This window comes from Bacteroides oleiciplenus YIT 12058, from assembly GCF_000315485.1.
In the GTDB taxonomy this organism is placed as follows: domain Bacteria; phylum Bacteroidota; class Bacteroidia; order Bacteroidales; family Bacteroidaceae; genus Bacteroides; species Bacteroides oleiciplenus.
This window is the reverse complement of sequence record NZ_JH992942.1, coordinates 394,712-625,397: the sequence shown is the minus strand read 5'-3', so window position 1 is coordinate 625,397 and position 230,686 is coordinate 394,712. Positions and strand designations below refer to the sequence as shown.

The following is a 230,686-nucleotide window of genomic DNA, read 5'->3' as shown; positions in this document are numbered from 1 at the left end:
CGACGGGAGCTTTGCCGAAACTCCCGCTTCTAAAGATAGTTACGAAACGACTGACTTGGGAGAAAAGATAGAAAAAGCGGATTATAAGCTGGGAGAAGACGGTAATGTCATCGGATTCCTCTATCTGAACAAAGACAAGAACATCAAAGTGAACTATCAGGGCGAACGCCCCTACTCCACTACGATGAGTCCGGCGGACCGCCAGGCAGTAGCCAGTGTCTACGAATTGGCGCAGTTACTATCATCCATTACGCAAATAAAGAAAGAGATGGAAGAAGCTAACTTGAAAATAGAGTTCGTGAAACGGAAGATGCAGGAAAGGGAAGCGAAAGAAAACAAGGAAACTGAATAGGTTGTAGCGGAAGCGACCGGCTCTCTTTCAGAAGCCGGCTGGTTCGCAGTGACTTCCAGTAGTTGTGCTGCATGGCACGGACCACTGCCAAGACACACCGCAGCCGACTGCGCGAAGAGGGGAAGCTGCAGAATAATAGGAACGCGCGCGCAACCGATATACGTTGCCGCACCGGGATATTACGGAAGGCAGAGAGACGAAAGAGATACTCCTTAACGTTGTTGTGTGAAGGTTGTGAAGCTCCGGAGACGGTTTTTTTTTGTGGTGCATTCACCCGGGAACACCCATCAACAGGAAATTATGTGATAACAGATGAAGCGGATGAATGGATAAAACCGAAATGCCAGAGCGGAATAGTGTGACCGAATCCATATTCTATATCATCCTTTACGATATATGCTTCGCCCAATCCCTCTATTTGAGAATTACCTTTTTTTCTCCCGCCAACTTCAAATGTTTTTCCTTCTATTTCAAAGTCAGCCCGGGCAGATGCCATAACATTATGTGACTGGGAAACCTGGTTGAAAAAGAATGTTTCCCGCAAATTGCCAATATCAGGTATATCCTGACTAAAGGCATAGGCCAGATTGGTGTTTTCCAGATAGAGCTTAGCCACTTTACCCAATCCTCTGACTCCACCTGTTGAATCATACAATTGTTTAATCAATCCTGCCTTTTCCATATAGGTGATATAATCTCCGAGGGTTTGCCGATCGATGTCCATGATTTCTGCCAATTTAGAGTAATTAGGCTTAAAAGGTACACTTTGAGCAAGAACCAACATAAGACGCTTTAGTTTAATAGCCGTGTTGGCATTAAGCTTTGCAAACATCGGAATGTCTGTTTCAAGTGTAGTATTCACAGTTTGCAGCAAGCGTTCCATATAACTCGCCTGCCCTGAAAAGGGATAATATCCGCTACGAACATATTCCTTGAATGTAGCCAAAGGAAATTCGACACCCGGCGTTTTTACCTGATGACTTAAAATCTGATCTAAAGTATAAGCAGGCAAAGAAAGATGATGCTTCATATTGATATACTCCCTGAATGACATTCCGTGCATTTTATACAGGAGCACGCGGCGGCTCAAATCATCGGACCCCTTGAAGATATCCAAAATGGATGAACCGGTAAATATGACTTGTAGGTTTGGCAGATAATCGTAAATAAGCTTCAACTCCTTCGACCATCCGGGATACTTGTGTATCTCGTCAATAAAGAAGTGTCTGCCCCCCATCTTATGGAATTCTTCTGCAAAGTCCAACAATTTATGCTCAGTGAAATAGAAATCATCTGCTGTTACATAGATTGTATCACGAGTGGAGAGATGCAGTTTTATATGTTGCAGCAGAAGCGTAGTTTTCCCCACCCCTCTGGCACCTACTATAGCCGTCATCCGGTCATTCCAGTTTACAAGAAAATGCTGGTCGCGCAAAAAGTTTGTATCGGTACCCTCCAATAGTGCAAGGAAGCGTTGCATTAACTTTTCCATAATCTTCAATGTTTTCTTGCAAAGATATGAAATTGCGGAATACATTCCACAATTTTATGATAGTTTTGTAGAATGTATTCCGCAACCTTCCATATACAAAAAAATCCCTCATCAAATGATGAGAGATTTCTTTGTATATTCTAGTACAAGGTATTTACCACTGTAACTGCGGCAAGAATCTGCTCAGGCAAGTGCGCAATGCACTCAGCGTAATGGGTTTCACCAATACTTCCGAAGCTCCGGCAGCCATTGCATTTTCACGGTCGGCTGTAAAGGCGTAAGCAGTCTGCATGATGATAGGAAGTTCTGTTTCCTCTTCACGGATGATTTTCGTTGCTTCCAGACCGTTCATGATAGGCATCTTGATGTCCATAAGGATAGCTGCTGTCTTTCCACGGTTATCTTTGAACAAAGTAACCATCTCTTCACCGTTCTTCGCCCACAATATCTCACATTTCTTGCCAATAATAGCTTTTATCAACTTAAAATTACTATCATCGTCTTCCGCTACCAGTATGAGCGGACGGTAATCTTCTGATAAATTCACTGTTTCCATGACCAACGTATTTTGTTTAATGAGGCAAAGATATAAAAAATAATATAAATATAACTCGTTGGCGGAATTAATTCGTGTCTAAACCGGTTATGAGGTGTTTAGGAGAGAGACAGCCTCGGAAGTATAACCAACTAATGCCAACATCGCAAGAAACTAATCTCAAACATGCAAGGAACTAATATTTTCCTTGCATGTTTGAGATTAGTTTCTTGCAGAGACAGAAATAGTTTATCTGCAAAACGGAATCAGTTCTTTACTTTTCAGATATAAACTAATTCCGCCAACGGATAAATATACTATCTTTGCACCTCAATTTAAAAATAGAATATGATTTCAATAGACGGACTAGCCGTAGAATTCGGCGGCACCACCTTGTTCAGTGACATTTCTTTCGTTATTAATGAGAAAGACCGCATCGCCCTGATGGGAAAGAACGGAGCGGGAAAAAGTACCTTGCTGAAGATATTGGCAGGCGCACGCCAACCCACCCGTGGCAAAATTTCGGCGCCCAAAGACAGCGTCATCGCTTACCTGCCGCAGCACCTAATGACAGAAGACGGGCGGACCGTATTCCAGGAAACAGCGCAGGCTTTCGCCCATCTGCACGAGATGGAGGCAGAAATAGAGCGACTCAATAAGGAAATGGAAACGCGCACCGACTACGAAAGCGACAGTTACATGGAACTGATCGAAAAAGTGTCCGCCCTGAGCGAGAAATTCTACTCCATCGACTCTACCAACTATGAAGAAGATGTGGAAAAAGCCCTCCTCGGACTCGGTTTTGCACGTGAAGACTTCAACCGTCAGACCAGCGACTTCAGCGGCGGATGGCGCATGCGCATCGAGCTTGCCAAACTCTTACTGCAAAAACCGGACGTATTACTACTGGACGAGCCGACCAACCACCTCGACATCGAAAGTATACAATGGCTGGAAGATTTCCTCATTAATAATGGCAAAGCCGTCATCGTTATCAGTCACGACCGCAAGTTCGTGGATAACATCACTACCCGTACCCTCGAGGTGACAATGGGGCGCATCTACGATTACAAAGTGAACTACTCCAAATATCTGGAACTTCGCAAAGACCGCCGTGAGCAGCAACAAAAGGCTTACGACGAGCAACAGAAGTTTATAGCCGAAACCAAAGAATTCATCGAACGCTTCAAAGGTACTTATTCCAAGACCCTGCAAGTGCAGAGCCGCGTAAAGATGCTGGAGAAACTGGAAATACTGGAAGTGGACGAGGAAGACACTTCGGCATTACGCCTGAAATTCCCGCCATCACCACGTTCCGGCAATTATCCGATCATTATGGAAGGAGTAGGCAAAACATACGGCGACCATGTAATATTCAAGAACGCCACACTGACTGTGGAGCGGGGTGATAAATTAGCTTTTGTCGGTAAAAATGGTGAAGGTAAATCCACCTTGGTGAAGTGCATCATGAAAGAGATTGAGCACGAAGGCACGCTGACTCTCGGACACAATGTGCAAATCGGTTACTTCGCCCAGAACCAGGCATCCCTTCTGGATGAAAACCTGACTGTATTCCAAACGATTGATGATGTGGCAAAAGGTGAGATACGCAATAAAATACGCGACCTGCTGGGTGCATTCATGTTCGGCGGCCCTGAAGAGTCTATGAAGAAAGTGAAAGTGTTGTCCGGTGGAGAGCGTACCCGCCTTGCCATGATTAAGCTATTGCTGGAGCCAGTGAACCTGCTAATACTGGATGAGCCTACGAACCACCTCGACATGAAGACAAAGGATATATTGAAACAAGCTCTTCTGGATTTTGACGGAACGTTGATTGTGGTAAGCCACGACCGTGACTTCCTGGACGGGCTGGTTACTAAGGTGTATGAATTCGGCAACAAACAGGTAAAAGAACATCTGAGCGGCATCTACGAATTCCTGGAAAAGAAGAAAATGGAGTCACTCCGCGAGCTGGAAAGGTAAACATTACTTAACAGGACTTCTGCAACTTTTCTCCCGTCATATTGTTTCATTGCTATAAACCTCTAACTACGAGAATAATGAAACAATATGACGCTATAATAATAGGCTTCGGTAAAGGTGGAAAATTACTGGCAACCGAACTCGCCAACCGCAACTGGAAAGTGGCGGTCATTGAACGTTCTCCGGAAATGTACGGCGGAACTTGCATCAATGCAGGATGCATCCCTACCAAAACCATGATAAACGAATCGGAATTTGCCGAACGACTCTATCAAGACGATTATAAGAAACAAGCCAAGCTATATTCCCTTGCCCTGAAACGTAAGGATAAGTTAGTTACTTTCCTGCGGGAAAAGAATGTTGAAAACCTGGCGGGCAATCTCAACATCACGCTGTATGACGGAACCGCCTCCTTCATCTGTCCCAATACAATAAAAGTGACTCCTTCACCCGAAAAGAATGAAAAACCTTTTGAATTGACAGGTAAGGAAATATTCATCAATACTGGTTCCACACCCATCCTGCCGGCCATTGATGGGTTGAAGAACAACCGGTATGTTTATACCAGTGAGACACTGCTGCATGCCGATATTCTTCCACGCCACTTGTTGATAATAGGAAGCGGAGCCATCGGACTGGAATTTGCAACCATGTATGCCGGGTTCGGCAGCAAGGTCACCATTCTGGAAACCGGCAAACGCTTTCTGCCGAGAGCAGATCGGGAAATTGCCGAATACATGCAGGAAAGCCTCAAAAGAAAAAATATAGAAGTACGCCTAAATGCCCGCGTACAGTCACTTCATGACACCGCGGACGGCATTACCGCAGCCTATACGGATGCCTCGGACGGCACCCCTTATTTTCTGGAAGGCGATGCGCTACTGGTGGCAACAGGACGCAAGCCAATGACAGACAGCCTCGATTTAGAAAAAGCCGGCGTACAGGTCAATGAGCAGGGGGCAATAATGGTTGATGAACAGCTACGCACCGCCGTGCCACACATTTGGGCTTTAGGAGACGTCAAAGGTGGAGAAATGTACGATTACCTCTCCATTGATGATTTCCGTATCATCCGGGATACTTTGTTCGGAAAGAAGGAACGCACTACAGAAGACCGTTACCCAGTGCCTTATGCTATCTTTACCGATCCGCCAATGGCACACATCGGGCTGACAGAGGAAGAAGCCATAAAACAGGGATACCCCATCAAGGTATCACGCCTGCCGGCATCAGCCATTCCGCGCGCGCGTACTTTACAAAATATGGATGGAATGTTAAAAGCCATCGTGAATACGGATACAGAAAAGATTATAGGTTGTTCACTCTTCTGCGTGGATGCACCAGAACTCATCAACCTGGTGGCATTTGTCATGAAATCCGGACAGAAATCTTCCGCTTTGCGTAACTTCATATTCACACATCCCAGCATGAGTGAAGGATTAAATGGATTATTCAAGGCTTTTTAATAACTTGTATTTGGTAATTAAGCCGTTAACTACTATCTTTGTCCACAATTAAAAAGGAAGGATGAAGAGTAAACGGTACGTTGCCTATTTTTTGATATTCATCAGCATGGTCATGCTGGTGGTACCTGTTATTCCCCATCACCACCACAGCAACGGGCTGATATGCATGAAGAATGACATCACTCCCAGTTGCTGCGGACAAAACCACAGCCCGGAAAACGAGCATTGTTGCTGCGATACGGGATGTGTCACCACGCATTTCTTCCAACAGACTCCCACTTCGGATAACGGATGGTCGCACCCGGATTTCCCATTAGTGATTACCCTATTCTCCGAACCGCTCCTGAGATTACTTATTCTACCCGAAGAAAACGGGCAAAGACAGGAATGCACATACCAGGAGTCACTTCATGGCACGTATCTCACACGTGCCACAGGACTTCGTGCACCTCCGTGTGTTCTTTCGTAAGTGATTTTATTAGTGATTAAAGTTTAATGATAAGTGATTAGTGAGCTGCGCTATCATGCTGCATAGTGCTAATCACTTATCAATAAACCCTAATCACTGCGAAGCTCGCTTCGCTAACTAATCATTTTCCCTTCTTATTTGTTACCCAAACTTGTATTACTCAATTTTATCATAGTATGAAGAAATATATTTTTATGGGAGTCATAGGTCTGTTCCTATTAGGCTCCTGCAACAGTAAGTCCGGAGATGGACACGAAGGTCATAATCATGAAACAGAAAAACACGACCACGAAGGTTGTGACCATGACCATGAAGGAGAAGGCCATAATCACGAAGGAGAAGAACACGACCATGAAGGTCATAATCATAGCGAAAAAGCAGCTGGTGGACACAGTGATGAAATCATCCTGCCCCCTGCCAAAGCACAAGCTGCCGGTGTGAAGTCCAACGTCATTGAGCCGGGAATATTCCATCAGGTTATAAAAACCAGTGGCCAGGTAATGGCTGCACAGGGAGACGAAAGCGTTGCCGTGGCAACAGTGGCAGGCGTTGTTTCTTTCCGTGGAAAAGTAATTGAAGGTATGAGCGTGAGCAAAGGCACACCGCTGGTGACTTTGTCTTCCAAACATATGGCAGACGGCGATCCTGTGGAGCGTGTACGCATCGCCTACGAGGTATCCAAGAAAGAATATGAACGTATGAAAGCCCTTGTAGGAAATAAGATTGTATCTGAAAAGGACTTTGCGCAAGCTGAACAAGCGTATGAGAACGCACGTATCAGCTACGAAGCCGTTGCCAAAAACAACTCGGCAAGCGGTCAGGCAGTAACTTCTCCCATAGGCGGATACATCAAAAGTCTGTTAGTGAAAGAAGGTGACTACGTAGCTGTAGGACAGCCGTTGGTCAGCATCACGCAGAACCGTAAATTATTCTTGCGCGCCGATGTTTCAGAGAAGTATTACCAATATCTGCGCACCATCGGTTCGGCTAACTTCTGCACTCCTTATAATAATAAGGTGTATGCACTAAAAGACCTGAATGGTCGTCTTCTGTCCTACGGCAAAGCTTCCGGCGGAGATGGCGGATACTATGTACCCGTAACTTTCGAGTTCGACAACAAAGGTGATATTATCCCCGGCTCATTTGTAGAAATCTTCCTGTTGTCTTCACCTCTGGAAAATGTAATCTCCCTGCCCCACTCAGCACTGACTGAAGAACAAGGCAGTTTCTTTGTCTATCTGCAACTGGATGAAGAAGGTTATAAGAAGCAACCTGTTACTTTGGGAGCCGATAATGGCGAAAGCATACAAATCCTTTCAGGCGTGAAAGCCGGAGACCGGGTGGTAACCGAAGGAGCCTATCAGGTGAAATTAGCAAGTGCTACGAATGCAATTCCGGCACATAGCCACGAACATTAAGAAAAACTATTAATTATAAATTATTAAATATTAATTATCCGGCGGCATAACGACGCAAACAACTTATACATGACACCGCAGGCAGTTTATAATTAATATTCAATATTTAATATTTAAATTACATGTTAAACAAGATTATACATTTCTCACTCCATAACCGCATCCTGGTGCTTGTAGCCTCGGTGCTGTTGCTGATAGGCGGAACTTATACCGCCATGCACACGGAAGTGGACGTGTTCCCGGACCTCAATGCACCGACGGTTGTCATCATGACAGAAGCGAACGGCATGGCAGCAGAGGAGGTGGAACAACTCGTCACATTTCCTGTAGAAACGGCAGTGAACGGCGCCACGGATGTGCGTCGCGTACGTTCTTCATCTACCAATGGCTTCTCCGTAGTCTGGGTGGAATTTGATTGGGATACGGACATTTATCTGGCACGGCAAATTGTCAGCGAAAAGCTGGCTGTAGTCAATGAAAGCCTGCCTACCGGAGTAGGTAAACCGACGCTGGGCCCGCAATCGTCCATCTTGGGCGAGATGCTGATTATCGGCCTGACTGCCGACTCTACTTCCATGCTCGACCTGCGCACAATAGCCGACTGGACTATCCGTCCGAGATTGCTCTCTACAGGTGGTGTGGCACAAGTGGCGGTTCTGGGCGGTGATATTAAAGAATATCAGATACAACTGGACCCGGAACGGATGCGCCATTACGGTGTTACGCTGAATGAAATCATGACCGTGACACGTGAAATGAACCTAAACGCGAACGGTGGGGTGCTGTATGAATATGGCAACGAATACATTGTGCGTGGGGTACTTTCCACCGACCGCGTAGAGCAGTTGGCACGCGCCGTGGTGCGTGGTGGGACTACTGCCGGCAGTGCTCCTATCCTACTAGAAGACATTGCAGACGTGCGCATCGGTGCCAAATTACCGAAGCTGGGTACAGCATCGGAACGGGGCAAAACAGCCGTATTGCTAACAGTAACCAAACAACCGGCTACCAGTACACTGGAATTAACGGAAAAACTGGAAGCGTCTTTACAAGATTTACAGAAGAACCTGCCGCCTGACGTGAAGGTCAGTACAGACATTTTCCGCCAGAGCCGCTTTATCGAAAGTTCTATTGGAAACGTACAGAAATCGTTGTTCGAAGGTGGTATTTTCGTAGTTATTGTGTTGTTCCTATTCCTAGCGAATGTGCGTACAACGGTGATTTCGCTGGTAACACTACCACTTTCATTGATTACTTCGCTGGTGGCGCTGCACTATATGGGCTTTACGATTAATACCATGAGCCTCGGCGGTCTGGCCATTGCCATCGGTTCGCTGGTGGATGATGCCATTGTGGACGTGGAGAACGTATATAAACGACTGCACGAAAACAAACTGAAACCTATGGAAGAACGGCTTTCTATATTGGAAGTGGTGTTCAATGCATCCAAGGAAGTGCGTATGCCTATCCTCAACTCTACATTGATTATCGTAGTGAGTTTTGTACCATTGTTCTTTCTCACCGGTATGGAAGGACGTATGCTGGTGCCACTGGGCATTGCATTCATCGTAGCTCTGGCAGCTTCCACAGTAGTGGCATTGACGGTTACACCGGTACTCTGTTCCTATCTTCTCGGAAGAGAGAAAAAGAAGGAAAAGAAAGAAAGTAGCGATTCATTCGTGGCTCGCAAGATGAAATTGTGGTACGGTTCTGCATTGGCTTTCGTTTTGGGACATAAGAAAATTGTATTGGGCAGCACCATTGGTTTATTCCTGGTTGCTCTGATATGCTTCTTCACCTTGGGACGTTCGTTCCTGCCCCCATTCAACGAAGGTTCGTTCACGATTAACATCTCTTCTCTACCGGGTATCTCCCTGGAAGAAAGTGACAAGATGGGACATCGTGCGGAGGAATTGTTGCTCAGCATCCCTGAGATACAAACCGTAGCCCGCAAGACGGGACGCGCCGAACTGGATGAACACGCTCTCGGAGTGAATGTTTCAGAAATAGAAGCACCGTTTGAACTGAAAGACCGGACACGCAGTGAACTGCTTGCTGACGTACGTGAGAAGTTAGGTACGATTGTAGGAGCTAATATCGAAATCGGACAACCCATCAGTCACCGTATCGACGCCATGCTCAGCGGTACAAAAGCAAACATTGCTATCAAGTTGTTTGGTGATGATCTGAATCGTATGTTCACTCTGGGTAATGAAATCAAAGGAGCCATTCAGGATATTCCAGGTATTGCCGACCTGAATGTGGAACAACAGATAGAGCGTCCCCAGCTTATCATCTCGCCCAAGCGGGAAATGCTGGCTAAGTTTGGTATCTCATTGCCGGAGTTCTCCGAGTTCGTCAATGTTTGTCTGGCAGGAGAAACCGTTTCACAGGTATATGAAAAGGGGAAGACTTTCGACCTCACCGTACGTGTGCGTGATGACCTGCGCGACGAAATGGAGAAAATTCGCAACCTGATGATAGACACCAACGACGGAAAGAAAATACCGTTGAATTACATTGCAAAAATACGTTCAGCAATGGGACCGAATACCATCAGCCGCGAGAATGTGAAGCGGAAAATCGTTATCTCCGCCAATGTTGCCGACCGTGACTTGCGCAGCGTAGTGAACGATATTCAAGCACGGGTAGATAAAGATATTAAATTGCCGGAAGGATATCACCTTGAATACGGCGGTCAGTTTGAGAGCGAGCAGGCGGCAAGCCGCACGTTGTTGCTCACATCGCTGATGAGTATCGCAGTTATCTTCCTTTTGCTTTATCATGAATTCCGTAGTGTGAAGGAAAGTGCGATTATTCTTATCAACCTGCCGTTAGCGCTGATTGGTGGTGTGTTCGCCCTGCTCATTACGACAGGCGAAGTGAGTATTCCGGCTATTATCGGTTTCATTTCGCTGTTCGGTATCGCTACACGAAATGGTATGTTGCTCATCAGCCACTACAACCACTTGCAACGAGAAGAAGGTATCGGTGTATACGACAGCGTTATACGCGGTTCAATGGACCGACTAAATCCGATTCTAATGACAGCATTGTCTTCTGCACTGGCACTTATTCCGCTGGCATTGGGAGGCGACTTGCCGGGTAATGAAATCCAAAGCCCGATGGCAAAGGTTATTCTCGGAGGTCTTTTAACTTCCACGTTCCTGAACGGTTTCATCATTCCGATTGTTTACCTGATGATGCACCGAAAACCAGCGAATTAACATCCATATAACCATTAACAATATCAAATAATGAAACGAATTCTGATATTTAGTATTATCACCTTTTTCCTATATGCGGGGATGCGCGCACAATCGGTCGACATAGACGAAGTGCTGCGCCGTATCGAAGCGAATAACAAAGAGTTGCAGGCCAATGCCCAACTCATCACTTCGCAGAAATTGGAAAACAAGTCGGAGAATAATCTTCCTGACCCAACCCTTTCTTATTCCCACCTGTGGGGAGCAAAGGACAAGGACGAAACCATCGGCGAACTCGTTGTTTCACAAAGCTTCGACTTCCCCACCCTCTACGCTACGCGTGGACAAGTGAACCGTCTTAAAACCGGTGCACTCGATGCACAATCCACCGCTTTCCGCCAGCAACTGTTATTGCAAGCCAAAGAAATATGCCTCGACATCCTCATGTTGCAACAACAGCAAAGGCTGCTGGACGAACGTCTGAAACAGGCAGAAGAACTTTCCGCCTATTACAAGAAACGTCTGGAAACAGGAGATGCCAATGTTTTGGAAACCAATAAAATCAATCTGGAATTGCTGAATGTACGTACAGAAGCACGAACAAACCGCACCACCTTGGAGAACAAGTGGCAGGAACTGACTGCATTGAACAGTAACCAGCCATTGCAAATCTCCTCTCTCGGCGAATATCCGCTGCATCCGCTACCGGCTGATTATGAACAACTGCGTGAAGAGGTTATCGCATCGGATGCTGCCCTGTGGTCACTGAATAACGAGAGTGCCGCCGCTCGCAAACAAATTTCTGTAAGTAAGCAAGGTTGGTTACCTAAATTGGAGTTAGGTTATCGTCGTAACACCGAATCGGGCACCCCGTTCAATGGGGTTGTGGTGGGCTTTTCTTTCCCCATCTTCGAGAATCGAAATAAGGTAAAGATAGCCAAAGCACAATCCATGAATATAGATTTTCAGAAAGAGAATGCGACTTTGCAGGCAGAGTCTTCATTAGCACAGCTTTATCGCGAAGCTCAATCCTTGCAGGCTTCCATGCAGGAATATCAGGAAGCCTTCAGCTCACAACAAGATCTCGCATTGCTGAAACAAGCCCTTACAGGTGGACAAATCAGCGTGATAGAATTCTTTGTGGAAGTTTCTGTGATTTATCAAAGCAAGCAAAATTTGCTACAACTGGAGAACCAGTACCAGAAGGTGATGGCACAGATTTATAAGAGTAAGCTATAAACAAAATAAAAACGAAAGACCGGAATCTAGTAACTTCCGGTCTTTCATTTCTTTTCCCAAATATTTTGTTATCTATTCTAATCTCTATATCTTTGTTCCCAAAGAATTCAGAAATATACAGAAAACTTATTATACATAATTATTTTAATAAAAATAATTATATACAGTACACCAAAAGGCACTACTTATAATAACAAACCAAATAATTAATACATATGAAAAAGATTTTGTTTTTAATGGCAATACTGCCAATGATACTATTTTCCGCCTGCTCTGACAGCAATGATTTTAGTTTTGACGATATAGATGATAATTCAAAACAGAATAAAGTTTATTACGATGGAACATTTTATGTCCCATACGTTACTAATGATTATGCCTATAAATTTTCCGAAGATGGGACTATGATATGGAAAAATAAAATCCAGTACCCTGCAAACATAATCTCTGAAAGTTATGGTGAAAAAACTGAATTAGAATATAAAAGAAAACCAACTATAGCATTGTTCAGAAAAAACTATGCTCTACACTTTATCTCGAGCACCATAACAACAAGCTATGTCACAAAGTACACATATACCTGCATATACACTCCAGATGGAAAACTTGTAAAACAAATAACACACAACGGGAACGTAAATATTTATTCATGGACAAATGATGTGGTTTTAGTTTCCGAAGACTCCCGTAAAACATATTGGTTAAGTTCAACAGGCGACGAATCTGAATTTGAGCATAAAGATGACTTAATCTTTTATAATACCTATATTCCAATTAGTGATATTGGCTATGTAACATTTCATTCAACGGATTTTATTATCTGTAACTTTCAGAAAGGCAACAACACAAATGTCTTACATGAATTTATTAGGCAAAAATATGAAAACAACTTCCAAATCGAAATCACTAGCGCAAAAGTACAAGAAACAGATGTTATTGTAAATGTAAACGTAATCATGAAAAGTAATGAAAAGTATAATCTTACTCTCAAGATTAGTTCTACTACTTTTGCATGCGAAGAAATAAGTTAGTATTTTTGCTATAAGACATAAAACTTTACTACTGTATAAATAAACTAAATTTCCGGTTGGCATTATTAGCATTGATGGAATCAACGGCAAGTTTGTAAAAGACAGCAATTATTGTTAATAGCCAACATCTTAGTAATAAAACTTCTATACAGCAATCAAAGGAGTTATTCAAAAAGTAATACAAACAAAATAAGAACAGAAGAGATACAGTCTAAAGTCACTGTATCTCTTCTGTTCTTTATAGTTCTGTAATCTTTCCCATAAAGAGAATTGCTCCCGTACTCTTCTCCTTTATCACAAAAGCAAAAGGACGGTCTACATAGAAAGATATAGGAGTAGATGGTCCAACGGAAGTTTCAAACATTCCACCAACCGTAACAGCCGCTGCTTCAGTACCTTCCTCATCTACATTTACATAAGTAAATTGCTGCAAAAGACCAATATATAACTCGGCAGCCGACATTTTAGAGAAATCAGCCTTATAACCATCAAAGGCATCCTTCATCCCCATAGCAACCATATCCTCTATGAGCATCTTGTTATACTCCACTTTGAAACGGGGAAGTTTAACCTGCAATTGTCTGCTCGACAAAGCTGCATTCCATTCCTTCCAGTTTTCATAAGTCAGCCCGGACAAACTCTCATCCAAAGTCTTATCCCCGGCAGGCAATAAGAGCACCATACTGAAAGCTTCGTTACCATATGGCAATTCTGCGATGTAGAATGCTGAGTTCTGGGTATAATTGAACGTTTCTGTCTGGTTCATCATGTTTACTTTCTGCTGGGCACCATCAGAATTAGTAAAGTTTTCCTGGCGAATATCCGATTTTTGGAATTGACTCTTCCAGATACCTTTGAAGTAGAGTGCATTAATCAAATACATACGTGCATCTTCCGGTATTCTCTGTATAACCTCTTTTATACAATTATTCGTCTGCTCGGCACACCATTGGTTTATCACATCTTTTGCTGTGGGAGACGCAAAGTCAAGCTCCTGTACCTGGGCATCATACATTTTCTTATTCACATCCACAAAAGAATCATAAACTTTAAAACCTTGTTTTACCCAAATAGAATTAGCAATTCCTAATTGAGTGGTATTATCTAAATCCAATAAAGCTGAAGTTAATTTTTGATTATAGTTATTCAGATCATCAAGAGAGAAAAAAGCGGCAGGAAATCCCAATACGTTCTGCATTTCAGTAAGCGTTTTGCCCGAAGCTCCGTTAGTAATCATTGATAAGCAAAGTGATGCACTCAATGGAGACACAAAAACATTCGGTTTTTCCTTCTCAGTACTGCACACCTGATCAAAGAAACGGAAAGCAAAGTCTGTACCTTTGTCCATTAAATCTTGTTCCGCACGGGTGAGATTGATGTCTTTACGTGGTTTAAGTTCCGGTTGAGAGGGAGTTTCATCATTCTGACAAGCTACAAGGATACTGAGTAGGCTTAAGGCAGCAATAGTTTTCTTTAGCATAAGTATATAGTATTAGTTTCTATTAAGTTACTCTGTTAGAATAAATGCATAAATTAATGAAATACTGCACCACATTACAAATAAAACATAAATCTTTCCTATCTTTGCACCCGGTTTTGTTGGAGTATGCCTTTCGGTATACTCCATGAAAAGGGAATTGGGTGTGACTCCCAAACAGTCCCGCTGCTGTGAACTCATATGATAGGACTTGCCAATCACCTATGCCACTGCCAGTATTCGTACGGTGGGAAGGCGGCAAATCCGGAGTAAGTCAGAAGACCTGCAAAACCTATCATTTCTTATGCCTTCGAGGAAAGGGCATGAGATGCACACGGTTTATATCCTTTTCATGAATATGCAGAGAATTAAAAGCTATAGAATTGTAATAAATAAGCATGCCTATATACTACGGTTATGTTTATTCTTCTATTTATTCTTACCCCCTCTTCATCTACACGCCCAACAAAAAGGAGATACCATAACCAATAAGACGCATGAAATTCCCGGAGTAACCATAAAAGCCAGACGAGCCCCGCAAAAAGTATCTGCAGCAACTCCCACACAAATTATCACAAAAGACAATATTGAGCACCTTGGTCTGCAAAACATGGCGGATGCAGTACGGCATTTCACAGGTGCCAATGTAAAAGATTATGGTGGAGTAGGCGGACTCAAGACAGTCTCTATACGAAATCTGGGTGCAGCACATACAGCTATCAGCTATGATGGAATAGCCGTCAGCAACTGCCAGGCCGGACAAATAGATATAGGCAGGTTCTCACTTGATAATGTCGCTTTACTTTCCTTAGCCATCGGACAGGGTGACAATCTGCTACAACCTGCCCGCCTTTACGCCTCAGCCGGTGTACTCAACATAGAGACAGAAGTCCCCCTGTTCACAGGAAAATATTCATTTCAGGGTCGCATAAAAGGAGGTTCTTACGGTATGGTGAACCCTTCACTGCGCTGGGCACAACGTTTAGGTAAACAAACAACCCTCACCGTAGACGGCAACTTCCTGAGAGCGGATGGCATCTATGATTTCACCTTGGAGAATGGAAAGTACACAACCAAAGAAAGAAGATACAATTCGGATATAAACTCCTGGCATGGTGAAGCCAATCTTTTCCATACATTCAAGGACAGCAGTGAATTAAGTATAAAGACCTATTATTTTGATTCGGAACGTGGACTGCCTGGTGTCGTCCTTCTCTATAATCCGAATTCTTATGAACGTTTGTGGGATAAGAATTTCTTCACCCAAGTGAAATATAAAAAGCAATTCTCCCCTCAATGGGTTTTACAAGCCCAGGGAAAGTACAATTATTCCAAGAATAAGTACCAGGATGAAGGGGCACAATATGAAGGAGGGATTACGACTGAACATTACAGGCAGAACGAATATTATTTGTCCGCCACTATTGTCTACTCACCCACTAAAGAGTTTTCGTTGGCTTTAGCGCAAGACGGAGCCATCAATACCTTATGGAATAATCTCCAGTTCTGCCCATATCCGACGCGCTACACTTCACTCACTGCATTTAGTGCAAAGTATCAGACCGGACAGTTCACAGCCATGGCGTCTCTGGTGGGTACCTACCTCACGGAACATGTAGAAAATGGAGAACGCCCGGAAGACATGAGTAGACTCTCCCCCAGCGCATCCATCAGTTTCCGCCCTTGGAAAGAACAGTTATTCTACATACGTGCCATGTACAAAAGCACTTTCCGGACTCCGACCTTCAATGATTTATATTATTATCGTTTAGGCAACCGCAGCCTCCGCCCCGAAAAAGCGCAGGAATACAACATAGGTATTACGTGGAGTGGTTCTCCTTGTTCATGGATAAACAACATATCCGTAACATTGGACGGGTATTACAACCACGTAAAAGATAAAATTGTAGCATTCCCGTCAACTTATGTATGGAGAATGGCAAACTATGGCAAAGCACACATATCGGGAGTTGATTTTACTTTCTCGACGTTCATTCCTATTATCCCTCAGGTAGACCTACGTATTGCAGGAGGATATACATGGCAAAAAGCTATCGACGTCACCAGCAGTTCAACCAGCAACTACAAAGACCAATTGCCCTATACACCGGAACATAGCGGAAACGGCAATGTCATTGTCGAGACCCCGTGGGTAAATGTCGGATATTCCGTTGTCGGAGTAGGTAAACGATATTATCTGTCGCAAAATATTCCGGATTACAAGATAGATGGGTACACAGACCATACCCTTTCTGTTTCCCACGCTTTCAAATTTAGCAGATATACACTTACGCTGCAAGCGGAAGTTATCAACCTGTTGAACAAGCAGTACGAAGTTATAAAATATTATCCCATGCCGGGACGAAACTGGCAGGTTAGCGGTACAATACAATTTTAACCATATAAAAACAACGTAAAATGAAAATCAGAAGTTTGTTATTCAGTTTAATGTGCCTGATAGCACTGAACGTTTCCATTACATCATGTAGTGATGATGACGACGATTATGGACGGAATGACTCCGGAAGTACCATAGAATTGCCTCAAAAGCGTGCCTATATATTAAATGAAGGTACTCAGGGAGCCAACAATGCAAGTATCAGTTTCTATTGCCCGGATCAGGCTGACTTTTTTGTCAAGGACATATTCCAAACACAAAACAATGCTAAATTAGGTGATACCGGTCAGGATATGATCGAATATCGTAATAGTATTTATGTTGCAGTCAATGGTTCAAGCTATATGACACGTTTAAATACGGCTGGAGTGGAACAAGCCCGCCATGCTTTCACCATAAATGGAGCAACGCCCCGCTACATGGCAGCCGATGACGGTTATATTTATGTAACCCTGTATGGTGGCAAAGTAGTGAAGCTGGATGCACAAACACTGGAAGAAAAGGCATCCCTGAGCCTTGGAAATAATCTGGAAGGTATTGTAGAATGCAACAACAAACTATATGTGGCAAACTCCTACAAGAAGGAAGATGCCCAATTTGTATATTTATCAGATGTATTCGTCATCGACACCAAAACATTTACATTGGAAAAGACATTAACCGTAACAGTAAACCCCAACAAGCTGACGGAAGCTAATGATAAAGTCTTTCTGATATCTTACGGGGATTATAACGCAACAGGTTATACGGCCCAGATGATAGACCCGAAAGACAACAACAAAATAACGGTAATCGGCACAGCCACCGATATGGTTGCCGATGACGAAAGAGGAATGATTTACTTTGTTAATTCAGAGACAGATTATAGTAACTGGCCTGAAACCAGTACTATAAATACCTTCTACAGCTATAATGCAAATACCCTGGAGAAAAAAGATGCCAGCTTCCTGAAGAATGCCCCGGAAGAACTTGCTTCCAGCAGTGTCTACTCCATGAGTGTGAACGAAGCTAACGGAGACATTTATATAGCCACTACTTTGTACTCCGCGGGAAACGGAATAATCTACAGGTTTGACCAAAACGGAAACTTTATTAGTAAATTTGACTGCGGAGGCCAAAACCCCAAGAAAATCATCTTCTTTAATTAATATCTGAAATGTATTTGCACAAAGGATTACAATTTATTCCAATAGCAATCATAGTGTTACTTCTCTCCGCCTGCGGCGGGAGAAGTAACACCTCTTCTACCTCTGTACAAGGCGACACCATCACCTTGCGGTATTCCGAGAACCTTTCTATAGTTGATTACGAAGACTATACCCTTGCACAATTACGCAATCCCTGGGATACAACGAAAATTTTGCATACCTATATTTTAGTAGATAAAGAGCAGAAGCTCCCCGAAGAACTGCCCGCAGGAACCATCGTCCGCACCCCATTAAGCAAAGCCGTCATCTACTCCTCCGTACATTGCAGCCTGTTGAAGAAGCTTGGTGCATTGAGTAGCATAGGCGGTGTCTGTGACTTGAAATATATCAAGATGCCAGAAATAGAAGAAGGATGCCGGAACGGATCGATTGCCGACGTAGGTGACGGTATGAATCCTAACATTGAAAGAATCATAGACCTTCATCCGGATGCTATACTCCTCTCCCCTTTTGAAAACAGTGGCGGTTATGGCCGCGTAGAGAAACTGAATGTCCCCATCATCGAATGTGCCGAATATATGGAGACCTCCGCACTGGGACGTGCCGAATGGATGCATTTCTACGGTTTATTGTTTGGAAAGAAACAGGTAGCTGACAGTTTGTTTGCATCAGTGGAACGGAATTATAATGAGCTGAAGAACTTGGTTTCTCCCATTTCTTTTGCTCCTTCGGTGATGTGTGATTTGAAAACAAGTTCCACCTGGTATACTCCGGGAGGCAACAGTACCATCGCCAAACTATATACCGATGCGAGTGCCAATTATATTTTCCGGGAAGATACACATAGCGGTTCCCTCCCCTATCCCTTCGAAGTTATCTTTGAGAAAGGGCAACAGGCAGACTTCTGGCTGATACGCTACAACCAGCCCACAGATAAGACCTATAGTGAACTGGAAAAAGAATTTGCCCCTTATGCCGGCTTCCGCGCCTTCAAAGAACGGCACATCTACGGCTGCAACACCAACCGGGTACCTTTCTATGAAGAAACGCCTTTCCAGCCGGACTGGCTATTGAAAGATTTAATAAAAATCTTCCACCCTTCGATGTTAGAAGGATATGAGTTAAAATATTATAGTAAATTAGCGGAGTAAAATTTAATGGTTTGAAAGGCAAAGGATATATATATGGTATAGCACTGTCGGTCTTCATTCTCTTATTGATGATCGCCAATCTCTGGTTTGGCTCAATAAGTATCCCTGCCGGAGCGGTGTGGAATATTCTGTCGGGGAATGATGTAGAGAAAGCCAGTTGGAGTTTTATTATCTGGGAGTCGCGTCTGCCGCAAGCCGTCACGGCTCTGCTATGTGGTGCGGCACTGGCTGCTTCGGGGTTAATGCTGCAAACAGCTTTCAATAATCCACTGGCAGGACCGTCCATTCTGGGAATAAACTCAGGGGCAAGCCTTGGTGTGGCATTGGTGATGCTGGCAGGCGGAGGAAGCATTGCAACAGGCATATTCACCTTGTCTGGTTTCTTCTCGGTGATACTCGGAGCTTTCATCGGGTCGATGGTAGTAATGGGACTTATCCTTTTCTTTTCCACACTGATTAAAAGCAATATCATGCTGCTGATTACAGGTATCATGATCGGCTATATCACTTCTTCCGCTATATCACTGCTCAACTTCTTTGCAACAGCCGAAGGGGTACATTCCTATATGATTTGGGGTATGGGCAATTTTGGCGGTGTATCGTTGCAACAATTACCTTATTTCTCCGCATTCTGTCTGGCAGGCTTGTTACTTTCCGTCTTGCTTATCAAGCCGTTAAATGCCATGCTTTTGGGTACACGCTATGCCGAGAACTTAGGTGTGAATATCCGCCGTACCCGCAACCTGTTGCTGATAGCTACCGGATTGCTAACCGCCGTCACTACTGCTTTTTGCGGACCGGTTGCTTTCATCGGGCTGGCCGTTCCACACATCTCCCGCCTGATGCTGGGAACTTCCAACCATAACTCTCTGCTCCCCATCACTTTGCTGACAGGTGCAGCCATTGCTCTGCTCTGCAACCTTATTTGTATTTTGCCGGGTGAAGCAGGCATCATTCCGCTTAATGCGGTAACTCCTGTGCTGGGTGCACCTGTTATCATATATGTAATCGTAAACCAACGTAAAATACAATATTTCAACTGATGGAGAAAGCTGTTATCACTGCAAATAATTTATGTATAGGCTACCGCCAGGGAAAGCAAGAGAAACGGGTGCATGAGCATCTTTCCTTTCAGCTCTATCCCGGAGAACTGACTTGTCTGCTGGGGGCCAATGGAACAGGCAAATCTACCCTGCTCCGTACTTTAGCCGCCTCACAACCAGCTTTATCTGGTGAATTACTTGTAGAAGACAAGCCTCTATCCGCTTATTCGGAGAAAGAACGTTCACGCACCATCGGCGTAGTGTTGACAGACAAAACACAAGCCGGCGGACTGACTGTATATGAATTGGTAGCCTTGGGACGCCAACCGCATACCGGATTCTTCGGTAGGCTGAATAAAGCAGACCATGCCATCATTGAAGAAGCGCTGGAAGCTGTAAGTATCAGCCATAAAGCCCAAAGCTACACCGCAGAATTATCGGATGGGGAACGACAGAAGGTCATGATTGCCAAAGCATTGGTACAGGAATGTCCGCTTATTCTGCTGGATGAGCCGACAGCTTTCCTGGATGTAGTGAGCCGTATTGAGATTATGACTTTACTACACCGCCTGGCTGTAGAACAGAGCAAAGCGATTTTACTTTCCACCCATGATATAGAACAGGCATTAGTGTTAGCAGATAAGTTGTGGTTACTTTCTAAAGAGAACGGATTGCAATGCGGAGTTACGGAAGATATGATCCTGAGTCACCGGATGGATGGTCTGTTCTCCCGTAATGATATCCGGTTTGATTATGCACATGGGGTATATTATCCGAAAGTAGACAGCCACCGCAATATTATTGTAGAAGCAAGTGATGAGGTATTATTGCATTGGACAACAAATGCACTGAACCGTCACGGATATGCTTGTTGTTCTGATTCTGTGGCAGAAACAAGTAGTTTACCACGATTACAGGTGTTGTCTGCCGAAGATTTCAGACTGCACAAGGAGAAAGAATACAAATTCCATTCTTTCGAGCAACTACTTGCCAATGTATGACAAAGGCAATGATAGTTGCATAAGAATTCACTTATTTCATCCCACAACTCATCGTTGATTATCGAATAAACACAACATATCAACTCTGATTACATAAGATTAATATCTCTTCCGGCAAATATCCACTCCGTATCCTCCACTCCTGCGGATAAAGATTATTAGCGCGGTTACCTATATTCTTCACAAACCCTAAAGGAATATTCATATAAGTCAGCAGCACATAACCACGCGGAGCTTCACCGGAAAGCACGATTGCCTCTTTACGTAAGTAAGCAATAGCCTGCTCATACGGCACTTCTTCACGGGGGAAAACATCATTACGCAATATATAGCTCATGGCAAGAGCATGATTGGGAATCAAGTCCTTCCCCTTCACTTCGGTAAGGGCAACACCCGCCTGAATGACACGAAGAGATTGTTGCAAAGACGACAGTTCCGGTAGATATTCTTTTGGGAAAGCCGTAATATTCGTTCCGTTTACCGAAAGTTCATAATCATCCGGAGAAAGAAGCCACCCCCGGGCAACGTCCAGTTGCTCTTTGGAAACACCGGAAGCCACCCTTTTCATTCCCTGCGCAGGAATTAATTTATACCGGATTTTCATACTACCCTCCTCCGGTTTGCGAAGCACGGCAAGGAAAAAGCCCTCACCTCTCGTCCGATGGGGAAGGAAACGATATACAGGGAAGTATTCTTCGTCAATCAGGTTTCCAGTGAGATTCCAAACACCAGGCACATCCACCGGAAGTACTTCTGCATCGAATTCATCGCGTATCCAGCGGATATTCCTTTCATTCTCCTTTATATTATATGTACAAGTACTATAAATTAATAGCCCGCCCGGTTTCAGACTGGGCCAGACATCGGAAATGATACGTCGCTGACGTATCCAGCAAATATCCACATTCGCCGGACTCCACTCACTTACCGCAACGGGGTCTTTACGGAACATACCCTCGCCCGAACAGGGAACATCGGTCAATATCACGTCGAAGAAATCCTCCAAGTCGGAGAAGTCCGCCGGGTCATTGTTCGTTACCACCACGCCGGGATGCCCCCACTTAGTCAGATTCTCCGCCAGAATTTGAGAACGGTTACGAATTACTTCGTTGGCTACCAACAGGCTGCCTTCTGGCAATACACTGCGGGCGTGGGTAGATTTCCCACCGGGTGCAGCGCAAAGGTCAAGCATTACTGCAGGTGTTTCGCCCACATATTGTTTCAATGCCTGCTCCACAAACATGGACGATGCCTCCTGCACGTAGTAGCAACCTGCGTGAAACAAGGGATCGAAAGTAAACGTCAGACGGCGGTCGAGATAAAAACCTGTAGAAGACCAGGGCACAGGCCCGGCATAGCCATGAAAAAGACCGAATGAAGCATTGGGCAACTTTGCTTCATTCAGTCGGATACTTACGGGCTGTTCGTCATTCAGGGCGTCGGCCAGTTTGTTATATTCTTCATCTCCCAGAAGGGAACGGGTACGGTCTGCAAAAGATACGGGTAATTCCATGTGCCAAGTCGTTTTATGCCTGCAAAGGTAATGCAAATCGAATGTATAACTTTCATGCTTGCATGAAAAAGTTATGCTGAGATGCAGCTTATCTTCTTCAAAGGTAATGCAAATCGAATGCATAACTTTCATGCTTGCATAAAAAAGTTCTGCTGAGACACTAAAAGCTGAGCTTCACCCCTGCAAAGTAGGAACGGGGAGCACCGGGACCGTAAATATAGCCGGAATCCCGGTTCGCTCCTTTGTCGAAATCATTTTGGTAAGAGTTGAAAATATTCTGTACTCCCACATTGAATTGCAGACAGATGCCTGAAAAATCAACATCATAAGCCACCTTGGCACCCAGTTCAAAAAAGTCCGGGCTCTTCACCAGCAAGTCGGCCGTGCCATCCACTTCGGACATCAGGTGAGGCACATACATCCGGCCCGTATAATTGCCGTTCAAGGCCAGTGAAAGAGCCTTTGTTGGTGTATAAGTAGCAGTGAAATAACCATAAAAATCAGGAGTACGCAGTATCTTGTCACTATAGCGTTCTGCATCCGACAAGTGTTCCTTGTCCGCACTCCACTCTTCGGGAGAGTCGTACAGGCTGCGTTGCACGGTCAGCCCCGCCTGCAACTGGATTTTATTGCGCCAGGCTATCTTTCCTTCCAGCGTGCCACCATATACTTTGGCACCTGAACCGTTGATACGCGTTTGTATCAGATAGCCGGAGCCATTCGGGTCTTCCACAGGAGCTGTCAGGACAAAAGGATCGGACAATTTCGTAAAGAAGCCTTCTACCAGCAGGTTCGCCTGAAAATCACCGAAGTAATGATACCAGTCCACAGAAGCGTTCACGCTGCGCGAGCGTTCTTCTTTCAGTTTTGGGGAACGGACAATAGAAATCAGTTCACCACCTACATTGCTGATGTGCAAGTCTTCATCGAACGCCTGCGGGGCACGAAATCCTTCGGCATAGCTGAAACGAATGTTCACATCCTGCGTAGGATTATAACGGACGTTGGCACGCGGACTGAAAATAGCTTTATCCATGATACTGTTCTTATCCACACGCCCGCCGATAAGAAAGCTCCACTGCTCATTCTTCCATTCATTTTGAAGATAAGCACTCGATATATTCACAATCTGTTTTAGCGGGTCGGGAGTGTATTTATCAATCAGTTGTTGCAGACGCTCGCCTGTTGCAGTAGGGTCTTCGGTCAAAGCCTTATCACGATACTTCTGGATATCCGTACCTCTGTCGTGCAGGTCATCATGGTTAAACTCCACTCCTCCCGTCAGGTCGGAAGGCATGAACAGGAATTTGTCTAAATGATAAATATATTGTGCTCCCAGCACACCGGTAAAGTCTGTTGTGGTGCCATAAGCACTGTAATAACTATCACGTTCGATGTGTTGTGCAGAAGCATATACATTAAATGTATGTTTCTGGTCTTTGGAAAAAGCACTGAATTTGAGTCCGCCCGTATTGATGGAATGCTTGATTTGTTCCACCAGTCCGGGTTCTCCCGAACCATTGAGATCGGCATCTTCGGCAATGTGGGGTGGCAGGTCGAAACGGTTACCGCCACGGCGGAACTCTTCCATGTGATGATATTCCAAACTCAGTTTGGAGTAAGGGCTTGTGCGGTAGTATGCATTGACACCTACTGTCTGATTCTTCAATTTAGGCAATTCGGAGAAACCATCGCCATTGGAGTCCCATGCAGAGCGATACCGGTTTTGACCGTAGACGTAGGCCCCCATCTTATTGTCCGAAGAAACAAGGGAAAGATTCAACGTAGTGTTGTTATCGAAAGAACCGGAACCGTCGAAGTTGGAAATGCTATGGGCAAACGAACCGGAATTACGGATAGGTTCTTTCGTGATGATATTCACCGTTCCGGCGATGGCGGAAGAGCCAAACAGGGCGGAACCACCTCCACGCACCACTTCCACGCGTTCTATCATGTTTGCCGGAATCTGTTCCAACCCGTAAACACCTGCCAGGGCGGAGAAGATAGGGCGCGAGTCTATCAATATCTGCGTGTATTTTCCATCCATACCATTGATGCGTACCTGCGAATAACCACAGTTCTGGCAATCGTTTTCCACACGTACCCCCGGCTGGAATACCAGTCCTTGCGACAGCGTATGTGAATTGGTCATATCAAACAGCTTGGGAGTAACCACTTTGACGAGTGTAGGCGCCAAGCGACGGGCCGTTTCATTACGGTTAGCAGTGACCACCACACCGTCCAGGGCAACCATATCTTCTTCCAACTCGAAGTTTTCTTCTAACGTTTTGCCACGTTTCAACATTACTTTACGCTCTTGCGACTTATACCCTACGGCACTGACGTACAGCGTAAACTCTCCTTCGGGAAGATTTTTCAGAAAGTAATGCCCAGAAGCATCGGTCATGGTGCCGATAGTAGTTCCCTTCAGGGCTACCGTCATATAAGGAAGGTGTTCACCTGTATTTTTTTCTATCACATGGCCGATGATATTGGCATCAGTACCTCTTAAATCTTCTGCATAAACATTCTGGGAGAGCAATGCACACACTACTCCCACCACGAAAATGATATATTTTTTCATGTAGTTCTTTTTATATTAATGAGTTAGGGAAATGATAATTGAGTGACAAAGCTATTTGTTTGAGTACAGTTCACTTGTAGGGGCGAAAAGTCGTTCGCACGCAAGTACAACACAGCAACTCATAGCAAATAACTTGTAGCTCGTCACTAATCGCGCTTTTGCGCGATTAAATTGCCGGTGGAGCCCGAAGACTGATGCCGCAACGCCCCTTTACGTACTTGATGCGTTCCACACCCGGAACAGCCAGTACGCACAATAAAATGAGGAAAGCCGGTGCGACAAAAAGAACAGTAGGAAGAGATGACGTTACAAAAGACGACAGGAAGAAAATCGTTTCTACCTGTGCTTCCGTATGTTGATGTTCACCTTTGAAGGGATGGGAGTGCACAATAATCACCCCATTTACTACATGCGAGTGAGTAAACAGCGTAATCCCTCCTAAGTATGTGATGAACAGTAAAGGAAGAAACCATTTCGATATGTTCCGTAACTTCTCCAAAAGCGTTTTATAAGATAGGTTGGCGAAAGTAGTGCTAATTACAATAACAAACAACCGGATTTACTTGTTTTAACTGGTTTTACTCTCAAAATACCTATATCTTATTAGCACAAGAAGCCCGATGCTACATAATGATTAAGTGACTCCCATTAATCGAAAAAGAATCTGCCTGCAAATTAATATCTTCCCTCCTAACAACTAATCCCCGCACCGCATCCAACTAATAACTCATTGCCTAATCATTTTTCTTACAATAACTGTTGTAAGATACTATTATACTTGATGTAAGAAACTTCTATAACTGTTGTAAGAAACCTATATATCTATGGTAAGAATATTTCTTAGTATCCAAGATATTAGTTGGTAGCACACCAGATATTAGTTTCTTGCAACTCCGCCAATAGTTTGCTTCAACAAAAATACAAACCTCCTTTAAGCGACGAATATATCCTCCTGCAGGCTGAATATTCCAATAAATAATGCCACATATTATCGATTTTCTAAAAAAATATCGTCTCTTTGCAACTTTCTAACTAACATTATACGTCTAACACACAAAGAAGCAATAAAAAGTAAAACATTATATGATTATGAAACGGATTATTTTAGTACTCATCGCCACCATGACACTTTGCTCATTGGTACAGGCAAAGAACAGAACAGTTACAGAAAACGACAGTCTGGGGAACAAAAAACGCGTGATTGAACTGCGCGATACCACCATTGACGGAAAGACAGTAACCGATACGCTCAGTATCATGACCTACGAAGGAAGGGATTCGGCTCATGCCGACAGAAGATGGAAACAGGACGAGAACGGTAATTGGAACTGGAATCTCTTCGATTTAGACGGTAAAACCTCCGAAACCATTATCTCCGTCACCGCCATCGTCTTCATCTTCGGATTGCCCCTGCTCATCGTCTTCACGGTATTCTTCTTCAACTACAAGAACCGGAAAGCCAAATACCGCCTTGCAGAACAAGCACTGGCCAGCGGACAACAACTACCCGCTGACTTCTTCAAGAACGCAGAAAAAACAGAAGACATCCGCACCAAGGGTATCAAGAACATCTTCATCGGCGTCGGATTGTTCATCTTCCTCTGGGCCTTCACCGGAAACTTCGGAGTGGGCTGCGTCGGATTACTTATCATGTTCACAGGCTTCGGACAATTGGTTATCTACTACACACAAGATTCTAAAAAGAGCAACAAAGAGAGATGAGCCAACTCAATGACATATCGCTAGTCGCACAGGTCGTGGTGTTTCGCAACACCAGGGCCTTCGACCAGTTGGTGAAGAAGTACCAGTCGCCCGTGCGCCGGTTCTTCCTCAACCTGACTTGCGGCGACGGCGAATTGAGTGACGACCTGGCGCAGGATACGTTTATCAAGGCTTATACCAACCTTGCTTCGTTCAAAAACCTGTCCAACTTCTCTACCTGGCTTTACCGTATTGCATATAATGTATTTTATGATTATCTTCGCAGTCGAAAGGAGACAGCTGAGCTTGATAGCCGGGAAGTGGATGCCAACTGGAATACCAGTCAGGACGACGTGGGACAACAGATGGACATTTACCGGGCGCTGGCGACACTGAAAGAAATGGAACGAACCTGTATCACGCTCTTCTACATGGAAGACCAAAGTATCGACAAGATTGCAGGTATCACGGGATGTCCGGCGGGAACAGTCAAAAGCCACCTCGCACGGGCGAAAGATAAAATGGCTATTTACCTAAAACAAAATGGTTATGATGGAAACAACTGATGATAAACTCTTGCAGAAATTCTTCTCTGACAATCGGAAGGAGATAGAAGACAAAGGCTTCAGCCGTCGCGTGATGCACCACCTGCCCGACCGGTATTACCGTATTTCGCAGTTGTGGAGCTTATTCTGTTTTACCCTTGCCGTGGTGCTATTCTTTGTCCTCGATGGCCTGCAACTGGTGCTGGGCACTTTACGGGAAACTTTCACCAACGCTCTGCAAAGCAGTGCAGCAGAAATCGACCCGAAATCACTGGTTATAGTGGCAGTAGTGCTTCTCTACTTCGGATACCGCAAGATTTGCTCTTTGGCATAAGCTCATTAGGCCTTGCAATAAATCCGTTTGCCCTTGCAATAATTTAGTTAGCCCTTGCCTGCTTTTTGTAGGACAAGGGCTAATTTTTTTTAACTAACTAAACATTTCTCATCATTATATTGTATATTTGTCAGCTCTAAATAGAAAACTAACTAAGCGTAAGAAGTTTTGAAAAGAACATTATTGATCATATTATTATCTACATTATTTTTTATAGGAAATACTCACGCGCAAGTCATCACCAGTGACTCGCTCGTGATGCACTATTTACAACAACAAGGCATCCCGGTCACCGGCAACAATAAAGTGAAACTTCTGATGAGCGGCCGGGAGAAGTTTATCGATCTTTTCGAGGAAATACGCCATGCCAAACATCATATTCATCTGGAGTATTTCAATTTCCGCAATGACTCCATTGCCAATGCTCTCTTCGACCTTCTGGCGAAAAAAGTTCAGGAAGGTGTGGAAGTCCGGGCCCTGTTCGATGCTTTCGGCAACTGGTCCAATAACAAACCATTAAAAAAGCACCATCTGAAATCTATCCGTGACCGCGGAATTGAAATAGTGAAATTCGACCCGATAACTTTCCCGTGGATTAACCATGCCATGCATCGCGACCACCGGAAGATTGTAGTGATTGACGGAGAAATAGGATATACCGGCGGTATGAACATCGCGGACTATTACATCACCGGACTGCCTAAAATCGGTCAATGGCACGATATGCATATGCGCATCGAAGGAGATGCAGTGCGCTATCTGCAAGGCATCTTCCTCACCATGTGGAACCATGAGACCAAACAGCATGTAGGCGGCCCGGTCTACTTCCCCGACCTGCCGCAACTGCCCGACAGTATATCAGAGGAAATAGCTATCGTCGACCGCACTCCACGGGAAACGCCGCGTGCCATCAGCCATGTTTATGCAGCGTCCATTGCAGCGGCGCAACACAGCATACAGATTGTAAACCCTTATTTCGTTCCGACAAAATCCATCCGGAAAGCCATCAAATCGGCTCTGAAAAAAGGAACGGAAGTAGAAATTATGATACCTGCCGTTTCGGATATTCCTTTTACTCCGGAAGCATCTTTCTACATCGTTCATAAGTTGATGAAGAAGGGTGCTAAAGTCTATCTCTTCAACGGAGGCTTTCATCACTCCAAAATCATGATGGTGGACCGGAACTTTTGTACCGTGGGTACAGCCAATCTGAACAGCCGCAGCCTGAGATACGACTACGAAACAAATGCTTTTATCTTTGATCCGGCAATCACACACCAATTGAACGATATGTTTGAACGGGACAAAAAGAATAGTACCCTGCTCACACCCGAAGTTTGGAAAAAGCGTTCCGGCTGGAAGAAATTCGTGGGTTGGGTGGGTAATCTGATGACTCCGTTCCTCTAATTTTCAATGGGAAATTATTCTATCTGCCGAAGTTTAGTTACCTTTGGCGAGGCAAAAAAGATTGCCTCTTTTGTTGTTTATAATTCGTAATCTGCAATCATGAAACAATATTTAGACTTACTCAACCGGGTACTTGCCGAAGGCGTACACAAGGAAGACCGCACCGGAACCGGTACTATCAGCGTATTCGGACATCAAATGCGCTTTAATATGGATGAGGGGTTCCCTTGCCTCACCACTAAGAAATTACATCTGAAATCCATCATATACGAACTGTTGTGGTTCCTGAATGGTGATACGAATGCCAAATATCTGCAAGATAACGGTGTCCGCATCTGGAACGAGTGGGCCGACGAAAACGGTGACTTGGGACATATTTATGGTTATCAATGGCGTTCGTGGCCTGATTATAAGGGTGGCTCTATTGACCAGATAAGTGAAGCGGTAGAAACCATTCTCCATAATCCGGATTCCCGTCGCATCATTGTCAGTGCCTGGAATGTAGGGGATCTCGATAACATGAATCTTCCTCCTTGCCACGCCTTTTTCCAGTTCTATGTTGCAGATGGACGGTTGAGCCTGCAACTCTATCAACGCAGCGCTGATATTTTCCTCGGCGTACCTTTCAATATTGCGTCTTATGCCCTGCTATTACAGATGATGGCACAGGTCACGGGATTGAAAGCAGGTGATTTCATTCACACCCTCGGTGATGCACATATTTATCTGAACCACTTGGAACAGGTGAAGCTGCAACTCACCCGAGAACCACGCCCGTTGCCGCAGATGAAAATGAATCCGGACATAAAGAGTATCTTCGATTTCAAATATGAAGATTTCGAATTGGTGAATTATAATCCGCATCCACATATAGCAGGAAAAGTATCAGTCTAATTATGAATTATTTGCGCTATCATAATTAATAATTAATATTTACGCATCATGGTTAGTATCATCGCTGCCGTAGACCGTAATTTAGGTATCGGCTTTCAAAATAAACTTTTATTCTGGCTTCCTAATGACTTGAAGCGTTTCAAAGCATTGACTACAGGAAACACCATCATCATGGGGAGGAAAACCTTCGAGTCTCTTCCCAAAGGTGCCCTGCCTAACCGGCGAAATGTGGTACTTTCCTCCAATCCCGAAACTCAATGTCCCGGCGCAGAGGTCTTCCCGACTCTTGAAGTAGCCCTACAAAGTTGCCAACCTGAAGAGCAGGTATATATTATCGGCGGTGCAAGCGTATACAAACAGGCAATGCAGGTGGCAGATATGCTCTGCCTGACTGAGATTGATGCCGAAGCACCTCAGGTAGATGCTTATTTCCCGGCTGTAGACTCTGCTGTATGGTACGAAAAAAGCAGGGAATCTCATCCTGATGATGAGAAACATCCCTGCCCTTATGCATTTGTGGACTATATCCGCAAGTAATTTTCAATCTTCGTCTACTTCTACCATTATCGGCATCTGTCGTTTGATAGCTTCATGGAAAGATATCAAAGTCTCAGTACGCGCCAATCCCAGCGGCTGCAATTTATCATGAATGATACTCAGCAAATGATGATTGTTGCGTGCATAGAGCTTGATAAACATATCATATTTCCCTGTTGTAAAATGACATTCCACAACTTCAGGAATAGCTTCAAGCGCCCTCGTTACGGCATCAAAAGACTCAGGGTCTTTCAGGTAAATGCCAATGTAAGCACAGGTTTCGTAACCTATCTTTTCCGGGTCGATGACATATTCCGAGCCCTTCAAAATACCTAAATTCGTCAGCTTTTGTATGCGTTGGTGTATGGCGGCGCCGGAAACGTTACAGGCTCTTGCCACTTCAAGGAAGGGAATACGGGCATTGTCTGCAATCAATTTCAGAATTTGCTCGTCTAAAGTATCCAATTGATGATGTCCCATTTCTAAATTTATGATTAATAAATAACGATTGTTTCACCGTATTCTCACACAGTAATATGCAAAGTTAGCGAATTTTTTCCCAAATAAAATACGATTTATTACTTTTCTTGCTAAAAAATGAATAAACCCGCACAACGTTTTTATTCATTAATCGGAAGAAATTGGAGATGAGCGACAAAGGTTGTATCTTTAGATAAGATAAGCCGCATCTCGGCAGAACTTTTTTATGCAAGCATGAAAGTACTGCGCTCGATTTGCATTATCTTTGGGGAAAATAAAATTATTATGAAGAAATATTTTGCACTCGCACTGTGCTTCCTGATGGTAATGACAAGCCGTGCACAAAACTACACTGAGAATTTTGCAGATAAAACACTGCGCGTTGATTACATCTTTACGGGAGATGCTTCCCGGCAAAGTGTATGTCTGGATGAGTTATCCGTACTCCCGTCATGGGCCGGAAGACGCCATCATCTATCCGAATTGCCCTTGCAAGGTAATGGACAAATTATTATGAAGGATTTGGAGACTGGAAATACAATCTATACGACTTCTTTCTCCTCCCTCTTCCAGGAATGGTTAGAAACAGACGAAGCAAAAACGGTCAACAAAGGATTTGAAAATACATTCCTGTTGCCTTACCCGATACGCCCTGTGGAGATAGAAATCACTCTTTTAAACCCAAGAAAAGAGGTGCGTACACGCTTGAAACATATCGTCCGTCCGGATGATGTACTCATCCATCAGAAAGGGACAACACACATTACTCCACACAAGTATTTACTGGAAAGCGGTAATACAGATAAATGCATTGATGTCGCCATCCTTGCAGAAGGCTATACCTCCAACGAAATGAATATATTCTATCAGGATGCAGCAATAACCTGCGAAAGTTTGTTCTCTCACGAGCCATTCAAAAGCATGAAAGATCGCTTCAATATCATAGCTGTTGCCAGCCCTTCTGACGACAGTGGCGTAAGTGTTCCCCGGTTAGGGGAATGGAAGCATACCGCTTTCAATTCGCATTTCAGCACATTCTATTCCGACCGTTACCTAACTACCCGGCGGGTAAAGTCCATACACGATTCCCTGGCCGGAATACCCTACGAACATATCATCATCCTCGCCAATACAGAGGAGTACGGTGGTGGCGGTATATACAATGCTTATACCCTAACCACTGCGCACCACCCCATGTTCCGTCCGGTAGTTGTGCATGAATTCGGGCACAGTTTCGGCGGTCTGGCAGATGAATATTTCTACGATGACGATGTTATGACAGATACATATCCCTTGAATGTGGAGCCTTGGGAACAGAATATAAGCACCCGCATGGACTTCGCTTCCAAATGGGAAGACATGCTTGTCAAAGGCACTCCTGTCCCCACCCCAGTCAGCGAACAAGCAAAATATCCTGTAGGAGTTTATGAAGGAGGAGGATACTCTTCCAAAGGTATTTTCCGTCCTGCTGATAATTGCCGCATGCGTACTAATGAACACCCTACATTTTGTCCGGTGTGCCAGCGTGCACTGCAACGACTCATTGATTTCTATACTAAATAACAAGAAAACTAAACTCTAAAAAAGCAACATTATGATTAGACTCCAGCGCATCAGCACTGCTGATGGATTTTTGTATGAGTACATGGAACAGTTAATAACCACCGCCTTCCCACCGGAAGAATACCGTCCATTAGGGGAACTACGCCTGTACACTGACAGCAAGCCTCATTTCCATAATAATATCATTTTCCATCATGACACTCCTGTAGGTTTCATTACCTATTGGGATTTCGGTAAGTTCTATTACGTAGAACACTTTGCCGTTGATCCAGCTCAGCGCAATGGCGGACATGGCAAGAATGTTTTAAGCCACTTATGCCAGCTACTCCAGCACCCCATCGTTCTGGAAGTAGAAACACCCGAAGAAGAGATGGCACAACGACGTATCAACTTCTACAGACGCCAAGGCTTTGTACTTTGGGAAAAGCCATATCTTCAACCACCATACAGACCCGAAGACAATTATCTGCCTATGCTGCTTATGGCTTATGGAGATTTAGAATGTGAGAGAGATTTTGAAAGTGTAAAGGAACATATATACCGGGAAGTATATAACATAAAAGGATAAAAAATAAAGGGCGCTTGTTTCGAACAAGCGCCCTTTATTTATATAGTTTAATCTAACTTCTTACTGACGCGGTTGCGCAGAATAGTTAAGTTTCAATGCATAAGCTTTACGAAGAGCTTCTTTGATATCTGTTACGATACCCATTTTCGTATCTTGGTCAACCTTCAAAGAAACAGTCATCTGTGGCTGATCCTCTTCCTTCATACTGGCACGTTCACCAATAATGTAGTCCTGAATCTCAGCAACTTCAGCATAGCTGTCATTCAATTGGATACGGCTTTCATTACCCAGTTTCTTACGGAACTCAGCTGTAGGCTTTCCTACATAGATAAACGTAACCAAAGATTTCTTTTCCAATTTTTCCAACTCAGTAGCTTGCGGAACCTTAAACTCAACCTTCAATGTTACCTCACGCATTGTTGTTACAATCATAAAGAAGAACAACAGGGTGAAGATAAGGTCAGGCAGAGAAGAAGTATTCAACGCAGGCATTTCGCGTTTACCAGTCTTATTAAATTTTCCCATTACTTCTTGTCTCCGTACTTTTTAGGTTCTGCCTCAGAAATCTTCTGAGGATAAATATCACGAATCGCCTTTTGTTGGTCTTCGTCCAAAGCCATATAGCTCTTTCCCCATTTTTCCTGAGCCAATTCGTCTCTCAGCTCATTGTAAGCAGCTACCAGCTCGTTCTGAACAGCCAGATATGCTTTATAGGAAGAACCACGGTCACAACGCAAAGATACTACATGCTTTTCCGTAATCTGCATAGTTCCAAAGAAAGGTATGTCCTTCGCATGCTTTTCTGGTTTGGACTCATCATTATACGGGTTGGCAATGAATTCTTTTGCCTTATCTCTCAATTGATCTATGTTAACATATTCTCCACTACACATCAACTGGTCGTTCATGTTCAGGAAGACTGTCATTACGTTACGCTCCTTAACCTTATCCGAATCATCATTCTTCTGGTCTTGTTCGGGTGGTGGTGGCAAACGTCTTGCCAAACCACGGTCCGTATCCATAGAAGTCGTAATCAAGAAGAAGATTAACAACAGGAAAGCGATATCCGCCGTAGAACTTGAGTTTATATCAGGAACTTTTCTTTTTCCTTTTGCCATTGTAATTACTCCATTAAATTGAGTTTCCTCAATCGATTATGATAATTTCTTTTTAATACTACTGAAAAGCATTGCAAGGACAGTTGCTCCCAGCAAGAAGTAGATAGTATAAAGGAACATGTCAGTTACTTTCAGCCAGAATGGCACGTTGTCCGAACCATCATATCCCGGAATATCCATCTTTTCTCCGCTACCCATAGACCAAGCTATAACCATAACGACAACCATCAAGATCAAACCAAGCAATGACTTCAAAGCCTTTACAGGATTATCTTTCAATGCGCTACCAAATTGCAGGATAAACGCACCAACCATCGCAACTACAGCCAAAACAAACAAACCATACATTAAGTACAGCAGACTTTCAGTCTGTGCAGGCTGCCACATTTCGGGGTCAACACCCACCAGTACTGCATCGCCCTGAGCATCTCCACCAAAGTAGAATATGCCCAATACTACTAAAATAGCAGCAAACAATACATACAGTACATAATATGATACTCTATATGATAATTTAGCCATTTCTATTATTTTTTGTATTTCAAGTTATATTTGATAACCATGTCCAACAAAGTGATAGAAGAATCTTCCATTTCGCTGGTCAAAGCCTCGATCTTAGACAGGATATAGTTGTAGAATACCTGCAGAATCAAAGCAACGATCAAACCGAAGATAGTTGTAATCAAGGCAACTTTCATACCACCTGCTACAACCGTCGGAGAAATATCACCTACTTGTTGAATCTTATCAAATGCCTGCACCATACCGATTACAGTACCCAAGAATCCCAAAGACGGAGCCATTGCGATGAACAGCGTAATCCAAGAACATCCTTTTTCCAAATAACCAGCTTGTACACCACCATAAGATACTACTGACTTTTCAACTACGTCAAGACCCTGATCAATTCTCATCAGACCTTGATAGTAGATAGAAGCAATAGGACCTCTAGTACTACGTGCGATGTCTTTAGCAGCTTCTACGTCGCCCTTTTCCAAAGCAGCTTCGATAGCAGCGATGAATTTCTTTGTGTTGATTTCAGCCAAGCTCAAATAAATAATACGTTCAATACAGAATGCAAGACCGATAACCAAAGCGATAGCAACTAAACTCATGAAAGATGCAGTACCTTCAATAAACTTAGTTTTAATTTCCTTGTGAATACCACCTTCTTCTGCTTCTACAGTAGCATCACCAGCAGGAGCTGCTTGAGCTGCAGGAGCAGCTTGTTCTGTTTGTTCAGCTGCAGGAGCATCTTGAGCCTGAGCAAGTTGAGTTGAGCCAAATGTTAAGACTCCCATCACAGCAACAATTGCAAATAACTTTTTCATTGTGTGTCTAATTTTTAAGATTAATTAATTAAATTGTTTATTATATTCATTTATTGTTTTTGTTTCCTTCTTTCATTCCGCGGAGAGACGGGGATTCGAACCCCGGATACCCTTTAGAGGTATACACGCTTTCCAGGCGTGCCTCTTCAACCACTCGAGCATCTCTCCAATAGACGCTTCTTTCTAAAACGGCTGCAAATTACAAAAAAAATGCGAACCACAAGCGTTTTCAGCTACAAATGTATTCTTTTTTTCGTTCTTGCCCTTCATTCTCCCTGTTTTATCTTTAATAAAATCTCAAAATTAATAAACTTTAAAATCTTTGCGATGTTATTTGAGCATTCCAAACACTTTTAAAGCGTTTTCAGAAGTCACGTTTCCAACGGCCTCAGGAGACATCCGATAAATCTCGGAAACCTTCATCAACGTATCCTTCACATTAGCGCTCTCATTTCTTTTACCACGATTCGGCACTGGAGTCAGATAAGGAGAATCGGTTTCTAAGACAATCTTCTCTAAAGGTATTTTCAACAAAACTTCCGGAAGATGGGACTTTTTAAAAGTGACCACACCATTTATTCCAATGGAAAAACCAGGAAACTCAAGAATCCGGGCAGCCTCCTCGATAGTGCCTGTAAAACTATGAAATATTCCTTTTAAGCGACTATTTTTGTAAGGTTCCAGCACCTTATATATATAATCAAAAGCATCCCGACAATGAATAACAACAGGAAGATCATATTCCAATGCCCAGTTGACTTGTCTATCCAATACGATTTGTTGTTCTTTCAGGAAAGTTTTGTCCCAATAGAGGTCCATACCAATCTCTCCTATTGCTACATATTCTCTGGAAGATTCCAATTCACGCACTACAATATCCAATTCCTTTTTATAATCAGTATTCACTGAAGTTGGGTGTAAGCCAATCATGGGAAAACAGTAACCTTTATAAGCATCACAAGCCGAAAGCATTACATCAATAGTCGTACTGTCAATATTGGGCATAAAGATATGAGTAACCCCAACAGCACGTGCACGTTCAATAACCTGCGGCAAATCTTCTGAAAATTCCTCTAAAAAAAGATGGGAATGTGTATCGATCAATCTCATTCGTTCGCTTCTTCCTTTCGTTTTTCGCCGGTACGGTAATAGTAAATCAGTCCGTAATCACGACACAAATTCAGACGTTTCTCATTAGGAGAGACGTCTTCAAATTTCTTTTCCACTTGATTCCAAATATCCAATATCAGCTCATCTGCAGTAGTCCGCATTGCAGAAAGGGCATCTAAGCTACGTGCTGTCAAAGCCTGCAGATTCTTCTGCCTGTCATAGCTATCTGTAAAGATATCATAATGTACCCTAACTTTTGCAATTGTAGGATTATAAATAGGAATACCACCTTGTGAAGTTCGCTTAGCCTCTCCATCAATGATTTTTCTCCCCCACTCCACTAATGCAGCCTCTGTCGACAAATCCGGAACGTTTGTACTATCGGATGGCAAACCATAATACGCTTTATGCGCTGCGCGCAGTTCTGAACGAATCACTGCCAGATTCAACACCTGAATAAAATGAGAAACGTACAGACGCGCCATCTTTACATTAGCCTGATGTTTATGTCCTGCTTGGGATTGGCGTTCAAAACATTGGGAATAGTAGGATTGAGCAGCTTCAAATCTTGTCAGAAAATTCCGGGCTTCGGTCAATGTCTTTAAAGAAACTGCCAAATCATAAAGATTATAGGTATCAGCTTTTGCAACCACTGCTTTCAGTGCCCGTATTCTCGCCTGGTCTGTATTTGGTAATCTTCTATAAGGCATACCTTCAAAAAGTACAATTACACTTCTCTGTGCATCAGATTTTCTATAATTTTTCGAAGTTCTTCTTTCTTTTCCTCTGCAATTCCGACTGCTGCAAGACTTTCCATTGCACGATTACTATACTCTGACATTTTATTCTCGCAGATCTCTTTCACACCAATCCGGTCATATAGTTCTGTGACGGCTGCAATCTTTTCAGCCGGTTGGAAAGTCTCTGCATTTATCCAACGATTCAATTGACTACGCTGTTCCACATCGGCATGCTCCAATGCCTTAATCAGCATATACGTTTTTTTATTGCAAAGAATGTCTCCACCAATATTCTTTCCAAACACCTTGGGATTACCATAAACATCCAAAAAATCATCTTTCAATTGGAAAGCAACTCCCACGTGCATACCAAAATCATACAAGCGCTCGGCATCTTCCACTGAAGCGCCGCCCAAGCGAGCCCCTATCTTCAGACTTGCAGCCAATAAAACCGCAGTTTTCAGGCGAATCATTTCCAAGTATTCTTCTGCCGCAACATCGTTCCTTTGTTCAAACTCCATATCCATCTGCTGCCCTTCACATATTTCAAGAGCTGTCAGACTAAAAAGGTCCATAACTTCTTTCAGAAAAGCCGAAGGACATTCTGCCATAAATTGATAGGCAAGAACCAGCATTGCATCTCCTGAAAGAATAGCCGTATTATCATTCCAAACTTTGTGAACAGTTTCTTTTCCTCTGCGACGATCAGCACAATCCATCAGGTCATCATGCAGAAGAGTGTAATTATGATAGACTTCAATACCAGTGGCTGGGGCATAAATTCTGGTCACATCTTCCTGATATAGATTGTATGCCATCAACATTAATACCGGGCGAATCCGTTTTCCGCCCATAGACAAAACATATTCTACCGGAGCATACAACCCTTTCGGAGTACGCGTAAACTGTAAACCAGCAATATGAGAATTAAAATTTTCGAGAAGCTCGGAAGCTGTAAACATAGTGATAGTAAATTAAGAAGAATAGAGGTAATAAAAAGAGGCTGCTTTTTCGGCAGCCTCTTTTTTATATCGATAACGTATTACTGCAATCTGAACATTACAGGCACCGTATACTTAACGCGTACAGGTTTACCACGCTGCATACCAGGCTTCCATTTCGGCATGGTACCAATCACACGAAGTGCTTCTTTATCCAAATACGGGTCAACACCTCTTATGACTTTAGCATCTACAATACTACCGTCCTTATTAACAACGAACTGTACTGTTACACGACCTTGAGTACCATTTTCCTGTGCGATAGTCGGATATTTGATGTTCTTACTCAAGAATTGCATCAAACCAGCCATACCACCATTCGGGAATTCAGGCATTTGTTCTACAACCTCAAAAATAGTTTGTTCTTCCGGTTCTTCCTCAACAACTGTTACAGGCACATACTTTACTTCTACTGCCTTACCAGTTTCTTCAGAAGAAGCGATAACTGTTTCTTCCACATCAGCATCGTCAGCTACAATTTCCAGAGTTTCGTTAATCGGAGCTACTTCTGGAGGAGGAGGAGCAACCTTTTCTTCCTGTTCAGTAATAGGAACCATTTCTTCCTCAAAAAAGAGATCAGTAAGGGCCTGGCTCGTATCAATTTTGATATCGCGCTTCGTCCATTCAAATGCTATAAACATAAAGGCAAGCACAATAACATAACCAATAAGCATCCAAGTCGATTTTTTGTTCTCCAAATCTGCTTTAGGTGTTTTCTTAATTTCCATAATTATAATATTATTTTAACGTGTTTCTCATTTTGGGCAAATATAGTACTTTTTCTGCAAAACGTTCAGCCGTACTATCTTTTTTAAGACAATATGCACCCATTTTTGTTTTTTTTATCCTTCACAAAGCACACCTGCGCTTTTGTGCCACAAATGTAACGAGATATTTTAAAAATACCGTATCTTTGGCAATAATTTTAAATGAAATGTTGAAAAAGTCTTTTATAACGGCGCTACTACTCCTGATTTTCTCCGTTTTACGTGCACAAGACGGAACCAGCGCCTTCCAATTTCTGAAACTTCCCTTTTCCGCCCATGCATCGGCGCTGGGTGGAGAAAACATTTCTATCATAGAAGACGATTTGACCATGGCTGTCCAAAACCCTGCCCTTCTTTCGTGCGTAGCGGATAAAACTCTCAATCTGAATTATATGCTTTATATGGATGGCGTAAACGTTGCCGGAGCCGCATTTGCAAAAACCGCAGGCGAGCGTTCCACGTGGGCAGTTACCGCTCAGTACGTAGACTATGGGGAATTGAAAGAAACCACCGAAGAAAATATTGAAATCGGAACTTTCTCTGCCAAAGACATCTCTATATCAAGCATTTACACCTATGATTTAAGTGATTATTGGAGTGGTGGTGTACGCACCAACCTCATCTATTCTCATTACGATAAATATTCTTCATTCGCCGTCGGCGTTGATCTGGGACTGAATTATTATCATCAGGAGTCTGATTTTTCTGCCTCACTCGTCGCGCGCAATCTGGGAGGGCAACTCAAAACTTTTGAAGAGCGACATGAAAAGTTGCCTATTGATGTACTGCTTGGTTTTAGCAAACGCCTGGCACATGCCCCGTTCCGGCTTTCCCTGACCTTGCATGATTTGACGCATTGGAGTGCCTCAGCCACGGCAGCAAACAATTTCGGAAAGAAATTGTTAAATCACATAGCCCTCGGAATAGATTTTCTTCCAACCGACAACTTTTATCTGGCAGCCGGATATAACTTTCACCGTGGAGAAGAAATGAAAATAAACGGCTCCAGCCATTGGGCCGGTTTCACCTGCGGTGCAGGTATACAGCTGAAACGGTTGAAACTGGGAATGGCATACGCCAAATATCACGTGAGTTCATCCTCACTCATCTTTAATCTGTCGTATACCTTATAATATATAAATAGTATAACTCAAAATGAAAAAGATAACTATTGCAATCGACGGTTTTTCCTCTTGTGGGAAGAGCACTATGGCAAAAGACCTTGCCCATGAAATAGGCTACATCTACATCGACAGTGGTGCCATGTATCGCGCAGTCACTCTATACAGTATAGAAAACGGTATCTTTCAAGGGAATGAGATTGATACGGAAAGACTCCGGAAAGAAATCGGTAATATCCATATCTCATTCCAACTGAATCCGGAAACCGGACGTCCGGATACTTACCTGAACGGAGTGAATGTAGAAGATAAAATCCGCGGTATAGTAGTTTCCTCCCGCGTCAGCCCCATCGCAGCTTTAGGATTCGTACGTGAAGCGATGGTAGCTCAGCAACAGGCAATGGGAAATGCCAAGGGGATTGTCATGGACGGGCGTGATATCGGAACTACTGTATTTCCTGATGCTGAATTGAAAATATTCGTGACTGCCACACCCGAAATCCGTGCACAGCGTCGTTTTGATGAGCTGAAAGCCAAAGGTCAAGAAGCCAGTTTTGATGAAATCCTGGAAAACGTGAAGCAACGAGATTACATTGACCAGAACCGGGAAGTAAGCCCTCTTCGCAAGGCGGATGACGCATTCCTGTTAGATAATACAAACATGACTATTCCTCAACAAAAGGAATGGTTGCAAGAGCAATTCAACAAAACCGTTAAGGGATAAAAGAAAAAGGGTGTAGCCCTATGTCACAAAGGATGTAGCCATCCGAGACAAAGGGTGTAGCCCTGGACAGTAAAAGGTGTAGCCCTTTTCAGGGCTGGTTTATTATCTTTATATCAAGCTATTAGATCATGGTAAAAGTAGAAATAGATGAGGGGTCCGGCTTCTGCTTCGGCGTAGTCACCGCGATAAATAAAGCTGAAGAAGAATTGACGAAAGGCGGTACGCTGTATTGCTTGGGAGACATCGTACACAACAGCCGCGAAGTGGAACGCCTGAAAGAGATGGGACTCATCACTATCAATCACGACGATTTCAATCACCTGCACAACGCCAAAGTGTTGCTACGTGCCCACGGCGAACCACCCGAAACGTATGAAATTGCCCGCCGTAACAATATTGAAATCATCGACGCCACTTGCCCGGTAGTACTCCGATTACAAAAAAAGATTAAGCAAGAGTATACCCAGAAAGATAACTCAGATAAGCAAATCGTTATCTATGGGAAAACCGGTCATGCAGAAGTCCTCGGACTGGTGGGGCAAACCACCGGAAAAGCGATTGTTATTGAAAAGTTGGAAGAAGCCCAAAAGCTGGATTTGAGCAAAAGTATTCGCTTATATTCGCAAACCACGAAGTCGCTGGACGAATTCCAGAAGATAGTGGAATACATTAAGGAACACATCTCACCTGAAGTCACGTTTGAATATTACGATACCATCTGCCGCCAAGTAGCCAATCGTATCCCGAATATAAGGAAATTCGTTGCATCACACGATCTGGTATTTTTTGTCAGCGGAAAGAAAAGTTCCAACGGGAAAATGTTGTTCAGCGAATGCCAGAAAGTCAATCCTAATTCCCACTTGATAGATAGCGCAGAAGAGATAGACGGTTCTCTGCTCTCCGGAGCTTCTTCTATCGGAGTGTGCGGGGCGACCTCTACCCCGAAATGGTTGATGGAAGAAATTTCCAAGGCTATTCAATCGCGACTTACAGGACAATAAGTCACCGCTTTGAAACAACAAATTAACATTAAATATGAATAACGCCCTCAGCTTTTTGCTATCTTTGCCGAGCGAAAACAGGCTGCAGTGCAGCGATTATTAACATCAAACTAAAAGATTGTTATGGGAACAGTTAAGTGCATAGGTATTTTGACATCAGGAGGAGATGCTCCGGGAATGAACGCCGCTATTCGTGCGGTAACACGCTCTGCTATTTACAACGGACTACAAGTAAAAGGTATATATAGAGGTTACCGAGGTCTGGTAACCGGCGAAATCAAAGAATTCAAAAGCCAGAACGTAAGTAATATTATACAATTGGGTGGTACTATATTAAAGACGGCCCGCTGCCAAGAATTCACAACACCCGAAGGGCGCCAGATAGCGTATGATAATATGAAAAAAGAAGGCATTGATGCCTTGGTTATCATCGGTGGTGATGGTTCGTTAACAGGCGCCCGCGTCTTTGCACAAGAATTCGATGTGCCCTGCATCGGATTACCGGGTACCATTGATAATGACCTGTACGGAACTGATACGACTATCGGCTATGATACAGCATTAAATACGATTTTGGATGCTGTAGATAAAATTCGTGACACCGCTACCTCTCACGAACGTTTATTTTTCGTGGAAGTAATGGGACGTGATGCCGGTTTTCTTGCTTTGAACGGTGCCATCGCATCAGGTGCGGAGGCTGCTATTATCCCGGAATTCAGTACAGAAGTCGACCAACTGGAAGAGTTTATCAAGAATGGCTTCCGCAAATCCAAGAACAGTAGTATTGTGATTGTGGCAGAAAGTGAATTGACTGGCGGAGCCATGCATTTTGCCGAACGTGTTAAGAACGAGTATCCGCAATATGACGTACGTGTTACTATCCTTGGCCACCTACAACGTGGTGGAAGCCCCACGGCTCACGACCGTATCCTCGCCAGCCGACTCGGTGCAGCTGCTATTGATGCAATCATGGAAGGACAACGGAACGTAATGATTGGTATCGAACATGACGAAGTGGTATATGTTCCTTTCACAAAAGCCATCAAAAATGATAAGCCGATTAAGAGAGAATTGGTAAATGTTCTGAGAGAATTATCTATTTAATTAAGAATAGTATTTTGAAATAACAGGAGAGGCGTAAAAAAACATCTACGCCTCTTCCTTTTATAACCATTTTTCAACAATCTCCTCCGTTTTGTCCCACAAATTCTTCATTTGTACATGATGGATATACTTTTCAGAAAGTGGTTTAGGATGGCAACTCACATTCAGTGTGCCGGTATATTGTCCTGCTTCTTCATTCAGTAACAGATTAATTGCGGTTGCCGCACCTTGCCGGGGAGTACGGATGAACGGACGGAAAAACAGATCTGTCAGAGGGTCAAACCACATATGCATCGTGATAATCTTCGTAGAAACAATACCCGGATCAGCAGCATTGACAACAATTCCTTTTTCTTTCACCTTCTCTGCCAAAGCTATTGTAAACAGAGTCAGTGCTAATTTCGTATTACTATAAATCGGAATACGCCAGAAAGCACCTTTCTTTCCATACAAGAAGAAATCCGGAAAATCCAATTTGCCAATGGCATACGTACAGGATACCATATTCACGATACGACTCCCTTCCCCCAGCAATGGCAATAACTTGCGGGTTAAGAGATAAGGACCTACATAATTGACACTGACGGTGCGTTCTAACCCATCTTCGGTAATGCACCTTCTGGTTTCCATGGTCCCGGCATTGTTCATCAACAAAGTAATTGTTTCTCCCCGACGAAGGAGTTCATCTGCAAAGGAAGCTACAGAAGATAAAGAAGCAAGATTTATCGGTACTATCTCAAGTGCTGTATTCCCGGTTTCCTGTATTAATGATTGCCGCTTAATTTCTGCAACTTGCGGATCACGGCATGCCATGATTACTTTATATCCGGCAGAAGCGACAGCACGTGTAATTTCCATTCCCATACCACCATCTGCCCCGGTTATGATTGCAAGTTTTTGGTTCATTCGGATTCTATTTTAGCAATTTCCCTCTTCAGAGAAGGGGGAAGTTCTTCCTTTAAATGTTGATGACATGCCATCTCGATGGAATACATCCGGGCAATACAGTAATTGCTATGTTTACAATTACAACGTGCATTCTCCTCTTCACGCATACGGTTGACAAAGCCCGGTTCGTTAAGTAAAGCGCGTGCCATTTGTATGGCTTCAAAACCGTCATCCAGTACTTCATCTATCTTTTCACGAGACACCAAACCGCCCACATATACCAACGGCATCTCTATTTCTTTCCGGAATTTCAACGCATCTTCCAGAAAATAGGCTTCTTCGAAGGGAACAGTCGGTATCATCCACTTTCCTACCATCCGCACACCATACCTCAACCACCAACAATCCATATAATGAGTCATAGAGCGGATAGGCATCCGACCACGCATCACATACATGGGAGCCTTACTGACAAAGCCTCCGCTCAACACCAACGCATGGACTCCCGATTGCTCCAGACGTTTTGCCACCTGCATCGTTTCATCCATCTCCATGCCACCACGAAAACCGTCGCGCATGTTCATCTTCACCAATACAGCCATATCGGTTCCGGCAGCTTTCGTCACTTCTTCCATCACGATATCCATAAAACGCATCCGGTTTTCCAGCGAACCACCGAAACTATCTTTACGATGATTGGTATAAGGAGAAAGAAACTGAGAAATCAGATATCCATGTCCGGCATGTATTTCAACGGCATCAAAACCAGCCTCACGCGCCAGATACACAGCACGTCCGTATGCCCGTGCCATTTCCGGCAATTCTTCTTTTTTCAAACCACGGACAAATGTCGGTGAATAAAGATTGAAACCGGTAGATGCCCCAACAGGAGTAACTCCACAAATACTTTTATGCGACATATTGCCACAATGTCCTAATTGGATAGCCGCAGCAGCACCTTCAGCATGTACGGCATCAGTTAATTCTTTCAATCCGGGAATAATTTCCGGGCGCATCCACAATTGCCGGTCAAATGACAACCCGCTTTGGGTAACGGCTGCATAGGCCACAGTAGTCATACCAATTCCTCCGGCAGCCACTGAACGGTGATAGTCAAGCAACATCTGAGAAGGAGCATTGCCCGGACACATACTCTCAAACGCCGCCGACCGAATAGTACGGTTTCGCAAAGTCAGCGGGCCAAAAGTTACAGGAGTAAACAGCTTGCTCATGATCAAGATTTATAATTTATGATTTATGAGGGGCGATTAGTAGAGAAAGGGGAAAACACGTTTCCGGTTTCCTACTTCATCTCCAAATTCCTTTTTATAACGATGCCAGATAGCATTGGCACGTGGAACCAAATTGGCCACAGTCCACCATAGAAAGACAAGTCCTGAAAGCGACCACGTCAGCATGGCCCATCCTGCCCATTCCACTATTTCACCAAAATAATTGGCAGAAGTGACATAGCGATACATACCTTGCGAAGGCAGGTAATGCCGCGTATCTCCCGGCTTGCGTAAATGGCGAATAATATAATCCGAATGCCAGTTGACAGCCATACCGATGAAAAACAACAATACTCCGATTATAAACTGGGGAGTCGTCAACCAGTCCGATGTATAAAGAGTAGCGGGTGCCAGATAAAAGAGCCATTCACCTTGCATAAAACCATTCAGCAAGTTGAACACCACTCCCATCAACATAATGGCAAGCGGCATCCTACCCTTACCTTTCAATAGTAAAGGGAAAATAAATGCACGCTGGAAATAGTGTAGTTGAAACAAAAGAAAAAAAATCAACGGGACAAGCGAATGATAACGTTCGGAATGCCACCAAAGTATCGCCATCACAATGAATACCGGTGCTTCCATCAGTATCCATGCCAACTTATTGTTAATTGAAAAGCCCCATGATGCCGTGCGGAACATTCCATATCCCGCCTTAATGAAATAAAGTGCGATAAAAACGAATAGTGCGATGATGCTCATCGCACCAAGAAATATCTGAAAAGTCTCTTGCTCCATACTCTTTCGATTTAAGTATAGGCAAAGATATAGAAAAAGAGGGAAAAAGAAAACTTTCTCCCCCCTAAATAGTTTACAAAAATTTATCGTTTCTTAATAGGTATATAGGCTGTATCCTCGAGCACATTTTTATATGCCGGACGAATGATACGCTTGCCTTCAAAATTCAACTCTTCGTTACGATGGGCACACCAACCTACGATACGCGCCATAGCAAACAGCGGCGTAAAGATTTCCTGCGGCAATCCAATCATCTCATAAACAAAGCCGGAATAGAAATCAACATTACTCGAAACCGTCTTTCCGTTATTCTTCACACGACCAAATACTTCGATGGCACGCTCTTCCAACAGTTCCAGAAAGGCAAATTCGCGTTGTTTTCCTTTCTCTTTGGCAAGGTCGCGAGCCAATTCCTTCAATAAGATGGCACGCGGGTCGGAAATCGTATAGACTGCATGACCAATACCATAAATCAACCCCGTCTTGTTATACACTTCCTTATTCAGCATACGGGTGAAGTACGTATCAATCTCATCCACATTAGTCCAGTCCTGAATATTCTCCTGCAAATGATGGAACATATCGGCTACCTGTATATTTGCACCACCGTGAAGTGGGCCTTTCAGCGAACCGATACCGGCAGCAATAGCCGAATACGTGTCCGTTCCTGTAGAAGAAGTGACGCGAACGGTGAAAGTAGAGTTGTTACCACCACCATGTTCAGCCTGAAGCACCAGTAAGAGGTCAAGGGTACGGGCATCCAATTGCGTATAATCGCGTTTCAGCATATGAAGGAAATTCTCGGCAATCGAAAGATTCTCCTGCGGATGGCGGATATGCAAAGAACGGCCGAAAGTGGCATGACGAAGCATATTGTATGCGTAGGCAATAATAGTAGGGAATTTGGAAATTAGGTCTATACTCTGACGCATCAGGTTGTCACGGGAAGTATCATCGGCCTCAGGGTCAAAACGGTACATCTCGAGTACGCTACGTGCCAGGATGTTCATAATGTTATTTCCTTCCAGTTCGATAATATTCATCTTGGTTTTCTGTTCTAATGGCATGTTGTCATTAATAAGTTCACGGAAAGAAGCCAATTCTTCTTTATCAGGCAGATTGCCGGACAGCAACAGATAAGCCACTTCCTCGAATCCAAAACGTTTCTCCTTCACAAAAGCATGTACAATATCTTCCACATCATATCCCCGGTAGAACAACTTACCCGGAATAGGCTTCAAGCCACCGCCCGGAATACGTTCGTAACCCACTACATTACCAATTCTGGTAAGCCCAACCAACACACCCGTGCCGTCTTCATTACGCAAACCGCGTTTCACATCAAACTTGGAGAACAATTCAGTATCAATCCGAACCGCTTCCTTCATATTCTCGGAGAGCTTATAAACTATGTATTCCTTCTTCATTTTCGTATCGTTTTAATCGTTAGTATTATTTTTCTATTCTTTCCACTATCTCCCGGGTAAAAGCAGAAGTAGACAAAGAGACGCCGCCGGGCATGAAGCGCGCCAAGTCGGCGGTAGCACGGGCATCGAGGAAACTTCGTTCCAAGGCATGTTCTATCAGGGAAGCTGATTCTTTCCACCCCAAATACTCGAGCATCATCACAGCGGAGAGGATGATAGAACAAGGGTTCACTATATCTTTGCCTGCAATATTCGGTGCTGTGCCGTGTGTGGCTTCAAAGATAGCATGCCCCGTTTGGTAATTAATATTCGCACCGGGAGCAATGCCGATGCCACCTACCATTGCCGCCAACTGGTCGGAAACATAATCTCCATTAAGATTAAGGGTGGCAATTACAGAGTATTCCTCAGGAATCAACAAAGTGTTTTGCAGAAAAGCATCCGCTATGCAATCCTTGATAACCAAGCGTCCGTCGGCTAATGCCTCTCCAAATTCACGTTCCGCCAGTTCATAGCCCCACTTCTTGAAACCGCCTTCCGTGAACTTCATGATGTTTCCTTTATGCACCAGCGTAACAGAAGGTAACTTGTTTTCGAGTGCATAACGGCAGGCAGCACGCACCAGACGTTCTGTTCCTTCTTTAGAGACAGGCTTCACACCAAACGAAGAAGTCTTAGGAAAACGCACTTTCGTGACTCCCATCTCATCATGCAAGAAACGATAGAATTTCTCAGCCTCCGGCGTGCCAGCTTCCCACTCGATACCTGCATAGATATCTTCCGTATTCTCACGGAACACGCACATATCTACCTTTTCCGGATGACGAACCGGAGAATGAATACCTTGATACCAGCGAACCGGACGCAGGCACACATACAAATCCAGCGTTTGGCGCAACGTCACATTCAGAGAACGAATCCCCCCGCCAACAGGAGTCGTCAACGGACCTTTGATTCCCACTTTGTAGTCACGAAAGGCTTCCATTGTTTCATCGGGCAACCACAGGCCGCACTTCTTAAAAGCCCGTTCGCCTGCCCATACTTCCATCCATTCAATCTGCCGTTGTCCGCTGTAAGCTTTCTGCACGGCAGCATTCACAATAGTTTGCATAGAGGGGGTTACTTCAACTCCCACTCCATCACCCATAATAAAAGGTACTGTAATTTTATCCATTTCTTATCTTGCATTAAGGGCAGAGCCGGCACGGAACCAACTTATCTGCAATTCATTATACGTATGTTGAGCTTCAAAACTCTCTTTCGTACCATCTTCGTGATGAAGAACAACTTTAAAGTTGCGGCCGGGAGCAAATTCCGTCAGTCCGATTACTGAAATCAAATCATGTTCCTGAATTTTATCGTAGTCCGCTTTATCCACGAAAGTCAATGCCAGCATACCTTGTTTCTTCAGATTCGTTTCATGAATACGAGCAAAGCTCTTTGCCAGAATCACACGAACATTCAAGAAACGAGGCTCCATAGCAGCATGTTCACGGCTGGAACCTTCGCCATAGTTCTCTTCGGCAACCACAATGGAGGAAATTCCTTCGGACTTATACATTTTTGCCGTACCGGAAACCGGACCGTAAGTATTGGTAGAGCGGTTCCAAACACTGTTAGTCTCTCCATTGAAAGCATTCACAGCACCCATCAGCATATTATCCGAAATATTCTCCAAATGTCCACGAAAGCGGAGCCATGGACCTGCCATTGAAATATGGTCGGTAGTACATTTGCCCTGTGTTTTAATCAGCAGAGGCATATTCAGCAAGTCAGTGCCTTCCCATGCCGGGAAAGGTTGCAGGAGTTGAAGCCGTTGCGAGTGAGGATTAACCGTTATTTCTGTTTTCTCACTACGAGGAGGTATATACCCTTCACTGCCTTCGGCAAAGCCTTCCGGCGGCAATTCTTCGCCAACGGGTTCGGAGAGTTTCACTTTCTCACCTTCACGGTTCACCAATGCATCTGTCAGAGGATTGAAACAAAGGTCTCCGGCAATCGTCAATGCCATAGTCAATTCGGGGGAAGCAACAAAAGCATACGTATTCGGGTTACCGTCCGCACGCTTGGCAAAGTTACGGTTGAAAGAAGTCACGATGGAGTTCTTGCGAGTGGGATTGTCTGTTTCACGTTTCCACTGACCGATGCAGGGACCGCAGGCATTAGCCATAATAGTAGCGCCTACTTTCTCAAAGGTTTCTATCATTCCATCCCGCTCTGCCGTGGCCCGTATCCTTTCTGAACCTGGATTCACAATTAAAGGAGCGGCCACTTTCAGATGTTTTTTTTCAACCTGGCGGGCCAGAGAAACAGCACGGCTCAAATCCTGATAAGATGAATTGGTGCAGGAACCTATCAGTCCGACTTCCATCTTGCGCGGATAGCCATTTGCCAGTACCTTTTCAGCAAACTCAGAAATAGGCGTAGCAGCATCAGGAGTGAAGGGACCATTGATATACGGTTCCAATCTGGAAAGATCAATCTCAATTACCCGGTCGTAATAGTTCTCCGGAGCAAGCAGGATATCGGTATCTGCACGCAAATCGCCAGCAACAGAGTCGGCCATTTCGGCAACTTCCTCCCTTCCGGTAGCTTTCAGATAGGTGGCTATACGGTTATCATAAGGAAAAATCGAAGTGGTCGCGCCAACCTCAGCACCCATGTTGCAGATCGTTGCTTTTCCAGTAGCGGATAAGGAAGCCGTGCCCGGTCCAAAATATTCGATAATGGCATTCGTACCTCCTTTTACAGTCAGGATGCCTGCCAGTTTCAGAATCACATCTTTCGGAGCTGCCCAACCGTTCAGTTCCCCTTTCAGGTGTACCCCAATCAAGCGGGGCATTTTCAACTCCCATTCCATACCTGTCATCACATCTACTGCGTCAGCACCACCTACACCAATGGCAACCATGCCCAGACCACCGGCATTTGGGGTATGGGAATCTGTTCCTACCATCATTCCACCGGGAAAAGCATAGTTCTCCAATACCACTTGATGAATGATACCTGCTCCCGGCTGCCAGAAGCCGATACCATAGCGGGAAGAAACATCACGAAGAAAATCATAAACTTCTTCATTCGTCTTGGTAGCCGTAGCAATGTCTTCTCTTGCGCCTCTATATGCCTGTATCAGATGGTCGCAATGCACCGTAGAGGGTACGGCAACCTGTTCGCGACCGGCATTCATGAATTGCAACAGTGCCATCTGCGCCGTTGCATCTTGCATTGCTACCCGGTCAGGGCGGAAACTCACATAATCTTCTCCCCGTGTGTAGTTTTTCACCTCTTTTCCATCAAACAGATGGGTATACAAAATCTTTTCCGCTAACGTCAACGGGTGTTGCAGCACAGCCCGCACGCGTTCCATTTTCCCCTTATAAGCAGCATAAAAGGCCCTTAACATTGTTACGTCATACACCATAATCACATTTATTTTTAGTTTTCCAATATTGTAAAGATTACAAATTAATATAATAAACAATCTAAAATCGTTAAAGGTTTAACAAATTAAAGCATTTCTTCCTGCGGAAGGGAAGAATGATTACCTTTGCGGAAAATCTATGTGATAAATGATAATTTAGCGGTGTTCTTCTGATAGTCGGCATATCAATAAAATAAATACTCTACAATTATCATTTATCATCATCTATCATTATTTTATATGAACGAAAAACTTCTTTCCCCAACCGAGCACCTTCAACGGCAAGAACTCCTCCTGCGCATGGAATACGAATATGAAAAAGAAGAGTTCAAGCGACAGACAGAAACTATGGGCATAGCCCGCAAGGTGAAACGGGGACTTTGTTGGTATCCTGCCACTCCCGGACGAAGTTACTACAATTCACTGAATCAATTAGTAATAGAAATTACACATACCGAAGATACTGATATAGAACATAATTTTGAGTTCGGGCGTCCTGTATGTTTTTTCCGCCAATCAGTAGATGGAAAGATAACTTATATGAACTTCACCGGCACCGTCAGTTATGCCGATGAAGCGCGGATGGTGGTAGCAATGCCCAGTGCAGGCGCCATTCTAGAAGTACAGTCGACAGATAACCTCGGTGTGCAGCTTTATTTCGATGAAACGTCCTATCGCACCATGTTCGAAGCTCTCTCCGATGTAATACATGCCAAAGGCAACCGATTGGCAGAATTGCGCGACACCATGCTGGGAACCTTAAAACCGGCTTTCCGCGAACTTTATCCTGTCCGCTTCCCCTGGCTGAACTCTACGCAGGAAACTGCCGTGAACAAAGTACTATGCTCCAGGGATGTATCTATTGTACATGGCCCTCCAGGGACGGGAAAGACAACTACCCTTGTAGAAGCTATCTATGAAACATTACATCGTGAACCTCAGGTTTTGGTCTGTGCTCAAAGCAACACTGCTGTCGACTGGATTAGTGAGAAACTCGTAGACCGTGGCGTCAACGTCCTGCGTATCGGTAACCCTACAAGGGTGAATGACAAGATGCTTTCGTTTACTTACGAGCGCCGCTTCGAGAGTCATCCCTCCTATACTGAACTATGGGGCATCCGCAAAGCCATGCGCGAAATGAACGGACGCCGCCGTGGCAGTTACGAGGAACGCGAAAGTGCCCGCAACAGACTGAGCCGCCTACGCGACCGCGCCACGCAATTAGAAATACAAATCAATGCCGACTTATTTGATTCGGCACACGTCATAGCATCGACCCTTGTCAGCAGTAATCATCGTGTACTGAACGGGCGTCGCTTCGGCACACTCTTCATTGATGAAGCTGCCCAGGCACTGGAAGCCGCTTGCTGGATAGCCATTCGCAAAGCCGACCGCATAGTATTGGCGGGCGACCACTGCCAGCTACCCGCCACCATAAAATGCTATGAAGCTGCCCGTGCCGGACTGGAACATACACTTATGGAACGTATTGTCACAACGAAGCCGACTGTCGTCTCTTTGTTGAAAATCCAATATCGCATGAATGAAGCTATCATGCACTTCCCTTCGCAGTGGTTTTATGACGGGCAATTGGAGGCTGCTCCCGAAATACGCCACCGCGGCATCCTTGATTGGGATACCCCCATCACATGGATAGATACTTCGGAAATGGAATTTAAGGAGGAATTTGTCGGCGAAACCTTCGGGCGCATCAATCGGGAAGAAGCTCATCTGTTACTGAAAGAGCTGGAAGCCTATATCCAACGCATCGGCGGGCACCGTATTCTCGACGAACGGATAGACTTCGGAATCATTTCACCTTATAAAGCACAGGTACAATATCTTAGAAACAAAATTAAAACAAGTGCCGCTCTGCGTCCTTACCGCAGCCTGCTCACCGTTAATACAGTAGATGGTTTTCAGGGACAGGAACGAGATGTCGTTTTCATCAGCCTTGTGCGTGCCAATGAGGAGGGACAGATAGGCTTCCTGAATGACTTGCGACGGATGAATGTAGCCATCACTCGTGCTCGAATGAAATTGGTGATACTAGGCGAAGCGAATACACTAAAGCATCATAAATTCTATCACAAACTTATTGAGTATATCAATGAGATTTCAAAAACATAATAAAGATTGCGCAATCTCATACAAGTCATTCTCTGCATGAAGTTGCGCAATCCCTTTTTTTCTTATTTTTTCAGAAAAACCTCTCGCTTTTATTTCTTATACCAATCTTTGTATTCACTACCGTTAGATTTCACCCATTTGATAAAATCCGGATAAGTAATGTCGACACTTTCTTTCTCGGTTGTACTAAAATCTTCGGCATCAACCAACTGAATAGCAAACGGATAATTCTCTGCCGCTACATAGTAGACACCACTGCTCGGCGAGGATAAGTCCTTGCCTGTATGGAACAAATCCATATTAGCTTTTTCCGTCGGTTTATAGTTTACCAAATGAACTTCGCAACGATTGCTACCCAGATTCTCATGAACCATAATAAACGGATTATAAGGAGCTACTCCAAAAGTTTCATGATCTACAGGAGTAGTCAGGGTATTTTTAATCGTATAAACGGTGGTCTTCGTATTATTGTCCGTGGCTACAAGAGCATTGGTAAACACATTTACCGTAGCCTTGGCAAGTTCAGAATCCAAACCGATACCGGCTTCAGAAGTCTCCGCAAATTCAGTAACCACATTGGAGCGATCGGTATTCATCTGATAAGCGAAACCATTCTTAAAAGCAGCACCGGACCAAAGTACCGTAAATGTATCTTCCGTAGAAAGTACCTGGTTAGCTGTGTTAAACGCTAGAACAGAATTATACTTCACAACCACATCATTCAGGTCATAATCACCTTTATTGGGCCAGTTATCCTCGAAAGCCAAAATTCCTTTATAAGTCATACGATAAGCAACAGAACGGTCATCATCTGTTCCCGGATCAGGAGTTACAGGCGGAACATCAGGAGCAATAGCTTCTATCGGATTAGACCAGACATTAAACTGCACGTCGTTATAATCCTGATCAGTATAGTCTTCAAATGAAAGTACTACAAAATCATTGATACGGAAAGCAGCCGTATGCGTACGCCCGTCACTATTCAAAGCCGTAGTTGAATAACAGACCTTGTAACCTTCTCCTCCTTTAATATAAGCATCATTCAAAAGAAACCAACCTATTCTTACTCCATTAGGAAATACAGTACCTTTATCTACTCCATTCTCATCTATATAATGCAACTTTACACATTCTCCGCCTTTCAAGCCAACCGGCTTTTTAGAATTACCGACTGTATGTGTATTTGGAAAAACTATATATTTCTTTGCTGCACTTATTTCCGCAACAGATGCACCGTCTTTATAACAATAGTAACCGAAAACACTTGCAGCAGAACTGGTTCCCCCAATAAAGCGAACTGAAACCTCAGTATCTCTACCTTCAGGATCATTCACTTTAAAATCTGCAGACTGGCGGTATTTCTGAGGACAAGTCCCTCCTTCTGGGATTGTTTTTCTAATTGTATTCAATACAGAAGCCGACAAATTCAATTCTCCTTCACTATTCAGATAATTCGGACGACCATTATCCTGCCAGGTTCCCAAGGTACCATACTTGGTTGGCGGATCCCATTTAGTGGCACGTGTCTGTGGAGCGCCATCTGTCAATTTCCACTCAATATCAGCACTAATCACATTATCCGTGATAGTAGTCTGCACCAATCCCGGAACTCCGACATACGAAGTATAAATGTAAACATCCGAACCATGATCCGCCGCCACAATTTCCTTAGCGTGATACTCACCATTCTCATCAGTCATACGGGTAATTGCAGGACTTACATCAGCACGCAAAACAGTCTGTCCATCTTCATCCATCATAAACGGATCTTCAAAATAGACATTGAAAAGCACTTTGTAACCTTTGGGAACATCATACTTCACATTCAGTTGAATAGTAGAAGTAGTAGCAAAATCAAAAGAATTAGGCTTATCTTCACCACCACCATTAGGATCATAGACATCACGGGTACATCCCGCTGCCATCAAAAGAACCAATACATTGCATAGTAATAAATAGAATGCATTACGTATTGCATAGGAGTTTGCTTTTTTCGTCATAGCAATATGTTTTATGTTGTTTATCTGATGCAAAAGTAGCAAATTATATTCTATTATTACATCATTCGAAAAATAAATTATCAAAATATGCAATTTTCAGCCCAAAAGAATCAACGACTACTTCTTTTTTTCTAATTACGCCATTATACCAAAAGACATACACAAGATTGTGTCAAGAGCAAGTTTATGGAAGATTAACGAAGTTGAAGTAATCCGGATTTATCATTTGTTTTTTCTGAAAACAGATGATGTATCCGGGCAAAACAGATTATCTGTTGAAGAGACACAGATGATGTGTTTAGCCACAACAGACCATATGTTTTGAGAAAACAGACCATCAATTCCCCGCAACTGACGGCAATAAAGTCCCGCAGCTAACAAATGGTATAAAAAAAGGAGAGAAGCTTTTGCTCCTCCCCTATACTGTATATGCCCCGAACCTAAATCAGGATTACGGTTACAAATATACTACTTTGAAACGCCGAAGTCAAGCATTCAAACGTTTTTTATCACAAATCAATAGAAAATAAATACATGAAAAAATTATCTCAAAAGTATTTAAAATCGATCTTACTATTTACTTCCTTTACCTTTCAAGTACCAATCACTATCTGAAGCACCTTTAGACTTTGCCCAGTTTGCAAAAGCAGGATACTGGCCTTCTGCATCAATCCGATATGTTTCTGTAGCAGGAATAAAACCTTTGACAGGAATATCGATTGCAAATGGATAAATACCTCCTGCAGCTATGTAATAAGCATTGTCTTGATTCATCTTACTGGCATCAGCAGCCGATGTCATATCATGTTTAGGCAAGTGCACTTCAATACGATTGGCATCGGTATACGCCTTAGCAATAATGTACGGATTGAAATCTTCTAATACAGTATTTTTATCTAAGGCGGTTGCAAAACTTCTAGTAACAGTAAAACTCTTTCCTTTCACAGACTTTGCGCTCCCAGTAATCACAAAAGAACCTGTAGCAGTTTCTTTAATCATACCTGCATCCAGAGTAGGTGTTCCCATATTTTTTACCTGGCATGCAAAGAAATTATCATAAGTAGCACTACCATCAGGTTGCACAGGAGTAAAAGTTTCCGAAATCTTTGTAACTTTGTTATCTGTATTGTACGTAACCTTACGTGTATATTCTATAATCACATCATTTAAGTCATAATCGCCACCTGCAGGCCAAATATCTTCAAATGCTAATGTTCCTTCTTGCAACAATACGCCCGGTTCTTTGCCTGTATCTTCGTCGGGAATTTCTCCAGTAGAACCATCCACATCTTTATTAGACTTTACAACAAACAACAAGTCACTATAATCATCATTTGCAGCTACATTCTTAGAATCTTCAAAACCTAATACCAAAAGTCCGGTTTTTGAATCTTTCAGCAAAACAAAACGTCTGTTATCACCCGTATCATTGGAGGTGCAAAAATTAGCAAGTGGCCCTGAATAAGCAATATTTTGAAGGGTGCCATATTTATTTTGGTCATAGCCAATTAATGAAGAAGAAGCTGCATTCCGGATATAGAACCATGCAATCTCATAACCAGCAGGGAATTGATTTACTCCCGGTTCTATTCCGCTATCCCCGAAGAATTTAAGTTGTACAGCTTGCTTTGCAGTTGCACTAAATCCGGCATATCCATCCAAGGAAGCATCAGGAGCTATTATATACTTCTTGACTTGCGACATATCTGTAGGCCGTTGCCCTTTTTTGTAGTAATAATAGCCAAACGTATTACGTTGTGCTGCACGTTCAACCAGAAAAGTAACTTGCAATTCCGTTCCATCTTCTTTGGTGGCCACATTCGTTTCTCCAGGTTGACCTAAAAGTGTATGTCCTTCCGATTTTTTTGAAACTTCGGTAAAATACTTTTGTGAACGATCAGCAAGAGGACCGGCTATGCCAGCTCCAAGAACACTTTCTGCATTCAACAAATAATTTGCCGGAGCTGAAAATTCGAACCATGAATTCCAAATACAAAGAGAATACAAATTCTGATCCCAAACCCCATCAGTTCTAAAATATCGATAAGGTGCAACAGTACCGCTAAGTCCATTAACGGGGTTACCACCTCTTGTTGTTGGTCTCGAAATTACATCAGTTTCACTATCATAAGCAGCCCCCTGCTCACTCAATTTAAGTTTAACACACTGCGGAAGCCCCCAAGCATCAGTATACAGATAGGCTTCTTTTAGAACAACAGGAACAATCATAGTTCCATTAAACTTTCCATTTTGATCAGTATAAGCACTGTAAATAGATTGTACACCCTCTTTCTTTACTTGAGGGTTTTCTTCGCTCATTGGATCTTGATCATACACTTCAATAATAGCTTGAAATCCTGGTGCATGATAATCCACACTTAACTGGACCTTACCTCTTAATTCAAAATTAAAATAATTCTCTGCAGGGGGAAGTGGCTTTGTCTTTCCATTGTCCGGGTTATAAACCTCTTTTTCACATCCTGTTACAACGCCTATTAATGCCAATGCAAAAAGGTATGCAACTAAACTTGTTTTGTTTGCCTGTTTCATATTATGACTCATTATAAAGTTGATATTGTTACAAAGGTATTTCTTAATTGTATATGTTGGTCATTTCAAGAGCCTACAAATTAACGTCATTAACAATTATTACATAATCAATATGCAACTTTTTAATGCATTATTCAACTTATATATACAATATTAACCAAAGCAATCATAATATTATAGAGCGCAAATCAGTTGTAGGAGCCTTTTTAGGTTAACATCCGTAAACAATTATACATAATCGCAAAATATACAACAAAAAAAAAGGAAAGACCTTCATCTTTCCTTTTTTCATTGTTGTATATTTCGTTCAGTGTTAGTTATTCTCCGGGCGCAATTTACGAACAGTAACAGCCGTCTGCCACATTTCGCTTTCACGCAATTGACGAAGTTCTTCGTTCAGTTTGTCACGATAATCGGGTTTAGAATTGCTGTCGATAGAAATCTGAGCCTCGTTGCCAGACTTAACGCTTGCATACAGTTTCTCTACGACCGGTTTGATGGCATCATGGAATGGAGTCATCCAGTCCAGCGCACCACGTTGAGCAGTAGTAGAACAGTTAGCATACATCCAGTCCATACCGTTCTTAGCGAACAACGGCATCAACGACTGAGTCAGCTCTTCTACAGTTTCGTTGAATGCTTCAGACGGAGTATGACCGTTTTCACGTAATACTTCGTACTGAGCCAACAGCAATCCCTGAATAGCTCCCATCAATGAACCACGCTCACCAGTCAAGTCAGAAGTGGCTTCACGAGTGAAAGTTGTTTCAAACAGATAGCCTGAACCGATACCGATACCCAGTGCGATGGTTCTGTCCATAGCTTTGCCCGTAGCATCCTGATAGATAGCATAAGAAGAATTCAAGCCACGGCCTTCGAGGAACATGGTACGCAATGAAGTACCGGAACCTTTAGGAGCAACCATGATAACGTCGATATCTTTCTGAGGAACAACGCCTGTACGGTCGCTCCAGGTGATAGCGAAACCATGAGAAAAATAAAGAGCTTTTCCGGGAGTCAGGTAAGGCTTGATAGTGGGCCATACAGACATTACGGCTGCATCAGACAACAAGCACATGATAATAGTACCTTTCTCACAAGCCTCTTCGATGCCGAACAGAGTTTCGCCCGGAACCCATCCGTCTGCCACTGCCTTTTCATAAGTCTTGCCCGGACGTTGTCCAACGATTACATTGAAACCGTTGTCGCGCAGGTTGCATGCCTGTCCCGGTCCTTGTACACCGTAACCGATTACTGCAATTGTTTCATCTTTCAAAATCTCACGAGCTTTTTCCAAAGGAAATTCTTCACGGGTCATTACGTTTTCAGTAACACCGCCAAAATTCATCTGTGCCATTTTCTTTTTTTTAGTTTTTATTTGTGACTTACGCCAACTAATTGATTAATAAAATTATTTCTCTGTAAATATCACTTTTGAACGGCAAACAACCTCGCTACCATTCTTTTTCACTTCAATATCGAAAGCGCCGTCTTCCAGTTCATCCTTATAGAAGGTGAGCTCATCGCCATAATAGCTCTCGGCTACGTAGGCCATCTCGAAACGACGGATACGCTTTTCTTTATACATCTCTATCGGGAACAAATCCATGATGTGTTCGATATAACGAATACTATTCACATGGCCGTTGATGTCGATATCACTGTATTTCGCTTTCACTGCGGCTACCGGTTCGGTAGCAGTCACTTTGATGCGTGAAGGTTTCTCGATAGGGCAAGGTTCATCGCACACATAGTCCACGATGCTGCCTCCGTGCAGTGCCAGCAAATCGGCAGGCTTACGGGTATTGAGATTAATCATGGCCCATACGGAACGTGCATAACCTATCTTATTGCCATCTTTATTGAGCAAGGCAAAATTACGGTCAGTAAATAGGCGGTACACATTCTCTACCCAGGTCCAGATGGTGAAGTCTTCATATTGATAAGGCATTTCATCCAGTTCGATGGCAAGGCGCGAAAGTACCCATGTGTAGTTGTCCTCGTTCAGTGTAGCAATGCCGAAACCGCGGTCGCTGGCATGGAAGCCGGCACAGTTTAGCAAATGATTGCCCAGCACACCCATCGTGAGGCGTCCGGTGAAATCCACGTGGAAGGGTTCCGCTACGAACTTGTACTTTCCTATCTTATCATTCTCACTCATTATCTTGCTCCTTTTCTTTCTTCAAACGATATTTAGCTTCACGATCGGCAAGGTACTCGTTCACACGTTCAAAGCAACTGGTAGTGATAGCCACACGCCCTGAACGTACAAATTGGAGCACACAGTCGAGAGCACGCAATTCATCATAAAGGTTGGTGATTTCTTCACCCATCCCGTTCTTTTCCACAATAGCGAAGACTGCATTCACTTCTACAATACGTGCATTGTATTTACGGATAACCTTCGATACTTCCGGTTTTTCTTCCAGCGTAGGAGTGGTTATCTTGTAGAGTGCAATCTCGTGTTGGTAAATCTCATCATCCGTGAAGTAGTGCGCTTGCAACACATCTATTTTCTTGGTGATTTGCTTTGTTACTTTCTCAATGGTGTCTTTATCTGTCCATGCGGTAATGGTGTACTTATGTACACCTTTGATGGACGAAGCCGATACATTCAGGCTCTCGATATTGATCTGGCGACGGGTAAACACAGCAGTCACCTGATTCAGCAAACCGGCGAAGTTCTCTGAATGAACGATTATCGTATATAATGTCTTGTCAGTCATAGCTCATCATTCATTAATTCAACATTCCAACAGCATCTGGTTTACCGAACCACCCGGAGGCGTCATCGGCAATACGTTGCCTTCTTCCATCACACAAGCTTCCAGCAGGAACGGACCATCCGTAGCGAGCATTTCTTCTATCGCCCCTTTCAATTCCTCACGCTTCATAACACGGCGCGAAGGAATCTCATAAGCGGAAGCTATCTTCATATAATCCGGATTCAACATCGGAGTGAATGAGTAGCGACGGTTGAAGAACATAGCCTGCCACTGGCGTACATTACCCAGGAAGTTATTATTCAGCAGGATAATCTTCACAGGGGCTTTTTGTTCCATAATGGTTCCCAACTCCTGAATGTTCATCTGCAAACCGCCATCACCCATAAATACGCATACTGTACGGTCGGGGCGTCCGAAGGTTGCACCGATGGCAGCAGGAAGTCCAAAGCCCATCGTACCCAGTCCACCGGAAGTAACAATGCTGCGTTCCTTGCTGAATTTGAAGTAACGGGCAGACATCATTTGGTTCTGACCAACGTCAGTAACCAGTATGGCTTCATTGTTCGTAGCCTCACTTACCGCACGCACCACTTCGCCCATGCTCAGTGATTTCCCTGCCGGATGAAGTTCGGGGCGGATTACTTTTTCTTCTTCCATCTTTTCATAAGGCAAGAAACTATCCAACCATTCCTGATGAGTGGCAGGATTCAGAAGTTCCGTAACGGCAGCAAGAGTTTCTTTGCAATCACCTAATACGGCAAGGTCTGTCTTCACATTCTTATCTATCTCGGCAGGATCAATATCAAAATGGATAATTTTCGCCTGTTTGGCATAAGTGTCTAGCTTTCCAGTCACACGGTCATCAAAACGCATACCTACTGCGATAAGTACATCACACTTATTGGTGTTGATGTTCGGGCCAAGGTTGCCATGCATACCCAGCATACCTTTGTTCAAAGGATGTGCGGTAGGCAATGCAGAAAGTCCCAGCATGGTGCAACCGGCAGGCATTCCGGCTTTCTCGATGAAAGCACGAAGTTCTTGCTGCGCACCACCCAATTCAACACCCTGCCCCACCAGTACAAGCGGACGTTCGGCATTATTAATCAGCTCGGCAGCCTGACGGATAGCCAAGTCATCCATTTCGGGAACAGGCTGATAGCTGCGGATATAATCCAGCTTTGTAGATATATATTCGGTCTTTTCTACCTGTGCATTCTTGGCAAAATCCAATACCACCGGACCGGGACGGCCACTTTTGGCAACATAGAAAGCACGCGCCACAGCCCAAGGTACATCTTCGGCACTACGTATCTGGTAGCTCCATTTGGCGATAGGCTGCGTGATGCCTACCAAGTCTACTTCCTGAAAAGCATCCGTACCCAGAAAGCCTGTGCCTACCTGCCCTGCAATAACTACAAGAGGTGTACTGTCTATCATAGCATCTGCAATGCCGGTTACAGTGTTTGTAGCACCCGGACCACTGGTCACAAGGCAAACCCCTACCTCACCCGATACGCGGGCAAAGCCTTGTGCAGCATGAGCAGCACCCTGTTCATGCCGAACCAGGATGTGGTTCAATGTCTTTCGATGGTCGTATAAAGCGTCGAATACCGGCATGATGGAACCGCCCGGATACCCGAAAATGGTCTTTACTCCCTGATGTTCCAGAGAGCGCATCAATGCCTCAGCGCCTGTTATTATATCTTTCATTTCTTCAATTTTCAAGTTTAACTCTCCACTCTCAATTCTCAACTTTCCACTAAATAAGTCTCACAGCTCCTTTATCTGCCGAGCTCACCATACTTGCGTATGCCTTCAGGCTCTTTGAGACTTCGCGTTGACGGGTAACGGGTGTCACCGGACGGGCTGCCAGTTCTTCATCCGTCAGTTTGACGTTAATAGAACGTTCGGGAATATTGATTTCAATCATATCACCGTCCTGTATTTTACCGATATTACCTCCGGCAGCCGCTTCGGGAGAAACGTGTCCGATGCTCAGACCTGATGTGCCGCCACTGAAACGACCGTCCGTAATCAGCGCACACTCTTTGCCCAAGTGGCGCGATTTGATGTAAGAAGTCGGATAAAGCATTTCCTGCATACCCGGACCGCCTTTCGGACCTTCGTGCGTGATGACGACGACATCACCACTGACGACTTTTCCGCCGAGAATACCGTCACAAGCAGCTTCCTGTGAATCGAACACTTTGGCAGGGCCGGTAAACTTCCAGATACTTTCATCTACACCTGCCGTCTTCACCACACAACCATCCTGGGCAATGTTACCCTTCAGAACTGCCAATCCACCGTCCGTACTATAAGCATGCTCCAAGTCGCGGATGCAACCTCCGGCACGGTCTGTATCCAGTTCCTTATAATAAACCTCTTGTGACCCCAGCACCAGATTGAATTTTCCGGCAGCAGCACTCTTATACTTCTTAACGGCTTCCTCGCAAACATTCGGGCTGGTAATACTGTATTTATCAATAGCTTCTGCCAGCGTCATACCGTCTACACGTTTTGCGTCCGTATTGACTAAGCCGCCTTTGGCAAGCTCGCTCATAATAGCGATGATGCCTCCGGCACGATTTACGTCTTGAATATGATACTTCTGAGTATTCGGGGCAACTTTACACAAACAAGGAGTCTTGCGGGACAGCATATCGATGTCATCCATCTTGAAATCAGCTTCCGCCTCATGTGCCACAGCCAGCAGGTGAAGCACGGTGTTGGTTGAACCACCCATCGCGATGTCCAGCGTCATAGCATTCAGAAAAGCCTGACGGGTAGCGATGCTACGGGGAAGTACACTGTCATCCCCTTCATTATAATATTTATAAGCGTTTTCTACAATCAGTTTGGCAGCATCCTTGAAAAGCTGCGTACGGTTGGCATGAGTGGCCACAATGGTTCCGTTGCCCGGCAACGCCAAACCGATAGCTTCGTTCAGGCAGTTCATCGAGTTAGCGGTAAACATACCGGAACAGCAGCCGCAAGAGGGACAGGCATGTTGCTCAATCTGGGCTACATCAGCATCGCTTACGCTTTCATCCGCCGATTTAATCATAGCGTCAATCAGGTCGAGATGCTGACCATTCCATTCTCCAGCTTCCATCGGTCCGCCGGAAACGAATACCGTAGGGATATTGAGGCGCATAGCAGCCATCAACATACCCGGAGTAATCTTATCGCAGTTACTGATGCAAACCATCGCATCCGCCTTGTGCGCATTCACCATATATTCCACACTGTCGGCAATGATGTCTCGCGAAGGAAGCGAATAGAGCATGCCATCGTGTCCCATCGCAATACCGTCATCAATGGCAATCGTATTGAATTCGGCAGCAAAGCATCCCAGCTTCTCAATCTCAGCCTTCACTTGTTGCCCTATTTCGTGCAGATGCACATGTCCGGGAACAAACTGCGTAAATGAATTGACTATTGCGATAATAGGCTTTCCTAATTGTTCTTTCTTCATGCCGTTTGCCATCCACAACGCACGTGCGCCTGCCATACGGCGGCCTTGCGTGCTGGACGAACTGCGTAACTGGTGTTTCATTCTCAAATCTCCTTTTAATAAAAAAGCCTCCCTCACTTATGGTGAGAAAGGCTCCTAAATTGATATCTTAACGTACGAGTACATACAATAACCTTTCTCACGCTCTTGACTCCAAGACCACGACGCGAATAATATGCAGGACTGCCAGGTTAATAGATGTATGTAGGTTCATAACTTTATTTACTTTACTATTCTTGTTAATTGTGCTGCAAAGGTAAGGGCTTTTTTATAAACTCCAAACAATTTGAAGAAAAAAATGAGATAAATATGATTAATCGTAAGAAAACCCAGCTTTTAAATCCTATTTTATCACTAATACAATTCAAAAATGAGTAATTTGCCACAGATAGCCACTTTTATTCTCGTTTTACCGGGACCCTATCTGAACCACTATCCTATCATACCTACTCCCTACCTTCTCCTTGTTTATAGATAGGGAGAAGGTAGGGAGTAGGTAAGGAGTAGGTAGGGAGAAAGTAAGGAGTAAGTATAGTTCGGAAGCAGAAGAAAGATTCTTATTCTCATGCTTTACACTCATCCCCAAAAGACCAGTTATTATTTATTTTTCGGCTTCCGCCCATTCTATAGCTCCCAGTTTCTTCAGTTCAGCAGTGAAAGCCTCCGCTTTTTCCTCAGTTGACTTTTCCACTTCGGGGCTCGCATAAGCATGTTTATAGCCTTTTACAACATTCCATTCACCACGAGTAAAATCGGGAAATGCCACAGCTGCACAATTATTATCCATAGAAAGTGTTCCTAATTCAGCAAGACAGCACCATTCCGCTAAGTCATATACATCCATATCTAACGGCAGACCATTTTGCAAACAGTACACCAGACGACAATCCATAATGAAGTCCATCCCCCCGTGACCGCCTACTTCCTTAGCCAGTTCACCATATTTTTTCAATATCGGATGCTGATATTTCTCTACAAGTGCATCCATTTCGGCTTTAGGCAGAAATCCGTGTGAATTCAAGTCGTCTATCTTAGGCTGAACCCCCGAAGCAGATAACTGTTCCGCATCAAGAGCATATCCTCTGACCGGATATTTGTTGGCGAAACCTTTCGTACCCGTAAGCTGATAGAGGCGATTGTAAGGTTGCGGTGTCATTACATTATGTTGAATCTCGATTACCTTGCCATTCTCAGTGCGAATCATAGTCGTAGTGTGGTCGCCATTACGGAAGTTATTACATACGGAGTCTGTTCTTTCTTCCACCAATGCCTTACCGATAACAGATTTGGTATCCATAGCCACCAATGTTTTCATACGATCCCCACGGTGAATATCAAGCACTTGAGCCACCGGACCAAGACCATGAGTAGCGTATACATCACCACGATGACGCATGTTATAATCCAAACGCCATCCCAATTTATCATTTTCGCCTGCCTTCCAGTAATGATTCCAGAACGGGGCAAGATTGTGAATATAAGCACCTTGTGCACGGATTATCTCACCAAACACACCATTCTGTGCCATATTCAACGTATTCATCTCATACCAGTCGTAGCAGCAATTCTCCAATATAAAACAATGCTTACGGGTAGTCTCGCTCAGGTTTATCAAATCCCAGCATTCCTGTAAATTCATGGCCGAAGGTACTTCAATAGCTACGTGCTTGCCGTTCTCCAGAGCACATTTAGCTACAGAGAAGTGATGCAACCAGTCCGCAGCAATATAAACCAAGTCTATATCATCGCGCTTGCAAAGTTCTTCATAACCTTTCTCCCCTGAATAGATAGCAGCTTTCGGCATAGATGCCTTTTTCAGATATTTCTGACACTTTTCAGCACGTGACTGTTCATAGTCGCATAACGCCACAACCTGCGTACCCGGTATATACGTAAAACGCTCTACTGCACCAGGACCACGCATGCCCAGACCTACAAAGCCAACACGTACACTTTCCATCTTCGGAACAGTCAATCCCAACACACTTTTTTGTCCAGCCGGACGTTCAGGTGTCTTCACTACAATAGTTCCGTTCTCCCATTGCCATTCTGTACCATACTCGTTGGTCATGGAAGTCTGAGTTTGCGCAGAGCATGCACACATTACAACGCAAAGCCCTAACAACAACAATTTAAAGTTCTTCATATTTCAATCCTAATTTAAAATTACAAACAAATTAATCATACATAATAAAAACATTACCAACTACCATGTTCTTTCTCGTATTCAAGAGAATCTGCTGTCCGTTCGCGTTCTCCATTATACATCCATTCTATTTCATCCGTATACTCTTGTCCTTGGCGAGAGACGGTCGCTTTCAGCACATTCTTACCATCGTTCAAGAGCACATTATCGAATATATAATGTACATCGGTATAGCCCTTCCGAACACCTGTCAGTTCCCGTCCATTGAGATACACCTTGGGAGTGCCTATATTGGAGTACACCGTCACAGTGGTCTCTTTCCTTTCACGCTCCACATTCCGGCGTTGTGTCAAATAAATAACCGGCTCCTTGCTCCAATTCGCTTTATACCAGAAGTAAGAATCTTTTTTGATTTTGCGATCAAAAGTCATCATTCCTTTCATATTACGAGCATCCACACTACCTCTTTTGGACGTCGGTACTGCAAAATCGAACATGTTCCACAAGTAAGAAGCGATAATATAAGGATGCTGGGAGATAATGCTCCACTGATATTCATGCGTTTTGGTCTGGAATGTTTCCGGATAAAAGGGACTTGTCCAATTCAGGGCATCACCTAAAATTTCTGTCTGATGCTTGATATTAGCATCCGCACCATACTCTGTCAGCATCAAGCGTTGCCAAGGATACTCCTGTTCCATCTTCTCTATCCACGGCTTGATATCTTGTACTTTCCTTTCATACCAACCGAAATAACGGTTCATACCTTGTATATCTGCATTCTGATTAACGGGATGGTCGGCATGCCCATAACCATTGACAGACACCGTATAACGACCCGGATCTTCCAACTTACAAAGGTCGTGAATAGACTGCGTAAGGGCTGCGGTGTAACCATGCGGATGATACACCTCATTATGAATTCCCCATACATAGATAGAAGGATGGTTGAAACTCTGACGAATCAGTTCACGCATCTGTTGGTGGGCATTATCCCACTCTTGTCCGGTAACACGGTTTACGAAAGGAATCTCAGCCCAAATAACCAGGCCCAGCGTATCGCAACGTGAATAAATGTAATCTGATTGCTGGTAATGTGCAAAACGAACAGTAGTAGCACCAATATCCATAATCTGTGCCAAGTCGAAATCATGTTCCTTATTAGTTAATGCACTACCCAGCCCCCACCAATCCTGATGGCGGGTTACACCATACATGGGGTATCGTTTTCCATTCAAAAAGAAACCTTTACCGGCCACAACTTCATAGTTGCGAACCCCCAACGGTTGAACAATTTCATCTATCACGCACCCATTCTGCATAAGACGTGATACAACCTTATATAGATAAGGGTCTTCACGTCCTTGCCATAAATGAGGATTGTGCAATCTAAACTGAGAAGTATAGTTTTGTACACCTTGTGGAGTAAGTTCAAAAGACTGCTTATGCGTCTTCACTAATTTGCCATCCATATCATATATGGCATTCTCCAGTTCCAATAAGGCAGGGGCCATGGTTGCATTATCCACTTTCACCTTTACAGTTACTTCAGCCGATTTCTTTGAAACATTCTTTTGAGTGATATACACACCGGAAGAAGCACAATCATTCACAACGATGTTGCAAGGTTCCGTCACAATCAACCACACAGGACGGTAAATTCCCCCATAAACCCCAAATAGAATGTGATTAGTCGGAATGACATCGGGACGTGAAGCATTATCTGCTTTTACTATAATCTCGTTTTCTTTACCAAACTTCACTTGCGAGCCAATCTCGCATACAAAAGCAGAATAAGCTCCCTTATGCGTGCCTGCCAAGTAACCATTGACATAGACTTCGGCACACGAACCAACACCCTCAAAGCGCAGAAAGATACGTTTACCTTCCATACTTTTGGGGAAAGTACACTTTTTCCGGTAATAGGCTACACCTTCATAGAAAGCAGACACTTTCTTCTGCATATCGTCTGCATTCCACGTATGAGGGATGGTTACTTCCTGCCAATCCGTATTCCATTTTTGTACAGCTTGCATAGCGTCTTTTGAAAACGGACCTTTCTTAAATTCCCAACCGTCATTGAATGATGTCACTTCGCGCGCATCCATCTTACCGGATACACCTGACATCAACAAAACAATCAGTAAAAACAATATATTATTTTTCATGGTTAGATAATTGATTATAAATTTGACATCCGGACAGCAAAAATGCTCCGACTCCATAAACCTCGGTCATGTCTCGCGTCACTTTACGCGGGTCGGCACCGATAGGCTGTACATAACCCAGTTTACCTGTTGGTTCCACCGCATCCACCAACGCTTGCCACCCTTTCTCTATCACCGGCATGAAAGTTTTTTTATCGAGAAGCCCCTCGTTCACACCATAAGCAAACGCATAAACGATAAATCCAGTTGCACTTGTTTCAGGTGATGGGTAGGATGCAGGATCAAGCAAACTGGCATGCCAATATCCATCCGGACTTTGCAAACCGACTACACGGGTAGCCAAGGTCACAAACAAATCCTGATAAAAGGCACGCGAAGGTTCATTCCGGGGAAGCACCTGCAATATTTCAGCCAGTCCTCCCAATACCCAACCGTTGCCTCGTCCCCAAAACACTTTCTTACCGTTAGCCTCCCGCTTGGCAAAATAACGGCGGTCGCGGTAGAATAGATGTTCTTCCTTATCATACAGGTAATCGTAAGTGGCTTTGTACTCTTTGTTTAGGAAATCCAAGTACTTTTTGTCTTTAGTTAGTGCATAAAGTTTGGCATATACAGGGGGAGCCATAAATAATGCATCACACCAAGACCAGCGATCCAAGGTTTCCAATTTGCCATAATCCAGTTCCAAAGTCGTTTCTGCCGGATTTTCTATTATCCAGTTAGCTCTCGCCATGACGGGTGCAATCATCTTCTTATTGCCATATTTATTGTAAAGGTCGATAAAAGGCTGTCCTACGGCAATAAAATCAGCATGGTACATCCACTTTCCTACTTGAAAATGATTACGTCGTCCTATACGGAGCAACCATTGGTAATATGAATCATCACCATCTTCTTTCTCCGTCAGTTCCGCCCAATCCAGCATTCCCATATACAAGGTTGCATGTGTCCAATCCAAATCGTCATGTTCCGCCCCTTTATTAGGATTGGCTATCTGCCAATCCGCCACTCGCTTCATGATGGATTTTATGGCAGCCTTGTCAAAGTGTTGCTGTCCAACGACCTGCATGACAGTTATCAGGAAGAAAAATATAAGAAGAAAAGGCTTCTTCATAACATTATATATAATTAAAGGTTAGAATATTCAGATTAAAAAAATGAGTATTGACGGAACCACATACTAACAGAAATCAGGTCAGTGCATCACGGTATTTATCTGTTACACTTGCATCTTCTTCTATCTGTAGCTTGATAACAAAAGGACCAGCAGGCGCCTTTGCCGGCATGTTCACATTATATTCATTACGTGCAGTTTCTTTCACACCGATATCTTTTCCATCCAACAAAACAGCTTTTGTTACTTTTGTACCTTTCGGCGTCTTTACTACTAAAAGTTTAGAATAAGGGGGATTGAAAACAACCATATACACATCTTTTCCTTTACGGGTGTAATACCCCCAGGATTGTTTGTCCCAGCCAGCATAATCACAGCCATAGATACACTCACCATATTCCTGCATCCACTTGCCAATGGCATCAGCCAATTCCTTCTCTTCATGACGGAAGTCACCATCAGCTTGCGGTCCGAAGTTCACCACCATATTTCCTCCCATAGAAACAGCATGTACTATGCGTTCCAGCACTTCTAATGGAGTTTTTACATAACTTATAGACCAATCTTTATGATACCCCCATTGGTTTTCGGGAACCGTCATACATGCTTCCCAGTCCCAACGAGTCACTTTCACATCTTTCACCGGATCGGGCAGGCGGCGTTCATAGCCTGATTCATAATCGCCCATCAAATGACCATTGCTGTCGAAATGACGTTTACCATAATCGTCAGCACGCAAGCGACTGTTGATTGTCACACCCGGCAACATATCTTTCAACATTTGTTCTACATGGGCCGTCCACCAACCATTCTTTTTAATACTAGCATCCCATGTACCGTCAAACCAAAAATCCTTTACGGTAGGATAACGGGTAGCAAGTTCCTTCAACTGATTGTCCGTAAACTCCAAAAAACGATTAAAAGCGGCCTCATCTTCTTTCGACTTAATGTCATACCGGTAATCCGGATGGCTCCAGTCCATCACCGAGAAGTAAAAATGAACGTCAATGCCTTCATCATTATAGGCTTTTATCAATTCACCCAAAATATCTTTTTTATAAGGTGTTTGCGCCACCGTATATTGGCTATATTTACTTGGCCATAAACAGAAACCTTCGTGGTGTTTCGTAGTAATTTTCACATACTTCACCCCCATCTTCTTAGCCATCTTCGCCCAAGCCTTAGCATTAAACTTCTCAGGATTCCACTGGTCCATCAATTTCAGCCACTCGTCTGCTGGAACTTTCGCCCACGATTTCAACCATTCGGCAGCTCCATTGTATACCTTACCATTCCACTCCCCTCCCGGGATGGCATAAAGTCCCCAGTGTATAAATGCGCCCAACCTATTATCACGAAATTTCCGCATAGAATCATCATGGCGTTTTCCTAAACGATCGGCACCATATTTTAAAGAGATTTCCTGGTCGGCAGGCAATAGTTGTTGTTGCTTTTGAGCAAATGCACCAACAGTCAACAATGAAATTAAAACAGTTAATAGCAAAACGTTTTTCATGTTAGTAAATTTAAAAGTTTTTGCAAAGGAAGCCAATTCCTCCCTCAACGCTTTGCTCAATTTGCCATTTGTTTTATCCAAATCCATCTCCGGAACTACTTTTTATGCTTTGCAGCAAAGGATGTAGGCGTTTCACCAAACACTTTTTTAAAGGAATTGGTAAAGTATGCCTGGCTCTCTATTCCTATCTCCATCATCACTTCTCTCATCGTCATATTTTCTTCGATAATCAATTTAGCAGCCTTTCGCAAACGGCAATTCAAGACAAATTCCACAACTGATTTTCCTGTCAAGCTTTTAACCTTCGTATAAAGTTTACTCCTACTCATTGACAATTCCTCAGCTATCAAATTCACATCCATTTGCGACTGATCCATATTAGCTTCAATAAAAGCTATAAACTGCTTAAGGAATTTGCTGTCTTGTTCATTAGAAGATAACTCGTTACTGTCCGCATAATAATTCTTGGCGTAATGTTCTTTCAACTGCTGCTGATTTCTGAATATATTTTGAATCGATAATTTCAAATAAGTCAAATCAACCGGTTTCTCAAAATAAAGATCTGCTCCCGAATCAACTCCCTCAATCTTACTTTCAAGGCTGGTTTTGGCAGTCAGTAAAATGACAGGAATATGTGAAGTGTTCATATCATTTTTTATATCATTACACAAAGAAACTCCATCTTTGTTGGGCATCATGATATCACTTATAATCAAATCAAAATCCACATCTTCTATCAGTTTCAATGCTGCAACTCCATCACATGCCTGCATCACCTGAAATTCTTCCGATAAAGATTCAGCAATTAACATCCTTAAGTCTTCGTTATCTTCAACAACCAATATTTTCTTTTTATTCGAAAGCGAAAGCCCGTCCTCTATATCTTTTATATCAGTAGGTAGAACATTTTCACCTTTAGGTTGTACTGTCGCTTCCTGAACAGTTTCTTTTTGATTCATGAAATCTGCATCATCAAAGATATTGCTATCAAGAGGCAGACAGACAATCATATCCGTTCCCATCTCTCTTTCAGAAAAAATAGAAATATTACCTTTCTGTAGCAATACCAGACTCTTCACAAGTGCCAGCCCGATTCCGGTGCCCAGATGCGAATCTGCATTTACTGTATTCACTTTATAAAACCGTTCAAAAACACTACTGATAGATTCCTGAGAGATCCCCACCCCTGTATCGCTGACAATTATGGAAAAAACATCATTCATACTCTCTCCTACCGTATAGCTATTCTTATAGCGGGAAACAAAGTCCTTTCCGCGTCTTATTTCCAAAATAATTCTACCTTTATCCCGCGTATATTTAAAAGCATTGTTCAGCAGATTCATAACAATCTTCTCAATAATATTTTTATCAACATAAATATCAGCAGACAGAGTCTCGTCACACTTTATTTGAAAATCAATGTCCCGCTGTCCCGCATAATCAATAAAATCACTGGCTATTTCTTTCACAAAATGATTGATATTCAGCGGCTGCAATTCCAGATGCATCATACCATTCTCTATAGTCCTGAAATCCATTAATTCGTTTACCAAATTCAACAGACGTTGAACATTACCATTTAATATCCGATAATAATACTCCTTCAGACCTTCACGCCTCAACTTGTCCAAAGCTGCGAGAATAAGAGATAACGGAGTCCGGAAATCATGTGATATATTAGTAAAGAAGCGCAGTTGCGCCTGATGTATTTGCTCCTTCTTGTCTTTTTCTATATTCTCCTGATAAAGTAACATCTTCAGTTTCTTCTTTTCGGCATAGTGGCGATAAATCAGACAAGCAACTCCTAATACTGTCAGTACATAGAGAAAATACGCAGGCAAACTAAGCCATGGAGCAGTTTTTCTTATAATTTTAATAACTGTAGGTTTATCACTCCAGACACCATCATTATTGGCAGCATAGACTTCAAAATAATAAGTTCCTGCCGGCACCTTCGAGTACATCACCACGCGTTGCTGCGCATTCGCAGTAATCCAAGAATCATTATACCCTTTCAACCGAAACTTAAAACGATTTTTCTCAGGAATATGGTAATTATCAGAGGAAAACTGGAAACCAAAATTCACCTGCTCATAGTCGAGCATAACAGTATTAAGCGAATCATTCAACACATAGTTGGGGTGAACCGACTCATGGTCGATGAAGAAATCAGAAATAATTGCTTTAGGTTTATAGTTGTTAAGCGAAATCTTCTTCGGGTCAATAATTGTAAAGCCATTTGTTCCCCCAAAATACAATAACCCATCTCGCCCCTTCATAGATGCCAACGGATAATAAACCTGTCCCTGCGTATTCTCTCTCTTATCAAAATTCATCAAATAATTACGAGCTATATCATAGCAAAATAGCCCTTCGTCAGTTCCCATCCAGACATTTCCGTCGTCATAACAAATACTATAGATAGAATAGATATTTTGCTGTAACCCTTCTTTCAGTGAAGTAAAGCTGTAAGTATTAGTATCAAACTTAATAAGTCCATTGCCTATGGTACCTATCCAGATATTACCTGAATCATCCAAACAAAAAGTAAACAGCCCTAAATATGTAGAATCATTGGGAACTATCTTCTCCACAGCACATGTATGCGTATCCATACGGTAAAGTGCTTCATTACTAATAGCCCATAACGTACTCTCTCCTTGCCGCAAAATATCGAACAAGTAAGCATAATTGCGAGTACTGTCCAAACTAAAATGAGTAAATGACTTGCTGCGATAAGAAAAGTAAGAGACTTCAGGCATGGGATACTGATAAGCCACCCACATTCCGGAATCTCCTTCGAGGATAGTTTTCCGCACATCATTTACCAGTAAAGAAGTGGAATCGCTCTTGGAATGCTTGTAATTAACAACTTTATGTCGCGCAGAATTATAAAGATCCATACCTTCCCTAAATGTAGAGATCCATAAATTATCATCGGCATCTATTATCAACGATTTTACATTATTAAAGGCAACATTATTCTTATGAGTAAAGGAACTGAACTCTCCGGTAGCCTTGTTCATACGATTAATTCCTCCACCTTCCGTACCGATCCAAAGATAATCTTGTTCTTCAGCAAATGAGCTCACCGGTGCATAACTCAGCCCGCTGTTTTGGGTATGATAAGTTTTGAAAGCACCATTCTCATCTATATTTACATAACATAAAGTTCCCGAATAAGTGCCAATCCAGACATTAGACTGCCTATCTTCACTTATCTCCCAAATAGAATTATGTGGCAAACTAAAAGGGTCGGTCCCGGAATGCTTATATTGTGTCAGTTTCCTATTTGAAGAATCAAGTATATACAGCCCGTCTATGGTTCCTAACCAAATCATTCCTTTCTTGTCTATATAGAATGCTCGCAATGAATTGCTATTGTATTCGGGCAGAGGTTCATAGTGGTCTTCTATATTGAAAGTGGACAAATCTATTTTATAGAGCCCCTCCTTATCGATAAACAACCATAATTTCCCCATATACGCCTGAGCAAAACGAATATATCCATTACCTACATTTGGTAATGTCAGGCAAAGTACAAACTTATTCTCCACATAATTAAATCGATAAACTTTCCGATGGATGAAAGTGTACAAATCCTTGTTATAGATACAAAAAGCGGTATTATTATAGGTGGGCATTTTTCCATCATAACAAGGCACGTTGAGTTCTCCCTTACTCGTATCCAGTATATTCCACTTGTTATTATATCTGATCCAAAGATTATCCATTTTATCTACCTTAACGTGCGAAACCGCATCATAGATTTTCTCAAACCGATCAGAAATTCGCTCGTAGCAATACAAACCATTATTCGTATTTACATACAGACGGCCACAAGAATCAGATGTCATATTGTTAAATATCCATCTTTGGGTAGGAGCCATCGAGGCAAAATAAGGATAGTATTTTTTATAATGATAGCCATCGAAACGATAAAGTTCATAGTCCATCATGATCCATATAAAACCTTCTTTATCCTGTTCTATCGCTTTTACTCCATCGTAGTAGAATCCTCCTTCGGGCGACATGGTTCTGAACTTGTATTTCTCAGTGGCAGTGATAGAAGCCGGCATAAGATAAAAAAAAGTCAGCAAGAACAATAAGTATCTACTTTTCATAAAGCCTTTATCGTGTTAAAAGTTAAAGTTCACATTAGGGGGCTAAGTTACAAAAAAACAGAACACAAAAGATTAAAATATTGAAGGAAAATCTCATAACAAGATTTCCCTTCAATATTATCTATTTTACGAAAGTAATTACCTATTATAAACGAATACTTGCAAGTCTCCTACGGAAACATTACCGGTTTCAGAATAATTCCAATCAGTCTTTCCATCTCTCAAATGACCTTTAACGAAGGTTATTCTGATATATTGGGCTTCAATAGGCTCAACCTGGAATAATTGGTAATCATCTACCTTTAAGGGTGTCGTAACAAACTCTCCTAAATCAGTCCATGCGTCACCTTCTGTTTTCTTGGCCTCCAATTTGAATGTATGGCATTGCAAATGAGAGTAATTTAAGCTACGATGCCTATAGCCTAACTGACCGAACTTGATAGGCTCTCCCAGATTAATATCCAGATAACAAACCGGGTCATAAATGGGGCGCACTGTTATATCGGGTGCCCAAAAAGTTGAATTCTTATCATCAAATAAATTCTTCATATCACCTTCCTTGGTACCCAAATTAGAAGAATACCCCCAGTTATCCGAGAATGGGAAACCTACATACAACGGAGCTTCAGCAGCAACCTTCACCCTGCAAGTGGCAGACTGCTTACCTCTATCATTAGCTGTTATCACAATGTTAGTAGTCTGTCCCACCTCTCCTACAACAGTTATCAAACCATTCTGGTCAACCGTTGCCACAGTTTCATCTTCTGTAGTATAAGTAACGCTCTTGTCGGTTGCATTGGCAGGATTGACAGTCACATATTGAGATAAATCAAAAGTCTTACCGCTTTCTACTTCTGCAGTTTGTCCACCGGACTGGATAGTAATACTTGAAACAAGTACTATATTACTGATTACTCTGACCGGATATCTAACGAATGTACCTGATCCATCGTCAACTCTCACGATAATAGTATCCGTACCCAGTGGAGACGGAATAGCACCTTCAGCAGGTGTTGTCAACTTAGGAGTTATCAAGCCATCTTCACTCAAATCGATAGCACCGGTAGGTTCACCCGCAAAATGATAGCTTATAGCATTCTCTCTTGCACTTTCAGGCATAATGAACGGTTTCAACTGCAGAGGCTGACCTTCCGTCACAATGACACCAAAAATATCACTTTCAAGATTCGTTGCATTTTCAACCGTAATGTTCACCGCCTTGCCAAAGTCATCGTCATCGCAACTGGTGAACAGTGCTCCGAACGAAAGAATTCCTGCTAAGAAATATATATATTTTTTCATAATCTTATTCTTATATTTATCAGTTATCTATTAATATCTTTCCAACCCGGATTCTGTATCAACAGCGGATTCATAAGCATTTCATTCAAAGGTATCGGATAATAGTAACGTTTATCATCCCAAGGTAACTCACCTTTGATTACGGTAGTAGACGTAGGATAAGGAATAATGAAACCGTCATCATCCACAATTACTTTATTACCCACTTCTCCGATAGGCACTGTTATTTTGTATGGGAAATCCTTGTACTTCTCATCATTACGATTTTTACTATACAGTTCTATCTTTTCCTGTGTCATCTTCATCCCTCTTACAGGAACAGTAAACAGTCTGCCGGCTTTCCATCTCATCAGATCTTCATAGCGCATACCTTCCATCATCATTTCTACACGACGTTCACGTCTTATTTCGCGGATTATCGGAGATACGGAGTAATCCAGTTTCTGTGAATAAATAGCATCTAAACGCGGGTCTGCAGGAATATTGGATAAAGTCAGCTTGGCATTGGGATACTTAGCAAAGTCGAATCCGGCTCTTTCTCTCAACGCATTGACAGTAATATTCAAATCTTCATTGGTTATTTCACCTAATTCAGCTTTGGCTTCTGCATAAATCAACAGTAATTCTCCATAGCGAAACATATGTGCAGTCTGCACACCTTTGGAATTCGCTTCCCATTCTGCATAATCGGGCATCCAGTGTTTAATGAAACGATAACCGGTCACCGTTGAATTATACTTCTTCATTGGAGAACCACCACCTGTATCATAAGTAATCATCGGATAAATGACACCTGATTCCTCAAGACTGTATGTGTTATCATCCGCATCAAAGATAGAGGCATATTCGCCCGGTTTACAAACAGTTTGAGTCAAGCGGGGATCACGGTTATCCAATTCCTCCCACATTCCATCATATCCTTTGAACAAAGGGTTTACTTCGTAGTTACCTTCTGTACCTCCCAAGTAAATAGGCCGTCCGTCTTCACACAGATAATCTTCAAGCATGGCTACAGGAGCACCCAGGCAGTAGCGTGTGTGGTTATTGAATCCCCAGTAACGAGGATTGTCATGTCCCAATTTTACACCATCATAAACACGTGACAAGATAGTCTCATTATTGCCTTCTGTTTCGGGAGAGCCCTTTTGTATAAACAATTGCCAATAAGAATCTTTCGCAGTAGCATGTTTAAAAAGCGAATATCTATTCTTCTCAATAATTTTCCAGGCAGCATCACGACTCATACCTAACAATCCGTTAGCCGTAGATTGCAGATTTAATTCTGTATGATACTTTCTGAAAGTTCCTTCGAACAAGCAAAAACGTGCTTTCAGGAACAAAGCCATATCTTGATTGATATATCCGCAAGAATTATCATTGTCTTCCAAATTTTCTATGGCAAAATCGAAGCATTTCAGAATATTTTCAACTAGTTCCACACGTGGCATACGAGGGCCGTAAAGTTCCGGTGAAGCAGTATCCAATTCTTTGTCCAGCCAAGGTACTTCACCTAAAGCCACCAGTTTGATATAATAATCCCATGCTTTGAAAAAATAAGCCTGGGCAGCATATTTCTTCAATGTTTCAGGATCACCCACTTCTGCATAATGGTTCAGGAAGTAGTTTACTTTACGAAGTTTCTCCCACTGCCAAGGTGCGTCGAAGTTCTTGGAAGCCGAATTCGGAGTATCATAAGTACCTCCCAATTTACCATCAATACCACCTGCATAAACTGTATTGTCACTGAATGCATCTCCAAAAATAATCTGGCTACCGGCTTTTACAGCCAAGAAGCCTTTGTCGTGTGACGTATTATTAGTTCCGCCAATACCATGTCCATACACATAATATCTGTAAATTCCGTCCAAATATAGTTGCAAATCGGCTTCTTTCGTAAAGAAAGTACCGTCGGCCATATCATCTATCGGATCTCGTTGCATGAAGTCATCGTTACAAGACGACAAAGATGCCACCAAGGTCACGAACAAAGCTATAATCGAATATTTTTTCATAATCTCTATTGATTTAAAACATTAAAAACCTACTTGAATACCTACGCTGAATGTCCGTTTCGGAGGATATGCATCGGACAGATAATCCGAATCATAATACTTAGGTACATCCGAAATGGTAAACAAGTTATAAGCAGATACATTCAGTCTCAATTTCTCCAATCCAATTTTACCAATCAACGATTTTGGGAAAGTATATCCCAAGATCACTTGTTTCAGTTTGATGTAAGAAGCGTCAAGCAGATAGCCGGTTTGGGGATAGCTGCCAAGACCAGAACCATACATGGGGAATTTGGCATCCGTCCTTTCGGGAGTCCACGACTGATTGTAAGTCTCCCATGACCCGGCTCCGCCACCCCAGTAGCTTGAGACGGACGACAACCAATAGTCTCTCTTACCCACGCCTTGGAACATCAAATCCAAGTCGAAACCTTTATATTGGAAGTTGGCTGTAATGTTGTAACGATAGCGCGGTGCATTATTACCAATCACTTTTCTGTCACCCGGATCGTCTATAGTACTTAAACCACTTGTGATAACACCATCATTATCCAGATCTTTATACCAAACATAACCCGGATAGGCTTGCCCACCCTTGAAATACGGTCCATGATACAACGGCTTTCCGTTTGCTCCTACACCGTCAAAGTCACTTTCCTGAAGAATACCTCCGGTTACGTATCCCCAAATGTCGCCTACAGTGTATCCTTTATACAAAACACCGTCACCGATCTTATTGGTTGGGTTGGAGGGATAGCTTAATACTTTAGCCTTATCATCTGAAAGTGCAACACCTACGCTATAGCCAAATCCGTTAGCCAGTTTATCCGACCATTTAGCCTGAAGTTCAAATCCTGTTGTTTTCAGAACACCTGCATTTTCAAAAGGCAAATCGTCATCACCAATCAATGCCGGATAATCCTTTCCACCCGGTATTAAGATGTCAGTCACTTTTCTTTCGAAAACATCAGCACTGAACGTTAAACGATTCTTCAGGAAAGTGAAGTCGAAACCAAGATTCTTAGTCGTCGATTTTTCCCAAGTCAAGTTAGGATTGGTCAGTGAAGGAGTGACGATACCGGTCGGATAACGTGTTCCATCGAACAGAAAATACCCCTCTGAAGTTCCAAAAACAGACTGATACGGATAGTTTGAACTGGGCTGACTACCCAAACGTCCCCATGAAGCTCTAATCTTGAAATTATCTAACCAATCTCTCGACCAATCCATGAATTTTTCTTCCGAGACTCTCCATCCCAATGAAACTGTCGGGAAGAATTGGAAACGTGAATCTTTCGGGAATTTAGAGCTACCATCGTAACGAGCATCCAATTCAATCAGATATTTACTCATGTAGTTGTACATGATACGCCCGAATACGGCGCGTGAAGCAATCTCATAATGAGAATTGCCCGAGGTATTTGCTGTAATATCTTCTACCAGAGTAGGATTCAGGATGTACGGATCAAGCATTTTTGTCAATGTAATGGAAGAACCGGCATAAGTTTCTTGCTCCTGATTGATACCCAGCAGCAAGGACACGTTATGCTTTTCCTTGAAAGTCTGGTTATAGTCAGCATATACGTTGATAGAATATCTATCCGTATTGGTACGTTGGACATAACCCGTATTTTCTGTTGCCCAACGGTTTTCGAGGGCAGTCCATGAATTATTGACACGTGACTGCTTCGGATGAGTCTTTTCTCTCTGATAGGTAGTAGGAGCAAAAGAGAGATCAGCCTTTACTTTCAATATTTTAGGTATGATTGTAAACTCCGGACTGATAGAAAGAATAGTCTTTCGTCTGGAAGTGACATTACGCCCGCCTGCGTAAAGATAGCTGACGGGATTTTCTGTCACATGGTTTGGCAAAGGATCATCCGGGCCTGTTAATACCGGTTGATAAATATAGTTTTCCGGATAATAAGACTTAGCATAATTCCAGAGGTTCATTCCATCTGTTTGTTGCGTTGGCGCATCATAATCGAACACGTTATACGAAGCCTTGGCCGCCACTGTGAACCAGTTGGTCACTTTAGCATTCACACTGAGCATGGCATTGTATCTTTTCAGTTCATCGGTTCTGATTTCATACATACCTTTCTGGTCTTGCATACCCAAAGAAATATAATAACTGATCCTGTCACCACCACCGCTGATAGAGAGGTTGTGTTTCTGCGTCGGAGTCCAGTCTTTCACCAACTCTTTATAAGGATTCGTATTACCTACCCACTGAATGGCATCACCTTCCATGAAATAAGGTTTATTATTCACAGGATCTTTCATGTAAGCCAACATATGCTCCATCATGTCCTTGTCGTGCTGTGAATATTCGGCAATGGCACCTGTCCAAAGGTTCTTGTCCGCTCCTGCCTTATAGATATAGTATGAGTCCAGAATATCAGGCAATGCATAAGGTTGATCGAAAGCCAAATTGTAAGAATAATCTATTTTTGCTTTCTGCTTGAAAGTCCCTCCTTTTGTGGTAACCAATATTACACCGAAAGTAGCTCTTGTACCATAGATAGCAGCAGCAGAAGCATCTTTCAAGAACGACATATTGTCAATATCGTTCGGATTCAACTGATTTAAGTCTTCAGAAGTGATTTCAACACCGTCCAATAAAATCAGTGGAGAGCCTGAAACTACATCGAACTTATTCTTATCGTCATTAGATGTACCTCTCTGACGGAATGTCGTTGCACCACGGATATTCAATGAAGGTACCTTATTGGGGTCACCACCAGCGATACTAACGTTCAATCCCGGAACCATACCTTGCAGAGCTTGTCCAATATTAGAAACCGGTCTGTTTTCCAATGCTTCAGCCCCAACTGAAGCCACGGAGGCCGTCAGGTTTCCTTTCTTTTGGGACTGAAAACCGATGACCACAACTTCATCTATCATTTTGGAATCTTCGGATAAAGTAACATTGATAGTTTTTTGGTTACCCACCATCACTTCTTTAGTAGTATATCCTACGAAAGAGAATGTCAGTACACTCTTACTTCCAGGTACAGATACACTGTAATTACCGTCAATGTCTGTGATAGCACCGGTACCAGCCCCTTTCACCATTACTGTCACTCCAATCATGGGTTCGCCGTTGGTGTCTTTTACAACACCCGTAATCCGCAGATTCTGGTCAATCCCCATCGTAACATTCGAAGTAGCATGTACCACTTGAGAAATCCCTGCAGACAAAAAGAATAAGCATAAGAATAGCATCAAACATTGATGCTTATTCCAATCTCTAATTAACATTTTTACATCTTTCATAATGTTTAAATTAAAATTAACGCCGCAAATCTATGCCTATTAAAATATTTGATTTTACTGTTTTAGTTTTTTCTTTTACTCAAATTCAAGCGAAGAACATAAACTCCTGTAAATCAACGAACATTTGAGACAATAATTTATTTACAACATATATTTTTGCTCATGCAGATGAAACGGTTGCACCGATTTTTTTATTTATTATTCAAGTTTCGCAAGCCTGATTCATGGATTAATTTAATTAGTGAAATGAATAAAGCACTCTGCACATTAAGTTTTTACTGTAATATCAATTAGCCCTATCTGAACCACTATCCTGTCCCACTTGTTACCTACCTTCTCCCTACCTATAGACAAGGAGAAGGTAAGGAGTAGATAAGGAGTAGGTAGGGAGAAGGTAGGTAACAAGTATAGTCCGGAAGCAGAAGAAAGATTCTTATTCTCATACTTTGCGCTCCCTTTCAAATTTATTTCGTACCTTTGACGCTTTTAAAAAACGAAGAAAATACCAATTTATAAAAAGAATATGGAAACAGTAGAAAACAAGTACATTACCGTAGCTTATAAATTATACGCTATAGAAGACGGTGAAAAAGATTTCACTGAAGAAGCAACTGCCGAACACCCATTCCAGTTCATTTCCGGTCTGGGCCTGACTTTAGACTCTTTCGAAGACCAAGTGAAAGACTTGAAAATCGGTGATAAGTTTGATTTTACTATCGCTTGTGACGATGCTTACGGCTCTTACGATGAAGAACATGTTATCGACCTTCCGAAGCAGATTTTCGAAGTAGACGGCAAGTTCGACAGTGAACGAATCACAGCAGGTAACGTAGTTCCTCTGATGACTGCCGAAGGCCAACGCATCAATGGAACCGTGCAGGAAGTTAAAGCAGACGTTGTTGTAATGGATATGAATCATCCGTTAGCAGGTTGCGACCTGAACTTTGTAGGTGAAATCATAGAAAGCCGTCCGGCAACCAACGAAGAATTGGCTGAAATTGCCCGTATGATGAGCGGCGGCGGATGCAGTTGCGGTTGCGGTGATTGTGGTGACGGTTGTGGTGACCATGAGCATGGATGCGAAGGCGGATGCTGCCATTAATAAATTGAGAATTAAAAATTGAAAATTGAGAATTAGCTGCGCTATCATGCTGCATAGTATAATTCTCAATTTTTAATTCTCAATTCTCAATTTACTAATTTTTTCCCGTCATTATCTCCAGCACCAGTTTATCCGTCTCATTCATTCCTTGTGATCCTATCTTTGTCAGGTTACGGATGCTTTGGTCTACATCTTCATCTATAATTCCCTCTACAGAAGTCACACAGCGGTTTTCCATAGCCATGATGGCGGAAAGAACGGCGGTAGAAACACCGGTGGTTACTTTTAGGGCACAACTGGGTTTGGCGCCATCACAAATCATACCGGTAAGGTTGGCTATCATATTCTGGACAGCATAAGATACTTGTTCGTAGCTTCCTCCCATCAGCCAGGTGATGCCACAACTGGAACCGGTAGCAGCAACCACACAGCCACATAAGGCGGACAAGCGTCCCAGACTTTGTTTAATATAGATGACCGTCAGATGGCTTAGCATCAGGGCGCGTATCAATTCTTCTTCCGATTTGCCATTCTCCTCGGCATAAACCAATACAGGTAAAGTAGCGGATATCCCTTGATTACCACTACCGGAATTACTCATTACCGGAATCATAGCACCTGCCATACGGGCATCACAAGCTCCTGAAGTATAAGAAAGGATATGTGAGAAAACGCTATCACCCATCACTTTGTGTTCGTAAGTGCCACGCAGAATCTTACCCAGACAATGTCCGTACTCTCCTTCGAACGAGCGTTCAGCCGCCACCTTGTTCAAACGGGCGGTTTCAAGAATAAAACTTATTTCGTCCAGCGGAGCATTTAAAGCGAAATCATACACTTTACGAAGGGTCAGCTCTACAGTTTCTTCTTCCTCTTCATTTCCTACGGTATGTTGTTTCTGTAACAGGACTTCCCCATTACGTTCTATATATATAAAGGTAGTGTGCCCTCCGGCAATCACGGCGGTCGCCCGGTTACCTCCGGCTTCACAGCAGATTTCAATATACAGTTTCTCTTCTATATTCTCCTTCAACGAAATATGGATGCGTTTTTCTTCAATGAAGCGCTTTCCTTCTTCCACAGCATCGGGAGTACTGTCTTTCAACACTTCCAACTGATATTCCGATTTCCCAATCAGTGCACCTAATGCAATTGCAATGGGCAAACCAATCATTCCGGTGCCTGGAATCCCCACTCCCATAGCGTTTTTCAGAATATTAGCACTTAGCAACACATTAATGTTTGCAGGTCTTATTCCCAGTGTTTCTGTCGCTCTAGCCACACATAATGCCACTGCAATGGGCTCTGTACACCCAATGGCTGGCACAACCTCCTGATGTATCAGGTCGATTATCCGTTTTCTCTCTAACTCAGTTATCATTATTTCACGGTTTTTAATGGACACAAATTTAGAAAAAATGTTTTTAATACAGGCGCAAAGTCTTCTATTTCAAAAAAGAAACTTAACTTTGCGCCTGAGTTTTATATTATTAATAACCAAAAACTGAATTAAATGAAGATTAAAACGCTGACCTCGTGTTTCTTTGTGGCACTTGCCCTATCTTCTTGTATACAAGACGAAGCGCTTAATTCTGAAGCAGCCATTGATGGCTGTACAGGTGCTGATGTACAATTGGCAAATATCAATGCGGACGAAAAGAAAGTCGATGTTTATGTGCACAAAGGTGCAAACCTCGCAAAACAACAACTAAACTTCACCTTGCCGGAAGGTGCATCCATCAAGCCCAATGAACGCAGAGATGGTGATATAGGAAATATATATAACTTTAGCGAAGGAGAGCATTCGCGGTCATTTACGGTGACTTCCGAAGACGATGTTTGGAAACCTGTTTATGAAATAAACGTCCAGCCAACAGAGTTACCAACTTCCTATCATTTCGAGGAGTTGTTAGTTGCTAAAAATACTCCTTATCACATTTTTTACGAATTTGAACCTAGTACTTCACAAGGGATTTCAAAAGTATTGCAATGGTCCAGTGGTAATCCTGGTTACAAGCTAACTGGTATGTCCAAACTTCCTACCGACTATCCTACTGTACAAGTTACAGGAGGATATAGAGATAAATGTGCTAAGTTGGAAACTAAAGACACCGGAAGCTTTGGTGCCATGGTAAAGATGTATATTGCTGCCGGCAATTTGTTTATCGGAGCTTTTGATCTTGCTAATGCACTTAAAGATGCTCCTAAAGCAACAACTTTTGGTTTCCAATTCTACAAACGACCGAAAGCCTTGAAAGGATATTATAAATTCAAAGCAGGTCCAATTTATACTGAGAATGGAGAGCCTCAAAGTGGAAAGAAAGATCGATTTGATATCTATGCTGTCATGTATGAGGCTGAAGATAATTCATTTATGTTGGATGGAACCAATTCTCTTACTTCGGACAAAGTAGTATCTTTAGCCAGAATTAGTGCAGAAGAAGCATTGGAAACTGATCAATGGACAGAATTCAATTTGCCTTTCAAAACTCAGAATGGTAAGGAAATCAACGAAACTGAACTTCAGAAAGGTAAATATAAACTCGGCATTGTATTCTCTTCAAGCGTAGACGGCGCTTATTTCAAAGGTGCTGTAGGCAGCACTCTATATATTGATGAAGTAGAACTTATTTGCGAAGAGAACTAAAAAGAAATAATCATGAAGAAATATAACATTATTATCGTCGCATTACTGTTAACAGTAATTGGAGCTACATCAATAAAAGCTCAGGAAGATAGAACTCATATTCTCGGTCAGTCTTACCTTCGTGGTTGGGAATATTCATTGAAAGCAGGATTCAGTATCGGAGGAACCGCTCCTCTACCTTTGCCCGAAGAAATACGCAAAATAGACAGTTATGTACCCAGTATGGCAATCTCTATTGAAGGTAATGCCACCAAATGGCTGGATGATAAAAAAATGTGGGGCTTAACTGTAGGTTTGCGCCTTGAAACTAAAAATATGACTACCGAAGCTACCGTTAAGAATTATGGCATGAAAATTATCAATACCAATGGTGGTGAATTGGAAGGTCTATGGACAGGAGGTGTAAAGACTAAAGTAAAGAATTCCTATCTTACTGTTCCCGTTCTTGCTAACTACAAAATAAGCAAACGTTGGAAGCTTGTAGCCGGTCCTTATTTTTCCTACTTACTTGAAGGGGATTTTTCTGGTCATGTATATGAAGGTCATCTCCGCACGCCAGATCAAACAGGTTCACGCGTAGACTTTACTGATGAAAGTATTGCTACGTATGATTTTTCTAATGACCTACGCAAATTTCAATGGGGTATACAATTCGGTGGAGAATGGAGAGCTTTCAAGCATTTGAATGTTTATGCTGATCTTACATGGGGATTAAATGACATCTTTAAAAAGGACTTTGACACAATATCATTCGCCATGTATCCTATCTATCTTAATATAGGATTTGGATATTCATTCTAAGATATTATAGCAATAACTTTTCCTAAAGCTGTCATAGATTCTAAATATTAAAAAAGCTAGAAGTAAACTTCTAGCTTTTTTATTTTGGGGGATATTTATTATTCAGCCGCTACTGATTCTCCAATAACTTCTAATTCATCAAGAATCAAAGTACTACCTCCAGCACCCATGAAACTATCACCATCTTTACTTGAAGAACAAACAATAGCCAATTTATAAGTTTTGCTTGTTTCATACGCCTTACCAGTTAAAAAGGTAAAAGGGATATCAAAGTAGGTATACTCTGCTTTCGCTGTACCATCTTCTAATCTAGCAATTGCCACACGATAATCAGAAGTATTAATATCATGACCAGTCAAGATTACTTCTTTACCATCAGCATCTACAGCTTCATATAATACTGCTTGAATAGCACATTCATCAACTATATCCGGTTTTTCGATTACTTCTTCTGGCTTAGTAGCCTTAGAGCCATCAATATATTTCGCACCCGGAGTATATTTATACCATCCTCTGAAATAAACTGGTCGTTTATCATAAGCAATACCAAACTTAGAACTAGCAATACGATCGCCCGTATTCAATACAAACTTTCCAGTAAACACTGAACCTGATGTAATAGCAGGAACTAATGCATTAGCTTTATCACTGGTATCCATTGTTACTAATTTAATCGCCGACTCACCTTCCTTTTTATCATCTGTCTGGAATACTGGTAAATCCGTAACTTTGAACAGTTTAAGATAAGCAGCTCCCGGCGCGCTCGTAGCCAATAAATCTGTCGGTAGAGGAGAATAATATTCATTAGTTAAAAAAGTTCCAGGAACAGTTTCCCATTCCTCGAAAGAGAATTTCAATTCAGACTGGCTACCTGCTATAGAAACCTCATAAGCTTTAACTGTTCCATTTTCTGAAATTACTGTATAAATCACAGCTTTACCACCAGAAAAATCCTGCGCTACGCCACTTGCCGGAGTTACAGTAGCTTTTTCTGATATTGTGAATATAGGCTTTAAAGCTTTCAAATCATCATTAGTAGCCGTATCGCGTACTTTAAAAGTAATAGTACCAGTAGCCTCATCAATTACCGGCTGTTCTGTCACTAATTCACTATCGATAGTAAACGCTGTAATCTTTGCCTCTGAACTCTCAGATCCTGTTAATTTAGTACCTTTATATACAACCTTAACCGCTTGACCCAATTGTAATACATCAATATTCAGATTTGCTTCTGCTTTTCCATTATTAATAGTACCAGCTACATCTACATTACATTTGCCAATACCACTTAAATTCAGTTCTTGACTACCTGCAAATGTATAAGAAGTACCATTTTGTTTCAGAACGCATTTTTCCAATTTGATAGTCCCCAAGTTCATTTCCATGAAATTAAAGTCCTTCAATTCCAAACTAATGATATTATTCCCAGCTTTCGCAATTGTAATGTTCTTTGGCATCCCATTTGCCATAGGAGTCCCATCCAATTCAATATCTAAAGTACCTTTATAGGTACCTGCTAATTCTTCCTCAATCGGATAAACAGGGTCATCATCATCACTACAAGCAGTGAACAAACTCATTGAACAAATCAATGCAAACAAATAAAATAAATTCTTCTTCATAAAATCATCTTGTTTAGTTAATATGAGTCTTCTCATCGAAGGCCACAATGTTCTATTTTACTTTAATAAAAATTTAAGTGTGCAAAGAAACAGCTTTTAAAGCACATAAAAAAGGTCTGTTCTACGTTTTAATGTTCCATTTTTAATCTAAATTTTAAGTACTATACGCATAATACAAGTTCAGAAGGCTCTAACTATAAAAAACAATTAAAGGTATCTAATTGTTTTTTCATTTCAATAGAACTACTTATTAAACAAAAAAAGGAGCCGATTCTTTTCGAATCGGCTCCTTCTAATTTATCATAAAGATATTATCTCACCAAGTCCAAACCTAAATTAAAACTTGTTGTTACTGACCAATACCCACCTATCATCTGAATAAACATTCCAGCAGCTTGTGCTTCCTCCGGCACAATTCCACCTTCTACCAATGCATTCCAAAGCAATATTAAATCATTCACAGATACAGGATCTCCCCAGTCATCTGTTTCACCCGTATCACGAAGAGTGAAAAGATTGTCAAAGGCACTCTTATCCAAATAAATATAAGTATGACCATTATCAGCAGTCTTAATATTCATAGGTATTCCATCTTTAGCCCAACTTAATATCTGACTAATAGTAGCATCTTGTATACCACTAAGATCAACATTCAAAAGTCCACCAAGCAATGCTTTAACAGTAGCCGGATTTCCACTCAACACCTCATCAATAATATCAGCCATACCGCTGGCGTCAGCTCCAGTAGCTGCAGTCAAGATAGCAGGAATATTCAATTTTACAGTAAATTTCCCATTTCTCTCACTCCAATATGCCAAGTCCTTAGGAGAAGTAGTAAAGCCACTTGTAGCAAAAGTAGCTTTTATTTCACTTGCAGTAGGGAAAGCGCCTGTAAAAAAGATAGACATTATAGAATTTGGGTCCAGTGCTATTTCCGGACTAGCAACATAGTCAGCCATAATACTACCACTTTTATCTAAAGTAATTGAATTCAAAGCTTGAGGTAAAATAGAGCCTCCCAGATACCGTAATAAAGCAGAAATAAATTCTGGATAATTATCATCACCAGTAAATTGCCAATCTGTATACAATGCACTTGTCACAGGCCAATTCTTCATAGTTTCTTCTTCTGTCCATTTATAATCCGTAGCCGTGTAGTCTGCCATTTTATAAGTTCCAGCCCATGGGCTTACTTCATCGTCATCATCGCTACAAGCAGTAAACAAACTCATTGAACAGATCAATGCAAACAAATAAAATAAATTCTTCTTCATATTCTTTTTGTTTAATAAATAATAGCTCCCCATCGCTGGGTAGTCATGCTTTTTAATAAAATAAGATTTCAGGCTGCAAAATAACAGCTTTTAATAATACCAAACAAGGTCTATTCTAAAGATGGGCTGTTCTTTTTTTAAGCATCAAAGTTTTAATTATCACCTTTTATAAAAAAGAATTTGCTAGCAGAATGAACTCACAACCTCATTAAACATTTGCAGTTGCGTAATTATATCTGTAGAAATAAAGGCGCGCACTCTCGTAAATACAAACTTACGCAGCTGCAAACATTTTCCAAAGAAGATATAAAAAACATCTCATTCCATAAAAAATATAATATTTCTTCCTCTTCATGAGAAAAAATCCATAACTATTCGTTATCTTTATGCATCCAAAAGCTTTTATTCAAAGGATTTGGCATGAATTAACCCTATACATAAACCATTAAAGCAAAAGATTATGTTCAACTCATTCGGCAACATCCTCCGCCTTACCAGCTTTGGGGAGTCACATGGTAAAGGCATTGGAGGCGTCATAGATGGATTTCCCGCAGGTATCCGCATTGACATGGATTTCGTGCAAGCGGAACTCAATCGTCGCCGTCCCGGGCAATCCCTCATTACAACGGCACGGAAAGAAGGTGATAAAGTAGAATTCCTCTCAGGTATTTTTGAAGGCAAATCAACAGGATGTCCCATCGGATTCATTGTATGGAACGAGAATCAACATTCCAATGATTATGATAATATGAAAGAGGTGTACCGCCCCTCGCATGCGGATTATACATATAAGGTGAAATACGGCATTCGCGATTATCGTGGTGGTGGACGTTCATCGGCACGTGAAACCATTTCACGCGTAGTGGCAGGTGCACTTGCCAAACAAGCACTCCGCCAACTGGGTGTACACATTACGGCATATACTTCACAAGTAGGTCCAATTCGCCTGGAAGAAAACTATACCGCTTATGACCTCGATTTAATAGAAACCAACCCTGTACGTTGTCCGGACCCGGTGAAGGCAAAGGAAATGGAAGAGTTGATTTTCAAAATTAAGGGACAAGGCGATACTATTGGCGGAGTCGTGACTTGCGTCATCAAGGGATGTCCCATCGGATTGGGACAACCAGTATTCGGCAAATTGCAGGCTGCTCTTGCTTCCGGTATGCTCAGTATCAATGCTGCCAAAGCATTTGAGTATGGCGACGGATTCAAAGGCTTAAAACAAAAAGGTTCGGAACAAAATGATGTATTCTTCAACAATTGCGGACGCATTGAAACGAAAACCAACCATTCAGGCGGTATTCAAGGAGGTATCAGCAACGGACAAGATATTTTCTTCCGGGTTGCCTTCAAACCGGTAGCTACGGTGCTAATGGAACAGCATACTGTCAATTTGGATGGTGTAGATACGACGTTGAAGGCCCGTGGGCGTCATGACCCGTGCGTATTGCCACGTGCAGTGCCCATTGTCGAAGCAATGGCTGCCATGACCATACTGGACTTCTATCTCATTGACCGTACAACGCAATTATAAAAAGTAGCAATAGAGTGGTAAAGTGATAGAGTGACCATCCTATCACCTTAGCATTTTATCACTCTACACCTATATTATATATATTATGAACGAAATACAGAAATACATTTCAGAGAACGAACCCAAGATGCTGGAAGATTTGTTCAGCCTCATCCGTATTCCCAGCATCAGTGCGAAACCAGAGCATCATGATGACATGCTGGCTTGTGCAGAGCGTTGGGCACAATTATTGCTCGAAGCAGGTGCAGATGAAGCACTGGTAATGCCATCAAAAGGCAATCCAATTGTTTTCGGGCAAAAGATAGTAGACCCTACCGCAAAAACGGTATTAGTATACGCACACTATGATGTAATGCCTGCCGAACCGTTGGACTTGTGGAAAAGTGAACCTTTTGAACCTGAAATCCGTGACGGGCACATCTGGGCACGTGGTGCGGACGATGACAAGGGGCAAGCATTCATTCAAGTGAAAGCATTTGAATATCTGGTGAAGCACGGTATGCTGAAGAACAACATCAAATTCATCTTTGAAGGGGAAGAAGAAATCGGTTCGCCCAGCCTGGAAGCTTTCTGTGAAGATCATAAAGAATTATTAAAAGCAGATGTTATTCTGGTATCAGATACCAGCATGCTGGGAGCTGACCTGCCTTCACTGACTACCGGCCTCCGTGGACTGGCATACTGGGAAATAGAAGTAACAGGACCTAACCGTGATTTGCATTCAGGACACTTTGGTGGTGCAGTAGCCAATCCTATCAATGTGTTATGCGGCATGATTGCTAAAGTGGTAGATGCCAACGGACGGATCACAGTACCCGGTTTCTACGACGATGTAGAAGAAGTGCCGCAAGCAGAACGTGATATGATAGCTCATATTCCATTTAATGAGGAAAAATATAAGGCAGCTATCGGCGTGAAAGAGTTATTCGGAGAAAAAGGATACAGCACACTGGAACGTAACAGTTGCCGCCCGTCATTTGATGTTTGCGGAATCTGGGGCGGGTACACGGGTGAAGGTTCTAAAACAGTACTTCCATCTAAAGCTACAGCCAAGGTATCCTGTCGTTTGGTTCCTCATCAGGATCATCACAAGATTTCCCAGATGTTTGCCGATTATATAATGAGTATTGCTCCGGATACCGTACAAGTAAAGGTAACTCCTATGCATGGCGGACAGGGATATGTATGCCCTATCACTCTCCCAGCCTATCAGGCTGCTGAGAAAGGTTTCGAGAAAGCCTTCAGAAAGAAACCGCTTGCCGTACGCCGTGGGGGAAGTATTCCTATTATTTCTACATTCGAGCAAGTACTTGGAGTCAAGACGGTGCTCATGGGTTTCGGATTAGAATCAAATGCCATTCACTCACCAAATGAGAATATTCCGTTGGATATCTTCCGGAAGGGAATTGAAGCTGTGGTGGAATTTCACTTGAACTTTAATTAGTGATTAGCAGGTTAGTGATTAGTAGTAATTAATCACTTATCACTAACCCGATAATCACTATTTCGCATACGTCGTTCGTAATACTTTAAATTCCGTGCGGCGATTAATCGCATTACAAATCTCCTGCTGTTCCAGTGGGAGATTTTTTATGAACTCTTCCGTCAAGACATCACCTTCTTTCAGAAAAGGCGCCGATTTAAGAGTAAACTTTGTCACAGTCTTGGGTTGTTGTTCTCCATAGCCTTTGGGTGCCAAGCGTTCCGAATCAATGCCACCTTTGATAAGATAACGCACCACAGATTCAGCACGACGCTGTGACAAGTGGAGATTATAGTCATCATTTCCCTTATAGTCGCAATGTGCAGCCAACTCAATAGTAACACTCGGATTATCACTCAATAATTGTATCAGTTCATCCAGAGCTACTGTAGATTCCGATGTCAGATCGGCACGGTCAAACTCATAAAAGATATTCTCTATCAATACAGGGCGGGTTATGGAAGCCAGAGCAAATTCCAGTTCATAACGCCGGTCTTCATTGACATTCTCTGTCAACAGTTCTTCCTTATCGTTAAGATAGCCACGGCAGGAAGCAAGCAGAGCATAACGGCAGCCCGGATTCAGTTCTTGCATAAAAGTACCGTCCTTCTTCACGTTTATTTTCAGATAAGTGCCATCATCACCAACTAGGGTAACAAGTGCATCAGACAACACATCCCCCTCCTTATCATATACCAAACCTTTCAGGACATGGTGCACTTCAGGAAGTTCGAAACTAAATATATGGTCCCAGCCACGGGCATCTCCCCGATTGGAAGAGAAGAAACCACGGTTAGGAGCACCCGGTTCGAAAGTCATACCGAAATCATCGCTCTGCGAATTTATAGGAGAACGCATATTCTCAATGCGCCAGCGTTCCGTCAGACTGTCGGGGATGGCACGGAAGATATCCAATCCACCCATGCCAGGATGACCATTGGAAGAGAAGTATAAAGTGCCGTCCGGCGCAAAGGTAGGAAACATCTCATCACCGGAAGTATTGATGTCAGGACCTAAATTATCTACATATCCAAAGCCATCACGGGTTACATTAATACGCCACAAATCCAGCCCACCTTGTCCACCGGGCATATCAGACACAAAATAGAGATAATCGCCTGCGGGAGACAGAACGGGATGGGCAACGGAAGAAAGGGTATCGTTCATGATAGCACACTTCTGAGGAGCCCCCCATTCGGCCCCGACACGTTGGGAAACGTAAATCTCAGCATAAGCAGGCGCATTGGGCAATGTCCGGCAACGAGTGAAATACATGGTTTTGCCATCCGCCGAAAAAGAACAGGCTCCCTCTTCAAATTCACTATTCACTTCGGAGGCAAGCGGTTCTGGCTTTTGCCATTGTTTCTTTTCATTCCGTTTGGAATGGAATATATCGGCACTCTTCATCCCGGTGATGCCATTCAATTCAGAACCTTTCACCTCATTGCGGGTAGAGGTGAAATATAAGACATCAGCATCACCACCCGCATACATTGGAGAATAATCGCTGCGTCGGGATACGAGGATAGGAACGCGCTTCACAATATGTCGGGTAGGATTCTTTTTCCATTCCTGAGCCAACTGGCAGGAAATAAGCCCTATATATGCCAGAGAGTCTTTGCACTCTCTTCTATCAGAAAGATGCTGCACATAAGTAAGGTAATTCTCATAATAAGGTGTAGCAGCTGCATATTCACCATTCTTCCGAAGCATTTCTGCCAGATAAAAATGAGAGATTGTGTCGGGATAACGATAGCGGACTGCGTTCATATAGGCAGCTCTGGCTTTCAATGTGTAATTAATACGTCGATAACAATCACCTTGTTTATAGGCAAGTACTCCACGTTGAGGACGGTCTTTGGGAGAAGTACGGGTATATGCTTGTTTATAATAACGGGCAGCATCAAAGTATTCTCCACGGGCATAGCTTTGTTCCGCCTGACGCAAACTCCGTCCTGCCCCACAGGAAGTGAGGAACAAACTTGCACCGACAAGAAAGAATAAAAGCTGCCTATATAATTTCATAACAATATGAATTAAATAAAGTGACAAGCTATGAGCTGCGAGTGGCAAACACCTTTCGGCATGATAGCCAGTCGAATAATTTCTCATCACTTATATATAAACTGAAAATCCTGTAGTTTATTGTATTTTTCCCTTCTTCTCACTACATTTGCAAGACATCAAAAATCCCTCATCCTATGAAAGACCTCAATATTCAAGCCATCGGTTTAATGTCTGGAACTTCCCTTGACGGACTGGACGTTTGCTGCTGCACTTTCCGCCGTGAAGCCAGAAAATGGAGTTTCCACATTGATTGCGCCAAAGGCTATACCTATCCTGATGATTTAAAACAGAAGCTTGGTGCAGGTGCCCAACAAATGAGTGCTCTCGAATTCATCACATTCCACAGTGCCTACGGTAAGTTTTTGGGTGAACGGGTGAATGAGTTCATGCAAGAGTTCAATGTACGTCCGGATATCATCGCATCCCACGGACATACCATTTTCCACGAACCTCAAAAGCGTATCATGTATCAGATAGGTGACGGGGCTGCCATCGCTGCCGAAACCCGTATTCCTACTGTATCCGACTTTCGTCGTCTGGATATCATGCTGGGTGGGCAAGGCGCTCCGCTTGTCCCCATCGGTGACCGGTTACTTTTTGCCAATTACGATTATTGCCTCAACATCGGAGGCTTCTCCAATATCTCCTTTGAAGAGGACGGTCATCGCATTGCCTTTGATATCAGTCCGGTAAATTACGTTATCAATCATTATTGTCGGCAGGTTGGTCTGGAATTTGACAGAGATGGAAAGATTGCCCGGCAAGGCTCTATCTGCCAGCCGCTTCTAGATGAGTTGAACAATATGGACTTCTATCAGCAAGCAGGACCTAAATCTCTTGGGCGCGAATGGGTGGAAACATTAGTTTACCCAATGCTGGAAAAATACGGATTAAATTTAGAAGACAGGTTACGCACATTCTATGAACATGCTGCCCATCAAATAGAGCGCGTCATTACAACTCACTCCCGTCCATCCGGCAATAGCAAGCTGCTCATTACCGGTGGTGGCGCTTTTAATAAATTTCTGATAGAGCGCATAGATGCACTTTGCCCCTGTGAAATAGTTATTCCAGAACGACAAATCATAGAATATAAAGAAGCACTCATTTTCGCTTTCCTCGGCACTCTCTATATGGCAGATGAACCGAACTGTCTGGCATCCGTGACCGGAGCTCCAATAGACAACATAGGAGGAATGTTATTTAAATGACGAACTACGATTCAAAAGGTCTGCGGAACGTACATCCATTCCGCCATTCGGAACAGCCGTAAGCCGTCTTACCTTTGATAATAGTTCCCTTACCACACAACGGGCAAAGTTGTCCCTCAACAATCTGCGACTGAGAAGCATTTGCAAGAGCTATATCTGATTTTGCCTCAGCCGTATTATTTTTTGTTTCAGGTTCATCAGTTTTTGTTTCAGATGCTTTTTTGCGTGGTTTACTTTGTCGTTTAGGTTTCGGGGTATCTTTCCCTTTGCCCGCCTTTCCATCCTGCTTCTGTCCACCGGCAGATGCTTCCTGGACAGCCTGCACAATCGTGATATGCCGGTTACTATTATCTGAAAGCACACTCATGACAACTTCCGAGACCATCTGCTTCAATTCCTCCAGAAATTGAGCGGCATTATAGGTCTTCTTCTCAATCTCACGTAGTTTCTTCTCCCAGATACCTGTCAGTTCAGCAGATTTCAACAATTCCTCATGGATAATCTGAATCAGTTCCACACCTGTAGGTGTAGCAATCAGATTCTTCTTTTCCTTACGGATATAATTACGTTTAAAAAGCGTCTCGATAATTGCCGCACGCGTAGACGGACGGCCGATACCATTCTCTTTCAATGCATCGCGCAGTTCATCATTATCCACCAGCTTACCTGCCGTTTCCATGGCACGCAGCAATGTGGCCTCGGTGTAAGGACGAGGTGGTTGTGTCCACTTTTCATATAAATCAGGCACATGAGGACCGCTTTCACCTTTCACAAATGCAGGCAACACGTTTTCTTCTTCACCTATTTCCTTTTCTTCCTGCGATTGTGCTCCCGGAGTTCCAAAGATAACCCGCCATCCCGGTTCCAGTATCTGTTTGCCGGTAGTCTTGAATTCTATTTCCTCCACTGCACCCAGTACAGTGGTAGTGGCAAACTTGCAATCCGGATAGAACACTGCAATAAACCGACGAGCAATCAAATCGAACACACGGCGTTCCATATCTGTCAGGTTCTGCGGATATTGTCCGGTAGGGATGATAGCATGGTGGTCCGTCACCTTAGAGTTATCGAACACTTTTTTCGATTTTAATAAAGTGGTTCCTTCCAGGGGTTTTGTGAAAGTCTCATAATCACGCAACCCTTTCAAGATACCCGGACACTTCGGATAAATATCATCACTCAGGAAAGTCGTATCTACACGCGGATAGGTAGCGACTTTCTTTTCATATAATGACTGGATAAGTTTCAGTGTTTCATCAGCAGAATAAGCAAACTTCTTGTTGCATTCCACCTGCAGGGAAGTCAGGTCGAAGAGACGAAGCGGGGCTTCTTTGCCCTCTTTCTTGGTGACATCCGTAATCGTAAAAGGAGAGTTTCTTATTTGCTCCAATAAAGCCACACCTTGCTCTTGGCTGGCAATAGGGTCTATTCCCCGGTTCTCTTCTTCTTTTTTGGGTTTCTTTCCGGCAGCAATAGCCTCCTTGTTCTTCTCTGCTTCCAGAATAAGTTCTTCTTCACTCTTCCTGATTATGGCAGCGAAGGTGGTTTCCCGGTACACCGTTTTCAACTCCCAATATTGCTTGGGAACGAAGTTCTGTATCTCCAACTGGCGGTTTACGATTAATGCTAATGTCGGTGTCTGCACACGGCCGATGGAGAGAACTTGTTTGTTCTGCCCATACTTCATGGTATAAAGTCGCGTAGCATTCATTCCCAGCAACCAGTCACCGATAGCACGGGATAATCCAGCCTCATACAAGGGCTGAAAGTCGGAAGCATCTTTCAGCTTGGCAAAACCTTCACGGATAGCCTCTTCCGTCAATGACGAAATCCACAGCCGCTTCACCGGACAGCGTGCCCCGGCTTTTTGCATCACCCAGCGTTGAATCAATTCTCCCTCCTGCCCGGCATCACCGCAGTTGATAATCATGTCGGCTTTCTGCATGAGGGTTTCTATCGTATGGAACTGTTTTTCGTAAGTGGGATTGCTGATGAGCTTAATTCCGAAGCGGGGCGGTATCATGGGAAGGCTTCCCAGACTCCATGATTTCCAGTTCGGAGTATATTCATGCGGCTCTTTAAGCGTACAGAGGTGTCCGAATGTCCAAGTCACCTGGTATCCGTTCCCTTCAATGTATCCATCTCTCCTGTCTTTCGCTCCTAATACATCAGCTATGTCACGCGCCACAGAGGGCTTTTCGGCAATACAAACTATCATTCATCTCCTTTTTAGTCGGGCAAAGGTACAAAAAAGGGGGGAATGATAAAAGAATAAGTGATTATCCATGGTAATAAAGCAGTATTAGCACAAATGTGAAGGTCTATTACACAAGATTGAAACTCAAAAGAACATCCCACATTATAAAAAAAACATAGCTATCAGCCAAGACCTATCAAAAGTAGTAATTTAGCGACGATAAAAAATGCCTTTGAAAAAAGCTATAACTCTTAAAAAACTAATAATATGGTAAAACAAATCCCAATAAAGCATTTAGCATGCTTTTCTCTGCTCTGTTCATCTGTAGTTTCTGCCACAGAACGTCCCAATATTATCTACATTTTCACAGACCAACAGACTGCCAATGCTATGAGTTGTGCCGGAAACCCTGATTTACACACTCCCAACCTTGACAGACTGGCTGCTGCCGGTGTAATGTTCAAAAACGCATATTGCACTGCTCCCCTCAGTGGTCCCTCACGGGGAGCCATGTTTACGGGACATTATCCCGATGCAGTAGGGCTATCTGTCAACGGTTCAATAATACCGGATTCTCTCCAGACAAAGACATTAGGTACATTAGTAAAAAGTGCTGGATACGACTGTGCTTACGGTGGCAAATGGCACCTGCCGTTACTCGATGTTCCCGATAAGGAATATGGCTTCGACAACATCTATCAACATAGTGATGACGGGTTGGCGGAAGCCTGCATTGAATATCTCTCATGCGAACATAAAAAGCCATTCTTTCTGGTAGTCTCGTATGACAATCCGCATAATATCTGCGAATATGCACGAAGCCAAAATCTCCCTTACGGAAACATAGATATCCCTGATATGCGCGACTGCCCGGGTTTGCCTGCCAACTTCGCCAAAAATCCTTATGACGCCGATGTCATCGAAAGTGAAAAAAGAAACAATTATAATGTATATCCTACCGCCGACTTTACTCCTGAAGACTGGCGTATGTACCGATACAATTATTATCGCCTGGTAGAAAAGGTAGATAAAGAGATTGGAAAAATAGTAGATGCCATCGATAAGAATAGTCTTTGGAAAAATACGGTGGTAATTTTTTCAAGCGACCACGGTGACGGTGTAGGTGCCCATCACTGGAATCAAAAATCAGCTTTGTACGAAGAAGTCATCAATATCCCCCTTATCGTCACACTACCTGGCAAGAAAAATGGGGGTAAAGTACTCCCCCAACTCATCAGCAATGGCATAGATCTCTTTGCTTCCATTTGTGAATGGACAGGCGCCAAGATGCCGGAAAGCGCAGCCGGAAAATCTTTCCGTAAAATTGTAGAAGAAGGAAATCCCCAAAATCCACATCAGGAATATGTAATCACCGAGACACGGTTCGACGGAAGCAAAACAAGAGGCTGGGTAGTGCGCAGTAAACGTTATAAATATGTCCTTTATGATAAAGGAAGATACCGCGAGCAATTATTTGATATGCAGCATGACAGAGGGGAAATGAGAAATCTGGCGATGGAAAATACATACGGAAAAGAATTGCAAAAGCACAGAGACATCCTTGAAAAGTGGATGAACACCTATAATATACGCCCGAGCCGCACGAAACTGCACGATGTGCCGGGCAAGAAGATTAAAAACGTTCAATAAGGTAAAGAAGATTATTCAGCTTAACACTCTCCAAATGAGGTTGAACTCCTCCCCCAAAAAAGAGTTCAACCTTTTTTTACTTATACGATAAATTGCTTGCACTTATCAAGCAAAAAGAAATATTTATTATACCTTTGTGTTACAACTTTATATACTATAGAACTATGATAAAATACTTTCTATACTTTCTGGTCAGTCTGCTTCTATTACCCCTCTCTGCCCAGGAGCCAGCTCCCATCACTTTTGCACATATCGGACTCAATGACGGTTTGTCGCAAAGCACAGTGGTTGATATCACTCAAGACAGAAAAAACAACATGTGGTTTGCCACTCATAACGGACTAAATAAGTTTGATGGTTACGACTTTACTGTTTACCAACACAATGCTCAGAACCCATATAGCATAGGCAATGACATCATCCGCAGTTGCATTACAGACAAGCAAGGTAGAATTTGGATAGGAACGGATGAAGGGCTATCTCTTTATGATGTCAACATGGACCGGTTTGATAATTTCAGCTATCAGGAAAATGGTAAGCAACTATCTATCGACGGAATAGTGGAAGCCAACAATAAATTACTGCTCTGTTCCCGGAAAAAGAAATTATTACTGTTTGATATGGAGAAAATGCAATACTCCGAAGAACTGCCTGTCCCGGCACTTTTCTCCATTGTGCCGACCTCTGTCTATCGGCAAGATGACCACATCTATATAGGAAGTATGCAAGGTTTGTTCATTTACTCCATCCAAACCAATACTCTGGAGAACATCGCGCCCAAGGAACTGACAAACAAAGAAATATATGCCATCTTACAACAGTCTCCCATACGTCTATGGGTAGGTACGGAAGGAAGCGGATTGTTCTGTATCAATCTTCAGACCCAAGAAGTAAGTAATTATACGCATAATCCACAGATAAAGAACTCAATCAGTTCCAATTATATCCGTTCGCTCTGTCTTGACTCACAAAACACGCTATGGGTAGGCACACTGAACTCGCTGAATATTTATAATGAAAAAGACGATAATTTCAACGTCTATACCAGTGACCCGTTGGAGAGCGGCAGCCTCTCGCAAACATCAGTTCGCGATATTTTTAAAGATTCGCAAGGGGGTATGTGGTTGGGAACCTATTTCGGAGGGTTAAATTATTATCATCCTTTCAAAGACCGCTTTTCGAACATACAATCCACTTCCAAAGGAAATTCGTTGAATTGCAACATTGTGGGATGCATCAAGGAAGATTCTCAAAACAATCTCTGGATAGGAACAAACAGCGGTGGCGTAAATTTCTACAACCCACGTACACGTACCTTTAAACACTATACTACCCAAGAAGGTATCGGCTCAAATGATATAAAAGTTATCTACATAGATGAAGAAAATGATTTAATCTATATAGGAACGCATACGGGCGGCCTCAGTATTCTAAACCGTAAATCGGGACATATTGAAACAATCTGCAATAACAAGACAAATAATATCTATACTTTCGAACCTACCGAAAACGGAGAATTCTGGATCAGTGGAATCAGTGAGCTGCTACGCTTTAATCCTAAGAATAAAACTTTCACCGCCATAGCCACACAGGCTGATGGAAGCCCCTTCTTGCATAAACAAATCACAGATATTGTCCGCGACAGTAAACAGCGACTTTGGTTAATCGGTGAAAAAGGCTTGGGAGTATATACCGAAAAGGACGGGCTATTACAGCACTGTCCCATATTACCGGAACAATCACCGGTCACCTATAAAATGACTAATTGTGTATGCGAATCCAAACAAAAGGGCATTTTTTGGATTGGTACTCGTGACGGCATCTACCGTTTTGACGATAAAACAAAAGAAATCAAACAATACACTACTATCCACGGACTTCCTAACAACGTGGTACATGGAATTATGGAAGACTCTTACGGTTACCTTTGGCTCAGTACAGACAAAGGCCTGAGCCGCTTCCAGCCACAAACGGAAAAATTCAGAAACTACACAAGCTATGACGGTCTGCAAAGCAACCAATTCTCCAACAATGCATATTGCCGCACTCAAGACGGATTTATGTATTTCGGAGGTATCAACGGTATCACCACTTTCCATCCTGAGCAGTTGCCAGACAATCCATACATACCGTCCGTTGTCATCACACGCCTAAAGCTGTTTAATAAAACCGTTACCCCCAAAGACGACTCTGGCATATTAGACCGGAATATCAGTGAAACCGGCAGCATCACGCTGACAGCCAAACAATCCATGTTTTCACTGGAATTTGTTGTATCCAACTACATATCCGGCAATCATAATACTTTCGCTTATACATTGGAAGGCTACGACAGAGAGTGGTATTACACCCATAACTCTCGCACCGTTTCCTATTCAAACCTGCCGCAAGGGACTTACCATTTCCTGGTAAAAGCCGCCAACAGTGACGGAAAGTGGAATGAGCAACCCACCGAACTGGAAATCATTATCCTTCCCGTCTGGTACAAAACCTGGTGGGCTATATTGTTGTTTATCATTCTTTTCATCGCTGCCACCGTCTTCATTTTCTATTACTTCTGGATGAAGAAAAGCATGAAAGCGCAAATACAAATGGAAGTTGCCGACAAGGAGCGACAGAAAGCAATGAATGAGATGAAACTACAGTTCTTCATCAACATCTCCCATGAGCTACGCACCCCGCTCACCATGATACTGGCTCCTCTGCAAGATGTGCTCGATAAAGTGAATGACCGCTGGATACGCAAGCAACTGGAACATGTTCAGAAAAACACAAACCGCTTGCTGCATCTGGTAAACCAACTGATGGACTATCGTCGTGCCGAGTTAGGAGTATTCCACCTCAAAGTCAGACCTAATCCCATCCATCAGGTCATAAAAAGAAGCTTTCTTCTTTATGACCGGATAGCACAGCGCAGAAACATAGCTTACAACTTCTATTCCGAAACAGAAGATTGCCAGATATTGTGTGACCCTAACTATCTGGAACTAATCATCAATAATCTGATATCCAACGCATTCAAATACACGAGCGAAGGACAAAGCATCACCGTCACCCTGAAAGAAGAGAATGACAGGCTAATGCTACAGGTAAAGGACACCGGCAAGGGTATCCCGTTCAGTAAGCAAAGTAAGATATTCGAACGCTTTTACAAAGTGGATAACGAACAGATCGGCACAGGCATCGGTCTTTCCTTAGTGCAACGCTTGGTGGAATTGCATCATGGAGAAATCGAACTGGAAAGTTCTGAAGGTGCAGGAAGCACTTTCACCATCTATTTACCCACAAGCAAGGATGCTTATGAGCCCGAAGAAATAGCCACCGAAGAAGATAAGGGAAATGAACAGCTCATTCATTCAACCAATAGTGCAGAGATGCTAATCATAAGTACGGAAGCCTGTGAAGCAGAGGCAATGCCGGAAGAAACCATTGCAGAAGCGCCTACGGAAGAAGCAAGCAAGAAACGTGAAAGCATTCTTATTGTGGAAGACAACGCTGATATTCGCCAATACCTCAGTAAGGAACTGTGCCAGACGTATCTGATACTGGAAGCCGGAAACGGTGAAGAGGCCTTGGATATACTGAAAGAGCAAAAAGTAGACCTAATTCTGACCGACGTCATGATGCCGGTCATGGACGGACTGAAATTGTGCAAGCATATCAAGCAGAACTTATATACCTGCCACATTCCTGTTATCATACTCTCGGCCAAAACCGATTTGAAGGAACAACTGGAAGGTCTGCAAATGGGTGCGGACGATTACATACCCAAACCTTTTTCCATAGCTTTAGTTACCACCAAAATAAGGAATCTGTTCCGTACCCGGTATCGCGCCATCGAACATTATTCCAATTCCCTGGAAATCGAACCTGAAAAAGTTGCTCTCAATCCTATGGACGAAGAACTGCTTAAGAAAGCAGTGGAAGTGGTAGAAAAACATTTAGACAATGTGGAATTCTCAACTGATGAATTTGCCCGCGAGATGTTTATGAGCCGTTCCAACCTTCACTTGAAGATGAAGGCCCTGACCGGAGAATCGACCAATGAATTTATCCGCAAAATACGTTTCAACAAAGCAGGCAAATTATTGAAAGAGGGGCGGTATACGGTGTCGGAGATAAGCACGATGGTAGGATTCAATACTCCATCTTATTTCGCCACCAGTTTCAAGAAATATTTTGGTTGCCTGCCGTCGGAATACGGCAAGAAAGGGGATAATCAACAGGATTAAAAAAGGCTATAAACTATGGTGACATTATATCAGAACCGCATCATCGCCATATCTTCAATCTGATTGAACTTTATCCGGGAACTCTAATATAACTACAAGCTCTCCTGAAAAACGCAACCTTCAACAATCTGTGGACTACATTCGAGAAAAGGTTCCCATTGCTCCATAAAATATCCTTATGTAAGCCAAACCATACTAACAGACTCAAAAGGAAAAAGCATAAAATATAAAGTAGAAGCTGATAATCTCATAACATTCAAAACCAGTAAAGGAGAAAGCTATAAGCTCTCTTTTGCCTCTCTGCAATAATACAAAAATAAAGAAATATCGCTCTACAACTATCCTATAACTAATGTATTACACAAAAGTATAAGAAAAGTAGACATAATCGCAAGCTTTTTGTGCTGTATCAAAACATGTTTATACAAGCCCGAAAGCCTCTTATTTTATGTCCCACTATCTTTGCCAATGAACAAAATTATCAGAGTCTTATTATGAAAAACCTATTTACGACACTATTTTTATTGTGCACACTGTTTATTCAGGTAAGTGCCAATAATCCTATTCGCAAAGTACCATACCCTCAACAAGAGCATACTATTTATCTGAATCCTGCTCCGCTGATAGTTCCTTGTACCCTCAAACAATCAGACTTCCTACAGTTCAACCTATCAATGGACAAGAACTTCGAAGACGAGCACAGTATTTTATCAAAGCCTGTGCCTTGGTGTGTATTCAATCCACATCAGATACTTAACTCTGGTGTTTGGTACTGGCGCTTCCGTTCAGTTAACAAATCCGGTGAAGAAATGCCCTGGAGTCAAACCTACAGTTTTACCGTAACGGATGATACTCCTAAGTTTGCCACTCCCCCATTCAGTACTTTCTTCAAAAATATCCCTGAAGAATATTCACGCATCTACTGTTTCCTGAAAGATAACCTGGAAGAAGCACGCAAGAAAGTACGATCACATCCCGAATTCGAGGCCATGATAGACGATGGACGCAATGCGCTCAGCATGAATTATGCTAACGACACAAAACCATACAGCCGGATTACCCGTATGGCAGAAGACTGCGACAATCTGAATACAGCCTACCAAATGTTGCAACGTGACCTCTATGCTGATAAAATGGTAAAGAATGTACGTTGCCTGCTTTCCGCAGAACCCGATCCTAAAGTTATCGCCAACGACTTCAATGCCGGAGAACTGGTTTATACCTTGGCATGCACTTACGAAAATTGCTTCGACCGTTTTACGCCCAAAGAGCAGAAGCAGATAGAAACCATCATTATGAACACGTTAAGCCAATACTATACCTCACGCATACTGGGACGTGAAGAGAACATGTTTTTCGATGAACATTTCTGGCAATTCTCCTTCCGCCATTTTCTGCAAGGAGCCTTGGTATTATATGACAAATATCCTTTGGCTAAAGAATATCTGGAATATAGCTACGAACTTTGGACTTCCCGCGCCCCTGCTTCCGGCTTTAACCGCGACGGTTCGTGGCATAACGGTGCCAACTACTTCAGTGCCAATGCCGTCAGTCTGGCTTATGTGGCTACCCTATTCAGTTACTTGACAGGAACAGATTTCCTACAACATCCGTGGTACAAAAATGCCGGTTTGGGACTGGTCTATTGCTGGCAACCCGGAGCACTGAGCAGTGGTTTCGGCGACGGACATGAGAAAACAAACAGCAAGCCGTTGCGCATCCGCAGTGCCTTTGCAGACTTCCTGGCTCGTAATACAGGAGACATTTATGCAACCTGGTATTCCTCAGTCAATGACCGGTACAAAACTGAATCGGAAACACGCTTGTATCGCATGGCAAGTGGCAAACAACGCCCTGTGCAAACTCAACTGCCTACTGATACCCCCAAAGCCGTATGGTTTAAAGATTGTGGTGAAATGATAGCTAACACTGACCTGAACAATCTGAAAGAAAATATCAGTTTAAGTTTTCATTCCAGTCCGTTCGGTTCAGGCAATCACACTCACTCCAACCAGAACGCATTCAATCTGCATTATGGCGGAGAAGCTGTTTATCATGCAGTAGGCCATTACATGAAATTTGATGACCCGCACAACCTACTATCCTACCGAAACACGCGTGCACACAATTCCTTGCTGGTGGATGGTATCGGGCAACCGTTCACTCAACGTGCCAATGGCTATATCGTACGCATGTTTAACGGCGAACACATCTCTTATGCACTTGGCGATGCATCCAATGCCTACTGCGGCATCAGTGAAATCAACTATTGGAAACAGGCTTTTGCGGAAAACAAGTTGGAACAATCGCCCGAGAATGGTTTCGGAGAAACACCATTAAAGAAGTATCGCAGGCACATTTTCCTGTTACATCCCAACACAGTAGTCATTTATGATGAACTGGAAGCAGAAAAAGCAGTACACTGGGACTGGTTGCTGCACAGCCCGACCAGATTTAATATTGACGAAACCGCCGCCATTCTAACTACGGAAAACAAAGAGAGACATTTCAAGTCCGTAGCCCGGCTTTTCAGCGAACAGAAATGTAACATTACCCAGACAGACCAATATGCCGCTCCCCCAAATCAAAAGAATGCTGAACGGGGTGAGGACTTTACAAATCCATGGTCATTGACGGCGAGTTTCGGTCCCAGCAAGGCTAATCGGATATTAACCATCATCCAGATAGAAGCCGACGGAAAACAAGCTGTGGAAATAGTTCGCAATGACAAGCAGCTGCAATGTGGAGACTGGACAATCGAAGCTGAACTGAATACGAAACGTCCGGCAAGCCTGTATATTCTGAATACTAAAAATAAAGCCACATTCAGTTTCGGAAGAAAGAAAACAATGATAAACGGTCAGAGCTATCAGTGCCAAGAGAAAGATGCTTCTGTGATTTACGATACCATGGACGGAGCGTGGAAAACAGAAGAGATGAGTGACCAAAAGATACAGAGTATGGGTAAATGGTAAACCCGATTTTGTGCTGAATACGAGTAGTAATTACAAAAAAAAATAGGATATGAGAAAGTTATTAACCATCTTGCTGACATGCTGCCTGACTTTGATTCAGTCGGTATATGCAAACTGTCCCGGTCAGATTCACGAGAACGTGCGCGAAACGCCGTTCCCGCAGCAACACAACACCTTATACATCAACCCTTCCCCATTACTGATACCGTTGGAAATGAAACAATCGGACTTTCTGCAGTTCAATCTGTCGCAAGACAAACAGTTTGAAAGTGCAAGCAGCATCTTGTCCGAAAACACACCCTGGTGCATGTTCAATCCGCACAAAGTGTTAGAAAACGGCACTTGGTACTGGCGCGTGCGCTCAGTCAGCCAATCGGGCGAGACAATGCCTTGGAGCAAGACTTACACTTTCACGGTGACGGATGATGTTCCTCAATTCGTTACCCCGACGTTCGATGTGTTTTTGAACAACATTCCCAAGGAGCATACACGCATCTATTGTTTCCTCCGGGATTCGCTGGACAATGCCCGCAAAAACATGCGGCAACATCCTGACTTTGAACCCATGATTGCCGAATCGCGTGAAGCATTAGATATGGATTACCGAACAGACCAAGTGCCTTATAGCAAAGCGGGCCTGATGTACATCCATACCGATTATCTGAATACTGCCTATACCCTGTTTCAAAGAAATGTTTATGCAGAAAAGATGGTACAGAATGTCAGATGCCTTTTGGCAGTGGATGTTGACACAAAAGTGATAAACAATGATTTTAAAGCCGGGGAACTGGCTTACCTGCTGGCTTGTACTTACGAGACTTGTTATGAAAGGTTCACAGAGAAAGAACGCACACAAATCGAAGAACTCATACTGACCATTCTCAATCAATACATTCCTCATATCATTAATAAGGAAGAAATACATATATTCGACAATCACTTCTGGCAGTTCACTTTCCGCCACTTCTTACAAGCCTCATTAGCGATATACGACAAATATCCACAAGCCAAGGAATACCTGGAATACAGCTACGAACTTTGGACAGCACGTGCTCCGGCATCAGGCTTCAACCGTGACGGTAACTGGCATAACGGAACTGCCTATTTCAGTGCCAATGCCATAACATTATTCTACGTACCCACCTTGTTCTCTTACCTCACAGGAACGGACTTCATGCAACACCCGTGGTACAAAAATGCAGGAATGGGATTGGCATACAGTTGGCAACCGGGTTCGCTGAGTGCAGGCTTCGGCGACGGACACGAACAAATGAACCCGAAACCTCTGCGCATACGCAGTGCTTTTGCCGACCTTATAGCACGGAGCACCGGTGATCCTTATGCAGCCTGGTACTCTTCTATGAACGATAGATATAAAAATGAATACGAAACCCGCCTCTACCGACTGGCAAGCGGCAAGAAACGTCCGGCAACAACCGAACTGCCTGAGAATGCACCGAAAGCTGTATGGTTCAAAGACAGCGGAGAAATGATAGCCAATTCAAACCTGAAAGACAGTAAACAGAACCTCAGTCTGAGTTTCCATTCCAGTCCATTTGGTTCGGGCAGCCACACACATTCCAATCAGAATGCGTTCAACCTGCACTACGGTGGAAAAGCCATTTATCGTGCCGTGGGATATTACATGAATTTTGCGGATGCGCACAATCTACTGGATTATCGCAATACCCGAGCTTACAACACGCTGCTGATAGATGGCATCGGTCAACCTTTCACCATCCGCGCTTACGGTTACATCACACGTATGTTCAATGGCGAACATATCTCCTACGCATTGGGTGATGCCTCGAATGCTTACTGTGGCATTAGTGAATATCCCATGTGGGTAAAGAACTTTGAAAATCAGAAGTTGGAACAATCAGCGGAGAATGGCTTTGGCAAAACACCGTTAAAGAAGTATCGCCGCCACATCTTCCTGCTACATCCTGACAAAGTAGTCATCTACGATGAACTCGAAGCCGACAAGGCTGTTCGGTGGGACTGGTTGCTGCACAGTCCTATAAAGTTCTCTATAGACGAAGCGGCAAACACCCTCATTACAGAAAATAAAGAGGAAAAGCTCACTTCTGTGGCGCAACTATTCAGTGAACAGGAATGCAATATTTCTCAAACAAACCGGTATAAGGCCGATCCAAACGAGAAAATAGCCGTACGAGGCGAAGAATTTAGCAAGTCTTGGTCGCTGACTGCCAGCTTTGCTCCCAGCAAAGTTAACCGCATACTGACTATCATACAGGTACAAGCCGATGGAAAACAAGCCGTTGAGATAATTCGCAACGGGAATCGTTTTCAATGCGGCAACTGGATGATTGAGGCGGAACTGAATGCCAAACGCCCCGCCGGCCTCTATATCCGTAACGTCCAAAACAAAGCGACCTTCAGCTTTGGGAAAAAGAATCCTGAAGTTAACGGCAAAGCCTATCAATGTCAGAAAGCAGATGCCTCCATGCTGTATGACAAAATAGACGGAGAATGGAAAACACAGGAGATGAATGACCGGGAAATGCAAATTTCCGGTAAAATGAATTGAAACAATGTATTATTATATTTTTAACCTCTTAAAAATTTTATTATGACTGAAAAAACAACTCAAAGGAGCCTCTTATCACTCCTATTGGTTTGTTGCATGCTATTTCTCTGCAATTTGGGAATAGTGGCACAAGACACCTCTTACAAAGGTAAAGTGATCGATGCAACCACCAATGAACCTTTAATCGGCGTTTCCATTCTGGAAAAAGGTACCTCCAACGGTGTCATAACGGATATTGAAGGTAACTTTAATATCCAGACAAGTCCGGAAGCCATTCTCGTCTTCTCCTACATCGGTTATACCACCGTTGAAAAAAAGGCATCGGAATGTAACGGAATAACCATTAAACTCGCTGAAGACTCAGAGATGCTTCAAGAAGTAGTAGTGGTGGGTTATGGCGTACAAAAGAAAGTAAATTTATCGGGATCTGTATCCGCCATTGATGGCGAACAGATTGCTGCCAAACCATCAACGGATGTACTATCCGCTCTGCAAGGTGAATTGCCGGGCGTAACCATTACACGTAGCAGCGGACAACCCGGCTCGGAAGCCGGTTTGCAGGTGCGTGGATATTCATCTGTCAATGCTACCCAGACATTAGTACTGATCGACGGCGTAGAAGGTAGCTTGTCGCAGGTAAATGCTGAAGACATAGCTTCTATCTCCGTATTGAAAGACGCCGCTTCTTGTGCCATCTACGGTGCTCGTGCAGCGGCAGGTGTCGTGTTGGTCACTACAAAGAACGGCACGGAAGGTAAACCCAAGATTTCATACAATGGTTATGCTTCGTTCAATGTTCCGGGAAATATGCCCGAACGTATTCCTTCTTGGGAAGAACAGACTTTTATCAATAACTCCCGTTTAGACATTGGCGGTCCCGAATGGAATGCTGAAAAATCCTCCTGGGTAGGAAATCCCAACTTCAATTACCGCCCACTGAAAAACGGGCGTTGGGACTTGTTTGATAGTGTAGACTGGCTGGGCGAAGGTACTAAAAACTTCACCTTGCAACACAACCACTCTGTATCAGTCAGTGGAGGTACGGACAAGGTGAACTACCTGTTATCCGCCAACTATTTCTACAAAAACGGTCTATTGCAATATGGCCCCGATGATTACGACCGCTATAACTTAATGGCTAAGATGAATGCTAAAATCAACAAATACATAGAGTTGGGCATTAACATTCAATATCAAGCCAATAACACGTCAGAAAGTTCTTATGGTTCAGAAAACATCTTCAAGCTGCTCTATGAGAACCGTGGACGTCAACCCATCATGCAGCCCGAAGCTGAGAACTACAAGAATCCTTACAATGGAGACTTGCAGCTGAACCCTATCGACCTGATGAAGAACGGCGGTGAGAAAAACGTCAAAAAAGAATCGTATATCGGCAAAGCGCAGTTGACCATCAAAGATTTTATCAAGGACCTGCGCATCAATTTAAGCGCTTCACGCAGAGCAGGCTATGCCTCACAAGAGAAAAACATGCGTACACTGACCTGGTACAATTACGCTGGTAATGTTCAACGCACAGCAAATCCTGCCAACTCTCTGTTCAAAGAGAAATATTCTGACTATCACGATGTATTGGAAGCGACTGCCAACTACAACTTCAGCCTGAAAAACGCTCACAACATTGGTGTACTTGCAGGTACTTCTTACGAGAATTACCGTCTGGATAAGATTGGCGGTACTGCCAGAAATATGTTATCCAACGACTTTTTCTCTTTCAATTATTATGATACTTCTATTGCAACAAACAGTGAATTGAGCGATGAAATAGGCACTTGGGCCATGATGTCCTACTTTGGAAGAATCAACTATAACTATCAGGAAAAATATCTGTTCGAAGCCAATGTGCGCTATGACGGAAGTTCACGCCTTGCCCCCTCTAAGCGGTGGAGAGCTTTCCCTTCCGTATCAGCAGCATGGCGTGTAAATGAAGAAAAGTGGTTCAACCTCGGTTGGGTAAGCAGCCTCAAACTACGTGCTTCCTGGGGACAATTGGGTAACGGTGCCGTATTAGGTCTGTACGATTATCTCCCTCTGATAGATTACAAACAAAACAGTGACAAGATACCTGCCACCTATCAAGGAGAGAAATGGTTCTACCAGTCAAGCATGGCTTCAGAAGACAAAACCTGGGAAATCATCGAAACAACCAACCTGGGCTTCGACTTCGGTTTCCTTAACAACCGTTTGACAGGTAGCTTCGAATACTACTGGAAATTCAACAACGAAATGTTGTCCAACCTCCAGCTACCTTCACAAATAGGCATTAATGTCCCTAAAATGAATATCGGTAAGTTAAAGACCTGGGGATGGGACTTCAATATCAACTGGAAAGACCAAATCAAAGATTTCAGCTATCAAGTAGGCTTCAATATCTCAGACAGTAAGAATGAATTAGTACAATACGATGGTGCCAGTGTAGTGGGTGAAGGTGTCGTTTCCTTGTTGGAAGGTTATCCGATCAATACTATCTGGGGATATAAAACCGACGGTTTCTGGTCGAGCCGCGAAGAATATCTCAAATATAAAGAGGAACACCCCGGATATAAATCATTCAATGATAACATCATCAGTGGCGGTGACGTAAAATATGTGGCACAAGGCAATCCGGACCACACAATCGGCGTAGGTGATGGTAATCCGGAAAACTCCGGCGACTTGGTTTGCCTGGGCAACACCACGCCCCGCTATTTATATGGTATCAGTCTATCCGCCCAATGGAAAGGCTTTGATCTTGCAGTCATGTTCCAGGGAGTAGGTAAACGTGACGTAGTACTGAATGGCTCCATGTTCCCGCTGTTCAAAGCAGAAGAAATGCCCTGGACTATTCATCGCAACTACTGGACAAAAGATAATCAAGACGCTTTCTGGCCCCGCTTGTATCAGTATAAGGGTGATAACTTCAACAGCAAACCGGCAGACAGGTGGATGCAAGATGCTTCTTACTTACGTTTGAAGAATGTGACTTTAGGTTACACAATACCTGTCAACAAGAAGTATATGGAGAAACTGAGAGTTTATGTTACCGGACAAGACTTGTTTGAATTCACAGACATGCTGTCGGTAATGGACCCTGAAGCAGAGAATAATGCAACCAGAGCACTCTATCCATTCTTCCGCAGTTGGACAATCGGACTAAATGTTACATTCTAAAAGAGATAAAAGATTATGATAAAGAAAATATATTCACTGCTTATCTGCGTGATTCTTGTAAGCAGTTGCTCACTGGACAGAGAGCCAGAAACAACATTGAGCGATCCTAAATTCTGGAAGTCAGAAGCTGATTTAAGAGGCGCTTGCAATCGCCTGTATATCGATCTTCCCGGTTTTCTTACCGGAAGAGGACATGATTTGCGTTCCGAAGAATTAATAGGAACCACTCCCGACCCGATATCTTCCGGTAGTCGCGGTATTCCCGAAAAATCAGCAGATTGGACCGATCCGTATAATAAGATTGGTGTTTGCAATAATATCATCATCAAAGGGGAGACAGCTCCAATTGCCGAAACTGCCAAAAACCGTTGGATAGCAGAAGCTCGCTTCTTCCGTGCTTTCCATTACTTCGACTTGGTAAAAAAATATGGAGACGTACCTTTGATTCTAAAAGTTTTCATAAGTACAAGCGACCCTGATATTAAAAAAGAAAGAGACTCGCGCGAAACGGTCATACAGCAATGCTACGAAGACTTAGAATTTGCTTGCGAATGGTTGCCGGAGATTGATGCACTCTCCGACGTTTCCAACTGGGGACGTGTATCTCGTTCAGCCGCCTTAGCAATGATCACCCGCATCGGCCTATACGAAGGGACTTACATCAAGTACCATAACTTGCAAGAGGGAGACAGCAGAAGCCATCTGAAAAAAGCAATCGATGCAGCAGAAACAATGATCTATACTGAAAAGAAACATTCACTCTACCCCAATTATCAGAACCTTTTCTATTTTGAAGGCGAAGGACGCCAGAATAAAGAGAATGTATTTGTAAAGATCTATGGTCCCAACGGTGCTTCTAATGCCATTGTTTATCACAACCAATCGTCAACCAAGGCAACTCAGGTGAGCCTTACCCGACAAATTATTGATAACTATTTGTATACGGACGGATTACCAAGAACAAAATCAGCTCATTATATAGTAGACGTTAAACATGATGACGTATTCGTGAACCGTGATCCCCGCATGAGAATGACTATTTTTGCTTATAAAGAAGTAGCTTTCAAAGGAGCTGAATACCGCCCGTTCGATCAAGTAAATCACAGCGGCAAAGGCTACCCTATCAAAAAAGGATACATGAACAGTGAATTCAATACCAACGGCCAAGAAACGGTTGACAAAATGATTATACGCTACGCCGAAGTACTGCTTTCTTATGCCGAAGCTCTTTATGAGTACAACGGTGAAATCAGTGATACCAAACTGGATGAAACAGTCAATCTCATCCGTAAACGTTCGGGATTTGATGCGGTACTGTCCAATCAGTTCGTCAGTGCCAACCAACTGAATATGCTTGAAGAAATACGTAGAGAACGCATTGTGGAATTTATCGATGAGGATATGCACTATGATGATATCATACGCTGGAAAACTGCTGAGAAGCTGTTGCCGCAGGCTTTATTAGGCATTTTATTCAATCCCGATGAGAGTACCAAGACCGATAAGGAGCTAAATTATCAGTTTACTGACGAAAATGGTTACTACAAAGGAGTAAAGCTTTACGACCAGCCCAACATTTACGTAGGAGAAGATATTTCCGGCCGTAGCTTCAATCCTGAACGCGACTATCTGTATCCGGTTCCTTCATACGAGATATCTACATCCGGAGGAAATATCAAACAAAACCCAAAGTGGAACAATTAATAACAAGAAAATATGAAAACTCTATTTAATAAAATTACATTCCTCTGTATCCTCGCCGTAAGTTGCGTGTTTGCAGGATGCAGCAACGACCATGACGAATGGGAAAATGGTGACCCGGCTCTGGCTCATGTCTATTATTATTGCTTCGAGAAATGGGGAGGTATCCCCGGTGGAAACGATGTCAGCTATTCTGTAAATCAGGGTGAAACCATTGCGATTCCCACTCAGTTCTACAGCAATTTTACACGTAGCTACAGTCCTATAGTATATTATTATACTTCGGCTACTCCAAAAGAAGAAGCACTGGTATATGGCACCGACTATGTTGTAGTCGATGAAAGTGGTAATACACTGACACCTGATGCTTCAGGAGCTTACGAAATGATATGGCCCAATGCCAAGAAGGGAGTACGAAACATTTATATCAAGACTCTGAACGGCAAGAAAGGTTCTTTCCGTGTATTGACTTTTTCTCCGGAAAAGAAAATGGACGTAACGGATGTCAGCACTACTTCCATCGTAAAGACCGAAGAGTATGAAGTGCGTGCCATATCAGAAAACTACTTTGTAACTGTTGTTATTAAATAATAAATCAGATCCATCTATCTGAAACTGATAAATTAAGAACGGATGGGGATAATAGCTCTTCATCCGTTCTATCATCTATCAATCAAATTCTGAAACCATGACCCATACACTATTAACAAAACCTCTATTGTGCAGATGCAGCAAGTCTGCAATCATCTGCTTTTTGCTCTTGACCGTTTTTCTTTCTTCCGCCCGGGCAAAAGACTCTGCAAATGACATTTTCTCATTGCTCAATCTTGATTATCCCGGACTGGAACAAGTCAAAGCCCTCCATAAAGCAGGAGAAGAAGACAAAGCCGCCCAAGCGTTGTTGGACTATTACCACCACCGCAAGGGAATTGTGAACCCGGCTATCGACCTTAACGACCTGAGCATCAGCAAGCGTGAACAGAAATGGGCGGATGAGGCGCTGGAACATACATTTTATGTACACGATGGCTACCAACCTTCCTTCAATTACGGCAAAGATATTAACTGGCAATACTGGCCGGTTCAGGATAATGAACTTCGTTGGCAGCTTCACCGTCATAAGTGGTTCACCCCGATGGGGAAAGCATATCGAATCAGTAAAGACGAGAAATACGCTAAAGAATGGGCCAGCCAATATCTGGATTGGATAAAGAAGAATCCTCTGGTAACAGTAAATCAGGAAGAATATGAGATTGCAAGCGCAGGTGAAGTAAAAGGAACTGCTGAAAACGTACGCTTCGCGTGGCGTCCGTTGGAAACCAGCCACCGGTTGCAGGATCAAATACATCAATTCACTTTGTTTGTTTCTTCACCCTCATTCACTCCTGAATTCCTGACGCAATTCCTGATAAATTATCATCGGCATGCCGATCACATTCTTCACAACTATTCGAAAGCGGGAAACCACTTATTGTTCGAAGCGCAACGTATGTTATATGCCGGCACGTTCTTCCCCGAATTTAAAGAAGCCGCCGCATGGCGCAAAAGCGGTATCGACCTGCTGAACCGTGAGATTAAAAAGCAAGTGTACGAAGATGGCGGACAGTTTGAACTCGACCCGCACTATCATCTGGCTTGCATCGAAATCTTCGACAAGACTCTACAAATGGCAGACGCCAATGGTTTCCGCCAGGAGTTTCCGCAATCATTCATTGATACCGTAGAGCGGATGATTGTGTTCTATATGAATATTTCCTATCCCGATTATCTGAATCCCTGTTTCAGTGATTCCAAGAAGGACAACAAGCCACACGTGCTGGCACATTACAGGAACTGGACCAAAATGTATCCCGAAAACGAGCAAATCCGTTACTTTGCCACAGAAGGGAAAGAAGGAAAGCTACCTGCCAATCTCTCTCAAGGTTACTTGAAATCAGGTTTCTTCACCTTCCGCAACGGTTGGAAACAAGATGCCACAGTCATGGTGGTAAAAGCCGGTCCGAAAGGAGAATGGCATTGCCAGCCCGATAACGGCACATTTGAGCTTTGGTTCAATGGAAAGAATCTGTTCCCGGACAGCGGTTCGTATGTTTATGCCGGCGACGACGAAGTAATGAAACTCCGTAACTGGTTTCGCCAAACGGCAGTACACAACACGCTGACTCTGGACAACAAGAATCTGGAAACAACAGAATCCGTTACCAAACTATGGAAACCGGAGGGGAATGTACAAATATTAGTCACAGAGAATCCCGGCTATAAAGGTTTAAAACATCGCCGCTCCATATTCTTTGTCGACCGGCAATACTTTGTCATTGTCGATGAAGCCATTGGAAGTGCTGTCGGTAACATAAATCTGCATTATCAACTCTGCGACGGAAAAGTAGACATTACCCCAGAGAACCTGTCCCTGACCTCTGATTTTGAGGGAAACAGCCAGGTGAAATTACAATGTTTTGCTAATAAAGGAACTGTATTAAAAGAAGAAGAGGGTTGGTTTTCAACAGCATATCGCCAACGTACAAAGCGCGTAGCCCTTTCTTTCAACACCGATAAAAAAGATAAGGAAACAGTACGCTTTATCACTGTCATATATCCGGCTAAAGATAAAAAAGATTTCCCCGACATAAAAGCCCGCATCAAGAATGCAGACCAAGAACAAAAGTCTATGGAAATAGAAGTCACAATAAACGGAAGCAAACAGTTACTAAACTATCAATTATAATAGCATCCCCTATTATGACTATTTTTGTCAATAACGAAAATCATCAAATAACTACTTATATGAAAAGAAATTCTCTATTCCTTGCAACAGCACTTCTCATCAGTCTTGCAGGTTGCAAAAGTGCCCCGGTTCAAGAAGAAACCTGGATAAGTAATGCACTCGACGTTGCTTCCTGCCAGTTAAAGCAGACGGCTGAGGAACTGACCGGTACCAACCAGATACCGCGTTCCGTATACTCTGGCTATGACATGAACTTCCTTGACATTCAACTACAACGTAAGGACAAGTCATACATTGATTCTTTGCATCCTAATCCGTCTGCCAAGGAACTATTGCAGAGGTACATCTGCGGCATTGAAGACTGGACCAGCGGATTCTTCCCCGGCAGCCTTTGGTATGCCTACGAAATGACCGGCGACGAAAAGCTGAAGAGTCGTGCCATTCAATATACCAATATGCTGAATCCGATACGCCGCCTGAAGAATACGCACGATGTCGGTTTCATGATAAACTGTAGCTATGGAAATGCACTTCGACTGTCCCCTAACGACACTATCAAAGCTGTTATCATGGAAACAGCAGATAATTTATCCGCACGCTTCAATCCTGAAATCGGCTGTATCCGTTCCTGGGACTTCGGTGAATGGAATTTCCCCGTTATCATCGATAATATGATGAATCTGGATTTACTGTTCAATGCTACAAAACTTTCAGGAAATCCCAAGTACTATGATATTGCCGTAAAGCATGCGCAAACCACAATGAAAAACCATTTCCGCCCGGATTATACCTCTTACCACGTAGTCAGCTACAACAACGATGGAACTGTGGAAAAGAAACAGACCCATCAAGGTAAAAACGATGGTTCTGCCTGGTCGCGCGGACAAGCTTGGGCAGTTTATGGCTACACTTCATGTTATCGCGAAACAAAAGACACTGCTTTCCTTCAAGAAGCTACAAACATAGCGGACATGATTATGAAAAGAGTAACTACCGACGACTGCATTCCATATTGGGACTATGACGCACCGACAGGTAAAAGCACTCCGAGAGACGCCTCGGCAGCAGCCATTACAGCCTCAGCATTACTTGAACTCAGCACCTTGGCTCCGGAAGGAAAGAAATATTTCGACTATGCCGAAACCATTCTGAAGAATCTTTCCAGTGATAAATATTTGGCAGTGAAAGGCAGCAATCAAGGATTTGTACTGATGCACTCTACCGGTTCACTTCCTCATGGCTCGGAAATAGATGTGCCGCTGAACTATGCAGACTACTATTATCTGGAAGCTATACAGAGATATAGGAATCTAACTAAGTAATCAGATTGTTTGACAGGGTAAATCCGTTACTGATGTATGATACGAAAGTAACGGATTTTTTTAGGATAAAAGACAATCCGGATATTTCAGTCAAAGATATAAAAAAACAAGTCATAATATCACAGAATATCATTTTACAATCTGCCTCAATCTGTGATATATATCGTACCTTTGCCGCACAATCATTAAATTGACAACACAATGGAAAAAGAATCATTTGATTATTCAAGAGTTCCCCATAACTTTGGTCTGTGCGCGACAGCAGATTGCCCTCATGCCGACACTTGCCTACGCCGGATTGCGTATAACCATACTCCGGCAAGTGTTACTTTTCCACCTACACTGAATCCGAAAACGATTGAAGCTATGGCAGGGAAGTGCGAATATTACCGTTCCGACAAGAAGGTGCGCTATGCCAAAGGTTTTGTCCGCACCACGGAAGCACTGGCTGTCAGTGCGTCAGGAACGTTCCGCTACGGGCTGATTGGTAGTTGGGGAATCAGAAAATATTATCAGAAACGGAAAGGAGAAACTTTACTGTCGCCTGCCGAACAACAAAGAGTGACGGCACTGGCCAAAAAGTTGGGCTTGCAACAGGAAGAGTATTTCGATAGCTATGTAGAAGAATACAACTGGTAGCAAGGCTGCTGTCGTCCGGCATACAACGGATGGGCAACCACATCTTACAAACGAACAGCCGTGCCCCGGCAGGTGAATGAATTTCACCTTACGGGGACACGGCTGTTTCTTTTCATGGTAACTTGGTTTACCCCAAATGGTAACTCCATTTACATGCCGAGGTAAAGGTCGTTACATACCGAGGTAAAGAGCGTTACAATAGGAAGTAAAGGTCGTTACATACCGAGGTAAATGCTTTTACATTAGGAGGTAAATAAAATGTAAATGCAATACACTGATAGCCAGAGTACTAAAGAAAAGCATTCCTAAAGCATCAGATTCAAATCCTCAATCTTTAAAGAACAGCTTCTTCCGCAGCACATTCGTACCATCACTAACCACCACAATATAGAATCCACCTTGCATGCCGGATAACTGCAGGGAATTAGTATTCACTTGCTGTAGTAACACGCGTCGTCCCGACAAATCAATGATCTCAACCTGATTGTTCACATCATTCTTCAAGCCACTCCAGGACAACTGGTCATTATAATAATAAATCTCTCCTGCTGATTCGGCAACCTCCGGTGATATACTTGTGGGAGTATCGTCCACCAACGCGGCGTAGAGCTCATGAATAGACCAATATCCACCCTTCGTCCCGGTCTGGGTAATTTTGAAGTGTGTTGCCGTCTCTTCCGGAAAGCCGATAATCAGAACGGAAGTGCCGTTTTTCCCTTCGGCTACCAGTTTCCAGTCAGCGTTAGCACCATTCTTCACATACAGTTCGTAACCGGCAGGACCGTCACCGGGACTTTTGGAAGAATCCAGAATTATCCTGTTGAGCTTATTGGCAGCATTCATATTCACAGTAACCATCTGACCGGCTTTTTGTGACTGCCCTGTATCCCACCGGGTGGATACATTGTTATCGATGGCATTACGGGCATTTCCGTTGTTCACACTGGCGGTGATGCTCCACTTGGTACGGCTCAACAGAGCATCGGTAGCTTCAAAAACGGGTGTAAGCGTAAGATTGGAATCCCATTCACCCATCAGTTTGATTCTCCACGATTCCACATCAAGGACGCTGGAAGCAACGAATGCCTGTTTTTCATGACTTGAGTTGGCGATACTGGCATCGGACTTCATATTTACTACCGCATTATGCATCCGTACTTTACCTGTCGTCTTGGGCAGATAGAAATGATAAGTATTACCAGTAGTGGCAAAGTTGACCTGATTCATCACCAGGTTTCCATTGTTGATAACAGCCGAATGCTTGGGGCCTCCCCACAGGTCGATACCATAAAACTCGGCATTTCCTGTAAATGTTTCACCCAAAGTAATGTAGCGGGTATCGGGGAAAGCAGTGCTCTTTGCTTCAAGGGCAACCAACTGCGTGTTCACCAACGGAAAACCCGCACTGCCCAATGCATTGAACATGGCAGCATTCATCGAACCGTCTATACCTAATCCAAGTACCTTGCCGGAAGCCGCCTTGCCTGCATCAGACTTGTCGAACACAATACCTTCGTATCCTCCGTAATGGAAATCATTGTAGAGAATCTCATCCGTACAGTCTTCCACCGTAATAAAACGAAGTTCCTTCATATTCTGATCGTATGCCTTGCCGTTATCAGCATCGGCATTATTAGACCAAGAACCAAATTTAGTTTCGGCGCCACAAGCGTAGACGATGGTATTGAACTGCATATTATTCACCATACCGCCTTGCGAGCCTCCGCCTATGCGAATTATATTTTTGAAGGCATGCCCCGCCAGATAGTCCACATAGTGGTTGTCACACTTATTGCTGAACAAATCCAGCCCGTTCCAAGCTGCACGTATGCCGACGTTGACAATATAGATATCTTTCCCTTTCCCCTGAATGGTGTACGGATACTGTGCCATTGCAGGCAACATGGAAGAGAGCTGTTCAGGATAGTTAATGGAGATTCCACGGACACCACTACCGGCTTCAAGTTTCAGGAACGATTCTCCTGAAGGTTGTCCTTTGCCTGCATACACCTCAAAGATGGTTCCGTGACCGCGTGGAATACTTCCAAAATCCGCTGCACCACGCAGTTCTACGCCGGTGGGAACAGTGAGGGTACCCAGCATCTTATACCGACCACCGGGAAGGTAGACAATACCGCCACCATCGGCTTTAGCTTTGTCAAGAGCACTTTGTATGGCCGCTGTGGCATCCTTTGCACTATTCAGACCGCTACGAATGGCACTTTGGATACTCTGCGTATTCGTAGAGGAATTGAAAGGCACAACGAAGGGTTCAATACCGAAGTCAAGGACATTATAAAGCGCTATGCGGGCAGGTTTTGTTTCAGGAACACGCAAGTCGGGAAATTCCGGAAGTTTTTTTCTTTCTGTCAGAGCAGTATGATCTATGTGGCACTCGAAAAGCGAGTTATTCTGAACATCCGCCTTCTTGGCAAAGCGATTTCCCCTGAGAATACAACGTGCATCAGAACCTATGAAAACTTGCGGCGTATTGTTATTGAAGTCACAATCCGAGGCCACAAAGTCACCGGACAAACTATTCACAGCACCACCCTTCACGATGCATTGCTCCATCATCAAACGGGAAGAAGAACCGGACTCCATCAGTACAGCATTCTCGCGAGCGGATATCTCGCATCCGTATAGCTGTACAGGCCCATCGGCAGAAGATACGACGATACCGTTTTCACAATTCTCCATCTGCATGCGGGTGAACATGATACCGGAAGAAGAACTTCCATCAATATGAATACCCGTCTGGCAGCCTTTTAAGTTGAAACCATAGTTGTGACCATTCGGGTTCCCGTCTCCGGACATACTGTTTCCGGTCTTAAAACCACAATTATACCCTTCTATATCAACAAAACAAGTGTACGACCAGTCATTGCGGCGCATCACAATGCCTGTTCCATTCTGATAAATCCAGTCCGCATAAGCCGAACCTACCTTCGGTGCACCTTCCAGACCGGAACCTGCCCAATAATCAGGCGAAAAATGAATCCACTCGAAGCGACCGACATCGGCTATATTGTCAACCTCAATACCACGCGACAGCGGAGTACCGTATACATCGTAGATATTAGGACAGCCACCTCCATTCTTACGGGACAAGATTATGCCGCTATAGGAATTCACCAACGTCACATGACGTACATTGCAATATTCATTGCCCCACACACCATCGCGGCCATACAGTACCGTAGGCGGATAAGGTATAATTTTGTCAGGGTCCTGATGCGGATACCAGATAGAAAGATAGGTCAATGCAGTGGAGGGTTCCATCGTAATGAATGAGTTCGACTCTGTCTCATTTCCTCCTTTACTATCCACCATCAGAATTGTCCCTTCAATTGGCGCCCCTTTTACCGGACGTTTCCATTCACCACGCATCGTCACACCGGTAGGGATATACAGTTTCCCGGAGATACGGTAGCGCCCTGCCGGAACAAAGAGCGTACCACCCCGGCGATTCTCACCCAATTTATTCAATGCCGTCTGAAAAGCACTCTGCGAGTCTTTCTCCCCCGTAGGGTCGGCATTAAAATCAGTGGTTACGGTGTACGTAGCCACTCCCACATCATCCGCCGGATATTCATCCGACGCAATTAATTTCCAGTTACCAGGCTTATCATTCGATTGTGCCTGTACACTTACAGCTAATAAAGCTGAAACAAAAAGAAGTAGTAATTTTTTCATGCGAATTCAATTATTAGATTACAGATTCTATCTATGAAAGGAATTATACTGCAAATATGGGCTGGGGACGTTAATGGAAGAATTAATAAGTCATTAAAAACAACCTAATTTTCGTGCCTGAACTTAAAATCGGGGTATTAAAATAAAAAAGCGGACCGCAAGTAAGAAAATACTCGCAGTCCGCTTATCACTTCAGCGCTTTAGCGCCTGATTATTTCATTATTTATTCTTCATCCATCAGGATTTCCAGAATCTGGCAAGCAGCCTTGGCTACCGGAGAACCCGGACCAAAGATGGCAGCTACACCGGCTTTGTACAAGAAATCATAGTCCTGTGCAGGAATTACACCACCGGCAATCACGATGATATCCTCGCGGCCCAACTTCTTCAATTCCTCAATAATCTGCGGAATCAACGTCTTATGTCCGGCAGCCAGTGAAGAAACACCCACTACGTGAACATCGTTTTCAACTGCTTCGCGGGCAGCTTCGGCAGGTGTCTGGAACAATGGTCCCATATCCACGTCGAAACCACAGTCGGCATAACCGGTTGCTACCACTTTGGCACCACGGTCGTGACCGTCCTGACCCATTTTTGCTACCATGATACGAGGTTGACGTCCCTCTTTCTTCGCAAACTTCTCAGCCAGTTCACAAGCACGCTTGAAGTCGCTGTCGTTCTTACTTTCTGATGAATACACGCCTGATATAGTTCTGATTACTGCTTTATAACGTCCTACAATCTTTTCGCAAGCATACGAGATTTCACCCAGCGTAGCGCGAACACGGGCAGCTTCAACTGCCAACTCAAGCAAGTTGCCTTCCTTGGTTTCCACACATTTGGTGATAGCTTCCAATGCTTTCTGTACAGCTGCCTCGTCGCGTCCTTCTTTCAAAGTCTTCAGGTTGGCAATCTGTTCCTGGCGAACAGCCGTATTGTCGATTTCAAGGATATCAATCGGAGCTTCTTTCTCCAGACGATACTTGTTCACGCCGACAATAGTCTGAGAACCGGAGTCGATACGTGCCTGCGTACGCGCAGCAGCTTCTTCAATACGCATCTTAGGAATACCGGTTTCGATGGCTTTTGCCATACCGCCCAGCTTTTCTACCTCTTCAATCAATTCCCATGCTTTATGAGCCAGGTCGTTTGTCAGAGACTCTACATAGTAAGAACCGCCCCATGGGTCAACATTCTTACAAATATAAGTTTCTTCCTGGATATAAATCTGAGTGTTACGTGCAATACGTGCAGAGAAGTCCGTCGGCAAAGCGATGGCCTCATCCAGTGCATTGGTGTGCAATGACTGAGTATGTCCCAGTGCAGCAGCCATAGCTTCGATACAAGTACGGCCCACGTTGTTGAACGGGTCTTGTTCGGTCAACGACCAACCTGAAGTCTGGGAGTGTGTACGCAAAGCCAGAGATTTCGGATTCTTCGGATTGAACTGTTTCACAATCTTCGCCCACAACATACGTGCAGCACGCATCTTGGCGATTTCCATGAAGTGGTTGGTTCCGATAGCCCAGAAGAAGGACAAGCGCGGAGCGAAAGCGTCGATATCGATACCTGCGGCAACACCTGCACGGAGGTATTCAAGACCGTCGGCCAATGTGTAAGCCAACTCGATATCAGCCGTAGCACCTGCTTCCTGCATGTGGTAACCGGAGATAGAGATAGAGTTGAACTTCGGCATCTTCTGTGAAGTATATTCAAAGATATCAGAGATAATCTTCATAGAGAATGCAGGCGGGTAAATATAAGTGTTACGCACCATGAACTCTTTCAGGATATCATTCTGAATCGTACCAGCCATTTCTTCCAACTTAGCGCCTTGTTCCAGACCTGCATTGATATAGAATGCCAGAATCGGAAGCACGGCACCGTTCATTGTCATTGATACGGACATCTTATTCAAAGGAATACCATCGAAGAGAACCTTCATGTTCTCCAGTGAGCAGATAGATACACCTGCTTTACCAACGTCGCCTACCACACGTTCGTGGTCGGGGTCGTATCCGCGGTGTGTAGCCAAGTCGAAAGCAACGGACAAACCTTTCTGTCCGGAAGCCAGGTTACGGCGGTAGAATGCATTAGACTCTTCGGCTGTGGAGAATCCGGCGTACTGGCGGATAGTCCAGGGACGCAGCGTGTACATCACTGAGTAGGGACCACGCAGATAGGGAGGCAAACCGGCAGCATAGCCCAGATGTTCCATGCCTTCGAGGTCTTCTTTCGTGTAAACAGGCTTCACTTCGATGTGTTCCGGCGTTTTCCAGTCAGCATGGATGCCGTTAGCCTTCTGCCACTCAGCACCGTTCACGGGCTGGAATGCGGCATATATATCTAAGTTCTTAAAATCTTTTCTCATCTTACTTCAAAAGTTTAGCGTTGTATTCCTTTAATGTTTCCAGCACGTTGACACGAACATGGATAAAGTTCTCGATACCGGCAGCTTTCAGCTCTTCCATATTGGCAGGAGCACCGGCTACGATGAACATAGCGCGACCGTCCAGCGCTTTAAAGGCAGGAACCGCATATTCCACATATTCATCATCGCTGGAACACAATACCACAATGTCGGCTTTGGCAGCCATAGCGGCCTCTACACCTGCTTCTACCGTGGGGAAGCCGAGGTTATCAACCACTTCATATCCGGCACAAGCCAGGAAGTTGCAAGAGAACTGAGCACGTGCCTGACGCATAGCCAGGTTACCGATAGTCAGCATGAACGCTTTCGGACGTTTGCCGGAAGCTTCTGTTTCGAGGCGTAACGCTTCAAATTCGCTGGCAGCACGATCAAAATTCAATACCGGAACATCTTTTTCGCAAGTATCGTGTCCACCACAGCAGCAAGTAGCTTCGAGCGGTTTCTTGTCGCCTGCTTTTTCATTAAAGTTCGGGAACTGGTTGGTACCCAACAACACTTCGCGACGCTGAGCAACGGATTTATGACGAGCCTTGTTGCTTTCGTTCACGGCAGTCTGCACTGTGCCGGCTTTCACTGCGGCATAGAAACCACCTGCTTCTTCTACGGAGAGGAAGAGTTCCCAAGCCTGCTTAGCGATAGATACAGTCAGGTTTTCGATATAGTAAGAACCGGCAGCCGGGTCAATCACCTTGTCGAAGTGAGACTCTTCTTTCAGCAACAATTGCTGATTGCGTGCCATACGTTCTGAGAATTCATCGGGTGTAGTGTAAGTTTTGTCAAACGGAGTAACCGTCATTGAATCCACACCAGCCAGAGCAGCACTCATGGCTTCAGTCTGCGTACGCAACAAATTTACATGAGCGTCGAACAAAGTGAGGTTGAACGTAGAAGTTTCCGCATGTACATGCATCTTGGCAGCACAACGGTCGTCTGCATCATAGGATGCAACGATGTTTGCCCACAACATACGGGCAGCGCGGAATTTAGCAATTTCGAGGAAATAATTAGAGCTGATACCAAAGTTGAATTTAATCTTCTTGGCAACGAGGGCTGCGGGAAGTCCGGCATCAGTCAGTTGGTTCATATATTCGTTACCCCAGGCAAGGGCGTAACCCAGTTCCTGATAGATATAAGCACCGGCGTTGTTCAGCGTCAGGGCAGTTACATTCAGTACACGGTACTTAGGCAGAGCAGCAGTTGCTTCAATCAAAGCTTTGGCAGTTACAGGCATGTCACCCTTTTCTTTGCCTTTAGCCAGCATCTTGTCAAAGAAGTCATAGCCGATGGAGCCTTGCAGCTTCGTCAGGTCGTAACCTTTCTTCTGGAAGTAAGCCACCAGAAGTTCTGCGAGTTCTACAACATGTCCCTGACAAGTGTAGAAGTTCAGTTCCACACACTCAGCGCAGATACCTTCAAGTAAAGTCTCGATGTACTCGGCATTGAGTTCTTTCGCCTTTACGCGGAAAGCCAGTGAGTCGACACCTTTATTAAGGATATCCAGCGCCTTTGCATTAGCTTCCTTGGGGCATTCCACCTTAATTTCCTGACGAACCAGCCATTCGTTGTTGTCTTTCTTGGTACCTCTGAGGTAGGGAAATTCACCGGGAAGTGCGTCTGTCGTTTTCAGTCCTTCGAGGTCTTCCATGCGGTAGAAGGGTTTCACCTTGAATCCTTCGTTTGTCTTCCAAACGAGTTTCTTCTCAAAATCAGCGCCTTTCAGGTCGGCTGTTACTTTCTCCATCCACTGTTCGGTAGAATTGGGAGCAAAGTCTGAGAAGAGTTTTTCTTTACTGTCTGCCATAGTTTATTTAATCATTAAAAAGATAATTAGTAATCTCTTCACTTACCTATTTGTCTAAAATAGGACTTGCAAATATACTCAATAAGTTATAATAACAAGGATTTTTAAGTAAAATTCGCACGGAGATTGACATTCTGAAAGGATAGTGTTCAATTCCTCCGAAGCCGGACCATACTCCGACCTTATCCGGACTGCACTTGCTCCGTACATTCTTCGGTTAGAGGTACCTCTGAGCGAAGAAAGTACGGAGTTGGTACGGAGCAAGTGTGTTCCAGCTACGATGCAGACGGATAATCAGTCCCCCCATAGCAGCCAAAAGAAAAACTCCCGGAAACCCTTTGCTACCTCCCTTTTAATGCCTAACTTTGCGCGAAATTTCAATAAGCAAATAAAAAAGATAAACAAAGGTAACTATGAATTGGTTAGAGAGTTTGTTATGGGATCCTGCCTCCGTCGCCCATATCGTATGCTTATATGCATTCGTAATATCTGTCGGCGTACTTTTGGGCAAAATTAAGATTTTCGGAATATCACTGGGGGTGACATTTGTACTTTTCACCGGTATTCTGATGGGACATTTTGGTTTTACGGGTGAAACTCACATTCTGCATTTCATCCGCGAATTCGGGCTAATTTTATTCGTATTCTGTATCGGTCTGCAAGTAGGACCATCGTTCTTCTCTTCTTTCAAAAAAGGCGGAATGACGCTGAACATGCTTGCCGTAGGTATTGTGGTACTGAATATTGCAGTAGCTCTGGGCATTTACTTCATCGACGGAGGAATAGACCTTCCGATGATGGTAGGTATCCTCTATGGTGCTGTCACCAATACTCCGGGTTTGGGTGCCGCACAAGAAGCACTGAATCAGTTGAACTACACGGGTGATCCCATCGCATTGGGTTATGCCTGCGCCTATCCGCTTGGTGTAGTCGGCATCATCGGCTCTATCATCGCCATCCGCTACATCTGCCGGGTGAACCTGAAGAAAGAAGAAGATGAACTATCTACACAGACTTCGGACATGAAGCACATGCCGCACATGCTGCATCTGGAAGTTCGTAACGAATCCATCGACGGCAAGAAGCTCCTTCAGGTAAAAGAGTTCCTGGGACGTCCTTTTGTATGCTCACGTATTCGTCACGAGGGGCACGTCAGCATCCCTAATCAAGATACGGAATTCCATATCGGTGACCAGGTTTTTATCGTATGCTCCGAGGAAGATGCCGAAGCGGTAACTGCTTTCATCGGCAAAGAAATTCAGGTGGATTGGGAAAAACAAGATATGCCGATGGTTTCACGCCGTATATTGGTGACTAAATCTGAAATCAACGGTAAAAAATTGGGCAGCCTCCATTTCCGTAGCATGTACGGGGTGAATGTAACCCGTATCAACCGTTCGGGTATGGACTTGTTTGCCGACCCGAATCTGGTATTGCAAGTAGGTGACCGCGTGATGGTGGTTGGTCAGCAAGATGCTGTAGAGCGTGTTGCCGGTGTACTTGGAAATCAATTAAAGCGTTTGGACACGCCAAATATCGTGACCATCTTTGTGGGTATCTTCCTGGGTATCCTGTTGGGCAGCCTGCCTATCGCTTTCCCGGGCATACCGACTCCAGTGAAACTCGGTCTGGCCGGTGGTCCGCTGGTGGTTGCCATCCTTATCGGACGATTCGGACATAAGTTGAAACTGGTGACGTATACAACCATGAGCGCCAACCTGATGTTGCGCGAAATCGGTATCGTACTGTTCCTTGCCAGCGTGGGCATTGAGGCTGGTGAGCATTTTGTGCAGACGGTAGTAGAAGGTTCAGGATTGTCGTACGTAGGTTATGGTTTCCTGATTACTGTCATTCCATTGCTGATTATCGGCATGATTGCCCGCTTCTATTGCAAAGTGAATTACTTCACGCTAATGGGATTGATCGCAGGTAGTAATACAGACCCTCCTGCACTGGCGTATGCCAACCAGGCATCCGGTAACGATGCTCCGGCAGTAGGTTATTCTACGGTTTATCCGCTGACGATGTTCCTGCGTATTCTAGCGGGACAGATGATATTGCTGACGATGATGTAAAACGTCATTATATAACAATATGAAAAGAGAGACTGCGTTAACGTAGCCTCTCTTTTTTATTTCAACCTTTATTTCACTTTATTTTGAGCTTCACAAACTCCTCGATGAAATCTATCGTCTTCTCTATTCCCAATACCGAAGAGTCAATGCAAAGATGATAGGTTGCCGCAGCTCCCCACGTCTTATAGCTATAATAATTATAATATTCCGAACGTTTTTTATCTTCCTTATTCATCATATTTTCCGCTTCTTCCTCCGAGATGGAGAGCGCAGCGCACAGACGAGTGACGCGTGCACTATGCGACGCCGAAATAAAGATGTTCACGCAGTTAGGATAATCACGCAGAATATAATCGGCACAACGCCCTACAAAAAGGCAGGACTTCTCGTCAGCCAACTGACGAATGACATCACTCTGCACCTTAAAGAGTGCATCGTTACTCAGACAATTCTGAGTAGGCAAAGCACCATCTCCCACAAAAGGGAAACGCATACCGAAAAGACCTCCGATGATACCTTGCGAAGCACGTTCATCAGCTTTCTCAAAAAATTCACGGCACAGACCGCTTTCTTTAGAAGCCAGCGTTATCAACTCCTTGTCATAGAAATCAATACCCAAACGGGCTGCCAACTTCTCCCCTATCTCTTTTCCGCCGCTTCCCAATTGGCGACCAATATTCACAACGAATTTCTTATTCATAGCTTCAATCTATTTTGGTTTACTTATAGCAAAAGTAAGGATTTATAGGGAAGAAACAAAAAAAAACTCAATACTAATTCCAGAGTCTGTTTATTTTTTAAGTTCTATGAACACAGAGATACAGAGTTTATTCCCTGTTAATACTTATTCTTTCTCTGTGCCTCCGTGCCTCTGTGTTTAATTCTTCATTTTTCAAACAGCTTTTTGCTGTTCTGCTTTTCTGAATTTACGAAACTGACTTACGAGCATCACCAACGCCACCAGACTGGCAAGCAAATCGGACACCGGCATGCTATACCACACCCCTGCCGTACCAAAGAAACGGGGAAGAATAATCAGGGCCGGGAGCAGGAAAAGCATCTGGCGGGTAAGGGAAAGAAAAATAGCTTTGCTTGCCATACCGATGCTCTGGAAGAAGTTCGACGCCACCATCTGAAAACCGATAATCGGGAAGAACATTACCACGATACGCAAACCACGAGCCGCGAGGGCTATCAACTCTTCATCGGAAGTAAATATGGAAACCACAAGATCAGGCACAAGCATACCCATCAGGAAGCCAGTAGTAGTGACTACGGTAGCAAAGATAATCGTTAGTTTCAACACGCGGGAAACGCGTGCGTATTGCTGTGCACCGAAGTTATATCCGGCAATAGGTTGCATACCCTGATTCAGTCCCATCACAATCATCACAAATATAAATACCAGACGGTTGACAATGCCGAATGCACCGATGGATAGGTCTCCACCATAACGCTTCAAGCCCTGATTGATAACAATCACAATAAAGCATGCCGCCAGATTCATCAGAAAAGGGGACATACCAATAGCAAGCGAATCCAGCACAATCTTACGACGCAGGCGGAAAATGCCACGATGGAAGTGCAGAAGTTCATCTTTGTTGCTGAATATCTTAAATTGCCACATCAGTGAAATGATTTGTGCAATGATAGTGGCAATGGCAGCTCCACGGATGCCCCAGCCAAAACCATAGATGAATACAGGGTCGAGTATCGTATTAATGATTACCGTAGCAATTGTGGCATACATCGCCTTTTGCGGATGTCCGGAAGAGCGAAGCACAGCATTTAAGCCAAGATAAAGGTGAGTGATGACATTGCCAAGTAAGATAATCTGCATATACTCACGGGCATACTTCACAGTCTCGTCACTACCACCGAAAAAGTAAAGGATAGGGTCGAGGAAGATAAGTGTCACCACTGTGACTGCCAATCCCAGAATAATGTTCAGGACGAGCACATTACCCAATATCCTCTGGGCCGTATCATAGTCTTTCTGTCCCAATTTCACGGATACCAGCGTAGAAGCTCCTACTCCCACCAAAGAACCGAATGCTGCTGCAAGGTTCATCAGAGGGAAAGTAAGTGCCAATCCCGAAATAGCCATTGTGCCCACTCCGTGACCGATAAAAATGCTGTCCACCATATTATATAAGGAAGATGCCGTCATGGCGATAATTGCCGGAACGGCATATTGCATCAGTAGTTTTCCAATCTTTTCTGTTCCCAACGCTGTGGGTGCCTTTTGTCCTGTCATACCTATCTTTTTTTATTGAGGGCGCAAAGGTACTCATTTTCTGGCAAGGGAGCAAAGAAGAGGGGAAATAGATGACGATTGTATTCGTTTTTCATGTACAGAGTGTTTTTTCAAGCGGTTTGTTGTTCATCCATATTAGGGCCATTCTCCTTTCTTCGAAGGAGTAATAAACAAATGACTCAACAAGCTAATATTCAAGGAATAGCAGATTACTATTTTTCAAATAAAAGAAAAATTAGGGTCCACTTGGATCCAGGGGCCACCCAGGTCCTAAAATCACACGAAAATTAGATTATAAAGACTAATTTTGTAATTATATATCGAATGCCATTAAAGGAAGATATTCAAAAACGGTGTAGAAATGAAGTAAATGATAACCAGCACTATCCAAGTTCTCCTCCTCTCGGGAGGAGGAGTACTCGTAGGGGGAGATGGTAGGAAAATAATAAAGTACCTATAAATCACAAGACTAAGGATTTCTTTTCTCACCTACCACCCCGCCCTTCGGGCACCCCTCCTCCAACCGGAGGAGGGGAATTGAGATACTCCGTAAATCATTATTTGATTTAAAACCGCCCCATCACAAATAAGGTCCCCCATAAAGCCTATTATTTTTCTCATTTTGCTACAAACAAAACAAACAAGACAACACCCCATATACCTTTCTTAAAATTACAATAAAAAAACACAAGGCGCTATGCACCTATATACATGCATATTACCACAAATAAATTTTAAAAGCACTACGAAAACAGGGGCCGGGTGGACCTGGACCCAAGTGGACCCTAAGGAGAAATAAATAATATTACAATAATCACCTCCAAAAATTGAAGTATCGGTAACCAATCACTCAAACCACGCCCTATCCTTTCAAAAATGCAACATCTCCTCATTCAACCCGAAAATTAATTATTGCAAAGGCAAACGAAATTATTGCAAGGGCTAAAATCAAGGTAGCCATGCACACGCCAGCTTTAAACTTTTCCTAATTCTCCCCCTCTTCATGCCAATATATGGAAAATGTTTCGTATTTTTGTCCCCAAATTGTGTTAATGTACAACGAAATGAATGTATTAGAACTAAGTGAACAGGAAATCATTCGACGTAATAGTATGAATGAACTTCGCGCGATGGGCATCGAGCCCTATCCCGCTGCAGAGTATGTAACCAATGCTTTCTCCACTGATATAAAAGCGGAATTCAAAGATGACGCTGAACCTCGTCAAGTATCCGTAGCCGGCCGCATCATGACGCGCCGCGTGATGGGCAAGGCTTCGTTCGTTGAATTGCAGGATTCCAAAGGTCGTATTCAGGTGTATATCACCCGCGACGACATCTGCCCGGGAGAAGACAAGGAACTCTACAACACTGTATTTAAACGCCTGCTCGACTTAGGCGACTTCATTGGAATTGAAGGATTTGTGTTCCGCACCCAGATGGGCGAAATCAGTATCCACGCCAAAAAGCTGACCGTACTGGCAAAATCCATCAAACCACTGCCTATTGTGAAGTATAAAGATGGTGTTGCTTACGACTCTTTTGAAGACCCCGAATTGCGCTACCGCCAACGCTATGTGGACCTTATCGTGAACGACGGCGTGAAGGAAACCTTCCTGAAACGCGCCACCGTCATCAAAACCATGCGTGCCGTACTGGACGAAGCCGGTTATACCGAAGTGGAAACTCCGATTCTGCAATCCATAGCCGGTGGAGCAAGTGCCCGCCCGTTCATCACACACCACAATTCACTCAACATCGACCTCTATCTGCGTATCGCTACCGAGCTTTATCTGAAACGTCTGATTGTGGGTGGCTTCGAGGGTGTATATGAAATAGGAAAGAACTTCCGCAATGAAGGTATGGACAAAAACCATAACCCGGAATTCACCTGCATGGAGTTGTACGTACAATATAAGGATTATAATTGGATGATGAGTTTTACCGAAAAACTGTTGGAACGCATCTGTATTGCTGTTAATGGCTGCACAGAGACCACCATCGACGGAAAAACCATCAGTTTCAAAGCTCCTTACCGCCGCTTGCCCATTTTGGATGCCATCAAAGAAAAGACCGGCTATGACCTCAACGGCAAGAGCGAAGACGAAATCCGCCAGGTTTGCCAGGCTCTGAAGATGGAAATCGACGACACCATGGGAAAAGGCAAACTGATAGACGAAATATTCGGCGAATTCTGCGAAGGCACTTTCATTCAGCCGACTTTCATCACTGACTATCCAGTTGAGATGAGTCCGCTGACCAAGATGCACCGCAGTAAACCAGGACTAACCGAACGTTTTGAACTGATGGTGAACGGTAAAGAGCTTGCCAATGCTTATAGTGAGCTGAACGACCCCATCGACCAGGAAGAACGTTTCAAAGATCAATTGCGATTGAGTGAAAAGGGAGACGATGAAGCTATGTTCATCGACCAGGATTTCCTGCGTGCCCTGCAATTCGGTATGCCTCCCACATCAGGTATCGGTATCGGTATTGACCGTCTAACGATGCTAATGACAGGCAAGTCGTATATTCAGGAAGTATTGTTCTTCCCGCAAATGCGCCCCGAAAAGATCACTCCGAAAGATGCTCCCGCCAAATATATGGAACTGGGCATTGCCGAAGACTGGGTACCCGTTATTCAGAAAGCCGGCTACAACACAATAGAAGATATGAAAGGTGTAAATCCGCAAAAACTGCACCAGGACATTTGCGGTATCAACAAGAAATACAAACTGGAACTGACCAACCCGTCGGTAAACGACGTAGAAGGCTGGCTTGAGAAAATTAAGAATTAAAGAATTAAAAATTAAATAAGAAGATTAAAGATCGAAGGAGGGAAAGGATTTTCCTTTACCCTCTTTTAATTTTTAATTTTTAATTATTAATTTCAATATGAAACTACCCGGAAAGATAGCCATAATGGGCGGAGGAAGCTGGGCCACAGCCATTGCAAAAATGGTACTTGCCCAGGCTGAGTCGATTAACTGGTATATGCGACGAGATGACCGTATAGCCGATTTTAAGCGACTGGGCCATAACCCTGCCTACCTGACGGGCGTCAAATTCGACATGAAGCGTATCAATTTCAGCTCTAATATCAATGATGTAGTGAAAGAGTCTGATACGCTGATATTTGTCACCCCCTCCCCTTATCTCAAAGCTCACCTGAAGAAGCTGAAAACGCGGATACGGGATAAATTTATCATTACTGCTATAAAAGGAATCGTACCCGACGACAATCTGATTGTATCGGAGTACTTCACAAAAGAATACGGCGTTCCCCCCGAAAATATAGCTGTACTGGCAGGTCCCTGCCATGCGGAAGAAGTAGCCCTGGAACGTCTCTCTTATCTCACCATTGCTTGCCCGGATACAGACAAAGCATGTACCATCGCCCGACGTCTGGCCAGTTCATTCATCAAGACATCTGTCAGCAACGACGTAGCCGGCATAGAATATAGTTCTGTGCTGAAGAATGTGTATGCCATTGCCGCCGGAATCTGTAGTGGCCTGAAGTACGGTGACAACTTCCAGGCTGTATTGATATCCAACGCCGTGCAAGAAATGAACCGTTTCCTGCAAACTGTGCACCCATTGAACAGAAACGTGAATGATTCTGTTTATTTAGGTGACTTACTGGTAACGGGGTATTCCAATTTCAGCCGTAACCGTACATTCGGCACAATGATCGGCAAGGGATATTCCGTAAAAAGTGCGCAAATAGAGATGGAGATGATTGCCGAAGGATATTACGGAACGAAATGTATCAAAGAGATTAACAAACATCACCACGTCAATATGCCGATACTGGATGCCGTCTACAACATCCTATACGAACGCATTTCACCGATGATAGAGATTAAGCTGTTGACTGATTCGTTGCGGTAATTTCCTGAAATAAATAAGTACACTGAATTTAAAACCTAGAATATTATGATTAGTTTGAACATTGAAAAGACTTTTGGATTTATTTCCAAAGCATCTGTTGCTGCTTATGAAGCTCAGGTAAAGGCTGCGCAGGAAGCATTGGAAAACGGTACCGGAAAAGGTAATGACTTCCTGGGCTGGTTACACCTCCCCTCGTCTATCAGCCAAGAACATCTGGCTGACCTGAAAGCCACTGCACAAGTGATGCGCGACAACTGCGAAGTAGTGATCGTGGCCGGTATTGGCGGAAGCTACCTTGGCGCACGTGCTGTCATCGAGGCTTTGTCAAACAGCTTCACCTGGTTACAGGAAAAGAAAACTGCACCTGTCATGATCTATGCAGGACACAATATCAGCGAAGATTATTTGTATGAACTGACCGAATTCCTGAAAGACAAGAAATTCGGCGTTATCAATATCTCCAAATCGGGGACTACCACCGAAACCGCTCTTGCTTTCCGTTTGCTGAAAAAGCAATGCGAAGATCAACGCGGTAAGGAAATGGCAAAGAAGGTAATCGTTGCCATCACAGATGAGAAGAAAGGTGCTGCCCGCATCACAGCTGATAAAGAAGGATACAAATCATTCATTATCCCCGATAATGTAGGCGGCCGTTTCTCTGTACTTACTCCGGTAGGTTTGCTGCCGATTGCCATTGCAGGTTTCGACATTGAGAAGTTAGTGGCTGGGGCTGTTGATATGGAAAAGGCTTGCGGCGTAAATGTTCCGTTTGCTGAAAATCCGGCTGCACAATATGCGGCTACCCGTAACGAATTGTACAAGAGCGGTAAGAAAATTGAAATTCTCGTGAATTTCTGTCCGAAACTGCACTATGTAAGTGAGTGGTGGAAACAACTTTACGGAGAATCAGAAGGTAAAGAAAACAAAGGTATCTTCCCCGCAGCTGTAGATTTCTCTACTGACCTGCACTCTATGGGACAATGGATTCAAGAAGGTGAACGTACCATCTACGAAACCGTAATCTCTGTGGAGAAAGTAGATCATAAACTGGAGGTTCCTTCTGACGAAGCTAATCTGGACGGTCTGAACTTCCTGGCCGGCAAACGCGTAGACGAAGTGAATAAAATGGCTGAACTGGGTACTCAACTGGCTCACGTGGACGGTGGTGTACCTAACATGCGCATCACTATCGAAAAGCTGGATGAATTCAATATCGGCCAGTTGCTTTACTTCTTTGAAATCGGTTGCGGTATCAGTGGCTATCTACTGGGTGTCAATCCGTTCAATCAACCGGGTGTGGAAGCATACAAGAAAAATATGTTTGCATTGCTGAACAAGCCGGGTTACGAAGAAGAGTCAAAAGCCATCCAGGCAAGACTGTAAAAGAAACAAGTAAACCATAGATAGATGAGGTGTGAATGAGTAAAATCGTTCACACCTCGTTTTTTTATTGTATCTTTGCAACCTAAAAACAAATAGGTATTATGTTTCAAGAAGCTGTCGCCCGCTATCTTCAATCTCACGGGTATTCACAAATTCAACTGAAATCCGTCCTCTTTGATATGGACGGTGTATTATTCAACTCCATGCCTTATCACGCAGACGCCTGGCACAAGGTCATGGAACGTCATGGGTTACACCTAAGCCGTGAAGAAGCTTATCTGCACGAGGGCCGCACCGGAGCCGCTACCATAAACATCGTCTATCAACGGCAATTAGGCAAAGATGCTACCCCTGAAATGATACAAAGCATTTATGCGGAAAAGAGCGCAGAGTTCAACAGTAATCCCGAACCGGAACGTATGCCCGGCGCATGGGAAGTACTACAAAAAATAAAAGCGGAGGGGCTGATTCCGATGGTAGTCACCGGCTCGGGCCAACATTCATTACTAGACCGACTTTCACACAACTTTCCCGGCATGTTCCAACGCGAGCTAATGGTAACCGCATTTGATGTGAAATACGGGAAACCGCATCCGGAGCCCTACCTGATGGCATTGCAAAAAGGTGGATTAAGACCCAATGAAGCAATCGTAGTAGAAAATGCACCTATGGGAGTGCAAGCCGGAGCAGCAGCAGGTGTATTTACGATAGCTGTCAATACAGGTCCCATCGACGGACAAGTATTGCTGGATGCCGGAGCAGACATACTCTTCCCATCTATGCAGGATTTCTGTGATAATTGGGAAAATTTACGTGAAGCGTTCAGATAAAGAAATCGAACGCTTTTTCATTTATAAAGAAGAAAATACTTTATCCGAGCAGTTCAGCTATCTTTTTCTTTAAATTCAACTTTATTATTTCTTCTGGTTTTAACTCCAGTTCTATTAGAATCTTAGCAGTAGATAGCTTGTATGCCTCTTCATTTTTATCACAATTTATCTGTTCTTTACTTATAGAATATAGCATAGCAAAATCATAGTCCAAAGCTTTTGATACATTATACAAAGTATCTGTATCAATACTTTTTCGTGTTAACATATAGTCAACACTCTGAGGCTTAACTTGCAGTCTTCTTGATAGTTCAGCCTTTGTCACCTGTTTTTCAACCATGACCTCCTTTATGAGCTCTCCTATATAGATATTAGTCTTTTCCATTATTATGAAGGTACGATTTATTATTCAGACCCAAAGGAAGTAAAACAACAATTCATCTGTCTTATAAATATCATTTATTCACAATTTATTTGTTTTATCAAATAAATTGTGATACTTTTGTCACAAAATCATATAAACATTAAAACAACCAAATTACTATGACCTTATTAATGCTTATTCTTATAGCCATTCCTGTCTGTATTTTGACAATTTTATTGTGGATATACAACGACTATCGAAAGTATAAAAGACAGCATTACTCTTTAATTTTATTATTTTTGGCTTTACCTGCCACCATACAAGCTCAATATATAGACAAAGATTGCTGTATAAACTTTAAGTGGTACGAAAACCAAAAAGGAAAATTAGAATATATAAATGAGAATCTCACTTATAACTTCATTCCCAATGAAGATTTCTGGAAAATAGTTATCCGGAACAACTCATCTGATGAAGCACAAATCAATTGGGGCAACTCCCAATTCATCATCAACGGGAGGGCATCACAATTACTGCTTTATCCGATTTCGGAATCACCGCTTGCAAAGGAAACAATAAAAGGTAACAGTGAAATCAGCCATACTTGCACTGCAAGTATTTTAATAGAAGGTTCGGAAAGAAGAAAGATTTATCATAGAAAAGATATCCGGAAAGGAAACAGGGCTGCAATCAGTATCGTCCTACCTGTATCTATTGCCAACAAACCACAATTTTTCAACACCTTTGATTTTGTTGTCACCCAAGTTTACTAATTATGATACTCCAAAACATAAAAGAACGCCTTAATGAAACACGGGGCTGGTACATCGTACTGACAGCACCACATAAAGAAGGAAAAACTAAAGAAACCTTAGAGAATAAAGGCATAATAACCTATCTCCCTACCCTTCTGGTAAGACGCTGCTGGAGAGAAAAAGTGAGGGAAATACAGATTCCTGTAATCAACAGATGCATATTCATCTATGCAACTGATACAGAAGTGGAAGCAATGAAAGAAACATATCCAATTCTCCCAATAGAAACAGCAGAGACAGGAGATTGAAATGGAGTTTTTTTACTTTAGTGACCCCGGTGCGCTTCAAACGCACGACCTTCAGAACCGGAATATCCTTGACGATTTAACAGAATACTATACTTGTCAACTTGTTATAAACCTCTTATAATGAAGATTAATCAACAATGCAAAGATAAGATTTTTTTCTAATTTTGCCTTTACTATACAAAAGATATCCTGTTTAATACTTTTATCACTATGTTCTTAATAATCAAAAGAATAATTTTAATCTTATATCAAACTCACGTTAAGTTATATTTTTTATATGTTCTTTCTACAGATTAAATAGTCAATGACATGCTGATATTCTTTCGGTGTGAATAAGGGAGCTATATAATGCAGACGGCCTTCTTCCATATCCAGGGTTACGCCATTTTGTAGAGTGACGTAATTATTCCATTTTTCGAATGCGTAAATTAAACTGTGTCATGCTCTGTTTTTCAAGATCAACGGTCAGTGACTTTTTTTCTTGCTTAATCCCCAAAAATGTGATGGTGTAATATGAGTTCTTTAAAGCATTTGGTAAAATAGGCCGGTGATGAAAACCCCACCCGATAGCCTATTTCGGCATATGTAAATGAATTTTCAGTATTACCGGGTGCTGTATTGCTTCTTTCCATTCTTGCATATAGCTAAACCATGCTTTCGGGGTAGGATACTCAAAATTTTCCTTGCAAGAAGTGAACATGGCATAATGATAGAAGCTATTCTACTGGGAGCGGAAATAGTACATAAAAAGTTGTCTCTATCTTTTACTTCTTAACGAATATATTTTGAGGAATGTAAGTGGCTATTCCTATTGTTTCTTTGGTATATTTCACAGTATCTGCTGTGGGGCACTATCTCCCCCAACTGCCAATTAAGCCTTTATGATCGGAATAAGAAAGGGTCTCATCCCCATGACATTCTGTACACCAATACAAAAAATTTCTTCCATCAATGATTCTGTAAAAAAGGTCTCGGCCCGCAAATCTCGATGTCCGGCATAGAGGATATAATGCTGAGTCATAGTCAGATCACTGCCTTGATATTCCCAATCTTTCGCTTCTACGTCAACAATGGTACGGATAGGACCGTAAGCGAGAATGCATTCTGTACGGAAAGTTACTGGTTCATCCATCTTCGCCCTATTCCATTGGTTATTTACTTCTATGGCAAAATGTACTGTTACAGTATGTTGGGCAAACAAGGACAAATAGATAGTACACAAAAGACAAAGAAATGCAAGAATGTTCTTTTTCATGATATTTACTTATTAACGATAGCATTCTGTTTAAAATCCAAGTAGGATTGGATAATCCACACAATTAGTTACTGAGATATCAATCCTAAATTTTGATTAAACATAATTATTCAGTCAATTATTTTAATAGTTATGCTCTCCTTGAAAATCTACAAATAATAAGATTTCTCCCAATTGTGATTTCCAAGGAGAAAAATCAGAATTAATCAATTCAATTTTCCATGTGATAAGTATTATTATAAGTCTTTTTCTGTAAGGGCATATGCACACCATAATACGGGAGCCAACCCATGCAAGTCACCAGTTAAGGGTAATCGATTGCGGTAGTATTCGTTTGTAAAGCCAATATCAGTACCTTCACAAACATTCGTTACATCTCCTTTATCATCTACATATTTCATCAATCCCAACCATCCTTTGCGTGCTACCGTTCCATATTCTATCTTGTCAAGCCATCCTTTTTTAACACCGACAATCATAGCATAAGTAAACATTGCACTGCCAGATGATTCTTCCCACATGGTTGGATCGTCTACCAGTTGCCTCCACATACCATTTTCGTTTTGATAATATTTCAAAGTGGCCATCATTGTTTTATAAGCTTTCATGATAGCTTTTCGTTCCAGATTATTTTCAGGAAGGATACGCAATAGTTCTGCCATGCCAACAGCCATCCAGCCATTTCCTCTCCCCCAAGTAAACTTAGCTTTGGGCGAATGATAAAACAATCCGTTATCCAATTGAATAGAATCTAAATAGAGAACCATTTCTTTGGCAGCCCTATTTATATATTTCTCATCTTTAGTAACTCTATATGCTTGTGCCTGAATTGCTGTTATCATAAACATATCATCAAGCCAGATACGGGTTTGCCAGGAATAGCCTTTATTAGCCCATGCTTTTTCTTGAATGGTTACGCTTTCTTTAGGTAATTCCCATTGAGTCTTAGCATACATCATTCCCATTTCAAGATATTTTTCATCTTTGGTTTGCCTATAAAGTTCTAAAGGAAGTGTTCCGAAAACATTGTTATCTACGTGATTTGGGATGGGTTGCAGATATGCCTCTGTTGTCAGTAATGGTTGGAAACGCATTGATAGTTTATTGAACAAACCTTTATTATTTGTTGATGTAGAAAACCAAAATCCTCCCAACCAAGTGCATACATCCGGATAGGTAATCTGTGTGCGTGGCTCGTTGACACGTAACGGACTGCCATATTGTGAGTGAGGTTGTTCTAGGAATCTATTGATAATAAGATTTCCTATTCTCACAGGGTCTGCATTTTCTTCAAACTTGGTTAAGTCATAATCTTGTACTTTACTTTGTGAACAAGATGCAAATAATATAACTATAACAAATACATATAATTTATGAAGCTGTAATTTCATTCTCTTCATAAAAATCAATATCATCAACTTTTTATTCATATAAATCAGCAATTTAATTATTCTGTTAGTATTTCAAGTGATCAGGTATATTGATTACCATTAAATCAAGATATTTACCGTTAGCCACATAACCTGATTGTATAAGTATACGTGTATTGTCGGGGCTGAAAGTAGGGTGCGTATGGTCTGGCTTCATCACATGATTGGCAGTTAACAATGTTTTTTCTCCTGTTTTGCAATTAATGAGATAAACTTCACCTTCAAAATTATCGCCGACAGCCCATTTACCGTCAGAAGTGCCGTTGCAATGCCAGAATCCTGCTCCATAATTAACTTGTCCTAAAGAAAAAACTTCATCCGTACGGACATTGATTCTGAATATCCCAGTTGCTTGTTTTCTAAGTGCTGGGGTATTGCCCATTACATTAAAATAAACATGGTCTTTGTCAACCCATGTCTCATGTGTAATCCAATGTGTAGGAGATTCTACAAATAAAGCTCTATTATTGGAACCATCAGCTGAAGTGATCCACATTCTTTGAGGTGCATCACCACCTGTTTCATGGCAATAGAGAATTTCTCCAGATATAAACGGATTGGCTTGTACGTGCCCCATACGAAAAGGAACATCTATTACGGTAGATATTTTGCCCGATTGTAAATCAATAGCTCTGATTCCAGAAGGAACATTCCAGAACGAATAGTTTTTATCGGTTTGGGGAAGTGCATCGTCCAATCGTACAACCCCCACATAAGCTGTTTTTTCATCGGCGTCTAATGTAAAGCCACCGGATTCCGCTAGATTTTTGGGTAAGGTAACTATTGTGCGTTCATAAATCTTTCTGTCTTTAACTAGATTTTGCTCACTATCGGTAAAAAGCAGGTCTAGATTGAGCTCTATTAAATTATAGTCGTTTCCTTCGGTTCTAAAGTAGTAGATTTTATTGGATTTCCGAGCTACATTCAAACTAGCCGTATTGTTACCTTTACCATCTGTGAGTTGAATGATAATACCTGTTCTTTCAGATACGGCAAAGGCCTGTTCGTGTTTATCTGCCGATCTGTTGAATGATCTGAAAATAATGTATTGCCCGTCCGATGTCCATTGCGGATGTGTCTGATATAATTTCACATCATTGGTCTCAGATTTTGTCAATACAGTAATTGGAATACCAGTTGTTTGATCAATTAGCGTGTACTTCTCTGGAAGGAAACGTTTTCCTATATCAGACGCTTGGACGGATAAAACAATACTTAAAAAAATAAAAAATGGGGTAAATGTTTTCATATTTATTTCATATTTAGAGTTAATACTTGTTCTACACTTTTTAAACTGGGCGATGTGGCTTTAATTCTTACTTTACCACCTACTTTCGCTGCACGTAAGACAGCAATAGCACTCCCGCGATGCAATGTCCGTTTATTTCCAGAGTATGGCTCATGGCTTGCAATATCTCCGTTATCCACGGCTATAATATCTGCAGGTCCAGAAATGTCGAATGTGACTTCGTCTGTGGCTGTTCGAACAATACATCCTTTAGCATCTGTAGCGTAAACTTTGATATGTTGCAGATCAAGGCCATCGGCTTTCCAATGCTTATTGTCAATTTCCATCTTTAATCGAACAGCTTTCCCTGTCGTTTCAAGTTCATGACGGGCTATTTCCTTTCCATCCCTTCGGGCTATCGCTACAATTTTACCTTGTCGGTAAGGCACATTACGCCAGAAAATTGCATTACGCCGTAAGGGGTTCATATCATTCTTTTGTACACCTAATGATTTTCCATTTATTAAAAGTTCAACTTCCTCAGCGTTAGTATAGGTAAAAATGCTATGTATGCTTTTTGGGGGTCTATTCCAATGTGACGACATGGGTGTAGTGCCGACTATAACGTCATTCCATTCAACGCCTATAGAATCACTATCGACAACGGCAATATGAACAATAGGTTCTTCACTAAACATACTCTTTATAAAATATGCTTGCGGATAAGGTTCCAATGAATGGTCAAAAAAAGAATAATGCCAACCTTTCCAAGGCCATCCTTCTGACTCACCTAAATACTCTATTGCTCCCCAGTATGCCAAGCCTACCACTTTATCAAGGTTCATTCCATAATAACACTTTCCCATTTGCCGTGTGGCTGCTTCACTTTGGTAAAAAATCAGATGCGGATATTGTTTTGCATATTCAGAGAATGCCGGGTATGTATAATTGTAACTTGCAATATCCGTAACAACCGATAGCTCAGGCGGCTCGATTATGTGGTTAAATTCTTTTTCTCTCGATCTGATTCCATTTTTTCGGGCAGGAAACATGGCTACTGTTGTTTTGCGCGTAGGATCATAACGTTTAATCATGATATCGAGGATTTTATATGAAGTTACACCCCAATCGCCTTCAAAACCACACCAAGTATCATCCATCTGGTATTCATTACCCAAACTCCACATAATAACAGACGGATGATTACGATCGCGCTTGATCCACTCGGGAATGGCAATAGGCCACAATTCCATCCATGGAATGCGTCCTCCTGCAAATCGCTGTGTTAATTTATCAAATAATTCATCCACTATCAGAAAGCCATGCTTATCGGCCATATGTAAAAAAGTTTCAGAGTATGGATTGTGAGACGTTCGTATGTGATTAAAACCGTATGACTTTAATAGTTCAAAACGTTTTTCGATAGCCCGTTCATAAGTCGCTACACCTAATGCTCCTAAGTCCTGATGGTTAGCAGTCCCTTTTAAAATAATTTTTTTACCATTTAGTTTAAAACCAAATTCGGGAGAGAACTCAATGTGTCGGATACCAAAATTTTCTTTCACCAAGTCAATTGGTTTTCCATCTTTGAAAAGTGTTACTTCAGCTGAATATAAATGAGGAGTCTCACATGACCAAAGTTGTGGATTGTTAATGTGTATAATAGGTAGTGAAATTTCTTCTGTTTTTTTTCTTACTTTTGAAATCCTTCCTTGGGTTATTGCAACCATCTGACCATCAGGATTCCATATCTTTACCTCAATATCCACTTCATCTTTCTTAGACATCATCCCTTCTATTTCTACTTGAACATGAATATCAGCTGTATGTTCCGTAATGTTTGAGGTAGAAATAAAAACTCCATGTCGAGCAACAGAAATAATATCTTTAACCAATAAATGAACATCACGGTAAAGTCCTCCTCCGGTGTACCAACGAGAATTGAAGGGTTTGCCAGTGTCAGCACGTACAGCTACTACATTTTTCCCTTCGTAATTGATATATTTAGATATATCAACTTCGAATCCAAGGTAACCATAATCTGTTTTACCGACTTTGACACCGTTAAACCAAACATCACCAACCAACATGATACCCTCAAAATCCAATAAAACCTTTCGCCCTTTCCATGCTGGATTTGCTTTGAAAGACTTACGATACCAGCCAATGCCCATTGCTTTAAAACCTCTATCCCGACTTGCTTTTTTGTCCCAATTCTGCTCCAATTGGAAATCATGAGGAAGATCTAACTTACGCCAATTTGAATCATCATAGTCAACAGATTGAGCATTTTCCGGATTATCTTTATTAAATTTCCAATCAAAATTGAATAATTCAGACTCACGGATTTTGATTGCATGTTCCTGAGCTGAAAGTGGAAGTATATTCAACAAGAATATGATTCCACCCAAAAAGCTTCTTTTAATTTTATTTTTCTTCATTTTAGTGAGTAAAATAAGACTTTGTTACTACTAATTTTCTTTTAATTATTTTATGGTAAATGGTAGTCTTTAGATAGCCTATACCATTAGTACTTCAAACTATGAAGACTTCTTCTCCTATTTTCTTTATTAATATAAGTATCCAGATTTCAGTCTTTACATATATATAGGTTCATACCTTCACCTACATTTATTCTATTGTGAAAAACTTGAATAGCTAGGCTAGCTACTCTCCAAGGGCTGTTACTTTTTCTCCTGTTTATGCATAAAACATCAGAAAATATAAAGAGTAAGAGAAGCAAAGTGCAAACAGCTTTAATTTTGTTCATTCTATTTCTGTTTTTATTTAGAATTAGCATAAATTTTCATAGCATATCCCCCACCCGGTGCTAGGGTTATTTTAAGCTTTTTATCCATCGGAATGTCTATGATTTCTTTTTTATAATCATGTGCTATCCGGTCGGCATTTATACCATCTTTAAATACAATAGCTTTATAACTACCCTCACCCAAAAACGATAAATCCAGTTCCAGTATACGTGCATCCCAATTGGTCAATACACCTACATACCACTCATTTCCTTTTTGCCGGGCGATACTAATATACTTACTAATTTCTCCATTCAAGGCGACTGTATTATCCCAGGTAGTAGGGATTTGGGAAATAAAGGTAGTACATTCTTCCTCATTCATATAGGCCAGTGGAGTGTCACAAAGCATATTCAAGGGAGATTCAAAGACGATATATTCTGCTAATTGTCGGCAACGGGTACCCTGACTCATAGCCTCTGAATTTACCGGACGATAATTTGATTTCGTTGCATTCCGCATGGCTCCTTGTGTATAATCTATAGGTCCGGCCACCATACGAATAAACGGTATGGTAACATCATACGTTACTTGATCTACGGTTGCTGGAGACCATTTCATCTGTTCCAATCCGTGTACTCCCTCAAAATTTATCACATTCGGATAGGTACGTTGCAACCCGGTAGGCTTGTAGGTTCCATGAAAATCGACTAGAAGTTTATATTTGGCTGCGATTTCTGCTGCACGTACATGAAATTCAACCATAAGTTGGTCGTCTCTATCCATAAAATCTATTTTAAAGCCTTTGATCCCCATAGCAGCGTAGTGACGGCATATGTTTTCCATATCCCGGTTGAATGCATTGTATCCTGCCCAAAGAATAAGGCCAACGTTTTTACTTTTCGCGTAATCAGCCAATTCTTTAAGATTGATTTCTGGAACTACCTGCATAAGATCCGCTTTGAGATTTACAGCCCAGCCCTCATCTAGGATTACATATTCAACCCCATATCGGGAAGCGAAATCAATGTAATACTTATAAGTATCATTATTGATTCCAGCACGGAAGTCTACCTGATATAGATTCCAGGAGTTCCACCATTCCCAGGCAACCTTGCCAGGTTTAATCCAGGATAAATCGGTACACTGCGTAGGGGTGGCCAGTTTGTAGATCATATCACTATCTGCCAGCTCAAAATCTTTCTCAGATACGATGACCACACGCCAAGGGAAATTTGTATTACCCTTGCATTTAGCAATATAGTTTTCAGTAGTTTTTACGATTTCCTGCAAATTATGATATCCTCCCCATTCCATCTCCTTTGGATAAGGAGCAAATATTCCAGTCAGACGGGTTGAACCTTCAGAATTGGTTAAAAACATACCTGGATAGTTTAGTAGATCGGCTTCTGCAAGGCAGATTTTTTTCCCATTGGCTGCTTCTACTACCAGCGGAGAGAAAGCTAAGTGCTTACTTTTCCATTGAGATAGTTTTATATGCTGATAAACGCTTTCGAAAGAAGTCATAAAAGGAGCGAACCCTTGTATGTTTGCGTATGGTACGAAAGCCTGGTTATCTGCTGGAAAATTGTAGACAACCTGTTCGCTTTCTACCACAAATGAATTTTTGAAATTTGTTATCCACCGATAGGCCACCCCATCATTATAGACACGGAACAAGAGTGTATAGTTTCCCTTGAAACGTAGTGTTAATTCATTGTAATGATCGGAAATAACGGCACGTTTATAAATAGGTGCTTTTATTTCTTGCTGTACCATGTTTGTCCTTGCGCTAGATAACCGGGCATTAATTCCCAGGGTTCTTCCATCGGTTAGTTTCATTGAAAGGGGAGATTTGGAAAGCATTAGATCTCCCATATGGGAAACAGAATATGTAATAACCTGATCAATGGTGATATCTATTTTCAGGCTCTTATCGGGAGATTCTACAGTAAATGTTTTCTGAGCGTGCATTAAGCTAACGCTCCAGAAAAAAAAGATGATAAGTAATAAACGGGAACTCATGTTTTTTATTTTTTTAGTTAATTCTGCAATAGAAGCCTATTGGTTGTTAAAATATAACAATCAACAAAGCATCTATATCGTTTTTAAAATATAGATTATGGAAAATAAGATCACCTCCATTCGGTTGGCTTAGTTGCCCTATTGTTTTTCATTTCTTGTAGCAAACTATTAGTGAATACTGTACAGATACTACCTACCAATTGTCACTTCTAAAAGAAGAAACAGGAAGGTCGTATTCATCAAATAGTGATGCCTTGGTGAAATTTTTATAAGCATAACGTACGGCTATAGGATGTGTTACTTCTTCTGCAGTAACAACAACGCATCGTGTCCGTTCGTTAATTCGCGCTGTAGCAGGATAGAAAATTCTATCAGCCCCTGCCACTTCAAAATTCTCTAGATTTACAAAAGCCGGAACAACACAACGAGAAGAGGTATATTCAAACGAAATGATAATTTCCTGTTTGTTTATTTCTATCGACTTATAAGCTGGAGCCTGATAACCAAAGCCTTTACGGCCGTATGTTTTCGCCAACGCCATGTAAGCCAGCCGATGTCCAACTTCTTTTTTCTTTGATGGATGACCATATAACCCTCCCAAATCAAGTGTAACCACCATACCTGCGTTTGGAATTGTTTTCTCATTCAGCATTTGTACTTCACGGATTCGGGCTGATGTTGTTTTTTCTACACCATCGTATGGACCAGGAGCGATCTGTACGTAATAGAAAGGAAGCTCACCTGCATTCCATGCTCTACGAAAATCTTTAGGTAGTTCGGGGAAAAGCCGAGCATATAACTCTGGATCAACCCAATTATTTTCACCTTGATACCATAGAAAACCTTTTATAGTATAATTTTTGAAAGGGTGTATCATGGCATTGTATAGTTGACTCGGAGAATGGTGCGCCAAAGCACCGGGTATATCGTCTACAGCTTTGTAGCTTAACCATGATTCAATCTTAGAACCTCCAAAAGCAGATACTACCAGCCCAACTGGAACATCTAACGTTTCTTGTAACAATTGTCCATAAAAATAGGCTAATGCACTGACGCTCTGAAGATTTTCAGAAGAAGGTTTCAACCATTCTCCATATGTATCTTCTTGCAGAGTAGGACTTGTCTTAGCAGTAGCTGTAAAAAACCTCACCGGTATATTCTCATTCGCTTTAACTAATACTTCATTAGCACCTTCTATCGGTTGTCCGTTCCATCCTTGTAAAGGCATACTCATGTTAGATTGACCTGAACAAAACCAGACTTCTCCTATCAGTATATCCTTCAAGACGATTTCTTCTCCGTCGCTTATACTGATTTCGTAAGGACCACCTGCAAGTGGGGTAGGAACAGAAACAAGCCAATTACCTTCTTTCCCTGCCTGAACGGTAAATGTTCGGTTATTCCATGATGTTTTGATAGTTACCCAGGTATTCGAGGTGGCTTTTCCCCAAAGTTTGATATCTGTTTGTTGTTGAAGAACCATTTGATTAGAAAGAACTGCTGGCAGTTGTATTTTAGCTGGCAGACTTATTGTCCACAACAGAGCGAATAAGAAAACATATATTTTATTCATACCTATTTTTAATATTAGTGATTGATTGGGGTATCGGTCATGGTAAATGTGAGGGTACCACCTTGTATGATGTCTTGATGATGGATAGAAAGTCCGGTAATCGGTTTTCCATTCCATTCAACCGATTGTACATATCTATTTTCTTTTGAAAGTCCTTTAGCTTCCATAGTAAAAGTCTTATTGGCAGGTAGTGTAAGCGACACTTTGGATATCTGTGGAGCGCCTAATATATATTCTCCACCTACCGGATTAACGGGATAGAAGCCCATAGCGGAAAAAATGTACCAAGCAGACATTTGTCCACAGTCATCATTACCGCATAGCCCATCCGGTTTAGGTAGGTAGAAACGGTCGAAAATTTCCCGAATAAGAGCCTGTGTTTTATCTTTCCTATCAGCATAGCTATATAGATAAGCTACATGATGACTAGGTTCATTACCATGTGCATATTGTCCGATTAATCCGGTAACATCACCTACAAAGCCGTCGCTTTTTACTTGTGTGTCTAGAAAAAACAAAGAATCTAACTTAGTGACGAAATATTCTTTGCTACCCATTAGCTCAATCAGACCTTTAATATCGTGTTGCACATGCCAGGTGTATTGCCAGGCATTTCCTTCGGTGTAGTCACCACCGGAGGTATAGGCATGGGAGAGGAGGAATGTGTCGAACGGGGTACGCCACTGACCTTTGGAGTCCTTTCCTCGCATGAGTTTGGTTTCCATATCATAAAGATTCTTATAATAATTGGCCCGTTGGGAAAAATATGCATAATCTCCATCTTTTCCTAAAGTTTTAGCCATTTGGGCCACACAATAATCATCATAGGCCGACTCCAATGTACGAGATACAGATTCTACAGTAACGATATCGAACGGATAATATCCAAAATTGTTATATGTTTTCCAATCAGAATTCAGATGACTTTTCATTGATGTTTCGCGGATGGCTTGATAAGCATTCTCAACATTAAATCCATTGAAACCTTTTAGATAGGCATCTACGATAACGGGGATAGCGTGGTTGCCTATCATACAGTAGTTTTCTTTACCCCATAAGGTCCAAATTGGTAAAAAACCTTGAATATTAAAATGACTAATCATACTTTGTATCATTCCGTCCACTCTTTCGGGGGTTAATAGGGTATAGAGTGGATGTGCTGCACGATAAGTATCCCAGAGGGAAAGGGTGGAATAATAATCTCCAATGGTAGCAGTATGAATTTTATCGTCTATTCCCCGATACTTCCCATCTGTATCAGCTATGTTATTAGGCTGGACAAACAGATGATACATAGAAGTATAAAAATTTATTCTTTCGGTGTCTGTACCAGTTACATGCGCACGGGATAAAAGTTCGTTCCATTGTTTCTTAGCAGCTTGTTTGACTGTCGTAAAGTCCCAATTGGGACTCTCTTTTTTCATTGAAGTCTGTGCGCCGTCTACACTTACAGTAGAAAGAGCGACTTTTACTTGTACGGTCTCTCCAGGTTTTGTATTAAAGGAGAGCAGGAGACGTTTAGCCTTTTCGCCTTCAAATGCCGGAAGTTCTTCGCTGACGGTATAGGGTTTGTCAAACTGAATTACATAATAATAGTGACGTTGTACCCAAGCTCTGACCTCGTTATGCCCGGTTATGGTATAGGAATCGGGCATAGAGATTTCTGCTTGCAATACACGGTCTTTTATTTTGTCCTTGTTCCCTACCAATCCTCTTTGTAAATCAAGGAGAATATGTGGATCATGACCTTTGAATGTGTACCGATGAAAGGCAGTACGGGCAGTTGCGGTAAGTTCCACATTTACATTGGCACCGGTCAAGGTAACAGCGTAATAACCAGGAGAAGCTTTTTGAGTGGCTCTATTATAGGTACTTCTATATGTGCCTTCTTTTACTTCTCCACAGAAAGGAAACATTAGAATATCTCCCAAGTCGGGTACACCTGTACCGTTGAGGTGGGTCTGGGCAAATCCCTCGATGAATTCGTCGTCGTAATTAAAGCCCGAGCAGTATCGCCAAGAGCCAACACCTGATTCGGGACTGGCTTGTATCAATCCGAAGGGTACACAAGCACCGGGAAAGGTATGTCCATTGTCAGCATTTCCTATAAAGGGATTGACATATTGTGTATAATCCGGTGTTCCTTTTATGTAACCGGAATAGGAACATAGCATACCTATCAACAGAAAATAAAATATATTTTTTTTCATAAGCGGTATTAAAGATGGAGTCTAAAAGTTTATTCTAATTTTTTTTGAACGCAGCTGCACAGATTACATGGATTCCTTTTTCAGAAATCCACATAATCTATGTAATCTGTTGCTGAAATTAGATTAATAATCAGTATTCTGCTTATAGAATCCTGGTTTTACATCTATCTGACTCATTGGTATCGGGTAGAGATAACGACCATCCTGAATATTCGATTGGCTTGTACCATCAGGATTACTATACCTATTGAATTTAACGGAAATACGATTTTTCCATTCTCCCCATCGTACAATATCAAACCATCGTACACCTTCACACATTAATTCGAGTCTACGTTCATTCTTTACCGCATTCAACACATCGGTTGCACTGGTTACCGTGAGCTTGTCTGCTCCTGCTCTTCCCCTGATTTTATTTATAATAGCCAACGCCTCAGTGGTTTGTCCTTTACTAACCAATATTTCAGCATACATCAACATAATATCTTCAAGGCGAATGACCGGAAAGTTGTTGGGCCAGTCGTTGAAATTAATCATGGTGTTTTCAATATTCGTTTCAAAACCTAATGCTGCTCTCTTGTGTAAGGAGTCGAAGTATTTGTAGAACATCGACTTTGTTTGTACAGTCTCTACCTTTCCATCCGGGAGGTTCAATGTGTCGGTTGTATTAGAGTAAGCCGGATAGTTGGCTTCAGCTTCATATCCAGTAAGGATGGAGAAGTCAATTCCTCTTAAGTCTTTCTCGCCTGTGTTTTTTTGTACTTTATCAAATTCATACATCAATGTCTTCTCAATATAAATTTCATTGACGAAAATAGAGATTTTCGTGAATGATGGTGGTACTGATGGCAGCATCTGATAAACAACTCGATTACCAGTACCTCCTGTCCGATGTTGTACTGCGAATATACTGTATTTGTTATTGTATTCTGATGACCATTGTTTACGCCACTCGTCAATGTCTGGCGCCCAGTACTTGTCACCATTCTGTTCTGAGTATGTAATCACGGAATTCAATTCTTCTTCAGCTAGGGCTTGGGTAGAAGGATCGTTCAATGGGAATCCAGCCATGGTCATATATACCCGTCCAAGCATTGCACGAGCCACCATATGATTAGCCCGTCCACTGGTACCGATTAAATTACCACTTCCATCTCTCATTTCATTCTCTAAGGGTAACAATGATTTAGCTTGTTTCAGATCGGGAACAATAATCTTATCATATATCTCACGGGCAGTAGATTGTTTCGTATTCAGTACATCGGCCGGTGCCATCACTTTATCAATAATGGGAACATTTCCAAAAGAACGTACCAACTCAAAATAAGCCCAGCCCCGCAGAAAATGAGCCTCACCCATAAATTGGTTTCGTAAAGCTTCATCTCCTTTGAATTCGGCATTTGGTAATTTCTCCAGTGCTGCATTTGCATTATAGATGAGTCTATACCATAAATTCCAAACCGTATTAAAAGTACCAAGGTCATAACCAGCGCGGAATGTCCCGATTTCCGAATATTCACGGAAACCACCGGGAGTAGGATTTACCCAAGTATTATCTGAACGGCATTCGGACATAAACCAATACTGATTCACTGGAATGTCTACTAAACGGGTATAAATTCCCACTATCCCCTGGTCGGCTTGTGTAGCTGTTTCATAGAATGTATTGGGCGTCAATATACCTTTGGGAGGAACATCCAGATCCATACATGCAGTAAATGTGAGAGCAATGAAATATATGACGAACAGTATATAATCTTTCAGTATTCTTTTCATAATCTGTTTTTTTATAGTTAAAAATTAACATTGATGCCAAACATAATTGTTCTTGCTAAAGGATAACTTCCATAATCAATACCCAGGCTGGTACCACCTGCATTAGCTGATTCGGTATTGTAGCCACCATAATAATTATCCCATTTAGCCAAATTCTCAATAGAAATGTATGCTCTTGCATAAGGTATTATGGTAGGACTAACTGGCAGTTTATAACCCAAAGTCAGATTTCTGATTCTTATGTAATCTGATGAATACAACCAGCGTGAGTCTACCGTTCCACCTGTGGTGCTACTTAATGCATAAGGAACTTTTCCGTTACCAGGTTCATCTTCCGACCACCAGGCATCTCTCCAATGCCCCAATGTATTGCTATTAGGCCCTTTGTACGGTCTATCTATTTGACGTCCAATGAATCCACCAATTTTACCACCGGTTTGCGCTGTGACCAGTATGGATAAATCGAAGTTCTTGTATTGGAAGGTATTAGTCATTCCATATGTAAACTTAGGAGTTGGTGTACCTAGATAATCGCGGTCATTTTCTTTATCGAAAACGCCGTCATCATTGACGTCTCGGTAGCGAATATCACCAGGCTTAATGGCTTTTCCTTCCAGCGTAACCTGTTTTCCTCCGTGGGCAGCACTATAATCATCAATTTCTTTTTGTGACATCCATACGCCAATGGCATCGTACATATAAAATATATGAGCAGGTTTGCCAACCATCAATACATTTGTTGGATTACTACTGTCGAAACCTGAATAGATAGGAGTGTCTGACACACCCAATTTCTTTACTTCATTGGTGTTGTATGACAGATTGAAAGAAGTATTCCATTTGAAGATTCCATCCATATTTACGGTTGAGAGTTCAACCTCAAAACCTTTGTTTTGGATATTACCCAGGTTACCCCATGTAGTGGTGAATCCAGAAGCTCCAAAAGTAGGTATCTGATACAAGAGATCTTTTGTTTCTTTGGTATACCAGTCAAAAGAAACTTGGACACGATTCTTCAAGAAAGCAAAATCCAAAGCAATGTCGGTACTGTGTGTCTTTTCCCAACTTAAGTCACTATTTCCTAACGAAGTAGCGATATAGCCTACCTGGTCACCATACATAGAGGACCCCATAGCAGCATAAGCAGCCGATTGGGTAATGGAATTATTTCCAGTAACTCCATAGCTGGCTCTTAACTTAACCATATCTATCCATTTCAAATTCAGATTTTTGAAGAATTTTTCATCGGATAGTTTCCATGCACCCGAGAATGCAGGGAACACTCCCCATTTATTGTTCAAACCAAATACAGAACCTCCATCATATCTTAAACTTCCCGAGAAAAAATACCGTTCCAAATAGTTGTATTGCATACGTCCGAAATAGGAAACTTGCCGTTTAGGAGTTTGAGCAGTCACCGTATTTGTCCTCTGGTTAAGTTGTGCACCGTTAAACACATCTGTAATTGCATCGTTAGGGAAAGGACCACCAAAATTTTGACTGGTGACAAAACCTTTATTCGACTCTTCTGCAGAAACTCCAAACATAGCACTGATCCCATGCTTATCAAAGGTTTTATCATAATTGGCCAAAAATTGATACATATAACCTATCCGACGGTCTGTATCATACGAAGCCGAAGAACTTACACCTTCACCTGATGCCCATGTAGGACTGACATCTGAAAAATTATAAGTATGATACGAATTATCATAATAATTGAGCGAGGCCAACGCTTCCAGTTTCAATCCAGTGATCGGCTCTAAACGTACAAAAGCATTACCTAACATGCGAATAGCCTCTTGCTTTCGGATATTCCTTTTCATACGAGCAATTGGATTTTGATAGGCGTAAGTCCATGGATAATTGGCATTTGGTTCAATATTTGTATCATAACCAACCCCTTCTGGCGAAATAGGGCAAACGGAAAGTATGACATGAGAATAAGAGTCTTTTCCATGTATCATTCCCGTTCCTTTTCTTTTGGTGTAAGTAGGTGCAATCAATAACCCAGCCGATAAATATTTGTTTATTTTAGATTCAATATTTGTTCTGAAACTAAGCCTTTCATAACTGGTTCCTACTGCCAATCCTTCCTGATTCAGGTAACCGGCAGAGAAAAAGTAGTTAGTAGCTTCAGTGCCTCCTGATAAGTTTATATTATAGTCTTGGATAGATGCATTTCGATAGAATTCGTCTTGCCAGTCAAGAAAGCTAAGGCCTTCGCTGTTTTTTTGGTAAGTATGTGAATTTTTGACACTTTCATCCATGTAATTAAACCAGCGGTCGTCCAATATGACCAGATAATTGGGCTTACTGATATCACCGCCTATATTTTTCATACGCACATCATTAGGATCACTAATAGAGGCGGTAATTCCTCTGTCTTTGGCGAGTGATAAATAATAGGCATCATTAAATCTGATATAGAATTCCATGAATTCTTTTGCATCAAACATGTCAATCTTCTTTTCCAAAGACTGGATACCATAATTGGCCGTAAAACTAATCCGAGGCCTTCCGGTTTTTCCTTTTTGAGTGGTTACAATTACAACTCCATTGGAGCCTCTAGAACCATATATTGCTGCTGACGCCGCATCTTTCAGTACTTCTATTGAAGAGATATCGGCTGGATTGATACTAGTAAGATCCGATACAGGCACCCCATCCACTACATATAAGGGATCTGAACTGGCATTAACTGAAGCTGCTCCTCGAATACGAATTTGCATATTTTCTCCTGGCTCTCCTGTAACAGTCCGTACATTTACTCCTGCCAAATTCCCTTGCAGAGCAGATTCTGCACGTGCCAAAGATCTTTCGCTTAAAGATTCTGTGTTCATACGAGATACAGCGCCAGTAAGTGAGCTTTTCTTTATTGAACCATAACCGATTACAACAACCTCATCCAGTTCTTTAGTATTTTCTTCAAGTGTAATGTTGAGTTGTCTGTTATCGCCAACACGTACTTCTTTTGTTTTGTATCCTAAATAAGAAAAAACAAGAATGTTTTCCGGATCAGAAATATTAAGTGAGTAAGCTCCGTTTATATCAGTGATAGTACCATTACCAGTTCCCTTTATTGTAATATTAACGCCAATTATAGGATCACCTAAAGCGTCTCTGACAATGCCTGTAAGTTTCCTTCCTATAGACTTGCTCTGTTGAGTTATTGAAGATATCCTAATTTCAGTCTGGTCAGGACTGCCCTTTTTTTTACGATGAAACACGATATGACGACCACGTATAGTATAAGAGAGATTTGTTTTAGCAGATATCTCGTCAAGAATTTCATATACGGTACTATTTTCCTTATTGACAGTTATCTTTTCTTTTTTATTGATTTCATCCGATTGATAAAAAAATAAAAACTCTGATTGTTTTTCAATTTCTCTTAAAACATTCTCAAGATTTTCATTCTGAACAATAATAGAAATATTTTTGTTTTGAGCATGCGTTCCTGCCATGACTTGTGGCAAAAATATAATTAATATAATGAAGGTGATTTTCATGACTTTTATGATTTTTTTTAGGTCAACTAAATCAACTATAGCTTGTTTATTCATATATTTGAACGTTTTAAATTAAACACTATTCCACGGCAAATGGAAGTTTATTTGAGACAGACTTTTTTTGGGAGGAAGGGAAGATTCGGCAAAAATCTTCTCTTCCTTTTTTGTAAGGTTAACTGCTATTCATATAGTATTAGTTTTTAAGATTAATTATTCACTTATCGTCACGCGTTGCTCGTCAATTTGATATTTTATCGGAATTGAAAGTTTAATGATTTCTAGTATGTCTTTCACCGTTTGTCCACGGTAGAATGTTCCAGTGAATTTCTCATTTTGTAGTTTGGGAGATTGAATATCAAATGTAATTCCGTACAAATGGCTTAATCTGTCTAGGATTACACCTAACTTTTGATCTGGGAAATAATAATAACCATCTACCCACGAAATATATAAAGATGCATCTACTTGGTATATCTTGGCAACTCGGGCTTTTTTATTGTATACAAATTGTTGGTTTGGAGTTAATATTATTGGTTTACTCATATTCTCGGCCGTTAATCGTACTGAACCTTCTAGAAGGGTAGTAGCAATTACTGAATCATTTGGATATGCCATAATATTAAATTTAGTACCCAAAGCCTCTACTTCTTGTCCACTAATCTTAACGATAAATGGACGAGATTTTTGTTTTGCTACATCAAAGGAAGCTTCTCCTTCAAGATAAACAATACGTTGCTTTTTTCCATAATCGGGTGCATAATAAAATTTGGTTCTAGAACCAATATTTACCAGTGTTCCATCTGGAAGGATTATTTTGTCTGCCTCAAGTCCGTCACCTCCAATATATTGAGCTATCATTAATTGCTGCTGCCCATCGTTCTGTATAATAAAAAAAGCGGAGGTGAGAATTATTGCGACAACAGCAATTGCAGCATAAGAACTTATTCGCTGCCATAAATTATATGTTTTGATTGATGTTTGCTCATGCTTTTTTTGTAAAAGACGTTGCCAGCTTTCATCAACATCTATCGTTTTGTTTTCAAATAAGCAAACATCATAAATGTTTTTGGCTTCGAAATATATTTCTTTATTCTTAGGATTTCGGTTTACCCAGTTATAAAATTCATCTTTTTCTTCTTTATCTAATGAGCCTTTCAGAAACCCTATTATAAGTTCGGAAATTGTACGATTCATATCTGCTTTTTATATATGAAACGAATGGCAGAGAAAAACTACTCATGCAAAATGAATTTATTTTTTAAAAGAAAATAAATAAGTAAATAAATGAAGAAGAAAGTGTTTTCCTTAAATGTAGTAATGTTCTATACAGTTGATTCTCAACCGTGCGAACGGATAGATTCAACTTTTCAGCAATCTCTACAGCTTTCATTCCTTCAATATAAGATAACCGGAATATCTCTTGTCTCTTTTCGGGCAATTCGCAAACTTTACTCATAATGTATTCCATCAAGTCCTTTTTCATAAATAAATCTTCGGCTTGATTGAAGAAATTCAGTTCGTCCAATTTAAGTTGTAGTGCTCTTTTGTCAATAATCTCATGTTCCAAACTCATTCGTCGCAGATGATCTATACAAGAATTCCTAACAGAAGTAAATAAGATGTTTTTGACCTCATTCTCTGGAAGCATAAATACTTGTTTATCCCATATTTTTAAAAAAGTATCATGAACAATATCCTCAGCAAAAAAAGAAGAAACAAATTTCTCTGCAAAACGCAATAACATAGGTACGTATTGAAGGTAAATCTCATGATAACGGTTCGACAATATGTTTTCTTTCTTCATTGTCAGATTGGTTGTATTACTTTATATTGTAGTGCTTTTAAGTATGCAAAAATATTATATATAAAGCAATTTACAAAAAAATATTGTTAATTAACGTATTTCAACTCCCATAATCTATTCCAAATTTACTGATCATAAATAGTTTTGGCAGTAAATAAAATGAATCCTTTGAAAAGTTTATCAATAGTTTATGGGGAAATACAATCTTGGACACACAAATAAATCATTCAAATATATAAGTATTATGTCTGACTGACACTGTCCTTTTACTGAATATAGTCCCTTCATCCTTACCCCAGAACATCCGATGGTCCTCACATATCCTTCTGTAATCCTCCAGTCCCAAGTGTGGAAAATTGATGGAGTACATGTCATGAAGGTCTTCGGCTGTAAGGTCCGAATCATAGTTCAGCATGTCATAAATCTCATCCTCGAACTCATAGGGGCTGAAATATGAACCACTCAGAAATGGGGACAGACACCGGTACAGTCCTCTATGGCATGTTCCACAAACCTCAGGCATTTCATCAGGTCCTTCTTTACTGTCACCTCCTCATCCGAATGGGCATTGTAGTAACCGCATGAGACGTTGATGCAGGAAAACTCAAGTCCTTTCTCTTTCAAGGTCAGGACATCGGTCATCAAGCCGTTCTCCTCCATGTAACCCCATTTTTCCGACTTAATCACTTCTATGAACCGATCGGAACACAAATCAGAATAACCTATGCTTGTAATCAGATCCGAATCACCTTTCCGGTCAGGCTGGATAACGAACCTCACATCATCAAAGAAAGACATCACCGCTTCCGAGCTTCCCCTGCATCCGGTCTCTTCCTCCCTGAAAAATACCACTTTAATGGAATCGTATTTCTTCAGGCATTCAAGGCAGATGAATACCCCGTTCTTGTCATCGGCACCCAAATTTTCAAACCTTCTGTTCTTTTCCACTGGGACTGTAGATACTATACAGCCTCTTCAACAATTGCGTATTCATGATTCATCTCTTTTTTAAGTTTATAACCGTATGGAAGATTGGGGCTCGGATTTACTTTATCAAATACATCTTCACCAAATTCCCATGCTTCCTCATTTTTATAATTTCATCCAATGTATAACTGTTCAACTCTACTCGCAAAGAGGCACACAGTTCTTGATAGCTCTTTATCAGTTCATTTACTTCATTGATTACACATTGGTTCTTTAGTTTAAATGTTCCAGTCAAGTCCTTTTCAGTCACAAAGATACTGGTAGATAAACGTTTTACCTTACGTTGATAAGTCACTCTAATTTTGACGTAAAATGTTCCATCCAATTTTCGCTCATTACGCATCACTTCTGCTTTGGATGTCAACATGTTACAGTTACTTTTAATTAATCAACTATTAATCAACAAGTACAGAAATTCACGCTAAATCCTTCATTTTTCACCCACTTCTTAAGGTTTTGGACATAAAAAAAATCCTCAACAATCTACTGATTATCAAGGATTTCTTTAGTGACCCCGGTGCGATTCAAACGCACGACCTTCAGAACCGGAATCTGACGCTCTATTCACTAAGCTACGGAGCCTTAATGCGGGGACAAAAGTATAAAAAATCCAGGCATATTCCTAATCATTTATCATTTTTTGCAGCAAACACTTCTGAGCAAGAATGTTATTTTGAGAGCTACTACAGGTTAACAAGAGACAAATTGCTCACAAATTCAGCAAATTTCGATGCAAATATAAATATTATACCTATATTTGCCGGACAAAAACATAGTATACACTTATGAGTTATCTGATAAAACCAGAGGGTTATAGCCCCTTATTGGACTTAAAACAAACAGAATTAGGAATCAAACAGATAAAAGAGTTCTTTCAATTGAACCTTTCGTCCGAATTGCGTTTGCGCCGTGTCACCGCCCCGCTTTTTGTACTGAAAGGTATGGGTATCAATGATGATCTGAATGGCGTGGAGCGTGCCGTATCATTCCCAATCAAAGATCTGGGAGACGCACAAGCCGAAGTAGTACATTCTCTTGCCAAATGGAAACGACTGACATTGGCAGATTATAATATTGAACCCGGATATGGTATTTACACCGATATGAATGCCATACGTTCGGATGAAGAGTTGGGAAACCTACACTCCCTTTATGTGGATCAATGGGATTGGGAACGTGTCATCACTACCGAGAACCGTAACGTAGATTTCTTAAAAGAAATTGTGAATCGCATTTATGCAGCCATGATACGTACAGAATATATGGTGTATGAAATGTATCCGGAAATCAAGCCTTGCTTGCCTCAGAAATTACACTTCATACATGCCGAAGAGTTACGCCAGCTCTACCCGGATCTGGAGCCTAAATGTCGCGAACATGCCATTACAAAGAAATATGGTGCAGTATTCATTATCGGCATCGGCTGTAAACTAAGCGATGGAGAAAAACATGACGGACGCGCTCCGGACTATGATGATTATACTTCAGAAGGTCTGAACGGTCTTCCGGGACTGAACGGTGACCTTTTATTGTGGGACGATGTATTGCAACGTAGCATTGAACTATCATCCATGGGAATCCGTGTAGACAAGGAAGCATTGCAACGCCAGTTAAAGCAGGAAAAAGAAGAAAAACGTCTGGAACTTTACTTCCATAAACGGTTAATGAGTGATACATTACCTTTGTCTATAGGCGGTGGTATAGGTCAATCACGCCTTTGTATGTTTTATCTCCGCAAAGCGCATATCGGAGAGATTCAAGCCAGTATCTGGCCGGAGGATATGCGTCAGGAATGTAAGGAACACAATATCTATTTGATTTAGTATTCTAAAAACAATAAGAAAAGGCAGGGATTAAAAAATTCATGCCTTTTCATTTATCCCCCACCAAAAGAAATAATATCAGCGCTATATTACAGAAATCGGATTAAAATTGTATCTTAGCGTCCGAAACTTTTAACACACAAAATTATGAATGTTCAGATAGAAGAAAGTTGGAAAGCGCGTTTGGAACCAGAATTTGAAAAAGATTATTTCCATACGCTGACGGATTTTGTACGGGAAGAATACACACACTATCCTATATATCCTCCGGGAAAGCTGATATTCAATGCTTTTAATCTTTGTCCATTCGACAAAGTAAAGGTGGTTATCATTGGGCAGGATCCTTATCACGGTCCCGGACAAGCGCATGGCTTATGTTTTTCCGTCAATGACGGAGTTCGCTTTCCTCCTTCACTGATTAATATATTTAAAGAGATTAAAGACGATATAGGCACTGATGCGCCTTCTACAGGTAATCTCACCCGCTGGGCCGAACAAGGAGTACTACTCCTGAACGCTACTCTCACCGTTCGTGCACATCAAGCAGGTTCTCACCAGAATCGCGGCTGGGAAACGTTTACTGACGCTGCAATCCGTGTTCTCGCCGAGCAGCGTGAGCACCTCGTATTCATCCTTTGGGGATCATACGCGCAGCGCAAAGGTGCATTTATTGACCGCAACAAGCATTTAGTACTGACTTCTGCACACCCTTCTCCCTTGTCTGCCTACAATGGTTTCTTTGGGAATAAGCACTTCAGCAGGGCAAATACATATTTAAAGGAACACGGAGAGCAGGAAATAGCGTGGTAAAAAAAGAGGGAATTATAAATTTATAATTCCCTCTTTTTTTAGTACCATTTAATATTAGTCTGTGTCTGACTCTTCTTATCATATTTCAAGTCCTGCAGAATACTGGCGTTGGCACGAATAACGAAGCTGTAATATTTCCATGTGCCGAAAGGAGAAAGACTGGCAGACATACTGAAACAGTGCAAGTCACGCGTGATGTTGAAAGAAGTCTGCACAATCTTTTTAGCATTAAAGTCATAACCGGAATTAAAGCTGACGGCCCACTTATTGGAAATCTTAACATTACCATTAATATTGAGGGCATTCAGGCTAAACTTATACGGATAGCGCATGCTATTTCGGTTGATTGGCTTCGACGTATCTTCGGTTATATTAAAACCCGTACTCAGGTTTATGGACCAAGGCATTTTGAACACCTGATAACCATCATCATCTACAGCAGCTTTTTCTTTCTTTCGCTTAGTAGGAGCAGAGTCTGTTCCGGTATCGTCCGTTTCGTCATCTTCACTATCCGCATCACTCTGACTGTTTTTTGCATCCTCCCCATCCTTCTTTTCTCCGGTAAAGAACGCTTTCCATTTCTTCCAGGTATCATTGTTGAGCGTATAGCTGAAAGAGTTGCCATATCCCTGGAAACGTCCAAAACGCCCATACGACCACTCTGTCCGGTTACTGGTAATCACATTACCGTTTTTATCAAAGTCATAAGCATAAGTAGCGAAGACAGAACTCATACTGAAAGTATAACTCTTACTCAACTTCAAACGCAGATTGACGGTCAGGTTACTCCAAGGGCGTACCTGGGCAGCCGTATTATAAGAGATACTTGCACCTAATTCATCTATCAGACTGACCTTGCGAATGGAGTCATTCTTATCCTTATATTTCATTTCCAGGTTATTGGAAATCTGGAATGATATATTTCCTGATCGGCCCTGCCCCGGAACACCGAACATCTGCCCGGCATACGGAGAATATGTAACCGTATCCTGTGTTCCATCAGCATTGGGTTTGAGATAAGTGTCATAATAACCAAAACCGGAAGATCCAAAGTCGGGTGATGCGCTGATACTGACAGAAGGAGTTATGACGTGACGTATCTGTATCTCTTTCTTCTTCATGAACAACGGTTTGTACATACCGTAAATCTTGGTATTAAGGCCTAAACTGGCACTGTAATCATACACCCGGTGAAAACCGTAAATGGTATCAGTATTAACCTCCGCACCCGTACCACTTGTTCCTGCGTTCGGATCCCAATCTTTCATTACCTTACGGGTATACCAACGTTCTGTGTAATTGACTGATGGCGTCAAATTGAAGTACTTGAACAAAGTAAACGTGGCACTGATAGGTATCTCATGTTTCATTCCATTCTTCCAATCCTTTATCAGATTAGATTTAAACAAGAGATTATCTTTCGTTGTAATACTGTTAGAGAGACGTCCGCTATAGCGTACTGAGATTTTCTCATACCACTTTTCATCACCTGCCGCTTGTTTACGTTTGAAAGGGAAAATGGTACTCAGCGTAATAGTCAAATCCGGCAAAGTCACGGCAATAGAAGAGTCTTTCATGTTCTGCGCAATGTTACCCGTGGCTGCGATAGAAAGTTTCTGGTCGGGGAAGTTACGGGAATAGCTGACACTGGACGTTTTTGTATTTTGAGTCATTGCCTGCGAGTTGTACATGTTACCGATATTGGTACGCTCATAACTACTGGATGAAAAGTTCACACTGGCCGAAAATGATGTATTAGGATTAGCTTTCGGATCCTGACGGTGTGACCATACAACCTTAAAATCTTTTGCTACAGCATAGTCTTCCAAACCTTTATCACCTGTTTTAGTAATCTGGTAACTGGCCTGAAACAGACCGGAAAACTTATATCGGACATTATAGTTCGTTTCCGCATTCAACGCCCAAGAACCTTTCGTAAAAATGTCTCCCCGCAGTTTCAAGTCCATTTTATCACTGATAGCGAAATAGTAACCACCATCCGTCAGACCGAAGCCACGGGCAGAGTCGTCCATATAACTTGGCATAATGAAACCTGACGAATAACTACTGGAGAAAGGAAAGAAGAAAAACGGAACGGCAAGAGGTAACGGTACATCTTCTATAACCAAATATGCCGGCCCCGTCACCACATTCTTTTTGGGCCGCACCTTGGCATAAGTCATCTGCATGTAGAAGTGAGGATGATCATGGTTATCGCAAGTGGTATAACGGCCGCTTTTCATATACAACTCATCATTCATACCTTTCTTGGCATTATTACCCGTAACATATCCCTCACCCTGCTGGCTGACTACATTACTAATAAGTCCCTTCTTACTCTTAAAATTATATCGAATAGTATTGGTTTCATAAGGTGTATCACCATCTTTGAAAACCGGCTTTCCTGTTACTTTCCCCAGAGTATCTTCCACACCGTAGGCATAAACCGTACTACTATCCATATTCATGGTAATCACGGCAGCTGCCAACTCTATTTTCTGATAATTCACCTTTCCATCTCCATATAAGTTGGCTACACCACCTTGGGTGAACACAATAGAGTCAGTGGCTTCATAAATCACCGGGGCATCCAACGGCTGCTTCTTTTTAGCAGGTTGCAACTGTACCGTGTCGTTTTGTAAGGTATCCCCTCTTTGCACACCTTCAATATTAAAGGTATCTGCCCGCTCAGTTCCAGGGGGAACAGTCCTCCCACGCCGACGTTGCGAAAAAGCCTCGCCGGAGAGCAGGAGTAAGACAAGTAGTAGTATGAATGATATGAATGTATTTGCTTTCAATGGCGTAATCAACTAATAGTTTCCGCTTGAAGGGGCAAAAGTACGTAAATTATACGGATAATCTCCCTTTTTAAAGAAATTTAGAATGCTACAAGAACTGTTCGCACCAACAATCAAAACGTTCCAAGCCTGCATTGCCGAAATAAGAAAGACTTTTCCGTGCCTTTTCTACAGTTTTTTCCCGTTCCAAATGGGTTTTAGAATAGAACTTATCTGCAAAACAAATAACTTGCTCTTCCAGACTAACCGGAAGCATATCCCGATGGGGTACAGGCAGGTTTTGCGTAATGATATCATCCAACGAAAGCCCTGCGCCCGTATGCCTTTCACATACCAACGCATGGCGTGGATACCCCTCCTGACGCATCAAGTCGGCTCCAAGATAGCCGTGACAGATGTAAGGCTGATCACCAAAGCAGAAGATACCCGGGGCATTAGTCAGAAAGATACCAATATCATGCAACATGCCGGCTTCATACAAAAAGTCTTTATCTAACTGAAGTTCCGGATGATGATCGGCAATCCACAACGCTTTCTCAGCTACCAAACGGCTATGCACCGATAAGATATGTTTCCGTTCATTATCTTCCGGATAATATTTATCAATGATTGTGATAGGTGACATTTATTTCTTTTTAAACTTATACATATAAACTTTAGCACGCAAATCGCAGCTACGCTTCTGCGTAAGGAAAATTTCTTCGAACTCGTATGCATCACCAAATTTCTCCAGTAACTGCTTATTTTCTTTCTCCGATGATATGACATATCCTTCACCGGATGGCAATTCCTCTTCAAAATGTCGCATCCGATCGTTCATATAGAAGTTGACACCATAGAAACTCATACCATCATATGAATAAACCGTTCCCTGAGGCACATATTCCCTGATTTGATTAACCAGATGCTTATCAGATTTGACAGCCAATACCGTAGGTTGATATACCGCATCCAATGAGACAAAAAGGCAAAGCATACATCCGGCAATACTATATAATAAGGAGTATGCACCGGCCTGCTTTACTACCCCTCTCCATGTACAGACAGCTGCAATCAATGGAAGCACCACCAGACACCATTTGGGAATAGAAAGAGAAACTTCTTTCAAAGCATGCATAAAAGCAACATTCTCGGCTGCATGGCGACCGGTTCCAAAAAGACTATCCGGTACCAATCCTAAACGTACAACGATGAAAGTAGCTGTCAGTATCAGGCACAGAGAAGCAAAAATAATAGCAGAAATCTTAAAGACCTTTGCCCCACGCTGTACCAAAGCCAGCAAATACTCAGCCATCAGCACTGCCATGAAGGGATAGATAGGAAGCAGATAAACACTACGTTTACTCTTGGGAATACAATAGAAGATAAAAATAAAGAGAATCACTACCCATGTAAACAGTTGCAAGGGAGACTGTGAACGAAACTGATCCCAAGCCTTTCTGATGCGTTCACCGAAAGATGTGCCAGCAGGTAGTACTCTGATATTCTTCCATTTCAGCCCAAAGAGAGAAATAAGCAACACAAGAGTCCAAGGTATCCATCCCCAAATAATGGTCAGGAAATTATACCATAGCGGATTTTCATGTGATTCATAAGACATTTTACCCATGAAACGACCTGTGTTCTCCTCCAACATCAAATCAATGAAGGATTGTCCGCCCTGTGCGTAGGCCGCACCAATCCATGCAGCATAAGGAATCAAAGAAAGTATTCCTACAGGGAGCAACAGAAAAAATGCCTTCCAGAAAGAACGTCCACGCAGTAACTGGTAAAGACCTATACAAGCACAAGGGAAAATAGAGCCTACCGGTCCTTTAGTCAACGTAGCACAGCCCATCAATAGCACAGCCAACCAGGGAATGCCCCGGCATCCTTTCTCATCCCAACGAAACAACAAGCACAATGAAATAACAATGAACGACACCTGTACCATATCGACACGGCAGGCTACCGCCGCCCGGTGCACTTCAAAAGAGGATAAAAGAAGGATAGAAGCAAGAAAAGCTGTCTTTATACCTTTACGTTTAGCTATAAAAGAAAAGAACACCAACTGCATGGCTAAAAAAGCAAGAGCAGACGGTAAGCGAGATGAATATTCTGTAACTCCACCTAAAAGGGAAGATACAGCTGCAATCGCCCAGTAAAAGAAAGGAGGCTTAAAAGCGATATCGGTTCCATAATTCACCGGAAGTATCCAATTACCACTCTCCAACATAGAGAAAGCCACAATGGCCTCACGAGGTTCTCCTTTAGAATAAAAAATAGTTTCTCCCAAGAAAGGAAGTATTACAAGCGCACTCAGCATTGCTATGAACCAAAATGCTTTTTTCTTTTCTGACATAATATTCTCTCGTTGTTTATGATTTCTGCCCGCAAAAGTACGATTATTCTCCAACAATGCCTAACTTTACCGCCTCAAATCAAAAAGATGAAAAAACTGAAGCAACTGCCGGAATTTATACGTTTTGCATTGGTAGGCATTTTTGCCACTGCATTACATTATGGATTGTATTTTTTGTTTCAATGGTTCATTAATGCCAATATAGCCTACACTATAGGATATGTGATCAGCTTCATCGCCAATTTTTACCTGACCGCCTACTTCACCTTTAACCGCAAACCCTCATGGAGAAAGGCTTTTGGATTTGGTGGTGCGCACTTAGTTAACTATTTACTGCACATGGGGCTATTCAATCTCTTCCTCTGGATAGGGCTTCCCAAAACCATGGCCCCCATTCCGGTATTCTGTATTGCCATTCCGGTCAATTTCCTGTTAGTCCGGTTTATTTTCAAAAAGAGATAACAATCATTTGTTTTTCTCCCGATTTCTTACGAATATTGCAAAAAGAATAATTGATTATGGAAAAATCCCCAGTACTTGCCATCGTAGTGCCTTGCTATAAGGAAGAAGCCGTCTTACACGAAGCACACAAACGCTTATCCCAATTGCTTAACCGCCTGATAACCGAAGGGCACATATCTCCTAAAAGCTACATACTGTATGTAAACGACGGTAGTACCGACCGCACCTGGGACATCATCAAAGACCTTCACCAAAATACTCCGTATGCCTGCGGTCTGAATCTGGCAGGAAATGTAGGGCACCAAAATGCACTCATGGCCGGACTAAACGCTGTTAAAGAACGATGTGATGCCGCTATTTCCATAGATGCCGACTTACAAGACGACATCAACGTCATCCCCGAAATGCTGGAACGCTACAGAGAGGGCTGCGATATTGTATATGGCGTGCGGCGGGAACGCAAGACTGATACCTTCTTCAAACGCACCACCGCTCTCGTCTTTTACCGTCTGATGAAACTAATGGGGGCAAAATCCGTCTATAATCACGCAGACTACCGCTTGATGAGCAGCCGCGCCGTCCGCCAACTCTGCCGCTTTCGTGAACGCAACCTTTACCTGCGCGGACTGGTACCTCTCATCGGCTACCAAACTGCTTGTGTCTACTACAACCGTGATAAGCGCTTTGCGGGCGAATCAAAATACCCTTTCAAGAAGATGCTGAACTTTGCCATCGACGGCATTACATCTTTTTCAGTCAAGCCTGTGCGTATGATTTTCTGGTTAGGTTGTATCTTCATCCTTGTAGCTGTGTGCGTCACTATCTGGACGCTACGCGCTTACTTCCTCCACAACACAGTGCCGGGATGGTCGTCTTTGATGATTTCCCTCTGGCTGGTGGGTGGAGCTATATTAGTATCTCTGGGAATTGTAGGAGAATATATCGGTAAAATCTATATTGAGGTAAAAGATCGCCCGCGCTACAACGAAGAAGAATTATTGCTACGTTAAAAGTATAGTCTCCCCATTGGCGGAATTAATGTTTTCTTCCCTGTGCCTGAAAGGACTCAAAACCGGGTTTTGTTCACACCTGACCCGTATCTGGTCCGTACCTGCTCCGTAGCAAATTCGGTTAAAGGTACTTTTAACCGAATTTGCTACGGAGCAGGTACGGACCAGATACCAATTTGATATATTCCTGACTAAAGCCAGGCCAACGGGTTAGCCTTTATATCTTAATCCTACTTGCTTCCTATCATTCAATAGGAAGCTGCTCTTCTTTTTTCCTTTTCTTCCACAGTTGCCAGCTGTTAATCAGATTCTGCCACAGCACATAAGATCCTGGCCCTACAGAAGAAAGTGGATTCAGATAGGTATAAGCCATCCAAATGGCGAGAACCGTATTCTTCTGTCCCAATGCCTGACCACCGCTTATACGGTCATTATAACGTCCGCCGATATTCTTACCCAGGAAAAATTGCAGGCCACAAGCTATCAGTCCGGCAAGCGCTATCAGTATTTCAACAGACACCGGTGCATCACTAATCACCAACGAACGGACCGTTTGCCCGGATACGATAGCAAGCGCTCCCCCCCACAAATAAAAAGCAAGATCGTGGAATCCCAATAAGAAATGATGTACACGCGGCATACACACCCTTAGGAACCATGCCAGAAAGAAAGGAAAAAGCAATAGCGGAAAAACCTTACTTAGAATTTTCAGGAAAGCTACAAAGAAAGTCATATCGGCATGAGGTTCCACCAATGGGAATACCAATGGCACTGCCACCGCCGCCAGCAAATTAGATAATAAGGTATAAGTAGTCAAAGTAGACGCACTACCTCCCAGCTTGCCTGTGATGACAGCCGCCGCCGTAGCAGTAGGGCAAATCACACATACCATTGCCCCCTCAAACACCTCCCTGTAAATTTCATCCATAGGGCAACATACCAACAATGCGGCAATTGCCAGACAAGAGACCGTCTGAAACAATAACAACCAACCATGCCACGCTTTGGGTTTTAGTTCATTCAGATTTTCTACTTTACAGAAAGTGAGCAATAGTTGAGCAAAGATCAGCAGAGGGGTAATATACGCAATCAAATCATTGATATATGGTTTGGTAGGCGCCAAGAAAGGGACATTCGCAAGGATGAAGTATCCCAAAGTACCTGTAAGCATCGCCAACGGCAATGTCCAGTTCTTAAGAAAACGAACTAACATACCTATTTTCTATTTAATTTGCGGATACAAAGTTAGTCTGTTTTAAAGAAATCTATCACAAATCAAGGAGAAAAGTAACAAAACTTCATGCAAAACATCAGTTTTCTATAAATTTCCACTACATTTGCAACGACTTTTGGTATGAAACTCTGTAAACGACACATATTGTATATCTGCATTTGCTTCGGGCTGTTCATTTCCCCTTTCTGCACCAACAGCATCGAAGCAAAGGATTTCGTTGTCGTTATTGACGCCGGACACGGAGGTCATGACCCTGGTGCTTTAGGCAAGTTCTCCAAAGAAAAGACTATCAACCTGAATGTCGCGCTCAAACTGGGAAGACAAATAAAGAGGAATTGTCCGGACGTAAAAGTGATATATACCCGTGAACGGGATGTATTTATCCCACTTGGCAAACGGGCGGATATTGCCAACAATGCTAAAGCAGATTTATTCATTTCCATCCATACCAATTCCGTAGCAAAGAACAATACTGCCAAAGGAGCCTCTACATGGACACTCGGTCTGGCTAAATCGGATGCAAACCTGGAAGTAGCCAAACGAGAAAATTCCGTTATTTTATACGAGAGCGACTACAAAACGCGATATGCAGGATTCAATCCCAACTCGGCAGAGTCTTACATCATATTTGAGTTTATGCAAGATAAGTACATGTCCCAAAGTGTGCATCTGGCTTCGCTTGTACAAAAAGAGTTCCGCCACACTTGCAAACGTGCAGACCGCGGTGTACATCAGGCAGGCTTCCTGGTACTAAAAGCTAGTGCCATGCCCAGTATTCTGGTAGAACTCGGCTTTATATCCCATCCGGAAGAAGAACGTTATCTCAACTCAGAGGCAGGAAGCACCACACTCGCCAACGGAATTTTTCGCGCCTTTCTTTCCTATAAGCGCGAGCATGAAATACGGATGACTGGAAGCAGCCGCACGGTGCTACCGGAAGAAACAGATGCTGGCAAGATAGAAGAGGTGGATACAATCGAAGAAAAAACGAATACAACTCGTGAAACAGTCCAAAAGCCGACAACGCCTGCTGCCAACAATGCCGGAACCAAACAAAATGCAGGAAAAGCTTCTGGCAAGCAAACCGATAGCACCGGTCCTGTGTTTAAAATACAAATACTTACTTCTTCTCGTCCGATTGCCACCAATGACAAACGGCTGAAAGGGTTGAAAGGTGTAGAACATTATCAGGAAGGCGGACTTTATAAATATACCTATGGTGCGTCGACCGATTATAATAAGGTAGTACGCACTAAACGTGAAATAGCGCCGAAATTCAAAGACGCTTTTATTATCGCTTTCAAGGACGGAAAGAAAATGAACGTCAGCGCAGCTATTGAGGAGTTTAAAAAGAAAAGAAACAAATAATAAGACTATAACATCATGATGAAGTATCTTACTAAAGAAGTTAGAATAGGACTTGCGGGCATTGTTGCTCTCTGCATATTGGTATATGGCATCAATTACCTGAAAGGTATCCACATGTTCAAACCTACCAACTATTTCTACGTAAAGTTCCATAATATTAATGGACTGACAAAGTCAAGTCCGGTCTTTGCTGACGGATTCCGTGTAGGTATCGTGCGTGACCTCTACTATGACTATAACGAACCCGGCAAGGTAATTGCAGAAATTGACGTAGATCCAGAACTGCGCATACCCAAAGGTAGCACAGCCGAACTAACTGCCGAGCTCATGGGCGGAGTGAAGATGAATTTATTACTGGCAAATAATCCCCGCGAAAAGTATCTGACAGGCGACACGCTGCAAGGTAACGTCAACAACGGTGTAATGGACCAGGTAGCAACGATAATGCCACAAGTAGAAAAAATGCTACCCAAGCTAGACTCCATCCTTGCTTCACTAAATACTATACTCGGAGACCCTGCAATTCCCGGTACATTGCATAGTGTGCAAAGCACAATGGCAAACATGGAAGTAACCAGCCGGCAGTTACAGGCTATTATGAGTAAGGACATTCCGCAGCTTACCCAAAAACTAAACACCATCGGCGATAACTTTGTCGTTATCAGTGACAACTTGAAGGAAATAGATTATTCTGCAGCATTCGCCAGCATAGATTCTACACTGGCAAACGTAAAAATGATTACAGACCAATTAGGCCGGAAAGATAACACAATCGGGTTGCTACTAAATGATCCGTCACTTTATAATAATCTGAATGCAACAACAGCCAATGCTGCCGATTTACTTGAAGATCTGAAATCACACCCGAAAAGGTATGTTCATTTCTCCTTATTCGGCAAAAAAGATAAGTAAAGAAGTCCCTTTAAATAGAATGAGTCTAAATAAAAGGCAATAACTGAATTGGGAAGAAAACACCCGATAAGTCCATGTAGAAACTAAAATATCCCTTTCTACAGAATCGTTCCAAAAGTTTAAAATCCCATCCTTTACTTGTATATTCAATTATAATACAGAGACTTATAAAAAAGCAATAGCCCTCCCAAGGGGCTATTCTTATGAAATAAGATAAGTGATTGAAAGTAAAGAGCTTATTGTTTTTAACAGAAAAGCAAGAAAAAACACATTTGTTTTTTTGAAATAAGATTGCCAATTTTGCAGGCGTAGAAGTTTTGCTTAATTAATAAATGTATTTAAAGCCGTTATGAGTGAATTAAATCATGTCGGGCTATGGAACCGCTGTCTTGAGATCATCAGAGACAATGTTCCTGAGCAGACATACAAAACATGGTTTCTCCCCATCATACCTTTGAAATATGAGGACAAGACGCTGGTCGTACAAGTACCCAGCCAGTTCTTCTATGAGTTTTTGGAGGACAAGTTCGTTGACTTGTTGCGCAAAACTCTATACAAAGTGATTGGTGATGGTACCAAGTTATTGTATAATGTTATGGTGGATAAGAGTTCACGCACTACCGTCAACCTCGAATCTACTCCCCGCACTATTATTCCACAAAAAAAGGTAATCGGCAAAGAGATACCGCAAACTCCTATCGCAGATTTAGACCCACATCTGAATCCGGAATACAACTTTGAAACATTTATTGAGGGCTATAGCAACAAACTTTCTCGCAGCGTAGCAGAAGCTGTCGCTCAAAACCCGGCAAAGACCATTTTTAATCCGCTGTTTTTTTACGGAGCATCAGGTGTAGGAAAAACTCACCTTGCAAATGCTATCGGTACAAAAATCAAGGAACTCTACACGGATAAAAGAGTATTATATGTATCGGCACACTTGTTCCAGGTACAATATACAGATTCTGTGCGTAACAATACTACAAACGATTTCATCAACTTCTACCAGTCAATAGATGTATTGATTATTGACGATATTCAAGAATTCGCCGGTGTTACTAAGACACAGAACACTTTCTTCCACATCTTCAATCATTTACATCAGAACGGCAAACAACTTATCCTAACTTCAGACCGTGCTCCTGTACTGTTGCAGGGTATGGAAGAACGCCTCATCACGCGTTTCAAATGGGGTATGGTAGCTGAGTTGGAAAGACCAACGGTAGAGTTACGCAAAAACATTCTGCGTAATAAAATCCACCGTGACGGTTTACAGTTCCCAGCGGAAGTTATAGATTATATCGCAGAAAATGTAGGCGATAGTGTTCGTGACCTGGAGGGTATCGTTATCTCCATCATGGCACATTCTACTATATATAATAAGGAGATTGACCTTGAACTGGCACAACGCATTGTACGGAAAGTGGTGAAAAACGAAAGTAAAGCAGTCACCGTTGATGACATTATCAATGTGGTATGCAAACATTTCTCTCTGGACATCGCTACGATTCACACTAAATCACGGAAACGCGAAGTGGTACAGGCACGTCAGATAGCCATGTTCCTCGCTAAAACCTACACGGATTTCTCTACAGCCAAAATAGGTACGTTGATTGGCAACAAAGATCATGCAACTGTGCTGCATGCCTGCAAAACCATTAAAGAATTACGGGAAGTAGACAAAGCTTTCCGCGCTGAAATAGATGACATTCAAGCATCATTAAAAAAGCAGGGTTAAAAACCCTGCTTTTTCATTACATTCCAAAGATTCTCTGACATAACTTCGTTGTCCTCTTTCTTATAACGTACATCCGTAAAGACCTGGGCCAGTGTTTCTTTATTATTTTCAAGAATAAACTGCTTATTTTCAGACAAAGATTCTTTATAAGCATACAAGCGGTCTATGTCGTCCGGCGTATAATCATGATAAGTTTCCTCATGTATAATGGCCTCCAGTGGTAAACGGTCCACTTGGGCAGGTTCTTCAGCAGGCCAGCCCACTGTCACAGTGGTAATGGGGAATACTAACTCCGGCAATTCCAAAGCTTCGATAATCATTTGCGGATTATAAGTAGTCGTTCCCAAATAGCAAATCCCCAAACCTTTTTCTTCAGCAGCTACACAAAAAGTTTGTGCTGCCAGCAAAGCATCTACAGACCCGGTTACAAACCATTCAAGATTATTATATCCGGGAATAGCTTTTCGTTGTTCGCACCACTTGCTGAAACGACGCAGGTCTATACAAAATGTCAAAACCACAGGTGCAGTCTGCACCATCGGCTGATTGAAATGAGCTGGTGCCAGCTTAGCTTTTCTATCAGCATCACGCGTTACAATTACACTATACACCTGCATATTTCCCACTGTAGAAGCGCGGAATGCAGAATCAAGCAAATCATTTAACAAATCAGGAGAAATATCTTTCTGCTGATATTTGCGGATTGTTCTTCTTTGTTTTAGGATTTCCATTCTTTCATTTTTTTGCAAATATAGGAAAAGAATGACAGACTATTGCTAAATAGCGAGTCTAAAGTTTGACTATGTTTTCTAAAAGCAAGTATGCTGCTTATCATGACCTTAGTATAAATTTTCTTTTTGGAAAACTTTTTGTTCACTCAAAACTGCTAATATTCTATAAATCAACTAACTATTATTAGCAAACGGAAAACTTGCGCCCTGTTCATAATTTATTCTCTTTTTATTTTGATATAACAAAAAACATGCTTAGCTTTGCAATCGCATTTGTTAATGATAGGTATTACTTCTATACTCTTACTTATTAAAAAATAAATCTAAGGAAAAAAGCATCGTGGAAAAACAAACTTATTCTTACGAAGAAGCCTATGAAGAATCTTTACGATATTTTCAGGGTGACGAACTGGCTGCGCGTGTTTGGGTAAACAAGTACGCAGTGAAGGATTCTTTCGGAAATATTTACGAGAAATCGCCGGAAGACATGCATTGGAGAATAGCCAATGAAGTAGCCCGTATTGAGGCTAAATACTCTAATCCATTAAGTGCAGAGGAGTTATTCGAATTGCTCGACCACTTCAAGTACATCGTTCCACAAGGAAGTCCGATGACCGGAATTGGCAACAACTACCAGGTAGCATCTTTATCCAACTGCTTCGTTATCGGAGTGGATGGTGAAGCCGATTCATATGGCGCCATCTTCAAAGTAGACGAAGAGCAAGTACAACTGATGAAACGCCGTGGTGGCGTAGGGCACGATTTATCGCACATCCGCCCGAAAGGTTCTCCGGTAAAGAACTCAGCACTGACTTCCACCGGGCTGGTTCCTTTTATGGAACGCTATTCCAACTCTACCCGCGAAGTAGCCCAGGACGGGCGACGTGGCGCACTGATGTTAAGTGTATCTATCAAGCATCCCGATTCGGAAGCATTCATTGATGCCAAGATGACGGAAGGCAAAGTAACAGGTGCTAACGTATCTGTGAAACTGGATGATGCTTTTATGACTGCCGTTGTTACAGGCACCCCGTATACACAACAATACCCTGTCAATTCTGCCGAACCGACTGTACAGAAAGAAATCAATGCCACCAACCTGTGGAAGAAAATCGTCCACAACGCATGGAAATCAGCAGAACCGGGTGTACTATTCTGGGATACCATATTAAAAGAGTCCGTCCCCGATTGTTATGCCGATTTGGGATACCGCACTGTTTCTACCAATCCATGTGGTGAAATTCCTTTGTGTCCATATGACTCCTGCCGTTTGCTCGCCATCAATCTTTACTCTTATGTAGTGAATCCTTTCAAGCCGGATGCATATTTCGATTTCGATTTGTTCAAGAAGCATGTAGCCTTAGCTCAGCGCATCATGGACGATATCATCGATCTGGAATTAGAGAAGATTGAGCGTATTATTGAAAAGATTGATGCCGACCCCGAAAACGAAGACGTGAAACACACGGAACGCGTATTGTGGGATAAGATATATAAGAAGAGTGGACAAGGACGCCGCACCGGTGTAGGTATCACTGCCGAAGGCGATATGCTTGCCGCACTGGGATTGCGTTATGGCACGGAAGAAGCTACAGAATTTTCTGAAGAAGTACATAAGACTGTTGCCCTGAACGCTTACCGTTCATCTGTAGAGATGGCAAAAGAACGTGGTGCTTTCGAGATTTATGATACTGAACGCGAGAAGAACAATCCGTTCATCAATCGTTTGCGTGAAGCTGACCCGGAACTATATGAGGAAATGAAGAAGTACGGACGCCGTAATATCGCCTGCCTCACCATTGCTCCGACAGGTACCACCAGTTTGATGACGCAGACCACTTCCGGTATCGAACCTGTATTCCTGCCCGTGTACAAACGTCGCCGTAAAGTAAATCCGAATGACACTAATGTGCACATTGACTTTGTGGATGATACGGGCGATGCTTTTGAAGAATATATTGTCTTCCACCCCAAGTTTGTAACGTGGCTCGAAGCCAAAGGATACGATCCTGCCAAACGCTATACACAAGAAGAAGTTGACGCTTTGGTTGAGCAATCACCTTATTATAAAGCAACCTCCAACGATGTGGACTGGCTGATGAAAGTCAAGATGCAGGGCCGCATCCAGAAATGGGTGGACCACTCTATCAGCGTAACCATCAATCTTCCGAACGACGTAGACGAAGAGCTGGTGAACCGCCTGTATGTAGAAGCATGGAAGTCCGGTTGCAAAGGCTGTACGGTTTATCGTGACGGTTCCCGTTCCGGCGTACTCATCTCTGCCAAGAGCGATAAAAAGGAAGAACTACCTCCGTGCAAACCACCTACGATAGTAGAAACCCGTCCAAGAGTACTTGAAGCCGACATTGTACGCTTCCAGAACAATAAGGACAAATGGGTAGCGTTCGTCGGTTTGCTGGATGGTCATCCTTATGAAATCTTCACCGGTCTTCAAGATGATGACGAAGGCATTATCCTGCCGAAGAATGTTACCTCCGGACACATCATCAAGAATGTGGATAAGGACGGCAACAAGCGTTACGACTTCCAGTTCCAGAACAAGCGTGGTTACAAAGTCACCATCGAAGGTCTGTCCGAGAAGTTCAACAAGGAATACTGGAACTATGCCAAACTAATTTCCGGTGTATTGCGCTACCGTATGCCTATCGAACAGGTAATCAAGCTCGTTGGTTCTCTGCAACTGGACAGCGAAAGCATCAATACCTGGAAGAACGGTGTGGAACGCGCCTTGAAGAAATACATCACAGACGGCACAGAAGCCAAAGGCAAAAAATGTCCGAATTGCGGCAACGAAACACTTGTATATCAAGAAGGTTGCCTCATTTGCACCACTTGCGGAGCTTCGCGTTGCGGATGACGTTTGACGTGCAAAAAGCAAGCACAAACGTTTGCATAGGAATTTAAAAAACTTAGATAGCGGTAGCTGCGTGATTATGCGGAATAATGTCTATACTTGCATAATCATTGCAGCTATTACTAAATCTAATATATATGATACTATCTTTTCATATCGAGTACCGCACCAGTTGGGGTGAAGAGGTCAGAGTCATAGGCTCTGTTCCTGAACTGGGTGACAATCAACCCGGAAAAGCCGTACCTCTACAAACCGTAGATGGTATTCACTGGACTTTAGAAGCGGACATTCAAGTACCGGAAAACGGTCTTGTTCAATACAGTTATCAAATCTATCGTGACGGCAAAAACATACGGACGGAGTGGGATAATCTTCCCCGCACGCTCTACGTATCAGGTGACAAAAAGAAAGCATACCGCCTGCAGGACTGCTGGAAGAATCTGCCCGAACAGCAATACTTCTACACAGCCGCTTTCACAGAATCCCTGTTGGCGCACCCCGAACGCAACGCCGCTCCAAAAAGCCACAAAAAAGGGTTGTTGATAAAAGCGTATGCTCCGTGCATCGACAACGATCACTGTCTGGGTATTTGTGGTAATCAGAAAGCGTTGGGAGATTGGGATGCAGACAAAGCCATTCTTATGAGTGATGCCAACTTCCCCGAATGGCAGATTGAAGTGGATGCCGGAAAAATCAGTTTCCCGCTGGAATATAAGTTCATTCTTTATAATAAGAAAGAACGCCGCGCCGTGGCATGGGAAAACAACCCTAACCGCTACATGGCCGACCCGCAGATAGGTGCTAACGAAACGCTGGTAATAGGCGACCGTTACGTTTACTTTGCCCTGCCCGACTGGAAAGGTGCCGGAGTAGCCGTGCCCATCTTTTCGCTACGTTCCGAAAAGAGCTTCGGCGTGGGTGACTTCGGTGACCTTAGAAAAATGATAGACTGGGCAGTACTTACCCGCCAGAAAGCCGTGCAGATATTACCTATCAACGACACTACCATGACGCATACGTGGACGGACTCTTATCCGTACAACAGCATTTCCATTTATGCTTTTCACCCCATGTATGCCGACCTGAAACAGATGGGAACGTTGAAGGACAAAGAGAAAATGGCAGAATTCAACAAGCGGCAGAAAGAACTGAACGCTCTTCCTACCGTGGACTACGAGGCAGTAAACCAAACCAAATGGGAGTATTTCCGCCTGATATACAAACAAGAAGGCGAGAAAGTGCTGGCATCTGAAGCTTTCCGCCAATTCTTTGAAAACAATAAAGAATGGTTGCAGCCTTATGCTGCATTCAGCTACCTGCGCGATGCCTACAAGACGCCCAACTTCCGCGAATGGCCGAAGTTCACCGAATATAAAGCAGAAGAAATAGAGAAACTGTGTCGCCCGGAGTCTGCCGACTATCCGCACATCGCCATCTACTTCTTCATCCAGTTCCACTTGCACCTGCAATTGCTGGCAGCAACGGAACATGCACGCGCTAACGGCGTAGTACTGAAAGGTGATATTCCTATCGGCATCAGCCGTAACAGCGTGGAAGCGTGGACAGAACCCTACTACTTCAACCTGAACGGTCAAGCGGGTGCACCACCCGATGACTTCTCCGTGAACGGTCAGAACTGGGGCTTCCCCACTTACAACTGGGATGTAATGGAGAAAGACGGTTATTCCTGGTGGATGAAACGTTTCCGCAAGATGTCGGAATACTTCGACGCTTACCGCATCGACCACATTCTGGGCTTCTTCCGTATCTGGGAAATCCCGATGCACGCCGTACACGGACTGTTGGGACAATTCGTCCCCGCCCTGCCGATGACGCGCGAAGAGATAGAAAGCTACGGAATGGCATTCCGCGAAGACTTCTTCGTGAAACCGTATATACATGAGTATTTCCTCGGACAGATGTTCGGCCCGCATACGGATTACGTGAAACAGACCTTCATAGAGCCTACGGAGACTTGGGAAATTTATCGCATGCGTCCCGAATTCGACACCCAACGCAAGGTGGAAGCCTACTTTGCCGGAAAGACGGACGAGGACAGCATCTGGATACGCGACGGATTATATGCACTCATCAGCAATGTGCTCTTTGTGCCCGACCGCGAAGACCCGAACAAGTTCCACCCCCGCATCGGCGTGCAGCACGATTACATCTACCGTGCACTGAACGACTGGGACAAAGCAGCTTTCAACCGTTTGTACGACCAGTACTACTATCACCGCCACAACGACTTCTGGCGCGACCAGGCCATGAAGAAATTGCCGCAACTGACGCAATCCACCCGCATGCTGGTGTGTGGAGAAGACCTCGGCATGATACCCGACTGCGTGGCTTGGGTGATGAACGATCTGCGCATCCTCAGTCTGGAAATACAACGTATGCCGAAAGACCCGTCGCAAGAGTTCGGACATCCGGACTGGTATCCATACCGCTCGGTTTGCACCATCTCTACGCACGATATGTCCACGCTTCGCGGCTGGTGGGAAGAAGATTTCCAACAGACGCAACGCTACTACAACTCCATACTGGGGCATTACGGCACCGCACCGGCATTTGCTACTCCGGAGCTCTGCGAAGAAGTGGTACGCGCCCATCTTTACAGCAACTCCATCCTTTGCATCCTCTCCCTGCAGGACTGGATGGCTATGGACGGCAAGTGGCGCAACCCCAATGTGCAGGAAGAACGCATCAACGTACCCGCCAACCCGAGACACTACTGGCGCTACCGCATGCACCTGACGCTGGAACAACTGATGAAAGCGGAAAGCCTGAACGAAAAGATTAAAGGATTGATAGAACAGACGGGACGGAAAGGATAATCACCGCCCTCCCGATTGCCAAACAGGCGGATAGGTCCAAAGACTTATCCGCCTGTTTTCTTTGTACAGTGGTAGAGAATTCTTATTTTTGTCACTTATCAGTTATTCTATTTGATTATGAACAGTTACATATTTCTTGATAATGTCCGTTTCTTTGCCTATCATGGTGTAGGTGAACAGGAACGCGAAGTGGGTAATGAGTTTGTCATTAACCTGAGGTTGAAAGTCGACATTGCCCGCGCTGCCGAGACGGACGACGTGACGCACACCGTGAGCTATGCCGATGTATACGAGAACGTTAAAGCAGAAATGGATATTCCCTCCAAACTGTTGGAACACGCCTGTAGGCGTATCGTAAAACGACTGTTCCGCACCTTCCCTGCCGTGAAAGGCATTGAACTGAAACTTGCCAAGCGTAACCCGCCCATGGGAGCCGATATGGATGCGGCAGGAGTGGAAGTGCACTGCGAAAGAGCCTGACTACAATAACTTTTTTTGCAAAGTTGTCAGCACTCCAGCACTGACCCGCTTCAATCCCTTTATTGATGCGGGTTTGCTTGCAGTGCTGACAACGTGACGATGAGTGTTGACAAACGGTTTGTCAGCACTCACCGAGTTCGGTTTCCACGAAGGGGAACGCGCGTTCCCACGAAAGGGAACGACAGTTCCCATTAGAGGAAACGAGCGTTCCCATTAAAGGAAACTCGAGTTCCCATTAGGAGAAACTGTCGTTCCCAAGGGCAGGAAACTGTCGTCCCCATGGGAAGAAACGCGAGTTTCCTACCGGTAGGAAACTTCAAACACTTATGTATCAGCATATAACATAAAGATACAAGTACTCTTCAAGATAGCTTTTCAGAATAGGCTTTGAGAGTTCTAATCCAAAAATATCATGTTTTTTGCGGATTTCATTCCGCAAAAAACATAATATTTTTGGATTTACGCTTATTATCTGTTACCTTTGCTTTCAGAAAAAAGCAATAAGAGTATGATAACAAGAGTATTAGAAGAAAGCATACGAAATAAACTGGGACAAGATAAAGCAATTGTCATCATGGGGGCACGCCAAGTAGGTAAGACTACCTTATTGCAACATCTGTTCGAAGGGGAAGAAGGTATACTGTGGCTCAATGGAGACGAACAGGATACTCGTGCACTTTTTGAAAACATTTCGGCAACGCGCTTGAAGTATATCTTCGGCAATAATAAAACTGTTATCATAGATGAAGCACAACGAATTGAAGACATTGGGATAAGACTTAAACTCATCACAGACCAATTGCAGGACATTCAACTGGTAGCAACCGGAAGTTCTTCTTTCGACCTTGCCAACAAAATCAATGAACCACTGACCGGAAGGAAATGGGAATATAAAATGTATCCCCTCTCCTTTGAGGAGATGGTAAATCATCATGGACTTATGGATGAGAAAAGACTACTTCCCCACCGGCTGGTATATGGCTATTATCCGGACGTAGTGAATCATCCCGGCTCAGAGGTTGAAATTCTGAAACAACTTTCCGACAGTTATTTATACAAGGATATTCTGGACTGGGAACATATAAAGAAAGCCGACAAAATAGTAAAGCTATTACAAGCCCTTGCTTTCCAAGTAGGTTCCGAAGTTTCATATAATGAATTAGGGCAACTGTGTGATTTAGATCCAAAGACGGTGGAACGTTATGTCATTTTATTGGAGCAGTCATATATCATCTTCCGTTTAGGCTCTTTCAGCCGTAATTTAAGAAACGAGTTAAAGAGTAGCCGGAAAATATATTTCTATGACAATGGCATCCGCAATGCAGTTATCGCCAACTTTGCATTAGCCGAAACCCGCCCTGATATTGGAGCATTATTCGAAAACTTTATAGTATCAGAACGAATGAAATTCTTGCATTACCATCACCTGTGGTATAACACATGGTTTTGGCGCACCACTGCCATGCAGGAAATTGACTTCATTGAAGAAGGCAACGGGCAACTGACAGCTTATGAATTTAAATGGAATCCCAAGAGGATTGCTAAAGTTCCAAAAACATTCACTAACAATTACCCGAATGCTACATTCAAAGTTATCACGCGAGATAATGTAGAGGAGTTTCTATTATAACCATTCGAAGATAAAAACACACACAAGAAAGCTCCCTTAAAAGGATAGTATAATTCAATTTATTTTTAAATGAACTCCCCAAAGAACAAACCTTTTAAAAATAATATTCTTAACTTTGTCGCCGACTAAACAACTATTCTTATGACAAACCTAAAGATAACGACAGCATTACTTACTGTTTTATTACTGCTATCTTCTTGTTCACACAAAAGCGAAACTGGAACATTATTCTCGCATGCCGATGCACTTATGGAAGAATATCCCGACAGTCCACTCCGATTATTGGACTTACCGCCGGAAGAAATAGAAGAACTTTCCGACAAAGAATGTGCACGCTATGCACTGCTACTTGCACATGCTACGGATAAGTGCAAGCTCTCCTTGTTGCCTTGCGACTCGCTATTGAATGTCGCTTTCAAATATTATGATGACGATGAAAAAGAAAAAGCAGTGGCATTACTCTATAAGGGAAGGCTGGCTGTAGAGATGGAAAAAGTAAAGGAAGCTATCTCATATCTTCAGGAAGGCTTGACTATCATACAAAATTTCCCGAAAGAACTGAAAACAAAGAATTTACTACTCAGCTCATTGGGGAATATCTATTTTGATGCCGGATATTATGACGAATCTATAGGAGTGTATGAAGCTATGTATCAATGCTGTACCACCAATCTGGATAAATCAATAGCACTGAACAATATCAGTACATATTACTGTTTAATAGATGAAAAGGACTCTACCCTAATGTTCCAACGCAAAGCACTAAATTATGCTATAGCCTCGGGAGATTCCCTACAGATTGCGATGTCCAAGCACAATTTAAGTCTCGAATTTGATGGATTTGACGAACTTGATTCTGCCTTGTTTTATGCACAGAAAGCCCTTATAGAACTACCACAAAAAGAGAATCATGGAAATTACTATTTTAACCTCGGAGACCTACTTCTAAAGACAGGAGGAAACAAAGACTCAGCCCGATATTATTTAAACAAAAGTTTGGAGGATATACCCATTGAAGGTAAGACCTCTTGTTTAAAAAGCTTATATAACCTTGAAAAAGAAAACGGAGATTACAAAACAGCAAATATCTATTTAGAAAAACAGTCTGCCATCATAGATTCTCTATATCACATGGAACAGTCAACCGAAATACAACAATTGATTTATGAATACAACACAAAAATGCAAGTAAGAGAGGAACAAATAAGAGGCAATCGCATTGTACGAAGTACCACCGCAGGTTTTGTATTCGCTTGTCTCCTAATTATAATTATCTATCAAAACCGCATAAACCGGAAAAAGCAGCTTCAGCGCCAATACGAACAATCCTTAGAGCAAACACAAAATAAATTGTCTTCTTTGGAAGCCACTATTGAAAATAATCAGTTAATGATCGACCTACTACAACAGGAACGAAGTAATTTAAAGCAAGAACATGAAAACAAAGAACAGCAAATAAAAGAAAGAGAGCAAGCCATAGCCGATTTAAAAAAAGAAAAACAAAAATTGCTCAATTGGTTATTTACTCAAAGTAACATTTACAAAAAAGTAATTACACTATCCAAGCAAATAGTTTCGGATAAAAAAGAAATGAAGGTATTGACTACTGCCGAACAAGAACAATTGAAAAACACTATATTCGAATTATACAATGATTACATTTCTTTCCTACACAAGAACTACCCCAAGCTAACCGAAAGCGATCTATTGTTCCTTTGCCTGCAAGAAACATCTCTTGAACCACTGTCCATTGCAATTTGCTTTGGTTATAGTGATACACATCCTCTCAACCAGAAAAAATACAAAATAAAGGAGAGAATGAATGAAGAAGAAAGCAAGATATGACTCTTACTTTTGCTATCTATTTATTTACCAGCACTTTGCAATTTCACAGTATGACTGCAAAAATTCGTTCATGATAATTGTTTGCCCTAACTTTGCAACCGAAAAATAACTAAACTATTATTGTAATGAAAAGAATTGTAACATTCGTACTAGTAACTTTGTGCCTGTCACTACAAGTCTCCGCACAAGTAAAAATCGGTGTAGATGCAGGAATGAATCTGACACACTTCAAGAGCCACTACAGTCACGAAGCTCAGAAAGTTGGAGGTATGGGAGCCGGATTCCAAATTGGGGTAACTGTGGATTATGAGTTCAAAAGGCATTGGATGCTGATGTCGGGGGTATCATTCATGCAAACCCAAAGCAATATGGAATTGTCCGATGGCATGTTTCCCCATTTTCCAGATACTAAGATAAAACTGAACCATATTGTTATCCCGTTAAAAGTGGGATACAATATCCAGATTAGTAAGAAATTAAGTTTGATTCCTTCTGTCGGAATATACGGTTCATATAACTTTAGTGCAGGTAAATGCCCGTTAGACCTCAAGCCATCATCTGATGGCAAGGGGAATATTGAACGAACGAAGTGGAACCCTATGAAAGGATATTCTTACAAAGTTCCCATTATTAACTTACCCGGTTATTATAATAATATAGAACTTGATGCTCTCCGCCACTGGACTTATGGAGGAGTTGCGGGACTGAAAGCCGTAGTTAACGGACATTACACAGTATCTTTCCAGTACTATGAATCCATTAAGGAAATACAGAGCCAGTGTGATATGAGAGATTATGGATATCAACTGTCTGTAGGATATACATTCTAAACCTTAAAATAAACCTGATGAAACTTCCCAATTTGGCAATCGTCCGTTGCCAAATTGGGAAGTCATTGATTATATAAATCACCTGCCTGAAAAATCATTATTTACAGACTAAATTATTATATAGGTCGATTATTATAAGATACTTAAATAATTATTTATACCTTTGCTGCCAACAAAACAACCGACCCTATGACAAACCTAAAGATAACGACAGCATTACTTACTGTTTTATTACTACTATCTTCTTGTTCACATAAAAGCGAAACAGGAACATTATTCTCACATGCCGATGCAATTATGGAAGAATATCCCGACAGTGCACTCCGGATATTGAACTTACCGCCGGAAGAAATAGAAGAACTTTCCGACAAAGAATGTGCACGCTATGCATTGCTACTTGCACGTGCTACGGATAAGTGCAAGCTCTCCTTGCTACCCTGTGACTCTTTATTAGATATTGCTCTACACTATTATGGAAATGACGAAAAAGAACGAGCAACAGCCTTTCTATATAAAGGACGCCTTGAAGCGGAAATGAACAGTACGGAAGAAGCCATAGCTCATTTGCAAGAAGGTTTGCTAATATTAGCAAACCTTCCGGAAGAAGTAGAAACGGAAAGGAATATACTCAGTTCTCTTGGTAATCTGTATTTTGATACAGGATATTATGAAGAAGCAGCCAAGATATATCAAAAACTCTATAAATACTGTTATACGGAAAAAGACAAATCGATTGCACTGAATGCTATCAGTTCATATTATTGTGTAACTAATAATGAAGACTCTACCATAACAAATCAAAAAAAAGCACTAAGATATGCAGTAGCAGCCAATGATTCTTCATTAATTGCCTCATCTAAATTCAATTTAAGTCTTGAATTTTATCAATTCGAAGAACTGGATTCTGCACTACATTATGCACAGGATGCAATAAAATGGCTATCAAATTCCCCAAAAGGAGGTAATTATTACAGCCACCTCGGCAGTTTACTAATCGAAAAAGGAGAAAATGAAGATTTAGCCATTCACTACCTCAAATCAAATATTGAAAACAGCAATAGCAGAGCATCTGATCTTCTTAGTTTATATGAAGTAGAAAAAAAACGTAAAAACTATGAAGCAGCAAGTGCCTATTTAGAAGAACATGTACAAATTGTAGATTCCTTAGTCAGTATTGAACAATCAACAAAAGTTCAGCAACTGATTTATGGATACAAAACAAAAATAAAATTAAAAGAGGAGCAACTGAGAGGTGAACGTGCCCAGAAAATTATTATAATAAGTTTCAGTATAACATGTTTTCTGATTATACTTATATATCAAAATCGGATTAACCGAAAGCGGAGACAGCAATTAAAAAAGGATCAAGAATTACACCAAACTCAAATTGAACTATCTTCTTTACAGACTATCATTGATAACAATGAATCTATTATATCGTTCCTGCAACAAAAACACATTGATTTAGAAGAAGAACACAAGATTAAAGAAGAGCAAATTAACATAAGAGAACAAGTCATTGCTAAACTACAAAAAGAAAAACTAAGATTGCACAAATGGCTTTTTACTCAAAGTGATATTTATAAAAAAGTAGATAGCTTATTCAACCAAAAAGTTGCAGATAAAAAGGATATTAAAGTATTAACCAATGCCGAACAGCGCAAATTAAAAGATACCGTACTCAATATATATACTGAATATGCTGATACCCTCCATCAAAAATACTCCAAATTGACCGAAGATGACATAGTGTTACTCTGCTTGCAAGAGGCCCAGCTTGCACCAAAAGCAATAGCAATTTGCTTCGGTTATAGTGATACCCACACCATCAATCAACGAAAATTAAGAATAAAACAACGCATGAATGAGCTTTAAAAGAGGAGTGTGACTGTTTCAACCCATGACATTCTAATAATCAAACAGTTACACATATAAAGTGTGACTGTTATTTTTTCCCTATTATTTCTCTTTGCCCTAATTTTGCAGCCATAAAACAATTGTAAAAATATGAAAGCAAAATTTCTATTTATCTTATTATCGGTATTACTTATTATACCAACGAGTGCGTCTACGACTAAAAGACAAAAGCAAAAATCAAGTTTCAAATTCTGTGATAAATTCAATAAAAGCATCACCCGTTCTCCATTAGATTTTAACTTGGAAGTACATGACATTGACAAAAATCTGCAAATTCACTTCCAATCTCCTCTACACGATGCAGAAATCACAGTTAAGGACAACAACGGTAAAACCGTAATTTATGAACCGCAAACCTTCATTTATGAAGGCAAGATGTTGTACATATACACCCCAAAGACCTATCCTTACACAGTTGAGATAACCTCACCTACGTTGGACGTAAAAGCAGAAATAGTATTAGAAGAATATTAACCAATCCATATTATTAACATCAAAAACAATTTTAAATTATGAAGAAATTATTATTTCTGGCGGCTATTGCATTAGCCACCATTTCGTGCCAAGATGAAGAGAACAAACTACAAATTGACAATCCTACTTCACAACCGCAAAAGTTTCAGGTAGTACAAATTACCGACCAAGGAGACATTATTCCTATAGATAACAGTAAAACAAGAAGTTCCGTACAGGGAGAAACAGCTTTACAATTTGCTTCAGAAGTTGATTATCAATTATCTTTAAAAGAAATCAGCAACATGTCTACTGAAGACAAATTGGCTTATGTAGATTCCAATAATTTCATATCCTTGCAGGAACTTGCCGTGAAAGCCGATGAAGAATTGGAAGAGATAGCAAGTGCAGCTACCAGCGAGTCAGACTTCAAAAGCAAATACTCTCAATATGTAGAGAAATATAAAGGTCTATTGGTTGTCAATAAGTATGACGATGAAGATTTGTCACTCTACGTCCCCGACGGTGATAATAATTCTACTTACTTTATAAACAGTAATCGCAAAGTTGTTATTGGGAGTAAAGTTAAAGAAGTTTCTCTCACTAATGATATGAGTGAATCTGATAAAGCAGTATTTGCATACATCCCAGGCCCCGGCGAGACGAATCACTTCAACTTTCAAAATTTCATTGAAGACAAGAAAAAGACAACAGGTAGAGTAGACCTGGAAAGTTCAAGGGAAATCAAAGTCCATGTAGGCTGCCAAAAGAAAACATGGCGTGGCTGGAAAAGAGATAATCACAGAGATGTATATTTTCAATTAGATGCAGCTCCAATGTTCTTCGAGCTTCGTAATGTTGCAGGAGTATATTACCCAGTTGACTATATACGATTCCACGCATTCCGTAATAATGGCAAGATTGACTTTCGTACAGGTGGGCTGAAACTCGATGCCGCTTCTCTATCGGGAACAATATCTGTATGGACAGACCTGACTGTCAATACATCGGAACAAGTGTCATATAAGAATGTATATGTAGATTATGAAGGAAAATACGGAAACTATGGAACCCACACATTGCCTAAATTAGATCCAAGTAATGCATACGGAGGAAAATTCACAGTAGTCCTTATAAAATAATAATTATGAAAAAACTTACACTATTTCTATTATTAGCACTATACCTATCACTACAAGTCTCCGCACAAGTAAAAATCGGTATAGATGCAGGAATGAACCTGACACATTTCAAAAGCAGTAATAAATGCGTTCAGAAGAAAGGTGGTATGGGAGCCGGATTCCAAATTGGGGTAACTGTGGATTATGAGTTCAAAAGGCACTGGATGCTGATGTCGGGGGCATCGTTCATGCAAACCCAAAGCAATATGGAACTGCCATATAGTATGCATCCCCAATTTCCAGATGTTAAGATAAAACTAAACCATATCGTTATCCCGCTAAAGGTGGGATACAATATCCAGATTAGCAAGAAATTAAGTTTGATTCCTTCTGTCGGAATATATGGTTCGTATAACTTCAGTGCCGGCAAATGCCCGTTAGAAATCACATCTCCAACTGATGGCAAGGCAATACATGAAAAGTGGAACCCAATGAAAGGATATTCTAGTGAATTTCCCAGTGGTAACTCACCCGGTTATTATTATAATCTAGAACTTGATGCTCTCCGCCACTGGACTTATGGAGGAGTTGCGGGACTGAAAGCCGTAGTTAACGGACATTACACAGTATCTTTCCAGTACTATGAATCCATTAAGGAAATACAGAGCCAGTGTGATATGAGAGATTATGGATATCAATTGTCTGTAGGATATATATTCTAAATCAATCTCACCATGAGAATTATCGGACGGCCAATAATAATTACTCAATCCTTTTATCGCCTTCAATTGCTGTAATACATACTAAATGTAATACAATCGCAAAAAGTCGTCCTTATTTCTGTTATAGTCACCCCAAAAATTCACATAGAAAAAGGGGAAGACTTTCCAAACACGAAAGCCTTCCCCCCCTTTTATTCCCATCGGAGAACTCGTCTTCTCCTTTATCCTTTCTTTTTCTTCCGCTTCTTTGCAGACTCCACCGCCTCAGCAACCACCGGTTTATCTTCAAATCGCTTGGTATAACCGGTATAATCCGGAACAGTGCGCTCATACGTCGGGTCAACGAACAACGGGCTCGAAATGATATGGTCTGCCGTACTGCGGTTGCAGCAGAAGACGATATTCTCTACTCCGGCAAGGCGGGTCAAGGCCTTTACATCCGTATCGTGCGGCTGCAAGGTCATGGGATCGGTGAAGAAGAAAAGGTAATCTATCTCACCGTCCACAATGCGGGAACCCATCTGTTGGTCACCACCCAAAGGACCGGATTTCAAGATGGTGAAGTCCCACTTCACATCGGGATGTTTTTCTTTGAGGGCTTCGAGGATGAGTGTCCCCGTAGTACCTGTACAATAAAACTTGTGCCCCATCAGCAATTCCGAGTTCCAGAGAACCCATTCTATGAGGTCTTTCTTCATGGCATCGTGTGCCACCAGTCCAATCTTTCTAACTAATTTTTCCATAAACTAATACCGTTTTAAATAATAAACAATCGGTAAAAAGAAAAAAGCTATAATTGCGAGAAGTATTTCTTCCCACGACAGTAATACTGCGCCAAGATACTGCTTTTTGTCCATTCGGGTATCACGGAAAGGGAAGTTTTTTTTAAGTTCTCTTCACGGGCCGGAGTGAAGGAGGAACGCAACGAACGATATTCACGTCGGGCACGAATCACTGCCAATGCGTTGGAGAACTGCATTTTAAGTAAAAAGTTCAATGCCGCCACATAGTCGAGGAAAGCGCGTATACGCATCACCGGAAGCAAATCTTCTGCCGGCAAGTTCTTGTAGAGCATGACAAGATTATTACGGAAATTGAGGAAAGTCTTACGGGGATTTTCTTTTTTCAGTGTAGCACCACCTACATGATAAACCACGCTCTGCGGCACACATACAATCTGCCGCCCACGGGCACGAAGCCGCCAGCACAAATCTATCTCCTCCATATGGGCAAAAAAGCGTCCATCCAGTCCGCCAGCTTCGCGATAATCTTCCAGACGGATGAACAAAGCCGCACCCGTAGCCCAGAATACAGGAATGATGGTGTCATACTGTCCCCTGTCCTCTTCTATCACCCCCATAATCCGACCGCGACAAAACGGGTAACCGTAACGGTCGAGAAAGCCGCCCGCTGCCCCGGCATATTCAAACATCTCCTTCTGTCGCCAACTGCGTATCTTAGGTTGGCAGGCAGCCACCTCAGGATGTGCATCCATATAAGTGGTCAATGGGCGGAGCCAGTGTCCGGTTACTTCCACATCCGAATTGAGAAGTACCACATATTCGGCATCTACCTGCTGCAAAGCCAGATTATAACCATCGGCAAAACCATGATTTTCTTTCAGCAAGATTAAATGCACGGAAGGAAACTCACGGCGGAGCATCTCCACAGACGCATCCGTAGAACCGTTATCCGCCACATACACCACCGCGCCGTCAGCCTCGGAATGGCTTACCACGGAAGGAAGAAACGAACGAAGCATATCACATCCGTTCCAATTCAATATGACGACTGCTATCTTATCCATTATGTTTCACATCTTCGCGTTTCAGCTTCCAACGCTTATGCGACCAGAACCAATAAGCAGGGGCACGACGGATGGTTTGTTCCAAGCGGCGCGCAAACAGTTCGGTGATTTCTCCATCGGCAGTCTGCTTCGGGTTTTCAGTCAGCAAGTCAAAATAGGCTTTACAATATCCTCTGCGATGTTTTTCCAACTCGCAATAAAAAACAGGATAGTTCATCATCTTGGCAATGCGCTCACCTCCATCCATAAATACGGTGTCCTGATTCAGGAAAGTAGTCCAGTGGTTGGCTTCATTGCGATTGGGCGACTGGTCGGTTATCAAGCCTACAACCACCCGTTTGCCCTCTCGACGCAACCGGATGATTTCGCGGGCAGTAGAATGTTTCGGCACATTGTAACCACCGTGACGGGCACGGATAATCTTAAACATCTCGTCCACATACTTGTTTCGCAAAGGTTTATAGACTTGCAATGGCACATCGCCCGGCTTCATGAAGGCTCCCATCGCCGTCAGCCACTCAAAGTTGGCATAGTGGGGAATGAGTACAACGATACCTCCGTGCTTTTCAATCATGGCAAGATATTCTTCGGTATTGCCATACTCCATACGCCGGGAAAGGTCTTCGAACGACATACGCATCATCTTGATTTCCTCCAGCATGTAGTCGCAGATATAGTGATAAAACTCACGTTCAAGCTCACGCAACTCTGCTTCGGACTTCTCAGGAAAAGAGTTCTTCAGATTCCTGCGAATCACTCTGCGGCGATAATGCACCACATGCCGCATCAGGAAATAGAGTCCATCGGAAAGTATATAGAGCAACCGGAAAGGGAGTAGTGCCAAAAGCCACATACCCGTGTAGGTCAGCCAGTAGACAAGTTTCGATTTCATATTTTTTCTTATACCTTATTATAATAGGAGTGTTCCCTGCAAAGCTGTTCCATCTTCATTAAAATCGCCCAGGCGGACGGATACCACCTGATTATCCAGAGTATCCTGATGGGGAACTTCCACACGGATATAGTTACCAGTAAAGCCGTGCATGGGTGCATCCGGTTTAGAGCGTTCCAGCAATACGGGCATGGTTTGTCCGATGTGGCGGGCGTAAAATGCACGCGTCTTTTCGTCCGAAAGTTCCAATAGGCGCTGACTGCGGCGGTGTTTTACTTCCGGGCTCACCACGTGATCTATCTTCAATGCCTGTGTGCCGGGACGTTCGGAATAACTAAATACGTGAAGCTGGGTCACATCCAGACTCTTGATAAATTCATAAGCCTGCTCAAAGTATTCATCCGTTTCGCCACGTGTGCCCACAATCACATCCACACCGATAAAAGCATCGGGCATCACTTCTTTCACCCTCCGCACTTTGGAAGCGAAAAGTGCCGTATCATACCTGCGGCGCATCAGTTGCAACACTTCGTCGCTGCCGGATTGCAACGGAATATGGAAGTGTGGCATGAAACTGCGGGAATGGGAAACAAATTCAATAATCTCATCAGTCAGTAAATTCGGTTCGATGGAGGAGATGCGATAACGTTCGATGCCCTCCACTTCATCCAACGCCTTCACCAAGTCGAAGAAAGTCTCCCCGGTACTCTTGCCGAAATCACCGATATTGACACCTGTCAGCACGATTTCTTTTCCGCCATCGACTGCCGCCTGACGCGCCTGCTCTACCATGGAAGCCACTGTTCCGTTACGACTCCGTCCACGGGCAAAAGGAATGGTACAATAAGAACAGAAGTAATCGCAACCGTCCTGCACTTTCAGGAAATAGCGTGTGCGGTCGCCGCGCGAACAAGACGGAGCAAACGAATGGATGTCTTTCAGCGCCGAAGTGTGCGTTTCCCCGGACTCATGCTTTTGCAAATCGCCCAGATACTGAAGCAAATCTTTCTTCTGCTCGGCACCGAGCACAACATCTACTCCTTCTATTTTTGCCACAGCTTCGGGTTTCAACTGGGCATAACATCCGGTCACAACTACGAAAGCGCCCGGGTGTTGTTTCACCAGGCGATGAATAGCCTGACGGCATTTCTTGTCCGCCACTTCCGTCACCGAACAAGTGTTCACCACACAGATGTCCGCCTTCTCTCCTTTGCGTGCCGTGCGCACGCCCGCTTCGCGCAAAATTTTACCGATAGTGGAGGTCTCAGAGAAGTTCAGTTTGCACCCCAACGTATAGTAAACCGCTGTCTTATCTTGAAATATAGTGGTATCAATCATATCTATCTAAACACATTTCCGCCACAAAGTTACATATAATTCTTAGAATTTTCCTACTTTTGCACAATTCATCAATTTTCGTGCAATGATACAAGAAAACTTTATCAAACTCTACGAACAGAGTTTCCGTGAGAATTGGGACCTACCCTGCTACACCGATTACGGTGAAGATGAGAGTTATACCTACGGACAAGTAGCGCAAGAAATAGCTAAATTGCACTTGCTGTTCAAACATTGCAGCCTGCGGCGGGGCGACAAAATCGCCATTATCGGCAAGAACAATGCCCGTTGGTGCATTGCCTACATGGCTACCATCACCTACGGCGCCATCGTGGTTCCCATCCTGCAGGATTTCAATCCGAACGATGTACATCATATAGTCAATCATTCCGAATCCGTATTCCTTTTTACCAGTGATTCCATCTGGGAACATCTGGAAGAAGAACGCCTGACCGGACTACGTGCCGTGTTCTCCCTCTCCGATTTCCGCTGCCTGCACCAGCGCGACGGCGAAACAGTAAACCGTTTCCTCAAGCATCTGGATGAAGAGTTGCACGAAGCTTACCCGAAAGGTTTCCGCCGGGAAGACGTGGAATACACCACTCTTTCCAACGACAAGGTGATGCTGCTGAACTACACCTCGGGTACCACCGGTTTCAGTAAGGGCGTCATGCTGACGGGAAACAATCTGGCCGGAAACGTCACCTTCGGTATCCGCACCGAGTTATTAAAAAAAGGAGATAAAGTTCTGTCTTTCCTACCGTTGGCTCATGCCTATGGTTGTGCTTTCGACTTTCTCACAGCTACTGCCGTGGGCACACATGTCACGCTTTTGGGTAAAGTTCCTTCTCCCAAGATTCTGATGAAAGCCTTTGAAGAAGTGAAGCCGAACCTGATAATCACCGTGCCGCTCGTTATCGAGAAAATCTATAAAAACGTCATCCAGCCCATCATCAACAAAAAGACCATGAAGTGGGCACTCAGCATCCCCTTGCTCGATGGCCAAATCTACGGGCAAATCCGCAAGAAGCTAGTGGATGCGCTGGGCGGACGTTTCAAGGAAGTCATCATCGGTGGAGCCGCCATGAATCCGGAAGTGGAAGAATTCTTCTATCGCATCAAATTCCCATTCACCATCGGTTATGGCATGACGGAGTGTGCGCCACTTATCAGTTACGCTCCTTGGCACGAATTCATCCCGACTTCTTCCGGCCGTGTGCTCGATATAATGGAAGCGCGTATTTATAAGGAAAATCCTGAAGCTGAAATTGGTGAAATTCAGGTACGCGGCGAGAATGTGATGGCGGGATATTACAAAAACCCCGAAGCTACCAAAGAAGTCTTCACCGAAGACGGCTGGCTGCGCACCGGTGATTTAGGAAAGCTGGACAATAATGGCAACCTCTATATCCGTGGTCGCAGCAAGACCATGATTCTCAGCTCCAGCGGTCAGAACATCTTCCCCGAAGAAATCGAAGCGCGTCTCAACAATCTGCCGTTCGTACTGGAAAGCCTTATTATTGAGCGTAATAAGAAACTGGTGGCTTTGGTTTATGCCGATTATGAAGCTCTGGATTCGCTTGGATTAAATCAACCGGAAAACCTGAAAGCCATCATGGACGAAAACCTCAAGAACCTGAATAGCATTGTGGCGGGATACGAAAAAGTAAGCCAGATTCAGCTCTATCCGACTGAGTTTGAGAAGACTCCCAAAAGAAGCATCAAACGCTACTTATATAACAGTATTGCAGAAGATTAGTATGTTTTATAACATACAAAAAGGTCAAGAAAAGCGCTGAGCTCCAAAAAAAACATAAAAAAAGTTGGTATTTGGAGAACAACATATTGAAAAAGTACATACCTTTGCAACGTTTTAATAAAGCAATTGATTGTATTACGTTTTTAAAAAGCAAAGAAAATGAAAAAATTAGTTTTGATGGCCGTAGCTATTGTAGCAGTATCATTCGCATCTTGTGGTAACAAACAAGCAGCAGCTGAAAAAGCAGCAGCAGATTCAATCCGCATCGCTGACTCAATCGCAGCAGTAGAAGAAGCAGCCGCAGCAGCAGCTGAAGCAGCAGCCGCAGCAGCTGATACTGTAGTAGTAGATAGCGCAGCAGTTGTAGCTGAATAATTTCAGTACAATACTCGAGAGAATTGAAAGTCTGACGTGCAAAAGCACGGACAGACTTTTTTTATGTCCCTTTTGTTTCCTTAGCCCTACAATCTTTCCTACATTCATATTCTTATTTATTTTAAATTATTCTTATCTTTGCTTGCAACATTAAATAATAACCTTATGAAAATAAAACCGTCAAACAAATTAAAGTACTTAGCGACAGAGTATAAGTTGGGTGACTTCTTCCGCAATTTCATTGCAGTAGTATTAGGCATTATTCTCACCTTTGCCGGAAGCGACTGGATTACAGAACGCAACACCCAAAAGGAAATAAAGAAATCACTGCAACTGGTGAAAAGTGAGCTTCTTCTGAATAGGGAAGAAATAGAAGCTATGGGAAACAGAGTAGCTTTGGAACAACGTGCCGCAAATTATCTTTTTGAGAATAAAGACAATGCAAGTGGAATACCTAAGGATTCCATTAATAAATATTTCCCTCTTCTTTTTCAATGGAGCAAATTCACATTCACCAATGATGCCATAGAAATGCTCAAAGCTTCTGCACTTATTCAAAAAATTCAGAACAAAGAACTTGCCCTGCAAATAATCAAAGCATACGGAGCCATCAAAGCCGCTGAAACATCTTTTGAAACATATAGTAATATAAAAGATCATGTGCAAAACGACTTCAATGATAATCCCAAAGTAAAGTCTTATGCATACAACCTGACGAGGCTAAGAGAAAAAACCGAAGATATCGTAAAAGACTTAGGGCAACAACTTCATCTTCTATTTATCCTACCGGAAGGTTTACAACTCCTTCAAGCAATCCCCAATATACAAAAAGCACGAATTTATTTCGCCTGTGTAGAAGAAATCGATAAAACAATCGAAGCTATCGAAAAAGAATGCGAATAAACCAACAGCTGAAAGAACAAATGAAAAAGAAATTAAAAGAGATTATCACATCCCCTACCACAACCAGACGGTTAGGAGATTTTATCTGCAATTTTACAGCAGTAGTGTTAGGCATCATTATCACTTTCATAGGCAGTGATATGATCCAAGAACACAATAAAAAGAAAGAGGTTACACAAGCTTTACAATTGGTGAAAAGCGAATTGCTCATCAACAAAGAAATAATAGAGGATATGAGGGAGTTAGAGATATTCAACAAACAAGGAGCACGCTATCTACTTCAATATAAGGACAGAATAAATGAGGCATCCTCAGATTCTTTAAACTATTACAACTATTTTCTTTTCCAATCAAGCGACTTTCTTCCTCTTACCGACGCTATGGAAATGCTCAGTGCATCTTCTCTAATGCAAAATATTGAAAGCAAAGAGCTTGTTGTTCAAATCATTCAGGCGTATGCCGTTATTAAAAATTCACATAAGTTTTATGAAGGCTTTTCCAAAACAAAAGAAAATATGACAGCCAAACTTACCGATCGACAAGATTTTCAGGAATTCTCTAATAAAGATAAGATAACGCTGAGGGAAACCTGGAATTTTGTTTTTAACCTCCCGGAAGGCCTTGCTGCCATACGGCAAATCTCCTATATACATGATGATCCGCAGCTTACGTACAACCATCACCTAGAATTAATTGACGAAACCATCAAAAGAATTGACAAGGAGTATTAGGTGAGGTTAAAAAACAAAGTGGTATAATGGGCGTTCTATTTTTTTCCAGTAGGAGATTTCTTTCCCAATAGGAGAAAAATAATTTAGTAATAGACTAATAATCAATAGTTGAATTTAGTTTCTCCCTGTTAGGTTTTGAACTAAGCAGGCATTATTGCGCAGCTCAAGGCTGAAAGCCTTTTATCTTATAGCCCAGGGCAGCGCCCTGGGAATTGAGTTGGGTTTATCCCTGCGCCCTGTAAGGGCATAACAGCACACAACGGCTTTTGCCCTTACAGGGCGTAAGATTGTGGGGGACGATTCATTCCCAGGGCGCTGCCCTGGGCTGTAAGATGAAAGCCTTTCAGGCTTAGGCTGCGCTAAATTATCATTTGATTCCTTTTTGCAGGGTTTTGAATGAAATGATGATTTACTGAGTATCTCAATTAATTAGGCGGACTATCTTAACTCCCCTCCTCCAGTTGGAGGAGGGGTGCCCTTTAGGGCGGGGTGGTAGGTGAGAAAGAATTCCTTAGCCTTGTGATTTATAGGTATTTTATTGTTTCACCTACCACCTCCCCCCGTTGGGGTACTCCTCCTCCCGGGAGGAGGAGAATTGAGATAGTGCTGTTTATCATTTGCCTCATTACTAATCACTAAACGCTAATCATTTTTGTTCCTTTCTGCACAGTTTTGAGACAAATGCTCATTTATATGTACCAAGTTATTTTTTAAGTATTACTAAGTTAACATACTTATCACATCCGGTAAATGCTTATCAAAAATAAAAAAAGCCCAGCTCCTCTCGGAAACCGGACTTTTTTCTATATATGAAGTTTTCAATTATGCTTCTTCAGCAACTACTTCGAAAGGAATTTCTACAGAAACTTCCTTGTGCAGCTTAACGATAGCTTTGTACTCGCCAACTTCTTTCACAGCGTCTTTTACAACGATGATCTTACGGTCAACTTCATGACCCAACTTAGCCAGCGCTTCTGCAATCTGGATATTACCAACAGAACCGAAGATAGTACCGGTTGAGCTAACTTTAGTAGCGATCTTCAAAGATACACCTTCTAATTTAGCTGCCAATGCTTCAGCATCCTTTTTGATTTTTTCCAGTTTGTGAGCACGTTGCTTCAAATCTTCAGCCAACATTTTCTTTGCCGAGGGAGAAGCAATCACAGCTTTACCTGTCGGGATGAGGTAGTTACGACCATAACCAGACTTAACGGTTACGATATCGTTCTTATAACCCAAGTTTACAATGTCTTCTTTCAATATAATTTCCATACTTTCCTCCTCCTATTATTTCATCATGTCAGTTACATAAGGCAACAATGCCAAGTGACGGGCTCTCTTTACAGCTTGAGCTACACGACGTTGGAACTTCAAAGAAGTACCGGTGATGCGACGCGGAAGGATTTTACCTTGCTCATTCAAGAATTTCTTCAAGAATTCAGGATCCTTATAGTCGATGTACTTAATACCACTCTTTTTGAAACGGCAGTATTTTTTCTTCTTAACGTCCACTGACGGCGGAGTTAAATATCTGATTTCTGATTGAACTTGTTGTGCCATGATTAATCCTCCTTTTTAGTTGATTTAACACTTCTTCTCTTCGCAGCGTATTCAGCAGCGTACTTGTCTTGCTTGAAAGTCAAGAAACGGATAACGCGCTCATCACGACGGAAGTTGAGCTCTAACTTGTCAATTACAGTAGGGTCTGCATTGAACTCAATCAGCTGATAGAAACCTGTAGACTTCTTCTGGATAGGATAAGCCAGTTTTTTCAGTCCCCAGTTCTCTTCATTTACAATCTCAGCACCTTCAGCAGTAAGGATGCCTTTGAATTTTTCTACCGCTTCCTTCATCTGAACATCAGACAAAACGGGAGTTAAAATGAAAACGGTTTCGTATTGATTCATACTTGTTTAATTAATGAATTAATAATTCGTTTAAAAATTTGCGGTGCAAAGGTAGGGATTTTATTTTGAACCACAAACATTTAATGTTTTTTTATGCCCGAAGATAGGATTTATCACAGAAGTGACTTACCTTTGCAAAGTTGTTTAAACAATAATTTCATGATCGAGCAATTTAACTTTGACATCCGGCTGATTTTTGCCATCCTGAACGGTAAAGTTTCCGCCGCCATTAACCGGAAACTGTCCCGTAACTTCCGCCAGAACGGTTTGGAGATTACTCCGGAACAGTGGACCGTCCTCATCTTTTTGTGGGAAAAAGATGGAGTGACGCAACAAGAGTTGTGTAATGCAACTTTTAAGGACAAGCCCAGCATGACGCGCCTCATCGACAATATGGAACGCCAACACCTGGTTGTCCGCATCTCCGACAAGAAAGATCGCCGCACCAATCTCATCCATCTCACCAAAGACGGGAAGGAACTGGAAGAGCGTGCACGCCTCATTGCCAACCAAACTTTGAAAGAGGCACTACATGGCATCACCGTAGAAGAATTAAGAGTAAGCCAGGAAGTATTGAGAAAAATATTTTTCAATACGAAAGACTAAAATAAATAAAAAATGGTTTTTTTGCAAAAATAATTTCGCTTGTTAAAGAATTATGCTTTTCTTTGTGACAAGAATATAATAATCTATTAAAATACACACACATGAAAGGTTTATTAAAAAATCTGGGCTTGATATTAGTCTTGGTAGGAGCTGTAATTTTAGTTGCATGTTCCTTTACCGGTAATGTAAATAACAATACCATTCTGGGAACATCAGCTGTTCTGATGGTATTGGGATTAATTACATATATCGTCATCAATAAAAAATTGGCTGACTGATATCGGAAAAAGAATAAAAAAGGCGGTTGCTTACGTAGCAACCGCCTTTTTTATTTCCATCAGTTAACAAGGTTCTCAGTTGACAAGAAACAAGGAAAGTAGTATCTACTTACTGAACACCTTGTCAACTAAATACCTTATCTACAGTTTTAAGATTCCGGTTCCGGTGTAATCAGCTTATAACCCTTTCCGTGAATATTGATGATTTCAATGGAAGGATCTTCTTTCAAGTGCTTACGCAACTTCGTGATATACACGTCCATGCTACGGGCATTGAAGTAGTTATCATCAATCCAGATAGTCTTCAACGCAAAGTCACGTTGCAAGATCTCGTTAGCATGAGCACAGAGCAAACCCAGAAGTTCAGACTCCTTAGTAGTCAGCTTCGTCTGCTTGTCAGGTGTCGACAAAATCTGTTTCTGTGTGTCGAAAGTGAACATACCAATCTTGTAGATATTGCTTTCTTTGTTCTTCTTTCCACGCACGCGTCTCAGGATAGCTTCAATTCTGAAGGTCAGCTCTTCCATACTGAACGGCTTGGTGATATAATCATCCGCACCAATCTTAAAGCCTTCCAGAATATCTTCTTTCAGTGTCTTTGCAGTCAGGAAGATGATAGGAATTTCGGCATTTGCAGCACGCACTTCCTGAGCCAGTGTGAAACCGTCTTTCTTCGGCATCATCACATCAAACACACACAAGTCATATTTATTCTTCAGAAAAGCTTTGTATCCAGCTTCACCATCGGGATATAACTCGGCAGAATACCCTTTCGCCTGTAAATATTCTCTTAAAAGCATGCCAAGATTTTCATCATCTTCGCACAATAAAATACGCAGTTTCTCGTCCATATCATTAATTTTTAAGTAAAGGTAATGCTATAATAAATTTAGTTCCAACGTTCAGTTCGCTCTCTGCCCGAATGGTTCCCTTGTGATCTGTAATAATTTTCTTCACATAGGAAAGCCCCAGTCCGAAGCCCTTCACGTCGTGCAGATTACCTGTATGCACGCGGTAGAACTTTTCAAATATCTTTTTTAAATTCTCTTTTTTAATACCTATACCGTTATCTTGGATAGAAATCATCAGCTTACCCGGTTCGTTCCAGGTCTTCACCTTCAATTCCAATTCCTCATCCGGTCTCTTATACTTCACCGCATTATCCATCAGATTAAAAATTACATTTGTAAGATGCATCTCATCTGCAAAGATAATCGGGTCTGTTGCGTCCAACTCCGACTCTATATTACCGTTATAACGCTCCACCTTCAAGGCAAAAGTGTTGATAACCCCAGTAATCAATTCGTTGGCATCCAGTTCCTTCATTTTCAAAGTTGCCCGTTGTTTGTCGAACATCGACATCTGGAGCACCTTCTCTACCTGGAACCTCAACCGCTTCGTCTCATCATTTATCACCGTCGATATATGCTGGAACATAGCAGGTGACTTACCCACTGCGGGGTCTTTCAGCATCTGTGCCGCCAGCGAAATGGTCGATATCGGTGTTTTGAACTCATGTGTCATGTTGTTGATAAAGTCATTCTTCATCTCCGTCAGTTTCTTTTGGCGGAACACGATATAAATCGTGAATATAAATGTTATCAACAGCACAAAGGTGAATATCATCGACGGTATCATAAAGCTGACCGAATCAAAAATATAATCCCTTTTCCCCGGGAAATGTATCTTTACGGTGCTCATGCGCGCAGGCGGATCGTTCAAGAACAAAGGCTGAGAATAAGAAGCCTCACTTCCTTCATCAACATAGTCCGAACACCGGTATACCTCACGTCCATCCCGGTCGATCACTTTAAAGTGATACTTCAAATCAATGCCATTATCAACCAAGCCCGACTTCAAGTACTGGTCCAGATTCTTAAAGTTGACGCGCTCTTCAACCGGCTTGCTACTTACCGTATATATCATCTGCCAGGCAACTTCATCCAACAAAGCGCGCTGGTAGAGATAACGGTTCTTTATAAAATCAGCCTGCGAACGAGCTGTCTGAGGTATGGTTTTGGTACCATGCTTGCGCGAAATCATTGCTCTCGGCAATTCCGACTGCGCATTGGTTATTGTCCGCAATTCCATTACCGGATACCTAGATCCATCCGGCGATGTCGCTGTAAACTGCTCAATCTGTACCACCGACTTGCCTTGTTCCCAAGCTCTCTTTTCTGCCTCGGAGATATCCTCCCGTAACCAACGGTCAACTTCCGCGGACTCCACATCTTTGGAAGCTGCCATCAGGCCACGCTTCACGGCTTCATCAAATTGCTCGTTACGCATCTTTACCATCTCCTCTATGTAGCTGATTTGCAGATACAATAGACTGAGGAAAGATAGCCCCATAACGACGCCTAATATCCATATAGTTGACTTCTTCATAGTCACAAAATTAACACTCCCTAATTAACACTCCTAACAAATTAACCTGATTTAACCGCGAGTTCTCGTAAATTAACCGAAAGGCATTTTTTAAGTTGCATTACGAGCATTATAACAAATAGGCGTGTCTTTGGTTTGCAAATTTAATAAAAAATTAATTATTCACATTCACATTTACGTATGTTCTTAATCAGTGTTAATAAAAAAGCCATTACTCCTCGTTCTGAGGGAGTAACGGCTTTAACAAATTATAAAAACAGACGAAGTGAAGTCTTTTATTCTTCAGTTTGCTTAGCTTCAAACTCCTTAACGAGCTTGTCTTGTACATCACTTGGAACAAGTTCATAGCTGGCAAACTTCATGATAAACGAAGCACGTCCTCCCGTCAAAGAGCTCAACGCTGTAGAATAGGATGACATTTCCTTCAAAGGTACTTTAGCAATCAGCTTTTCATAACCGGCTTCACTGCTCATACCCATAATCATGGCACGGCGTCCCTGCAAGTCACCCATCACATCGCCCATTCTATCCGACGGAACAAATACTTCTACATCATAAATGGGTTCAAGAATCTTCGGACCTGCATTCTTAAATGCTTCACTGAACGCATTACGTCCCGCCAGCATGAAAGAGATTTCGTTCGAGTCTACCGGGTGCATCTTACCATCATATATAATCACACGCACATCACGAGCATACGAACCGGTCAACGGACCTTGCTCCATGCGGGCCATGATACCTTTCAGAATAGCAGGTAAGAAGCGTGCATCGATAGAACCACCCACGATACTATTAATAAATACCAGCTTACCGCCCCATTCCAATGGTACTTCTTCGGTTCCTTTTACGTTAATCTTGAATTCCTGAGCACCGAATTTATAAGTATCGGGCACTGGCATACCTTCATAGTAAGGTTCTACAATCAGATGCACCTCACCGAACTGACCTGCACCACCTGACTGTTTCTTATGACGATAGTCTGCACGAGCTGCTTTCGTAATCGTTTCACGATATGGAATTCTCGGCTCTTCAAACTTGATTTGCAATTTCTCATTGTTTTCCAAACGCCATTTCAAGGTACGCAGGTGGAATTCCCCTTGTCCATGAACGATGGTCTGGCGCAACTCCTTAGATTGTTCTACAACCCAAGTCGGATCTTCCTCGCGCATACGATTCAGAATGACCATCATTTTCTCCGTATCAGCTTCATTCACAGGTTTGATGGCACGTGAATATTTGGAATTCGGATATTTAACGAAGTTGAAGCGATTCTCCGTACCTTTACCATTCAGCGTATTGCCGGTATGTACATCTTTCAACTTCACAGTACAGCCTATATCACCGGCTACCATTTCTTCTACCTTGATGCGGTTGGCACCCGCACAAGCATATATCTGAGCAATACGTTCCTTCGAGCCACGATCGGCATTTGTAAAGTCTTCACCCTCGTGCACTTTACCACTCATTACTTTGAAGTACTGAACATCACCAATGTGAGGTTCAACAGCTGTTTTAAAGAAATAAAGAGAGGTCGGGCCATTCGGATCCGGTTTCACAACCTCGCCACGAGTATTATGTATCGGCGGCATTTCGTCCACAAACGGAACTACATTGCCCAAGAACTCCATCAGACGGCGTACGCCCATATCTTTACCTGCACATACACAGAACACAGGGAACATGCCACGTGAAGCCAGACCTTTACGAATACCTTCGCGCATTTCATCCTCTGTCAGTGATTCTTGCTCAAAGAATTTCTCCATCAGGCTTTCGTCATGCTCAGCAGCAGCTTCCACCAGTGCTTTATGCAGTTCGGTTGCTTTATCCATCTCCTCTGCAGGAACATCTTCGATTGTAGGCGCACCACCTTCGGGCCCCCACGAATATTTTTTCATCAGAAGTACATCAATCAACGAATTGAAGTTCGGTCCGGTAGCCAACGGATATTGCACGGGAACTACCTTCGAACCATAAGCTGACTTCAACTGCTCCAATACCATATCATAATCACACTTCTCATGGTCAAGCTGGTTCACCAGGAAGATTACCGGTTTGCCCAGCTTTTCCGTATAGCGGAAATGGTTTTGGGTACCTACTTCCGGACCATATTGTCCATTTAGAAGTAAAATAGCAGTATCAGTAACATTAAGCGCCGTCATGGCTGCTCCTACAAAGTCATCACTACCCGGGCAGTCTATGATGTTCAGTTTCTTACCATTCCACTCCACATGGAAAACGGTGGAAAACACAGAATAGCCATATTCTTGCTCCACCGGGAAGTAATCGCTGACTGTATTCTTGGCAGTAATTCTGCCGCGACGTTTTATAATACCACTCTCATAGAGCAGCGCTTCTGTGAGAGTGGTTTTACCCGAGCCATCATTGCCAAGCAGGGCAATGTTCTTAATTTCATTCGTCTGATATACTTTCATGATATATAAGATTTAAAATGAATAATTCAGCATGCCTTCGCATACCCTTAACTTTTAGTGAGGCGCAAATTATGAATTTATCAAAAGAAAAGCAATAATTCGACAGTGTTACTAAACTATGTTCTCTAACATGTAACAACTAACAAGAAGATTTTCTTAACTTTACAGCGTAAATCATTATCCTCCAATTTATAATGAAAGAACTACTATCCTCCATCCTATTACTCATTTTTCTGTTTTTTACAGGATGCCAATCCAATGGTCTCATGCGCAGACAACCACCGCTCATTGGTATATCCTGTTCACATCCTAATGATTATTCGTCTGTACGAATGACTTATACAGAATCTGTAATACAAGCCGGAGGCACCCCGGTGCTTATTCCTATTACTACTGACAGTCTTGTTCTGACAGATATCATTAACCGATTGGATGGAATTATCCTGATTGGAGGAGCTGACATACATCCCTCTTATTATAATGAAGAACCTATAGAGCAATTGGGCGAAGTAGATTCACTTCGCGATGTCTATGACATTTCCCTGATTCGACTTGCTGCACACCGCAACCTGCCGATGTTGGGAATCTGCCGGGGCGAACAGCTTATAAATGTAGCTTTCGGTGGTACACTCTACCAGGATATACCGGCGCAGCATCCGGATACTACCATATGGCATCATCAGAAAGAGCCAAGCAGTGTGCCTACTCACATCGTTAATCTTCTGCCCGGTTCTATAATAGCTCAGCTTACAGGCCAAACGAAACTCTTCACGAATACGCATCATCATCAGGCGGTGAAACAAGTAGCGCCGGGATTCCAAATTACAGCGTGGGCTACAGACAGCATCCCCGAAGCTATTGAAAGTACGGATGGCCGTCCTATCTGGGGAGTGCAGTTTCACCCGGAGGCACTGACTATTGCAGGCGACACCGTAGCTGCCAGATTCTTCCATTTCCTGGTTAATAAAGCAACTGAATTCCAGAAAAGCAAATAGCAACTCAATTCAGAGTCCAATATCACTATCTCCGTACTATCTCCGTATCATCTCCGTATCATCTCCGTACTATCTCCGTATCAAGTCCGTACTATCTCCATATCTATAGGAATGGACTTGGTACGGAGTTGGTACGGACTTGGTACGGACCTGATACGGACCGGTCTTTATCTGTTCCTCACATATATAAAAGGTACGCGCGAACCATATTTATCCCTCAAATCGCATTGGTTTGACACAAATGACATCCTATAATGAATTATTTTTGTAGGTTAAAGTTAGGAAGCATTCCTATCTTTGCAACAGAAATAATTTAGAAAATAACTATAAATACCATTCAAATCATGAGAAACATTTTTTGGAGTGTGACATTAGCAGTTGCCTGTTTGCTGGGAGCCTTCGCGGCACAAGCGCAAAATCAGGCAACGACCAACAATGCCATTACGCCAGGTGAAGTATGGAACGACACCGACGGTAACCCCATCAACGCACATGGTGGCGGCATCCTCTACCATGAAGGAACATACTACTGGTATGGAGAATACAAAAAAGGTAAAACCATCCTGCCCGAGTGGGCAACCTGGGAGTGCTACCGCACAGACGTGACTGGTGTAAGCTGCTATTCTTCAAAAGACCTGCTGAACTGGAAGTTCGAGGGCATCGTCCTCCCGGCAGTGAAGGACGACCAGGGACACGACTTGCACACCAGCAAGGTGGTGGAACGTCCTAAAGTGATTTACAACAAGAAAACAAAAAAATTCGTGATGTGGGCACACGTGGAAAGTGCCGACTATAGTAAAGCCTGTGCCGGAGTAGCTATAAGCGACTCCCCCACCGGAGAATTCACCTATCTGGGCAGTTTCCGCCCCAACAATGCCATGAGTCGCGACCAAACCGTTTTTGTAGATGACGACGGCCGCGCCTACCATTTCTATTCATCCGAAAACAACGCCACCCTTTACATCAGTGAGCTGACGGACGACTATCAGAGACCCACCGGACGCTACACCCGTAACTTCGTTAAAGAAAGCCGCGAAGCTCCGGCTGTATTCAAGCGCAACGGGAAATACTATATGCTCTCTTCCGGTTGTACCGGTTGGGACCCGAACCAGGCAGAACTGGCTGTAGCCGACTCCATCATGGGCGAATGGAAAACAATAGGCAATCCCTGCACAGGCACGGACGCCGACAAGACCTTCTACGCCCAAAGCACTTACGTACAACAAGTAATGGGCAAGAAAGATATGTATATCGCCATGTTCGACCGCTGGAACAAGAAGGATCTGGAGAACTCGCGTTACGTATGGCTTCCCTTCTCCTTCGAAGGCGATAAGATAACTATCCCCTGGCGCGACAAATGGAGTTTCGACAGCTTTGCCGACCAAGGCCGCTTCGAAGCCGGCAAAGGCAGTTTCCTGCTGAATGGCAAACCGTTCGTAGTAAAAGCCGCCGAGTTGCACTACCCTCGTATCCCCAAACCCTATTGGGATCAGCGCATCAAGCTCTGCAAAGCACTGGGCATGAACACCGTCTGCCTCTATGTGTTCTGGAATTCCCATGAGCCACAACCCGGAACGTACGACTTCACGGAACAAAACGACCTGGCAGAATTCTGCCGCCTCTGCCAGCAGAATGACATGTACGTCATCCTGCGTCCCGGTCCGTATGTATGCGCCGAATGGGAAATGGGCGGGCTTCCCTGGTGGTTGCTCAAGAAGAAAGACATTCGCCTGCGCGAATCGGATCCCTATTTCATTGAACGCGTGAATCTCTTCGAAGAAGCCGTGGCTAAGCAAGTGAAAGACCTGACCATCGCCAATGGCGGTCCAATCATCATGGTACAGGTAGAAAACGAATACGGTTCTTATGGTGCGGACAAAGGATATGTATCTCAAATCAGGGACATCGTGCGTACTCACTTCGGCAACGACATTGCCCTCTTCCAATGCGACTGGGCTTCCAACTTTACCCTGAACGGGCTGGACGACTTAATCTGGACCATGAACTTCGGCACAGGTGCCAATGTAGACCAGCAGTTTGCCAAACTGAAAAAACTCCGCCCGAACAGTCCTCTGATGTGTTCTGAATTCTGGAGCGGATGGTTCGATAAATGGGGGGCTAACCACGAAACCCGTCCTGCCGAGGATATGATTAAAGGTATCGACGATATGCTTTCCAGAGGAATTTCCTTCAGTTTATATATGACACACGGAGGAACGAACTGGGGACACTGGGCAGGTGCCAACTCTCCGGGTTTTGCTCCCGACGTAACCTCTTACGATTACGACGCGCCTATCAGCGAATCCGGTCAGACTACTCCCAAGTACTGGAAGTTGAGAGAGGCTATGGCTAAATATATGGACGGAGAGAAACAAGCTAAAGTGCCTGCATTAATCAAGCCTATCAGCATCCCTGCCTTCAAATTCACAGAAATGGCACCGTTGTTCGACAACTTGCCTGCTGCCAAAAAGGATGAGAATATCCGCACAATGGAAGAGTACAATCAGGGCTTCGGAAGCATCCTCTACCGCACTACCCTGCCCGAACTGAAAGAGGGTGCCACCCTCACAGTGAGCGATGCACACGATTATGCACAGATATTCGTGGATGGGAAGTATATCGGCAAACTCGACAGAAGAAACGGTGAGAAACAACTCGTATTGCCCGGCTGCCCCAAAGGTGCACAACTCGACATCCTCGTAGAAGCCATGGGACGCATCAACTTCGGACGTGCCATCAAGGATTTCAAAGGTATCACTAAAAACGTGAAACTATCTACGGACATCAACGGATATCCTTTCACCTGCGACCTGAAAAACTGGGAAGTATATAACCTGGAAGATACTTACGAGTTCTATCAGGGCATGAAATTCCAACCCATACAGTCGCTGACAGACAACCTCGGACAACGCATTCCGGGTGTTTATCGGGCTAAGTTCCAGGTGAAGAAACCAAGCGATACCTTCCTGAACTTCGAAACTTGGGGCAAAGGTCTGGTCTATGTGAATGGTTACGCTTTGGGACGTATCTGGGAAATCGGTCCCCAACAGACGCTTTACGTACCAGGCTGTTGGTTGAAAAAAGGCGAGAATGAAATAGTAGTCTTCGACATCGTAGGTCCTAAAGAAGCCAAATCAGAAGGATTAAGCGAACCACTTCTCGACCAGCTTCTGATACAGAAACCTTTGACGCACCGCAACGAAGGCGAGAATCTGGATCTGTCCGCTGAGAAACCTGCTTTCACAGGAAGTTTCAAGCCGGGTAATGGATGGCAAGAGGTTAAGTTTGACAAACCTGTCACCGGACGTTATGTTTGTCTGGAAGCAGTGAGTTCACAGAATGGTAAAGACTTGGCTTGCATCGCCGAAATGTACTTCCTGGATAAAAATGGCGACCGCCTATCCCGTGAACCCTGGACGGTGAGTTATGCCGACAGCGAAGACGTATCGCACGTGAACCGCTCTGCCGATAAAACATTCGACCTTCAGGAGTCCACTTACTGGAGCACTACGGAAGGAAGTCCCTATCCGCATGCTATTGTCATCGACCTGGGCGCTACTCATACGTTGACAGGATTCCAATGCCTGCCCCGAATGGAAAGTGAAGTTCCCGGCGGCATCAAAGACTTCAAAATATACGTGAAACCGCAGAATTTCAAGTTCTAACCTGATTAACATATACAGAAAGAGCGGTATCATCTTGACGATGATAACCGCTCTTTCTGTATATGTATATTGCTTAAACAAAGAGAGAGCACCCGCAGACACTCTCTCTTCTTTATTAAATAGCCTATTGAAAACTCTAAAACTGCTAACTACCCTTTGTTAACAACAATCTTAACTAATCAATCCCTTATAAAACAATTCTATTATATCTTAAACTAATCCTACGCTATCACCAATCAATCTATCGCTTACACTTCGTAACCGACACTGCAAATGTACGGCGAAAATGTGAATACCATATAACACAATTGTTTCATAAAAGGTGATAATTCGGTCAAAATGGAGGGAAGACCAGTAAAAATTGGTTTACCGACCGGTGGTTTGCAGATATTCCCGACATTTCACTTCATAGCAGGCATACGATTCCACATATCGGTCCTTGCTCTGCTGGAAAAGGGTTTGAGCATTGAGCAGATCGTTCATGGTGCAAGTTCCGGCCTTGTAATAATCGGTATTCAGGCGAAGATTCTCCGTGGCTTGCTCTATGGAACGGAGGGCGATTTGTATCTGCTTATAAGCATCCGTCAAATCGTTCCAGTTCTGCTGCATACGGATGACGAGCAACTCACTTTGGTCGACAAGCTGGTTTTCGGCATTCCGCACTTGGAGCTTTTGTTTTTTGATATCATGTGAACCACCCCACCAACCGGATAGAGGAACCGAAACGGTGGCAAACCCCATCCAGAAAGGATGATCTTTCTCCATCAGGTTATCATACATATATCCACCACCTATGGCAACCGTCGGCAAATATTTGCCTACGGTCATTCGGTGCTGCAACTTAGAGGCTTTCAGCTTTTGCTGCAAAAGATGATATTCATTAGTCAGCACTAAAGACGCTTCCGGAGTCCGATAAAGTTCCCGGGGATGTTCCGGCAAGTCCTTGTCCATACTGAAAGCAACATCTATCCTACCGGATTCTTCGCCAATATACTGCGCCAGCACCTGGCGGGATAACATCAAAGCATTTTCAACCTGGATACGGCTGCTTTCAGTTTCATTCTGCCGTAATTGTATTTGCAACAAGTCGTTACGCGTAGTAACTCCAGCATCAACAGAAGCCTGCACATCTTTCAGTAAATTAGCCAGTTGAGTTTCAACAACAGTGATTGTATTCAGCTTTTCCTTTAGCATCACTACTTGCCAGTAATAACTCTCCGTGGTTAGTTTCACTTCATTTTCCGATTGGTTGTATTGTAAACGGTTCACCTGAAGATTCACTTCAGCCAACTTATTTCCATTGATAATCTGTCCGCCTGCAAAAAGTGGCATGGAGGCAGAAACACCCCCAAGCACTCCATTCTTCATAAAAGACATTTGCATTTCCGGTCCCAGTTCCATTTGAAGCAGTCCCTTGTCGGCTATAAATCCACCTCCGGAGGCACTTAGAGTAGGAAAATATTTGGTGAAAGCTTCTTTGCTACCCTGCCGGGATATCTCCAGGTTATTGGCAGCATTCTTCATGCGTACATTGTTAGCGAGCGCCATTTGCAGGCATTCGTCAAGGGTAGCCACGCGTTGCGCTAAAACAGAAAACGGGCAAAGGAAGCCTATTGACAGTAAAAAAATATTTTGAATCAGTTTTTGTTTCATTGTTCCGGATATTTTAGTTCAATAATTAGATGAAAATTAGGCGCGAATTATGCGGATTACACAGATTCAGGAATTTATTGCAACTCCATTTCTTCTGTAGCCTCACGCTTCTTTGTAGAACCACTGAAAATAAGCCAATAAGTAACAGGTAACACTGTGAGCAGAAAGACCATCGTAATGAGAGTACCATAGCAAATGACCGTTCCCATCGGCATCCACAGACCACTACCGCCAAGTATCATCGGTATGACACCCATAGATGCAGCAGCTGATGTCAGGAAGATGGGACGCATACGACGGCGGGCAGAGTGATAGATAGCTTCGCGCACACAGAGCTTTTCCGTCTGCCGTAACTCCTCAGCATAATCTATCATGATAATGCCATTGCGCACAATAATTCCCATCAGGCTGACAATACCCAGAATGCTGGTGATACTAAAATCAACTCCCTGAATCAGTATCCCCGCTGCTGTACCGAATACACAAAGCGCCATGCTGGCAAAGATGAGCAGAGCAATGTTGATACGGTGGAAATGAGCCATTAGAATAAAGAAAATGATGGCTGCCGCTATCACCAGTCCGGTCATGATGGCAGGCATCTTTTCTTCGTTATCTTCCAAGTCGCCCCCATAAGTTAATGCCACTTCCGGTGAAATGGTTAATTGGTCTATCCCCTCCTGTACCTTCTTTGTTACTGCCATACCATTTTCTCCCCGCTGAAGGTCACCCATGACAGTAATAGTGTAAACTCCATTACGGCGTACTACCTGACCGTTCTCCCAAACAGGCATCACATCAGCCACCTGTCGCAGGGGCACACTGGCCAATCCTCCCGCCACAGGAATAAGTTCATCTTCCAGATCGAGATAATGGGCAGAGTCAGCTTTCACACTTTTCAATGTCACAGGGGTCTCATAGTCTCCTTCCCACACGGAAGTCACAGGAATTCCATCGCCATAGCGCATTGCCAGATTGGTTTCCAATATAGTATTGTTGATGCCCAGCCGCGTTGCCTCATCTTCTTTCAGTACTATACGCGCAGCAGATTGCGGTTCATTAAAGTTGGTACGCACCAACACCAGTTCCGGCATTGCCCGAAGTAACTTCACAATCTTGTCCGCTTCTTTTTTCAATGTATCTACATCATCGCCACTCAAACGTATTTCCACAGGGCAAGCAGCCTCGTTGTAACTCAGTTGTTTAAACCGTACCCGAGCTTCGGGGAAATAGTCGGAATATTCCGGAGCGTATTCATCGAGCAGTTCTTCGGTAGCTTTGTTATTCACAGTGTTGACTATGAACTGCGCAAAGTTCGTCCCAGCTATCTGCGGAGCATAACTTGTCTGGAAGCGTGGGGAAGCACAGCCCACGAATGAGGCAACCGAGACAACCCGAGGGTCGCGACGCAAGATGTGCTCTAAGCTATCAGCCACCTGAGCCGTTTTCTCTACAGCAGTTCCGGTAGGGAGATAGATTTCTACGGCAAACTGATTGCGCTCTGCCGTTGGCATCAGATTTTGCGGCAACTGCCCCAACAGAACTACTCCTACCACTATGGAGATCAGTCCCAAGGCTACAGTCGTGCGCGGCCAGGCAAAGCAAAGGTCGAGCAGTTTATTATAGTAACGCTGCAATAGGTTGAGGAATGAAAATGCTTTCTTTCCCTCCTTCTTCTCCATTTCCATCGGCTTACGGATGAAATAGAACTGCATAAAAGGTACCAGCAACGCAGCTATCAGCAATGAAATGCCCAGCACAATACTGATGGCCCAGGGAAAACTAATCAGAAAATCATTTATCTGCCCCGTAGTCGTAAGCAGGAATGGAAAGAAAGTGATACTAATGGCCAGTGTAGCCGAAAAGATAGACTTGAAGAAGTGCGTAGCGCTCTGTATGGAAGCGTGCCAGCGCGACACTCCCTCACCCAACTTTTCCAGATAGCTGTCAATGATAACAATGGAGTTATCCACAATCATTCCCAATGTTACAATCAGGGCAGCCAATGTCACAGTGTTCAGTTCTATATCAAAAGCATAAAACAACCCTAATGAGATAAATATCGTGATAGGAATAGTGGAAGCAGCCACCAGCGCCACACGCATCGGTAACAGGAGCATGACCACAATGACCACCGCCACAATAGCAATCAGCAATTCATGAAGAAAATTATCTACACTGTCGCCCACCACTTGGCTCTGGTCCGTGATGCGGAAAAGAACGACATCCGAGGGTAACGTCGGCTGAAATTCAGTCAATATCTGGTTGATATCATCCCCCATCTGTACCATATTCTTTCCTTTCTTCATCTCCACACTCAGCAATAAGCACTTCCTGCCATTATTGGTAATGTAGCTATCAGAAGCAGGATATTCCTTCACCACGCGGGCTACATCTTTCAACCGGATATTATTCCCCGCAGGATCAGCGTAGATAATCTGTTCCTGCACATCACGCACAGTATTCAACGACTTTGCAACATAGACGGGCTGGATATACTCCGTACTTTTCACGCGGCCTCCGGTAGTGGTGAAACCTTTCGTAAAGAGTGTTGCCGCCAGCATCTGTTCATTCAGCCCGTACTGAGAAAGTTTGTGACTGTCCAGATAAACAGAGATTTGCTCTTTCTGCATCCCGCTCACCGTCATACGCCCGATGCTGCTGTTGCGCCGCAAGCGATCCTGTAGGTCGTCCATATAGTCGTTCAGTTCACGATATGTTTTATCACGGCTCTCCATACTGATGAGCAAGGCGGAAGTATCACCGAAATCATCCATCACCTGCACAGCCAGCACATTTCGGGGCAATTGTGCCGTGAAAGTGGAAACACCATGCTTGAACTTACTCCAGAATTCATCCTTATTGTTCAGTTCGTCATTGAGTTGCACCTGTATGTAGACAATACCGTCGCGGCTCATTGAAAAAGTCTTCTCTTTCTTCACTTCTTTATAACTGAAAATATAGTTTTCCAAGGGCTTAGTTACTTGTTCCACCATTTCTTCCGCCGTATTTCCTGGAGCCACTGCCACTACAATGCCCTGACGGATGGTAAAGTCGGGAAACTCGTTTTTGCGCATGTTCGGCAAACTATAAATGCCGAAAGCAATCAGGCAGCACACCACAAGTATCACAATCTGGCGGTAGTGCATCGCCCATTCTACCGCATTACGTTTCTTCTTCATCTTGTCTGCTCCTTATAATAATACCGGTGTACCCTCGCACACTTTCTGCTGTCCTTCCACTATTATCTCGTCTCCTTCGTTCAAACCGGATACCACAGTCACTCCCTCAGCCGCAAACTCTCCGCACTTCAGGATGCGCTTGCTCGCCTTTCCGGCATCGTTCACCCAGACAAAAGAATTATTCTTTTCATCCAGTTGTACAATATGGACAGGAATGATATACAAAGCCTCTTTTCCGACTTCAGCCAATACGACTTCAGTCACCATACCCGGCATAAGTTCTTTATCTCCATTATCCACCCGCATCTTTACGTCGTAGGAACGAGACAGCGGATTAGCCACAATTCCTTTCTCAACCACTGTTCCCTTGAAGCTCCTTCCACCTAGTGCAGGAACGGTAATCACTGCCTGCTGTCCGGTCGTAATGGCTGCTATTTCCGTCTCCGGCACTGCAATCTTCACTTTCAGCAAGTTGGCCGTCACCAGTCGGGCAACCGGTACACCTGGTATCACATTCTGCCCCACTTCCACCAGTTTCTCCGAAATAATTCCACTGAAAGGCGCATAGAGTTTACAGTCTTCCAAACTCTTACGTGCCACCTCTTCCATAGACTTTGCCTGCTGCAATTTGCTTTGCACTTCCACCCACTTGATTTCGGGAAGGCTGCCTTTATCATATAATTCTTTCATTCTCCGGTAAGCGTCTTCCGCCTGTCCCAACGCTGCCTTGGCAGCATCATACGCGCTCTGCATCGAGAGTGGATTGATAGTCGCAATGAGTTGTCCCTTTGCCACCCGGTCCCCCAAGCCGATATGAACAGTATTCACCGTGCCCATCACGGCAAAACTGAGTGAAGTTCCATTTGCCTCTTCCACCGTACCCGAAAAACGTCCTGTACTTCCCGCTTCCGAAGTTGAAACTTGTGCCACTTTCACTTTCACCGGACTAACGGTGGAATTTTGTTTACCTTCGCCCTGCCGGCAACCTACTAAAGCCAGCGGAAACAATAATGCCATTGCATAATAAAGTCTTTTCATTTTTACCTTTAATTTTTGATTCTCTTTTCCGGCACAAAGGAAAATGTTTTCACTAAAGTCCTTTATTTCTATACACCCCCAGAAGTGTTCTATTTTTCATAGCAAACGTCCAATAGGAAAAACGGAACACTATTGTAGAAATATCTATCATCTGCAATTGCCGGATATTCCGTTTATTTGCAACGAAAAAAAAGTAATTCATGGAAAAAGAAATGGAACAAATAAATTTAGACTGTGCCCTCGCCAAAGAAATGGCTACTTACAATGACAGTCGAATAGCCATTATCGATAATTTGCAAAACCTGAATATGGAGCAGGCAGTGAAAGTTAAAGCATATATCACTCTGCTATGTACCAAAGGCAAAGGTTCACTTTACATAAACGGAGAATCACACATCATATACGCCAACGACCTTTTCATCTGTCATCCCGACATTATACTGGAACGCAGTATGATTAGTGTAGACTTTGAATGCCACTGCATTTGCCTGTCACAAGAGTATGTGCAACAATTGTTTCTCCTTGCAGGCGAAGCCTGGGATGCCAAGATGTTTCTCGAAAAGAATCCGATTCTTTCGCTCCAACCGGAAGAAGCCGAACTTTTCAACCAATACTATTATCTGTTGCACTCTAAGATGACCAATACTCCCCGCAAGCACCAGAAGGAACTCATCGACGCACTGCTCCAGGCATTTCTTTACGAGTTCCACGATGCCTTGGAACGTTTTCAGAAGTTAAAACCGCTTACGTTCTCGGCTGGCGAAAACCTGTTCAAGGAATTCATCAACATCCTTTCCTCCTCTTATCCCAAGGACCGTATGGTGGCGAGTTATGCTGAAAAGTTATATGTCACTCCCAAATATCTGTCTTCCGTGTGTAAAGAAGTGAGCGGACAGACAGCATCAGACTTAATCACCCAGTATATGGTAAAGGATATTCAGTATTTGCTGAAGAAGTCGAAGAAAAGTATAAAAGAAATATCCAATGAGCTCGACTTCCCGAATATCTCATTCTTCGGGAAGTATGTCAAGCATCATTTGGGGATGTCTCCCAAACAGTACAGGGAGACGCATTATCAATAAAGCATTATCTGATCCAAAACGACACCTTCGTCCAATGCCTTAATCACCAGTTTATGCGATTTTCGTTTGCCGACGGGAAGTTTCACTTTCCGTATAGCTTGATTGCGCAACACATTTTCTTTCCATTCTTCACTGCGTCCTTTAGTTTCATAAGAAACGGTTTGCGGAGCCGATTTATCAACTGACAGGGTGAAACGCAGTTGCTTTTCATCCATAGGGTGATTGGGCAACAAGCGTATTTCAACTTCCACTGAATCGGTCTTCCAATCATTAAAAACAAAAGTAAGGGAAGTGTTTTTGCCGATACCTGCCGCTTTGCCCTCATATCCCAGACCTTCGTAGTGCTCAGGATTACCAGTGGTACAATCCATAGCATTCCATTTATAAGCAGGAGTTTTCTCTTTTACCATAGGAGTAATGGCGGTTTCATGTGCCACACGCTTAAATACAGGGAGTTTACGGGGCTGAAAATCCATCATGTGAATCCACTTGCCGTTTTGCAACGCATTATAACGGCGTGTCAGCGAAGCAATGCTATCGAAAGCTGCATCACTCTGTTCCCAATCGGCCTTTCCGTGACGGGCAAGCTGCGCATTCAGAAGTTTCCGGTTCATTTGGTCGGCAGCCTGTACGGGATATTTCACCAATTGCATATAAGCATCTTTCCGGTTGGCAGGAAGTTTGGCCTCAACTTCTTCGACTACGGAAGACAAAGTGGCATACTCCTTCAAGCGTTCACGGATGATCTGTTCACTCCAAGGTAAGTCTTTCACTTTCTTATAAACAGGGTCACGTTCTTCCTCACGCGTATTTCCCATAAATTCGGGCTTGCGGATATAAGCTAAGCGGTAATGCTCTTGCATAACCGGAAGCAGAGTCTCTGCATATTTGTTACCAAACTCTCTGCCCAGCCAATTCTGCAAATGGGTAGTAACTCCCTCTTTGGCTACCTGTTCTATGTTCCATGCCATATCAAGGAATAGTTCAATCTGATATTCTGCAGGTTTGATATCACCAACATTCAGTACCCACATCTGCTGAATACCACGGTCGTAGGCCAACTTCATCTGCTGATAGAGCAGATACGGGCTGAAAGTGCCCAGCCAAAGATAATCGTGTGGACGTCCCCAATAGGATACGTGATAATAGATACCGTTTCCACCTTTGCGGGCTTGTTCTTCCGGTGTAGGAAAGTGACGGATATAGCCATAATTATCATCACACCAGATCAGCGTGACGTCATCGGGCACCTGCAATCCGGCATTATAAATGTCAAGAACTTCCTTGTATGGGATGAAAGCCTGCGGAATGGCGGTAACATCTTTATTCACATACTTTTCCAACAAACCACGCTGACCTTTGAGCACACGCTCCAACACAGCTTTCTGTTCTTCAACAGTTTTGGCTCCCTGCATCTGACCGTCGTGCACGCCACGCATGCCCAAAGTATAGATATTTTCTTGTCCTGCCACTTCTTTCACACGGTCTTCCCAGAATTTGTAAACGGAGGCACTGTTATTCACATAGTCATAATCCCCCTCTCCCCTTCTTCTCCATTCGCCAGCAGCGCTGCACACCATTGGTTCGCAATGAGAAGAACCGATAAAGATTCCGAATTCTTCAGCTACTTCCCGGTTACCCTTTGTCAAGAAGAAGGGTAAAGTACACTCGTGCATGGCAGGCCAATAAGTATTAGCCCGGAGGCGGAGCAATAACTCAAAGATGCGACGGTTCGTCTTAGGACCAATTTGTTGCTGATCGGCAGGCTCGTAATTCTTACTACTCCAAGGCATCAATCCCCAATCTTCATCATTGATGAAGATGCCACGGTATTCTACGGAGGGGGATTGCAAGGTTTTAAAGTCCGACGGCAATGTAAACGCTGTTTTCTTATCTGGAATCACATCCGCCCACCATTCCCAAGGAGAAACTCCCAAGAAGCGGGAGAGTTCCATAATGCCATAGGCTGTGCCATGCTGGTCGCTACCGGCAATCAGTAATTTACCATCCGGCAATACAGTAAGTAGAAAGGCTTGCTTTTGGCCATTCAGGGCAGAAATATCCACTCCGGTCTTAGCTATCAACGGGCTTTTACCAACAGTACCAATAATAATATCACCTTGTACGTCATCCACTAGTAGCGGTGCAGAAAGTACAGCTTTAAAATCACGGGATAATAAATCTAAAGCGGTATGTACCACCTTTTCTTCCGTATTGTCACAGGCTACTTTGACAGACTTCCCCGAAGATAGATTGAATTGCGCCCAACAAAGCTGAGTTATCAGAAACAAGAATAAACTTAAGATTCCTTTTTTCATGGTCAGTTACTTATGATTCAAAAATAATAAATCTTATCTATTGTCACAAAAGTGTTGTCACTTCCGTAAATGGTTTTAGACTTATCCGTCCACACCGGCTTTATGCCTGTGACTTCGATTAATAATGTATAATCTCCTTTGGACAGCTTTGGAGTCATAATTCGGATTGCTTTCTCAGGATATTTACTATAAAAGTCGACTAATGAAGAATAGACGGTGTCTTTCCTGGCATTCAGCACACTTATCCTGGCATACCCGCTATGGCTATTAGATTCACCAGTCACAGCAGTATGGGTTCCTTTAAACGGAACAGCCAATACACTCCCTTTCATATTTGAAAACAATCGTCCGTTTTCTTCTTTCCAGGCAGCATCCGGCGTCATCTTTTTTACAGGAATCGTTTTTCCATTACGTAATGCATCAACAGGTTTCACACGATTGATATCCCAGCATTGCCAATATTCGGGAATGGAAATTTTCGTTCCATCTACTTGCAAGGGCATCCACACATAAGTAGCTGCAGAAGCCTGATGAGGGAACGACCAACGGTCGCCCATGAACATAGGAATCGTGTCGTTACCTCTTTTCAAAGGAAAAACAAAAGTGCTTTGTGAGTTATACGTCAGGGTTCCTTCGGGGCAGAATATCCCCTGCTTTGTCCATGGACCTTCAATGGCGGGGGCAGTGAAATAGAAGTTATCATTCTTTTCCCAACTCGTCAGATTTGAGAACAGCATATAGTACATGCCATTCTTCTTGAACATGGCAGGCGATTCGCCCGAACCTTTGACATGAGCGACTTCAGCCTCTATCGAGCGGTAGTCTTCACTCAATCTGTAGATAGGCCCGTGATGAATAAGCAGATAGCCTTTACCATCCGTATCCTGAAAAGTTCCCATATCCCAACGTTTGATGGGGTTGCCGTCATAGAGCAGAGGTCCCTGCAATTTGTATTCCCCATTAATCGTTTTGCAAGTAGCGTAACCGATATAGGGGTCTTTATATCCCAAATCATCGGCATGCATATACATGACGTATTCTCCGGTAGAAGGGCATTTCATCACTTTCACCCGCTCGCCTACACGGTCAGGCCCCAATATACCATCGGGTTGCACCGGCAACACCACTCTTTCAAACTTCCAGTTCACCAGATCATCGGAAGAGTAGCAACTGAATCCCGGAAAAGCATTACTCTTATCCGATTTATACTCTCCGAACAAATAATATCGCCCACCATCTTCTAGAATGCATGCACCATGTGCATTGACAATATTCCCCTGATCGTCAAACCATGGTATGCCATTATAAACTACTTTTTTCGAGTCTTGCGCCGAACACGCTCCCAAGCTCAATCCTATCAGGACCGCCAATAGAAAGGTACATTTCATTGTTATATCATTCATCAAATTAAAAACTTACTTTTATTGCTCCACCATGCGGGTCGAAAGAGAAGGTAAATTTATCTCCTGCATCCTTCACCGCCAATACCTGTTTTCCCTGGCTTACTTTTATTTCAGACTTTCCGTTTTTGCTCACTACCATCGTTAACGGCTCACTAAACAGCTTATCATCCAGTGCCAAACGAGGTGTTATCTTGAAGGAAGACTTTTTCTTAGTAATATCCAGTTGTATGTTTTTTCGCTCTTTCACATAAGCTGCTACTTTGCAATAGGTATCAATCCAGATATTGTTTTCCAAAGCTTTCACCCTTTTAAAGTGTTCCCACAATATCTCCGGAGAGCTAAAAGCATCATATCCCGTTGCAATACCATGAATCATTGCCACTCCCCATTCACCTGCGATAGTGAGTTCCTTCACCCATTTATCTAAAGATTCGACGGTAGATTTCGATTTATCACCACCAATACCATATTGCTTTGTACGGGTGCCGACTCTGCCCTTTGAACTTATCTGCAAAATATCTTCATTGTAAGCATTGAACGGATAACAGAAAGTAAGCGATCTCTTCCCTATCCGAGCAAGGATGATGCTATCATTCTTTTCCACTTCCGTTTTCACTTCTTCCAGACTAAGACGCTTTAAATTGGTATGCGACCAACTATGACTGGATATTTCATGTCCTTTGTCAGACATTTCTTTCATCTGTGCCCAGGTCATACGTGGTTTACTTTGTTGTGCCGCTTCATTCTCAATTCCTTTTCCCCATATCCAGAAAGTGCCTTTGAATCCTACTTTCTCCATTTCGGGGAAAACAAGCGTGTAGTGTTCTTCCAAACCATCATCGAAAGTATAGCTGATGGCACATTGCTTGTCGTCCTTATAATCCGCTACATATATTTCCGGATCATGATGACGTACATAAGGCGCCAGTTCCGGCACAACTTTGGCAACTGCTTCCATCGCAATCCCGGCTACCACCTTTCCACCATAAATGTTCAAATGGGTGTTATCAATCTTCCCTTGCGGACAGAAATCATATTTCCCGGCGGGTACCCACATGAAAAGGCTTTTTGACTTCTCCACTCCCATGCCGACTACTAAATCATGTGTCAGTTTATTCAAATCCACAAAAGGGGCATTCATTTCTTTTGCCACTCTTCGAGGTGACTCCAGATACTCTCCATGAGTGTCTACCAACGTGTTTCCTTCTACTTCATAACTGCCCTTATTTTCGGTAGCTCCTTCCGGAGGAAAGTTCCGGCGTACAATGGAATTGAACAGTACCGGATGAGCACCCTTTTCACGCGTCTCCCTTACAAACCGACGTAAGTTCTCATCGAAAGTGCTTCCGGGAACTGTATGCAGTTTTTCAGCAGGCTTCTCATCATTATGTCCGAACTGGATGAACACGTAGTCCCCACTTTTCAGTTTAGAGAGTACAGTATCCCAACGACCTTCATTGATAAAACTCAGTGAACTCCGACCATTCATGGCATGATTATCCACCCGTATATCATCGGTCAAGAAGCCCGGGAGCATCTGTCCCCAGCCACGTTCAAGATTTCCATTCTTCAGACTTTTATTCGCCATGGTAGAATCACCTATCATAAAAATGGTGATTACATCCTTCTTTCCGGTAGTAAAAGCAGAAAAGAAGAGAAGTGCACAAAGTGCAAATAGTAGTTTCAAATTCAAGTTTCTCATGATATTATATAAAATTTCAGCAAAAATAGGGAAGAACACAAAGACAAGACATGGAGTAATGTGCAATCACCTGCATTATTGTTCAGAATATACATCATAAAATGAAAATATAATATTTTGTTTACTATCCTACGACCATATATACATTTCATATAGTATTATTTCACTCTTATACGTAAAATGGTATAAGAGTATGGAGCAAATTCATAACTAAACGTTTCACTAAATTGATTATATTCCACCTCCTTCGGATAAATTTTTCGAGGCTCTTCAAATGAATTCTCCTCATTATCATCTTTGGCAGATAACGAAATAATCTTTCCTGTATTCAAGACCTGCTCCACTCCCTTTATTTCAATCCCGGGCGAATAAGGAATATCCAGTCTATTCACAACTTTTAGAATAAGTTCTCCAGTTTCTTCATCTATACCCGAGGCGATAAACTGTTTTGGCATTGTCTGTGGAATATGTTTTAAAACCTCTTTACCATCAATATATAAAATGCTTCCTTTCGGGGTAACTACTAATTTCAAATTATACCATTGGCGAGGAGATATAGAATACTCCGCCGCTTTACCTATAGCACCAACGTTATGTCCATCTGAAAGTTGTTCTATAGCAACAGTATTGCTATCCCAACACCCAATATTACATATAAACCCTTTTTGTTCATCTTCCGTCAAGCAGAAATAGATAAAAAAACCTTCTTTAAAAGACGATTTACGCGCTTTACATTCCAGTGTGAAATCATTGCTATTTACATCTTCCAGAACGTACATGGAACTTCCTTGGACAGCACTCTGCATAAGCATATCACTTGCAATCTGCCACTCTCCTCGCCAACTGACGCCTTTGGACAAGTCAGGTTTAAAGCTCCGATTGTTCATTGTTATTCTAATATCTTTAATTTCAAGAGGTGTTTTAGAAGAGCCAAAGCCTATTTTTCCTTTCTCATATTCCACAGGTTTAGAGCTGCCTGTATATTGGTATTTCACATTATAAGTAGGCCGATTTTCTGATACCATTTTTTGCACATAATAAGACGAACGTCCCACAACTTTATCAGTATCTAACCAAATAAGATTAACCGGCCAATCACTTTTATGCCGGTTCTGCAGTAAAGGAGCAAAAGAAGTCATCTTTACCAAATCACTATTTCTCTCCATACCTCCTATAAAAGCGGCTTCTGCTAATGCAGCTTTCATATTACCCGTTCCAACACCGAAATTACAAGCATATTCACCGACATAAACATTATATTTTCCACGAGAAATACTGTCAAATAACATCGTGTTACGAAAGAAGAATTCAGGAGTGCCATACCAATGTGGATCTACCATATCTGTTTTTTCACTTCTTCCAATACCCCATAGAGGATGATTGGAAATTAATGTCAAATGTGGATATTTCTTTTTGATAGCTTTATAAAAGATGTCGAAACGATAATCATATTCCTCTCCCCAATGTTCATTACCTAATTCTACATACTCAAGCGGAAAAGGATCTGGATGTCCGTCTGCCGCACGACGAGCCCCCCATTCGGTACTTACATCTCCTAAAGCATATTCTATGGCATCCATACAATCTTTTAGGAAAAAAGGAATGCTGTCCCTTATGCAAGCTTCTCCCGAACGAAACAAATCAGACAATCCAACATTACATACAAACATGGCTTTTGCACCAATATCTTCACAAAACTGAAGCATCTCATAGTATCCCATCCCATACGAACAACGATATCCCCAAGTGATATACTCACCCGGACGAGAAGCCGGATCGCCCAATGTCTTTTTCCACTCGAAACGATTTCCAAGCGTAATTCCCCCTACGATGGAGCCACCAGGCCAACGAATAAATGCTGGTTTCAAATCAACCAACATTTGAGCTACATCTTTACGAAATCCATAAGGACGATTTAAATAGGTTTCTTTTGGGAAAAGAGATACATAATCCAACCAAATAGTTCCTTCGCCATCAAATTCAAAAACCAATTTGGCTCTACTATCACTTCGTTCTGCACATAATATAGCTTTTAAATCTGCCCAATCTTCCCCTGAAGGAACATTTAATTGAGCCATTGCAATAATCTTTCCCTCTGCTGAAAGCAACTTTGCAAGCACCGTTCCTTTATACTCTTTTGATGTACGAATAATTGTACGCAGTTGATAATTTTGCCCTAGACAGATTCCCATTCCCCAAAAACCATCATTAACAAGACGGATAGGAGCACCAACCTTGTCTATTACAACTTTAAGATTAGTAGGCGCGGTTTCAAACTTAGGTCGTTCCTTTGTTAAACTCATCCGCGCTGATGAAGTGGCCGACACTTGCAAACTCCAAGATGGCACCGGGCTAGAAGGCCAAATAAATGTCCGGTCATCAATCTCCCCCGTAAAATGATGAATAACCTCTTTTGCATGTAATCTTTTATCTTCAACATACCATTCTTCCGGCATTTCCAGATCTTCAAAACTACGATTCTGCACCAACTCACCATATAAACCTCCATCACCTGCATGATTAATTTCTTCAAAAAATATTCCATAGAAAGAAGGAGGTATGGCATGACCTCTTTTTTGAACATCTACTATAATTTTATCTTGTGCAACAGCAATTCCATTACACAAATTCCCAATCATAATAAGCCCTAATATTAACTGTATTATCCTCATTTATCTATTATATTATTATGGTTATTTCACTTCTACAAGTAATTCTCCTACCAAATTATTACTTTCAGCTCTAACCTTCACCGATTGTTTTTTTTCCCCGATCTGTAATAAAGTAGGAGCAATCCCAGCTTCTGCATGAGGCATTCCATTTCCGATGATTTTTGCATCTCCTGTAACTACCTTAAAACGCACCTCACTATTATAATAATTTACAATAGTGCCATTTTTATCTTTAACAAAAGCATAAACAAAAATGGCATCATTATAACCAGCTTCTGCCCGTTTTCCTGCTTCGTTATATCCTAATTCCAGTAAATAAGGGGTTCCTGCAGTACAAACGACTTCTTCCTTAACTTTTATTCCATTTTTAAATCCAATAGCTTTTATACTTCCAGAGACCTTACAAGATACATTGAATGTAAAAGGTGGATGTTTAAGATTAGTAGAAAAATCATCCTGATCAGGGACTTGTCTCCCGATAGTGGTACCATCTATTACAAGTTCAACCTCATCACAATTGCTAAAAACCCTAACATTCTCAGATTTACCTGGCTCCCAACGAGACGCTATATACAAAATACTATCTTCGTCATAACCCTTTTGGCTCTGCATAAAAAAGTAGGAGTATTTTGGTAAGCGAAATATGTCCATTACCCCCGAATACTCCAAATCTTCACTATACCCTCTGTTATAATCGAACATCGCCCAATATCCATCAGAAAAAGCATGAGTGTTAAGATTGTCATTATGCGCTTCTTGGATATTGCGAACCTGTTGCAACAACCGTTTTTCTGTAGTGTGACGCGGCTGTCTACTGCTACGTTCTTCATGTTTCAGATCCTGCCATTCTTCTTGATTAAATCCTGCATTTTGCGCATAATACTCCCAATCACCGTATTCCGACACAATAAGAGGCTTACTTCTGTTGGACTTATCAGGGTGCAAAATGCGATGTTGGCGAGCTTGAATGTAAATGTCATAAGCATAATCAATCCAACCTGCCGAATATGAATTTGGATAAGGGTATTCTTCTTTAGATATTTGATGCACAGCATCCATAAAAGACTTTGGCATGGAAGATTCATTGATTGATAATTCCCATGCTAAGATACATGGATGATTACGGTCACGACGGATAAGTTCACGTGACGATTGCAAAGAATGTTCTACAAATTCCTTATTCCCAAAATACTGCCATCCAAGTATAGCATCCAATACCAGTATCCCCAATTCATCACAGGCATCCAAGAAAGCAGGTGAAGGGGGATAGTGCGAACAGCGTACATAATCAAAACCTCCCTGCTTAATAAGATAAGCATCACGATACTGCGCATTATTGGATAATGCATATCCAAGATAAGGATATTCTTGATGGCGGTTTACACCTCTCAAATAAGTCTTTTCCCCATTAATCCAACATCCATCCGAAGTAATCTTAATATCTCTGATACCGATTTTGATTGTTTCAGTATCGGCCAATTTGCCATTAGCATAAACATCCGTACGCATCTGATATAAATGGGGAGAAACAGATGACCATAATAATGGTTTTTTAAGTATTCCATTTCCTGTCAGATACTTTGCCGTACCAGGTTCAATCTTTCGCTCATCAGTCTGAAATGAAATGATTCTCTTTCCTTTATCCAACAGTGTACAAACAACTTTCACTCTTGTATCTTTATTTGATGAATTACGCACATGTACATTAGTGAAAAGAGTAGCTGCCTGTGAAGTAACACTATCTGCATAAAAGAAAATCCCTCCACCAGCGACTTGATTTTCCATTGACTCATCCGTTATATATATAGCAGGTTTCTCGATATACCAAACATCCCGATAAATACCTCCATATGTATTAAAATCAAGTTTGTGCAGAGGTTTAGGACCAGTAATGGGATTATCACAATTATTCAATCGCAATACAACTCTATTTGAAGCACCATAATTAACCTTATTTGTCAACTCTACCACAAATGGTAAATAGCCCCCCAAATGCTCCATCACTTTCTCACCATTTAACCATACACTTACTTCATTCATAGCCGCTTCAAATTTCAAAAACAAGTTCTTGCCTTTGGCAGAGTGAGGAACAAAAAAGTTCTTAGAATAAACACACACTCCCATCCACTGGTCATTTACTACCAATGGCTCGATTTTAGGAGTATGCGGCAATTGAATCGACATTGTATCTGGCTCATCCCCTTCACGATAAAAAGTCCAACCTTTGTTAAAAAGAGTTTTCTTTGCTTCTGCATTATTGGGAAAGAAGATATATAAACCGATTACAATAAATGATAGCAATGAATAACTCATACAACATTTATATAAGAGCTTCATGATATATTCTTATTAGTCAATACGTTTGTAACGAAAATCTTTAAATTGAGTTGTTCCTTCTCCTGCAGAATATAAAGCGATTCGAAGAGACCTAAACCCATTATAATTATTGTGGTTCATCTCTTTCACATTGACATTATCAGCCACTCTCTCCCATTGCTTGCCATTGTCACTTATCTCGATTGAACAGACGTTCAACTTATTGATAATTTTCAAAAAGAAATGATTATCAAATGTATTAGGTATATTATCGAATTTTTCACTGTTAGTATAAACCGTAAAATACTTTCCATCACAAGTAATACCAGCAAATACTTTGGGTTTATAAAAGAGTAAAAGCCCGCCACTATTCTTTTCTCCAAGATTAACCTCTACTTGGGTTTCGTAACTTTGATGTGTCGGAATGGTGAGAAGTACACGTCCATTTTCAGGAGAAGTTCCTTTTCCTTGCAAGAATAAACTATTGCCCTTTAGCTCCGTACACAATTTGGGTGTTCCTCCAAACGTAGACCAACGAATATCCAATTCCTTATCATTAAAATTGTCAGAAATATCGGATACATTCCTTTTTATGGAATTATCCGTAACAAGAGAAGTAGCTGTTGACTTGGTTCTGAACCACCCATCGCTCGTCCACTCTATCGGTTCGATAAGCGTACTACGTCCAAGAGTATGAAAATCCTTGGCATAAGCATGATAGACAATCCACCAATTACCATTGATATCGTCTACGAGCGTGCCATGTCCTTTCGACCACCATTTATCATCTGCACTATAGGTATGCACAATGGGATTGTAAGGCGAATTCTCCCATGGACCCATAACATTCTTTGAACGGGCAGAAACCACCATATGACTTGTAGCAGGGCCAGCTGTACCTCCTTCAGCACTTGTAAGGTAATAATATCCATTTTTATACGTAAGCTTCGGTGATTCCAAACAAAAACATTCTGTATTCCAATCGTTCGGATACTCCCATCCGTCATATACGGTAATTGGTTCCCCAATAACAGAAAGACCATCCTTTGCCAACTTTACAGCCGTTCCTTCTGACAAATGCAAGTATCGGTTTCCTTCTTCATCTACAATATGCCCTGGGTCAATTCCCGTCACCTTCAAGTTTATCGGTTCACTCCAAGGACCTTTCATATTCTTTGCCCATACCACATAATTAGTCGAACCCCATGGGAAATAGATATAGTACGTACCACCATATTTCACTAAGTCGGGTGCCATACCAGTACCATTGACTCTACATAGCGGTTCCCAATTAACAAGGTCTTGAGAGTGCCACACTAAGAATCCAGGGCTGTAAGAGAACGACGAATGTGTCATGTAATAATCTTTTCCATCTCTTAGAATGGAAGGATCCGGATAATCACCGGGAAATATCACTTTAGGATATTCCTGTGCCACCACAGGTGCTATACAAAATAAAATGGCACCGGCAAGTATATTCAAAATTTTATTCATAATATATTATTTTAGTTTCTGATATTTATTCTATAAAATCTATTCATTACAAGGTTATCCCCCATTTATTTTTCAGACATTCAATTTCTTTTTTAGTAATACTCATGACAGTCCCGTGTCGAGGGGTAAAATTTTTCACAAAGCTTTCAGTATTTGGGGTAAAGTTCACTAAATCTGTACTTCGTTGGAACTCATATCGTTGATTCCGAAATAAATCGTACATTAATATATAGGAATCAGAATTGTTTAGTTTAAAAACCCCTGAGCCTTCTATAGGTATTTGAGTATCTGCATAAGCATCTAAAAAATTCAGGTCCTCTTTCCAAGGCCCTTGCAGTCTTTTCCCAATGGCTTGCAATATTCCACTCTTTATTTCTACCCCATTTTTATCTTTAATATTTCCTTTATAAAAAAAATAAAACACACCATCTTTATATATAATGTCCCCATCAATGCCACCATATTGAGGGCGGAACATAAGCATTGGAATTGTTTCAAATCCAGTAAACTCGCTATTGGCATAAGCACAATAAAAATCTAAATGCTGGTCATCATGAAAAATAACAGTAAAATAGACCATATATTTATTAGCTACAGGATCAAATATTGTTTGAGGTGCCCATACCCATTTTGCCTTACCAAACTTTTGGGGATAAGTTTTTACTAAATCTATTGCTGTATGACTCCAATCCGTAAGATTGTTTGATTTCATTAAAATAATGCCAGGATTACTGCTATGCCAACCATTTTTTGCTGCTGACATATCAGTTGCAACTAAATAGAAAGATTTTTCATCTTCTCCGCGAAGAATATGCGGATCACGTATTCCACCTGTTTGAGAAATTGTATCCGATAAAATAACAGGTTCGTTATTGTTAAGCGCATGCCAGTTCATTGCATCTGTACTAATTCCAAAACGTAAATGCTCCTGTTTTAATTCATCCCCAGAACCTTCGAAATAAGCAAATAGATAGCCTGCATATTCGGGCTCTTCGTAAGCAACACTCACCAAAAATGATTTAGTTTTCGTATAACTACCTGCAGAGATAGTCGCAGTCAGTTTTACTTTTTCTTTTCCATCCATTCTGGAAGAGTATTTCAGCAGCTTTCCTTTGTCGGATATAAATGTTGGATTGTCAGATGTCCAACTAATAGAAGAACCAAACTTACCGATAGTATCCAACAGCAAATCCCAACGCAGATTTTGGACAAAAGCATCCCCAATTACCAACTCATCTGCATCTAATTTCACCTTTTGCTCATCCGACATATCTTGTCCGTCCGTAAAATCCCAACTTTCTTCTATTTCTTCATATTCTTCCCGAGTGACATGAATAAACGAAACACCTTTAACAAAGGAAAATATTGCCTGTTTGATATCCAGTATTCCATCTTTCGGAGTATAAAAATAAAACAAACTATCTTGGGATGCATAAATACTCTGTGTCATAATGGAACACAGGTATAAAACACTTGAAAATAAAAGTAATTTTATATTTGCCATATCTTTAAATCTACTTCATATTCATACTTTCCTCCTTTTGCCGACTTACGCCGCACAGCAAGATCAATTCTCCTTTCATACAGGAGGGGCAGTCACAATGTTAGGGACTGCCCCTATCTTAATTACCTATCAAAAACAAAGAACATTCCCTCTACTTCTCCGCTGGCATATTTGGAACTGTTGGCCAATATGGATTTTGGTAAATTGGCGAATCTTCGACCGACACTCCATCAGATGATGTTATAAGAAAATGCTTCACTGCAATCGGTTCAAGATAATGCGCCATGTGCCAAATGAAGCCATTATAACACCGTTGGCTAGAGTTTTTTTGAAATGGACGAATATATTCACTTGATTCAGAAGATGATAAATTAGACTGAGTAGAACCATCACAAACAATCTTACTAGCATCCACCTCCTGTTGCATTGGTGTATTCCAAAAATGTATCCCTTCTGGGATATATGGTTTTATCATTAACTGATCCATTGCTCTCCAACGGCACAAGTCCATGTAACGCAAACCTTCAGCAATAAATTCACAACGGCGCTCACGACGTATATTATATAGAACAGGATCTATCAACTTACCGGCAGTATAGGCAGCCCAATCATTATTTGCTTCTTGAGACATATCTGTCGCTGCAATCGTGCCATCAATATCATCACTTACATGAGCACGCTGACGTATAATTTTCCAATATTCACGGGCAGTCTCATCAAGTCTACCTGTCAATTCATAACTTGCTTCCATATAGTTTAACAATGCTTCTACAGCACGATAAACCGGTACAGCCGTATATGCCTCGTTTCCTTTTAGATACATAGCAATATCCGTTGACAAAGCTTTTCTAAGAACATATCCTGTAGGATAACGATACTGACCTAAACCTAAGATATCAGGAAAAGGAACGATATAATAGATGTTAGAACCAGTAGTACCATTTATCATATTATCCTGCCCCGGCTCTTGCAAGAACACAGATAAACGTGTATCACGATTTACTCTTACATTAGCAAGGCTTTTATCTCCCATATAATATCCATCACCATCCGCGTATGTACCGTGTGCATATACAGGTTTCCCATCAGCCATCAAGAAATTTTGCACATAGGAACGAGATACTCCAGTGGCATTATTTCCGGTATTGGCTGCAATAGGAATACC

General features: G+C 42.6%; 160 protein-coding genes, 2 tRNA genes, 2 pseudogenes and 1 riboswitch (2 of these 165 cut by a window edge). Of the genes and pseudogenes, 75 read left to right on the top strand and 89 right to left on the bottom strand.

Going from position 1 to position 230,686, the window contains the following annotated elements; all coding sequences use genetic code 11:
• A protein-coding gene (locus HMPREF9447_RS15805) for an outer membrane protein assembly factor BamD (RefSeq protein ID WP_009130752.1) crosses the window boundary here: on the top strand, positions 1-352 show its 3' portion. It extends 488 nt beyond the left edge of the window; the window shows 352 of its 840 coding nt (coding positions 489-840); its start codon lies off the left edge, out of view; it ends in the stop codon at positions 350-352.
• A gap of 298 nt (positions 353-650) precedes the next feature.
• Here the strand turns inward: HMPREF9447_RS15805 and HMPREF9447_RS15800 are convergent, their stop codons facing one another.
• Positions 651-1,844, bottom strand: a complete 1,194-nt coding sequence (locus HMPREF9447_RS15800; protein WP_044138225.1) for an ATP-binding protein — start codon at positions 1,842-1,844, stop codon at positions 651-653.
• 154 nt (positions 1,845-1,998) lie between these two features.
• The gene (locus HMPREF9447_RS15795; protein ID WP_009130750.1) at positions 1,999-2,400 is read right to left on the bottom strand and encodes a response regulator; all 402 of its coding nucleotides are present in this window, start codon (positions 2,398-2,400) and stop codon (positions 1,999-2,001) included.
• 327 nt (positions 2,401-2,727) lie between these two features.
• Between HMPREF9447_RS15795 and HMPREF9447_RS15790 the strand changes: the two genes are divergently transcribed.
• The 7 genes from HMPREF9447_RS15790 to HMPREF9447_RS15760 all read left to right on the top strand — a co-directional run bounded on the left by HMPREF9447_RS15790 (position 2,728) and on the right by HMPREF9447_RS15760 (position 13,191).
• Positions 2,728-4,362, top strand: coding sequence for an ABC-F family ATP-binding cassette domain-containing protein (locus HMPREF9447_RS15790; protein ID WP_009130749.1), 1,635 nt, complete (start codon positions 2,728-2,730; stop codon positions 4,360-4,362).
• Positions 4,363-4,439: 77 nt separating this feature from the next.
• On the top strand, positions 4,440-5,828 hold the full coding sequence (locus HMPREF9447_RS15785) for an FAD-dependent oxidoreductase (protein WP_009130748.1): 1,389 nt from the start codon (positions 4,440-4,442) through the stop codon (positions 5,826-5,828).
• 61 nt (positions 5,829-5,889) lie between these two features.
• Positions 5,890-6,297 carry a DUF6769 family protein gene (locus tag HMPREF9447_RS27845; RefSeq protein WP_009130747.1) on the top strand — a complete coding sequence of 136 codons (408 nt, stop codon included), beginning with the start codon at positions 5,890-5,892 and terminating at the stop codon, positions 6,295-6,297.
• 176 nt (positions 6,298-6,473) lie between these two features.
• Complete coding sequence (locus tag HMPREF9447_RS15775) at positions 6,474-7,715, top strand: efflux RND transporter periplasmic adaptor subunit (RefSeq protein ID WP_044138223.1); 1,242 nt, start codon at positions 6,474-6,476, stop codon at positions 7,713-7,715.
• 122 nt (positions 7,716-7,837) lie between these two features.
• Positions 7,838-10,942, top strand: a complete 3,105-nt coding sequence (locus tag HMPREF9447_RS15770) for an efflux RND transporter permease subunit (RefSeq protein WP_009130745.1) — start codon at positions 7,838-7,840, stop codon at positions 10,940-10,942.
• Between the two features lie 30 nt (positions 10,943-10,972).
• Complete coding sequence (locus HMPREF9447_RS15765) at positions 10,973-12,160, top strand: TolC family protein (protein WP_009130744.1); 1,188 nt, start codon at positions 10,973-10,975, stop codon at positions 12,158-12,160.
• A 215-nt stretch (positions 12,161-12,375) separates the two neighbouring features.
• On the top strand, positions 12,376-13,191 hold the full coding sequence (locus tag HMPREF9447_RS15760) for a hypothetical protein (RefSeq protein ID WP_009130743.1): 816 nt from the start codon (positions 12,376-12,378) through the stop codon (positions 13,189-13,191).
• Between the two features lie 238 nt (positions 13,192-13,429).
• Here the strand turns inward: HMPREF9447_RS15760 and HMPREF9447_RS15755 are convergent, their stop codons facing one another.
• Positions 13,430-14,671 (bottom strand): serpin family protein, encoded by a 1,242-nt coding sequence (locus HMPREF9447_RS15755; protein ID WP_009130742.1) that lies wholly within the window; start codon positions 14,669-14,671, stop codon positions 13,430-13,432.
• A gap of 99 nt (positions 14,672-14,770) precedes the next feature.
• A riboswitch (cobalamin riboswitch) is annotated at positions 14,771-14,973 on the top strand.
• A gap of 53 nt (positions 14,974-15,026) precedes the next feature.
• Here HMPREF9447_RS15755 and HMPREF9447_RS15750 point away from each other — a divergent pair.
• From HMPREF9447_RS15750 to HMPREF9447_RS15730, 5 genes are all read left to right on the top strand, one after another.
• The gene (locus HMPREF9447_RS15750) at positions 15,027-17,066 is read left to right on the top strand and encodes a TonB-dependent receptor plug domain-containing protein (protein WP_052315209.1); all 2,040 of its coding nucleotides are present in this window, start codon (positions 15,027-15,029) and stop codon (positions 17,064-17,066) included.
• Positions 17,067-17,086: 20 nt separating this feature from the next.
• The gene (locus HMPREF9447_RS15745) at positions 17,087-18,214 is read left to right on the top strand and encodes a YncE family protein (protein WP_009130740.1); all 1,128 of its coding nucleotides are present in this window, start codon (positions 17,087-17,089) and stop codon (positions 18,212-18,214) included.
• A gap of 8 nt (positions 18,215-18,222) precedes the next feature.
• Positions 18,223-19,365, top strand: a complete 1,143-nt coding sequence (locus HMPREF9447_RS15740) for an ABC transporter substrate-binding protein (RefSeq protein WP_009130739.1) — start codon at positions 18,223-18,225, stop codon at positions 19,363-19,365.
• 68 nt (positions 19,366-19,433) lie between these two features.
• Positions 19,434-20,408 carry an iron chelate uptake ABC transporter family permease subunit gene (locus tag HMPREF9447_RS15735; protein WP_374937416.1) on the top strand — a complete coding sequence of 325 codons (975 nt, stop codon included), beginning with the start codon at positions 19,434-19,436 and terminating at the stop codon, positions 20,406-20,408.
• On the top strand, positions 20,408-21,409 hold the full coding sequence (locus tag HMPREF9447_RS15730) for an ABC transporter ATP-binding protein (protein ID WP_009130737.1): 1,002 nt from the start codon (positions 20,408-20,410) through the stop codon (positions 21,407-21,409). The genes HMPREF9447_RS15735 and HMPREF9447_RS15730 overlap by 1 nt, the downstream gene beginning before the upstream one ends.
• Positions 21,410-21,488: 79 nt before the next feature.
• On the opposite strand, the gene HMPREF9447_RS15725 is transcribed toward HMPREF9447_RS15730, so the two are convergent.
• The 3 genes from HMPREF9447_RS15725 to HMPREF9447_RS15715 all read right to left on the bottom strand — a co-directional run bounded on the left by HMPREF9447_RS15725 (position 21,489) and on the right by HMPREF9447_RS15715 (position 26,005).
• Positions 21,489-22,922 (bottom strand): methyltransferase RsmF C-terminal domain-like protein, encoded by a 1,434-nt coding sequence (locus HMPREF9447_RS15725; protein ID WP_009130736.1) that lies wholly within the window; start codon positions 22,920-22,922, stop codon positions 21,489-21,491.
• Positions 22,923-23,082: 160 nt separating this feature from the next.
• Positions 23,083-25,506: a TonB-dependent receptor gene (locus tag HMPREF9447_RS15720; RefSeq protein WP_009130735.1), complete on the bottom strand. Its 2,424-nt coding sequence runs from the start codon at positions 25,504-25,506 to the stop codon at positions 23,083-23,085.
• Positions 25,507-25,672: 166 nt separating this feature from the next.
• Complete coding sequence (locus HMPREF9447_RS15715; RefSeq protein ID WP_044138273.1) at positions 25,673-26,005, bottom strand: hypothetical protein; 333 nt, start codon at positions 26,003-26,005, stop codon at positions 25,673-25,675.
• A gap of 590 nt (positions 26,006-26,595) precedes the next feature.
• On the opposite strand from HMPREF9447_RS15715, the gene HMPREF9447_RS15710 reads away from it, so the two are divergent.
• The 6 genes from HMPREF9447_RS15710 (at position 26,596) to HMPREF9447_RS15685 (ending at position 30,924) form a co-directional block, all read left to right on the top strand.
• Positions 26,596-27,228, top strand: a complete 633-nt coding sequence (locus HMPREF9447_RS15710; RefSeq protein WP_044138272.1) for a DUF6249 domain-containing protein — start codon at positions 26,596-26,598, stop codon at positions 27,226-27,228.
• Positions 27,225-27,773: an RNA polymerase sigma factor gene (locus tag HMPREF9447_RS15705; RefSeq protein WP_009130732.1), complete on the top strand. Its 549-nt coding sequence runs from the start codon at positions 27,225-27,227 to the stop codon at positions 27,771-27,773. Before HMPREF9447_RS15710 ends, HMPREF9447_RS15705 begins: the two co-directional genes overlap by 4 nt.
• Entirely contained in the window at positions 27,760-28,086 is a 327-nt protein-coding gene (locus tag HMPREF9447_RS15700) for a DUF5056 domain-containing protein (RefSeq protein ID WP_374937415.1), read from the top strand. The genes HMPREF9447_RS15705 and HMPREF9447_RS15700 overlap by 14 nt, the downstream gene beginning before the upstream one ends.
• A gap of 213 nt (positions 28,087-28,299) precedes the next feature.
• Complete coding sequence (gene cls, locus HMPREF9447_RS15695; protein WP_262482442.1) at positions 28,300-29,493, top strand: cardiolipin synthase; 1,194 nt, start codon at positions 28,300-28,302, stop codon at positions 29,491-29,493.
• A gap of 99 nt (positions 29,494-29,592) precedes the next feature.
• On the top strand, positions 29,593-30,387 hold the full coding sequence (locus HMPREF9447_RS15690) for a thymidylate synthase (protein WP_009130729.1): 795 nt from the start codon (positions 29,593-29,595) through the stop codon (positions 30,385-30,387).
• 48 nt (positions 30,388-30,435) lie between these two features.
• On the top strand, positions 30,436-30,924 hold the full coding sequence (locus tag HMPREF9447_RS15685; RefSeq protein ID WP_009130728.1) for a dihydrofolate reductase: 489 nt from the start codon (positions 30,436-30,438) through the stop codon (positions 30,922-30,924).
• 3 nt (positions 30,925-30,927) lie between these two features.
• Here HMPREF9447_RS15685 and HMPREF9447_RS15680 read toward each other — a convergent pair whose 3' ends face one another.
• Positions 30,928-31,404, bottom strand: coding sequence for an Lrp/AsnC family transcriptional regulator (locus HMPREF9447_RS15680; protein WP_009130727.1), 477 nt, complete (start codon positions 31,402-31,404; stop codon positions 30,928-30,930).
• A 285-nt stretch (positions 31,405-31,689) separates the two neighbouring features.
• Between HMPREF9447_RS15680 and HMPREF9447_RS15675 the strand changes: the two genes are divergently transcribed.
• Positions 31,690-32,967, top strand: a complete 1,278-nt coding sequence (locus HMPREF9447_RS15675; RefSeq protein ID WP_009130726.1) for an IgA Peptidase M64 — start codon at positions 31,690-31,692, stop codon at positions 32,965-32,967.
• Positions 32,968-32,998: 31 nt separating this feature from the next.
• Positions 32,999-33,535 (top strand): GNAT family N-acetyltransferase, encoded by a 537-nt coding sequence (locus tag HMPREF9447_RS15670; RefSeq protein WP_009130725.1) that lies wholly within the window; start codon positions 32,999-33,001, stop codon positions 33,533-33,535.
• A gap of 60 nt (positions 33,536-33,595) precedes the next feature.
• Here HMPREF9447_RS15670 and HMPREF9447_RS15665 read toward each other — a convergent pair whose 3' ends face one another.
• The 9 genes from HMPREF9447_RS15665 to HMPREF9447_RS15625 all read right to left on the bottom strand — a co-directional run bounded on the left by HMPREF9447_RS15665 (position 33,596) and on the right by HMPREF9447_RS15625 (position 39,563).
• Positions 33,596-34,060, bottom strand: a complete 465-nt coding sequence (locus HMPREF9447_RS15665) for an ExbD/TolR family protein (RefSeq protein ID WP_007210400.1) — start codon at positions 34,058-34,060, stop codon at positions 33,596-33,598.
• Complete coding sequence (locus HMPREF9447_RS15660; RefSeq protein WP_009130724.1) at positions 34,060-34,653, bottom strand: ExbD/TolR family protein; 594 nt, start codon at positions 34,651-34,653, stop codon at positions 34,060-34,062. The genes HMPREF9447_RS15665 and HMPREF9447_RS15660 overlap by 1 nt, the downstream gene beginning before the upstream one ends.
• Before the next feature lie 36 nt (positions 34,654-34,689).
• Positions 34,690-35,175, bottom strand: a complete 486-nt coding sequence (locus HMPREF9447_RS15655) for a hypothetical protein (RefSeq protein WP_009130723.1) — start codon at positions 35,173-35,175, stop codon at positions 34,690-34,692.
• A gap of 5 nt (positions 35,176-35,180) precedes the next feature.
• Positions 35,181-35,984: a MotA/TolQ/ExbB proton channel family protein gene (locus HMPREF9447_RS15650; protein WP_009130722.1), complete on the bottom strand. Its 804-nt coding sequence runs from the start codon at positions 35,982-35,984 to the stop codon at positions 35,181-35,183.
• Between the two features lie 80 nt (positions 35,985-36,064).
• Positions 36,065-36,152: transfer RNA gene (locus HMPREF9447_RS15645), tRNA-Ser, on the bottom strand.
• 162 nt (positions 36,153-36,314) lie between these two features.
• Entirely contained in the window at positions 36,315-37,094 is a 780-nt protein-coding gene (locus HMPREF9447_RS15640; RefSeq protein WP_009130721.1) for a TatD family hydrolase, read from the bottom strand.
• Positions 37,091-37,804, bottom strand: coding sequence for a hypothetical protein (locus HMPREF9447_RS15635; protein WP_009130720.1), 714 nt, complete (start codon positions 37,802-37,804; stop codon positions 37,091-37,093). Before HMPREF9447_RS15635 ends, HMPREF9447_RS15640 begins: the two co-directional genes overlap by 4 nt.
• Positions 37,805-37,821: 17 nt before the next feature.
• The gene (locus HMPREF9447_RS15630) at positions 37,822-38,796 is read right to left on the bottom strand and encodes a polyprenyl synthetase family protein (RefSeq protein ID WP_009130719.1); all 975 of its coding nucleotides are present in this window, start codon (positions 38,794-38,796) and stop codon (positions 37,822-37,824) included.
• A gap of 80 nt (positions 38,797-38,876) precedes the next feature.
• Entirely contained in the window at positions 38,877-39,563 is a 687-nt protein-coding gene (locus HMPREF9447_RS15625) for an energy transducer TonB (protein WP_009130718.1), read from the bottom strand.
• A 206-nt stretch (positions 39,564-39,769) separates the two neighbouring features.
• Here HMPREF9447_RS15625 and porQ point away from each other — a divergent pair, with 206 nt between their 5' ends.
• From porQ to pfkA, 4 genes are all read left to right on the top strand, one after another.
• The gene (gene porQ / locus HMPREF9447_RS15620; protein ID WP_044138220.1) at positions 39,770-40,735 is read left to right on the top strand and encodes a type IX secretion system protein PorQ; all 966 of its coding nucleotides are present in this window, start codon (positions 39,770-39,772) and stop codon (positions 40,733-40,735) included.
• Between the two features lie 22 nt (positions 40,736-40,757).
• Positions 40,758-41,447: a (d)CMP kinase gene (gene cmk / locus HMPREF9447_RS15615; protein ID WP_009130716.1), complete on the top strand. Its 690-nt coding sequence runs from the start codon at positions 40,758-40,760 to the stop codon at positions 41,445-41,447.
• 128 nt (positions 41,448-41,575) lie between these two features.
• Complete coding sequence (locus tag HMPREF9447_RS15610; protein ID WP_009130715.1) at positions 41,576-42,448, top strand: 4-hydroxy-3-methylbut-2-enyl diphosphate reductase; 873 nt, start codon at positions 41,576-41,578, stop codon at positions 42,446-42,448.
• A 123-nt stretch (positions 42,449-42,571) separates the two neighbouring features.
• On the top strand, positions 42,572-43,552 hold the full coding sequence (gene pfkA / locus HMPREF9447_RS15605; RefSeq protein WP_009130714.1) for a 6-phosphofructokinase: 981 nt from the start codon (positions 42,572-42,574) through the stop codon (positions 43,550-43,552).
• 60 nt (positions 43,553-43,612) lie between these two features.
• Here pfkA and HMPREF9447_RS15600 read toward each other — a convergent pair whose 3' ends face one another.
• The 6 genes from HMPREF9447_RS15600 to HMPREF9447_RS15575 all read right to left on the bottom strand — a co-directional run bounded on the left by HMPREF9447_RS15600 (position 43,613) and on the right by HMPREF9447_RS15575 (position 51,318).
• Entirely contained in the window at positions 43,613-44,458 is an 846-nt protein-coding gene (locus tag HMPREF9447_RS15600; RefSeq protein WP_009130713.1) for an SDR family NAD(P)-dependent oxidoreductase, read from the bottom strand.
• Positions 44,455-45,675, bottom strand: a complete 1,221-nt coding sequence (locus tag HMPREF9447_RS15595) for an NADH:flavin oxidoreductase (protein WP_044138270.1) — start codon at positions 45,673-45,675, stop codon at positions 44,455-44,457. Before HMPREF9447_RS15595 ends, HMPREF9447_RS15600 begins: the two co-directional genes overlap by 4 nt.
• A gap of 33 nt (positions 45,676-45,708) precedes the next feature.
• Positions 45,709-46,470 (bottom strand): DUF1295 domain-containing protein, encoded by a 762-nt coding sequence (locus tag HMPREF9447_RS15590; RefSeq protein WP_009130711.1) that lies wholly within the window; start codon positions 46,468-46,470, stop codon positions 45,709-45,711.
• Positions 46,471-46,553: 83 nt separating this feature from the next.
• Positions 46,554-47,897, bottom strand: a complete 1,344-nt coding sequence (locus HMPREF9447_RS15585; protein ID WP_009130710.1) for a citrate/2-methylcitrate synthase — start codon at positions 47,895-47,897, stop codon at positions 46,554-46,556.
• Between the two features lie 25 nt (positions 47,898-47,922).
• Positions 47,923-49,071 (bottom strand): NADP-dependent isocitrate dehydrogenase, encoded by a 1,149-nt coding sequence (gene icd, locus HMPREF9447_RS15580; RefSeq protein WP_009130709.1) that lies wholly within the window; start codon positions 49,069-49,071, stop codon positions 47,923-47,925.
• A gap of 3 nt (positions 49,072-49,074) precedes the next feature.
• The gene (locus HMPREF9447_RS15575; RefSeq protein ID WP_009130708.1) at positions 49,075-51,318 is read right to left on the bottom strand and encodes an aconitate hydratase; all 2,244 of its coding nucleotides are present in this window, start codon (positions 51,316-51,318) and stop codon (positions 49,075-49,077) included.
• A 240-nt stretch (positions 51,319-51,558) separates the two neighbouring features.
• Here HMPREF9447_RS15575 and HMPREF9447_RS15570 point away from each other — a divergent pair, with 240 nt between their 5' ends.
• Entirely contained in the window at positions 51,559-53,448 is a 1,890-nt protein-coding gene (locus tag HMPREF9447_RS15570) for an AAA domain-containing protein (protein WP_009130707.1), read from the top strand.
• A gap of 89 nt (positions 53,449-53,537) precedes the next feature.
• Here the strand turns inward: HMPREF9447_RS15570 and HMPREF9447_RS15565 are convergent, their stop codons facing one another.
• The 15 genes from HMPREF9447_RS15565 to HMPREF9447_RS15495 all read right to left on the bottom strand — a co-directional run bounded on the left by HMPREF9447_RS15565 (position 53,538) and on the right by HMPREF9447_RS15495 (position 81,905).
• Entirely contained in the window at positions 53,538-55,448 is a 1,911-nt protein-coding gene (locus HMPREF9447_RS15565; protein WP_009130706.1) for an LruC domain-containing protein, read from the bottom strand.
• 573 nt (positions 55,449-56,021) lie between these two features.
• Positions 56,022-57,998: an LruC domain-containing protein gene (locus HMPREF9447_RS15560; RefSeq protein ID WP_009130705.1), complete on the bottom strand. Its 1,977-nt coding sequence runs from the start codon at positions 57,996-57,998 to the stop codon at positions 56,022-56,024.
• Between the two features lie 313 nt (positions 57,999-58,311).
• Positions 58,312-59,355: a ketol-acid reductoisomerase gene (gene ilvC, locus HMPREF9447_RS15555; RefSeq protein ID WP_009130704.1), complete on the bottom strand. Its 1,044-nt coding sequence runs from the start codon at positions 59,353-59,355 to the stop codon at positions 58,312-58,314.
• A 54-nt stretch (positions 59,356-59,409) separates the two neighbouring features.
• Positions 59,410-60,159: an acyl-[acyl-carrier-protein] thioesterase gene (locus tag HMPREF9447_RS15550; RefSeq protein ID WP_009130703.1), complete on the bottom strand. Its 750-nt coding sequence runs from the start codon at positions 60,157-60,159 to the stop codon at positions 59,410-59,412.
• Positions 60,152-60,724 carry an acetolactate synthase small subunit gene (gene ilvN / locus HMPREF9447_RS15545; RefSeq protein WP_009130702.1) on the bottom strand — a complete coding sequence of 191 codons (573 nt, stop codon included), beginning with the start codon at positions 60,722-60,724 and terminating at the stop codon, positions 60,152-60,154. Before ilvN ends, HMPREF9447_RS15550 begins: the two co-directional genes overlap by 8 nt.
• A gap of 18 nt (positions 60,725-60,742) precedes the next feature.
• Positions 60,743-62,437 (bottom strand): biosynthetic-type acetolactate synthase large subunit, encoded by a 1,695-nt coding sequence (gene ilvB / locus HMPREF9447_RS15540; RefSeq protein ID WP_009130701.1) that lies wholly within the window; start codon positions 62,435-62,437, stop codon positions 60,743-60,745.
• A gap of 49 nt (positions 62,438-62,486) precedes the next feature.
• Positions 62,487-64,286: a dihydroxy-acid dehydratase gene (gene ilvD / locus HMPREF9447_RS15535; protein WP_009130700.1), complete on the bottom strand. Its 1,800-nt coding sequence runs from the start codon at positions 64,284-64,286 to the stop codon at positions 62,487-62,489.
• A 559-nt stretch (positions 64,287-64,845) separates the two neighbouring features.
• Positions 64,846-66,390, bottom strand: a complete 1,545-nt coding sequence (locus HMPREF9447_RS15530; protein ID WP_009130698.1) for a Gfo/Idh/MocA family protein — start codon at positions 66,388-66,390, stop codon at positions 64,846-64,848.
• Between the two features lie 53 nt (positions 66,391-66,443).
• The gene (locus tag HMPREF9447_RS15525; RefSeq protein ID WP_009130697.1) at positions 66,444-68,558 is read right to left on the bottom strand and encodes a glycoside hydrolase family 2 protein; all 2,115 of its coding nucleotides are present in this window, start codon (positions 68,556-68,558) and stop codon (positions 66,444-66,446) included.
• A complete protein-coding gene (locus HMPREF9447_RS15520) occupies positions 68,548-69,672 on the bottom strand; it encodes a glycoside hydrolase family 88/105 protein (RefSeq protein ID WP_009130696.1) in 1,125 nt (374 codons plus the stop codon). Before HMPREF9447_RS15520 ends, HMPREF9447_RS15525 begins: the two co-directional genes overlap by 11 nt.
• A gap of 76 nt (positions 69,673-69,748) precedes the next feature.
• On the bottom strand, positions 69,749-71,188 hold the full coding sequence (locus HMPREF9447_RS15515; RefSeq protein WP_044138269.1) for an alpha-L-fucosidase: 1,440 nt from the start codon (positions 71,186-71,188) through the stop codon (positions 69,749-69,751).
• Positions 71,189-71,283: 95 nt separating this feature from the next.
• Positions 71,284-75,312 (bottom strand): hybrid sensor histidine kinase/response regulator transcription factor, encoded by a 4,029-nt coding sequence (locus tag HMPREF9447_RS15510; protein WP_009130694.1) that lies wholly within the window; start codon positions 75,310-75,312, stop codon positions 71,284-71,286.
• Positions 75,313-75,450: 138 nt separating this feature from the next.
• Entirely contained in the window at positions 75,451-76,614 is a 1,164-nt protein-coding gene (locus HMPREF9447_RS15505) for an Ig-like domain-containing protein (RefSeq protein WP_009130693.1), read from the bottom strand.
• Between the two features lie 23 nt (positions 76,615-76,637).
• Complete coding sequence (locus HMPREF9447_RS15500) at positions 76,638-78,626, bottom strand: RagB/SusD family nutrient uptake outer membrane protein (protein ID WP_009130692.1); 1,989 nt, start codon at positions 78,624-78,626, stop codon at positions 76,638-76,640.
• Positions 78,627-78,647: 21 nt separating this feature from the next.
• Complete coding sequence (locus HMPREF9447_RS15495; RefSeq protein ID WP_009130691.1) at positions 78,648-81,905, bottom strand: SusC/RagA family TonB-linked outer membrane protein; 3,258 nt, start codon at positions 81,903-81,905, stop codon at positions 78,648-78,650.
• A gap of 523 nt (positions 81,906-82,428) precedes the next feature.
• Here HMPREF9447_RS15495 and HMPREF9447_RS15490 point away from each other — a divergent pair.
• The gene (locus HMPREF9447_RS15490) at positions 82,429-83,007 is read left to right on the top strand and encodes an FKBP-type peptidyl-prolyl cis-trans isomerase (protein WP_009130690.1); all 579 of its coding nucleotides are present in this window, start codon (positions 82,429-82,431) and stop codon (positions 83,005-83,007) included.
• Between the two features lie 94 nt (positions 83,008-83,101).
• Here HMPREF9447_RS15490 and HMPREF9447_RS15485 read toward each other — a convergent pair whose 3' ends face one another.
• Positions 83,102-84,388, bottom strand: a complete 1,287-nt coding sequence (locus tag HMPREF9447_RS15485) for an L-cysteine desulfidase family protein (protein WP_009130689.1) — start codon at positions 84,386-84,388, stop codon at positions 83,102-83,104.
• A 132-nt stretch (positions 84,389-84,520) separates the two neighbouring features.
• On the opposite strand from HMPREF9447_RS15485, the gene HMPREF9447_RS15480 reads away from it, so the two are divergent.
• Positions 84,521-85,654, top strand: coding sequence for a PCMD domain-containing protein (locus HMPREF9447_RS15480; RefSeq protein ID WP_009130688.1), 1,134 nt, complete (start codon positions 84,521-84,523; stop codon positions 85,652-85,654).
• Between the two features lie 12 nt (positions 85,655-85,666).
• Complete coding sequence (locus HMPREF9447_RS15475; protein WP_009130687.1) at positions 85,667-86,455, top strand: porin family protein; 789 nt, start codon at positions 85,667-85,669, stop codon at positions 86,453-86,455.
• 98 nt (positions 86,456-86,553) lie between these two features.
• Here HMPREF9447_RS15475 and HMPREF9447_RS15470 read toward each other — a convergent pair whose 3' ends face one another.
• A complete protein-coding gene (locus tag HMPREF9447_RS15470) occupies positions 86,554-88,077 on the bottom strand; it encodes a PCMD domain-containing protein (RefSeq protein ID WP_009130686.1) in 1,524 nt (507 codons plus the stop codon).
• Between the two features lie 311 nt (positions 88,078-88,388).
• The gene (locus HMPREF9447_RS15465; RefSeq protein ID WP_009130685.1) at positions 88,389-89,351 is read right to left on the bottom strand and encodes a DUF4925 domain-containing protein; all 963 of its coding nucleotides are present in this window, start codon (positions 89,349-89,351) and stop codon (positions 88,389-88,391) included.
• Between the two features lie 460 nt (positions 89,352-89,811).
• Here HMPREF9447_RS15465 and aroC point away from each other — a divergent pair, with 460 nt between their 5' ends.
• Both aroC and HMPREF9447_RS15455 read left to right on the top strand, forming a co-directional pair.
• Complete coding sequence (gene aroC, locus HMPREF9447_RS15460; protein ID WP_009130684.1) at positions 89,812-90,888, top strand: chorismate synthase; 1,077 nt, start codon at positions 89,812-89,814, stop codon at positions 90,886-90,888.
• Between the two features lie 85 nt (positions 90,889-90,973).
• A complete protein-coding gene (locus HMPREF9447_RS15455) occupies positions 90,974-92,332 on the top strand; it encodes a dipeptidase (RefSeq protein ID WP_009130683.1) in 1,359 nt (452 codons plus the stop codon).
• A 57-nt stretch (positions 92,333-92,389) separates the two neighbouring features.
• Here HMPREF9447_RS15455 and porE read toward each other — a convergent pair whose 3' ends face one another.
• Positions 92,390-94,396 (bottom strand): PorE family type IX secretion system protein, encoded by a 2,007-nt coding sequence (gene porE / locus HMPREF9447_RS15450; protein ID WP_009130682.1) that lies wholly within the window; start codon positions 94,394-94,396, stop codon positions 92,390-92,392.
• Between the two features lie 176 nt (positions 94,397-94,572).
• Here porE and HMPREF9447_RS15445 point away from each other — a divergent pair, with 176 nt between their 5' ends.
• A complete protein-coding gene (locus tag HMPREF9447_RS15445) occupies positions 94,573-95,649 on the top strand; it encodes an anhydro-N-acetylmuramic acid kinase (RefSeq protein ID WP_009130681.1) in 1,077 nt (358 codons plus the stop codon).
• Positions 95,650-95,653: 4 nt separating this feature from the next.
• Here HMPREF9447_RS15445 and HMPREF9447_RS15440 read toward each other — a convergent pair whose 3' ends face one another.
• On the bottom strand, positions 95,654-97,867 hold the full coding sequence (locus tag HMPREF9447_RS15440; protein WP_009130680.1) for a DNA topoisomerase 3: 2,214 nt from the start codon (positions 97,865-97,867) through the stop codon (positions 95,654-95,656).
• A 246-nt stretch (positions 97,868-98,113) separates the two neighbouring features.
• On the opposite strand from HMPREF9447_RS15440, the gene HMPREF9447_RS15435 reads away from it, so the two are divergent.
• The 10 genes from HMPREF9447_RS15435 to HMPREF9447_RS15390 all read left to right on the top strand — a co-directional run bounded on the left by HMPREF9447_RS15435 (position 98,114) and on the right by HMPREF9447_RS15390 (position 118,809).
• Entirely contained in the window at positions 98,114-99,496 is a 1,383-nt protein-coding gene (locus HMPREF9447_RS15435; protein ID WP_009130679.1) for a sulfatase family protein, read from the top strand.
• Positions 99,497-99,660: 164 nt separating this feature from the next.
• Complete coding sequence (locus tag HMPREF9447_RS15430) at positions 99,661-103,728, top strand: hybrid sensor histidine kinase/response regulator transcription factor (protein WP_009130678.1); 4,068 nt, start codon at positions 99,661-99,663, stop codon at positions 103,726-103,728.
• Positions 103,729-104,222: 494 nt separating this feature from the next.
• Positions 104,223-106,703: a DUF4962 domain-containing protein gene (locus tag HMPREF9447_RS15425; RefSeq protein ID WP_044138267.1), complete on the top strand. Its 2,481-nt coding sequence runs from the start codon at positions 104,223-104,225 to the stop codon at positions 106,701-106,703.
• A gap of 49 nt (positions 106,704-106,752) precedes the next feature.
• A complete protein-coding gene (locus HMPREF9447_RS15420; protein WP_009130676.1) occupies positions 106,753-109,254 on the top strand; it encodes a DUF4962 domain-containing protein in 2,502 nt (833 codons plus the stop codon).
• Between the two features lie 42 nt (positions 109,255-109,296).
• Positions 109,297-112,422, top strand: a complete 3,126-nt coding sequence (locus HMPREF9447_RS15415; RefSeq protein ID WP_009130675.1) for a SusC/RagA family TonB-linked outer membrane protein — start codon at positions 109,297-109,299, stop codon at positions 112,420-112,422.
• Between the two features lie 15 nt (positions 112,423-112,437).
• Positions 112,438-114,126, top strand: coding sequence for a RagB/SusD family nutrient uptake outer membrane protein (locus tag HMPREF9447_RS15410; protein ID WP_009130674.1), 1,689 nt, complete (start codon positions 112,438-112,440; stop codon positions 114,124-114,126).
• A gap of 12 nt (positions 114,127-114,138) precedes the next feature.
• Complete coding sequence (locus HMPREF9447_RS15405; RefSeq protein WP_009130673.1) at positions 114,139-114,714, top strand: hypothetical protein; 576 nt, start codon at positions 114,139-114,141, stop codon at positions 114,712-114,714.
• 97 nt (positions 114,715-114,811) lie between these two features.
• On the top strand, positions 114,812-116,848 hold the full coding sequence (gene hepC, locus HMPREF9447_RS15400; RefSeq protein WP_044138218.1) for a heparin-sulfate lyase HepC: 2,037 nt from the start codon (positions 114,812-114,814) through the stop codon (positions 116,846-116,848).
• Between the two features lie 59 nt (positions 116,849-116,907).
• Complete coding sequence (locus tag HMPREF9447_RS15395) at positions 116,908-118,170, top strand: DUF4995 domain-containing protein (protein WP_044138265.1); 1,263 nt, start codon at positions 116,908-116,910, stop codon at positions 118,168-118,170.
• Positions 118,171-118,371: 201 nt separating this feature from the next.
• Entirely contained in the window at positions 118,372-118,809 is a 438-nt protein-coding gene (locus HMPREF9447_RS15390) for a DUF6078 family protein (protein ID WP_009130670.1), read from the top strand.
• 327 nt (positions 118,810-119,136) lie between these two features.
• On the opposite strand, the gene HMPREF9447_RS15385 is transcribed toward HMPREF9447_RS15390, so the two are convergent.
• From HMPREF9447_RS15385 to mutA, 3 genes are all read right to left on the bottom strand, one after another.
• A complete protein-coding gene (locus HMPREF9447_RS15385) occupies positions 119,137-122,505 on the bottom strand; it encodes a glycosyl hydrolase family 28-related protein (RefSeq protein ID WP_009130669.1) in 3,369 nt (1,122 codons plus the stop codon).
• Positions 122,506-122,728: 223 nt separating this feature from the next.
• Positions 122,729-124,876 (bottom strand): methylmalonyl-CoA mutase, encoded by a 2,148-nt coding sequence (gene scpA, locus HMPREF9447_RS15380; RefSeq protein ID WP_009130668.1) that lies wholly within the window; start codon positions 124,874-124,876, stop codon positions 122,729-122,731.
• Between the two features lies 1 nt (position 124,877).
• Complete coding sequence (gene mutA / locus HMPREF9447_RS15375) at positions 124,878-126,737, bottom strand: methylmalonyl-CoA mutase small subunit (protein ID WP_009130667.1); 1,860 nt, start codon at positions 126,735-126,737, stop codon at positions 124,878-124,880.
• A gap of 413 nt (positions 126,738-127,150) precedes the next feature.
• Between mutA and HMPREF9447_RS15370 the strand changes: the two genes are divergently transcribed.
• Entirely contained in the window at positions 127,151-128,812 is a 1,662-nt protein-coding gene (locus HMPREF9447_RS15370; RefSeq protein ID WP_009130666.1) for a putative transporter, read from the top strand.
• A 73-nt stretch (positions 128,813-128,885) separates the two neighbouring features.
• Here HMPREF9447_RS15370 and HMPREF9447_RS15365 read toward each other — a convergent pair whose 3' ends face one another.
• Positions 128,886-129,512, bottom strand: a complete 627-nt coding sequence (locus tag HMPREF9447_RS15365; protein ID WP_009130665.1) for a cytidylate kinase-like family protein — start codon at positions 129,510-129,512, stop codon at positions 128,886-128,888.
• Between the two features lie 192 nt (positions 129,513-129,704).
• Positions 129,705-131,069, bottom strand: coding sequence for an MATE family efflux transporter (locus HMPREF9447_RS15360; protein ID WP_009130664.1), 1,365 nt, complete (start codon positions 131,067-131,069; stop codon positions 129,705-129,707).
• Positions 131,070-132,133: 1,064 nt separating this feature from the next.
• Here HMPREF9447_RS15360 and lysS point away from each other — a divergent pair.
• The 4 genes from lysS (at position 132,134) to HMPREF9447_RS15340 (ending at position 137,170) form a co-directional block, all read left to right on the top strand.
• Positions 132,134-133,864, top strand: a complete 1,731-nt coding sequence (lysS, locus tag HMPREF9447_RS15355) for a lysine--tRNA ligase (RefSeq protein ID WP_009130663.1) — start codon at positions 132,134-132,136, stop codon at positions 133,862-133,864.
• Positions 133,865-133,961: 97 nt separating this feature from the next.
• Complete coding sequence (locus HMPREF9447_RS15350) at positions 133,962-134,957, top strand: NAD(P)H-dependent glycerol-3-phosphate dehydrogenase (protein WP_007659963.1); 996 nt, start codon at positions 133,962-133,964, stop codon at positions 134,955-134,957.
• A 45-nt stretch (positions 134,958-135,002) separates the two neighbouring features.
• Positions 135,003-136,340, top strand: coding sequence for a glucose-6-phosphate isomerase (locus tag HMPREF9447_RS15345; RefSeq protein WP_009130662.1), 1,338 nt, complete (start codon positions 135,003-135,005; stop codon positions 136,338-136,340).
• 101 nt (positions 136,341-136,441) lie between these two features.
• Entirely contained in the window at positions 136,442-137,170 is a 729-nt protein-coding gene (locus HMPREF9447_RS15340; protein WP_009130661.1) for an HAD family hydrolase, read from the top strand.
• A 40-nt stretch (positions 137,171-137,210) separates the two neighbouring features.
• Here the strand turns inward: HMPREF9447_RS15340 and HMPREF9447_RS15335 are convergent, their stop codons facing one another.
• Entirely contained in the window at positions 137,211-137,555 is a 345-nt protein-coding gene (locus tag HMPREF9447_RS15335) for a helix-turn-helix domain-containing protein (protein ID WP_009130660.1), read from the bottom strand.
• A gap of 158 nt (positions 137,556-137,713) precedes the next feature.
• Here HMPREF9447_RS15335 and HMPREF9447_RS15330 point away from each other — a divergent pair, with 158 nt between their 5' ends.
• Positions 137,714-138,307: a hypothetical protein gene (locus tag HMPREF9447_RS15330; protein WP_009130659.1), complete on the top strand. Its 594-nt coding sequence runs from the start codon at positions 137,714-137,716 to the stop codon at positions 138,305-138,307.
• A 2-nt stretch (positions 138,308-138,309) separates the two neighbouring features.
• Positions 138,310-138,597 carry a UpxY family transcription antiterminator gene (locus HMPREF9447_RS15325; protein ID WP_009130658.1) on the top strand — a complete coding sequence of 96 codons (288 nt, stop codon included), beginning with the start codon at positions 138,310-138,312 and terminating at the stop codon, positions 138,595-138,597.
• A 571-nt stretch (positions 138,598-139,168) separates the two neighbouring features.
• On the opposite strand, the pseudogene HMPREF9447_RS29130 reads toward HMPREF9447_RS15325, so the two are convergent.
• The 15 genes and pseudogenes from HMPREF9447_RS29130 to HMPREF9447_RS15250 all read right to left on the bottom strand — a co-directional run.
• Positions 139,169-139,303 (bottom strand): annotated as a pseudogene (locus tag HMPREF9447_RS29130) (DUF4861 family protein); the annotation flags it as partial.
• A gap of 165 nt (positions 139,304-139,468) precedes the next feature.
• On the bottom strand, positions 139,469-139,852 hold the full coding sequence (locus tag HMPREF9447_RS29125) for a DUF4861 family protein (RefSeq protein WP_009130657.1): 384 nt from the start codon (positions 139,850-139,852) through the stop codon (positions 139,469-139,471).
• 236 nt (positions 139,853-140,088) lie between these two features.
• A complete protein-coding gene (locus HMPREF9447_RS15315; RefSeq protein ID WP_009130656.1) occupies positions 140,089-141,282 on the bottom strand; it encodes a glycoside hydrolase family 88/105 protein in 1,194 nt (397 codons plus the stop codon).
• A gap of 25 nt (positions 141,283-141,307) precedes the next feature.
• A complete protein-coding gene (locus HMPREF9447_RS15310) occupies positions 141,308-142,531 on the bottom strand; it encodes an oligogalacturonate lyase family protein (RefSeq protein WP_009130655.1) in 1,224 nt (407 codons plus the stop codon).
• A gap of 2 nt (positions 142,532-142,533) precedes the next feature.
• Complete coding sequence (locus tag HMPREF9447_RS15305) at positions 142,534-144,951, bottom strand: glycoside hydrolase family 2 TIM barrel-domain containing protein (protein ID WP_081589782.1); 2,418 nt, start codon at positions 144,949-144,951, stop codon at positions 142,534-142,536.
• A 342-nt stretch (positions 144,952-145,293) separates the two neighbouring features.
• Positions 145,294-147,285 (bottom strand): glycoside hydrolase family 97 protein, encoded by a 1,992-nt coding sequence (locus tag HMPREF9447_RS15295; RefSeq protein ID WP_009130652.1) that lies wholly within the window; start codon positions 147,283-147,285, stop codon positions 145,294-145,296.
• A gap of 193 nt (positions 147,286-147,478) precedes the next feature.
• Positions 147,479-148,858 (bottom strand): sialate O-acetylesterase, encoded by a 1,380-nt coding sequence (locus tag HMPREF9447_RS15290; RefSeq protein WP_009130651.1) that lies wholly within the window; start codon positions 148,856-148,858, stop codon positions 147,479-147,481.
• Between the two features lie 14 nt (positions 148,859-148,872).
• Positions 148,873-151,068, bottom strand: a complete 2,196-nt coding sequence (locus HMPREF9447_RS15285; protein WP_009130650.1) for a GH92 family glycosyl hydrolase — start codon at positions 151,066-151,068, stop codon at positions 148,873-148,875.
• Between the two features lie 123 nt (positions 151,069-151,191).
• The gene (locus HMPREF9447_RS15280) at positions 151,192-152,844 is read right to left on the bottom strand and encodes a RagB/SusD family nutrient uptake outer membrane protein (RefSeq protein ID WP_009130649.1); all 1,653 of its coding nucleotides are present in this window, start codon (positions 152,842-152,844) and stop codon (positions 151,192-151,194) included.
• A gap of 17 nt (positions 152,845-152,861) precedes the next feature.
• Positions 152,862-156,410 carry a TonB-dependent receptor gene (locus tag HMPREF9447_RS15275; RefSeq protein WP_009130648.1) on the bottom strand — a complete coding sequence of 1,183 codons (3,549 nt, stop codon included), beginning with the start codon at positions 156,408-156,410 and terminating at the stop codon, positions 152,862-152,864.
• A gap of 156 nt (positions 156,411-156,566) precedes the next feature.
• Entirely contained in the window at positions 156,567-157,550 is a 984-nt protein-coding gene (locus tag HMPREF9447_RS15270; RefSeq protein ID WP_009130647.1) for a FecR family protein, read from the bottom strand.
• Between the two features lie 64 nt (positions 157,551-157,614).
• Complete coding sequence (locus HMPREF9447_RS15265; protein ID WP_009130646.1) at positions 157,615-158,160, bottom strand: RNA polymerase sigma-70 factor; 546 nt, start codon at positions 158,158-158,160, stop codon at positions 157,615-157,617.
• A gap of 223 nt (positions 158,161-158,383) precedes the next feature.
• Positions 158,384-159,102, bottom strand: a pseudogene (locus tag HMPREF9447_RS29330) (hypothetical protein); the annotation flags it as partial.
• A gap of 103 nt (positions 159,103-159,205) precedes the next feature.
• Positions 159,206-159,514, bottom strand: a complete 309-nt coding sequence (locus HMPREF9447_RS28480; RefSeq protein ID WP_009130643.1) for a hypothetical protein — start codon at positions 159,512-159,514, stop codon at positions 159,206-159,208.
• A 142-nt stretch (positions 159,515-159,656) separates the two neighbouring features.
• Positions 159,657-159,729, bottom strand: a tRNA-Arg gene (locus HMPREF9447_RS15250).
• Positions 159,730-159,932: 203 nt separating this feature from the next.
• Between HMPREF9447_RS15250 and asnA the strand changes: the two genes are divergently transcribed.
• Both asnA and ung read left to right on the top strand, forming a co-directional pair.
• On the top strand, positions 159,933-160,970 hold the full coding sequence (gene asnA, locus HMPREF9447_RS15245) for an aspartate--ammonia ligase (protein ID WP_009130642.1): 1,038 nt from the start codon (positions 159,933-159,935) through the stop codon (positions 160,968-160,970).
• Between the two features lie 147 nt (positions 160,971-161,117).
• Complete coding sequence (gene ung / locus HMPREF9447_RS15240; protein ID WP_009130641.1) at positions 161,118-161,780, top strand: uracil-DNA glycosylase; 663 nt, start codon at positions 161,118-161,120, stop codon at positions 161,778-161,780.
• 38 nt (positions 161,781-161,818) lie between these two features.
• On the opposite strand, the gene HMPREF9447_RS15235 is transcribed toward ung, so the two are convergent.
• The 3 genes from HMPREF9447_RS15235 to HMPREF9447_RS15225 form a co-directional block, all read right to left on the bottom strand.
• The gene (locus HMPREF9447_RS15235) at positions 161,819-164,587 is read right to left on the bottom strand and encodes a putative LPS assembly protein LptD (RefSeq protein ID WP_044138260.1); all 2,769 of its coding nucleotides are present in this window, start codon (positions 164,585-164,587) and stop codon (positions 161,819-161,821) included.
• Between the two features lie 79 nt (positions 164,588-164,666).
• Positions 164,667-165,203 carry an HD domain-containing protein gene (locus HMPREF9447_RS15230; protein ID WP_009130639.1) on the bottom strand — a complete coding sequence of 179 codons (537 nt, stop codon included), beginning with the start codon at positions 165,201-165,203 and terminating at the stop codon, positions 164,667-164,669.
• Positions 165,204-166,919, bottom strand: coding sequence for an ArnT family glycosyltransferase (locus tag HMPREF9447_RS15225; protein WP_009130638.1), 1,716 nt, complete (start codon positions 166,917-166,919; stop codon positions 165,204-165,206).
• An 87-nt stretch (positions 166,920-167,006) separates the two neighbouring features.
• Between HMPREF9447_RS15225 and HMPREF9447_RS15220 the strand changes: the two genes are divergently transcribed.
• Both HMPREF9447_RS15220 and HMPREF9447_RS15215 read left to right on the top strand, forming a co-directional pair.
• Entirely contained in the window at positions 167,007-167,381 is a 375-nt protein-coding gene (locus HMPREF9447_RS15220) for a GtrA family protein (protein ID WP_044138216.1), read from the top strand.
• A 56-nt stretch (positions 167,382-167,437) separates the two neighbouring features.
• Complete coding sequence (locus HMPREF9447_RS15215; protein WP_009130636.1) at positions 167,438-168,391, top strand: glycosyltransferase family 2 protein; 954 nt, start codon at positions 167,438-167,440, stop codon at positions 168,389-168,391.
• 244 nt (positions 168,392-168,635) lie between these two features.
• Here HMPREF9447_RS15215 and HMPREF9447_RS15210 read toward each other — a convergent pair whose 3' ends face one another.
• Complete coding sequence (locus tag HMPREF9447_RS15210) at positions 168,636-169,604, bottom strand: hypothetical protein (protein ID WP_009130635.1); 969 nt, start codon at positions 169,602-169,604, stop codon at positions 168,636-168,638.
• 141 nt (positions 169,605-169,745) lie between these two features.
• On the opposite strand from HMPREF9447_RS15210, the gene HMPREF9447_RS15205 reads away from it, so the two are divergent.
• The 3 genes from HMPREF9447_RS15205 to dnaA all read left to right on the top strand — a co-directional run bounded on the left by HMPREF9447_RS15205 (position 169,746) and on the right by dnaA (position 173,643).
• Positions 169,746-170,993 carry an N-acetylmuramoyl-L-alanine amidase family protein gene (locus HMPREF9447_RS15205; protein WP_009130634.1) on the top strand — a complete coding sequence of 416 codons (1,248 nt, stop codon included), beginning with the start codon at positions 169,746-169,748 and terminating at the stop codon, positions 170,991-170,993.
• 18 nt (positions 170,994-171,011) lie between these two features.
• Positions 171,012-171,905: an MlaD family protein gene (locus HMPREF9447_RS15200; protein WP_044138259.1), complete on the top strand. Its 894-nt coding sequence runs from the start codon at positions 171,012-171,014 to the stop codon at positions 171,903-171,905.
• Between the two features lie 349 nt (positions 171,906-172,254).
• Positions 172,255-173,643 (top strand): chromosomal replication initiator protein DnaA, encoded by a 1,389-nt coding sequence (dnaA, locus tag HMPREF9447_RS15195; RefSeq protein WP_009130632.1) that lies wholly within the window; start codon positions 172,255-172,257, stop codon positions 173,641-173,643.
• Here the strand turns inward: dnaA and HMPREF9447_RS15190 are convergent.
• A complete protein-coding gene (locus HMPREF9447_RS15190; RefSeq protein WP_009130631.1) occupies positions 173,640-174,374 on the bottom strand; it encodes an NADPH-dependent oxidoreductase in 735 nt (244 codons plus the stop codon). The genes dnaA and HMPREF9447_RS15190 overlap by 4 nt on opposite strands.
• 340 nt (positions 174,375-174,714) lie before the next feature.
• Between HMPREF9447_RS15190 and HMPREF9447_RS15185 the strand changes: the two genes are divergently transcribed.
• The 10 genes from HMPREF9447_RS15185 (at position 174,715) to HMPREF9447_RS15140 (ending at position 189,084) form a co-directional block, all read left to right on the top strand.
• Positions 174,715-177,252: an adenosylcobalamin-dependent ribonucleoside-diphosphate reductase gene (locus HMPREF9447_RS15185; protein ID WP_009130630.1), complete on the top strand. Its 2,538-nt coding sequence runs from the start codon at positions 174,715-174,717 to the stop codon at positions 177,250-177,252.
• 134 nt (positions 177,253-177,386) lie between these two features.
• Positions 177,387-180,086 carry a 4-alpha-glucanotransferase gene (locus tag HMPREF9447_RS15180; RefSeq protein WP_009130629.1) on the top strand — a complete coding sequence of 900 codons (2,700 nt, stop codon included), beginning with the start codon at positions 177,387-177,389 and terminating at the stop codon, positions 180,084-180,086.
• Positions 180,087-180,203: 117 nt separating this feature from the next.
• Positions 180,204-180,566: a dihydroneopterin aldolase gene (folB, locus tag HMPREF9447_RS15175; protein ID WP_009130628.1), complete on the top strand. Its 363-nt coding sequence runs from the start codon at positions 180,204-180,206 to the stop codon at positions 180,564-180,566.
• 508 nt (positions 180,567-181,074) lie between these two features.
• Positions 181,075-182,196, top strand: a complete 1,122-nt coding sequence (locus HMPREF9447_RS15170; protein WP_009130627.1) for an ATP-binding protein — start codon at positions 181,075-181,077, stop codon at positions 182,194-182,196.
• A 141-nt stretch (positions 182,197-182,337) separates the two neighbouring features.
• Positions 182,338-184,041, top strand: coding sequence for a coiled-coil domain-containing protein (locus HMPREF9447_RS15165; RefSeq protein ID WP_009130626.1), 1,704 nt, complete (start codon positions 182,338-182,340; stop codon positions 184,039-184,041).
• A 125-nt stretch (positions 184,042-184,166) separates the two neighbouring features.
• A complete protein-coding gene (locus HMPREF9447_RS15160) occupies positions 184,167-184,871 on the top strand; it encodes a porin family protein (protein ID WP_009130624.1) in 705 nt (234 codons plus the stop codon).
• A 189-nt stretch (positions 184,872-185,060) separates the two neighbouring features.
• Positions 185,061-186,746, top strand: coding sequence for a hypothetical protein (locus tag HMPREF9447_RS15155; RefSeq protein WP_009130623.1), 1,686 nt, complete (start codon positions 185,061-185,063; stop codon positions 186,744-186,746).
• A gap of 132 nt (positions 186,747-186,878) precedes the next feature.
• Positions 186,879-187,262: a DUF3244 domain-containing protein gene (locus HMPREF9447_RS15150; RefSeq protein ID WP_009130622.1), complete on the top strand. Its 384-nt coding sequence runs from the start codon at positions 186,879-186,881 to the stop codon at positions 187,260-187,262.
• Positions 187,263-187,300: 38 nt separating this feature from the next.
• Positions 187,301-188,383: a DUF4848 domain-containing protein gene (locus tag HMPREF9447_RS15145; RefSeq protein WP_009130621.1), complete on the top strand. Its 1,083-nt coding sequence runs from the start codon at positions 187,301-187,303 to the stop codon at positions 188,381-188,383.
• A 5-nt stretch (positions 188,384-188,388) separates the two neighbouring features.
• Positions 188,389-189,084: an outer membrane beta-barrel protein gene (locus HMPREF9447_RS15140; protein WP_009130620.1), complete on the top strand. Its 696-nt coding sequence runs from the start codon at positions 188,389-188,391 to the stop codon at positions 189,082-189,084.
• A 221-nt stretch (positions 189,085-189,305) separates the two neighbouring features.
• On the opposite strand, the gene HMPREF9447_RS15135 is transcribed toward HMPREF9447_RS15140, so the two are convergent.
• The 4 genes from HMPREF9447_RS15135 to mtaB are packed head-to-tail and all read right to left on the bottom strand — an operon-like array spanning position 189,306 to position 193,121.
• Positions 189,306-189,827, bottom strand: coding sequence for a methylglyoxal synthase (locus HMPREF9447_RS15135; RefSeq protein WP_009130619.1), 522 nt, complete (start codon positions 189,825-189,827; stop codon positions 189,306-189,308).
• A 47-nt stretch (positions 189,828-189,874) separates the two neighbouring features.
• Positions 189,875-190,891 (bottom strand): glycosyltransferase family 2 protein, encoded by a 1,017-nt coding sequence (locus tag HMPREF9447_RS15130; protein WP_009130618.1) that lies wholly within the window; start codon positions 190,889-190,891, stop codon positions 189,875-189,877.
• A complete protein-coding gene (locus HMPREF9447_RS15125) occupies positions 190,884-191,783 on the bottom strand; it encodes a lysophospholipid acyltransferase family protein (protein ID WP_009130617.1) in 900 nt (299 codons plus the stop codon). Before HMPREF9447_RS15125 ends, HMPREF9447_RS15130 begins: the two co-directional genes overlap by 8 nt.
• 18 nt (positions 191,784-191,801) lie before the next feature.
• Positions 191,802-193,121, bottom strand: a complete 1,320-nt coding sequence (gene mtaB / locus HMPREF9447_RS15120) for a tRNA (N(6)-L-threonylcarbamoyladenosine(37)-C(2))-methylthiotransferase MtaB (RefSeq protein WP_009130616.1) — start codon at positions 193,119-193,121, stop codon at positions 191,802-191,804.
• An 85-nt stretch (positions 193,122-193,206) separates the two neighbouring features.
• Between mtaB and HMPREF9447_RS15115 the strand changes: the two genes are divergently transcribed.
• The 4 genes from HMPREF9447_RS15115 (at position 193,207) to HMPREF9447_RS15100 (ending at position 196,889) form a co-directional block, all read left to right on the top strand.
• Positions 193,207-194,880, top strand: coding sequence for a long-chain fatty acid--CoA ligase (locus HMPREF9447_RS15115; RefSeq protein WP_009130615.1), 1,674 nt, complete (start codon positions 193,207-193,209; stop codon positions 194,878-194,880).
• Positions 194,881-195,039: 159 nt separating this feature from the next.
• Positions 195,040-195,255: a hypothetical protein gene (locus HMPREF9447_RS15110; protein WP_009130614.1), complete on the top strand. Its 216-nt coding sequence runs from the start codon at positions 195,040-195,042 to the stop codon at positions 195,253-195,255.
• 138 nt (positions 195,256-195,393) lie between these two features.
• Positions 195,394-196,158, top strand: coding sequence for a BRO1 domain-containing protein (locus HMPREF9447_RS15105; RefSeq protein ID WP_009130613.1), 765 nt, complete (start codon positions 195,394-195,396; stop codon positions 196,156-196,158).
• A 20-nt stretch (positions 196,159-196,178) separates the two neighbouring features.
• Positions 196,179-196,889, top strand: a complete 711-nt coding sequence (locus HMPREF9447_RS15100) for a hypothetical protein (RefSeq protein WP_044138258.1) — start codon at positions 196,179-196,181, stop codon at positions 196,887-196,889.
• An 822-nt stretch (positions 196,890-197,711) separates the two neighbouring features.
• Here HMPREF9447_RS15100 and rplI read toward each other — a convergent pair.
• The 3 genes from rplI to rpsF are packed head-to-tail and all read right to left on the bottom strand — an operon-like array spanning position 197,712 to position 198,796.
• Entirely contained in the window at positions 197,712-198,161 is a 450-nt protein-coding gene (rplI, locus tag HMPREF9447_RS15095; RefSeq protein ID WP_009130611.1) for a 50S ribosomal protein L9, read from the bottom strand.
• A 15-nt stretch (positions 198,162-198,176) separates the two neighbouring features.
• Positions 198,177-198,449 carry a 30S ribosomal protein S18 gene (gene rpsR, locus HMPREF9447_RS15090; RefSeq protein ID WP_004288442.1) on the bottom strand — a complete coding sequence of 91 codons (273 nt, stop codon included), beginning with the start codon at positions 198,447-198,449 and terminating at the stop codon, positions 198,177-198,179.
• Between the two features lie 2 nt (positions 198,450-198,451).
• Positions 198,452-198,796: a 30S ribosomal protein S6 gene (gene rpsF / locus HMPREF9447_RS15085; RefSeq protein ID WP_007210277.1), complete on the bottom strand. Its 345-nt coding sequence runs from the start codon at positions 198,794-198,796 to the stop codon at positions 198,452-198,454.
• 159 nt (positions 198,797-198,955) lie between these two features.
• On the opposite strand from rpsF, the gene HMPREF9447_RS15080 reads away from it, so the two are divergent.
• Together HMPREF9447_RS15080 and HMPREF9447_RS28820 are read left to right on the top strand one after the other, a co-directional pair.
• Positions 198,956-199,402, top strand: coding sequence for a MarR family winged helix-turn-helix transcriptional regulator (locus HMPREF9447_RS15080; RefSeq protein WP_009130610.1), 447 nt, complete (start codon positions 198,956-198,958; stop codon positions 199,400-199,402).
• A 101-nt stretch (positions 199,403-199,503) separates the two neighbouring features.
• On the top strand, positions 199,504-199,680 hold the full coding sequence (locus HMPREF9447_RS28820; RefSeq protein WP_009130609.1) for a hypothetical protein: 177 nt from the start codon (positions 199,504-199,506) through the stop codon (positions 199,678-199,680).
• Positions 199,681-199,829: 149 nt separating this feature from the next.
• Here the strand turns inward: HMPREF9447_RS28820 and rprY are convergent, their stop codons facing one another.
• The 3 genes from rprY to HMPREF9447_RS15065 form a co-directional block, all read right to left on the bottom strand.
• Complete coding sequence (gene rprY / locus HMPREF9447_RS15075) at positions 199,830-200,531, bottom strand: response regulator transcription factor RprY (protein WP_009130608.1); 702 nt, start codon at positions 200,529-200,531, stop codon at positions 199,830-199,832.
• A gap of 4 nt (positions 200,532-200,535) precedes the next feature.
• Positions 200,536-202,068, bottom strand: coding sequence for a sensor histidine kinase (locus HMPREF9447_RS15070; protein WP_009130607.1), 1,533 nt, complete (start codon positions 202,066-202,068; stop codon positions 200,536-200,538).
• A gap of 275 nt (positions 202,069-202,343) precedes the next feature.
• Complete coding sequence (locus tag HMPREF9447_RS15065) at positions 202,344-204,500, bottom strand: elongation factor G (RefSeq protein WP_009130606.1); 2,157 nt, start codon at positions 204,498-204,500, stop codon at positions 202,344-202,346.
• A 194-nt stretch (positions 204,501-204,694) separates the two neighbouring features.
• On the opposite strand from HMPREF9447_RS15065, the gene HMPREF9447_RS15060 reads away from it, so the two are divergent.
• Together HMPREF9447_RS15060 and HMPREF9447_RS15055 are read left to right on the top strand one after the other, a co-directional pair.
• Entirely contained in the window at positions 204,695-205,495 is an 801-nt protein-coding gene (locus tag HMPREF9447_RS15060; protein WP_009130605.1) for a gamma-glutamyl-gamma-aminobutyrate hydrolase family protein, read from the top strand.
• Between the two features lie 344 nt (positions 205,496-205,839).
• Positions 205,840-209,160 carry a beta-galactosidase gene (locus tag HMPREF9447_RS15055; RefSeq protein ID WP_009130604.1) on the top strand — a complete coding sequence of 1,107 codons (3,321 nt, stop codon included), beginning with the start codon at positions 205,840-205,842 and terminating at the stop codon, positions 209,158-209,160.
• A gap of 366 nt (positions 209,161-209,526) precedes the next feature.
• Here HMPREF9447_RS15055 and HMPREF9447_RS15050 read toward each other — a convergent pair whose 3' ends face one another.
• From HMPREF9447_RS15050 to HMPREF9447_RS15040, 3 genes are all read right to left on the bottom strand, one after another.
• Entirely contained in the window at positions 209,527-210,813 is a 1,287-nt protein-coding gene (locus HMPREF9447_RS15050; RefSeq protein WP_009130603.1) for a TolC family protein, read from the bottom strand.
• 74 nt (positions 210,814-210,887) lie between these two features.
• A complete protein-coding gene (locus tag HMPREF9447_RS15045; RefSeq protein ID WP_009130602.1) occupies positions 210,888-213,992 on the bottom strand; it encodes an efflux RND transporter permease subunit in 3,105 nt (1,034 codons plus the stop codon).
• A gap of 12 nt (positions 213,993-214,004) precedes the next feature.
• Positions 214,005-215,030 (bottom strand): efflux RND transporter periplasmic adaptor subunit, encoded by a 1,026-nt coding sequence (locus HMPREF9447_RS15040; protein ID WP_009130601.1) that lies wholly within the window; start codon positions 215,028-215,030, stop codon positions 214,005-214,007.
• A 200-nt stretch (positions 215,031-215,230) separates the two neighbouring features.
• Here HMPREF9447_RS15040 and HMPREF9447_RS15035 point away from each other — a divergent pair, with 200 nt between their 5' ends.
• Entirely contained in the window at positions 215,231-216,112 is an 882-nt protein-coding gene (locus HMPREF9447_RS15035) for an AraC family transcriptional regulator (protein WP_009130600.1), read from the top strand.
• Here HMPREF9447_RS15035 and HMPREF9447_RS15030 read toward each other — a convergent pair.
• From HMPREF9447_RS15030 to HMPREF9447_RS14995, 8 genes are all read right to left on the bottom strand, one after another.
• On the bottom strand, positions 216,106-218,430 hold the full coding sequence (locus HMPREF9447_RS15030) for a glycosyl hydrolase 115 family protein (protein WP_009130599.1): 2,325 nt from the start codon (positions 218,428-218,430) through the stop codon (positions 216,106-216,108). The two genes, HMPREF9447_RS15035 and HMPREF9447_RS15030, sit on opposite strands and share 7 nt — an antisense overlap.
• A 17-nt stretch (positions 218,431-218,447) precedes the next feature.
• Positions 218,448-219,818: a family 43 glycosylhydrolase gene (locus HMPREF9447_RS15025; protein ID WP_044138257.1), complete on the bottom strand. Its 1,371-nt coding sequence runs from the start codon at positions 219,816-219,818 to the stop codon at positions 218,448-218,450.
• Positions 219,819-219,837: 19 nt separating this feature from the next.
• Positions 219,838-221,535 (bottom strand): polysaccharide deacetylase family protein, encoded by a 1,698-nt coding sequence (locus HMPREF9447_RS15020; RefSeq protein ID WP_009130597.1) that lies wholly within the window; start codon positions 221,533-221,535, stop codon positions 219,838-219,840.
• 158 nt (positions 221,536-221,693) lie between these two features.
• Positions 221,694-224,174: an alpha-L-arabinofuranosidase C-terminal domain-containing protein gene (locus HMPREF9447_RS15015; RefSeq protein WP_244267626.1), complete on the bottom strand. Its 2,481-nt coding sequence runs from the start codon at positions 224,172-224,174 to the stop codon at positions 221,694-221,696.
• Between the two features lie 54 nt (positions 224,175-224,228).
• On the bottom strand, positions 224,229-226,520 hold the full coding sequence (locus tag HMPREF9447_RS15010; RefSeq protein ID WP_167549122.1) for a glycoside hydrolase family 2 protein: 2,292 nt from the start codon (positions 226,518-226,520) through the stop codon (positions 224,229-224,231).
• Between the two features lie 36 nt (positions 226,521-226,556).
• A complete protein-coding gene (locus HMPREF9447_RS15005; protein WP_009130593.1) occupies positions 226,557-228,017 on the bottom strand; it encodes a family 43 glycosylhydrolase in 1,461 nt (486 codons plus the stop codon).
• A 46-nt stretch (positions 228,018-228,063) separates the two neighbouring features.
• Complete coding sequence (locus HMPREF9447_RS29115; RefSeq protein WP_009130592.1) at positions 228,064-229,521, bottom strand: glycoside hydrolase family 43 protein; 1,458 nt, start codon at positions 229,519-229,521, stop codon at positions 228,064-228,066.
• A 151-nt stretch (positions 229,522-229,672) separates the two neighbouring features.
• Positions 229,673-230,686, bottom strand: partial view of a RagB/SusD family nutrient uptake outer membrane protein gene (locus tag HMPREF9447_RS14995; protein ID WP_009130591.1) — the end only. It continues 1,020 nt past the right edge of the window; the window shows 1,014 of its 2,034 coding nt (coding positions 1,021-2,034); its start codon lies off the right edge, out of view; it ends in the stop codon at positions 229,673-229,675.

Excerpts from the sequence above, each read along its gene's own strand:
- HMPREF9447_RS15800 (WP_044138225.1), bottom strand. The coding sequence starts at position 1,844 with ATGGAAAAGTTAATGCAACGCTTCCTTGCACTATTGGAGGGTACCGAT.
- HMPREF9447_RS15795 (WP_009130750.1), bottom strand. The coding sequence starts at position 2,400 with ATGGAAACAGTGAATTTATCAGAAGATTACCGTCCGCTCATACTGGTA.
- HMPREF9447_RS15790 (WP_009130749.1), top strand. The coding sequence starts at position 2,728 with ATGATTTCAATAGACGGACTAGCCGTAGAATTCGGCGGCACCACCTTG.
- HMPREF9447_RS15785 (WP_009130748.1), top strand. The coding sequence starts at position 4,440 with ATGAAACAATATGACGCTATAATAATAGGCTTCGGTAAAGGTGGAAAA.
- HMPREF9447_RS27845 (WP_009130747.1), top strand. The coding sequence starts at position 5,890 with ATGAAGAGTAAACGGTACGTTGCCTATTTTTTGATATTCATCAGCATG.
- HMPREF9447_RS15775 (WP_044138223.1), top strand. The coding sequence starts at position 6,474 with ATGAAGAAATATATTTTTATGGGAGTCATAGGTCTGTTCCTATTAGGC.
- HMPREF9447_RS15770 (WP_009130745.1), top strand. The coding sequence starts at position 7,838 with ATGTTAAACAAGATTATACATTTCTCACTCCATAACCGCATCCTGGTG.
- HMPREF9447_RS15765 (WP_009130744.1), top strand. The coding sequence starts at position 10,973 with ATGAAACGAATTCTGATATTTAGTATTATCACCTTTTTCCTATATGCG.
- HMPREF9447_RS15760 (WP_009130743.1), top strand. The coding sequence starts at position 12,376 with ATGAAAAAGATTTTGTTTTTAATGGCAATACTGCCAATGATACTATTT.
- HMPREF9447_RS15755 (WP_009130742.1), bottom strand. The coding sequence starts at position 14,671 with ATGCTAAAGAAAACTATTGCTGCCTTAAGCCTACTCAGTATCCTTGTA.
- HMPREF9447_RS15750 (WP_052315209.1), top strand. The coding sequence starts at position 15,027 with ATGCAGAGAATTAAAAGCTATAGAATTGTAATAAATAAGCATGCCTAT.
- HMPREF9447_RS15745 (WP_009130740.1), top strand. The coding sequence starts at position 17,087 with ATGAAAATCAGAAGTTTGTTATTCAGTTTAATGTGCCTGATAGCACTG.
- HMPREF9447_RS15740 (WP_009130739.1), top strand. The coding sequence starts at position 18,223 with ATGTATTTGCACAAAGGATTACAATTTATTCCAATAGCAATCATAGTG.
- HMPREF9447_RS15735 (WP_374937416.1), top strand. The coding sequence starts at position 19,434 with ATGATCGCCAATCTCTGGTTTGGCTCAATAAGTATCCCTGCCGGAGCG.
- HMPREF9447_RS15730 (WP_009130737.1), top strand. The coding sequence starts at position 20,408 with ATGGAGAAAGCTGTTATCACTGCAAATAATTTATGTATAGGCTACCGC.
- HMPREF9447_RS15725 (WP_009130736.1), bottom strand. The coding sequence starts at position 22,922 with ATGGAATTACCCGTATCTTTTGCAGACCGTACCCGTTCCCTTCTGGGA.
- HMPREF9447_RS15720 (WP_009130735.1), bottom strand. The coding sequence starts at position 25,506 with ATGAAAAAATATATCATTTTCGTGGTGGGAGTAGTGTGTGCATTGCTC.
- HMPREF9447_RS15710 (WP_044138272.1), top strand. The coding sequence starts at position 26,596 with ATGAAACGGATTATTTTAGTACTCATCGCCACCATGACACTTTGCTCA.
- HMPREF9447_RS15705 (WP_009130732.1), top strand. The coding sequence starts at position 27,225 with ATGAGCCAACTCAATGACATATCGCTAGTCGCACAGGTCGTGGTGTTT.
- HMPREF9447_RS15700 (WP_374937415.1), top strand. The coding sequence starts at position 27,760 with ATGGAAACAACTGATGATAAACTCTTGCAGAAATTCTTCTCTGACAAT.
- HMPREF9447_RS15690 (WP_009130729.1), top strand. The coding sequence starts at position 29,593 with ATGAAACAATATTTAGACTTACTCAACCGGGTACTTGCCGAAGGCGTA.
- HMPREF9447_RS15685 (WP_009130728.1), top strand. The coding sequence starts at position 30,436 with ATGGTTAGTATCATCGCTGCCGTAGACCGTAATTTAGGTATCGGCTTT.
- HMPREF9447_RS15680 (WP_009130727.1), bottom strand. The coding sequence starts at position 31,404 with ATGGGACATCATCAATTGGATACTTTAGACGAGCAAATTCTGAAATTG.
- HMPREF9447_RS15675 (WP_009130726.1), top strand. The coding sequence starts at position 31,690 with ATGAAGAAATATTTTGCACTCGCACTGTGCTTCCTGATGGTAATGACA.
- HMPREF9447_RS15670 (WP_009130725.1), top strand. The coding sequence starts at position 32,999 with ATGATTAGACTCCAGCGCATCAGCACTGCTGATGGATTTTTGTATGAG.
- HMPREF9447_RS15665 (WP_007210400.1), bottom strand. The coding sequence starts at position 34,060 with ATGGGAAAATTTAATAAGACTGGTAAACGCGAAATGCCTGCGTTGAAT.
- HMPREF9447_RS15660 (WP_009130724.1), bottom strand. The coding sequence starts at position 34,653 with ATGGCAAAAGGAAAAAGAAAAGTTCCTGATATAAACTCAAGTTCTACG.
- HMPREF9447_RS15655 (WP_009130723.1), bottom strand. The coding sequence starts at position 35,175 with ATGGCTAAATTATCATATAGAGTATCATATTATGTACTGTATGTATTG.
- HMPREF9447_RS15650 (WP_009130722.1), bottom strand. The coding sequence starts at position 35,984 with ATGAAAAAGTTATTTGCAATTGTTGCTGTGATGGGAGTCTTAACATTT.
- HMPREF9447_RS15640 (WP_009130721.1), bottom strand. The coding sequence starts at position 37,094 with ATGAGATTGATCGATACACATTCCCATCTTTTTTTAGAGGAATTTTCA.
- HMPREF9447_RS15635 (WP_009130720.1), bottom strand. The coding sequence starts at position 37,804 with ATGCCTTATAGAAGATTACCAAATACAGACCAGGCGAGAATACGGGCA.
- HMPREF9447_RS15630 (WP_009130719.1), bottom strand. The coding sequence starts at position 38,796 with ATGTTTACAGCTTCCGAGCTTCTCGAAAATTTTAATTCTCATATTGCT.
- HMPREF9447_RS15625 (WP_009130718.1), bottom strand. The coding sequence starts at position 39,563 with ATGGAAATTAAGAAAACACCTAAAGCAGATTTGGAGAACAAAAAATCG.
- porQ (WP_044138220.1), top strand. The coding sequence starts at position 39,770 with ATGTTGAAAAAGTCTTTTATAACGGCGCTACTACTCCTGATTTTCTCC.
- cmk (WP_009130716.1), top strand. The coding sequence starts at position 40,758 with ATGAAAAAGATAACTATTGCAATCGACGGTTTTTCCTCTTGTGGGAAG.
- HMPREF9447_RS15610 (WP_009130715.1), top strand. The coding sequence starts at position 41,576 with ATGGTAAAAGTAGAAATAGATGAGGGGTCCGGCTTCTGCTTCGGCGTA.
- pfkA (WP_009130714.1), top strand. The coding sequence starts at position 42,572 with ATGGGAACAGTTAAGTGCATAGGTATTTTGACATCAGGAGGAGATGCT.
- HMPREF9447_RS15600 (WP_009130713.1), bottom strand. The coding sequence starts at position 44,458 with ATGAACCAAAAACTTGCAATCATAACCGGGGCAGATGGTGGTATGGGA.
- HMPREF9447_RS15590 (WP_009130711.1), bottom strand. The coding sequence starts at position 46,470 with ATGGAGCAAGAGACTTTTCAGATATTTCTTGGTGCGATGAGCATCATC.
- HMPREF9447_RS15585 (WP_009130710.1), bottom strand. The coding sequence starts at position 47,897 with ATGAAGAAGGAATACATAGTTTATAAGCTCTCCGAGAATATGAAGGAA.
- icd (WP_009130709.1), bottom strand. The coding sequence starts at position 49,071 with ATGGATAAAATTACAGTACCTTTTATTATGGGTGATGGAGTGGGAGTT.
- HMPREF9447_RS15575 (WP_009130708.1), bottom strand. The coding sequence starts at position 51,318 with ATGGTGTATGACGTAACAATGTTAAGGGCCTTTTATGCTGCTTATAAG.
- HMPREF9447_RS15570 (WP_009130707.1), top strand. The coding sequence starts at position 51,559 with ATGAACGAAAAACTTCTTTCCCCAACCGAGCACCTTCAACGGCAAGAA.
- HMPREF9447_RS15565 (WP_009130706.1), bottom strand. The coding sequence starts at position 55,448 with ATGACGAAAAAAGCAAACTCCTATGCAATACGTAATGCATTCTATTTA.
- HMPREF9447_RS15560 (WP_009130705.1), bottom strand. The coding sequence starts at position 57,998 with ATGAAACAGGCAAACAAAACAAGTTTAGTTGCATACCTTTTTGCATTG.
- ilvC (WP_009130704.1), bottom strand. The coding sequence starts at position 59,355 with ATGGCACAGATGAATTTTGGCGGTGTTACTGAAAACGTAATGACCCGT.
- HMPREF9447_RS15550 (WP_009130703.1), bottom strand. The coding sequence starts at position 60,159 with ATGAGTGAGAATGATAAGATAGGAAAGTACAAGTTCGTAGCGGAACCC.
- ilvN (WP_009130702.1), bottom strand. The coding sequence starts at position 60,724 with ATGACTGACAAGACATTATATACGATAATCGTTCATTCAGAGAACTTC.
- ilvB (WP_009130701.1), bottom strand. The coding sequence starts at position 62,437 with ATGAAAGATATAATAACAGGCGCTGAGGCATTGATGCGCTCTCTGGAA.
- ilvD (WP_009130700.1), bottom strand. The coding sequence starts at position 64,286 with ATGAAACACCAGTTACGCAGTTCGTCCAGCACGCAAGGCCGCCGTATG.
- HMPREF9447_RS15530 (WP_009130698.1), bottom strand. The coding sequence starts at position 66,390 with ATGAAGAACTTTAAATTGTTGTTGTTAGGGCTTTGCGTTGTAATGTGT.
- HMPREF9447_RS15525 (WP_009130697.1), bottom strand. The coding sequence starts at position 68,558 with ATGAAAAATAATATATTGTTTTTACTGATTGTTTTGTTGATGTCAGGT.
- HMPREF9447_RS15520 (WP_009130696.1), bottom strand. The coding sequence starts at position 69,672 with ATGAAGAAGCCTTTTCTTCTTATATTTTTCTTCCTGATAACTGTCATG.
- HMPREF9447_RS15515 (WP_044138269.1), bottom strand. The coding sequence starts at position 71,188 with ATGAAAAACGTTTTGCTATTAACTGTTTTAATTTCATTGTTGACTGTT.
- HMPREF9447_RS15510 (WP_009130694.1), bottom strand. The coding sequence starts at position 75,312 with ATGAAAAGTAGATACTTATTGTTCTTGCTGACTTTTTTTTATCTTATG.
- HMPREF9447_RS15505 (WP_009130693.1), bottom strand. The coding sequence starts at position 76,614 with ATGAAAAAATATATATATTTCTTAGCAGGAATTCTTTCGTTCGGAGCA.
- HMPREF9447_RS15500 (WP_009130692.1), bottom strand. The coding sequence starts at position 78,626 with ATGAAAAAATATTCGATTATAGCTTTGTTCGTGACCTTGGTGGCATCT.
- HMPREF9447_RS15495 (WP_009130691.1), bottom strand. The coding sequence starts at position 81,905 with ATGAAAGATGTAAAAATGTTAATTAGAGATTGGAATAAGCATCAATGT.
- HMPREF9447_RS15490 (WP_009130690.1), top strand. The coding sequence starts at position 82,429 with ATGGAAACAGTAGAAAACAAGTACATTACCGTAGCTTATAAATTATAC.
- HMPREF9447_RS15485 (WP_009130689.1), bottom strand. The coding sequence starts at position 84,388 with ATGATAACTGAGTTAGAGAGAAAACGGATAATCGACCTGATACATCAG.
- HMPREF9447_RS15480 (WP_009130688.1), top strand. The coding sequence starts at position 84,521 with ATGAAGATTAAAACGCTGACCTCGTGTTTCTTTGTGGCACTTGCCCTA.
- HMPREF9447_RS15475 (WP_009130687.1), top strand. The coding sequence starts at position 85,667 with ATGAAGAAATATAACATTATTATCGTCGCATTACTGTTAACAGTAATT.
- HMPREF9447_RS15470 (WP_009130686.1), bottom strand. The coding sequence starts at position 88,077 with ATGAAGAAGAATTTATTTTATTTGTTTGCATTGATTTGTTCAATGAGT.
- HMPREF9447_RS15465 (WP_009130685.1), bottom strand. The coding sequence starts at position 89,351 with ATGAAGAAGAATTTATTTTATTTGTTTGCATTGATCTGTTCAATGAGT.
- aroC (WP_009130684.1), top strand. The coding sequence starts at position 89,812 with ATGTTCAACTCATTCGGCAACATCCTCCGCCTTACCAGCTTTGGGGAG.
- HMPREF9447_RS15455 (WP_009130683.1), top strand. The coding sequence starts at position 90,974 with ATGAACGAAATACAGAAATACATTTCAGAGAACGAACCCAAGATGCTG.
- porE (WP_009130682.1), bottom strand. The coding sequence starts at position 94,396 with ATGAAATTATATAGGCAGCTTTTATTCTTTCTTGTCGGTGCAAGTTTG.
- HMPREF9447_RS15445 (WP_009130681.1), top strand. The coding sequence starts at position 94,573 with ATGAAAGACCTCAATATTCAAGCCATCGGTTTAATGTCTGGAACTTCC.
- HMPREF9447_RS15440 (WP_009130680.1), bottom strand. The coding sequence starts at position 97,867 with ATGATAGTTTGTATTGCCGAAAAGCCCTCTGTGGCGCGTGACATAGCT.
- HMPREF9447_RS15435 (WP_009130679.1), top strand. The coding sequence starts at position 98,114 with ATGGTAAAACAAATCCCAATAAAGCATTTAGCATGCTTTTCTCTGCTC.
- HMPREF9447_RS15430 (WP_009130678.1), top strand. The coding sequence starts at position 99,661 with ATGATAAAATACTTTCTATACTTTCTGGTCAGTCTGCTTCTATTACCC.
- HMPREF9447_RS15425 (WP_044138267.1), top strand. The coding sequence starts at position 104,223 with ATGAAAAACCTATTTACGACACTATTTTTATTGTGCACACTGTTTATT.
- HMPREF9447_RS15420 (WP_009130676.1), top strand. The coding sequence starts at position 106,753 with ATGAGAAAGTTATTAACCATCTTGCTGACATGCTGCCTGACTTTGATT.
- HMPREF9447_RS15415 (WP_009130675.1), top strand. The coding sequence starts at position 109,297 with ATGACTGAAAAAACAACTCAAAGGAGCCTCTTATCACTCCTATTGGTT.
- HMPREF9447_RS15410 (WP_009130674.1), top strand. The coding sequence starts at position 112,438 with ATGATAAAGAAAATATATTCACTGCTTATCTGCGTGATTCTTGTAAGC.
- HMPREF9447_RS15405 (WP_009130673.1), top strand. The coding sequence starts at position 114,139 with ATGAAAACTCTATTTAATAAAATTACATTCCTCTGTATCCTCGCCGTA.
- hepC (WP_044138218.1), top strand. The coding sequence starts at position 114,812 with ATGACCCATACACTATTAACAAAACCTCTATTGTGCAGATGCAGCAAG.
- HMPREF9447_RS15395 (WP_044138265.1), top strand. The coding sequence starts at position 116,908 with ATGAAAAGAAATTCTCTATTCCTTGCAACAGCACTTCTCATCAGTCTT.
- HMPREF9447_RS15390 (WP_009130670.1), top strand. The coding sequence starts at position 118,372 with ATGGAAAAAGAATCATTTGATTATTCAAGAGTTCCCCATAACTTTGGT.
- HMPREF9447_RS15385 (WP_009130669.1), bottom strand. The coding sequence starts at position 122,505 with ATGAAAAAATTACTACTTCTTTTTGTTTCAGCTTTATTAGCTGTAAGT.
- scpA (WP_009130668.1), bottom strand. The coding sequence starts at position 124,876 with ATGAGAAAAGATTTTAAGAACTTAGATATATATGCCGCATTCCAGCCC.
- mutA (WP_009130667.1), bottom strand. The coding sequence starts at position 126,737 with ATGGCAGACAGTAAAGAAAAACTCTTCTCAGACTTTGCTCCCAATTCT.
- HMPREF9447_RS15370 (WP_009130666.1), top strand. The coding sequence starts at position 127,151 with ATGAATTGGTTAGAGAGTTTGTTATGGGATCCTGCCTCCGTCGCCCAT.
- HMPREF9447_RS15365 (WP_009130665.1), bottom strand. The coding sequence starts at position 129,512 with ATGAATAAGAAATTCGTTGTGAATATTGGTCGCCAATTGGGAAGCGGC.
- HMPREF9447_RS15360 (WP_009130664.1), bottom strand. The coding sequence starts at position 131,069 with ATGACAGGACAAAAGGCACCCACAGCGTTGGGAACAGAAAAGATTGGA.
- lysS (WP_009130663.1), top strand. The coding sequence starts at position 132,134 with ATGAATGTATTAGAACTAAGTGAACAGGAAATCATTCGACGTAATAGT.
- HMPREF9447_RS15350 (WP_007659963.1), top strand. The coding sequence starts at position 133,962 with ATGAAACTACCCGGAAAGATAGCCATAATGGGCGGAGGAAGCTGGGCC.
- HMPREF9447_RS15345 (WP_009130662.1), top strand. The coding sequence starts at position 135,003 with ATGATTAGTTTGAACATTGAAAAGACTTTTGGATTTATTTCCAAAGCA.
- HMPREF9447_RS15340 (WP_009130661.1), top strand. The coding sequence starts at position 136,442 with ATGTTTCAAGAAGCTGTCGCCCGCTATCTTCAATCTCACGGGTATTCA.
- HMPREF9447_RS15335 (WP_009130660.1), bottom strand. The coding sequence starts at position 137,555 with ATGGAAAAGACTAATATCTATATAGGAGAGCTCATAAAGGAGGTCATG.
- HMPREF9447_RS15330 (WP_009130659.1), top strand. The coding sequence starts at position 137,714 with ATGACCTTATTAATGCTTATTCTTATAGCCATTCCTGTCTGTATTTTG.
- HMPREF9447_RS15325 (WP_009130658.1), top strand. The coding sequence starts at position 138,310 with ATGATACTCCAAAACATAAAAGAACGCCTTAATGAAACACGGGGCTGG.
- HMPREF9447_RS29125 (WP_009130657.1), bottom strand. The coding sequence starts at position 139,852 with ATGAAAAAGAACATTCTTGCATTTCTTTGTCTTTTGTGTACTATCTAT.
- HMPREF9447_RS15315 (WP_009130656.1), bottom strand. The coding sequence starts at position 141,282 with ATGAATAAAAAGTTGATGATATTGATTTTTATGAAGAGAATGAAATTA.
- HMPREF9447_RS15310 (WP_009130655.1), bottom strand. The coding sequence starts at position 142,531 with ATGAAAACATTTACCCCATTTTTTATTTTTTTAAGTATTGTTTTATCC.
- HMPREF9447_RS15305 (WP_081589782.1), bottom strand. The coding sequence starts at position 144,951 with ATGAAGAAAAATAAAATTAAAAGAAGCTTTTTGGGTGGAATCATATTC.
- HMPREF9447_RS15295 (WP_009130652.1), bottom strand. The coding sequence starts at position 147,285 with ATGAGTTCCCGTTTATTACTTATCATCTTTTTTTTCTGGAGCGTTAGC.
- HMPREF9447_RS15290 (WP_009130651.1), bottom strand. The coding sequence starts at position 148,858 with ATGAATAAAATATATGTTTTCTTATTCGCTCTGTTGTGGACAATAAGT.
- HMPREF9447_RS15285 (WP_009130650.1), bottom strand. The coding sequence starts at position 151,068 with ATGAAAAAAAATATATTTTATTTTCTGTTGATAGGTATGCTATGTTCC.
- HMPREF9447_RS15280 (WP_009130649.1), bottom strand. The coding sequence starts at position 152,844 with ATGAAAAGAATACTGAAAGATTATATACTGTTCGTCATATATTTCATT.
- HMPREF9447_RS15275 (WP_009130648.1), bottom strand. The coding sequence starts at position 156,410 with ATGAATAAACAAGCTATAGTTGATTTAGTTGACCTAAAAAAAATCATA.
- HMPREF9447_RS15270 (WP_009130647.1), bottom strand. The coding sequence starts at position 157,550 with ATGAATCGTACAATTTCCGAACTTATAATAGGGTTTCTGAAAGGCTCA.
- HMPREF9447_RS15265 (WP_009130646.1), bottom strand. The coding sequence starts at position 158,160 with ATGAAGAAAGAAAACATATTGTCGAACCGTTATCATGAGATTTACCTT.
- HMPREF9447_RS28480 (WP_009130643.1), bottom strand. The coding sequence starts at position 159,514 with ATGTTGACATCCAAAGCAGAAGTGATGCGTAATGAGCGAAAATTGGAT.
- asnA (WP_009130642.1), top strand. The coding sequence starts at position 159,933 with ATGAGTTATCTGATAAAACCAGAGGGTTATAGCCCCTTATTGGACTTA.
- ung (WP_009130641.1), top strand. The coding sequence starts at position 161,118 with ATGAATGTTCAGATAGAAGAAAGTTGGAAAGCGCGTTTGGAACCAGAA.
- HMPREF9447_RS15230 (WP_009130639.1), bottom strand. The coding sequence starts at position 165,203 with ATGTCACCTATCACAATCATTGATAAATATTATCCGGAAGATAATGAA.
- HMPREF9447_RS15225 (WP_009130638.1), bottom strand. The coding sequence starts at position 166,919 with ATGTCAGAAAAGAAAAAAGCATTTTGGTTCATAGCAATGCTGAGTGCG.
- HMPREF9447_RS15220 (WP_044138216.1), top strand. The coding sequence starts at position 167,007 with ATGAAAAAACTGAAGCAACTGCCGGAATTTATACGTTTTGCATTGGTA.
- HMPREF9447_RS15215 (WP_009130636.1), top strand. The coding sequence starts at position 167,438 with ATGGAAAAATCCCCAGTACTTGCCATCGTAGTGCCTTGCTATAAGGAA.
- HMPREF9447_RS15210 (WP_009130635.1), bottom strand. The coding sequence starts at position 169,604 with ATGTTAGTTCGTTTTCTTAAGAACTGGACATTGCCGTTGGCGATGCTT.
- HMPREF9447_RS15205 (WP_009130634.1), top strand. The coding sequence starts at position 169,746 with ATGAAACTCTGTAAACGACACATATTGTATATCTGCATTTGCTTCGGG.
- HMPREF9447_RS15200 (WP_044138259.1), top strand. The coding sequence starts at position 171,012 with ATGAAGTATCTTACTAAAGAAGTTAGAATAGGACTTGCGGGCATTGTT.
- dnaA (WP_009130632.1), top strand. The coding sequence starts at position 172,255 with ATGAGTGAATTAAATCATGTCGGGCTATGGAACCGCTGTCTTGAGATC.
- HMPREF9447_RS15190 (WP_009130631.1), bottom strand. The coding sequence starts at position 174,374 with ATGGAAATCCTAAAACAAAGAAGAACAATCCGCAAATATCAGCAGAAA.
- HMPREF9447_RS15180 (WP_009130629.1), top strand. The coding sequence starts at position 177,387 with ATGATACTATCTTTTCATATCGAGTACCGCACCAGTTGGGGTGAAGAG.
- folB (WP_009130628.1), top strand. The coding sequence starts at position 180,204 with ATGAACAGTTACATATTTCTTGATAATGTCCGTTTCTTTGCCTATCAT.
- HMPREF9447_RS15170 (WP_009130627.1), top strand. The coding sequence starts at position 181,075 with ATGATAACAAGAGTATTAGAAGAAAGCATACGAAATAAACTGGGACAA.
- HMPREF9447_RS15165 (WP_009130626.1), top strand. The coding sequence starts at position 182,338 with ATGACAAACCTAAAGATAACGACAGCATTACTTACTGTTTTATTACTG.
- HMPREF9447_RS15160 (WP_009130624.1), top strand. The coding sequence starts at position 184,167 with ATGAAAAGAATTGTAACATTCGTACTAGTAACTTTGTGCCTGTCACTA.
- HMPREF9447_RS15155 (WP_009130623.1), top strand. The coding sequence starts at position 185,061 with ATGACAAACCTAAAGATAACGACAGCATTACTTACTGTTTTATTACTA.
- HMPREF9447_RS15150 (WP_009130622.1), top strand. The coding sequence starts at position 186,879 with ATGAAAGCAAAATTTCTATTTATCTTATTATCGGTATTACTTATTATA.
- HMPREF9447_RS15145 (WP_009130621.1), top strand. The coding sequence starts at position 187,301 with ATGAAGAAATTATTATTTCTGGCGGCTATTGCATTAGCCACCATTTCG.
- HMPREF9447_RS15140 (WP_009130620.1), top strand. The coding sequence starts at position 188,389 with ATGAAAAAACTTACACTATTTCTATTATTAGCACTATACCTATCACTA.
- HMPREF9447_RS15135 (WP_009130619.1), bottom strand. The coding sequence starts at position 189,827 with ATGGAAAAATTAGTTAGAAAGATTGGACTGGTGGCACACGATGCCATG.
- HMPREF9447_RS15130 (WP_009130618.1), bottom strand. The coding sequence starts at position 190,891 with ATGGATAAGATAGCAGTCGTCATATTGAATTGGAACGGATGTGATATG.
- HMPREF9447_RS15125 (WP_009130617.1), bottom strand. The coding sequence starts at position 191,783 with ATGAAATCGAAACTTGTCTACTGGCTGACCTACACGGGTATGTGGCTT.
- mtaB (WP_009130616.1), bottom strand. The coding sequence starts at position 193,121 with ATGATTGATACCACTATATTTCAAGATAAGACAGCGGTTTACTATACG.
- HMPREF9447_RS15115 (WP_009130615.1), top strand. The coding sequence starts at position 193,207 with ATGATACAAGAAAACTTTATCAAACTCTACGAACAGAGTTTCCGTGAG.
- HMPREF9447_RS15110 (WP_009130614.1), top strand. The coding sequence starts at position 195,040 with ATGAAAAAATTAGTTTTGATGGCCGTAGCTATTGTAGCAGTATCATTC.
- HMPREF9447_RS15100 (WP_044138258.1), top strand. The coding sequence starts at position 196,179 with ATGAAAAAGAAATTAAAAGAGATTATCACATCCCCTACCACAACCAGA.
- rplI (WP_009130611.1), bottom strand. The coding sequence starts at position 198,161 with ATGGAAATTATATTGAAAGAAGACATTGTAAACTTGGGTTATAAGAAC.
- rpsR (WP_004288442.1), bottom strand. The coding sequence starts at position 198,449 with ATGGCACAACAAGTTCAATCAGAAATCAGATATTTAACTCCGCCGTCA.
- rpsF (WP_007210277.1), bottom strand. The coding sequence starts at position 198,796 with ATGAATCAATACGAAACCGTTTTCATTTTAACTCCCGTTTTGTCTGAT.
- HMPREF9447_RS15080 (WP_009130610.1), top strand. The coding sequence starts at position 198,956 with ATGATCGAGCAATTTAACTTTGACATCCGGCTGATTTTTGCCATCCTG.
- HMPREF9447_RS28820 (WP_009130609.1), top strand. The coding sequence starts at position 199,504 with ATGAAAGGTTTATTAAAAAATCTGGGCTTGATATTAGTCTTGGTAGGA.
- rprY (WP_009130608.1), bottom strand. The coding sequence starts at position 200,531 with ATGGACGAGAAACTGCGTATTTTATTGTGCGAAGATGATGAAAATCTT.
- HMPREF9447_RS15070 (WP_009130607.1), bottom strand. The coding sequence starts at position 202,068 with ATGAAGAAGTCAACTATATGGATATTAGGCGTCGTTATGGGGCTATCT.
- HMPREF9447_RS15065 (WP_009130606.1), bottom strand. The coding sequence starts at position 204,500 with ATGAAAGTATATCAGACGAATGAAATTAAGAACATTGCCCTGCTTGGC.
- HMPREF9447_RS15060 (WP_009130605.1), top strand. The coding sequence starts at position 204,695 with ATGAAAGAACTACTATCCTCCATCCTATTACTCATTTTTCTGTTTTTT.
- HMPREF9447_RS15055 (WP_009130604.1), top strand. The coding sequence starts at position 205,840 with ATGAGAAACATTTTTTGGAGTGTGACATTAGCAGTTGCCTGTTTGCTG.
- HMPREF9447_RS15050 (WP_009130603.1), bottom strand. The coding sequence starts at position 210,813 with ATGAAACAAAAACTGATTCAAAATATTTTTTTACTGTCAATAGGCTTC.
- HMPREF9447_RS15045 (WP_009130602.1), bottom strand. The coding sequence starts at position 213,992 with ATGAAGAAGAAACGTAATGCGGTAGAATGGGCGATGCACTACCGCCAG.
- HMPREF9447_RS15040 (WP_009130601.1), bottom strand. The coding sequence starts at position 215,030 with ATGAAAAGACTTTATTATGCAATGGCATTATTGTTTCCGCTGGCTTTA.
- HMPREF9447_RS15035 (WP_009130600.1), top strand. The coding sequence starts at position 215,231 with ATGGAAAAAGAAATGGAACAAATAAATTTAGACTGTGCCCTCGCCAAA.
- HMPREF9447_RS15030 (WP_009130599.1), bottom strand. The coding sequence starts at position 218,430 with ATGAAAAAAGGAATCTTAAGTTTATTCTTGTTTCTGATAACTCAGCTT.
- HMPREF9447_RS15025 (WP_044138257.1), bottom strand. The coding sequence starts at position 219,818 with ATGAAATGTACCTTTCTATTGGCGGTCCTGATAGGATTGAGCTTGGGA.
- HMPREF9447_RS15020 (WP_009130597.1), bottom strand. The coding sequence starts at position 221,535 with ATGAGAAACTTGAATTTGAAACTACTATTTGCACTTTGTGCACTTCTC.
- HMPREF9447_RS15015 (WP_244267626.1), bottom strand. The coding sequence starts at position 224,174 with ATGATTGGGAATTTGTGTAATGGAATTGCTGTTGCACAAGATAAAATT.
- HMPREF9447_RS15010 (WP_167549122.1), bottom strand. The coding sequence starts at position 226,520 with ATGAGTTATTCATTGCTATCATTTATTGTAATCGGTTTATATATCTTC.
- HMPREF9447_RS15005 (WP_009130593.1), bottom strand. The coding sequence starts at position 228,017 with ATGAATAAAATTTTGAATATACTTGCCGGTGCCATTTTATTTTGTATA.
- HMPREF9447_RS29115 (WP_009130592.1), bottom strand. The coding sequence starts at position 229,521 with ATGGCAAATATAAAATTACTTTTATTTTCAAGTGTTTTATACCTGTGT.